We start from the raw sequence: 227,843 nt of genomic DNA on the forward strand, positions 1-227,843 counted from the left end.
CCGCACCTTCTACGACACGAGGATCGCCGGTTGTGAGGCCCAGGCGTGCGACGTCGCACGGATGGACCTCCGGGCCGGGTTCGACGACGCGATCTCGTTGATGGTGGTGCTGCTCATCGCCGTCCCCGGCCTGATCGGGGCTTTCTGGGGTGCGCCGCTGGTGGCCCAGGAGGTGGAGCAGCGCACCGACCGGCTGGTCTGGAACCAGAGCGTCACCCGGGCCCGGTGGCTGGCGGTCAAGCTCACCGTCGTCGGGCTGTTCAGCGGCGCGGTGGCGGGCTTGTTCAGCCTCCTGCTGACGTGGAGCGTGAGCAGGTACGACGAGGTGGTCGGCGAGCGGTTCGCGGCCCTCAGCTTCGACTCGCGCAACATCGTCCCGATCGGGTACGCGCTGTTCGCCTTCGTCCTCGGCACGGTCGTCGGCATGGTCGTCCGGCGCACCCTGCCGGCCATGGCGATCACCCTCGTCGTCTTCGCGGTCGTGCAGCTGCTGGTCCCGACGCTCGTGCGACAGAACCTGCTGCCCCCGGTCACCGAGACCGTCGCCATCGACCTCGCCGTCCTCGACAGTGGTGTCGGTCTCCACCTGAAGGACGACAACACGTTCGACATCCAGGGGTACGTTGCCGGAGGCAGCTGGCCGATGGAGTTCTCGTTCCCGATCTACGCGGCGGACGGATCGCCGTACGTCGGTGAGGATGCAGTGCCCTGCCTCATCCCCGACGACCCGGAGGTCGGCGACGCCTGCACCGTCGCGCAGGACCTGCACTTCGAGTACACCTACCAGCCGGGCAGCCGGTACTGGGCGTTCCAGTGGATCGAGCTGTCCTTGTTCGTGGCGCTCTCGCTGCTGCTGAGCGGGTTCGGGTTCCTCTGGCTCCGGCGCCGGTCCTAGCCGCAGCTCCTCGTGGTACCGCACGACGCCGGGACCCCTCGTGTCCCTGCACGGTGACACGTCGCCCACGAGTACAGTGGTGGCGATGCGCGGAGACACCAACACCCAAGGGTCTGGCTCCTTCGTGCCGGGCGAGCGGCCTGAGGAGAACTCGGACGACGTGGTGGAGGATCCGGACGCGACGGCCCCAGAACCCCAGCCAGAATCCCAGCCTGAGTCCCCGCCTCAGGAGCCCCGCTCGTGGCGTGTCCTGTGGGGCATGCTCCGCCCGCGGGGCACCCGGTCGGAGCTCCTGGCAGGCGTGCTGTGCCTGGCTCTCGGGTTCGCCCTCGCGGTCCAGGTGCGGCAGTCGGGCACGGACCAGCTGTCGTCGCTCCGACAGGACGAGCTGGTGCGGCTCCTCGACGAGGTGACGCAGCGCGCGGAGCAGCTCGACGCGGAGGTGGCGACCCTGGAGGAGGCGCGAGCAGACCTCCAGTCCGAGGGTGGCCAGGACCAGGCGGCGCTCGAGCTGGCCCAGCAGCGGGCCGAGCTGGAGGGCATCCTGTCCGGCCGGCTCCCCGCCGAGGGACCCGGCGTCCAGGTCGACGTGGAGGCGCAGCGCGGCCAGCTCAAGGCCTCGCAGATGTTCAACATGCTGGAGGAGCTGCGCAACGCGGGCGCCGAGGCCATGGAGATCAACGACGTGCGCATCGTCACCAGCTCGTACTTCGAGGACGCCGACGGCGAGATCGTGCTCGACGGCGACGTGCTCGACCGCCCCCACCAGTGGGCCGTGATCGGCGATCCCGAGACGATCGACCGCGCGCTCGAGATCCCCGGCGGAGCCCTGCCGACCCTGCGCACAGCGGGCGCCCGGACCACCACGACACAGCTCGACCACGTCGAGGTCGACGCCGTGAAGCAGCCGGAGGAACCCGAGTACGCGCGTCCCGCTCTGCAGGACGGATCCGGCGGCTGAGGCGGACCGGCATGCGAACGGGCTCTGACGTGGGTAGTTTTCCCCCGTGCGCTTCACGCACACCATCGCGTCGGGGTAGGTTGAGTGGACCCCCCAGCAGCGAAGAAACCAACCGAGGAGACCAGATGACGGACCCCAGCGCCCACCCTCATCCGGTCAGCGCCGATACAACGGCCAACCTGGGACGTATCGCCTTCCCGACGTCGGACGACCAGGCGCCCCGCACAGCGCTGAGCCCGGAGGAGGCAGCGGCTGTCGCCGCCCTGCCACGGCACTCCGCGCTGCTCATCGTGCAGCGTGGCCCCGGGTTCGGCGCGCGGTTCCTGCTGGACTCCGACCGCTCCGTCGCAGGCCGCAGCGAGCAGGCCGACATCTTCCTCGACGACGTGACCGTGTCGCGCAAGCACGCGGAGTTCGTCCGTGACGGCGACACGTTCGCCGTGCGTGACATCGGCTCGCTGAACGGCACCTACGTGAACCGCACGCGCATCGACGCGGCGTCGCTCACCACGGGGGACGAGGTGCAGATCGGCAAGTTCCGGCTGACGTTCCACGCGAGCCCGCAGGCGCCGGTCCAGTGGGGCGCGGGGACGCCGGCGTCGTGACCACAGGCGCCGCGCGCGACCGCGGCAGCCGGCACGAGCTCGACGCCGGGCTGGAGCCGGCGGTCGAGCCCTGGCCTCGGGGGATCTCCCGCCAGGCCACCATGCGGATCAGCGACGTCCTGCGCGTCCTGGGCGCGGAGTTCGGGTCTGTCAGCCACTCGAAGCTCCGCTTCCTCGAGGAGCAGGGCCTCATCGACCCTGTCCGCACGCCCTCCGGCTACCGCCAGTACAGCCCGGCCGACGTCGAGCGGCTGCGCTTCGTGCTCACCGAGCAGCGCGACTCCTACCTGCCGCTCAAGGTCATCAAGGAGCGCCTCGCGGCGATGGACGCGGGGGAGGAGTCCGAGCACCCCGCCCCGCGGCTGGCCCCCGGTGGCTCCGCCGCGCCCGCACGCCGTCGCTGGACCGTCGCGTCGGTGGCCGACGTCACGGGCGCCGAACCAGCCTTCGTCGAGGACCTCGTGCGCGCCGGCGTGCTGCAGACCGAGGGTGGGGACCGGCTCGCCCCCGGCTCTGTCGACGTGGTCAGGATCGCGAGCGCCCTCGCCGAGTACGGCATCGAGCCCCGGCACCTGAGAACGTTCCGCACGGCCGCGGACCGGCAGGTGGCCCTCGTCGACCAGGTCGTGGCGCCATTGCGGAGCCAGCAGTCGTCTGCGGCCCGTGGCCAGGCCGCGACGATGGCCTCCGAGATCGGTGAGCTGTTCACGCGGCTCCACGCCGCCTGGGTGCGTCAGGGCGTCGACGAGCTCGCCTGAGCCTCCGGCCGGGTCCTGCCTCCAGGGGCTGTGGGCGCGCCGTGCACCCGCCCGCGTCGTACCGTGAAGAAGTGACCCCGGACGACGTGCCGATGGTGCCCATGGAGGTGCTCGGTGTACGCCAGCAGCAGCGGGACCGCGAGATCGTGGTCCTGCTGCTGGATGCTGCTGCCGACCTGGCGGTGCCGATCGTGATCGGATCGCGGGAGGCGAGCGCCATCGCGATGGCGCAGGCAGGCCTCAACACCCCCCGCCCCATGACCCACGACCTGTTGCGCGACCTGCTCTCCGCCGTGGGCGTGGACCTGGAGCGGGTCGAGATCGTCGCCCTCGAGGGCGGGATCTACTTCGCTGAGCTCGTGCTCAGCAACGGCGTGCGGCTCGACTCGCGAGCCTCCGACGCCATCGCGCTGGCGGTGCGCACCGACAGCCCTGTCCTCTGTTCCGCGGAGATCGTCGCCCTGGCGGGCGTCGAGGTGGTCGACGTGGACCAGCAGCGGGAGGTCGAGAAGTTCCGGGACTTCCTCGACCACGTCACCCCCGAGGACTTCTCGGGGCACACCGGCCAGGAGGGCGGGGAAGGCTCAACCTCAACCTGAGGTTGAGGTTGAGGGTTGCGGGCGAAGGTTGCAGGGAGGAGTCGCAAACCGGTGCAATGCCGCGCCGCGGCGCGACACGCCGGAGGCCGTTCAGGGGCAGCGTCGTTGACCTCCCCGGGGACGGCACCTAGCGTGTAGACGACACCCCAGGAGGCACAGTGAACACCAGCGGTGAGGTCAGAGCCGAGCACGGTGCGGTCCCGCACGGCGCCCAGGGTCTCCTCTTCGGTGAGGACCTGACGGAGCAGGACTCGTCGACGGGCTACCGCGGCACCACAGCGTGCCGCGTCGCGGGCATCACGTACCGACAGCTCGACTACTGGGCGCGCACGGGTCTCGTCGAGCCGAGCATCAAGCCGGCCACCGGCTCGGGCACGCACCGGCTCTACAGCTTCCGGGACATCCTGGTCCTCAAGGTCGTCAAGCGGCTCCTCGACACCGGCGTCTCCTTGCAGCAGATCCGCAGCGCGGTGACACACCTCCGCGAGCGCGGGGTGGACGACCTGGCGCAGATCACGCTGATGTCCGACGGTGCGAGCGTGTACGAGTGCACGTCGCCCGACGAGGTCGTGGACCTGGTGCAGGGCGGGCAGGGCGTGTTCGGTATCGCCGTCGGCCGGGTGTGGCGCGAGATCGAGGGCACGCTCGCCGAGATGCCCACGGAGTCCCTCGACGGCGACGACGTGCCCGAGGTGGAGGGCGACGAGCTCGCCGAGCGGCGCCGCACCAAGGCACGCGCGGCCGTCTGAACGTCTAGCCTGAGGACGTGCAGCTCACCTTCCACGGACACGCCTGCGTAGCCCTCACCGACGAGGGGACGCGCATCGTCATCGACCCCGGGACCTACTCGGACACCGCAGCCGCGCTCGCCGGCGCGACCGGCGTCCTCGTGACGCACGACCATGCCGACCACGTGGACGCCGGCCCGGTCGTCGGCGCGCTGGGCCTGCGGCCCGGGCTCGAGGTGTGGGCCACCGGCCCGGCCCGCGAGGTTCTCCTGAGGGCCGGTGCTCCCGCGGACCGCGTGCACGAGACGACGCCCGGTGAGACGTTCCGCGTCGGCGACGCGACCGTCACGGCCGGCGGGGGCCGGCACGCGGAGATCCACCGCGACGTGCCGCGCGCGGTGAACGTCACGTACCTCGTCCGGCTGGGCGGGACGAGCGTCTACCACCCAGGCGACTCGTTCGAGCTCCCACCACCCGTGGAGGGCGGGGTCGACGTCCTGCTGACCCCGGTGTCCGCTCCCTGGCTCAAGATGGGCGAGGTCATCGACTTCACGCGCGCCACGCCGGCCCGGATCGTCGTACCGGTGCACGACGCGTTCCTGTCCGAGCTGGGTCACGCGCTCACGGCCCGGTGGCTCGACACCCCCAACCGCCTCGGCGGCGCGCACGCCTACGTACGCCTCGCGCAGGGCGAGTCCTGGCACTCCTGAGGTCAGAGGAGGGGGCGCAGCGGCGTGATCAGGGTCTCGCCCACCTTGGCCAGGTGCGAGCGCCGCTCCCACTCGTCGAGCGTGAGCTCCCGCGCGTTGGAGAGGTCCATGCGGAAGATGTCCTCCATGCGGGCCGCGAGGCCGGGGTCGATGATCTCGAGGTTGACCTCGTAGTTGCCGGTGAGGCTGAGGCGGTCGATGTTCGCGGTGCCGACGGTGGTCCAGCGCCCGTCGATGGTGGCGGTCTTGGCGTGGACCATGGCGCCCTGGTACAGGAAGATCCGGACGCCGCCGCGCAGGAGGGTGGTGTAGTGGCCGCGGGCGAGCCAGTCGGCGACGACGTGGTTGGAACGCTCGGGGACGACGACGCGGACGTCGACCCCTCGCCGGGCGGCTGCGAGGAGCGCGGCGAGGATGTCGTGGTCGGGGATGAAGTACGCCTGCGTGATGGAGACGTGGGAGACGGCCCGGTCGATGGCGTCGAGGTAGAGGCCGCGGATCGGGAAGACGAGCTCGGAGGGCGCGTTGCGGGCGGCCTTGAGGTGGGGGAGCCAGTCGTGGGAGCCGTGGTCGCGCAGGACGGGCAGCTTGGTGGTGCGGTGCCGGTTCCAGAAGTCGACGAACGCGTTGCGCAGCTCCCAGACGGCGGGCCCGCGGAGGCGGAGGTGCGTGTCGCGCCACTGGGTGGCGTAGAGACTTCCGAGGTTGTATCCACCGACGAAGCCGATCTCGTCGTCGACGACGAGGATCTTGCGGTGGTCGCGACCGGAGCGGCGCACGTCGAGCATGAGGAGCCCGGGGCGCATCGCGGGGAAGCGCAGCACGTGCAGGTTGGGCGGGAACCGGAAGAACGAGAACGGGACGACGAGGTTGGCGAAGCCGTCGTACGTCACGTAGACGTGGACGCCGCGGTCGGCGGCGTCGACGAGGGCCTGCTTGAACTCCTGCCCGACCTCGTCGTCCTTCCAGATGTACGTCTCGAGCATGACGGTGTGCCGGGCGCCGCGGATGGCTTCGAGCATCGCGGCGAAGAGGTCGGAGCCGTAGGTGTAGACCGTGGTCTCGGTGTCGCCGACCTGCTCCGTGAGGGGCTTCTCCGTGGGGAACTTCGCGGTGAGCGGGTGCAGGCGCCGGCGCACCTTGTCGGTGATGGTCAGCGCGGCGGCCGCCACGAGGGGCACTGCCGCGGCGACGATGGCTGTCCGGGCGGCCATGGTCCGGAGGGACCTCAGGGTCTCAGGTGGCACGTTGAGGGTGAGACCGGGGATCAGTCGCGTCTGCACGGGACTCACGGTACCTGCTGAGCAGGGACGGGACGGGCGGTTCGGGGTGCTTCTGGGGGTGTTTTCCGGGGTTCTCGGGGTGCGGGGGCGTCGGGGGAGCCGAGCGCGCCGCTCAGGGGGTGGGAGCGGATGGCTGCGGTGAGCTCGCCCTCGATGCGGTCGAGGTAGACGCCGGTGGTCGCGATGGACGCGTGCCCGAGCAGCTCCGCGACCACCTTGACGTCCCACCCGTCGGCGACGAGCAGGGTCGCGGTGGTGTGGCGCAGGGCGTGGGGTGTCGCCTCGCGGCGGTAGGCGGGCGGCATCTTGTCGACGGCGCGGCGCAGCAGGTCGCGGACCGCCTGGGTGTCGATCCGGCGGCCGCGCCACGACAGCAGGAGGGCGCGCTGCGCGTCGGTGTCGTGCGGGCGGCGGGCGGCGAGGACGGGCCTCAGCCGCTCCAGGTAGTCGTCGAGCGCGCGGGCGAGCGGCGGGCTGAGCGTGACGGTCCGGACATGGCCGCCCTTGCCGTGGATGCGCCAGCGGGTGTGGTCCGGCTCGCGGGCCACGTCCGCGACGTCGGCCCGGGCCAGCTCCGAGACGCGCGGCCCGAGCACCAGGAGCAGCGCCACGACGAGCCGGTCGCGCAGGGCGAGGTCCTGGTCGGTCCGGGCTCCGCGGTTGCCCGACGCCGGTCGCTCGCCCTGGGCGGTCGAGGTCGCGTCGGTCGTGGCGACCTCGAGCAGCGAGCGGGCCGCGCCGGCCGACAGGGCGGTCCGGGCGGTGCGCAGCCCGCCGCGGACCTTCGCCGGCGGGGAGGCCCACTGCATGGGGTCGGCCTGCACCCAGCACTCGCGCACGGCGTGGGAGAAGAACCGGGTCAGGGACTGCCGAAACCGGTTGACGGTCGCGGTCGACCGCCCGGGGCCGCTCTTGCGCCCCGGGTCGGTGTAGCGGGCGTCGGGGGCAGACTGGTAGCGGACGAGAAGGTGGTCCACGTCGGGTCCCGTGACGTCGTCGAGGACGCGGTCGCCGCCGGCGAGACGGACGAACTCGGTCACGTCGCGCGTGTAGCTGCGGGCCGTGGCGGGGGAGAGGACGCCCCGGACGGTCTCCACCTCGACGGTCGCGAGGTAGCGGCGTGACGCCTCGGCGACCGTGATGCGGTCCAGGCGTGGGGGAGCGACCACAGGATCCTCCTCATCGGGCTAGTGGACTGATGCTGACCTGCGCAGACACTACGACGCACCACTGACACGCCGCCCGACATGCCGGATGTGACCGTTGTGTTGCGCTATACACCATTGTATAGAACATTCGTTCGCCCCGCGTGGTGGCACGCACCGGGGAGGGGTGGCCCTGACGGACGGGTGCACAAGAGGCGCGGCGACATGCCGGGGCGAGTGCCGCCGTCGGGCACCGGGACCTGGGAGCATCGGGACGGCGGGGGTGTGGGCCACGACGGAGGGAACCGGGATGAGCGGCACGGGTTCGGGGGGCGTCCTGGCGACGCGGCTGTGGATCTGGGGGGTCGGCGCAGTCGTTGCCGCCGCGGTGCTGACGGCGCCGCTCGTCCGGTCGACGGCCTGCGCCGAGACCGGCTCGGCCTGCCTCGCGGAGGTGAGGAGCCTCGTGGGCATCCCCACGAACTGGTCGGTGTTCGGGATCGCCGTGGTGCTCACGCTGGCGGGCCTGTACCTGACGATGCGCCGCAAGCCCGAGAGGAAGGCGCCGTGATCGAGGCCGGGCTGTTGCAGGTCGGGCTCGTGCTCGCGGGGCTCGCCGCCCTGCTGCACCTGTACATCTTCGTGCTCGAGTCGCTCGCATGGACCAGCCCCCGGGCGCGCAAGACCTTCGGCACGAGCCGCGAGGAGGCGGCGGCCACGCGCGAGCTGGCGTTCAACCAGGGCTTCTACAACCTGTTCCTGGCGATCGCCACGGTGGCGGGCATCGTCTTCGTCCAGCAGGCGCACACCGTGGTCGGCGCGACGCTGATCTTCACCGGTACGGGCTCGATGGTGCTCGCCGGGCTCGTGCTGCTGCTGTCGTCCCCGGACAAGAGGCGGGCGGCGCTGACACAGCTCACGCCAGCGCTGCTCGCGGTCGTCGTTCTGGCGATCGCGCTGCTCATGCTGCGGACGTCCTACCCCGGCGGACTGACATAATGTGCATTATCGGTTACTTGGGCGACGCCCGAAGCGGGCGTCAGAAGCGTGCCGAGAACGCCCCGTCGCTCTGGAGCAGCTGCCCGGAGATCCACCGGCCCTCGGGCGAGACCAGGAACGACACGACGCTCGCGATGTCCTTCGGCGTGCCGAGCCGGCCCAGCGGATGCTGCTCGGTGAGCGCGGCGCGCATCCCGTCGTCCATCCAGCCCGTGTCGACCGGCCCCGGGTTGAGGACGTTCGCCGAGATGCCTCGAGGTCCCAGCTCGCGCGCGGCCGAGATGACGATGCGGTCCAGCGCGCCCTTCGAGGCTCCGTACGGCAGGTTCCCGGTGGTGTGGTCGCTCGTGAGGGCGACGATCGCTCCGCCGTCGGCCGCGGTCTGTCGCGCGAACGCGGCGATGAGCAGGAGGCTCGCGCGCGTGTTGACGGCGACGTGCAGGTCGAAGCTCTCGGCCGTCGTGTCGAGGATTCCTGAGGTGACGTCGTGCGCGTGGCTGAGCACGAGCGCGCCGATCGGGCCGCGCTCCCGGCTGACCGTCTCGATCAGCTCCGTGGGGCCGGTCGGCGTGGAGAGGTCGCACGGGTAGTCGCCCACCTCGAGGTCGCTGGTGACGACGTCCCAGCCGTCCGACGCGAGGCGGGGTGCGATACCGGCGGCGATGCTGTTGGCGCGTGCTGCTCCGGTGATCAGGGCGAGAGGCATGGTCAGAGGGTAGCGACCACTCGGGCCGCCTGGCGCAGGTCCGACCGGATCGCCGTCGGCGCCAGCGTGCGCAGCGCCGCGGCCAGCCAGCGCGGACGGCCCTGCACGTCGACCGTCACGCCGAGCGCCGTGCGGGACGGCGCGCCCGGCACCGGGTCGAACGTCAGCGCGAGCGTCGCCACGAGCCCGTGCCAGCGAGCGACCTCTGCCCAGGCGCCCGCTCCCCCGGCGCCGTCCGGCGGCTCAAACCGGACAATCTCCATAGAGGATTCGCCGCCGACCGCCATCCGGTCGGCCCACCGGGTGCCGATACGCGGCGGGCCGTCGTCGAGGAGCCGCACGGAGCGGAGGCTCGACTGCCACTGCGGGCGGTGGCGCGGGTCCCCGAGGTAGTCGAAGAGCCGGGCGGGGGGCGCCGCGATAGTCACCACGAAGGTCTGCATCAGGCGGCGCCCCTGACCGTCAGGCGCCGACGTACTCGGCCAGGTGCTCCCCCGTCAAGGTCGCCCGTCCGGCGACCAGGTCGGCAGGCGTCCCCTCGAAGACGATGCGGCCGCCGTCGTGGCCGGCACCCGGGCCGAGGTCGATGATCCAGTCCGCGTGGGCCATGACCGCCTGGTGGTGCTCGATCACGATGACCGACTTGCCCGAGTCGACCAGGCGGTCCAGGAGGCCCAGCAGCTGCTCGACGTCGGCGAGGTGCAGGCCCGTCGTCGGCTCGTCGAGCACGTAGACGTCGCCCTTCTCCCCCATCTGCGAGGCGAGCTTCAGGCGCTGGCGCTCACCGCCCGACAGGGTCGTGAGCGGCTGCCCCAGGGAGAGGTACCCAAGGCCGACGTCGGCCAGGCGCTGCAGGATCGCGTGGGCCGCCGGGATCCGGGACTCCCCCGCCGAGAAGAACTCCTCTGCCTCGGTCACGGGCATCTCGAGGACCTCGCTGATGTTCTTGCCGCCGAGGCGGTAGTCGAGCACCGCCGCCTGGAACCGCTTGCCGCCGCACTCCTCGCACGGCGTGGAGACCGTCTCCATGAAGCCCAGCTCGGTGTAGACCACGCCGTTCCCGTTGCACGACGGGCACGCACCCTCGGAGTTGGCCGAGAAGAGCGCCGGCTTGACCCCGTTCGCCTTCGCGAACGCCTTGCGGATGGGCTCGAGCAGCCCCGTGTACGTGGCGGGGTTGCTGCGCCGGGAGCCCCGGATCGCGCTCTGGTCGATGGTGACGACCTCGTCGCGCGGCGCCACGGACCCGTGGATCAGAGAGCTCTTGCCGGAGCCCGCCACGCCGGTCACGACGACGAGGACGCCGAGCGGGAGGTCGACGTCGACGTCCTGCAGGTTGTGCATGGTCGCGCCGCGGACCTCGAGCGCGCCTGACCCGGTGCGCACGGTCTCCTTGAGCGCGGCCCGGTCGTCGAGGTGCCGTCCGGTGACCGTGTCGCTCTTCCGGAGCTCGTCGACGGTGCCCTCGAAGCAGATGGTGCCGCCGCCCGTGCCGGCGCCGGGACCCAGGTCGACGACGTGGTCGGCGATGGCGATGGTCTCGGGCTTGTGCTCCACCACCAGCACCGTGTTGCCCTTGTCCCGCAGCCGCAGGAGCAGGTCGTTCATCCGGGCGATGTCGTGCGGGTGCAGCCCGATCGTGGGCTCGTCGAAGACGTAGGTGACGTCCGTGAGCGAGGACCCGAGGTGCCGCAGCATCTTGATGCGCTGCGACTCGCCGCCGGACAGCGTGCCCGACGGGCGGTCGAGGCTCAGGTAGCCGAGCCCCAGCTCGACGAACGAGTCGAGGTTCTCCCCCAGGCCCTTGAGCAGCGGCTTCGCGGCGGGCAGGTCCAGCCCGCGCACCCACGCCGCGAGGTCGGTGATCTGCATGGTGCAGACGTCGGCGATCGACTTCCCCTCGATCTTCGACGAGCGCGCAGCCTCCGACAGCCGCGTGCCGTCGCAGTCCGGGCAGGTGCCGAACGTCGCCGCCCGCTCGACGAACGCACGGATGTGCGGCTGCACCGCGTCGAGGTCCTTGGAGAACATGGACTTCTGGATCTTGGGGATCAGGCCCTCGTAGGTCAGGTTCATGTTCTGGACCTTGACCTTGGTGGGCGCCTTGTAGAGGAAGTCGTCGAGCTCCTTCTTCGTGTAGTCGCGGATCGGCTTGTCCGGGTCCACGAAGCCCGATTCCGCGAAGCCGCGCACCATCCAGCCGTCAGCCGTGTAGCCGGGCACCTTGATGGCGCCCTCGGCGAGCGACTTCGAGTCGTCGAACACCTCGGACAGGTCGATGTCCGAGACGGAGCCGCGGCCCTCGCAGCGCGGGCACATGCCGCCGAGGTAGATCACGTCGCGCACCACGGCCTTCTCGACGCGTCCGCCCTTCTCCGTGCTCATCACCCCGCTCGCCCTGCTCGTCGGGATGTTGAACGAGAAGGCGGTGGGCGGGCCCACGTGCGGCTCCCCCAGCCGGCTGAACAGCATGCGGAGCATCGCGTTCGCGTCCGTGACCGTGCCCACCGTCGAGCGCGGGTTCGCGCCCATCCGCTCCTGGTTGACGATGATCGCCGTGGTCAGCCCGTCGAGCAGGTCCACGTCGGGCCGCGCGAGCGTCGGCATGAAGCCCTGCACGAAGGTGCTGTACGTCTCGTTGATCATCCGCTGCGACTCCGCGGCGATCGTGTCGAACACCAGGGAGCTCTTGCCGGAACCCGAGACGCCCGTGAACACCGTCAGGCGGCGCTTCGGGATCTCGACGTCCACGTCCTTGAGGTTGTTCTCCCGCGCGCCCTGCACGCGGATCAGGTCATGGGTGTCGGCCACGTGCGGGGTGGCCGCCCGGGTGCCGGTGTCGGTGCTCGTGGCTTTGCTCATCCTGTATCCCTCTGGTGGTGGCATGAATCCTCGGACGCACATGGCGGTCGGCGCTCCCGCGCCCTAGCGCTGCTGGATGCGGACCATGTTGCCCGCCGGGTCCCGGAAGGCGCAGTCGCGCACCCCGTAGTCCTGGTCGATCGGCTCCTGGACGACGTCGGCCCCCGCGGCCTGGATCCGCTCGAAGGCCGAGTCGAGGTCGTCGGCCGAGAGGACCACGCTCGCGTAGGTGCCCTTGGCCATCATCTCGGTGATCGTACGGCGCTCGTCGTCCGTGATGCCCGGGTCCGCGGCCGGCGGGTGCAGCACGATCGACGTGCCGGCTCCCCCGGCCGGGCCGACCGTGATCCAGCGCATCCCGCCGTACCCGACGTCGTTGCGGACCTCGAAACCGATGACGTCCCGGTAGAAGGCCAGGGCCGCGTCCGGGTCGTCCTGCGGAAGGAACGTGTGGTGAAGGTTGATGTCCATGGCGGCAACGCTAGGCGGGGCTCGTCGCCGGTGCTTCTCGATTCCTGACCGGTCTCGTGACCTTCTTCGCCTCGCACGGCGGGATGCCGGCGGCCGCGAGCGCCGCGTCGCGCTTGTAGGTGCTGGGTGGGATGCCGACGAGCTCGGTGAAGCGGGTGCTGAAGGTGCCGAGGGAGGAGCAGCCGACCTCGAAGCAGACGTCGGTGACGCTGAGGTCGCCGCGGCGGAGGAGCGTCATGGCGCGTTCGATGCGGCGGGTCATGAGGTAGCTGTAGGGGGATTCTCCGTAGGCGGCCTTGAACTGGCGGCTGAGGTGGCCGGCGGAGACGTGGATGTCTCGGGCGAGGGCTTCGACGTCGAGGGGTTGGGCGTACTCGCGGTCGATGCGGTCGCGGACGCGGCGCAGGAGGGCGAGGTCGCGGAGGTGTTGGGGTGCCTCTCTGCTGGTCACGTCTAGATCGTGTCACGGGTGTCTGACGTTGTCGTGGGTGGGTGGGGTCTCCCCTGGTTCGGGGCTGGTCGGGAACGCTGACGCGGTCTTGACCGTTATGTCAGCAACGGGCGGATCGTCGGCTCGGGTGTTTGTCGCGTCGCACAGCGGATCCACAGGCCGCTCCTCAGGTTCGCGCACCTTCGCCCGCGATGCTGTTCGTCCAGGAGACCTGAGGGAAGGAACCGGATGCTCGTAGAGACCGCTGCTGAGGCGCGGCCCGTCGTCGTGGGGCCGGACGGCTCCCCCGGCACCCCGTTGTTCGTCCTGGTCGGTGGTGTGCCGGGCGCTGGGAAGAGCACGCTCCTCGCCCGGATCGCGGGCGAGGGCGGTGGGGCGACCGTCGTCGACCCTGACGTGCAGAGGCGGTGGTTCGCGGCGGTGCTGCCGTCGTGGGTGCCGTACCGGTCGTACCGGTACGTGGTGCACACGGTGCACGCGCTGCGGACGCTCTGGCAGGTGCTGCGTGGGCCGGCCCGCGAGCGCCGGGTGCTGATGGTGCATGATCCGGCGACGCGGCCGCGTCGGCGGGAGGTGCTGGCGCGGTTGGCGCGTGCGCGGGGGTGGCGGCCGGTTCTGGTGGTGATCGACGTGCCGATGGAGGCGGCGCTCGCGGGTCAGCTGGAGCGGGGTCGTGTGGTGGGTTCGCGGTCGTTCGCGGGGCACTGGGAGCGGTGGTCGGCGCAGCGGTCGGGCCTGGCGGGGGCGGCGGTGGGCCAGGGGTCGGCGGGTGCGTGGGCGGGGGTGCACGTGGTCGGGCGTGCGTCGGCGTTGTCGCAGGTGAGGGTGTTGCTGGGTGGGTGAGTCGAGGTCACGATCGCGCATCCTTCGGGGGCGGTGCGCAACGTTCCTGGCTGGTGGTGCGTGGTAGTGGGTATGGGGAACACGAGTTGGTTCGAGGACAGTGCTGCTGCGACGTCGGCCCGTCGGGTCGATGTTGAGGTGGTGCCGACGCCCCGCTGGACGCCGCTCCTGGTGGCGACGGGCAGCGTGCTGGGGCTTCTGGTTGCGTTTGCCGTGGTCGTGGCGCAGGTCCTGGAGGACCTGACCGTCGCGCTGGGCTGACCTGATCGCGTGGGGCGGGCGCCTGGCGTGCGCCCCACGCTCTGGCCGGGACGGTCCTACCGCCAGCCCAGCTCTGGTGCGACGTGCTTGACGACGTTCTCCAGCACGTGTGCGTTGTAGTCCACGCCGAGCTGGTTCGGCACGGTCAGCAGCAGGGTGTCCGCGGCGGCGACTGCCTCGTCCTCGGCGAGCTCGCGGATCACCTGGTCCGGCTCCCCCGCGTACGTCTTGCCGAACCGGGCGCGGACCCCGTCGATGATCCCCACCTGGTCGGAGTCGCCGGCCTCGCGCCCGAAGTAGGCGCGGTCCCGGTCGTCGGTGATGGGGAAGATGGACCGGCTCACCGACACCCGAGGCTCGCGCGCGTGGCCGGCAGCCTTCCACGCGTCGCGGAACCGCTGGATCTGCTCGGCCTGCAGCTGGTGGAACGGCACGCCGGTGTCTTCGGTCAGGAGGGTCGAGCTCATCAGGTTCATGCCCTGCTGGGCGGTCCACTCCGCCGTGGCACGCGTCCCGGCGCCCCACCAGACGCGGTCCCGCAGCCCGTCCGACCACGGCTCGACCCGCAGCAGGCCGGGCGGGTTCGGGAACATGGGCCGCGGGCTCGGCTCCGCGAACCCTTCCCCCTCGAGCACCTTCAGGAACACCGCTGTGTGGTCGCGCGCCATGTCGGCGTCGGACTGGCCCTCGGACGGCTCGTACCCGAAGTACCGGTACCCCTCGACGACCTGCTCGGGTGACCCACGGCTGATGCCGAGCTGCAGCCGTCCGCCCGAGACGAGGTCTGCGGCGCCGGCGTCCTCCGCCATGTACAGCGGGTTCTCGTACCGCATGTCGATCACGCCCGTGCCGATCTCGATCCGGCTCGTGCGCGCCCCGACGGCCGCGAGCAGCGGGAAGGGCGACGCGAGCTGCCGGGCGAAGTGGTGCACGCGGAAGTAGGCGCCGTCGGCGCCCAGCTCCTCCGCGGCCACGGCCAGCTCGATCGACTGCAGCAGGGCGTCCGACGCCGTCTGCACCTGCGAGGCAGGCGACGGCGTCCAGTGGCCGAAGGACAGGAACCCGATCCGTTTCACACCACGATTGAACACCCGGCGCCCGGCGGGCGCTCAGGCCGGGCGCCGGGCGCTCAGGGCCGGCGCTCACACCGCGCGCTCACGCCGGGGCGAGCCGTGCCTGCTCTCGCACGGCGTCCGCGACCGCCTCGGCGACCCGGTGGTCGAACACGCCCGGGATGATGTACGCGCTGTTCAGCTCCTCCGGCCCCACGACCTCGGCGATCGCGACCGCCGCGACGCGCAGCATCTCCGTGGTGATGTCCGTGGCTCCCGTGTCGAGGAGCCCGCGGAACAGCCCCGGGAACGCCAGCACGTTGTTGATCTGGTTCGGGTGGTCGCTGCGGCCCGTGGCCACCACGGCGGCGGTCTGCGCGGCCGCGCGGGGGTCCACCTCCGGCGTGGGGTTGGCCAGGGCGAACACGATCGCGCCGTCGGCCATCTGCGCCACGTCGTCCCCGGTGAGGATGTCGCCCGACGATACCCCGACGAACACGTCCGCGCCCTTGAGCCCGTCCTGCAGCGAGCCGGAGAAGCCGTCCTCGTTGGTGTTGTCGATGATCCAGCCGCGGTGCGGGTCGTCCGTGGGCCGGCCGCGGTGCAGCGCCCCGTCCCGGCCGAACGCGACGATGTGCCGCGCGCCCTGCGCCTTGAGCAGCCGGATGATCGCGTTCCCCGCCGCGCCCACCCCCGACACGACGATCCGCACCTCGTCGAGCGACTTGCCCACGACCTTCAGCGCGTTGATCAGCGCGGCCAGGACCACGATCGCCGTTCCGTGCTGGTCGTCGTGGAACACCGGGATGTCGAGCTCCTCACGGAGCCGCGCCTCGATCTCGAAGCAGCGCGGCGCGGAGATGTCCTCGAGGTTCACCCCGCCGTACACCGGCGCGAGCGCCTTGACGATCATGATGATCTCCTCGACGTCCTTCGTGTCCAGGCACACCGGCCACGCGTCCACGCCACCGAACTCCTTGAACAGCGCCGCCTTGCCCTCCATCACGGGCAGGGCCGCGGCCGGGCCGATGTCGCCCAGGCCCAGAACGGCGGTCCCGTCCGTCACCACGGCCACCGTGTTGCGCTTGATCGTCAGCCGGCGCGCGTCCTCCGGGTTCTCCGCGATCGCCAGGCACACCCGGGCCACTCCCGGCGTGTATGCACGCGACAGGTCCCGGCGCGTCTTGAGCGGCACCTTCGTCGTGACCTCGATCTTGCCGCCCAGGTGCATGAGGAACGTCGAGTCGCTCCACTTGTGGACCCGTGCGCCCTCGATCGCGTTGACGGCGTCGACCACCCGCTCGCCGTGCTCCGCGTCGATCGTGTCGCAGGTGACGTCCATGACGAGCCCGTGCGACGTCGAGTGCGCGATGTCGACGCCCATCACCTGGGCGCCGGTGTCGGACACCGCGGTCACGACGGTGCTCGTCGCGCTCTGGGAGGCCGGCACCTCCACTCGCAGGGTGATGGTGTAGCTCGGGCTGGGCATGGACATGCGGAACTCCTGGGCTTCTTCGGGGGGCGCGCGACGGTGCGGGCGGACCAGTAGTACCGCTCCCGGGCCGCGAGCGCCAGGCGGGGTTGTGGAGCTGTGGTTCAGCGTGTTGCGGTACCGGCGACGGCGCGGGCGATGGTGCGGCGCATCATGGAGCGCAGGATGGGCGCGTGGAGGGCGCCGACGGGGGCCCAGTAGAGGCGGCCGCGCCAGCCGTGGAGCGTGACGACGGTGGTGACCTGGAAGAGGCCGTCGTCGACGGCCACGCCGGCCCAGAAGTCGAGGTGGGTGTCGCTCTCGTGGGCCATGACCTCGCGGTCGTCGGCGGCGTCCTGCGCGAAGACGTCGGGGCCGGTGCGGTGGGTGCTCGCGCCGACGATCCCGGCGACGAGCTGTCGTACGCCCATGAGGGCCTTGACGGGCCAGGGTGCGGACCCGAAGGCGAAGAGCTCGCGGAGCCACCACGCGGGGTCGGTGGGCAGCCCGGGCGGCAGGGGCAGGGCCTGGACGTCGATGACGTCCGGGTCGGGGCACGCGTCGATCGCGAGGGACCTCATGGTCCGAGTGTGCCGGTCCGTGGGCGTCGGGGACAGGCCCCCGCGCCGGGCTGGAGAATGTCGGTGTGCGGATCACCCTCGACTCCCCCGTGCGCGACGACGTCGCGGCCCTCCTCGACGAGCACCTCGCCGACATGTACGCGACGTCCCCGCCGGAGAGCGTGCACGCTCTGGACCACTCGGCGCTCCTCGCGCCGGGCATCACGTTCTGGACGGCCCGGGACGACGACGGCACGGTCCTGGGCTGCGGTGCGCTCAAGGAGCTGCCCGGGGTCGACGGCGGGGCGCCCGAGGCGGAGATCAAGTCCATGCGGACGGCCGCGAGCGCGCGTGGCCGTGGGGTGGCGTCGGCGGTGCTCGAGGTGCTGCTGGCGGAGGCGGTGTCGCAGGGCTACGGGCGGGTGAGCCTGGAGACGGGGTCGCAGGACTTCTTCGCGACGGCGCGGCGCCTGTACGGGCGGTACGGGTTCGCGGAGTGCGGGCCGTTCGGCGACTACGTGGCGGACCCGAACAGCGTGTTCATGACGCGTCTGCTGGGCTGACTCTGCCGGTCAGGCGGTCGGCGTCTGCGCCCCGGGCGTCCAGGACGCGGTTCAGGAGGGTCCGGTGCGGGTGCAGCCGCGCCTCCTCGTCGGTGAGCCTGCCCTCCGCGACCAGCCCGGTGACCATCGTGTGGTCGGTCGTCAGGAGCGTGGCACCGTCGCGGACGAGCCAGAGGCGCGAGTCGCCCACGTGCAGGGTGTGGAGCTGGTCCCCGTCGAGGAGCACGGCCGTGAGGGTGGTGCCCTCGGGGTCCGGGCGGGGCGAGCGCGCCGCCAGGGCTCGGACGGCGTCGTCGAGCACCTCGTCGAGGCGTGCCGCGGCAGGCAGGTCCGGCCGGGCGGGCAGGTCCAGCGCCGCGAGACCCGCGAGCGCGAGGTGGGCGGGGCCGTCGTCGGGCCCGAAGCCGTCCGCGACGGCCAGGCACGTGGTGCCGGCGAAGGCGGCGTCCTGCTGGGCAGGTCGGGCTCCCTGGCCGAGGCGGACCGCCGAGCGGAACCGGAGGGTGCTGGTCGGGGTGGTCATAGAGGTCTCCCTCGATCTGAGGTCGGCGACGAGAGCGGACACCACGGCGCGCCGGGAGGCCAGGTCGGCCTCCTCCTGGCGCCAGTACGCCTCGACCTCGCGGGCGGCGGCGTGGGGCGGCAGGTCCGTGACCGCACGGATGCGGGCCAGGGGCATGCCGACCAGGCGCAGCCGGGCCACCAGGCCCGCCCGCCCGAGCTGAGCGGGCGTGTACCAGCGGTACCCCGTGAACGGGTCCACGTGATGGGGCGGGAGCAGGCCGAGCTCGTCGTACAGGCGCAGGGCCTTGGGCGTCAGCCCGCTGGCACGGGCGAAGTCGCCGATGCTCAGGTGCTCCATGGCGTCATCCTCGTCTGCCGGTGGCGGTCACCGGCAGGACGACCCTCGGCGTTGCCCCAGGGGGAAGGTCAATGGGGTTGCGTAGATGCAACAAACGACATCATCCCGGGCGAAACGCCATCGGAGATGGGACGCTTGATCCTCACCCTTGGTAAGGAGAGCCCGCCACCCATGTCCGCATCGACAACCGCTGTGGCTACGAGCCACCACACGGCAGTAGCCACGCTTTTAAGCCCCGCGCGCTTGGCGCCGTATCTCCGGGCGGCCGACCACAAGCTGCGCCCTGCCCTGCGCCTCTATCGCTGGAACATCGAGATGTCGGCCGCGCTGTGCGAGTGCTTACACCTCTTTGAGGTGGCACTTCGAAACCGGATCGACGTGCGCCTGAGGGAGTGGAACGCGGACCAGATCGACAGCGGAACCGGGCTAGCTCACGGTGCCGACTGGCTGCTGGACCCGTGCCGCCTCCTCCGTCGCGTCATCGGTCGCGACATCGCGAAGGCGGCACAGCGGGCCGGCGTGGCCGTCTCGCACAGCAGCGGTGCACCACGGAGCATCACGCACGACGACGTCCTCGCTCAGCTGACGATGGGCACCTGGCGATTTCTTCTTCGCGACTCCGACCCGGGATGCCTCCGCATCTGGACCGAGGCGCTCGCATCGGCGTTTCCGCATTGCGAGCGCCGGCACGGGCACGTGACAGGGGACGTCGAGGCTCTGCATCGGCTCCGGAACCGGATAGCACACCTGGAACCGGTGATCTCGCCCAACAGTGTTCACCCCACCTCGCCGCGATGCGCCGAGTTCTTGGGGAGATGGATCCCGCCGCGCAACGATGGTTGAACTCGATGCAGCGGGTGACGCAGCTAGCGGCGAAACGTCCCTAGAAATGCCAAACGGCGCCGCCAGTGAAAACTGGCGGGGCCGTGGCCTTGCTGAAACCAGGAGACCTGCCCTGGCCTTCGTGGACCACCCTAGGCGTGGTCGGCGGGCGAGGCAACCGGACGCTCGGATCGGCTAAGCCCGCACGCCAACGGCCCCCTCAGTCAGGACTGAGAGAGCGGCCCAACTTCGTACCAGGAGACCTGCCCTGGCCTGCAGAAGAACTCCAGCCCTCTCACCCGCACCACGTCAGGCTCAGCACCGAGCACCCCAGCTGGTCCTGTCCCGTGAGGAAACCCAGATACACGAACCCGACCAGCAGCCCGCCCGCGACGAGCAGGTTGAGCACCGGGTAGCGCTTGGACCCGATCGCCGGCTCGAGGGCGAGGGCCGCGCCCGCGAGCAGCAGCCCGAGGGTGACGAACAGCAGCGGCACCTCGGCGGACCAGTCGCCGCCCGCCCGCAGCATCGTCAGAGCCGGCTGCACCTGCTCGGTCACCACCGTGCGGTATGCGAGGTACGGCAGCGCGAAGGCCAGCGCCCCGGCCGCACGCCAGTCGACGATCGTCACCTTCACCGCCACAGGACCCCCCTTGTCCGTTAAGCACCTTGTTGTCCCAGTGTCCGAGACGACGGGACGAACCGCCATCCCCCGCGGTGATGTCACACGGGCGTGTCGCGCACGGCGCGCCGTCGCGGCACCGGCACCCGGTCCAGGTCGGCGGCCACGTGCAGTCTCCCGGAGAACACCGCCCGCGCCTCCGCCTCGAACTCCGCAGGATCCGTGTACCGCTGCGAGAAGTGGGTGAGCACCAGGGTCCGCACGCCGGCGTCGGCCGCGACCTGCGCCGCCTGCCGCGCCGTCAGGTGCCCGTGCTCCTCGGCGAGCGCCCGGTCCCGGTCGAGGAAGGTGGACTCGATGACGAGGAGGTCCACACCGCGGGCGAGGTCGTGGACGGCGTCGCAGAGACGGGTGTCCATGACGAAGGCGACGCTCTGGCCGGGCCGTGGCACGCTCACGTCCTCGACCGCGACCCGGCCCCGGGCGGTGGTGAGGGTCCCCTCGCGGAGGAGGCGGCCGACGTCGGGCCCTCCGATGCCTGCGGCCGCGAGCAGGGCGGGGTCGAGGCTGCGTCCGTCCGGCTCGTCGAGGCGGTAGCCGAAGGCCTCGAGGGTGTGGTCGAGGCGGGCGGCGCGCAGCGTCGCGGCGCCGTGGACCTCGCCGGGGACGCGGGGCACGGGACCGTCGGCCTCCAGGCCCTGCAGGACGAGGCGCTCGCGGTGGTGGAAGGCGGTGGAGTCGCAGAGGTGGCGCACCCAGGCCTCGCCCGACGCCGGGTACGACACCGGGACCGCGTGCGGCACGCCGTCGAGGCTGAGGCGCTGGACCACCCCCGCGAGGCCGAGGCTGTGGTCGCCGTGGAGGTGGGTGAGCGCGATGCGGGTGAGGTCGGTGGCGGAGACGCCCGCGTGGAGCATCTGTCGCTGGGTGCCTTCGCCGGGGTCGAACAGGACGGCCTCGGTGTCCCAGAACAGGACGTAGCCGTTGTGGTTGCGCGTGCGCGTGGGTACCTGGCTGGCGGTGCCGAGCACGACGAGCTCTCTGCGGGACACGCGGGAATCTTCGCACGTGACCCGCCGGGAGCGACGCGCGGGGACCGGCGCGGCACGCCGGACGACGCGCCGGGGTAAGCGATCTCCCAACCGGACATGGACGTCCGTCCAAGTTCACGGACTGTTCACCCGTCAGGCGCCTTTGCCATCTGGCGATGAGGTGGCATTCTTCTCCGGCATGCGGGCATTGGAGCCCGCGAGCTGATCGGAAGGGGGACGATGTCCGCTACGGATATGCCTGGCGTTTCCCGTGCCATGTCACGGACGCCCGTGTGGAGCCCTGTCACCGCGAGCGCGACGCCGGTCGGCCGGCCCGTCTTCGCGACCGTGGGGATCCGTACGACGGGTATCCAGCCGGACCGCGACCGCGTCCGGGAGATCGCCGTGGTGCGGCTCGACGAGCGTGGCGCCGTCGTGGACGAGTGGACCATGATGCCCGACCCCGACTCGGGGTTCACCGACGTCGCGTACGTGCTCCGGGAGCGCCTCGCCCGCATGGCGCTGGTGGCGCACCACCCGACGCACACGTCCGAGGTGCTGCGCGTGGAGTACGCCCGGGCCGGGTGGGACCTGCCGGCGCTCGCGACGGTCAGCACGTTCCAGGCCAGCTTCCACTACCTGCCGCACCTGACCCGTCGGCGGCTGGCCGACTGCTGCTCGGCTGCCACCGTGCCGTTCATGGACGTGCGCAGCGCCCTCGGTGAGGCGCGCGCGCTGGCCGGCCTGATGGAGCGGTACCTCAGCGGCGGCTGGGAGGTGCCGGTGCTCCAGGAGCTCGCGCACGTGCCGGTCTACGCGTGGGTGGTGCCGTGGCCGCACGAGCCCGTGCGGCACGCGATCCCGCAGTCCCTCCTTGCGAAGCCCTTCACGCCGGAGCTCGGTGAGGACGGCCGCCCCTGGACGGTGTCCGCCCGGCTCTCGCACCAGATGGCGGGGCTCGACCTGGCCGGCTCGGTGGCGCCCGGCGGTTCGGCCGCGCACGCGTACGCCGAGCTCCTGGCCGAGGCCGTCATGGACGGGCGCCTCGTCCGGCCGGGCGCGGCGGGGGCCGACGACGTCGCGCGCGCCTTCCGCCTGGAGCCCGCGCAGGCGGCGCAGATCCGCAGGAACCTGGTCGTGGCGATGGTCCAGCGGGCCATCCACGACGACGAGTACTCCCAGGAGGAGCGCCAGGACCTGTACGCGGCCTCGCGGCTCCTCGACGTCGGGGAGGACGTGGTCCTCAACCTGATCCGGCAGGCCACCCCGCTGGAGTTCCCGCCGCTCGAGGAGGAGGGCAGCCACGTCCCGATCTCCACCGAGGGTTCGCGGCCGTCGCAGATCCGGGCGTGGGCTGCCGCGAACGGCTACGACATCGAGCCGCACGAGAAGATCCCGTGGTCGGTGGTGCGCCGGTTCGACGAGGCGTTCGAGGCGCAGCAGGCCCGCGTCCAGGCGCACCTGCAGGCGCAGGCGCAGTACCAGTCCGGCGGCAGGCACTGGGGCTGACAGTCCCGGATCGCCGAGATGGTGCGTCGGTCCGCATGATGAGCGCCGCTCGGGGCTCATCATGCGGACCGACGCACCATCTCGGCTCAGGTGACCAGGTGCTCAGGCGTCCGGGAAGCCCTGCGGGTTCTGCGACTGCCAGCGCCAGGTGTCGGCGCACATCTCGTCCAGGGTCCGCGTCGCTGCCCAGCCGAGCTCCTTCCGGGCGCGGGTCGCGTCGGCCCAGAAGGCCGGCAGGTCGCCCGCCCGCCGCGGCCCGACGACGTACGGCAGCTCCCGCCCGACCGCCCGCTCGAAGGAGCGGAGCAGCTCCAGCACCGACGTGCCGGAACCCGTGCCCAGGTTGAACGGCCGCACCGGCTCCGACATCACGTCGAGGTGCTCGAGCGCCGCGACGTGGCCCTCGGCGAGGTCCATCACGTGGATGTAGTCGCGCTCGCACGTGCCGTCCGCGGTGGGGTAGTCGTCGCCGAACACCGTCAGGTGGTCGCGCCGGCCCACCGCCACCTGCGCCAGGTACGGCATGAGGTTGTTCGGGACGCCCTGCGGGTCCTCGCCCAGCTGCCCCGACTCGTGCGCGCCGACGGGGTTGAAGTAGCGCAGCAGCGCGACCTTCCAGCCGTCGGTCACCTGCGCCACGTCGGCCAGGACGCGCTCGATCATCACCTTCGACTGCCCGTACGGCGACGTCGCGGACAGGTGCTCGTACTCCTCGCGGTACGGGACGGGCGCCTTCTCCCCGTACACCGTGGCCGACGACGAGAACACGAACCGCGTCACGCCGTGGTTCTGCATGGCCGCGGCCAGGGAGAACGTGCTGTCGAGGTTGTTGCGGTAGTACTCGAGCGGCTTGACCACCGACTCCCCCACCGCCTTCAGCGCGGCGAAGTGGATCACGGCGTCGAGCTGCTCGGTGGCGAAGAGACGGTCGGTCGCCGCCGCGTCGGTCAGGTCGATCGCGTGGGCCGGGACCGCCCGGCCGGACAGATCCTCGAGCCGCCCGACCACGCTGGGCTTGCTGTTCGCGTAGCTGTCCGCGACGACCACGTCGTGGCCCGCGGACAGCAGGGAGAGGACGGTGTGGGAGCCGATGTAGCCGGCACCGCCGGTGACGAGGACGCGCATGGGCACAACCTACCGGGCACCGCTCCGGCGCACGGCCCTGCCCATGGACGAACGACGCATATACCCTGCTGCGGTGGCGTACACCGAGCAGCGGACCGACAGGCAGGGGCGCAGCGTCTGGATCGGGCGCTTCCGGGTCGACGGCCGCCTCCGCAGCACCCGCACCTTCTCCGGGCGGCGCGACGCCCTCGCCGAGGCCCGCCGGCAGGAGGACGCCGGCCGTACGTCCCAGTGGGTGGACCCCGCGGGCTCCCGCATCACCCTCGCCGAGTGGTTCGAGACCTGGCAGGCCACCCGTACCGACCGCGCTCCGCGGACGCTCGAGGCGGAGCGCGAACGCTTCCGGTCCCTCGTCAGGCCCGAGCTCGGCGACACCCCCCTGCGCCGCATCTCCCACGAGGACGTCGCCCGCTGGGCGTCGACCATGCCCGCGCCCACCACGGGCGCCGTCGCGTCCCCCGCCCGGCGGCGCGACGCCGTCCGCCTCCTCGTCGCGCTCCTCGACGCGGCCGTCGACGCCCGGCGTCTGCCCGCCAACCCCGCCCGCACCCCCTCGGGGCGTGTCCCCTCCCTGCCGCGCGCCACCAAGACCAAGGCGCACCGCTATCTCTCGCACGAACAGCTGCGCCGGGTCGCGGACGCCACCCGGTCGGCGCAGGCGCGCACGCTCGTGCTGCTGACGGCTCTGACCGGCCTGCGCTGGGGCGAGGTCAGCGCGCTGACCGTGGCCGACGTGGACCCGCTGCGCCGGCGGGTGCGCGTGACCAAGGCGTACACGCGGCTCGACGACGGCACCCTGCTGCTCGGCGACACCAAGACCCATGCCCGCCGTGAGGTTCCCCTGCCCGGCACCCTCGTCGGGATGGTGGCCGAGCAGGCGGCCGGCCGGATGCCCGCGGACCTGCTGTTCACCGGGGCGCGCGGTGGTCCGCTGCGTCGCGAGAGCTTCGACCGGTCGGCGTTCCGGCCCGCCGTCCTGGCGGCCGGCCGTGCCGTCCGCACGCTGCGCGAGGCGCTGGGCCTCCGCCCGTCCGGCCTGTACGACGACGCGGTGGGCGCCGCGGTCCGGCACCTGCAGACCGAGGGCGGGCTGGTGCCCACGGGCGTCTGCGACCCGGCGACCTGGGCCCTGGTGACCGACGCCGACCGGGCGCGCCGCGACCGGACAGGGCCCGGGTCGGCGGCCGGGCCGGGCCCCGGGCCGGCGGGGATGACCCGCGGCGACAAGGTGAGCCGTACCCGGCTGCTCACCGCGCTGTCGGGGACGACGCTCGGGCCGGGCGCCGAGGACTTCGACACTCTCACGCTGCATGACCTGCGCCACACCGCCGCGTCGCTCGCCATCTCCGGCGGCGCCACGGTCAAGGCGGTCCAGCGCATGCTGGGCCACGAGTCGCCGGTGCTCACGCTGTCGACGTACGCGGGCCTGTTCGAGGACGACCTCGACGCGCTGGGCGACACGATGAGCGCGGCGTTCCAGGCGAGCGCCGTCGCGCCGGGAGCGGGAACCAGCGCGAGCGTCACCTCGATCGGGGCGGCGCGGGCCTGGGCGACGGGCTGAATCAAGCAGGCGGCGCTACTGCGGTCGGGCGCTCAGGCCGGTGCCGCCGACAGTCCCGTCGGGTCGCTCGCAGGTACACGGCGGTCAGCGGGGCCAAGGCCAGCCCCCAGACGAGGAAGCAGCCGTAGACCAGGTAGAAGACCCACGCAGCGAGGTCGCCGTCCGCCGCAGGCCGAGCGAAGAACATCAGCACGACGCCCGCCAGGCTGATCGGCAGCAGCATGAGCGAACCGATCACGCCGAACGTCGCGCTGACGGCGTGCAGCACGCTCTGCCGGGTGGTGACCGGGATCGCGCCCGCACCCATCACCACGGTGACGAACACGGCCACCAGCCCCATCACCACGGTGTCGCCGTAACCAGGGGACGCAAGGGTCACACTGTCGAACGAGTCGCCGTTGACGCCGATCCTGGAGCCCAGCCCCCAGGCGAGCTTGAGCGCGATGTACGGCACTGCGGCCAGCACGGCGACGAACGCGAGCCGGCGCAGCGTGCGCCGGGTCCCCCCGCCGACGGCGGGCGCCTCGGCCTCCGCCCGCCCGCACCGCGGGCACCTGCCCCGGCGCAGGCGGTCCTGCACCACCGACCAGGCGAGCAGGAGCAGCCCCGCCGTGACGACGAGCAGATGCGTTCCGGCCGTTGCCCACGGGATCCCGACCTCGAAGGGCCCTTCGGCCCCGGTGAGCCGGCTCAGGACCCCGATCACGAGCATCAGGATCGAGTGCGGCACGGCCAGCAGGCTGCCGCTCAGCATCCCGGTCCCCGTGGCCGCGGCCAGGACCGCACGCCACCGCGGGGCGGGTCGTCCGGTGGGCAGCGTGAGGAGGGCAGTGGCGACCGCCATCCCTGCGGCGAACCAGCGCGGTGCGGTGGGCATCTCGACGGGATCGGTAAGCCCGGCCAGCTCGATGGCTATCAGCGCCCCGCCGGCCAGCAGGCAGGCGACGGTGACCACCCACCGCAGCACCGCGGTACGCGCCGGGGTCAGGGCCGGGAAATGCGCGGTCGGGAGCGTACTCGTGTCCATACCGGCGAGCCTGCTGCGCCAGGGGTCCCTGGGCCTCCCGTTCAGGGGTGATCCGCATCCCCCGCCCGGGTGAGGTGCCGCGGGCCGGTGGCCGGCGCAGCGGCGGCCGGCAGCGCCCGGCCACGGTCGCGCGCGCACCCGATGCTCACCATGTGCTCATAGCGACCGGTCTGAGGCCGGTGAGATCGCCCAGAATCGGCCTGATCTGGCCGATCGGTCCACTATCACGCACCCGCCTAAGGAAAGCGGGTGCGTACTGTTTGAGGGGAAAAGTCGTAGTAGTATCGCACTACTCCTCCTACTACTCCCTTCTGTCCTGTACCGAGCTCCCGAACGAACGACGAACGGACGATCCCCATGCGCGACAAGGAACGCGTCTTCGAGGCCGCCGACGCCCTGCTGGCCGAAGGCGCCTCCCCCACCGTCACCGCCGTGCGCGAGCGCGCCGGCTGCTCCAACGCGACGGCGACCCGCTACCTGCGCGAGTGGCGCGAGACCCGCGCCGCCGAGCAGGCCGAGGCGCAGGCCCTCCCCGAGCTCCCGGCACCGGTGGCGCTGCTGGTCGACCGCGGGGTGACCGGGCTGTGGGCGGCCGCCGTCGAGGCGGCGCGCGCCACGCACGCCGGCGAGCTCACCGCGGCCCGGTCCACCCACGAGGCTCTCTCCGGCGAGGCCGACGAGCTCGCCCGCCGGGCCGACGCCGCCGAGGCGGACCTGGGCGAGGCCCGCGCCACGCTGGCGGTGGTGCGGGAGCAGGCCGAGGCGATCGAGGCGGCACGCTCGGCAGCGGAGTCCGAGCGGGCGTCCGCACTGGCGGCGCAGGCCCGGCTGGAGGGCGAGCTGTCGACAGCCCACGAGGCGCTGGGGGTGCTGCGGGCAGAGCTGGAGAACGTCCGCGCCGGCCTGACCGCGGCCGAGCAGGGGCGGTCGGCCGCGGAGGCGGCCCGGTCCGAGGCTGAGGCAGCGCGCGCCCAGGCGGAGGGGACGGCGGCCGGGCTGCGGGAGTCGCTCGCCGACGCCCGGACGTCCCTGGAGGCAGCGCGCGCCCAGGCGGCCGAGGCTCAGGCAGCCCGGGGAGCGGCGGAGGCCGAGCGGGCGGCGGCCGCGGCGTCGTCGGCCCGGGTGGAGGCCGAGCTCGGGGCTGCACGCGAGATGCTCGCCGACGCCCGGGAGACCGCGCGGCGCGAGCGCGAGGCCGCGGAGCGGGCGCGGGAGGAGCTGGTGGCCGTCCGGGCGGTCGCCGCGGAGGCGGCCCGGATCGCCGAGGCGCGCGAGGCGGGCCTACGCGCGGAGACGCGCACGGAGACGCGGAAGGCAGGGAGTGAAGACTTCTCACTCCCTGCCACTACTAACGTATAACACACAGGGGGTCTTGCCGCAAGACCCCCTTCCCGGCGCAGAATCGGCGACCTCAGCCCGAACTGCGACGACGGGAACCCATGCACCCCCTGACCACCAGCGCCTTCGACCTGCCCCACCACCTGACCGCCAAGGCCCATCCGGCGCTCATCGCGCGCGACGAGCAGCACTTCGCGGACGTCGCAGGGACCCTGGAGGAGTCGATCGCCGACCTGACCGACCGGCTCGACGCCGCCCGCACGGCGCCGGCCGGCAGCGGGCAGGCGGCGTTCGACCGGGACCAGGAGGTCCACCGCCTCACCGCCCGCCTGCGCACCCTGCGCCGGTTCGGCCTGGACCTGTGCCTCGGGCGCATGGTCGGTGCGGACGGGTCGGACCCGGTGTACGTGGGGCGGCTCGGGCTCACCGACGCCGGGGGCCGGCGTCTGCTCGTCGACTGGCGCTCCCCCGCCGCCGAGCCGTTCTTCGGCGCCACCCACGCCCACCCCCTGGGCCTGGCGAGCCGCCGCCGCTACCGCTGGACCGACGGCCGCATCAGCGACTACTGGGACGAGGTCTTCACCCCCGACGGCCTGGAGGGCAACGCCGCGCTCGACGACCAGTCGGCCTTCCTCGCCACCCTCGGCGGCGAACGGTCCGACCGGATGCGCGACGTGCTCGGCACCATCCAGGCGGACCAGGACGCCATCATCCGCGCGGGTTCCCAGGGCGCCCTCGTGGTCGACGGCGGCCCCGGCACCGGCAAGACCGTCGTCGCCCTGCACCGCACCGCCTACCTGCTCTACTCCGACCCGCGGCTGGGGCACCGGCGTGGGGGCGTGCTGTTCGTCGGGCCGCACCAGCCCTACCTGGCGTACGTCGCCGACGTGCTGCCCAGCCTCGGCGAGGAGGGCGTGCAGACCTGCACGCTGCGGGACCTGGTGCCGGAGGGCGCCTCGGCCCGGGTGGAGCCCGACCCCGAGGTGGCGCGGCTCAAGGCCGACGCGCGCCTGGTCGCCGCGATCGAGCCCGCCGTGCGCCTGTACGAGAAGCCGCCCACGCAGGGCCTGGAGGTCGAGACCCCCTGGGGCGACGCCTGGCTCAGCGGCGCCGACTGGGCCGAGGCGTTCGACGCCGTCGAGCCCGGCACCCCGCACAACGACGCCCGCGACCAGGTGTGGGAGGCGCTCCTGACGATCCTCGTCGACAAGGTCCGGGAGGCGGACGACCTGGACGCGGGGGCTGACGACTCGGATCCCGACTTTGGGGGCGAGCTCGGTGGGTCCGACGGGTCCGACGATGAGTTCGACGCCTACGGGCTCGGCGGCGGCGAGGTCCCGACCGCGCCGCTCCGCAAGGCGCTCGCGGCACACCGGGAGCTGACCCAGGCGTTCGGCCGGGCGTGGCCCCTGCTCGAGGCGACCGATCTCGTGGGCGACCTCTGGGAGGTGCCCGCCTACCTGCGTCTGTGCGCGCCGTGGCTGACGCCGGAGGAGGTCGCCGGGCTGCAGCGCGCGGAGCCACGGGCGTGGACGGTGTCCGACCTGCCGCTCCTCGACGCCGCACGGCAGCGGCTCGGTGACCCGGAGGCGTCGCGACGCCGTCGGCGGCAGGAGGCCGCGGTGGCGGCGGAGCGGGCACGGATGGCCGACGTCGTGGACCACCTCATCGCCACCGACGACTCCGACATGGGCGTGATGCAGATGCTGCGCGGCCAGGACCTGCGCGGTGCGCTGGTCGACGGCGCCGCCGTGCCGGACGTGGCCGGCCCCGACACGCTCGCGGGCCCGTTCGCGCACATCGTGGTGGACGAGGCCCAGGAGCTGACCGACGCCGAGTGGCAGATGCTGCTGCTCCGCTGTCCCTCGCGGAGCCTGACGATCGTCGGCGACCGGGCGCAGGCCCGGCACGGGTTCGCGGAGTCGTGGGAGGAGCGGCTCGCGCGGGTGGGGCTCGGCCGGGTGGAGGTCGCGTCCCTGACGATCAGCTACCGCACGCCCGAGGAGGTCATGGCGGAGGCCGAGCAGGTCATCCGGGCGGCGCTGCCGGACGCCAACGTGCCGACGTCGGTGCGCCGCGGCGGCGTGCCGGTGGTGCACGGGGCTGTCGGGTCGCTCGGGCCGGTGCTCGACGCGTGGCTGGCGGAGCACGCGGAGGGGACGGCGTGCGTGATCACGGCTGGTGCCGCCGGTGCCGCCGGGGCGGTTGCGCGGGTGCTCGCCGCCCGGCCGCGGGTCCGGTCGCTGGCGCCGGAGCTGTCGAAAGGGCTTGAGTTCGACCTGGTGGTGCTGGTGGACCCGGAGACGTTCGGGACGGGGATCGAGGGCGCGGTGGACCGCTACGTGGCGATGACGCGGGCGACGCAGGAGCTGGTGATCCTCACGAGCGCGTGATCGGTGAGCGCTGGTTCGCTGGAGCGCCGCGCTGGTCGGTTGTCAGGCGGCGAGCGCGTGACCGATGGCCCGCACCAGGCCGGTCGTGTTGATCGCGCCCTTGCGGTAGCGCTCGACGGCGGCGGTGAGGGCCTCGCTGATGTCGCGCGGCGTGCGGTTCGAGCGGGCCGCGGCAGACCAGATCTCCCGGTCGAAGACGTGCACCCGTCGCGCGGGCCCGCGGTACAGGCGGCCGGCCAGCGCGGGCTGGGCACCGGTCTGCGGAGCACCGCCCGGGCCGACGACGATCACGGGGCCGGTGAAGTTCGCCTCCGCCTGGCTGCGGCGCGCGGCGACCACCGCCTCCTCCGCGGCCCGCAGCGCGGCGAGCCGGGAGGCCCGGTACCGCGCGCCCGGGTTCCACCGGTGGGCAGGGTCCGGCGGGGCGAGGTCGACCTGACGCAGGACGCCGACCGGCTCCCGGCGGGGAGTGCGCGACTGCTCGGCCTCCGGCTCCTCGGCCGGGGGCGGCGGGACGGGCGGGTGGGCCGCGTCGGGCAGGGTGGCCTTCAGCGTCGCGATGATCCGGTCGACCTCGCCGGTGCTGGTGCGCTTGGCGTCGTCGTTCTCGGCCATCGTGACCACTCCCCTCGTCGTGCGTGAGCGCGACGGTGACCAGTGACGCCGTCGTGCCCGTATCGTCCCTCATCACGCGACGGCACGGCAAGCCCGGGACAACTCCAGGTCAAGGCCGGCCACGGACACGGTCGCCGACCAGCACGGACACGGTCGCCGACCAGGCAGTTGTTCCCCGTCCCGAGCGGGGACGGGGAACGACTACCTGGTCGCCGTGGACGCCGACGAGCCGGTCAGCTGTTGCCCAGCAGGTCCAGGAAGCTCGGCGCGTTCGCGAACGGGTCCGCCGGGCCCTCGTTCTCCCGGGCCGACGCCCGCGCCGCCAGCGCCTTGCCCGCGCGCTCGATGCGCTGGGGCAGGGGGTTGACGTCGTCGTGCTTGTTCTCGGCGGGCGTGCCGCCGGAGGTGGCCCAGTCGTCGGTGGCGGCGAATACGGACGTGGGGATCACGTCGGCCCGGAGGTAGGTGAGCAGGGGCCGCACCGAGTAGTCCAGGGCGAGCGAGTGACGGGAGGTGCCGCCGGTCGCGCCGAGCAGGACGGGCATGCCCGTGAGCGAGTCCTTGTCGAGGATGTCGATGAAGGACTTGAACAGCCCGGAGTACGTGGTGGTGAACAGCGGCGTCACGAGGATGAGCCCGTCGGCCTTGGTCAGGATGTCGATCGCCCGGGCCAGCTCGCCGGTGGAGAACCCGGTGAGCATGGTGTCGACGATCGCGTGCGCGTGGTCGCGCAGCTCGATGGTCTCGACGTCGACGGTGTGGCCGAGCGCCTCCAGCTCGCGTGCGGTCGCCCCGGCGAGCCGGTCGGCCAGCAGGCGGGACGACGACGGTTGCGACAGCCCTGCCGAGACGACGACGATCGTGCGTTCGCTCATGGTGCGGGATCCTCCCTGGAAGTCTGGGTCGGCTGCTCAGAGGCCGAAGGCCGTGCCGGTGCGGGACTGCTGCGACTCGGCCGAGCCCTCCTCGGCGCGACGCCCGGTCCACCGGTCCTCGGTGCCACCGACGTGCCCCGCACCGGCCGCCCCTGCCGCCTGGGCGCGAGCGACGCGCTCGGCGTGGGTGGGCGGGTTGGCCGGCACGTCCTCGGGGCGCTTGGCCTCGACGATCTTGCGCAGCTCGGGCACGACCTCCCCGGCCAGCAGGTCGATCTGCTCGAGCACCGTCTTGAGCGGCAGGCCCGCGTGGTCCATGAGGAAGAGCTGGCGCTGGTAGTAGCCCACCTCGTCCACGAAGGTGCCGTAGCGGTCGATGACCTGCTGCGGCGAGCCGACGGTGAGCGGCGTCTCGCGCGTGAAGTCCTCCATCGACGGCCCGTGGCCGTACACCGGGGCGTTGTCGAAGTAGGGCCGGAACTCGTCCCACGCCGCCTGCGAGCTCTTGCGCATGAAGACCTGGCCGCCGAGACCGACGATCGCCTGGTCCGCGCGGCCGTGGCCGTAGTGCTCGAACCGCCCGCGGTAGAACTCCACCATCTGCTTGGTGTGGCTCATCGGCCAGAAGATGTTGTTGTGCAGGAAGCCGTCACCGTAGTACGCGGCCTGCTCGGCGATCTCGGGGCTGCGGATCGAGCCGTGCCACACGAACGGGGGAACGCCGTCGAGCGGGCGCGGGGTCGAGGTGAAGCCCTGCAGCGGCGTGCGGAACTTGCCCTCCCAGTCCACGACGTCCTCGGTCCAGAGGCGGCGCAGCAGCGCGTAGTTCTCGATGGCCAGCGGGATGCCCTGACGGATGTCCTGCCCGAACCACGGGTACACCGGGCCGGTGTTGCCGCGGCCCATCATCAGGTCCATGCGACCGTCGCTGATGACCTGGAGCATCGCGTACTCCTCGGCCAGGCGCACCGGGTCGTTCGTGGTGATGAGCGTCGTGGCCGTCGACAGCGTGATGTTCTTGGTGACACCCGCGAGGTAGCCCAGCATCGTCGTCGGCGAGGACGCGACGAACGGCGGGTTGTGGTGCTCCCCCGTCGCGAACACGTCGAGGCCGGCCTCGTCGGCATGCTTGGCGATGGCCAGGATGCTGCGGACCCGCTCGGTGTCGTCCGGGGTGTGGCCCGTGGTGGGGTCGGTCGTGACGTCGCTGACGGTGAAGATACCGAACTGCATCATGAGCTCCTGCGGCTGGTGCCTGGCGGCCGGTCGGCCGCCCCTCTTGGTTCATGCTTTTGCATGTACATGCGCCTCAACCCACCGGTGTCCCGAGTTGTTCCCGGGGCCGGCCCCCGTCTCAGATCCGAGCGTTTCGTAGGCGAATCGCGTGAGATCGGGCACAATGAGTCCGCTTTGCCTGAGTTCGCGTTGGCCGTGCGCGGGCGTGGCGCGTAGCCTGGTCAGGCGCTCGCGGACGGGAAGAAGTCCCGCCGCAGGACCGCCCGACACAGCACCAGCCTCCCACGAAAGCGGGAGCCGGAGCCGTTACGGGCCACACCCAGCACCGACCCAACGAATCGTCACAGGTTGCCGGAGCAATCAACCGGAACATTTGACGAGGGTCACGGCGTTGGCACTACGGACCTTTCCCCGAGACCCTGGAGGACGACATGGCTGACCGCTCCCTGCGAGGTATGAGCATCGGTGCCAAGAGCATGGAGTCCGACGAGGGCGTGGACTTCGCCCCGCGGTTCCAGGCGTACTACGACTGCCCCAACGGGCACACCATCATCCTGCCGTTCTCGACCGACGCCGAGGTGCCTGCTGTCTGGGAGTGCCGTTGCGGCGAGGAGGCGCTCCTGCGTGACGGAGAGCGTCCCGAGCCCAAGGCCACCAAGCCCGCTCGTACCCACTGGGACATGCTGCTGGAGCGTCGCACGGTGAAGGAGCTCGAGGAGCTGCTCGACGAGCGCCTGGAGCTGCTCCGCGCGGGCAAGCTGCGCCGCAGCGCCTGACTCTGCACCGCCCGATAACGCACCGCCTGTAACTGCCCGCCCCGCATCGCTGTGGGTACGCGTATGGCCGCCATTCCGTGGGGAATGGCGGCCATACGTGTACCCACAGCAGCCGGGACCTCCTGTGGCGAGGGTCAGACCCTCGTCCGGGTGCGGATCCCCGTCGCGATGCCCGCGACCACCAGCAGCGCTGCCAGGCCGCCCGTGATCCAGCCGGGCCAGTAGCCCGCCACCACGGCCGGCGACAGCTCGGTGCGCAGCGGCAGGTCGGCGATCATCTGGTCCGCCGTGAAGAGCGACGTCGACTCGAGGAGGGTCCCGTCGGCGGCGATGATGCCGCTGACGCCCACCGTCGAGATCTGCACGGTCGAGCGGCCCGTCGTGATGGCCTGCATCCGCGAGATCGCGAGCTGCTGCGTCGACTCGGCCGTAAACCCGAAGGACGCGTTGTTCGTCGGCACGATCAGCACCTCGGCGCCGCGCTGCACGGAGTCGCGCACGATCTCCTCGTACGACACCTCGAAGCAGATCACCGTGCCGAGGCGCACGTCGCGCCCCAGCCGTTCGACGGGCAGGTCGATGATGCCGGGCTCGAAGCCGGGCAGCATGTCGGTCTGCACGCGGTCCACCTGCGCGGAGAGCATCCGCACGAACGACCGGATGGGGATGTACTCGCCGAACGGCACGGGGTGCTGCTTGGCGTAGCGCTCGGTGACGCCCTCGCCCGGCTGCCAGAGCAGCAGCACGTTGTACCGGCCGCCGGTCTCGGGCCACTCCTGCGCGCCGACGAGGATCGGCGCCTCGACGTCCACGGCGGCGGCGTCGATGTCGCGGGCCACGTCGCGGGTGGTCTGCGGGTCCAGGTCCGACCCGTTCTCCGGCCACAGCACCACGTCGAGGTCGCCCGGGTCCACCTCGTCGAGCAGCGCGCGGGTCCCGTCGAGATGGTTGTTCAGCACCTCGGCGCGGTTCGCGAACGACCCGAGGCCCGGTTCGCCCACGTTGCCCTGCACGGCGCCCACCTGCAGCGCCTCGTCGGTGAGGTCGTCCGGGGAGGGCAGCGGCAGAGCCAGCGGGCCGACGACGAACGCGGCTCCCAGCAGCACGGCTCCTGCGGTGGCGCCCCACCCGGCGGCGGGGACCGGCGTCCGGGACGCCTGTGCTGCACCAGCATCGTCACTCTCGGTAGACAGTGCTGACGCAGAGTGACGTGACTGGAGCAGCACCTGGATACCCGCGCCCACGAGCTGCGCCGCGAGCACGCTGACGAGCACCACGAGGATCGTCACGAGCACCGAGCCACCGAGCCAGGCCGCGCGGCCCACGGGCGCGTCCACCATGGCCCACGCCACCCGGCCCCACGGGAACCCGCCGAACGGGGTCTCCGACCGCCACTGCTCCACCGCCGCGAAGAGCACCGCGAACGCCGCCGCCCGGGCGAGCCCCGCTCCGGCGAACGTCCACGGGTCCAGGGCGCGGCGCGCCCACGTCCACAGGACGCCCAGGCCGGCGAAGAACAGCGCCTGCAGGAGGCTCAGCGCGATCCACGGGGCGGCGTCCGTCGAGACGTTGGACCACCACAGGTGCGACAGGAAGAACGACAGGCCGAAGATCAGGCCCACCAGGAAGTTCCACCACGCTCCCCGGCGCCCCAGGGCGAACCAGAGAAGGGCGACCGCGACGAACGCGGCGGGCCAGAAGGCGACGTCGGGAAAGGCCGCCCAGAGGGCGAGCCCGCCGACCGGCGCAAGGAGAAGAGTCAGCAGCCGGGACGGCTCGCGGTGGATCACGCTGCAAGCCTAGCCAGTAAACCTGGGGCTCCCCGCCGCCCGCCCGTCACTCGAACGTGTCGAACAGGACCACGCCGTCGCGCAGCGTGTGGAGGCACTCGGGGGCGGCCGCGTCAGGCGCGAGATCCGGCAGCAGGGGCGACCCCGCGCGCGCCTCCGCGCTCCACGAGCTCAGCCGGCCCGGCACGCTCTGCACGCCCAGGCGCTCCGCCCGCCACACCGCCAGGTGCGCCGGCGCACCCACGCGCAGCTCGCCCGCACCCGTGTGGTCCAGCCCGGCCAGGCGCCAGCCCGCCCGCGTGTGCGCCCGGAACGCCGCCCGCGCCGACACCCGCTGGTCCGGGTCCTCGTGGCTCGTCGCCGCACGGACCCCGGCCCACGGGTCCGCCGGGGTCACCGGGGTGTCCGACCCGTACGCCACCGGCACGCCCGCACCCGCGAGGTCCGCGAACGGCAGCAACGACCCCGCCCGCACCGCACCCAGGCGCGACGCGTACATCCCCGACGAACCGCCCCACACCGCGCCGAACGTCGGCTGCAACGACAGGCTCACCCCGTGCAGCAGCAGCACCCCCAACGCGTTCGCGTCCACGAACAGCGCGTGCTCGATCCGGTGGTGCGCCGCACGCAGCGCCCCCGGCCCGTCCACCTGCGCCGCGACCTGCAGACCCAGCACCACCTCGTCCATCGCCCGGTCGCCGATGACATGGAACCCGGCCTGCTTGCCCACCGCCGTCACCGCCGACAGGTGGTTCGCCACCTCCTCGGCCGACAGGTACAGCTCGCCGTACCAGGCCTCCCCCGCCGGACCCGACATCAGGTCCGAGTACGGGGTCCGCAGCGCCGCCGTACGCGACCCCAGCGACCCGTCCACGTTCAGGTCCCCGCCGATCCCCGTCAGCCACGGCAGCTCCGCCAGGAGGGCACGCGCGTCGTCGGCCGTCTCGCACAGCTCGCCCCGGTACGCCGCCACGTGCGGCAGCCCGTTCGCCGGGTCCGCCGTCAGCGCCATCAGCTCCGTCAGGCCCGCCCGCGTGTCCACGTGCGGCGCACTCATCTCGTGCACCCCCACGATGCCCTGCCGCGCCCAGCCCTCCAGCGCCCGCCGGTACGCCCGGGTGCGCCGCGCCGACGTCACGTCCTGCGCCAGGTCCCGCGCCACGTGGTGCGCCTCACCCGTCACCGTGCCGTCCTCGGCCAGCCCCGGCAGGTGGTCCAGCCCCGCACGCTCTGCCAGCGCCGTCGAGATCACCGCCGAGTGAACGTCCACCCGCGCCGCGTACACCGCACGACCGCCGCACGCCGCGTCCAGCTCGGACCGCGAGAACGCCCGGCCCTCCGGCCACGACAGCTCGTCCCACCCGAACGCGAGGAGCACCTCCTCGCCCGACGGGTCCTCCGCCGCGAGCTTGCGCGCCCCCAGGTGCAGTGCCGCCAGCGCGTCCGCGAGGGAACGCACGCCGGCGCTCGCGGAGAGGTCCACGGCCTGCGAGGAGAGCCCGGTCTCGAGCGTGTGCACGTGGGCGTCGACGAATCCCGGGGCCACGAGCGCGCCGTCGAGGTCGATCACGCGGTCGGCGCGAGCGGCGAGCCCGGCAGCGGTGTCGTCGGAACCCAGCCACGCGACCACGCCGTCGTCCACGAGGATGGCCTCGGCGAAGGGGTCGGTGGACGAGTGGACGACGCCACCCCGGTACAGGATCGAACGCGCAGGCTGACTCACGGTGGGACTCTATGTGATTACAGGCTGGAGTACGCCACCACACCTCGAAGAACTTGGTCCTGCGCCTTGCGGGCCGTGGTCCGCAGGGCGGGCGACGGCGCCGCACCGGCCAGCTGGTCCAGCACGTCCACCACCTGCTTGCACCAGCGCACGAAGTCGCCCGCGGCGAGGTCCGAGCCCTTGAGGACCGCGTCCAGGCCCTTGCCGGAGGCCCAGCGGTGCACGGCGGTGACCATCCCGTCGTCGAGCGGGCTCGTCGACGAGATGCCGTGGGCCTGCTCCAGGTCGTCCACCGCGGACCAGACCCGCGTGGTCGCGTCCAGCGCCCGCGCGAGGCGGCCGGTGGGGCCGCCGGGCAGGTACGGCTCCACCGGGTCGTCGCGGCGGCCCTGGTAGACCACCGTCGACACGGCGGCCGCGAGGCCGGGCGCGTCGAGGCCGTCCCACACGCCGCGGCGCAGGCACTCGGCGAGCAGCAGGTCGTTCTCGGCGTAGAGGCGGCGGAGCCAGCGGCCGTCGTCGGTCACGCGGAGGCCCGCCTTGGCGCTGCGGTCCAGGTAGCCGAGCTCGAGCAGCACGTCGCACGTCTTGTCGAAGACCCGCGCGATGGAGCCGGTGCGGCCCTCGACGCGGCGCACGAGCTGGTCGTGCTCCTTCTTGAGGCGGCTCCAGCGCTCGGCCCAGCGGGCGTGGTCGTCGCGGTCCGGGCAGGCGTGGCAGGGGTGCGCGCGCAGCTGCCTGCGCAGGCGCGACAGCTCGGCGTCGCTCGCCGCGTCGCCGCCGCCGGAGGGGCGGCTCGTGCGGCTGCCCCGGTCCCGCGGGTCGGAGACGGCGCCGAGGGCGGCCCGCATCGACGACACGAGGTCGCGCCGGGCGGCGGGCTGGCGGGCGTTGAACGTCTTGGGGACGCGCACGGTGGTGACGGTGCGCAGCCCGCCCGGCGCGTCGGCCAGCGTGAGCTTCTTCACCTGCCGCTCCTGGGTCAGCACGGTGGGACGCGGGCCGTCGAAACCGCCCGGCTCGCCGGGGTCGAGGATGAGCACGTAGCCGCGCCGTCGGCCCGAGGGAATCTCCACCACGTCCCCGCGGCGCAGCCGCTCCATCGCCGAGATGACCTGGGCGCGCTGCGTGCCGGCCTCGGCACGGGAGAGCTCCTTCTCCCGGTCGCCGATCGCCTCGCGGATCTCCATGTACTCGCCGAAGTCGCCGACGTCGCACGTCATCGCCTCGGCGTAGCCGTCCAGCGCCTCCGCGTGCGCCTGCGCCTGCTTGGCGAGGCCCACGACGCCGCGGTCGGCCTGGAACTGCGCGAACGACGTCTCCAGCACCTCGCGCGCCCGGTCGCGGCCCACCTGGGCCACGAGGTTGACCGCCATGTTGTACGTGGGGCGGAAGCTGGACCGCAGCGGGTACAGGCGCTTGGACGCGAGTCCGGCCAGGGCCACCGGGTCGAGCGCCCCGTGGTCGACGACGACGGCGTGCCCCTCGACGTCGATCCCCCGGCGCCCGGCCCGGCCGGTGAGCTGGGTGTACTCCCCCGGCGTGACGGGGACGTGCGCGGAGCCGTCCCACTTGACCAGCTTGTCGAGCACCACGGACCGCGCGGGCATGTTGATGCCCAGCGCCAGCGTCTCGGTGGCGAACACGACCTTGACGAGGCCGCGCGAGAAGAGCTCCTCGACGGTCTCCTTGAACACCGGCAGCATGCCCGCGTGGTGCGAGGCGATGCCCCGCGCCAGCGCCTGCGACCAGGACCAGTACCCGAGGACGTCCAAGTCCTCCGGCGGGATCGCGGCGGTGCGCTGCTCGGCCAGGGCGCGGATCTCCGTCTCCTCCTGCGCCGAGGTGAGCTTGAGGCCCGCCTTGAGGCACTGCTCCACGGCCGCCTCGCACCCGGCACGCGAGAAGATGAAGTAGATGGCGGGCAGCAGGTCGTCGTGCGCCAGCGCGTCGATCACGACGAAGCGCGGCGGCGTGCGCCGGCTCGGGACGCCCTGGTGGCCGCCGGCCGGGCCGCCCGGGCCGCCCGGTCCGATGCGGCGCCCGCCCGGACCCCGGTAGCCGCGGTCGCCGCGTCCGCGGTACCCGCGTCCTCGCCCGCCGCGCTCGTCGCGGTCCCCGCCGCGACCGCCGCGGAAGGCGGCGAGCAGGTCGGGGTTGATGGGCGGCGTCACGCCGGGGTCGGTGACGTCGACGTGCCCGCCGTACAGGTCGAGCAGGCGCGGCACGCCGTGCGGCTCGGCCGACGACAGCAGCACGTGCTGCCACAGGGGCACCGGCCGGTGCTCGCTCACGACCACGGCCGTGTCGCCGCGCACCATCTCGAGCCAGTCGCCGAACTCCTCCGCGTTGGACACCGTGGCCGACAGCGACACGAGCTGCACGTCGTCCGACAGGTGGATGATGACCTCTTCCCACACCGGCCCGCGGAAGCGGTCTGCCAGGTAGTGGACCTCGTCCATCACCACGTACGCCAGGCCGTCCAGCGTGGACGAGCCCGCGTAGAGCATGTTGCGCAGCACCTCTGTGGTCATGACCACGATGGGCGCGTCGCCGTTGATCGTGGAGTCGCCCGTGAGGAGGCCCACGTTGTCGGCGCCGTGGCGGCGCACCAGGTCGCCGTACTTCTGGTTCGACAGGGCCTTGATCGGCGTCGTGTAGAACGCCTTGCGTCCGCTGGCCAGGGCCAGGTGCACGGCGAACTCGCCCACCACGGTCTTGCCCGCTCCGGTGGGCGCGGCGACAAGCACGCCGCGGCCCTCCTCGAGGGCGGTGCACGCGCGTACCTGGAAGTCGTCAAGGGTGAAGCCGAGGATCTCGCGGAACTTGGCGAGCTCGCCGGTGTTCGCCAGCTTCTCGGCCTCTGCGCGGGCCTGGGCGGCGGCGAACCGCTCGGCGGGGCTGAGCTGCGTCATACGCCCAGCCTACGGTGGACCGCCCACACCCCCCGCCAGAACGCGCAACGCCCCGGGCCGCACCTCGGCACGCAGGGGCAACGTCCCGAGCAGCTCGCCGTCGGCGTAGGCGGCCGGGGGGTGCCCGACGCCGTCGCTCGGCCTGGCCTCCACCGTCACCGCCCGGCAGCGCACCACGTGCACCGCGGGGTGCGACAGGTGGCGGCCGTGCGCGAGCAGGCGCGGGAACAGCAGCGCGGCCCCGGCTCGGTCGAGGTTGGCGGCGATCACGACGTCGAGGAGGCCGTCGTCGGTGCTCGCGTGCGGCGCGATGAGCATGCCGCCGCCGATGCGCGGGCCGTTGGCGGCGGTGACCACCGCGGCGTCGCCGGTCCAGGCGAGGGTGCGGCCCACGGGGCCGCGCTGCACGGCGGGATGGGCGCCGGGGAGGGTGACCAGGTCGTCGTGGGGTACGCCCTCGAACGTCAGGTGGTACCCGTAGCGGAGGTAGGTGGCGAGGGCACCGAGGGCGGCGATCGTGTACCGGGAGCTGCCGCGCGGGTGCACCATCGCGTTGGCGCGGGCGTTCACGGCGGCGTCGAGACCCGCGGAGAGGGCACCGGCGAACCATGTGCCGCCGTCGGCCCCCGGGTTGGCGACGTGGCCCGTGACGTAGACCGCGTCCACGGCGCGGACGCCCGGTTCGCCCTCGGAGAGGTACGCGTGGAGCACGTCGCAGGCGTGCCGGGTGGTGAGCGTGGGGAGGCCGAGGGCGCTCGCGAAGTCGTTGCCCGTGCCGACCGGGACGATGCCGAGCGGCACGTCGGTCCCGGCCACGACCTGGAGGCCGAGGTGGACCATGCCGTCGCCGCCCACGACCACGAGGGCGTCCAGCTTCTCCCGGAGGGCACGCTGGGCCCGCTCGGAGGCGAGGGCCGCGCTGCGGCCGGAGAGGTCCCAGACGTCGTGCCCGGCGTCGTGGAGGTAGCTGATGACGGCGTGGCCGGCGACGCGACCCCGTCCCTTGCCGGCGGACGGGTTCACGACGACGCCCAGGCGTCGTCGCCCGGGCGTCGTGGAAGAGGTGCTCACGCCACGTCAGCGTAGCGGCGTTCGACCTGCCGGTCGTGCATGATCGCGATGCCCACGGCGCCGAAGAAGAGCAGGCAGATCGGCAGCGCCACCAGGATCATCGTGAGCGCGTCCGGCGTGGGGGTGATGATCGCCGCGAAGGTGAACGCGATGAGCACCGCCCACCGCCAGCCCGCCAGCAGGCTCTTGCCCTGGACGATGCCGGCGAAGTTCAGCGCCACCAGGATGACCGGTGAGACGAACGACAGCCCGAACGCCAGGATGAGCCGCATGACGAAGCTCAGATACTCCTGGGCGTTGTTGAAGTTCGACGTGTCGTCGGGCACGAAACCCGTGAGGATCCCCACCGCGTGCGGCAGCACCAGCCACGCCATGAACGCGCCGGCCAGGAACAGCGGCACCGCTGCCCCGACGAAGCCGAACGCGTAGCGCCGCTCCTTCGACGTGAGGCCAGGTGTGACGAACGCCCAGAACTGGTACAGCCACCACGGGCACGTCAGGAAGACGGCCAGGAACAGCGAGACCTTGATCTTGGTGTCCAGGGCCGCCGTGAGGCCCGTGAAGTTCAGCGTGACCGGGATGTCGCGCGCCTCGGACGCCTCCTTCAGCGGTGCCTGCAACAGCTCCATGAGCGGGTCGTAGGCGTACCAGCCGAGGACCGCGCCCAGGACGAGGCCGACGGCCACGAGGACGAACCGCTTGCGGACCTCGAGCAGGTGCTCGAGGAGCGACATGCGGCCGTCGGCCGGCCGCTCGGTACGGAGAGGCACAGTGTCAGGCCTTGGGGCTCTCGTCGTCCTTCACGACCGGCTGCGCGGTGGCGGCGGTGGTGTTGGGGGTGGCGGTGGTGTTCGGGGCGGCGTCGACCCTGGAGTCGTTGACGTCCTTCTTGTCCTTGTCCTCACGCAGGTCGTTGATCTCGCTCTTGAAGATCTTCATCGACTGGCCGACGCTCTTGGCCAGGCCCGGCAGACGGGTGGACCCGAACAGCAGCAGGACGACGACGAGCAGGACGATCCAGTGCCACGGCTGCATGGCGCCCATGGTGTGTTCCCCTTCCGGGACGACAGTGGTAAGGCCGATCTTAGTCAGTCCCGGGAGGCCGGAAGGTAGCCCTCCGGTGGACGGAAGGTTGCGCGGGCTCCTCTGCGCCGTCGCGGGCGCTGGGCCTGCGCTGTTGTGCGCGGCGCGTCCGCGCGGGATGCTGCGGGACGTGCTGACCTTCCGCTGGTTCGCGGCCCCCGTCCCCGACTCCCTGCCCGTCTCCCAGGTCTACGGCTGGTGCTTCGCCGAGTGCGGCCGGGTCCTCCTGCGGGACGACGCCGGAAAGATCGGCATGCCCGGCGGCAAGCCCGAGCCCGGGGAGACCCGGGAGGAGACGCTGCACCGCGAGGCGATGGAGGAGTGCCAGATCATGCTGGACTCCCCCGTATATCTCGGCTACCAGGAGGTGACGCCCTCCGACGGCGCTCGCCCGTACGCGCAGATGCGGTACGCGGTGCGGATCGCCTCGTTCCTCCCCCGGGCCGTGGATCCCGACAAGGGGCGCATGTACCGGCGGCTGCTCACGCCCGTGCACCGCGCGCCCGCCCGGCTCGACTGGGGAGTGCCCAACCTGCTGCAGGCCGCGGCCGCGGCGCTCGTGGCCGAGGTGCAGCTCGGGCTCGACCCCGACGCGAGCGGGGTGGACGGGTACCGGGACTGAGCTTCAGCCGCGAACCTCGCGACGGGCCTCGTGGCGGGCTTCGCGACGGGCCTCGTGGCGGGCGCGGAGGGCGGCGTCGTGGGCGGCCCACGCGTCGGCCACGGGGCCGAGGTGCGCCAGCTTGTCCGGGTTGATGATGCCGCGGACCGTCTGGATCCGGCCGTCGAGCACGTCCAGGACGAGGATCGCGAGGATGCTCCCGTCCGCGGTGTGGAGGATCGCGCCCGGCTGCTGGTTCACGTCGAGCTCCTCGAACGTGATCCCCGTGCCGGTCATCATGGGTGAGTACCCCGCGAGCACCCGCGCGACCTTGTCGGCGCCGACCACCGGCCGGGCCAGCGCGGGCCCCTTGCCGCCGCCGTCCGCGACCGACTGTACGTCCGCGGCCAGCAGCTCCTTCAGGCCGTCGACGTCCCCGGCGCGCAGCGCGTCGAAGAACCGCGCCGCGAGCTCCTCCCGCTCCCGCCGGTCCGCCTCGAACCGCGGCCGTCCCGCGTCCATGTGCCGCCGCGCGCGCACCGCCAGCTGGCGGCACGCCGCCTCCGACCGCTCGACGGCGGCCGCCACCTCCGCATAACCGAACCCGAACACCTCGCGCAGCACGAACACCGCCCGCTCCAGCGGGCTCAGCCGCTCGAGCAGGAGCAGCGCCGCCATCGAGACGGAGTCCGCCAGCTCAGCAGAACGCTCCGGCACCTCGAACGTGTCGTTGACCAGAGGCTCCGGGAACCACGGCCCCGGATACGCCTCCCGGCGCACCCGGGCCGACCGCAGCACGTCCAGCGAGACCCGCGTGACCACCGCCGACAGGAACGACTTCACCGACACCGGCTCCGTGTCCGTCGCCTCGTAGCGCAGCCACGTCTCCTGGACGGCGTCCTCCGCCTCCGTCACGCTGCCGAGGATGCGGTAGGCGATCGCGAACAACAGCGGGCGCAGCTCGGTGAACTCCTCGGTACGGGTCACGGGACTCAGCCTGCCATCCGGTTCTCGGTGGGGTGAGGGCGGGCGCTCGCGGCGGTGGCGGTTGTGGCGCCGGTGGCGGTGCCCGCGGTCGGGGCGCCGGCGCTCGCGGCGCCACCGGCGCTGGGCCAGCGGGTCATGCCCGGGGCGCGACGCTCCCACGCCGTGGCGCGCTCCACGCTCCACAGCTGGATCCGCTTCATCGCCACAGCCCGTCGGCCCGTGAGGGAGAAGTCGGCAGCGGCGTCGTCGCGCCCGGTGAGCTGGAAGACGCCGTCGTGCCCGCCGAGGCTGACGCTCCGGCCTACGAAGCCGAGGTCCAGGGTGGCGGGGTGGCCGCCGTCGGGCGCGATGCCCAGGGCCTCCGCGCGCAGGACGTCCGCCGCGTGCGCGGCTGACGGGAACGCGAACTGGCACGACATGCTGTACCGGCCGCCGGCCGGGGTGGGCGTGTGCCCGGCGTCGCCGACGGCGAGGACCTGGGGGTGGGAGACGGACTGGAGGGACGCGTCGGTGAGGACGGCGCCCTGGTCGTCGACGGCGAGCCCGGCCTCGCGCGCGAGGGGCGGGACGGCGAAGCCGCCGCACCAGACGGTAAGGTCCGACGGGACCTCTCCCCCGTCGGCGAGGAGGAGCCGGTGGGGCTCGATGGCCTGGACCCTGACGTTGTCGGCTGTGGCGACGCCGAGCCGTGCGAGGGTGCCGGCGACGTGGGCGTGGCCTCGCTCGTTGAACCAGCCGCCGACGTCGCCCGCGGTGACCAGGCTGGTGCGCAGGTCGGGGCGGGCCTCGGCGAGCTCGGCGACGGTCTCGAGGCCGGTGAAGCCACCGCCGACGACGGCGACGTGCGCGCCCTCGGGCAGCGCGCTGAAGGCCGGGCGCAGCCGGCGCGCGGACTCCAGGTCGCCGACGGCGTACGCGTGCTCGCCTCCGGGGACTGGCACCGGTTCGGTGGAGCTGCCGGTGGCGAGGACGACGCGGTCGAAGGGGATGGTGGTCGTGTCGCCGTCGGTGGCGACGGTGGCGCGGCCCATGGCGAGGTCGAGTGAGGTGACGTAGCCCTCGACGAACGTGACGTCACGGCCCAGGATCCGCCGCAGGCTCGGCAGCGGGATCTGCTGGCCCACCGCTGCCCGGTGCAGGCGAAGGCGGTTGACGAAGGCGGGACGCGGGTTCACCACGGTGACGGCGACGCGGCCGCGGGAGCGTCCGGCGAGGCGGACGGCGGCCATGCCGCCGGCGAAGCCGGCGCCGACGACGAGGACGTGGGTTCGGGTGCTCATGCACCCGAGACGAGATGGCGGGCGCGGGTGTGACATGGGTGCGTAAACGGACGCCGCCGCCCGGAACCAGCGGAGCAAAACGTCCCAAAGTTCATCCGGTCCAGCTATATCCGATATGACGGACAGAGCACAGGCTGCGCCCTGTGCTCACGCTAGACAAGTTGCTCGATGACATCTACTTCGGTTTCCCGAACCCCGTTGCTCGAGGGGCCACCTTCGAGCGTCTCGTTCAGACCTTCCTGAGGACCGACACCCAATGGTCAGCGAGGTTCGACGAGGTCTGGCTCTGGCAAGAGTGGGCGGACCGGCCAGGGCCGGATCGTGGCATCGACCTGGTCGCCCGGGAGCGTGACACAGGCTCGCTCGTTGCTGTCCAGTGCAAGTTCTACGACCCGCAGTCAACGCTCTCGAGGTCCGACATCGACTCCTTCCTTGCGGAGTCCGGGAAGCAGCCCTTCCGCGGGCGGATCCTCGTGTCAACTACCGCTAACTGGGGTCGGAACGCTGAGGATGCGATCCACGACCAGCAGGTCCCCGTGCAACGAATCGGGTTGACCGACCTTCTGGACTCATCGATCGACTGGGAACAGTTCGACCTCGCGGAGCCGACCGTGATGTCGATCAAGGAGCGCAAGCAGCTACGGACCCATCAGTTCGCGGCGGTCAACGCTGTGCGAGCGGGCTTCACCACCCGGGATCGCGGCAAGCTGGTCATGGCCTGTGGCACTGGGAAGACGTTCACCGCCCTGCGGATCGCCGAGGACCTCGTGCCCCTCGGCGGAAATGTGCTCTTCCTCGTTCCGTCGATCGCGCTCCTCGCCCAGTCGATGAAGGAATGGGCGACCGAGGCGGAACACTCCCTGCGGACGTTCGCAGTGTGTTCGGACACGAAGGTCGGCGCCGCTTCTGAAGACGCCTCCGCCGTTGACCTTCCCATCCCACCCACCACAGACGCATCACGGCTCGCGGTGTCGGCATCGGATCCGACCGCCGGGGCTGGCCGACTGACGGTCGTGTTCGCCACCTACCAGTCGATCGACGTGGTGCACAGGGCCCAGGCCCAGGGGTTGGGCAAGTTCGACCTGGTGATCTGCGACGAGGCACATCGGACGACCGGAGCGACGCTTGCCGGGAACGACGAGTCACCGTTCGTCCGGGTCCACGACGCGAACTATCTGATGGCAGCGAGGCGCCTCTACATGACGGCGACACCGCGCATCTATGACGACACGTCGAAGGCGAAGGCAGGTCAGTCACAGGCTGTCCTCGCGTCCATGGACGACACGGCCGTATTCGGGCCTGAGATGCATCGACTCGGGTTCGGTGAGGCTGTCTCGAAGGATCTCCTCACCGACTACAAGGTGCTCGTCCTGGCCGTCGACGAGGGACACGTCAACCGGACGATGCAGTCGGCGCTGACCGACCCAAACAACAGCGAGCTGCAGCTCGATGACGTCGCCAAGATCATCGGCTGCTGGAACGGGTTGGCGAAGCTGGGCGAGGCGGAGCACGACTTCGTGGGTGACCCGGAGCCGATGCGCCGTGCGGTCGCCTTCTCGCGCAGCATCAAGGACTCGAAGAAGTTCGCCGAGAAGTTCCAGTCGATCGTGACCGAGTACGCGTCGGCCATCGGCCTGTCCGATGACGAGGTGAACGCCCCTGGGCGCATCAACCGGATCCTGCCCGCGGCAGTGGACCATGTGGACGGCACGTTCAACATGGTGGCGCGCAACACCCTGCTCTCCTGGCTGAAGGAGGACACCGGCGACCTGGAGAATGGCGGTGAGGCGCGAATCCTGTCCAACGCCAGGTGCCTGTCCGAGGGCGTGGACGTGCCCGCTCTGGACGCCGTGCTGTTCCTCAACCCGCGCAAGTCCGTGGTCGACGTGGTGCAGTCCGTGGGGCGCGTGATGCGCAAGGCGCCGGGCAAGAAGTACGGCTACATCATCCTGCCGATCGTGATTCCGGCTGGGATGCGCCCCGAGGACGCGCTGCGTGACAACGAGCGCTATGCCGTGGTGTGGGAGGTGCTCCAGGCGCTGCGCGCCCACGACGAGCGCTTCGACGCGATGGTCAACAAGATCGAGCTCAACAAGGCCCGTGACGAGCGCATCAACGTCATCGGCGTCGGCGGGCACGAGGAGGGCGCGGGCTCGTCGACGAGTCAAGGTACGCAGGGTGTGTTCGACCTATCCGCACTCGGCGACTTCCGTGACGCGATGTACGCCAAGGTCGTCCAGAAGGTCGGCACCCGCCGCTACTGGGAGGAGACTGCGGCAAAGGTCGCGGGCATCGCCGAGAAGCACCGCGCCCGCCTCGTCGGCCTGCTCGACGCCGGCCACGCTGCGGCCGAGTTCGACGCCTACCTGACCGCGATCCGCGCCAACCTGAACGAGTCGATCAGCCGCAACGACGCGATCGACATGCTCTCCCAGCACCTGGTCACCGCGCCGATCTTCTCCGCGCTCTTCGCGGACTACCAGTTCGCCACGAACAACCCCGTCAGCCAGGTCATGGACGCCACCCTCCAGGCGCTGGAGGGCACCAACCTCGACGCGGAGACCGCCGAACTCGACCAGTTCTACGAGTCGGTCCGTGTCCGCGTCGCCGGAATCGACAACGCCGTTGGCAAGCAGACGATCATCAAGGACCTCTACGAGAAGTTCTTCAAGATTGCGTTCCCCAAGGCCGCCGACGCCCTCGGCATTGTCTACACCCCGGTCGAGATCGTCGACTTCATCCTCCGCTCCGTCGACGACCTCCTGCGCCAAGAGTTCGGCAAGGGCATCACCGACGAGGGCGTCGACATCCTGGACCCTTTCACCGGCACGGGCACCTTCATCGTCCGCCTGCTCCAGTCCGGCCTCATCAAGCCCGAGGACCTCGCCCGCAAGTACGCCTCCGAGCTGCACGCCAACGAGATGATGCTGCTCGCCTACTACGTCGCGGCCATCAACATCGAGTCCACCTTCCACGACCTCCTCGCCGAGGTTTCTTCGGGGCCCGACGGCGGACTGGCCGCCTCGGACGGCTACCTCCCCTTCGAGGGGATTGTCCTTGCGGACACCTTCCAGATGCACGAGGACGACGACACCCTCGACGTGGCGCGGGTGTTCGCGAAGAACTCAGACCGCGCCGAGCGGCAGATGGGCCTCGACATCCGGGTGATCGTGGGCAACCCGCCGTACTCCGTGGGGCAGGACTCGGGCAACGACAACAACCAGAACCACAAGTACCCGACGCTCGACCGGTCGATCGAGAAGACCTTCGCGGCACGGTCCACGGCGACGAACAAGAACAGCCTCTACGACTCCTACATCCGCGCGATCCGCTGGGCCGCCGACCGGATCGGCGACTCCGGGATCATCGGCTTCGTCACCAACGGCGGCTTCCTCGACGCCAACACTTCCGACGGCCTGCGCAAGACTTTGGCCGACGAGTTCGCCACGATCTACATCTACAACCTGCGCGGCAACCAGCGCACCGCGGGCGAGCTCTCCCGCAAGGAGGGCGGCAAGATCTTCGGTGCCGGCTCCCGCAACACCGTGTGCGTCACCTTCCTGATCAAGAAGCCCGGCCACACCGGAGGCGCTGTCGTCAAGTACCGCGACATCGGCGACTACCTCACCCGGGAGCAGAAGCTCGCCATCGTCAACGACGCGACCGTCGGGTCGATCGAGTGGACCGACATCACCCCGAACGACGCCGGCGACTGGATCAACCAGCGGTCCGACGAGTTCGACACCTACCAAGCGATCGGGAGCAAGACACAGGCGGGCTGCCTCTTCACGGAGTTCTCCGCCGGGCTCCAGACCAATCGCGATGCCTGGGTGTACAACTACTCCGCGTCGGCTGTGAGCGAGAACGTCGCGCGGATGATCGACTTCTACAACACACAGGTCGACGACTTCGAGACTCACCTGGCCGCGAATGGAATCACCGATCCGAAGACAGAGGTGGAGTCGTTCATCGACAACGACCCGACGAAGATCAGCTGGGCTCGCTCACTTCGCCAGGCGGTAGTGCGTGGGACCCACCTCGTCCACGACGAACGACGAGTGACCGTCGGCTCATACCGGCCCTTCTCCCGCCAGAACGTCTACTTCCAGCGGCTCGTCAACCACGAGCCCGGCAAGATGCCGTCGATGTTTCCGACGCAGAACCACCCGAACTACGGAATTCAGATCGTTTCGCCCGGCTCAGACAAGCCATTCAGCGCCCTCGCGGTCGGGCTCCTCCCGGACCTCTCGGTTTGGGGCTCGGGACCAAGTCAGTTCTTCGCCCGCTGGACCTACAGCCCGGTCGACGACACCGCCCCGCAGGCGGCTCTCGCCTCGCTCGACCTGTTCGATGCCCTGGCGACGGACGATGCGGAGGCGACCGAGGCGCCGTCGGACAGCGACGACGTTGTGATCGCCGGGTACAGGCGCGTGGACAACATCACGGACACCACCCTGACGCAATACCGGAGGTGGTACGGCAACGCCCTGCCCATCGACGCGACGGTCGCGAAGGACCTGATCTTCGCGTTCGTATACGGGCTGCTCCACTCCCCCGACTACCGCGAGCGGTTCGCCGCCGACCTCAAGCGGACCCTCCCCCGCATCCCGCGCATCGAGTCCGGCGACTTCGCCGCGTTCGCCAACGTGGGCCAGCAACTGCTGGACCTACACATCGGCTACGAGGACGCAACCCCGTACCCGCTGGAGATGTCGGGCGAGGCGTCCGCAACATCGTCGTGCACGGACCAGCATGAGGTGTACCGGGTCGAGAAGCTCAAGTGGAAGAACAAGGCGGACAAGTCGACAATCGTCTACAATCCGCGGATCACGGTCCGTGGCATCCCGGACGAGGCACACCGGTACATGCTCGGGTCGCGCTCCGCACTGGGGTGGATCCTGGACCGGTACCAGGTCAAGACGGACAAGGCGTCGGGGATCGTGAACGACCCGAACGACTGGTCCCGCGAGATCGGCAACCCGCGCTACATCCTGGACCTCATCGCCAAGGTCACCACAGTCTCGGTCGAGACGGTACGGATCGTGGAGTCCCTGCCGCCGCTGAAGATCGTCACAACGTGAGTTCCGTTCGACCCGATCGGTCCGCTGCGCGTCCTACATCGACGGGCGTTTTCGCGTGCCGGTACTTGGCACAGGTGACCATTCGCGATTTGCGGGATGCTGCGGTCCGACGTGCGTCGGCAGGAGGGCAATCTGGGATCCGCCTCCGGCATTCTGGACTCTTACTCCGCCACCCCTGAGATGGCTCGCTACGCTCAAGCGCAGACCCGACGGGCTCCATGCATCCGGTGGAACCATATCGCGGCCAGCGCAAGGGGGAAGCCTTGGCCAACGAGCATCTGCGTCGACGGCGGGAGTCCTCTCTGTCGCCCTCCGGCAGCGGCCAGCCCATGACGAGGGCGGAACTGGCCGAGGCCGTGAATCGCTACGTCTGGACGACGACGGGCCAGCACTGCCATCTCGACGTCAACACGCTGGCCCGGTATGAGCGCGGGCAGATCCGCTGGCCAAGTGCGGTCTACAGGGACGGCCTTCGCGCCGTCCTGGGAGTGGCGAGGGACGCTGATCTTGGGTTCCGTCCGACGCCTCGCGGCAAGACAGCGGCCCCGCTCTCGAACCCCGATTCCTGGGTGGCGCAGGGTGCATCAGGTCCGCACGACGCGCAGGTAGGCGACTCGGCGTCCGTCATGTCGACGCTGCGACGGGAGCTGATGTCGTATGCACCGGAGCTCGACCGCCTCACGCAGGACGCTCCGTCCGGGGAGACAATGCGGCTGCGCGTCGCAGCGGCCTTCACCGCGTACCAGGCGGGCCACTTCGAGGGTGCAGCAGCACAGGCGACTGAGGCTCTTCAGGCCCTGCATCCGGGCGTGGACGTGCGAGTGCGAGCGCTCGCCTACCAGATCGCTGCGATCGTCCTCAGCAAGGCAGGGCATGCGGACGTGGCCTGGATCGCCGCTGACAGAGGCGTCCTCGCGGCCGAGTCCGGTGGGGACATCCGAGTGCGGCTGTCTCTGCTTCGAACGGCGGCGTTCGCGATGGCAGCCGGCGGCCACCGCGAGGACGCCCTCATAAGCATCGACGCGGCAGCTCGTGACTTCGAGAGGCACATGGCCAGATCGCGGGCCTCGGCGTCGGTCTACGGGACGCTGCTGCTCTCGGGAGCCGTGCTCTCCGCCAACCACGGCGACCCTGGGCTCGCGACCACCTACCTCGACGAGGCGCAGCGTGCGGCGGACGTAGCCGGCTCCGACCGGAACGACCTGTGGACCGCGTTCGGTCCGACGAATGTCGCGATCCACCACGCGAACGTCGCCGCAGCATTCGGGGACATGGATGTCGTCCTCTCAATCGGCGCTCCGCTCCCGGTAGAGCACCTCCCGATCGAGCGTCAAGTCCGACTTCACCTCGACATCGCCCGCGCTGGGATCGCCACCGGTGACCGAGAGGACGCGCTGACCACACTGGTTCGGGCCGAGGCCATCGCGCCCTCCCAGGTCCGTCATCACCCCATCACGAGGAAGGTCGTGGCTTCTCTGATCGAGGCGCCGCCCCGTGGCCGCAGTCTGGCACTGTCCCGACTCGCGGCACTCGTCGGCATCGGGGCAGCCTGAACCGCCATCAACACACCTAGGTCGCGAGCAGCCGACTCGTATAACCGGCAGCGACCAGGCGGTCATACGCAGCGCGAACGGAGTCAGGTACCTCCACAGGGACCGCAAACCCGGCCTCCGCATAGACCCACAGGCGCTGGGTGTCCCCCACCAGCATGTTCAGCACGCGCTGCTCATCGCCGATGCCAGCGATGTAGTCGTCGAGCGTGAGCCAGCGCGCAGAACAGACAGCGTCCAGCTCCGGCCACACCTTTCGAACCGTCGCCCAAGCGCGCCGCTGCTGGTACGGCCGGCTCACGATCGTTGCCGACTCAGGCTTCATCCCGTGATCGAGCAACGCCTCACGGGTGAACAAGAAGTTCTCGCTGGTGTTCGTCGCCCGCTGCTCGAGGACGATCGCGTCCCTGGGGACGCCAAGTTCTTCTGCGCGCTCGGCAAAGTGGACGGCCTCGCCCCGAGGGAATCTCATCACGGTCGTCGGGGCGTTTGCGCCCGTGAACACCACGACCGGGAATCGCTCCTGCCGGTACAGGTCCGCAACGTGCTCGGCCACACCGAGGTCGTGGCCACCGAGGCCGATCCCGACCTCCGTCGGACGCTGCTCGTCGGGAAGCTGGTGGAACTCCCAGAGCACCTGGGCATCCTGCATCACGGTCCGTGAAGGCATGGCCGCCAGTCTGGCACGCCGGACGCCCCATCCGGGGGGGCCCTCTCGGGACCCCTGGTCCGGTCGCCCCAGATTGCTGGATCGCGCGCATCAGTGTGCCCTCTACCCAGACCGAAGGTGCGTCCGATGGTGAAGGTCCTGATCAAGACCGGCCCCCGCGCAAGGCAAAGGACTCTGGCGGACCGCGGTGCCGCGACTACTGAAACCATGGAGGATAGCATGACCATCTCGATCGAACTGACCCTGCGTGAAGGCAGGGAGCTCGTCGACCGGACCCTGTTCCTGAAGCTCTCCGCACGAGTGGCCGCAGAGCACGGACACGCCGCCGAGCTGTCGGAGCGGATCGTGGACCAGGCGCTCGCGTTCCTGGCCACCAGCGCCCGCGCCCCCGGCCTGCCGCTCTCCCCGAGCCCGCTCGTGGACCAGGGCTGGCACGAGTTCATCCTGCACACCGTCGACTACACCGCGTTCTGTGACAAGGTCGCGGGGCGGTTCCTGCACCACGTGCCCACCGACGAGGACGACCCTTCCGCGTCCGGCGAGCCGGCACACGAGGCTCTGATGCGGACGGTCGACGCGATCAGCGCGGCCGGGTTCTACGTCGACACCGACCTGTGGCCGGCGTCGGAGCACAGCAAGTGCTCCCAGTGCCACCAGGGCTGCACCAGCTCGCCCGCCTGACCTGACCTGACAAGGAGACACCGTGGACCGCCGCTCGTGGGAAGACCTGCCCGGCCCGCTCCGTGACGCTGTCGAGGTCCGGACCGGCACCGTGATCCGGACCGAGACGCCGATCGCGGGCCGGAACAGTGCCTTTGCCGCGTTCCTGCACACGGCCGATCGGGTCGTGTTCTGCAAAGGCGTACCCGAAGGTGAGCGGCTGTCCGCGGCTCACCGGCACGAAGTCCGGGTGAACCGGGCGCTGCCCGATGAGGTCGACGCACCGTGGCTGCTGTGGGACATCGAGGAGGAGGGCTGGCTGCTCGCTGGGTACGAGTGCGTACCCGGCGAGCACGCCGACCTCTCCCCCGGATCGCCGCACGTCGAACCGGTCATCGATGCCGTCTCTCGCCTGGGTGCGGCGCTGACGCCGAGCCCGCTGCCCGACGTTGCCTCACTCGGGACGAAGTACGACCGGCTCGCCGGGTGGCAGTGGATCGCAGATCGCCACGGGGCCGAGCTGACGTCATGGGAGAAGGACCATCTCGAGCAGCTGGTCGACGCCGACCTGCGCGTCGGTGCCGCGCTCGCCGGTGACACGCTCGTGCACGGCGACATCCACGGCCTCAACATCCTGGTGGACGCCGAAGCCGGACGGGCACGGATCATCGACTGGGCCTGGTCCCGCATCGCAGCCCCGTGGGTCGACGTCGCCCTCCTGGTCGTACGGCTCGTCGCGGACGGTCACACACCCGCCGAGGCCGAACGGCTCACGGCGCGGGCCTGGGGCATGCAGCGAGCCGAGCCGGACGACCTGACCGTGTTTGCGGCCGCGGTCTACGGGCAGTGGCGGAGGTTCGGGATCGAGTTCCCCAGCCCGCATCGTCGAGGGGCGACCGACGGCGCAGCGGCGTGGGCGCGACACCGCATCGAAATGGCGAAGCCCCGATGAGCTCCACCGGCGAACCGAGCAACGTGCTCCTCGCCGAGCTCGCCGAGCTCGCCGACTCCACCCGCCTCATCGCCTACCTCTGCGACGTGCCAGTCCTGGACGTGCGCGCCCGAGGCGACCAGGTCGACGTCGGCCAGCACAGGGTGGAGGCCCTGACCGTCGAGGTCGCCACCGCAGACCTGGCCGCTGCGGCCCGCATGGCCGAGATGCTGCGCCTTTCCCCCACCCCAGCCGACGGCGACGGCAGTGCCTGGGCCGGCTGGATCCCCGACGCCTGCGACGAGCCGTTCTCCGTCCGCGTCACCGCAGTCGAGGCTGGTGCGTGATGGGAGGTACGCATCAAGGTCAACCCCTGTGCCCTCCCCCACATTAAGGGCCCGTCAGATCGTGAAGGCCCTGAGCAAGGCCTGACCGGTCCCTCGACGGTGGCCGACGCGCACGGAGGAGGCACCATGAGCACGACCACATACCGGGACAGCGACCAACTACAGCTCCACACCGAGCTCGTCGACTGCACCCGCCTCGTCGCCTACCTCTGCGGCGTGCCCCTCCTGGACGTGCGCGCCCAAGAGGACCAGGTCGACGTCGGGCACCAGCGGGTGGAGGTCTTGACCGTCGCGGCCGTCACCGCGGACCTCGCCGCTGCCGGCCGCATGGCCCGGCTGCTGCACCTCTCCCCCACCCCGCCGGACGGCGACAGCCGTGCCTGGGCCGGCTGGATCCCCGACGTGCGCGACGAGCCGTTCTCCGTCCGCATCACCGTGGTCGAGGCTGGTGCGTGATGCAACGGCCAGTCGGGCACGTGCCCGCGTGCGGGGTGCGCGTTGCGCCGACCCTCGGCGTCTGCGTCGTGATTGACCCAGGCCGGGACGAACGCGTCCGACGACGGAGGGTCGCACGCGACACCTGGTGCGTCGGCCTCGCGTTCCTGCTGCTCCTGGTCGCCGTGGTCGGGGCGCCCGGGTTCGTCGTCAGTGGTCACGCCTGGGTGCCGGTGGCGCTCGCGGCGGGGGCCGTCGTCGTCCACCGGCTGCGGCCACCGCGCCGGACCATTCCGGGCTGGATCGTCGACGACCTGACTTGGCTGGGCCGCGTCGACGCCGCCGAGCGCGGGCTGGCGCACCGGCAGGTGTGGGCGGCTGTCACGGAGGAGCGGGCCGTGCGCTGACGGCGGGCCTGACCCTGGCACCTGGCGCGGCGCAGCGCGCGCGACGGAACCCGGCGGGTGCCTACCGTGGGAAGACCCACCACGGGACGGAGGTCCGCCATGACGAACGACCCCGGCGGCAACGCCGCGCACAACCCTGACCCGGAGCCTGACGGCCGGACCCAGCCGCTCAGCGGCGACGTCCAGCCGGGCGAGACGCCGCCGGCGTCGGACCAGGTGAGTGCGCCGCAAGGGCACGAGGAGTACGGGCCGCGGCCGTGGACGCCCTGGGTATGGATCATCGGGATCGCGCTCGTGGTGGGGCTCGTGGCGGCGATGTTCGTCGGGATGGGGGTCGGGATCCTGAACTGAGGCGCCGGCCGGCTGGGCGGCAGGTCCCCCGGAGATAGTGTGACCGATTGTTCACCCGGCACCTGGTTGGCGGCGGCGTCCTGGGCAAGCAGGATTGCTCCGTGCTCACAGCCATGGCCGACGACGGCAGTTCCAGCATCGACGCAACGCCCTTGCTCGAGGCCGCATCGGCCGAACGTGTCCGTATCGGCCGATTCAATCTCGCGATCCTCGGCGGTACGGGCGTAGGCAAGTCGTCCTTGGTGAACGCCATCTTCGGAAAGAAGCTGGCCCGAACTGGTGTCGGCATGCCGGTGACCAAGGGCATCGACTACTACACGAACAGCGACAAGACTCTGGGGATTTGGGACTTCGAGGGATTCGAAGTCGGAATGGGCCGGTCGCCGGCGGAGATCGTCCGCGAGAATCTTCAAATCATCTCGGCCGGTCCGCAGGCTCAGCAGATTGCCGCTGTCTGGTACTGCATCGCTTCCACGTCCGCACGACTCCAGCCGGCTGAGATCGAAGTCATCCGCCAGTTTCGTGCGCAAGGGCTACCCGTGGTGCTCGTCCTGACGAAGGTCACCCGCGTGAAGAATCCCGTGACAGGCAAGTGGACGGTGTCTGACGAGACCCAACAGCTTCGTGACTGGCTGACCGTGCAGTGGGAGTGGCCGGACGACTCCACCGTGGACCTGCCGATCAATGCGCTCGCCCTGACGGCGGCCATCGACCAGGGCAAGTTCGGCGGCCCTGCCCACGGGCTCGACGAACTCCTGACGAAGACTTTCGACCTCACGCCCGAGGACTCCCGCGACGCACTGAGAGTCGCTCAACAGCTCTCCCTGCCACTTAAGCGCGAGATGTGCCGCCGGGTCATCGCGGCTGCTGCTGCCGCCTCTACCGCGGCAGCCATTCAGCCGATCCCCGTCGCCGACGCGCTCCTGATCGCCCCGATCCAGTTCCGGATGATGGGCAAGATCGCCGCGTACTACGGGCTGGACCTCAAGGTCGTCTTCAGTGTGCAGGCGCTGACGCAGATGGCGGTCCAGTTCGCAGGAAAGGCCCTGGCACGAAACGTGCTGAGGCTCATTCCGGGTGGTGGAAACCTCATCAACGGCACAATCGCCATGGCCCTCACGACCGCGACCGGCGAGGCATGGCTCCGCCTCTGTGAAGCAGTGTTCCTGGGCAAGATCGACCTCAAGGACGTCGAGAGAAAGTGGCAGGACTACGCTCCGACGGTCCTCCAAGTCATCAACGCCATGCGAACGCGGGGCGTGAACAAGTGAACGACGCCGCAGCCGTCGCACGCCATGCCCTCGCCACGCTCGGAGCTCCGACCGGCTGGAAGGAACCGGCCGGCTACCCAGGTTCGCTCGCCCTGTGCGCGATCGACTCGGTCTTCTCTCTCCGGGCCAACTACGCGGGCACCGTCAAGGTGCTCGACCGGTACCGGGCGCACCGGCGCGCTGAGGGCGGAGACCCGGCGTCCGACGGTGGCCGAGAGCTCCTGGGCTCGATCGCGGCCGCGGGTGGACCCGCCCAGGCGGCCGAGTCGCTGTTCGGGAACCGGTCGAAGGCTCCCGGCACCAAGACCCGGCTCAAGTCGGAGGCGCTCGCTGAGGCGGTCGCTCGCTTGGCGGACCTCGGGGTCACGACGACGGACGGCCTTCGCCTGGGGGACCTCGATGCGGGGTCGCGCGCCTGGCGGGTGCGTGGCCTGGGTTTCGTCTCGTGGACCTACCTGCTCATGAACGCCGGGGTCGACGGGGTCAAGGCGGACACGATGGTGCGCCGCTTCGTCGCGCAGGCGCTGGGTGAATCGGGGCCGGTGTCCGTCGAGCGTGCGCAGGCGGCGGTCACCGGGGCTGCCGCCGAGCTGCAGGCGACGCAGAAGGCGTTGGACCACGCCATCTGGCTCTTCCAGAGGCCTGGCAGGAAGGCCACGTAGCACGGCCGGCTCAAGGAGCCCGAGCTGTCCGACCACTCAGAACCCAGAGCAAGGAGCCGAACGGTGCCAGGTCAGGAAGTTGACCCTTCGGGGATCGAGCTGTTGATCCCCTCGTGGTACGACGCGCTGTGGACAGCGGTGGTCATCGGCGTCGTGCTGGCGGTCGTGCTGCTTTACCGCTGGGCGAGGCGCCGCGACGGCGCCCGGACCGCGCCGACCGCGCCGACCGTGGCTGACCGGCTCGTGGCGCTCGACCGGCTCCACACCGCAGGCACGATCACGGACACCGAGTACGAGGCCGGACGGGCAAGGATCCTCGGCGACCTGTGACCGGCCATGAACGGCCTCCCCTGCCCTGGAGGCCACAGAAAGGACGCCTCCCGTCCTCCGATGATGAAGTCACATCATCCGAGACGGAAGGCGTCCTTCCTGCTCAGGCCCTGCTCCTCACGGACGGGATCAGTAGGTCGCGCCTGATCGCTCCTGCTCAGCCCACCATGCGTCGAAGTCGACGCCCTTCTCCTTGGCCAGCTTCTCCAGACCGGCCTTGGTCGGCGCCTGGAAGAGCTTCGGCTTGATCTTGCGGTCGGCGTCGGCGTACTTCTGCTGGAGCTTCGCCTGCTCCGCAGCGCTGCCCTCCGCCTCGGCGAGCACCGCGCTGGTCGCGGTAACGCTCGCGCCGGTCAGCACGCCGCTGACCAACGGCGTGTAGCCGCTGGAGTGGCCGAGACGGTTGGGGTGGTAGGACTCCCTAGTGGGGTTCGAGTGGCCGTTGATCCACTCGACCGAGTCGCACACGGCGTGGCCGGTGAACCGGCTGACCGGGTTGACGAAGGTGAACCCCTTGGCCGAGGCGGCCGTCGAGAGGACCGAGTTGATGTGCACGACGGCGTTGTTGAGCGCGGTCTCGTCCGCCGGGCTGAAGAAGGTCAGCCAGTCGCAGTCCTCGCCCATGAAGATCTTCGGGTAGCCGACGACGACCACCTTGGCGCCGGGCGCCCGGGTCTTGATGGAGGCGTAGAGCGTGTTGAGCCGGCCCGGGAGGGTGCTGGAGATGAACGTGCGCGCCGTGGCGACGGCACCGGCGCAGTCGCTGGCCCACGCCGGGAGGGCGCACTCGGTGAGCACGTCGGCGAATCCGGCGTCGTTGCCGCCGACCGAGATGGTGACGTACTTCGTGCTCGAGCTGAGCGCGCTGAGCTGGCCGCTGGTCACGTCGGCCACGACCGCCCCTGAGCAGGCCCGGAAGTTGAGGCTGTAGCCCTTGGCCGCCGCGGTCAGGCTTGCGAAGGCGTAGGTCGAGCGCAGGCACTCGGTCCCGTCGTTGATGTAGGTCCCCGTGCCCGTGCCCGACGAGTAGGAGTCGCCGAGGGCGACGTAGGACTCGCCGACGGCGGACGAGGACATGGCTGGCGTCGCCACGAGCGCGACGGTGGCAAGGCCCGTCGCCGCCAGGGTGGCGACGACGCGCAACAGACGTTGCTTCATTGGAACGCTCCCGAAGGTCCGTCAAGTCACATATGACTCGATCGCCCCCTTTATACGGGGTGTCCCATGAAAACCCAATGCCCGGCAGGTGAACATCTCAACGCGGAGTCACGAAATCCGTGCGCCGGCATGGGCTCACCCGGACCGAGCCGTGACGAGGCCGCTGCTAACTTCGCGCCATGGAAGACCCCACCGCGAGCGAGACCCTCCTCGAGACCGATCGCCTCCTGCTCCGGCCCATGCACGCGTCCGACGCCGTCGTCCAGCGCGAGCTGTGGACCGAGCGCGATCCTCGGGTCCCTCCGCGTCGCCGGATCGACGCCGACGGTCACCCCACCGTCGAGGACATCGAGGCCGCGATCCGCCGTCGGCCCCCGTCCCCTCCGCCCGGGCTGCTCACAGCCGAGCGGAAGGACACGGGCGACGTCATCGGCTACTGCGGGCTGATCCACAGCTCCGAGGTGCCAGAGGGTGAGCCGGAGCTGGCCTTTGAGCTGCTGCGCACAGCGTGGGGTCACGGGTACGCGACCGAGGCCTCCTGGGCGGTCCTCGGCTGGGCGCGGGCGGCGGGTCACCGGCGCGTGTGGGCCACGGTCCGCGACTGGAACGCCGCCTCCCGTCGGGTCCTCACGAAGCTCGGCTTCGTCGAGTCCGGCCGCGTGGAACGCGACGCGGTCCACGGGGACTCGTTGTTCATGACGAAAGAGCTGTGACCTGGCGCGTACCGGGAGGGCCGCCACACCGTCGACCAGGTAACTGTTCCCCGTCTCGCGCTGGGACGGGGAACAGCTACCTGGTCGACGACGAGCGAGGGCCGCGCTCAGGTGAGCATCGTGATCACCAGCGTCGGCACGATCACCGTCGCCATGATCAGCGTCGGGCTCCACGTGCACGACGTCGACCCGGCCCGCCAGCGCGAGGTCCATGAGGAGCGCGCACGCCAACCGGGTGTCGAGGTCGGGCGGTCCCGCGCCCCAGCCAAACTCAGTCGTTGAACTGCTTCCACTTCTGCCACGTCGCCTCGTTGCGTGCGCGGCGCGCCGTGCGGCGCTCTCCCCTGGCGGCCCGCTGTGCGGCCACCCGCTCGTAGTGGACCGTCACGTCGTCGAACAACGTGGGCAGCGGGGCGGGGGTCTCTGCCGCCCGCGCGGCGGCCTCACCGATCCGCTCGCTCGCCTGCCCCACGACCTCCGACGCCCGGGCCAGCTCGCCCATCAGTCCCTTCGCCTTGTGCCACAGGTCGCGGGCGAGAAAGAACGCCCCTACGAGCGTGCCCACCCCCAGCAGCGTCCACACCCAGAACCACATGGGGCAAAGCCTAGGGCGGATCTCATCCGTACGCTCCTGCTTGCCCACAGATCGTGACCAAACTCAGACCGCCCCCGAACGGGGGAAGCGCTCACCGCCCGTAGGCGGCCAGCGCCTCCCGTCCCGCGGCCGCGATCTCGTCCGCCAGGTCGGCCGGAGCGACAAACCGCACGTGCGGAGCGATCTCCAGCAGCAGGCGACGCAGCCACGCGCGGTTCGTCACCCGCAGCCTCACCTCGAAGGAACCGTCGGGCAGGTTGCGCACCGACTCCACGGGCACCTCCTCAGCGACCCACCGAGCGCTCGACCCGAGCACCAGCGTCGCCACGGGCGCGTCCCCCTGGGCGAACAGCGCCGCGAAGTCCACCTCCGGCACCTCGTGCTCCCCCACCGGCTCCGGCAGCTCCTCAGCGGCCACGATCCGGTCCACCCGGAACGTCCGCGGCCCACCCGCCCGGTGGCACCACGCCGCGAGGTACGCGTACTCGTCCTGCGTCTGCAGCCGCACAGGGTCCACGTCCCGCTCCCCCGCCACGTCCGCCGACGTCACATACCGGATCCGCAACCGGTGCCCCGCCGCCAGCGCCGACGAGATCGCCGCGACCACCTGCGGGTCCCCACCCGGGGCCAGCCGCACGTCCAGGGCGCTCGCGGCCTCTCCGGTGGCCTCGGTCAGCTTCGACAGCGCGGACCGCACGACGGCGGCCCGCGCGGGGTCGGCCTGCACCGGCCCCGACGCCTCCATCGCGCGCAGCGCCGCCACCAGCGCCACGGCCTCGCGCGTCCCGAGCCGCAGAGGCCGCGTCATGCCGCGAGCCTCGGTCAGGTGCACCACGCCCCGGTCGATGGACTCCGCGTCGAAGTCGAGCAGGTCGTCGGGCCAGTACCCCGGCGTGCCCGACACCCACAGCGCGTCCACGTCCGCCAGGATCTGCCGTGGCGTCACCCCGAACCGGGCCGCCAGGTCCTCGACCGGCACGGGGCCGGCCCCGTCCAGGTACGCCACCAGGCCCAGCATGCGCAGCAGCCGGTCGTCCGCCCGCTCAGCCACGGGACACCCCCTCGTCGTCGCTGCCCGTCCTCGGGGTCCCCTCGAAGTTCCGCCGCGAAGCCAGGACTTCGTGGGGTGAGGGCGACGCCACGGTCGCCCCGGGCGCAGAAGTCACCTCTGTCGAGGCATCCGCAGGCGCCAGCGAAGCCGCCGCCGTCAGCCGCCGCACCACCTCGTCACGCAGCTCCGCCGGCTCGAGCACCACCACCGCCGCGCCGTACCCGGTGATCTCGGCCGCCAGCCCGTACAGGCTGCGGAACGGCACCTCGACGAGGTCGCGGGCGACGCCGTCGGCCCCCGGACGGCTCGCGACGTCCACGGCGTCGTCCGGCAGCACCTTGCCCCGCGCGCGGAGCGTGCCCGCCCGCTCGGGCCGGATCGCGAGGATCGCTACCCGCGTCTCCCCCGCCGCCTTGCCGAGCATGGCGTCGGTGTCCAGGTCCTCGGGGATCTCGTACGCCCGCGCCGGGCCGAACACCTTCACCCGCCCCTCGACCCGCGAGAGCCGGAACACGCGCGGCGCGTCCCGCTCCCGGTCGTGCGCCAGGAGGTACCAGCCGCCACCCCGAGCCGCGATACGCCAGGGCTCCACGTGCCGGGTGGTCACCTGCCCCGTGGAAGCCGCCCGGTACGTGAACGTCACCGCCCGCCGCGCCTCGATCGCCTCCAGCAGCGGCCCGTACGCACTGCCCACCGCCCCCACCCGCGGCGCGAGCCCCGCGAGGGCGTCCTGCGCCGCGTCACCCGCACCGGCGGCCCGCAGCTTCGTCATCGCACGCGCGATGTCCGTCCGCAGCGTCTTGTCCGCCCAGAACTGCGCAGCGAGCGACAGCACGCCCAGCTCCGCAGGCGTCAGATCGATCGACGGCAACGCGTACGCGTCCTGGTCGATCTTGTACCCGAGCTCGTCGGTATGACCGCCCCCGCCCACCGTCACGATCGGTATGCCGAGCTCACGCAACATGTCCTTGTCACGCTCGAACATGCGCTCGAAAGCGTCGTCGCTGGGGGCGTCCTGGTATCCGGCCACGGCCTGGCGCACCTGCTGCTTGGTCATCGCCGCATTCGTGTTCACGAGAGCGATGACCAGGTTGAGCAGACGCTCGGCGGGGTTGAGGTCTTCTGGCATCGGGACAAAGGTATCTCCAGGTAACCTCCCCGGTGTGATCACGTGGCGAATCGGCACCGTCCAAGCCGTCGGCAAAGGATGGGCCGGCGCGAGAGAGCTCACCGTCGAGCTCGACCGCCCCCTGCCCGGACACGCGGCCGGACACGCGGAAGCAACCACCGCCCGCGCCCTCGCCTACACCGACCTCGTCGGCGAACCCACCCCCGGCGACCGCCTCCTCCTCAACGTCTCCGCCCTCGCCCGCGGCCTCGGCACCGGCGGGTACGCCCTCGTGGTCGGCCCCGCCGACGACCACCTCCCCGCCGACCCCGAACCCGGCCCCGGCCACCTCGTCAAAGCCCGCTACACCCCCCTGCAAGCCCTCGTCCTCGGCGTCGACGAACAAGAGTCACCCCACCACCACACGCTCCGCGACGCCGACACCCTCGACGGGATGCCCGTCGTGGTCGCCGACCTCCACTCCGCCCTCCCCGCCATCGTCGCCGGAGCCCGCCACGCCGCGGCGCTCGCAGGCCGCCCGGCACCGCGCGTCGCCTACGTCATGACCGACGGCGGAGCCCTCCCCGCCGCCTTCTCCCGCACCGTCGCGACCCTGCGCGAGACCGGCTGGATCGACACCTGCGTCACCGTCGGGCAGGCCTATGGCGGCGACCTCGAAGCCGTCACCGTCCACACCGGCCTCCTCGCCGCACGGCACGTGACCGGCGCGGACCTCGCCGTCGTCGCCCAAGGACCCGGCAACCTCGGCACCGGCACCACCTGGGGCTACTCCGGCGTGGCCGCGGGCGAGGCCGTCAACGCCGTCGCCGCGCTCGCCGGCCGGCCCGTCGCATCGCTCCGCGTCTCCGGCGCCGACCCTCGCGACCGCCACCTCGGCGTCTCCCACCACTCCCTCACGGCCTACGGCCGCGTCGCCCTCGCCCCCGCGGACGTCCCCGTCCCCCGCCCCACCCCCGACGTCGAAGCCCTCCCCGCCTGGGGCGCCGCCCTCACCGAACGCGTGCGCACCCAGGCACAGACCCTCGCCCCCCGCCACCACCTCGTCGACCTCGCGGCCGACGCCGGACTGGTCGCCACCCTGCGCACCTCACCCGTAGCACTACGCACCATGGGCCGCGACCTCGACGCCGACCCCGCCGCCTTCGTCACCGCCGCCGTCGCCGGTACCCACGCCGTCGCACTGCTCGGCACCCCCGCATGAACCCACGCGCACGCCTCGCCACCGTCCTCGTGCTCGTCGCCCTCGTCGTCCTGGGCGCCGCGACCGCCTCGCCCTGGCGTTTCGACCTCCCCGTCGAGACCCTGCCCACCGCGCCACCCCCGGTCGACCTGCTCCCCACCGCTGCCCCGACACGCTCCCCCCTGCCCGACGACCTCCGGCCCGAGACCACCGAGGACGACGGCGAATGGCTCGCCCTCCTCGGAGCGCTCATCGTCACCGGCATCATCGCCCTCATCGTGTGGGTCGCCGTCCGCCGCCTCCGCACCCTCGCCCGCCCCGACGAGAACCCCGACATCGACGACCTCGAACCCGGCGCCACCACCGACGGCACCAGCGAAGGCGTCGACCTCCCGGCGCTCGCCGACGCCGCCACCCACGCCCTCGACCGCCTCGACGACCACGCCGAGCCGCGCGACGCCGTCGTCGCCGCCTGGGTCGCCCTCGAGCACGCCGCCGCCGACCAGGGCGCCGTCCGCGACCCCGCCCAGACCCCCACCGAGTTCACCAGCACCGTCCTGGAGCGCACCCCCGCGACCCCCGGGGCCGTCACCACCCTCCGCAACCTCTACCAGGTCGCCCGCTTCACCGACCGGCCCGTCACCACCGACCAGAGGGAACAGGCCCGCACCGCGCTCCGCGAGATCGCCCGGTCCCTCGGAGTGCGCTCATGAACCGCGACACCATGTCCGCCTACCGGCAGGCCGAGCACCGCAGGCGCCTCCGCTCCGTCGCCGGCGCCGCCGCCGTGTCGGGCGCGCTCGCCGTCCTCGCCGCCGTCACCCGCTGGCTCGACCCCTGGCACGCGCTCACCCTCGCCTGCGTGATCGTGTCCGTCGTCGGCCTCGCCAAAGCCACCGAGCAGCGCGAGGACGACCCCCAGTGGCCCCGCCACACCGAAGCCGTCCGCGCCGGCGGCCGGCACGACGTCTCCGACCTCGGCTGGTCCACCTTCGGCCGCGACGGCCTCGTCACCGACCGCGTCGTGGACCGCGTGCGCGAGATCGCGCGCGCCCGCCTGCGCGTCCTCGGCGTCGACCCCTCCGACCCCGCCCAGCAGGCCGAGATCGAACGACTCCTCGGCCCCGCCGTCGTGGCCGGGCTCAGCTCCCGCACACCCCCCACGGCCCGGACGCTCCAGACCTGGCTCGACGCGATCGACCGGCTCGCCGCCCCGCACCCCACGGACGCGACGCCGCACGGCAACCAGAGAGGCACCCACGCATGAACGCTCCCGCAGACGGCCACACCCCGATGCCCGTCCCCGAGGTGGCCACCCTCGGCCGCAGCATCCTCGACGAGGTCGGCACCGCCGTCGTCGGCATGCGCGACGCCCTCGAGGTGGCGCTCGCGACCATCCTCGCGGGCGGCCACGTCCTGTTCGAGGACGTGCCCGGCCTGGGCAAGACCCTCGCGGCCCGCTCGCTCGCCTCCGCGCTCGGCCTCGACTTCGCACGCCTGCAGTGCACGCCCGACCTGCTGCCCGCCGACATCACGGGCTCGTCCGTGTTCGACCCGGCGACCCGCACGTTCGAGTTCCGCCCCGGCCCCGTCTTCACCGGCCTGTTCCTCGCGGACGAGATCAACCGCACCGCCCCCAAGACCCAGTCCGCGCTGCTCGAGGCCATGGCCGAGCGGCAGGTCTCCATCGAGGGCACCAGCCGCCCCCTGCCGCGCCCCTTCCACGTGCTCGCCACGTCCAACCCCGTCGAGTACGAGGGCACCTACCCCCTGCCCGAGGCCCAGCTCGACCGGTTCATGGTGCGGCTCGCCGTCGGCTACCCAGACCCCGGCCAGGAGGCCGAGGTGCTCCTGCGCCGCCTCGCCCGGCGCCAGGAGGCCGCCCCCGTGAACCAGGTCGTCGACGCCGAGACCGTCCTCGCCATGCAGGCCGGCGTCGAGGCCGTCTCCGTGGACGCCGATGTCGTGCGCTACTGCGTCGACCTCGCCGCCGCCACCCGCGGCCACAACGCCCTCGAGGTGGGCGCGTCCCCGCGCGGGTCACAGACCCTCGTCCTCCTCGGGCGCGCCGTCGCCGTGCTCGACGGGCGCGACTACGTGCTGCCCGAGGACATCAAGCGCGTCGCCGTCCCCGTCCTCGCCCACCGGCTCACCCTCACACCCACCGCGTGGGCCTCCGCCCTCAAGCCCGAGACCGTGGTGCGCGAGCTCCTCGACTCCGTCCCGACCCCCGCGACGGTGCGCGCTCAGTGACCGACGACTCCTCCCCGCTCCTCACCGACGGGACCCGCGCCCCCGGGCGGGCCCGGCCCCCCGAGAAGGTGCGCTGGCGCGCCACCTCCGGGTACGACGCCGCCATGGTCGCCGGCGTCGTGCTGCTCGGCCTCGGCCTCATCATCGGGCGGGCCGACGTCGCCCTGCTCGGCGCTCCCGGGCTCGTCGCCGCCGTGCTGGCCCGGAGTGCGCGACCGGCCCGGCTCACCGAGGCCTGGCTGGAGGAGCCCAGCGGGCCCACCAGCCCGGGCGACGTCTCGGCGACCGTCGTCATCGACGCACCCGACGAGGCCGGCCTCGCTCACCTCCGGATCAACGCGCCCGGGCACCGGGAGACCCAGGTGATCGTGGTGGCACGCAGTGCGGGCGAGCCGGACGCGGAGGGCGAGGCCTCTGAGGCCCGCCGCGTCGCCCTACCCCACGCCGTTCCTGGCTTCGCGGCGGAACGACGTGGGGACCCCGGATTCGGCCCCCGACGTATTCCTCTGACTCTCGCCTCCGTGCGGACCGGGCCGCAGGAGACCTTCACCGTGGGGCTGCGCGCCTACGGGCCCGCCGGCGTGTGGGAGCAGCTGCCCGGCGAGACCCACGGCAAGCGGCGCCTCGTGCTGCCCGCGGCGTCGCCGCTCGGGCGCCTGCCCCTCCCCGGACGGCTCCGCGGCCTCACCGGCCCCCACACGTCCCGCCGCCTCGGCGACGGCGCCGAGCTCCGCGACGTCCACCCGTTCGCCCCCGGCGACCGGCTCCGCCGCATCGACTGGCGCACCACCGCCCGGCGCTCCCCCGACCTCGACACCCTCTACGTGCGCCGCACGTACGCCACCGCCGAAGCCACGGCGATGCTCGTGGTGGACTCGCGGGACGACGTCGGCCCGGACGTCCGCACCTGGCGCGGCTACGGCACGCAACGCGTCGACGAACCCACCTCGCTCGACCTCGCCCGCAACGCGGCCGCCTCCGTCGCCACGGCCCTGGTCGGCGCCGGCGACCGGGTGGGCTTCCAGGACCTGGCCCTCCAGCGCCGGCCCCTGCCACCCGCCGCCGGACAGCGCCACCTCCGCCGTCTGCTCCACGCGCTCGCCCTGGCCCACCCCCTCGACCGTGCGACCCACCACCGCGTCCGCCCGCCCCAGGTCCCCGCCGACGCGATCGTCTACCTCTTCACCACCATGCTCGACGACGAACCCCTCGGCCTCGTCCGCACCTGGCGCGAGCTCGGGCACGCCGTCGTGCTCGTCGACACCCTGCCCGACGTCCACGCCGTCGCCGAACCCCACCTCCGGATCGGCTGGCGCATCGCTCGCATGGAGCGCGCCGACCGGCTCGCCGCCCTCCGCCGCGAAGGCGTCCCCGTCATCGCCTGGGCCGGCTCCCAGCGCACCCAGGCGGCGACCCGGCTCGAAGCCGTCGCCCGTGAGAACGAACGGCTCCGACGATGACCCTCCTCACCTCCGAGCGCCGCCGGCTGGGCGCCGCCTGGCGCACCCTCGTCCGGGTCTTCCTGACCATCGCGCGGAAGCCCGCCGTCGAACGTGTCTCCGCCGACCGGCCCCTCCCGCGGCTCACCGTCAGCACGGCCCCCACGCTGCCCGGATGGGTGTTCCGGCCGCTCCTCGGGGTCGCCGCGGCAGCGCTCATCGCCGGGGCCGCCGCGCGCACCGAGCCGCTCACCGTCGGGCTCGTGTCGTCCGTCGGGACGATCCTCGTCGCGGTGCTGGTGGTGCGGCCGGGGCCCACCGTGGTGGGCGTGCTCCTGGTCGGCTCAGGGCTCCTGCTCGCCGGGTCGGACCTCGCGCCGTTCGACCCCTGGGTGCTGCTCCTCGCACCCCTCGGGTACGTCGTGGCGCGCCTCGCCTGGTTCGCCGACCGCGTGCCCCTCACCGCCCGCGTGGAGCGGGCGGCGCTCGTGCAGGGCTGGCGGCGCGACGCCACGATCCTCGCCGGGACCACCCTGCTCGGGGCGCTCGCGCTCGTCGCCACGGGGATCTCCGCGGGGGTGGGCGTGCTCCTCGGCGGGCTCTCGCTCGTGGTGCTGGTCTGGCTGGTCGCGCTGGCGACCTCCGGCCCGGCGCGTGACGATGGTGAGGACTGACCGACCGTCTACCGCGAGGAGGCCTCCCGCATGCCCTCCCAGAAGAAGTCACCGTCGAAGTCCGGGTCGTCGAAGTCTTCGGCCTCGTCCTCGGGGCCGGCGATGCCGCGCTACACCGTCCCGTCGATGACCGTCGACGAGGGCGGGCAGGTCGCCGCGATCCTGCAGCAGCGGCTGCACTCGCTCAACGACCTGCACCTGACGCTCAAGCACATCCACTGGAACGTGGTGGGGCCGCACTTCATCGGCGTGCACGAGATGCTCGACCCGCAGGTCGACGCCGTCCGCCTCATGGTCGACGCGATCGCCGAGCGCATCGCCACCCTCGGCGTGGCCCCGATGGGCACGCCCGGTGCGCTCGTGGCGGCCCGCACCTGGGACGACTACCACCTGGGCCGCGCCACGGCGATCGAGCACCTGGGTGCGCTCGACGAGGTGTACCAGGGCGTGATCACGGACCACCGTCGCGCCGCGGAGGACACCGAGAAGCTCGACACCGTGACCAACGACCTCCTGGTGGGGCACCTCCACGAGCTCGAGCAGTTCCACTGGTTCGTGCGGGCGCACCTGGAGTCGGCGTCGGGCGCGCTGTCCACCGCGGACGCCGAGACGGAGGTGGACGCGGCGTCTGCGGCCCGCAAGGGCGCCAAGGCGGTGGACTGACCCGCCCGTCTTCTCCGCTGTGGGTACGCGGATGGTCGCCGTCTCGTACGAGACGGCGACCATCCGCGTACACAGCGGAAGGGGTTGGCGGTAGCGTTCCCTGGTGACCGATATCACCCCTGCCGTCATCCGCCCGTACCGCCTCGGCGACCGTGACGCCCTCGCCGAGATCTGCGTCCGCACTGCCGCGCGCGGCGGCGACTGCCGCGGGATCTACTCGTCCGACGACCTCATGCCCGAGGTCTTCGCGCTCCCGTACGTCGACGCTGCCCCCGACCTCGCCTGGACCGTCGTGGTCCCTGGCGGCACCGTCGAGCCGGGCGACGAGAGGATGGCCGTCGACGACGGCCGGGCCGTCGGCTACGTCGTCGCCGTGGCCGACACCCGCGCCTTCGTGGCCTGGTGGGAGCGCGAGTGGGCGCCCGGCTTCGTGGAGCGGCACCCCGCGCCCGGCCCGCCCACCGGCCACGACCCCTCGTTCACCGAGGCCGCGCTGGTGAAGTCGGGGGCCGACCCCAGCCGCATGGTCACCGGCATCACCCCCGAGGAGCTCGACGCGTACCCGGCGCACCTGCACATCGACCTTATGCCCGAGGCTCAGCGTCAGGGCCTCGGCAGCCGGCTCCTCGACACGCTCCGCGCGGCCCTCGCCGAGCGCGGGGTCCCCGGCGTGCACCTCAGCATGGACCCGGCGAACGTGAACGCCCGCGCGTTCTACGACCGGTACGGCTTCGTGGAGATGCCGTCGCACCGCCCGGACGTGCCGCTGCTGGGCATCAAGACGACCTGAGGCCTCGCTCTCCTGACAACCCCGACCCACCCCCGGGTTTCTGGGCTGGGTGGTGAGGTGGCCGCCCGGGTCTCGTGGTTCGTTCCATACGCTTGGCACACTATTTTTGTCGGGGAAGAACGAGATCAGTCCGCCGACGTCGCCCCGTCGTCCTCTCCCAGCAGCTCCGCCCAGGCCCGCCGCACCTGCTCGAAACGGGTGGGCAGGGGCGGCCGCAGCGCCCCGTACCGCGCGTTCGTCCGGTGCACGAAGCGCCGCCACGACAACACCAGCCCTTGCCGTGTGATGGGCAGGCCGCTCGAGACGGTGGTCCCGTTGTCGTGCGTGTGGTGCACCGTCAGCAGCAGCGCCCGGGGTACCGACCCCTCGAGCTCGGCGGCGAGCTCCTCCCGCACCGTCATCCAGTGCTTGAGCACGAGCACCACCTCGGCGGGCAGCAGGTGCCGGCGCTCGGCCCGGTGCTTCCCGTGCTTGACCAGGACGCTCCCCTCCCCCGCCCGCGCCCCCACCGGCCCCAGGTCGAGGTCCTCCACGCGCACGCGCAGGAGGTCCCCGTACCGCGACCCCGTGGACCGCACGAGCCCCGTGATCACGGCGAGCCGCACCATCTCCGGCTTCGACCCCGGCCGGAGTGCCTCGACCGACAGCTCCCGCCAGATCCACTCGGCCTCCTCCAGCGAGACGGGCGGGCGCGGATAGCGGGGGGCGGCGTCGGAGGGCGTGCCGTCGGCGGCCCCGTCGGAGGCCGTCCCGTCCGGGGCCGGCTCCCCCGCCTCCGGGCCCGGGGTGCGCGTCAGTTCGGTCGTCATGTCCCAAGTGTTCCGCTTGGCACACTATTCACGAGGGAGGTCGGCGGGCGTGTCGCCGCCGTAGGCTCGGGCGGTGAGCTCCCTCCCCGGCACCCTGGCCGCACCGGTCGACCACGAGCTCGTCGTGAAGAAGTCCCGCTTCCTCGCCCACCTCGCCCCGGTGGGCAGCGTCGAGGCGGCCGACGCCGTCGTCGCCCGCCTCCGCAAGCAGACCTGGGACGCCCGCCACCACTGCGTGGCCCTCGTGGTGGGCCCGCACGCCGACCAGCAGCGCTCCACCGACGACGGCGAGCCCTCCGGCACCGCCGGCGTCCCCATGCTGGAGGTGCTGCGCCACCGCCACGTGACCGACGTGGTCGCCGTCGTCACCCGCTACTTCGGCGGCGTGCTGCTTGGGGCGGGCGGCCTCGTCCGCGCGTACTCGGGCGCGGTCGCCGAGGCTCTCGACCTCGCCGACGAGCAGGGCCTCCTCCTGCGCCGCGAGATCCTCACCGAGGTGGAGGTCGAGGTCCCCCACGCCGACGCCGGCCGCCTCGACAACCTCCTCCGGGACTGGGCGGGCAGCCACGGCGCGGTCATGGACGCGCCCGTCTACGACGCCGTCGCGCACCTCCGCCTGCTGGTCCCGCCCGCACGGCTGGCCACCCTGCACGACGACGTCGCGGCCGCCTCCGCGGGCAGCCTCACCCCGGTGGTCGGCGCGGAGCGCATCGTGGACGTGCCGGCACGCTGACGCCGCGAGCGCCGCCCCTGACGCCAGGTCGGCGCGTCACCGCCGCGGCAGCTGCACTGGGTCCACCGCGACGCCCAGGAGGTCGCGCGCCCACCAGTTCCCGGTGCGACGTCGTTCCTCGGGGGTGGTGAAGCGGTAGCGGTAGATCAGCGCCCGCACGGACCGGGGCGCCTGCCCCTCGAACGGGTCACGCCCCAGCAGCCTGAGCGTGGCGGGGTCGGCGTCGAGCAGCCGCCGCAGGAACACCTCGAACCAGCCCGCCGGGTGCCCGAGCGGCAGGAACCACATCAGCCAGTCGAGCCGCAGGTGGTACGGCGCCACCTGCGGGGGGCGGCGGTCGAGGGCGCCGGGCTTTCCGCGGAACTCGTACTCGACCCAGTCGTCGGGCCCGGGGTGCTCGGCGAGGGTGCCCTCCACGACGATCTCGTCGCGCCGCCGCGTCACGGAGCCGAACGCCCCGTACGCGTTGACGAGCCGGAACGGCTCGAAGCTCGCGTTCATCTTCTGCCGCCGCGACGCGAGGTTCCGTGCGGGCCGCACGGAGAGCACCACGAGGAGCAGCACCACGGCCGTCACCACGATCACGAAGGCGAGGGGCGGCTCGGGTGCGGTGGCCGCCGCGGCGTCGTCGGGCAGCCCGGCCAGGCCGCCCAGCCAGGCCCACGTGCCGTCGTCGACCATGGCCACGCCGAGCACGATCGTGGCCCAGTTGAGCCACGCGAAGTTGCCGGTGACCACCAGCCAGGCCTGCGTGAGCGCCACCGCGATCCCTGCCACCGACGGGAACGGCTGCGGCAGGAACAGGAACCACGGCAGCACCAGCTGCGTCACGTGGTTCCCCACCACCTCGGTGCGGTGCCACCACCGTGGCATGTGGTGCGCGTGCCAGGAGAGGGGGCCGGGCAGCGGCTGGGTCTCGTGGTGGTAGTCGAGGGCGGTGAGGTCGCGCCAGGCGGTGTCGCCGCGCCACTTGATGAGGCCCGCGCCGAACTCGAGGCGGAACAGGAGCCAGCGGGCGGCGAGGATGACGAGGAGCGGGACCGGGACGTCGTGCGAACCGAGGAACGCGACCAGGAACCCCGCCTCGCAGAGCAGCGTCTCCCAGCCGAAGCCGTAGAACGTCTGCCCCACGTTGACCAGCGACAGGTACAGCCACCACAGTGCGAGGAACACCAGCATCGGCACCCACCATGGCCCGGCCTGCGGCAGCCCGACGACGACGCTCGCGCCCAGCAGCACCCCGCACCACGCGCACCCCCCGAGCAGGCGGTCCGAGTACCGCCACCGGAACAGCGACGGCCCGTCCAGCCAGTGGGTGCGGGCGACGAACCGCGGGACCGGCGTCAGGCCCCGCTCGCCGAGCAGCGGCCGGAACTGGCGCAGCGCGCCCCAGAACGCGAGCGCGTACAGCGCGCCGAAGCCGCGGTGGAGCACCTCGCGCGCCACGTCGTAGTCGGCGGTGGACCACCAGCCGAGCCAGTCGGGCATATTGCCACGCTAGCGGGGGTGCGGTTCACCCGCTGTGCTGCTGCTCCCCCACCTCGCGGCCCACCGCGACGAGCCGGTCGAGGAGCTCGCGCGCCGGCGGGGACGGCTCACCGAGCGTGAGGGCGAGGATCTGCCGGACGGCGCCGTCCAGCGGCCGGGTCGTGATGCCGGGGTTCCGGTGGGCCCGGAGCGTGAGACCGGGGAGCAGGCTGACGCCCGTCCCGGCGGCCACGAGGGCCTGGACGGCCACGTAGTCGTCGGTCTCGAAGGCGATGCGGGGGGCGAACCCCGCCGCGGAGCAGCGGGCCACCAGGTCCGCGCGGCACCGCTCGCACCCCGCGATCCACTCGGCGTCCGCGAGGGCGGCCAGCCCGTCGACCTGTGCCGGGTAGGTGACGGCGTCGCGGGCGCGCGGCAGGTCGGCGGGGGTGCTGGCCAGGCCGTGGGTGGGGTGGTCGTCCTCGGGGTCGGACGTCGCCGCGCTCACCAGGTGCACCGCCTCGTCCATGACGGGGGTCACCTGGAAGCGGGAGAGGTCCTCGACGGAGCGGGTGTGGCGCACGTCGGTGTGCTCGAACACGAGGGCGATGTCGACGTCGCCGGCCGACAGCGCGGCCACAGCCTCCAGCGGCTCGGCCTCCAGCAGGCCGACGGAGAGGCCGGGGTGGTCGCGGGTGAGCTGCCGGACGGCCTCCGGCACGAGGGTGGCCAGCGCTGACGGGAAGGCGGCGAGGCGGGCGCGGCCGGCGCGGAGGCCGGCCAGGGCGTCGAGCTCCCGGCGGGCGCCCTCGACGCGGCCGAGGATCTCCTCGGCGCGGCTGGCGAGCAGCTTGCCGGCCTCGGTGAGGCGGACGCCGCGCCCGGCGCGCTGGAGGAGCGGGATCCCGGCCTCCGCCTCGAGGCGGGACAGGTGGTGGCTCACGGACGGCTGGGCGTAGTGGAGCTCGCGCGCGGCGGCCGTCACGGAGCCCGTTCGGGCGACGGCCGCCAGCACGCGCAGGCGGGTCAGGTCGAGCTCTGCGGACATGTCTCCAGATTACGCCCGACACATCGATGCAGTTGATCACCGTGAGCGAGAACCCGCATTGGACCGATGTGTCGTCCGCGGGTGACCCTGGAGGGCATGACCGCCACCGCCGCCCGCACAGCCGTCACCGCCTCGCCGGGCGCCTCGCCGGGGTCCACTCAGACCCGACCCTGGCCCGAGCCCGGGATCGTCGACGTCCTGGCTGCCGCCTCCCGCCTCGCGGGCCTGGTGGAGCGGACGCCGGTGGAGTCGTACGCGGAGCTGGACCGGGTCACGGGGGCGAGCGTGCTGGTGAAGCACGAGAACCTGCAGCGCACGGGGGCGTTCAAGGCGCGTGGGGCGTTGAACCTGCTGCTGACGCTGGACGAGGCGGTGCGGCGTACCGGGGTGGTGGCGTACTCGACGGGGAACCATGCGCAAGGGGTGGCGTATGCGGCACGGCACACGGGCACCCGGTGCACGATCGTGATGCCCCAGGGCCCGAACCCGGTCAAGGAGCGGGCGGTGCGCGACCTGGGTGCGGAGGTGGTGCTGCACGGGGCCACGTTCGACGACGCTCGGGTGTACGCGGAGCAGCTGGCGGGTCGTTCGGGGGCGCGGCTGGTGGGGGCGGCGAACGAGCCGGCGATCGTGGCGGGCGTGGGCACGCTGTACCTGGAGACGTTCCTGCAGGCGCCGGGGCTGGACGTGCTGGTGGTGCCGGTGGGGGGCGGCTCGGGGGCTGCGGCAGCGGCGCTGGTGGCTGCGGCGGTGGCGCCGGGGGTGGAGGTCGTGGCGGTGCAGTCGGCCGCGTCGCCTGCGGCGCACGACTCGTTCCACGCCGGGGAGCTGGTGGCCCGGCCGAACGCGTCGCTGGCGGAGGGGCTCGCGACAGGGACGGGGTTCGCGCTCACGCAGCAGATGATGCGGGGGCGCCTGACCGACTTCGTCCTCGTCACCGACGAGGAGATCGCCGACGCGCAGCGGCTGTACCTCACGGCTGCGCACACGGTCGCGGAGGGGGCGGGGGCTGCCGCCCTGGCGGCCGTCGTCGGGCAGCGGGAGCGGTACGCGGGGCGACGGGTGGGCGTGATCTGTACCGGGGGGAACGCGAGCGCGGCGGAGCTGCGCCGCTGCCTGGACGTGTGACCCGCCCCACCCGGGCCTCACAGGGCCCCGACCCGGGCCGCGCCGGGGGCAAAACGGGCATAGGCTCGCGAGCATGGCCCGCTACTTCGATGTCCACCCGGTGGACCCGCAGCCCCGCGTGGTGGGGCAGGTCGTCGCGATGCTCCGTGAGGACGCGCTGATCGCGTACCCGACGGACTCGTCGTACGCGCTGGGGTGCCGCATGGAGTACCACGCCGGGGTGGAGCGGATCCGTGCGATCCGGCGCCTCGACGACAAGCACCACTTCACGCTGGTGTGCGCGGACTTCGCGCAGCTGGGCCAGCTCGTGAAGCTGGACAATGCGGCGTTCCGCGCCATCAAGGCGTCCACGCCCGGGCCGTACACGTTCATCCTCCCCGCCACGTCGGAGGTGCCGCGGCGGCTCGCGCACCCGAAGAAGAAGACGGTGGGCGTGCGGATCCCCGACTCGCGGGTGGTGCAGGCGCTGCTCCGGGAGCTGGACGCGCCGCTGCTGTCGTCGTCGCTGATCCTGCCGGGGGCGTCGGAGCCCCTCACGGACGGCTGGACCATCAAGGAGGAGCTCGACCACGTGCTCGACGCGGTGGTGGACGCGGGCGACGTGGGGAGCGAGCCGTCCACGGTGGTGGACTGGTCGGAGGGCTATCCGGAGGTGGTCCGGGTGGGGTCCGGGGACCCGTCCCGGTTCGAGTGAACGCGGACGTCGTGGCCGCGCCCGGACCAGTAGCCTGGGCGGTATGACGACCTCGGCGACGGGCCTCGAGCAGGCCCGCCAGAAGATGACGGACGCGGGTGTTGCGCCTGCCGCGATCGAGACGTTCACGCGGTTCTACGGGCTGCTGGAGTCCGGCGAGTCGGGCCTCCTCCGCGAGACGGAGATCGAGCCCCTGACGGACATCCCGCGGCACGCGGACCTCGACCTCGACGAGGCGGAGGCGGCCGCCGCCCTCGCGCGGACGGCGATCATCAAGCTCAACGGCGGCCTCGGCACGTCCATGGGCATGGACCAGGCGAAGTCGCTCCTGCCGGTGCGCCAGGTGGCCGACGGCGGGACGCTCACCTTCCTCGACGTGATCGTCGGTCAGGTGCAGGCCGCCCGCGAGGCCACCGGCGCGCGGCTGCCGCTGATCCTCATGAACTCGTTCCGCACGCAGGAGGACACGCTCTCGGCGCTGGCCCCGTACGCGGACCTCGCGGTGGACGGCCTGCCGCTGGACTTCCTGCAGAACCGCGAGCCCAAGCTGCTCGCCGACACGCTGGAGCCCGTCTCGTGGCCGGCGGACCCGTCGCTCGAGTGGTGCCCGCCGGGTCACGGCGACCTGTACCCGGCGCTGCACGCGTCGGGCGTGGTCCGGGCCCTGCTCGACGCGGGCTTCCGGTACGCGTCCGTGTCCAACTCGGACAACCTGGGCGCCGCGCCCGACGCCGCCATCGCGGGCTGGTTCGCCGCCTCCGGCGCGCCCTATGCCGCCGAGCTGTGCCGCAAGACGCCCGCGGACGTCAAGGGCGGGCAGCTCGTGGTGCGGCGGTCGGACGGGCGGATCGTGCAGCGTGAGACCGCGCAGACGCACCCGGACGACATGTCGTCCGCACTGGACGCTTCGAAGCACCCGTTCTTCCACGCGAACAACCTGTGGTTCGACCTGGAGGCCCTGGCCGCCGAGCTCGAGCGCACCGGCGGCGTGCTGGAGCTGCCGCTCATCCGCAACGAGAAGACGGTGGATCCCGCCGACCCGTCGTCGCCGAAGGTGGTCCAGATCGAGTCCGCCATGGGCGCGGCCGTCGCGGTGTTCGACGGCGCCGTCGCGATCGAGGTGGGCCGCGAGCGGTTCCTGCCCGTGAAGACCACGAACGACCTGCTCGTGCTGCGCTCGGACGTCTACGACCTCACCGACGACTTCCGCCTCGTCGCCACCGCGCCCGCGCCTCTCGTGGACCTGGACACGGCGTACTTCAAGCTCGTGGGCGGCTTCTCCGAGCGGTTCGCCGCCGGGGCGCCGTCGCTGCGCGACGCCGAGTCGCTCACCGTGCGCGGCGACTGGACGTTCGGCGCGGGCGTGCGCGTGGCCGGCAAGGGCGCGCTCGAGGACCCGGGCACCCCGGCACAGGTGCCCGACGGCGCCACGGTGGGCCCGGACGGCCTCACCGGCTGAGGCTCACCGGCTGAGGCTCACCGCCGAGGCTCGACCACACCCCTGATCGAGGAGAAGAACGTGAACGAGTTCCTGAACGGCCCGTCCGACAGTTCCGCGGACGGCGTCGCGCCGGCCGAGATCGACCTGGACGGGGACGGCGTGGTCGACATCCGGCTCGTCGACACGGACGGCGACGGCCGGGCGGACGCCCAGCTCGAGGACTACGACGGCGACGGCGTGCCCGACCTCGAGCTGTACGACACGGACGGCGACGGCCGGCCCGACGTCGTGGTCGAGACCACCGCCGGGGTGCAGCGCATCTCCGTGGACCTGGACGGTGACGGCGAGCTCGAGGTGACCGACACGTTCGAGGTCGGCCTCGAGCGATAGCCAAAAGTGCCCTGGGACACTCCATTCAGGTTTCCGTCATGGAACCTTCTCGTGAAGATCTCCTAACATGGGATGAATGCCCCGTTCGCTCCTTTCATCCCTAAGCAATTCATGGCACCATTCGCCGGGTGCACCTCATCCGTGAGTTCGCCCCGGACGCCTACGAGTTCGCCCTGTCTTCCTGGTCCTGGCTGGGCGTGGACGACAAGCTGCCGCGCTTCACCTCGTGCTTCGGCGACATGTTCCTGGAGTCCGCGGACGGGTGGTGGTTCCTCGACACCGTGGAAGGCACGCTCGAACGCTGCTGGGACTCGATGGACCAGATGTTCGCCGAGCTCGAGACGGAGGACGGCCGCGCCGAGTACCTGCTCGAGGAGACCCTGAACCAGGCGGTGGCGCACGGCCTCGTCCTCGCGGAGGACGAGGTCTTCGCGTTCCTGCCCCCGCCCGCCGTCACGGGCACCATGAACGTGGACAGCCTCGCTCCCCTGCGCTTCGCCATAGCGGCGAACCTCTCGGGCCGCATCCACGGCGAGCTCCGCGGCATCGTGCCCGACGGCGGCCTGCCCGCCCTGGCAGCCGGCCTCGCCCCCGCGCAGCCCGGGTACGCGACGCAGGCCGGGTACGCGACGCCTGCCGGGTACGCCCCGCAGCCCGCGTACGCGCCGCCTGCCGAGGCCTACCCGGGGGGCTTCGGCGACAACGGGTTCGGGTCGAACGGCTTCGGCGACAACGGGTTCGGCACCGGCGCCGACCAGTACGGGTACGGGCAGCAGCAGTACGACCAGTACGCCGCGGCACCCGCACCGTACGACCCGTACGCCCCGACGACGTACCCCGACCACCCGCAGCAGAACGCGGAACAGCCGTACGCGCAGGGCTACGCGGACCCGTACCGACGCGCCCACTGACCCTTGCCGGGACGGCCGGTCGTCGGCGGGACCACCCGGTCAGCGGCGGCGGGTCATCGTCACGTGCGCCACGCCGCTCGGGCTGCCCGTGGTCTCGACGTCGAACCGCTCCTCGAGGCCCTCCAGACCGTCCCAGAGCCGCACCCCGCGGCCGAGCACGATCGGCACGACGACCACGTGCATGTGGTCCACGAGGTCGGCGGCCAGGAACTCCCGGACCGTCGTCGGACCGCCGCCGAGCCGCACGTCCAGGCCGCCGGCCGCCTCCGTGGCGAGCTGCACCGCCTCCGCGGGCTCGGCATCCACGAAGTGGAACGTGGTGCCGCCCTTCATCTCGATGGGCGGCCGCGGGTGGTGCGTCAGCACGAAGACGGGCGTGTGGAACGGGGGCTCGTCGCCCCACCAGCCGACCCAGTCGTCGTCGGGCCAGGGCCCGGTGCCCGCGTCGAACTTGTTGCGCCCCATGATCTCCGCGCCGATGCCCGGGTCGTGGGCCGCGGCGAAGACGGCGTCCACCCCCGCCCGGGCGGGGAAGAACCACTCGTGCAGCCGCTCGCCGGCGTGCCCGAACGGCGCCTCACGCGTCTGCCCCTCCCCCGTGCCGTAGCCGTCGAGGGACACCGAGAAGTTGTGCACACGAACTGTCATGCCGATACAGACGGCGCGCCGGGAGAAAACTCATCGCCCCCTCTCCGGAGGGTCAGGCGAGGGCCGCCACGCGGCGGGTGACGTGCTCCGGGGTCTCGCCGTCGGCGTCGTCGGCCCGGACGGGCTCGCCGGCCACCCGGCGGACCGGGATCACCCCGGACCACGTGCCGGGCACCACGTCGGCGGGGTCGTCGACCGGGCCCGTCGCCCGCTGCTTCATCGACGCCTCCGCGAGCGGCAGCGCGAGGACCACCGTGGCGGCCAGCTCCTTGCGCGTCGCCGGGCGCAGGGTCGCGGACCGGCCGGGGACCATGTGGTCGACGACGGCGTCGAGCGCCCGCACCTTCTCCGCGTCGTCCACCACGAGCCGCGGCCGCCCGATCACCACCGCGGACCGGTAGTTCATCGAGTGGTGGAAGCCCGACCGCGCCGCGACCAGCCCGTCGAGCTCGGTCACGGTGACGCACACGTCGCTCTCGAGCGCCCGGCCCAGCCAGCCCGCCGCGACGGAGCCGTGGAGGTAGAGGGTGCCGCCGTCGTCCGGGCCGGCAGCGTCCACCGCATAGGCCGTCGGCAGCACCACCGGGTGCGAGCCGGCCGTGACCCCGAGGTGGGCCACGAGCCCGGCGGCGAGGAGGTCGAGCAAGGGCTCGCGCTCGGCGACCGCGCGGTTGCGGCCGCGGGTCGGGGTGGTGCGGGGCGTCGGGGAGAGCGTGGCGGTCATACGGGTAGCATCGGCGGCCAGGTGGCCTGCCGTCACGGGCCACTTCCGCGGTAACCCGACAGGACACTTCGATGACCACGCTCCCCGTCCGGCTCGACCGCTCCCGCGCCGAGCCGCTGCCCGCCCAGCTCTCCGGCGCGATCCGCGACCTCGTCGTCGACGGCACGCTGACCAAGGGCGACCGGCTCCCGTCCACGCGCGCCCTCGCCACGGACCTCGGGGTGTCGCGCGCCGTCACGGAGCAGGCCTACGACCAGCTCCTCGCCGAGGGCTGGCTGGAGGCCCGGCGCGGGTCGGGCACGTTCGTCGCCTCGGGCGGGCGGCTCCCGGCGGTGGTCGCCGCGCCCCGGCGAGCCACGCCGTCGTCGGACCTGGTGCGGCTCGACGCCGGGACGCCCTGGCTCGACCCGCGGCACCTGGCGGGCTGGCGGCGTGCCTGGCGCGAGGTCTCCGCCGCGCCGCCGCCGCGCGGCTACCCCGACCCGCGCGGGCTGCCCGAGCTGCGCACCGCCCTGGCCGAACGGCTCGCGCGGACCCGGGGTCTCGTCGTCGACCCGGACGCGCTGCTCGTCACGTCCGGCGCCACGGATGGCCTGCGGCAGTTCCTCGCCGCGCTCCCGCCCGGCGACGTGGCGGTGGAGGACCCGGGGTACCGCGCCGCGGTGGAGACCGTCCGCACGGCCGGGCGCGGCGTCGTCGACCTGCCCGCCCTCGCACCCGTGACCTCGCTCGACGGCTGCGCCGCCGCCTACGTCACCCCCGCGCACCAGCACCCGCTCGGCCGGGTCATGCCCGCCGCCGACCGGCTCACGCTCCTCGACACGGCCCGCCGCGCCGGGGCGGTCGTGGTCGAGGACGACTACGACTCCGAGCTCCGGTACGACGTCGCCCCCGTGCCCGCCCTCGCCGCCCTCGACCGGTCGCGCGTCGCCTACCTCGGCACCGCCGCGAAATCGGTGGTGCCGAGCCTGCGGATCGGGTGGACGGTGCCGACGCCGGGGCTGCTGGACGACGTCGTCCGGCGTCGGACCGTGACCCACGACGTGCCGTCCTGGCCCGCGCAGCGCGCGCTGCTCACGCTGCTGCGCGACGGCTGGCTCGACAAGGTGGTGCGCACGGCCCGGCGCGTCTACGCCGAGCGGGCGCCACGGGTGGCGGAGGCGCTCGCGCCGTACGCCGTGCCAGCGGGGCCGATGGCCGGGATGTACTCGACGTGGCTGCTCCCCCAGGCGTCCGCGCTGGCAGCCCGGGACGCGGCGGCGGCCGCCGGGTTCGAGGTCAACCTGCTCGCCGGGTACTGCCGGGCGGCGGACCTCACCGGGCTCGTGATCGGCTTCGGCGGCGTGACCGACGACCAGCTGGACCGGGCGCTGGAGGCGATCACGTGCGGCCTCTCCGGAGCTGTCAGAAGCTCCCCGGTCAAGACACCGGAGAGCTTCTGACAACTCGGCGAACCGTCAGACCAGGGAGTCCTGCCACGCCGCGTGGAGCGTCGCGAAGCGGCCCGTGCCCGCGATGAGGTCCTCGGGCGTACCGTCCTCCACCACGCGGCCGTGCTCCATGACGAGCACCCGGTCCGCGATCGCCACGGTGGAGAGGCGGTGGGCGATGATGATGGCCGTCCGGTCGGCGAGCAGGGTCTGCAGGCCGTGCTGGACGAGCCGCTCGCCGGGCAGGTCGAGCGACGAGGTGGCCTCGTCGAGGACCAGCACCGCCGGGTCGGCGAGGAACGCGCGCGCGAACGACAGGAGCTGCCGCTGGCCCGCGGACACCCGCCCGCCGCGCTTGTTCACGTCGGTGTCGTAGCCGTCGGGCATGGCCATGACGAAGTCGTGGACCCCCACGGCCCGGGCGGCGGCCTCGATGTCCTCCTGGCTCGCGTCCGGTCGCCCGAGCGCGATGTTCTCGCGCACGGACCCGCTGAACAGGTACGCCTCCTGCGTCACCATGACGACGGCCCGGCGCAGGTCCCTGGAGGCCAGGTCGCGCAGGTCCACGCCGTCGAGACGCACCTGGCCCTCGGGGGCGTCGTAGAACCGGGTGACCAGCTTGGCCACCGTCGACTTGCCGGCGCCGGTGGTGCCCACGAGGGCCACGGTCTGACCCGCGGGGATGGTCAGGTCGAGGTCGGGCAGCACGACGGGCCCGTCGCCGTACTGGAACCGCACGTGCTCCAGGCGCAGCTCACCCTTCGCCGCGGGCAGGGGCACGGGCTTCTCCGGCTCGACGACGGTGGGCTCCTCCGCGAGCAGGCCGGACACCTTCTCGAGGGCCGCCGCCGCGGACTGGAACGCGTTGTAGAACATGCCGAGCTGCTGGATGGGCTGGAAGAACCGCTTCACGTACAGCAGCACGGCCACGAACATGCCGACCTCCATCGTGCCGCCCAGCACGCGCCAGCCGCCCGCGGCCAGCGCCACCACGACGGTGACGTTGCCGATGAGGACGAGGCCCGGCTGGTAGCGGCCGTTCACGCCGAAGATGCGGAGGTTCGCCTGGCGGTACTCCTGCCCGAGCCGGTCGTACTCGGCCTCGGTGGTGGACTCGCGGCGGAACGCCTGCACGGCGCGCATGCCCGTCATCGTCTCGACGAACTTCACGATGAGGCGCGCGGAAGCCGTGCGCTGCTCGCGGTAGAAGAGCTGCGACTTGCGCTGGAACCAGCGGGTCAGGAACCACGCCGGGACGAACGCGGCGGCCAGGACGAGGCCCGAGCGCCAGTCCACCAGCGCGAGCCCGACGAACGTGAACACCATGACGAGCAGCGACGACACGACGCCGGTCAGGCCGCCGTCGAGCAGCTCGCGCAGGGCCTCCAGGTCGGACGTCTGCCGGGAGATGATCCGGCCCGACGTGTACGACTCATGGAACTCCAGAGACAGGCGCTGCGTCTGGCGGAACACCCGGCGCCGCAGCTCCAGCAGCACGGTCTGCGCGATGCGGGCGGCCGCCACGCGGTACGCGCCGATCGCCAGGCCGGCCACCACCGCCGCCACGAAGTACGCGACGCCGACGCTGATCAGCAGGCCCGACTCGCCGTCGCGCAGGGCGGGGAGGGCGTCGTCGATCGCCTTGGCCACGAGCCACGGCCCGGCGACCTGCCCGGCAGTGGAGGCCACGACCAGGACGCCGGCCCAGGTGAGGCCCTTGCCGTGCGGGCGCAGCAGGTTGCCGAGCAGGGACAGCGAGCGGGAGCGGACGGCGCGGCTGGTCGCCTTGTCGAGGCTCGTCTCGTCGTCCGAGGCTGCGTCGGTGGGACGGTTGTGGGGACGGTCGGCGGGGCGGGGGCTCACGGGGGCCTCGGCGGTCACAGGCTCTGCTCCTCGGGCTCGGTCTCGGTGTCCAGGGCGGCGGCGTGCACGTGGCTCGCGTAGTCCTCCTCGAGGCTGGAGATGATGTGCCGGTAGTGCGGGTCACGCGCCAGCAGCTCGGAGTGCGTGCCCACGGCGGTGATGCGGCCGTCGCGGAGCACCGCCACCCGGTCTGCGAGCGCGACGGTGGACGGCCGGTGCGCGATGATCAGGCTCGTCGTGGTGCGCAGCACGTCGCGGAGGCGCGCGGTGACCGCCTCCTCGGTGGTGACGTCGAGGGCCGACAGGGGGTCGTCGAGCACCAGGACGGGCGGCCGCGCGGCGACGGCGCGGGCCAGGGCGAGGCGCTGGCGCTGGCCGCCGGAGAGCGAGAGGCCCTCCTCGCCGATGCGGGTCTCGACGCCGAGGGGCAGGTCGGCGACGAACTGCGCCTGGGCCACGTCGATCGCCTCGTGCAGGCGCGCCTCCCGCTCGGCGGCGGGCAGGTCGTCGCTGACGCCCAGGAGGACGTTGTCCCGCACGGACGCCGAGAACAGGGTCGGGTCCTCGAACGCGACGGCGACCGTGGTGCGCACCTGGTCGCGCGTGAGGTCGCGGACGTCGGCGCCGTCGAGCAGCACCTGGCCGCCCGTGACGTCGAAGAGCCGGGGCACGAGCATCGCCAGGGTCGACTTGCCGGAACCGGTGAGGCCGACCAGGGCCGTCGTCGTCCCTGCGGGCAGGTCGAGGTCCACGTGCTCCAGGACAGGGCGCTCGGCGTCCTCGTAGCGGAAGGTGACGTCGCGCAGGCTGACCTCGCCGGCGGGGATCGGCACGCGGACCGGCTCGGCCGGGTCGGCCACGGTGTTGGGCGTGTCGATGACCTCGAAGTAGCGGTCGACGGCGGTGCGCGCGTTGAGCGTCATCGACAGCGTCATGCCGAGGTCGACCACGGGGCCGTTGATGACGGCGGTGGTGGCGAAGAACATCACCAGGTCGCCCAGGTCGATCTGGCCGTCCGCGGCGAGGATGGTGCCGAGCACCACGCAGGCCGCGATCGTCAGCTCGGGGATCAGCGTCAGGCTCGTCATGAGGCCCGCGTCGACGGAGGCCTTCTTCATCTCGGTGCGGCGCAGCTCGTCGGCCTGGTCGGTGAAGCTCGCGAGCGCGTCGCGGCCCCGGCCGAACGCCTTGAGCACGCGGATGCCGTGCACGGACTCCTCGACGGTGGTGGCGAGGTCGCCCGACTGGTCCTGCGACTGGCGCGAGATGAGCCGGTACTTGCGGGAGAACCGGAACACGATCACGACCACCGGGATCGCGCCGGCCAGGTACACGAGGCCCAGCCACCCGGCCGTGGCGACGAGGATGGCGATGCCGACCACGATCGTCGTCGCGCTGACCACCAGCTGGAGCACGCCGAAGATCAGCCACCGGCGCAGGAGGCCCAGGTCGCCCATGATGCGCGACAGCAGCTGCCCGCCCGGCCACCGGTCGTGGAACGCGATCGGCAGGTTCTGCAGGTGGCGGAACAGCGCCATCCGCATGTCCGCCTCGACCTGCGTGCCAGGGAACATGACGAGCGTGCGGCGGAGCAGGATCAGGCCCGCCTCGGCCAGGCCGAGGACCAGCACGATCGCCACGGCGACGGCCAGGCCGCGCCAGTCACGCTCCTGCGCTCCCGCGGCGAGCGGTCCGTTGACCACCCACTTCAGGGCCTGCGGGATGGCGAGCGCGGCGAGGCTCGCGCCGAGCGCCGACAGGAGGCCGCCGATCAGCCGCGGCATCGCGGGACGGACGAAGGGGTACAGGCGCCGGATCGAGCCGAAGGTCGAGAGGGCGGCGATCGATTCGTTTCGAGGATCCGCGGACGCGGCTGACGCTGGGGAGGGTGGTGTGGTTGGCATCACCCCCATTATCCCCCAGATCGTTAGTTAGCGTAAGCATCTTTTCTGAGGCTCTCGGTGGGTGAGACGTCCGCCAGGGCCTTTGCCAGGGCCGCTCGGCCCGCCGCCGCGAGCGCCAGCCCCTTGTCCCGGGCCAGGTACACGATGCGCGCGTCCTTGGGCCCGTAGGCGGACTCGAAGGTGACGCGCTCCCCCAGGTCGAAGCCCAGGTCGAGCACGCGGGCGACGGCCTTCTCGTTCCGGGCGTCGGGCTCGCCGACGAGCCGGATCACCGCGTCCGGGGCGAACAGGAACTCGATCAGGGCGGGGCCGAGCACGGCCCAGGCGGGGAGGGTCCCGGGCCCGCGGCCGCCGAGGAAGAAGTGGAAGCCGAGGTCGCCGGGTGCGACGTCGTACGCCGTGGCGACCGGGTCGTCCTCCGGGTGGTACGCCTGGAGGAGCACCACGGGCTCCCCGTCCCAGCGGACGAGGTAGGCGTGGTGGGTGGGCAGAGACTCGACGAACTCGTAGGTCTGGCAGACCTCGTCGGGCGTGAGGTTGCCCAGCCCCCAGAAGGCGGCGCGCGGCTCGGTGAACCAGCCGTGGAGCAGGTCGGCGTCGGCCTCCGGGTCGAGCACGTGGGCGGTCACGGTGCCCGCCGCGCCCATGGTGGTGCGCCAGACCTCCTGGCCGCGCGCGCCGCCGGGGAGGCGGTCGGTGGTGACGGCGGCGGGCTGGGCGGTCGGGACCGGGTCTGGCTTCGGGGCTGGTGTCGGGTCGGTCAGGGGCTCGGTCAGGGGCTCGGTCATGGGGCCACCTCCACTCTCGTGACGCGCCTCAGGCGCGCCCAGTCGGTCACGACGGGCGCGGTCCCCGCGTCCGCCCAGGTCTCCAGCTGGTCGGCGAAGTGCGGCGACCGCGGGTCACCGCTCGCCCCGAACGGCACGCCCCAGCGGCTGCGGTCGCGGTCGGACAGGTCCCACACCCACCGGGCCACCGACCCTCGCCAGGACAGGTCGGTGGTCCCCGGCGCGGAGGCCGTGCAGCGCACCGTGTCCGAGTCTCCCGCGAGCGCCACGGCGGGGACGCCGGGGGTCTCGGCGCCCGGCACGTCGGCGAGGACGTGCAGGGGGTGCAGCCGGTGGGCCTCCCCCCAGGTCACCCCCCGTCGCCCGACGCCGGTCGCTCGCCCACGCGCGTCCGTCGCCCCGGCGGTGACGACCTCGGCGAGGGCGGCCCACGCCTCCGCGCGCGGATCGAGCCGGCCGACGGCGGGACCCGCGAGCAGGTAGCTGTTCCCCTTCCCGGCTCCGGACGGGGAAGAACTACCTGCTCGCGGCGGGCGGGCCGCGGCTGGGGTGTCGGCGGCCGGTGTGTGGAGGAGTGAACCGTAGAGGGCGGCCAGGAGCGCTGCGAGGCCGTCACCGACCCGGGCGGTCAGCGAGAACCACGGCGCGAAGATGGCGCCGTAGCGGGCTGCGGGGTCGTCGGCGTCGCGCAGGGGCGTGAGGACCGGGTGGTCGGCCACCCGGCGCACGAGGGCGTGCCGCCAGGCGGCGAACAGCGCGGCGCCGGTCGAGTCGGCGTCCATCCGGGCACCGGCGTCACACCACGCGCGCAGCCGACGAGCGGCGTCGAGCACCCCGGGGGCGAGCTCCCCCGACGCAAGGTGCCCTGGCTCCCCACGCACCTCAGGCGTGATCGGTAGCTCGTCGCGTGATCGGTAGTTCGAACTGCCGATCATGCGCCGAACTACCGATCGAGCGAGGGGGGCGCCGGGGACGGAGTCGGCGGGCGAGAGGGCGGCGGGCAGGTCCAGCCAAGCGAGCAGCGCGGGTGCACCTCGGTGGACCGAGTCGCCGTGCACCCGGCGCTGCGTCTCGGGCCGCTCGCCGCCTTCCGGGGCGCCCGTGAGCAGCTCCCGGATCCGGTCCGCGCGGTGCGGGGCGTACGCCCAGCCGAACGCATGCGACTCGCGGCCGGGCCGACGGTCCGCGGGCACGTCCCCGGACGGCCAACCTCCCGAAGGCACGCCCCTGACGGGCGCGTCGGCAGACGACCCGCCGCCGGAAGTCACGTCCGCGGCGCCGCGCGTCGCCGGGCGTTCGTTCGCGTCCACCGCGATGTCGGTCACGGGGACCGGCTCGGGCAGCCGGACCCAGGGCCGCGCGCGACCGGCGTCGGTCCACGCGGGCGCGGGCAGCACCCGCTCGGACGGCGCGCGCTCGACGAGCCGGCCGGCGGTGAGGCTGAGGATCTCGGAGCGGTCGGCGGCGAGGACCCGGTTCACGGGGTCCACCCAGCCGGCGAACGCGTCGGTCACGTCGCGGGCGGAGCGCGCCCGGAGCAACGCCCGCCACGAGGGGATCCCGAGGTCCGCGTCGACGCGTACGGGCCAGCGGACGGAGTACGCCACGTCCCCACCCGGGTCGTCAGGCAGGGCGCCGGCGAGTCCTGCCACCACCGGGCCCCGGGCCGTCTCCACCCACCGGACCGTCACGGGCTCGTCGCCACGGACGAGGACCACGTCGCTGCCGGAGGAGGCGGGCTCCCAGCCGTCGGGGCCGTACGCCTCGACGGCACCGGCGGCAGGAGCGGGGTCGGCGGCGCTCCAGGCCACCGACCAGTCGGGCAGCGCGTCGACGTCCGAGACGCCCTGCCGCAGCCGCTCCGCGAAGACCTCGGTGTGGTGCGCCATGGCGTTGGTGATCCCCCAGGCGGCGTCGCCCGTGTGCCCGAAGTGCTGCACCCCCGGGACCCCCGGGAACGCGAGCCCGACCACGTCGTACTCGTCGCACGCGAGCCGCACCTGCTGGTACACGCCCGGCAGCTCCAGCAGCCGGTGCGGGTCCCCCGCGAGGAGCGGGGCGCCCGACGTCGTCCGCGACCCGTGCACGGCCCAGGCGTTGGAGCCGGACGAGGGTCCGGCGTCGGCGGCGAAGAGGGCTGCCAGCGCCTCCGCCGGCACCTCAGGGAACGCCGGGCCGAGCGTGCGGGCGACGTGGTCGCGCCACAGGACGTTCGCGAACCCGCCGAACAGCACGTGCGCCACCAGGAAGACGCCGACGGGCGCCCAGGTGGGCCACGGCTCGTGGTCGGGCAGAGGCCCCTCGAGCTCGGAGAGGGCGGCGAGCTCGGGCACGTCGCGCGCCTCCGCGAGCCCCGCGTTCACCCCCGCCGTGTACGCGGCGAGCCACGCCTGCTCGGCCGGCGGCAGCGCGGCGTGGACGCGGCGGGCGGTGTCGGCGAGCCGCACCTGCACCGCGAACCGGTCCCACTCCAGACCCGCGGAGCCGAGCCGCTCGGCCAGCCGCCCCTCGGCCCGCCACCGGTCCGCCTCGATCTGCCAGCCCCGGTCCAGGGCCGTGACGTAGCCCTGCCCGTAGGCGAGCGCCTCCTCGTCGGCGGCGCGCACGTGGGGCACGCCGAGGTCGTCCCGGTAGAGCTCGAACGCGTAGGTCACCGGGCCACCGGATTCGGCATCTCGCCCGCGTAGATCAGCGAGCCGGACTGGTCGGCCAGGTTGACCATCTGCAGCGTGTTGCGCAGCTGGAGCCGGTTCAGGCACGAGTGCGCGAACCGCTGGGCCCGCAGGTCCACCCCGGTGCGCAGGTCCGGGTGCTCCGACCGGTGCCGGTCGATCACCTCGGCCACCAGGGCCCAGAACCGGTCCTCCCCCAGCACCCCGTCCGTGGCCAGGATGCCGGACAGGTGCCGCAGCACGCCGTCGAACACGTCGGTGAAGATCGCGAGCGCCTTCTCGTCGTCGGGCACCACGGAGCGGACCCGCTCGATGCCGGCCGGCAGCGCCCGCTCGCCCACGACGACGATCTCCTCGCCGATGTCCTTCATCAGCGTCCGCCGCACCACGCCGTCGCGCAGCACGAGGATGAGGTTCTCGCCGTGCGGCATGAACGCGAGGTCGTGCGCGAGGAGGCAGTGCACCAGCGGGTAGAGGTACGCGTCGAGGTACGCGCGCACCCAGGCGTCGGGCGCGACGCCGGAAGCCCGCACCAGGCCGCTCACCAGCGCCTCCCCGGACGCGTCCCGGTGCAGCAGCGACGCCATGGTGGCGAGCCGCTCCCCCGGCGCGAGGCGCGGCAGCGGCGACTCCCGCCACAGCGCCGCGAGCATCTTGCGGTGGGCGTTGGGCTGGGGCGTGCGGTGGTAGACGTCGCCGGTATATCCCACCGAGGCGAGCTCGCGCAGCACGCCGAACCCGGCGCCCTGGAGGGTCGCGTCGCCGGTCACGAGGTCGGACACCCAGTCGTTGATCGCGGGCGTCGCGCGCATGTAGGCGGGCGACAGGCCGCGCAGGAAGCCCATGTTCTGGATCGCGAGCGCCACCTTGACGTAGTGCCGCTCGGGGCGTGTCCGGTTGAGCATGGTCCGGATCGACTGCTGGGGCTGGTACTCGTCGCCCCCCGGCCCGAGGGGCACGAGGTCGCCGCGCGCCACGTCGGCCGCGAAGGTGAGCGGCACGCGGTGCTGCCACTGCCAGGGGTGCACGGGGAGGTACAGGTAGTCGGCGGGGTCGAGGCCGCGGGCGGCGAGCCGGTCGGCGAACGCCTGCCGCTCCGCGCCCGACAGCTCCGCCCCGTAGTGCTCGGCCTCCGTCAGCGGGGCGCCGTCGGGCCCGGCGCCGAGCGCCAGGTGGGAGTGCTCGCGGCGGGCCGCGAGCCACATGAGGCGCAGCCGCTCGCCGCGCTCGGGCGCGTAGGCGCGGTAGTCGTCGAGCGAGAAGCCGATCCGGCCGTTGTTCGCCACGAACCCCGGGTGGCCCTCGGTCATCGCGGCCTCGACGGCCTGGAAGGCGTCGGCGGCGAGGCGGCGGTCGTCGCTGGGGCTCGCCGCACCCGGCACGAGCCCCGCGACGAGCCCCGCCGACGACGGCGCCGCTCCGCTCCGCTCGCGCTCCAGCTTCGCGGCCCCGCTGGCGAGCGTGGACGACAGCTCCTCCAGGTACACCGCGAGCAGGTCGTCGGGGAGGTGCAGCAGGGGCTGCAGCTCGGCGACGAGCTCGAGCGCGTCCACGGGGGCGGGCGTGCCGTCGACCGCGCGCGCCAGGCTCGCCTCGTCGATCACCCAGTGCTCGAGCGCGTACCGGCGGGCGGCAAAGCGGTACTCCACGGCGCGGCCCGCGATGTCGAGCGCGAGCACGTAGGCGAGCGGCTCGTCGTGCACGTCGGAGGTGGCGCCGGGGGCGCCGTCAGCCCGCTCGGGGAGGAAGAGGCGCTCGTGCGTGAACTCCGCGAGCGCCTTGGCGACGAGGTGGCGGTGGGCGCGCTCGCCGAGGTCGGGGCGCAGGTGCGGGGCGAGCCGGGGCCCGTCGCCGAGGGGCGACGCCGTGAAGTCCTCCCGCGTGCACACGGACAGGGCGGCGCGCTTGCCCGGAACGTCGACCTCCCGCAGCACGCGGAAGCCGGCCGCGGCGTTCTTCGCGGCGATCTTCGTGTTGCGCACGTCGGGCTCGACGACGACGCGCAGGGCCCCGAGGCCGCCGTCGGACGGCTCGCCCAGGCAGAACCGCATCACGGTGCCGAACACGGCGTCGGTGAGGCCGGCCCGGGGCGCTCCCGGCGGCGCGACCAGCAGGTGCATGCCGAGGTCGCCGGGCAGGGCGTCGTGGACACCCGCGAGCGCCACGTGCCGCGGGTCGTAGGTCTCGGCGAGGAACAGCGGCTCGCCGTCGAGGCGGCCGAGCCACGCGTCCTGGTGCGGGTCGGCGGCCACGGAGGCGAGGTAGTCGCGCACCTCGTCGGGGGTCAGGGCGCCCATCTGCCAGAACGCGGAGGCCGGGTGGGCGAGCCAGCCCTGGACGAGGGCGGCGTCGCGTCCGGGATCCAGCGGCTCGACGGTGAGGGTCCCGAGGCGGGACGTGGTCGAGAAGCGCGGCCCGGTCGCCTCGGTCGCGACCTGCGGGACGACGACGGCGGCGCTCACCGGGCCACCTCCTCGAGGTGGGCCTGCTGCGCGAGGTGCGTGCCGTCGTCGTCCACCGGGCCGGTGCCCGAGGTGGCGGGAAGGCCGAACTGCTGGAAGGCGATGCGCCGCTCCACCGGGTAGACCTCGCGGGCGGTGACCCCGGCGAGGATGACGGAGTTGCGCCATGCTCCGAAGCCCAGGTCGGGGGCGGTGACGCCGTGGGTGTGCTCCTCGGCGTTGACGACGTGGAGGCGGCGGGCGTCGTCCACGGTGTAGTCGCGGGCCACGGCGAACCGGCCGCGCTCGTCGAGGTTGAGCAGGTGGCGCACCGGATCCAGGAAGCCGGGTACGGACGACCCGTAGCCCGTGGCGACGACGACCGCCCGTGTGCGGCGCTCCGCCGTCGTGCCGAGCTGGTTGTGCCGGAGGGTGAGGACGTGCTCGTCGCCGTCGGTGCGCGCCGCGGTCACCTCGGTGTCGGTGAGCAGGGTGGTGGGCACGGGGCGGCCGAGGGCCGACTTGCGGTAGAGGGTCTCGTAGATGTCGTCCACGAGGTCACCGCTGATGCCCTTGTAGAGGTTGCGCTGCTCGCGGCCCAGGGTGTCGCGCAGCGCGCCGGGCAGGCCGTGGAAGTGGTCCGTGTACTCGGGCGAGGTCAGCTCGAGCGTCAGCTTCGTGTACTCCATCGGGAAGAACCGCGGCGAGCGGGTCACCCAGTCGAGCGTGAGGTGCGGGCCGGCGTCGTCCAGCAGGTCGCGGTAGACCTCGGCGGCGCTCTGGCCGCTGCCCACCACCGTGACGGCGCCGCTCGCGACGAGCGCGTCGCGGTGCGGGAGGTAGTCGGCGGTGTGGACGACGGGGCCGGCGGGCCCGGCCGGTACGCCGGGCTGGTCCGCGCCTGCGGCGACCAGGCCGCGGAACGCCTCGGGGACGCGGGGCGTCGTGCCGACGCCCAGCACCACGTGCCGCGCGCGGTACGTCTCCGTGCCGGCGGCGGTCTGCGCGGTCACCTCGAACCCGTCGTCCGTCGGCACGACGGCGGTCACGCGCCGCCCCCAGCGCAGCGACGTCAGGCGCTCGCTCACCCAGCGGCAGTACTGGTCGTACTCGGACCGCAGCGGGAAGAACGACTCCCGGATGTAGAACGGGTACAGCCGCCCCGTGTGCTTGAGGAAGTTGAGGAACGAGTAGGGCGACGTGGGGTCGGCCATCGTCACGAGGTCGGCGAGGAACGGGACCTGGATCGTGGCCCCCTCCAGCATCATCCCCGGGTGCCAGCGGAACTCGTCCGCCTGGTCGAGGAAGACGGCGTCGACGTCGGGCAGGGGGTCCGCCAGCGCGGCGAGGCCCAGGTTGAACGGGCCCACGCCGATGCCGACGAGGTCGTACGTGCGGTTCACAGGGACTCCAGGGCCGGCTCGTCCGAGCGGGCGAGACGAGGGTGGACGGTACGGCAGGGCGGGGCGTCGTCCTCGGCGAGCTGCTCGCCCGCGAGGAGGCCCTGCGCGGCGGAGCGCACGAGCTCGAGGACGGCGCGGACGTCGTCGAGCGTGACGTCCGGGTTGAGGAGGGTGAGCTTGAGGCAGGGGCGGCCGTCGATGACGGTCTTCGCGACGAGGGCGCGGCCGGAGTCGAACAGGACGCGGCGGATCTGCGGCACGAGCTCGTCGGCGTGGGCGGGCTCGAGGCCGGCGGGCTCGTAGCGGAACAGGACGGTGCTCAGGTCCGTGGGCGCGAGGAGCCGGAGGTCCGGGTCGGCGTCGACGACCTCGTGGACGGCCTGCGTGAGGTCGCAGACGGCGTCGACCATGGCGCCGATGCCGTCCGCGCCCAGGGCGCGCAGGGTGGTCCAGAGCTTGAGGGCGTCGAACCGGCGGGTGGTCTGCAGCGACTTGTCGACCTGGTTCGGTTCGGCGTTCTCCAGCGGGTTCAGGTAGTCCGCATGCCAGGCGACGGGGCCCAGGTCGGCGCGCTCCCGGACGATCAGGGCGCTCGAGCTGACGGGCTGGAAGAACGCCTTGTGGAAGTCGACGGTGACCGACCGCGCGCGCTCGATGCCGTCCAGCAGGTGGCGGCGGGCCGGGCTGACGAGGAGGCCGCAGCCGTAGGCGGCGTCGACGTGCAGCCACGTGCCGGTCGCGTCGCAGAGGTCGGCGATCGGGGCCAGCGGGTCGATGCGGCCGCGGTCCGTGGTGCCTGCCGTCGCGACCACGGCCATCACGGTGTCGCCCGCGCGGGCCGTGCTCGTCAGGGCCGCGGCCAGCGCGTCGGGGTCCATGCGGCCGGTGAGGTCGGTCGGCACGGCGACGACGGCGTCGTCGGCCAGGCCGAGGAGCAGCGCCGACTTGGCGACGCTGAAGTGGCTCGCCTCCGTGGCGAGGATGCGCAGCCGCTCGAGCGCGGCGCCCGCGCGGCGGGCCCGCTGGCGAGCGAGGAACAGCGCCTGGAAGTTGGACTGCGTGCCGCCGGAGGTGAAGACGCCGTCGGCCCCGGCCGGGTTCGCGGCCGACGCCGGCTCGAACCCGATGCGCGACGCCGTCCACGCGACCGTCCGCTGCTCCATGAGGGTGGCCACCGTGGACTGGTCGTACGTGTCGACCGACGTGTTGATCGCCGCGAGCATCGCCTCGGCCGCGACCGCCGGGATCGCGACTGGGCAGTTCAGGTGGGCCGCGTAGGCGGGGTCGTGGAACCAGATCGCGTGCGTGGCGTAGAGGTCGGCCACCTCGCGCAGCGCCTCCCGCGTGCCGGAGCCGGGTGCGTCCAGGTCGACGGCGTCCACCAGCGCCTGCAGCTCCGAGCGGCTCGCGCCCGAGAACGGCTGCGTCACCGTGGCGAGCCGCGCGGCGACGTCGTCCACCACCCCGTGGACCGTGGCGGCGTAGTGCTCGGCGGTCGCGGTGCGCAGCAGGGAGGCGGGGTCGTACGACGCCGTCGCGGACAGTCCGCCGGCCTCGGGCAGGGCTGAGGGCATGCGAAGGGCTCCTCGGGGCATGGAAAAAGGGACCGGCTTGTTCGCCAGGGCTACCAAGTTAGGTTTGCCTCGCCTAACTTAGTGGACGGCGGACGGCCGTCAACCCGGCGCCCGTGATCCGGTCCGGCGATTCCGTGCCACGCGCCGCCAGACCCTTCGCACGAGCGCCCAGGATCGGTACCTTTCCGTCATGACCTCGGACAGTGGCGCGACGCAGACCGGGCACGACGTGACAGAGAACACACCCGATGACGGGGCCGTTGCGGCGGGGCCTGTAGTGGTGGACCCCGCCGCTGGCGGGGCCGGGAGTGACGAGGGCGTGGGCGGCGACGCGGACGCGGCGGCCGCCGCGTCGATCGGCAACTACAACGTGGACCGGCTCGAGAGGCTGCGTGCGCTGCTGTCGGCGCCGATCAAGATCCCGGAGTCGGCCACCACGGCGGCAGCGACGGCCGCCGCGGCCGACGCGGCGGCGACGGCGGCTGCCGGCGCGCCGGGCGCCGCCGTCGCCGGTGGTGCCGGTGCCGCGGGCACTGGTGCCGGGGGTCCCGGCGCAGGGCAGTCCGGCGATGCAGCGGGGTCCACCTCCTCGACGGACACCGCGGACGACGACTACGCCGCGCCCGTCGTGGACGTCGAGCCGGCAGCCGCCGGGGCGCAGGTGGTGGCGTCGGTCAAGGCCGCCGCCCTTGCCGCGGCCTCGGCGGCCGGGGAGGCGACGGTGTCGACCGGGTCGCTCCCCCGCGTCGGACCGACGGATACCGGGTCCGTCCCGCGGACGCCCGGGGCCGGGGGCGCACGCTCCCGCCGCACCTGGGCGGACGCGTTCCTGGAGCGCCCCGTGAAGGTGCTCACCGCGGAGGAGCTGCGCGAGGAGCTGGTCGCCCGGCTCGACACCGAGGCGGCCGCCGCGACCGAGGCCCGCGAGGCAGCGGCGGCGCTGGTGGCCGAGGTCGCCGACGAGATCGCCGGGCTCCAGCGGGCGCTCACCGCCGCAGCCGACGACGCCACCGCCGCCCGCGAGGAGGCCGCTCGCGCACGGTCCGATGCCGCCGCTGCGACCGCCGCAGCACAGGCCGCGACGGCGAGCGCCGGCACGGCCACGGAGTCGGCGACCGCCGCAGCGAGGAAGGCCGGAGCGGCCCGGGCCCTGGCGGTGGTGGCCACGCTCGTGGCGGTCGCCGCAGCGGCGGTGGGCGCGATCCTGCCGATGTAGGGGCGCCTCCGTCCGCGGCGGGCCTGTCGGCCTGGCGTGGGCGGGGCCGGGCTGGCTGGTCCTTGGGCACGGGGCCGGCCGGCGCGGGGGGCAGCGCCGACCGGCCCCCGGTCAGAGGTCGGCCCCGCCGGCGACCGGCCTGGCCGCCGTGGGGTCGTCGAGGTCCATGCCCGCGCGCAGCACGATCCGCGTCGAGGGGCGCCGGACGGGGCGACCACCGGACGAGTGACGGGTCTGCGGGTACGACGTCGCGGCGTCCCCGGCGCGCAGGTCGGCGCGCGTCAGGTAGGTGACCCGCGGTCGCTCGCGCGCGGAGGCCACGAGCGCGGCGAACGCTTCTTCGACCGGTGACACGCCGGCCCGGATCGGCTCGTCCATCTCAGCACCCCTCTCGCGCAGCGACTCGTACATACGTTCGATCATAGCGTCCGAGGCAAGATCCGCCACCCCATCCGCGGCATGAGTCCGACCCTAGGCCGAGCCACCCACACCCTCAGCGGCCCACCCGGTCGAGCGCGTCGCCGACGAACGTGCCGAGCACCGCCGCGACGTCGGCGGCGTGCGTCTCCAGCAGGAAGTGCCCCGCGTCGTACAGGTGAGCCTCCAGGGTGGTCATGTCCTCGTGGTAGGCCAGCACCTCGGCGATGTCGAAGTACGGGTCGTGCCGACCCCAGAGGACCAGGCACGGAGGCTGGTGGTCCTGGTGGTACGCCGCGATCTCGGGGAAGCGCGCCACATGGTTGCGGTAGTCGTAGAAGAGCTGGAACTGGACGTCGAGGTTGCCGGGGCGCGACAGCCGCTCCCAGTCGAGGTGCCACGACTCGATCGGGTGCAGGTCCTGGAGCTCCGGCCGCAGCCCGCCGAGGTACTGGTCGCGGGTCCCGGAGAAGTTCAGCCACTCCGGCAGCGCCGCCCTGTTCTCCGCCGTCGGTTCGGCCCAGTACCGCCGGGCCGCGTCCCAGCCCTCGTTCAGGCCGGACTCGTGCGTGTTGCCGTTCTGCACGACGAGGCCCAGCACCCGCTCCGGACGCCGCATCGCCATCCCATAGCCGACGGGCGTGCCGAAGTCCGTCACGTAGAGCACATAGCGCTCCACCCCCAGGTCGCCGACCAGCGCCTCGATCACGTGGGACAGATGCTCGAAGGTGTAGTCGTACGCGTCGAGCGGCGGAGCGTCCGAGAACCCGAAGCCCGGGATGTCCGGGGCCACCGCATAGACGTGCTCGCCCAGCCTCGGCAGCACGTCGCGGAACGAGTACGACGAGCTGGGGAAGCCGTGAAGGAGCACGACCGCCGTCGACGACGGCACCCCCGACTCCCGATAGTGCAGCCTCCGGCCCTCGACGTCCCGGAACAGGTGCCTCGTCCGCGCCGCGTGCCTCACACCGGCCTCCTCTCTCCCCTCCATGAGATTCCGCCGCTCCGGCGCCCGCAATCGCGGCCCGGGCGTGGCAAAGGCCGCGAAGGGCGCCCCGGTCCCGTGCGACGATGCCGCCGTGATCCTCCGACCCGTCGCCCCGGCCGACGTCGAACGCACGCCTTCCTGGCTGTCCGGCTTCGTCCTGCACCGCGACGGATGGCGGGACCAGGCCAGCAGGGCGGTCCTCGCCGAGGAGGACGGACAGCTCCTCGGCGTCGCGCAGGCGTACGCGGGCCGCGTGCACGACTCGCGGCTCTACCTCGACGTCCGCGTGGACCCGGGCCGACGTCGCCAGGGTCTGGGCACACGGCTCGTCAGCGGGCTCACGGGCCTCGGGCCGGACTCACGGCCCTTCCGGGCACGAGCCTCCAGCGGCTCCCCCGCCCACCGCTTCCTCGAGGCCCTCGGCGGCGTCATCGTCCAGACCTGTCCGCCCATGGAGGTCGGCGTCCCGGCCGCCCTCGCCGCCCTCGGCCTCGCACCTCTCCCGGACGGCGTCCGCACCGTCCCCGCGAGCGCCGTCGCGGTCGCCGACCTGGACCAGGCCGTCGTCGGGCAGTACCGCTGGCAGCACGACGGCTGGGCACCCGTCGCCGAGGGCTTCGAACGGTGGCTGCTGCAGTCCGCCCACGAGGCCGACCTGGACGCGTCCACGTGCGCCGTCGGCCCGGCGGGCGACGTCCTCGCCCTCGCCCTCGCGTACCCCGGCGACGCGCCGCTCCCCGTCCTCACGGTCGAGACGACCGCCCGCCGCACCGCCGACGGCGAGGCCCTGGTCGCCGCCTGCGCCCTGCGGTCGCTCGACGCGCTCCGGGCGAGCGGCATCGAGCGCCTCACGTTCGACGGCCACGTGTCCGACCCGCACTTCGCCCCGGTGCTGTCCCGCCTCCCGGCCACGGGCGACGCGATCGTGATCGTGGACCTCCCCTGACCCGGCCCGCTAGCCGCGACCAGGTACCTGTTCCCCCTCCGAGCGTGGGAACGGGGAACAGCTACCTGGTCGCAGCCAGGGAGCGACGAACCTGTGGACGACCGACAGCAGCCCGCACCACAACTTGGTGGAATCCGGGGATGAGAACCCCGCGCCCCGTCCCGCCGTCGTTGCTCGAGCTCGCACGACGACAGGGCGGGCTCGTGTCCGTAGCGCAGTGCGACGCCAGCGGGGTGACGCGACACCAGCGGACCACCCTCATCCGGTCAGCCGTCTGGGGTCGCCCGACGCGCGGCGTCTATGACACGCGCGTGACCGCTCCGGGGATGCACACGAACGACGTCTCCCGGCTGCGGTGCGCCCACCTCGGGCTGCTCGCTTACCCGGGGTCGGCGGCCGTGGGCGTCGCCGCGCTGGTCCTGGCCGGGGTGAAGGGCCTACCCGCGCGCTTCCGTCCGGAGGTGGCGATGCCGCGAGCGGCAAAGGCCCGCTCCCGGGACGGCATCACCGTCCGCCAGTACGACTTCCAGATGGAGACCGTCCCGGCCGGGGGCCGGCGGGCGGCGGCTCTCGCCTGGGCGTTCGCCCAGGCGATCCCCAGGCTCAGCAGGAACACAGCCGTTGCGGCCCTCGACTCCGCGCTCCACCAGGGGCTGCTCGACGCCGCCGGCCTCACGCGGGTCCGCGCGCTCCTCACCGGTCGGCGGCGCAGCGCCAGGTGTCACTGCTGGATCGACCTGACCGACGGTCGGGCCGAGTCGCCGAACGAGTCGCACGCGCGGCTCCTCTGCGAAGACGCCGGGATCGCCCCCGACGACGTCCAGCGCGTCCTCTCCGACAGCCGCGGCCGCTTCCTCGGTCGTGCCGACCTGGCGTGGCACCTCGGGGGCGGCCGGTGGCTCGTCGTGGAGATCGACAGCCAGCAGTTCCACACCAGCGAACGCGACGTCCGCAGTGACGCCTACCGGCAGAACGGACTCCTGTCGGGCGGCGGGCACCAGGTTCTCCGCTACTTCCCGGAGCACCTCCGCGAGCCCGACTACGTCGTCGGCGAGATCCGCGAGGTCCTCCAGCAGGCGGGCTGGCGGCCAGGGCAGGTCCTACCACCCCCGACCAGGTAGTTCTTCCCCCTCTCGGCCGGAGACGGGGAACAGCTACCTGTTCGCGGCCGTGATGGGAACAGCTACCTGGTCGCGGCGGCTCGGCACGCGGCCCGGTGTCCGACCTGTACGGTCTTCACCCATGGCGACCGACGACACGGCCCCGACCGACACCTTCGAGCCCCTCACCGCTGGCCCCGGGACCCCGCGGCACGCCACCCCTCGGCGCCGCGCCTGGGGCTTCCTCAACGACCTCACCTCAGAGGTGCGGCAGCAGCTCGCCCGCCTGGACCTCGCCGTCCCCGTCGCGGGAGCGGAAGGCGACCTCGACGCTCCCTCGCCCGACGACGCCCCGGCCGCCCTCGGCGCCGCAGCGGCACCGACCGCCGCGACGGCCCCGGACGCCGCGAACCACCCGGACGACGACGAGCCGTGGAACCTCCACGACCTCGCCGGCCTCGCGTCCAGCGCGCTCAAGATCGCCGACGGCGCGGCCGCCCAGGCCGACACCGCACGGTCCGAGGCGCACGCTGCGCTGGGGCACGCACACGCCGCGCAGGCCGACGCCGCCGCAGCGATCATCGAGGCCCGGAACGCCCAGTCGGAGACCTCGGCGGCTCGCGGCGAGGCGGCGGCCGTCCTCGCCGAGCTGGAGGCGACCCGCGCCGAGCTCGCCCGGCTCGGCGCCACGGTGGCACGCAACGCCACCATCGCCTGGTCCGTGGGCGGCGCCGGTCTGACGCTGGCGGCGGTGTCGCTGGTGGTCGCCCTCCAGTAGCGACCGCGCCGGGCCCCGGTCCGTACACGAGCCCCCTGCGAGCGGGCAGCGCCGTGCCTACGGTGGCCGCAACGTCCCACGAAGGAGGTTCGTCATGAGCGACCAGCCCGACGACACGACCCAGTCCCAAAACGAGCAGGTGCAGCGTGCCGCGCCGGCGTGGCCGGAGCAGCCGGGCGACCAGGCCGGGGGCGGCCCGAGCGGTGGTGACCTGCGTTCGGGCGACTCCGCGGCGGGGAACGTCGAACAGGGGCGGGAGCCGCCCGCCAACCTGTTCGACGGCCGCTCCGAGCAGCGGGACCCGGACATGCCGGTCCCGGAGGAACGCTCGTCGCGGGACTTCACGGGCGACGCCCAGCGCGGCCCGGACTGGCCGGTCCAGCCGGCAGAGGAGGTCGCCACGGACGACCCGCTGGACGAGGCGGTGCCCGCGAGCAGCACCCAAGGCGGCGGCGAGGGCGGCCAGGCCCAGGGCGGCAGCGAGGGCGGCGGCCAGGGCGAGAAGCAGGAAGGCGGGCCGGTCCCCGGCCAGTACCCGAAGGACGACCCGGACGAAGAGGGCGAGGACCGCTTCGACGCGGGCTGAACCGGCGGCCGACCGACCCGCGACCAGGTCGTTGTTCCCCGTCCCGCGCTCAGACGGGGAACAACCACCTGGTCGCGAACCAGCACCGGGTGAGGGGCCGATGAGAACCGGGCCGCTCCGTCGTCGGACAGGGTATGGAGCACCTGCTATCTGTCCCTGGCGCTGTCCTGTGCGCCTCCACCTGCGGCGATCCCCGCGACCCGGCCCTGCTCCTCATCGGCGGCGCAGCGTCGTCCCTCGACGGCTGGGACGACGCGCTCTGCGCGGCGCTCGCGGCGGGCGGCCGGTACGTGATCCGCTACGACCACCGTGACACGGGCCGCTCCTCGACCGGCGCCCCCGGCAAGCCCACCTACACGGGCGACGACCTGGCGCTCGACGCGCTGCGCGTCCTCGACGGGCTCGAGATCGAACGGGCGCACCTCATGGGCGTGTCGATGGGCGGCGCGATCGCGCAGACGCTCGCCCTGGAGCACCCCGAGCGCGTCCTGACCCTGACGCTGGTCGCGACGTCGCCCGTCGTGGCCACGGGTCACGACCTGCCCGGCCCGGACCCCGTGGTCCAGGCCGTGTTCGCCGACCCGCCTCCCGATCCCGACTGGGCCGACGACGAAGCCGTCGCCTGGTACCTCGCCGAGGCCGAGCGGCCGTTCCAGGGGGCCGGCTACGACCCGGTCCGGGCGCTGAAGATCGCCCGGCAGACCGTCGCCCGGTCGCACGACCCGGCCGCCGCCGCGAACCACTGGCAGGTCAGCGGCACGGAGACCACCGGCAGCCTCGCCAACCTCGCCGCGCCCACGCTGGTGCTGCACGGCACCGCAGACCCCCTGTTCCCGCCGGACCACGGCCGCGCGCTCGCGGAGGCCATCCCAGACGCGCGGCTCGTCCTGCTCGACCGGATGGGCCATCAGGTGCCGCCGCCCGAGACCTGGCCGCAGGTGGTGCGTGAGGTGCTCGCCCACACGGCGCGCTAGGCGGTTCAGGTCACGCCCGCCGCGACCGCCGGGAGAACCGCATCACAAGGTAGAGGACTGCGCCGACCAGGAGCAGCGCACCCGCCCGGAGCCACGTCGCACCCGACTGCTGGCTGAGCAGCAGCACGCAGCTCGCGACGCCGAGCCAGGGCACCACCGTCGCGACCCGGAAGTGCGGGTGCTCCACGTGGTCGCTGCGCAGCACCAGCACCGCCACGTTCGTGCTGATGAAGACGAGGAGCAGGAGGAGCACCACCGTCTCCGCGAGCTCCGCGAGGTCGCCGGTGAACACGAGCAGCATCGCGACGAGCGTGGTGACGACGATCGCGACCCAGGGCGTGCGCCGGCCCGCCAGGACCCGCCCCAGGGCACCGGGCAGCAGGCCCTGCTCGGCCATGCCGTAGGCGAGGCGGCTCGACATGATCATGGTGAGGAGGGCGCCGTTGGCCACGGCGACGAGCGCGACCAGGGAGAACAGCCGCTCGGGCACGATCCCGGCGGCGGCCACCACCTCGAGCAGCGGGCCGCTGGAACCGGCGAGCGTCTCCGGCGGCACGACGGTGACGGCCGCGAGGCCCACGGCGACGTACACGGCTCCCGCTGTGAGGAGCGCGCCGAACAGGGCACGGGGGTAGACGCGGCGGACGTCGCGCACCTCCTCCACCACGTTGGCCGACGTCTCGAAGCCGACGAACGAGTAGTAGGCGAGGATCGCCGCGGACAGGACGGCGAGCGCCGGCGTGGTCCCCTCGGCGAAGCGGGTGGCGCGGCCGAGGTCGCCGTCGCCCCGGCCGAGGACCACGACGGCGAGCACGACGATGACCACGAGGCCGCTCACCTCGATGATAGTCATGGCGACGTTGGCGCCGAGCGACTCGCGGATACCCCGCGCGTTGAGCGCGGCCACCGCGGCGAGGAAGAGGACGGCGACGAGGCGCTCCGGCGCGTCGACGAACGCGCCGAAGTAGTCGCCGGCGAACGCGAGGGAGAGGCCTGCGGCGCTGGTGACGCCCGCGGCGAGCATGGAGAACCCGACGAGGAACGACACGACGGGCTTGCGGAACGCCCGTTCGGCGAACACGGCGGCGCCCCCCGCTCGCGGGTACTTGGTGACCAGCTCGGCGTACGACCCTGCGGTCAGGAGGGCGAGGCCGAGGGCCACGAGCAGCGGCAGCCAGACCGGACCGCCCACCTCCCCGGCCATCACGCCGACCAGCGCGTACACGCCTGCCCCGAGGACGTCGCCGAGGATGAACAGGTAGAGGAGCCTGCCGCTCACGGAGCGGGAGAGCCTGGTCTCCGGGTCGGTGGTGCTCGTCGTCATGCGTCCGAGGCTGGCACCGCTTCTCCACGCTCGCCTCCGCCGAGGTAGCGCGTTCGCCCGACGGACGCACTACCTCGGCGGACGCAGGTGCCCGAATTGCGCCCTCCCTGCGGGACAATGGAAGCGCCTGCCCGACCGACGGGCCGGCGGGAGGATGCGATGACGACCGAGACCGGCGGCCTCGCAGGCCGCGGCCACCTGCTCCGCCTGGGCGCGCCCCGGGACACGAGCGCGGTGCGCCACCTGGTGACGTTCCTGGTCGCGAGCGTGGTGACGGTGCTTGCCACCCGTGCCTACCTGGCCGCGACCGGCTACCCGCAGATCGGCGGAGGAGACCTGCACGTCGCGCACGTGCTGTGGGGCGGCCTGCTCATGGCGCTCGCGATGATGGTCCTGCTGTCGTACGTGGGCCCCGCGCCACGGTCGCTCGGGGCGGTCGTGGGCGGCGTCGGCTTCGGGCTGTTCATCGACGAGGTGGGCAAGTTCGTCACCGCCGACAACGACTACTTCTACGCGCCCACCGCGGCCATCATCTACTTCGTCACGGTCCTGCTCGTCCTGGTGGTCGAGGCGATGCACGGACGGCGCGAGCACCACCCCGGCGAGTACCTCGCGGTGGCGGCGGACCGGCTCACGGCAGGCCTGGCGGGGGGCTTCACGCCGTCGGCCCGGGAGGAGGCCCGGGTGCTCGCCGCCAAGGGCGCGGGAGAGCCCGGCGCGGAGCTCGTCGCGGACCTGGTCGAGGCGGTGCCCGACGACGACGCCGACGTCCCCGACGTGGTCCGCTCCGGGGCGGACCGGGTGGTCGGGTGGCTCGACGCGCTCGTGGGCCGTACCTGGGGGGCGTGGCTCGCGATCGCGCTGATCCTGCTCGTGTCGGCGTCGGAGGTCGTCGTCGGCGTGGAGGTGCTGTTCGGGCGGGTGCCCGGGATGCCGGAGTGGATGGGGACGGCGATCCTCGCGGCCGTCTCCGCGTCCGTGGTCCTGCTGGTGGTCGGGATCGTGGTGGGCCGTCGCGACGGGCTGCGCGGCGCCGTCTGGGTGCGGCGCGCGGTGCTCGTCAGCCTCCTCTTCACGCAGCTGCTGGTGTTCCGTGCCGTGCGCTGGACCGCGTCCTTCGGGCTGGTGCTGGACGTGCTGGTCTTCATGGCGCTGGAGGTCGCGCTCCGCCCGGACCGCATGGAGGCGGCGGAGGCCGCCGAGGAGGAGGCCGGGGCCACGAGCCCGCCGCCGACCAGGTAGCTGTTCCCCGTCCGACGCCCCTGACGGGGAACAACTACCTGGTCGCGGGGCCCGGGCTGAGGTCAGGCCCGCTCCACCACCTCGACGGTCAGCACGTCGCCGCTCTCCGCGCCGTCGGCAGCCTCGAGGCGGAACACGACCTCGCCGGGCGCACCCGCCGCGCGCACCGGATCCACGAGGTCGTACTCGACCTCGGCCAGGCCCTCGCCGTCGGGCGGCGTCGTGAGGGTCCGCGACGGGTCGAGCGCCAGGCCGTTGAGCAGGACCTGGTGCCCACGTCCCGGGTGGTCGAGGAACCGCAGGCGCACGGCCGCCGGCCGCTCCGGGGTGCGGAGGCGGTACTCGAACCACCCGGTGGTGCTGCGCCAGTGGATGCCCCCGCCGCCGCCGGCTCGGGTGGCCTCCCCCGCGAAGCCGTGGTCCACCTCGGGCTGCTGCTCGCCGGCGGTGACGCGGTCGACCACCGAGGCGGCCGCCGCGTCGGCGGCATCCAGCGCGGCGAGCCGCTCGTGGGCGCGCGCCGGGTCCGGGTCGGCCGGGAAGCAGATCGTGTAGCGCTCGTCGTGGAGGCCCGCGAAGGGTTCGAGCAGCACGGTGGCGGGCACCAGCCCGCCGTCGCGCTCCCGCACCACGGCGAGCTCGAAGGTCAGGGTCCGGGGGTCGACGACGGACACCGCCGCCTCGGGCGGGTCAGCCACCACGATCGCGCTCTGCCGCAGGGGGACCGCACGACCGTGCGCGATGTGCGCCATGCGGTCCTCCCCCGCCACCAGACCGGTCAGGTCCTCGCCGCCGTCGCGCGCCGCGAGGACGACGGGCCCGTACCGGAAGGCGACCCAGCCCGACCCGTCGGGCAGCCGCTCGGCGGTGAGCCGGGGCGAGAACCGGACCACGACCGCCGTCGTGCCGCTCCAGGTCCGGCGCAGCTCGGCGTAGCCGTCCACGACCGCCGGCTCCACCTCGGCGCCGTCCACGGTGAGACCGGCCAGCGAGGCCCAGGACGGGACGCGCAGGCGGAGCGTGCGCTCCCGCGGCTCCGCCGAGGTGACGACCAGGCGGGCCTCCTCGTCGAAGGGGAGCTCGGTGGTCTGCTCCACCCGCAGGCCCTCCGCCGCCCAGTCCAGGACGGACGGCGTCCAGAGCTCGACGCGGAGGTCGGGCCCGTCGTGCGTGTAGGCCAGCTCGTTGTAGCGGGTGTGCCCCTCCAGGCCCGACCCGACGCAGCACCACATCGACACGTGCGGCCGCGAGTACACGCGGTAGTGCGCGGGCCGCATCGGCGTGAAGTACACGAAGCCGCCGCGGCGGGGATGCACCGAGGAGAGCAGGTGGTTGACGAGGGCACGCTCTGCCAGCTCCACGGCGGGGGCGTCGGGCGCGCGGTCCAGCCGGAGGCGAGCGAGCTCGACGAGGTTGTGGGTGTTGCAGGTCTCCGGGCCCTCGCGGTCGGTCATCACCTCGGTGAAGTCCGTCGCCGGGTGGAAGTGCTCCCGCACGCTGTTCCCGCCGATCGGCAGGGTGCGGCGCTCCACCACGGACGCCCAGAACGCGTCCGCCGCGGCCGCGAACCGCTCCTCGTCGGCGAGGCGCTGGTAGCCGAGCGCCTTCGGGATCTGCGTGTTCGCGTGCAGGCCGTCGAGCGGGTCGTCGCCGGCCACGAGCGGGTCGATCAGCCGGCGGTGGGCGAGCCGCCGCCCCTCCGTGACGTAGTCCTCGCGGCCCAGGAGGTGCCCCAGCTCGACGAACGTCTCGTTCAGCCCGCCGAACTCCGCCGTGAGGATCTGGTCCACCTGCTCGTCGGTGAGCGCCTTGGTGACGGACAACCACCAGTCGGCCCAGCGCACCGCCATCCGCAGGGCCCGGTCGGAGCCGCCGTGCGTTGCCGCGTCGACGAGCCCGGCGAACGTCTTGTGCAGGTTGTAGACGGGGACCCACCGGCCGTTGAGGTTGAACAGGTCGGCCTCGATCCGGCCGCTCGCGAGCTCCTCGCCGAGCGCGGGACCGTCCGGGACTCCCCCGAGGTAGCCGGTCCCGACGGCGTCCTGGCAGCGTTCGAGCACGTCGAGCAGGTGCTCCATCCGCTCGTGGAGCGCCGGCAGCCCTGTGACGGCCCACAGCTTGGCGTGCGCCGAGAGGGCGTGCCCTCCGATGTGGCCGTCGAGGCCCCCGGCCTCCCAGTCGCCGTACGACGCGGCGTCGCCCGGCAGCCCCGCGCCCGCGAGGAACGGCGCGAGGAGCCGGTCCAGGTCGAGCTCGAGCACCGCCTCGAGCGCTCGCTGCTGCACCTCGGCGAAGCGGCCTGGGCCGAGGCGGACGGCGCCGAGGGGGAAGGTCCGGCCGGACGTGGCGGGCTGGGTGGGGGTCGTGGACAACGCTGCTCCTCGGGGTGGACCGTCCCGCGGGGCGGCTGCGCCCGGCGGACGGGGACACGGTAACCCGAGCCCTCGCCGAGACAGTGGGATCGTCCGACGAACGCACTACCTCGGCAGGAGGCCGACGCCGGCCCCCGCAGCCGGCATCCGCAGCGGGCCGACCGCGAGCCGGGCAAGCTCGCCGATCGCCGCGTCGACGCGCGGCAGGTGCCGCTCGGCGCGGGCGGCGCGAGTCAGCACGACGACGGCGACCGGGTGCTCGTGCGGGAACCGCACGACGGCGGCCTCGTGGCGCAGCCTCCCGAGCGTGCCGGTCTTGCCGTGCAGCGTGACGTCGTCGTGCGGGAAGCCGGAGCCCACGCGATGCCGCCAGGCCTGGTGCGCCATCGCGTCCCGCACCACCTCGTGGGCGGCGCCGCCGCGCGACCACAGCACCCGCAGCACCACGCCGAGCTGTGCCGCTGTCGCGGCGCTCGCGTAGGCGGGGTCGTACTGGGTGGTCTCCACGACCCGGTCCGGGTCGGCGAGCAGCCGGAGGGCCTCGGCGGGAGTGGCAGCCGCCGTGTCGCGCACGACGGCGGCAGTCTCCGCCGCCGACCCCTGCCGCACCAGCGTCCCGGGCAGTCCGAGCTCCCGCAGGAGCCTGTGCGCACGGTCCAGCCCCACGAGCGCCAGGACCGCGTCCCCGCAGGCGTTGTCCGAGACCGCGAGCATCAGCCGCACGGCGTCCCGCCCGCTGAGGTCCACCTCGTCGAGAAGCATCGCGACGCCCGTCGGCCCGGGTGTCCTCCCCCGGGCGGGGAGGGTGACACGTGCGCCTGGGTCGAGCTCGCCCCGCTCCACGAGGTCAGCCCAGGCCACCGCGAGCGGCAGCTTGTAGAGCGAGGCGACGGCGACCGGCGCGTCGTCGGCCAGGCCCACCGCTCCCGGCGGGCCGTCCAGGCGGGTGGCGTGGACCCAGGCGGTGACGCCGGCGTCGCGGGCCGTGTCCCGGAGGCGGCCGACGACGGCGCGCGTGGCCGGGTCGGTGGCTGCGGTCAGGCCCCTCATGTGGCGGGCCTCGGGCCGGGCGGGCCGACGGTCGGCGGCGACGCGGCCGCGGGGGGTGTCTGCGACTGCGACGTGCCCAGCGTCTCCGCGAGCGGCGCCGCCGCCGCGAGGGCCGCACCCAGCGCCTCGGCGACGGCGTCGTGGTCGATCTCCGGCCGACGATGGCTCGGGTGCGGCTGCACGACCCGGAGCCGCAGCGGCGGGGAGCCCGGCGTCGGCTCGTCGTCGGGGCCGGCCGGCACCAGGCCGACCGCCGCCCCGGCCGCGACCAGCGCCTGCCTCCCCCCGACGTCCCGGGCCTCCACCACGTCACCGCTGTGCCCCGCACGACGGAGCGCGTCGACGAGCTGGTCGTGCGCGGGCGGCTGGTGGTGCCGTGGCGGGACGGCGACGGGCAGGTTCGTGCGCGCGAGGTCGCCGCCCTGGGTCGCCGCGCCCGCGCCGTCCGGCCGCTCGAGCCGCATCGGGACGACGACGACGGGCCCCGCGGTCAGCCCGTCGACCACGCCGGGGTGCCGCACGACCGCGACGTCGATCAGCCCGTCCCGGAGGAGGTCCACCAGCTCGACGCTGCCGGCCACCGTCGGCACGACGGGCAGGCCTCGGGCCGCCGGGGCACGGAACAGTGCGGGCACGAGCCCGTCGAGGTCCGCTGCCACGCCGACCCGCGGCTGCTCGGGCACAGCGAGGTCGCGAGCCCGCGCCACAAGGTCGTCCGCCCCCTGGAGCAGCTCGCGTGCCGCAGGCAGGAGGTGCCTGCCCGCCGCCGTGATGCGCACGCCCCGAGCGTCACGGTCGAAGAGCCGCACCCCGAGGTGCTGCTCGAGCCTCCGGATGCCCTGCGACAGAGGCGGCTGAGTCATGCCGAGGTCGCGTGCGGCATTGCCGAAGTGCCGGGCGTCGGCGACCGCACCGAAGAAGCGGAGGTGCCGGATGAGGTCCACCGGCGGATCATACGCAGATCGACTCGCGCCGGGTCTGCAAGACTCTTTGACTCTCGATCAGGGCCTCCCACAGGGTGGGCGACATGACACGAACAGTGAGCCGTAGGACCCTCCTGACCGGAGCCGCCGCGCTGGGGGCGATCAGCGTCGCCGCGCCCGCGCGTGCCGCCTCGCCCGCGCCCGCCGCGCCCCTCGCCCGGACCGTTCCGAGCGGTTTCGCGACCTTCAGCTGGCTGGGCACCTCCGGCTGGAAGATCCGGACGCCCACCACCACCGTGCTCCTGGACCCCTACCTGAGCCGGTTCGACACCGGCTTCGGCGCCGGGGCGTTCACCGCCACCACACGCCTCGCCGTCGACCAGGCGGCGATCGACGCGGCGATCGGCACCGCGGGGGCTCCCGAGGGCACCGTCGACGCGGTGCTGGTCACGCACACGCACTGGGACCACTTCGCCGACGTGCCGGCCATCGCCGCTGCCCGGGGACCCATGGTGTTCACGACCCTGACCGGCTACCACCTGGCGCTCGCGATGGGCGTGCCGCGGGCACAGCTCGCCGTCGTCCGCGGCGGCGAGGAGCTGCACCTGGGCGACCTCGTGATGCGCGTGGTGCCGTCGCTGCACAGCCGCACCGGCACCGGCGCGCTCCTCTTCCCCGGCGCGCACACACAGACGCCGCGCCGCCCGCGCACCATCGCCGACCTGCCCGAGGGCGACACGCTGTCGTTCCTGCTCCGGTCGCCGGAGGGCCGCTCGGTGCTGCTCCTGGGCGGGAGCGACCTCGACGACCTGGCGCTGCGCGGCCTCGACGTCGACACCGTCGCCCTGCCGGTCGCCAGCACCGACGCCACCGCCGGCTACGTGGAGCGCGTGATGACCGTCCTGCAGCCGTCCACGGTGGTGCTCGTGCACTGGGACAGCTTCGAGGTGCCGCTCGCCAACCCGCCGCAGGCCGACGACCGGACCCGCGCCCGGATGGCTGCCACGGAGGCGGAGGTCCTCCGGCACTCGCCGGGGACGCGCGTGGTCGTGCCGGAGTACCTGACGCCGCTCACCCTGCTCTGACGTCGGCCGCCTCAGCGGGCGATCGTGAACCCGCCCGTCCACGGGATCGCCTCGGTGATCGCGAGCCCCATCTGGAGGTAGCCCACCGCCTCGAGCTGGCGGGCGGAGGCGAGCGGGCCCGCGTCCACGCCCTGCGCACCGGCGGCGTCGACGAGGTCGATCACCTCCCGCTTGGCGTCGGGGTCGTCTCCCGCGACGAGCACCGTGACGGGTGCGTCCCCGACGCTGCCCGCGGACAGCGTCGCGGCGAAGTTCGTGTTGAACGCCTTGACGACGCGCGCGTCCGGCAGCGCCGCGGCCAGCTCGGCGGCGGCGCTGCCCGCCTCGATGTCCACGGGCGTGAACGTCTCGAAGTCGACCGGGTTCGTCAGGTCGACGACGACCTTGCCGGCGAGCTGGTCGCCGTACCGGGACGCGACGTCGGCCAGGGCGGGGTACGGCACCGCGAGCAGGACGATGTCGCCGGTCAGCGCACCCGGCTCGTCGTCGTGCCCCACCGGCTGCACCTGCGCGTTCGCCCGCCCGGCGAGGTCCGAGAGGGCGGTGCCCATGTTCCCGGTCCCGATGATGGTGATGCTGGTCATGGACCTGCTCCTTCGCCCTGTGGACCGCTCCGGCGCGCCCCTGCGCGTCGCTGTCGGTTCCAGCCTCGCCGGAACCGGGGTCCCCCGCGAGCCGGACCGATGAGTTCTCCGCGCCCGGGTCGTCAGCCCTCGTGAAGCACCACACCCGGATCGACCGATCACGAGGAGCAGCAGCATGACCACCACGTCTCAGCAGCAGCATCAGCACGAGGGCCACGCCGAGCACCACGGCCCGCGCGCCCGCGCCCTCCCGGACGTCGTCGACCGCGCGGCCTGGCTCGAGGAGCGGAACGCGCTCCTGGTCCGCGAGAAGGCCCACACGCACGAGGGCGACGCGATCGCGGCAGCCCGGCGCCGGCTGCCGATGACGGAGGTCGCGGTGCGCGACCTCGTCGGCGACAACGGCCCCACGTCGCTGCTCGACATCTTCGACGGGCGCGACGAGCTCCTGGTCTACAAGCACATGTTCCACACCGGAATGCCGATCGAGGACCAGTGCGAGGGGTGCACGTTCAGCGTGTGGAACCTGCACGACACCTCATACCTCGCGGCGGCGGGCATCTCGTTCGCCGTGTTCTGTGAGGGGCCGTGGGACGAGGCCGCGCAGCTGCGCGACTTCATGGGCTACACCCTGCCCTGGTACTCGGTCGCGGGGGTGGACGACCCCGCGCTCGCCGGGGAGTTCGGCACCCTCGCGTGCTTCGTGCGGGAGGGCGACCGCGTCTTCCTCACGTACGACACCACCGGCCGCGGCATCGAGGCGATCCTGCCGCAGATCCAGCTCCTCGACATGACGCCCTTCGGGCGCCGGGAGGCCTGGCAGGACTCGCCCGAGGGCCGGGTCGGCGAGCACGACCCGTGCTGGTACTGGCGCAAGGACGGCCGTCCGACGGCGCAGTGGACCCGCCCGGGCGCGACGCCCGTCGACCCGAACATCCCGCACCGCCACCACCACTGAGCGCCACGGCGCCCCCGCCGAGATAGTGACTTCGTCCGACGGAGTCACTATCTCGGCGGGGGCGAGGGCGGGACCCGGCCGACACCGCCGGCCGACACCGCCACCTCCCCCGCGTCGGGTACCGCCGCCTGCGCGCCGTGCCGGGTGACGGTGATCGCCGCCGCGACCCCCGCGAGGTGCGCGGCCTCGGCGAGTCCCAGACCCCGCGCGAGCGAGGCCGCGAGCACGCCGCAGTAGGTATCACCGGCGCCGGTGGTGTCGACGACGTCGACCGGGATCCCCGGCAGCCGGACCAGCGGCGACCCTCGGCGGGCGACGAGGCTTCCATCACCGCCGAGAGTGACGACGACGGCGGGGACCCGGGCCAGCAGCGCGGCGGCGACGTCCGGCGTCGGACGGGGACCGGCGAGGCCCGCGGCCTCGTGCTCGTTGACCACGAGCACGTCGACCTGCTCCCACAGCGCGTCCGGCAGGTCGCGCCACGGTGCGGCGTTGAGGACGAACAGCGCGCCGCGCCGGCGAGCGCGGGCGGCGTCGAGGACGACGTCGACCGGAACCTCGAGCTGGGCGAGGACGACGTCGGCCACGGCGAGACGTCCCGCCTGCACCGTGCCGACCTGGACGTGCGCGTTAGCGCCGGGCGCCACGACGATGGCGTTCTCGCCGTCGGGCGACACGGTGATGAGCGCGGTACCGGTCGGGGCCGCGACGCGCGCGACGACGTCGGTCCGCACGCCCGCGGCGGCGAGCGACGCGAGCAGCAGGTCTGCCGCGTCGTCGCGGCCGAGCGCGCCCACGAACGTGGTGTCCGCTCCCCCGGCGCGCGCCGCCGCGACGGCCTGGTTCGCGCCCTTCCCGCCCGGCGTGCGGCGCAGCTCGCCGCCCAGGATCGTCTCGCCGCCCGACGGGTGGCGCGGCACGTCGACCACCAGGTCGACGTTCGCCGAGCCGACGACGGCGACCCGCCCGGCACCGCGTGCTGACGCCACTCCCGCTCCGCTCCATGAGGTCCGGCTGACGGAGGAAACGGTACGTGGCAGACCAGGCCGAGACAGTTCGTCCGTCCGACGAAGTCACTGTCTCGGCAAACGACCGCCGCCGAGGTAGTGCGCCCGTCGGACGGACGCACTACCTCGGCGAGGGGGTGGCTCCCCTACCGCGTCAGCGGCAGGTCACCGTGGTGTTCGACGGCGGCGCGCCGCTGCCGATGTACCCGAACGTGGTGCTGCCACGGGCCGGGAGGCTGCCGTTCCATGCCGCGTTCGTCGCGGTGGCGACGCTCCCGGACACGGTGACGTTCGCGCTCCAGTACTGCTGGAGCCCGCCCGGCGCGAGGTTCCACGACGCGCTCCAGCTCGTGATCGCCGCGGCTCCGGCGGTCACGGTGACCTCGCCCTGGTAGCCGGAGCCCCAGGAGCTGACCGTGCGGTACGTCGCGGTGCACTTGCCCGCCGGCACGGACGGGCTGGTGGTGGCGGTCACGGGGGCCGACGCCGCGGACACGTTACCGGCCTGGTCACGAGCGCTCACCGTGTACTGGTACGCGGTGGCCGCCGTCAGGCCGGTGTTCGTGTACGACGTGCCGGGCACCGTCGCGACGAGCGTGCCGCCGCGCCGCACCTCGTAGCCGGTCACGCCCACGTTGTCGGTCGACGCCGTCCAGGCGAGCGACGCCGACGTCTCCGTCACGCCGGTCACCCGCAGCCCGGCGGGCACGGTGGGTGCCTGGGTGTCGCCGCCTCCGGTCCCGGTGGTCGTGGCGGTCACCGCGGCCGACGCCGCGGACACGTTCCCGGCCGCGTCTCTGGCCGTCACCGTGTACCGGTACGCGGTGCTCGGGGTCAGCCCGGAGTCGGTGTAGGTGGTGCTGTTGACCGTCGCGACGAGCGTGGTGCCCCGCCGCACCTCGTACCCGGTGACGCGCACGTTGTCCGTCGAGGCCGTCCAGGACAGCGACGCCGTCGTGGTGGTGGTGCCCGTGACGGTCAGGCCTGTCGGGACGCTCGGCGCCACCGTGTCGACCGGGGGCTCGCCGCTGTCGCCGAAGAGCCGGTCGTAGTCCGCGAGCGCCGTCGCGACCGCCGTCTGCGCCCAGAACCGGTGGTACCGGAACTGGGGCGCGGGACCGCCGTCGAGGTGCGCCTGGACCTTGTTCCAGTCCGGGTCGTCGAGGTAGAAGGTCCGGATGTCCAGGAAGGAGGCGCCGGGGGCGACGATGTCGCCGTTGGGCATGTCGCCGGACCAGCCCGGGGGCACGTAGACGCCGTTGCCGCCGGCCACGTACTCGTCGTCGAACCGGCCGAAGTCGCTCCGGGTCTCGAGGGCGGAGACGCCCTTGGCGTCGCTGTTCTGCTCCCAGATCGCGTCGAGGAGCGCCTTGGCGGTGTCGCGCGCCTCGATGTTGCCCGACGCGGCGGCGTAGTACATGAGGGTGCGGGCGAGCGCGCCGGCGACGCCGACGTCCTGCCCGTAGCTCCTGACGTCGACGGAGAGGCCCGAGTTGCTGCCCGGGTTGGCCGCGTTCCAGGTGTCGGGCTTGCCGGTCCAGGTGAGCTCGGACGGGATCTGCCACGTGGTGTCGGTGACCGTGATGTGGTCGATGACCCACGGGACCCACTTATCGAGGACGGCCTTGGCCTTGAGGTTGCCGGTCTCCTGGTAGAGCTGCGCGACGCGCTCGACGCCCCAGCCCTGCATGCCCATCCACTGGTTCGACGGCGGGTCGTTGTAGACGGGCGCCTCGGTGTAGGCCATGCCGTAGAAGGTGGGCGTGCCGGCGGGGTGCGCGGCGTAGGCGCCGTCCCAGCTGTTGGTGGCGCCGCCGGCGATTCCGCCGTCGGGAGCCTGGAGCCAGGTGTAGAACTCGACCTGGCGGTCGAGGCTCTTCTGCCAGTCGGCGGTCGCCGTGGGCGACGACGGCTTGAGGTCGGGGTCGTTGGCGAGGGCCCAGGCGGCCATCGGGTTCTGGTAGCCGAAGTGTGCGTGGCTGGAGCCGATGCGCCAGGCCCACGGGCTCTGCGTGTTCAGCGAGCCACCCCAGGCGTAGTACCAGGACAGGAGGTAGTGGGCGCTGGTGCGTCCGCTGCCCGCGGCGCAGGACTGCGACTGGCAGCCGATGGTCTTGAAGTACTTGTCGAACAGCGCGTACCGCAGGTAGTCGCCCATCTTGGACGCCTTGCCGACGGTCGAGGCGACGGCCTCGGGCTGGCCCTGCTCGGTCGCGAACTTGTTGGCCCAGTACGCGGCCTCGACGGCGCGGGCGTCGGCGTCGGGCGCGTTGGTGTACTTCCACTGCTTCGCGTAGGACCCGTCACCGGTGAAGATGTCGAGGAAGCCGTTGGGGCCGCCGTAGCTGAAGTCGTCGATCGACGGCTGCGGGATGGTCTCCCAGACGGACTCCTGCGGGCCGCGCTGGAACGTGTTGATGTACGAGGTGCCCTGGTGCGTGGGGCCGAGCAGCGTCGAGGAGCCCGGCGCGGCGCCGAAGCCGTAGATGTTGTCGACGTCTGCCAGCCAGTGCATGCCGTAGATCTCGGAGGTGCCGTAGGTCGAGCGGAGCTCGGCGGCGATCGGGTCGGTCCCCACGGAGACGCCGCTGTTGAGCGCGGACGGGTACTGGCTCGGGTGGTTGAACTCGGAGGCGTACGTGGCGGGGCTGCCGGCGTTGTACGCGCCGTTGGTCGGCTGGTTCGCCGTCTGCGGGATCATGTACTCCTCGAGGGTGTCCCAGGCGTGGTTGAACGGGGCCCAGTCCCCGGTCACCTGCCCGTACGACGTCTCGAGCCAGAGCCAGAAGGAGTACGCCTCGGACGTGGTCTCGTGCCCGTAGTCGGGGGCCTCGACCATGAGGGTCTCGACGGCGTGGTACGGGATGCCCTGCGGCGAGAAGTACCCGTTGGCCGGGTCGTGGATCTTGTCGTACAGCTGGAGGAAGCGCTGCGTGTACTCCCCGTCCACGAGGGCCGTCACCTCGGCCTTCGTGGGAGAGCCTGCCACCGGCGCGGCGGCGGTCGCGGGCTGGACCGCTGCGAAGCCGGCCAGCACGAGGGCTGTCGACGCGAGCACCGCGACGGCGCCCGCGCGCCGACGTCCGGGTGGGGCTGGCGGGCGCGCCGCCCGCACGGTGGATCCTTGTCGTCGCATGGTGTTGACTCCTTCGTCGGGAAGCTCGTCACTGAGCACCTCACAGGGCCCGGCCAGGGTCGGGCCGCGCCCACTGTCGCCCCGGCCCCGAGGCGCGACAACGGACTTAACCGATTCACACGAAACGGCGGAATCCCGCCTGGTAAGCGCAATCCCGGGCCGTATCGGTTCGATCCAGGACGACACCCCACCGATGAGTTCCGGGCGGCTCCGTCGTCGGACAGGGCATGACTACTCACGCAACGACCGGCCGCGGCGACAGCGTCGCCTACGACCTGCGCGGCTCCGGCCCCGCCCTCGTCTTCATCGCGGGGGCGGGGCCCGACCGCGCCACCGACCCCATCACCACCGCGACCGCCGAGCTCGCCGCGGCGCAGGGCCTCACCACCGTCGTGTTCGACCGCCTCGGCCGGGGCGAGAGCCCGGCCGAGGGACGGCTCGACCTGGACCGGGAGCTCGACGCGATCGCCACGATGATCGAGGTCGCGGGCGGCCCCGCGGTCCTGTGCGGGCACTCGTCCGGCTGCTCGCTCTCGCTCGCGGCAGCCGACCGCGGGCTCCCGGTGACGGGCCTGGCGCTCTGGGAGGCTCCCCTGAGCGACCCCGCGGAGGTGACCCAGGCCTGGGCCGACGAGGTCGAGCGCCTCCTGGACGCCGGCGACCACCAGAACGCCATGCGGCACTACATGAAGGACATGCCGCCGGAGTGGCTGGGGGGCATGGAGTCGTCGCCGGAGTGGCCGGTGCTGGCGCGGACCGTGGCGTCGTACCGGGCCGACGCCCAGTCGCTCGCCTGGGCACAGCGGGCGATCGAGGACCGGAAGCTCGGCGGGATCGACGCGCCCGTCCTCGCCATGTACGGGACGGAGACGTTCCCCGGGATGCCGGAGGCGGCGGCGGACATCGCCGCCGGCGTGCGCGACGGGTCGACGACGGCCGTGGCCGGCGCGTGGCACAGCTGGGAGCCCGAGGCGATGTCGGCCGAGCTGGTGGCGTTCACGAAGCGGTGCGCGGGCGTCGGCGGCTGAGTGCGAGACTTCCCGTATGGCTGACGACTGGGCGACGCAACGGGGAGAGGCTGTGCGGGTGCAGGCGGAGCGCCTCCACGCACGCCAGGACGCCGAGCACGCGCGGGCGTCCGCCCTGCTGCAGCAGTTCGTCGCCGCCGCGGTGGCTGCGGGCCTGGCTCCCGAAGAGCTCCAGGTCCGCGGCTACGGCGGCCGGGGCGTCGCACGGACCCCGCTGCGCGGCTGGTACCTGCGGGTCGACCGGACCGCGGGCGTGAGCACCGACGGCGACTTCTACGTGCTCACCGCGCCGCTCTCGCTGCTCGACCGCGTCCGCGGCGTGCGGCCGCTGCCGAAGAAGCCGCCGATGATCCTCGGCGCGGGCGGCAAGGACGGCGACTCGGTCGAGCTCGTCGACGCCCTGGAGCGCCTCCTGCCGGGCTGGCGGTCGCGGCGGCCATGACCGGGCGCGTACCGCTCGGGCAGGTCGTGCGCGGGCTCGCGGCCGTGCTCGTGCTGCTCCTCGCGGCGTGCGGCACGCCGGGCGAAGGCGTGTCGCTGCCGCCCACCCACGGGGTGCTCGACTACCAGCTCGGCGGCGCGTACACGCCGCCCGGCGGACTCGACGTCGTGGTGCGGGACGCCACTGCCGAGCCCGCCGACGGCGCGTACAGCGTCTGCTACGTCAACGGGTTCCAGACGCAGCCGGGCGACGACCGCTGGCTCGACCACGAGGACCTCCTCCTGCACGACGGCGACGGGAAGCTCGTCGTCGACCCGGCGTGGCCCGACGAGCACGTCCTGGACCCGTCGACCGCCGAGCGGCGGGAGCGGATCCTGGCTCTCGTCGGCCCGGTCGTGACGGGGTGCGCGGACGCGGGCTTCGACGCCGTCGAGCTGGACAACCTCGACACCTGGACGCGGTTCGACGACCCGTCGACCGGCGTCGTCGACGCGGCGGGCGCCCGTGCGCTGGCCGCCGCCTACGTCGCGCTCGCACACGACGCGGGCCTCGCCGTCGGCCAGAAGAACGCCGCCGAGGTCGCCGCGACCGCCCGGGACGAGCTCGGCTTCGACTTCGCGATCGCCGAGGAGTGCGTCGCGTACGACGAGTGCGACGCCTACACCGCCGCGTACGGCGAGCACGTCCTCGTGGTCGAGTACCCGGACACCCTCGGCGTGCCGTTCGAGGAGGCGTGCGCGGACCCCGGCACGCCACCCCTGACCATCCTGCGCGACCGCGCCCTCGTCACGCCCGACGACCCGGGGTACGTCTACGAGCACTGCTGAGTCGCTTGCACCCGGCCGCCCGGCGCGCCACCCGGCGAGCCGGGTGAAACCACGACCACCATCTGGGAACCGGTTGACGTGCATCCGGCCTGATCAGCAGGCTCCCGGTGCGGGCCCTCGCCTGTGTCAGACGCCGACGAAGCACGTCCGACCGGAAGGACAGCCATGCCCCCAACCGCTGCCAGCAGAGTCACCGCTCCCCTGCCGACCCGCCGCAGGAGGGCCGTCGCCCTCACGGTCACCGCGCTCGCTGCGGCTGGGCTGGTCTCCGGCATCGCCGGAGGCGTCGCCGCCGCGCAGGCCGACCCCACCGCCGCGACGGCGGTCCGGGACGCCATCGGCCCCAACGTCATCACGCCTCCGCCCAGCTCCCCGCCCGCCGGCACACCCCCGTCGCTGACGAGTCCCTGCCGGGTGCCGCCGCTCGACCCGGACACGTCGGTGTGGGCGCTGTGCTGGGTCACGTCCGCCGCCACGATCAACGGTCCGTGGGACCTGTACCAGCTCACCTGGGACGGCGAGTTCGAGCGTGTCCTCGGCGTCTCGGACTCGTGGTCCACGACCGTCGACGCTCCTCACGCGGGCCTCGTCACCACGTTCTTCCTCCAGGACGTCGGCCGGGTCGACCCTGCCTCCGACCTCGAGAACGCCACGTCGGTCGGCGGCCCCGTGCCTCCGCCCGCGATCCTCCAGCCCTCGGCGCCCGTCGCGGTGTCGTGCGGCACGACGACGGCACCCGCCGTCTGCTGGGACCCGGTGACGTCCGGCAGCCCGGTCGTGCGCTACGACGTCTTCCGGCGCGCCGCCGTCGGCTACGAGCGGGTCGCCACGGTGGACGGGACCACCACCCGCGCCGCCCTCCCGTCCCGCGTCTCGGGCGACGCGGTGCTCTACGTGGCCGCGTTCGACCACGCCGGTGGCATCAGCCCCGTGTCGGAGCCCGTGCAGGTCACGATCCCCGCCCACGTGTCCTGCGACGTCCGCCACCGCCACTACCCCTGGGACGCGGGCTTCACGTCGAACCTCACCGTCACGAACACCGGCTCCGCGCCGGTGGACGGCTGGACCCTCCGGTACGACCTCGCCGCCGGGCTGCAGCTCACCGGCGGCTGGAACGCGCTCTGGTCGCAGGCGTCCACCAAGGTCACCGCCGACAACGCGTCGTGGAACGCCGTGATCCCGCCCGGCCAGTCGGTCACGCTCGGGATGATCGGCTCCCGGCAGCCGGGACCGGTGTTCGTCCCGCCCACGACCTTCACGCTCGACGGCGTCGCCTGCACCACCTCCTGACCAAGCCTCCCGACCGGAAGGACCGCCATGTCCCGAACCGCTGCCGGCAGGGTCGCCGCAGCCGCCGCTCCCCCACCCACCCACCGCAGGACGGTCGCAGCCCTCGCCGTGGCCGCCCTCACCGCGATCGGCCTCGCCACCGGCGTGGTCGGCGGTGTCGCCGCGCAGGCTGCCGCCGCCGGCCATCTCCCGGGCGGGGCGGGGGCCGTGCAGGCGGTCGCCACCCCGGACCCGACCTCCACCTCGGACGTCCCCACCTGGGGCCGCCAGTGCCTGATCCCGCCGGTCGCTCCCGGCACCGCGATGTGGGTGCTGTGCTGGTGGCCTCCCTCGGCCACGCCGGACGGCCCCTGGGAGGTGCACCAGCTCATCTGGGACGGCGAGTTCGTGCGCGTCTCAGGCGCCTCGGACCCGCGGTCGGTGATCCTCGGGGCCCCGCGTCCAGGGCTCGCGGGCACCTTCTTCGTGCGCGACACGAGCCGGCTCACTCCTGCCTCCGACCTGCGCAACGAATGGTCGATGGGCGGCCCTGTCCCGACGCCGACGAACTGGCCCACCCCGACGCCCACGGCGGTCCCCCAGCCGTCGGCGCCCGCGGCACGACCATGCGGCACGACGACGGCACCCGCCGTCTGCTGGAACCCGGTGACCACGTACGGCAGCGCCGTCGTCCGCTACGACGTGTTCCGCAAGGTGCGCGACGGCTACGAGCGGGTCGCCCGGGTGGACGGGACCACCACGCGGGCCGACCTGCCGGGCCTCGCTCCGGGCGACCACGTGCTCCATGTCGCGGCGTTCGACGACGCCCGCGGCGTCAGCCCCGTGTCGGCGCCCGTGCGGGTGGCGGTCGAGGTGCCGCAGGTGTCGTGCGACGTCCGCTACCGCCACCACGTCTGGGGCACGGGCTTCACGTCGGACGTCACGATCACGAACACCGGCGCCACGCCCGTCGAGGGCTGGACGCTCCGGTACGACCTCGTCCCCGGACCGCAGGTCACGGGCGGCTGGAACGCGACCTGGGCGCAGTCCGGCGCCACCGTCACCGCGGCCAACGCGCAGTGGAACGCGGTGATCCTGCCCGGCGGCTCGGTCACGCTGGGGGCGCTCGGCACGCGACCGGCCGGTTCGGGGATCTCCCCGCCCAACGCGTTCACGCTCGACGGCGCGGCCTGCACCACCTCCTGAGCCGGCAGCGTCTCCCGAGCCGGCAGCGTCTCCCGAGAACAACCTTCGGCTCGCAACCAGCGCTGGTTGCGAGCCGAAGGTTGTTCTCGGCGGGCCGCTGCCGGCCGACGTCACGCCCCCGGCGGCCCGGCCAGGCCTACGCCCCCGGCCGGTCGATCACCCGGGACATCACCAGCGCCGTCCGGGTCTTCACGACGTGCGCGGCGGTGCGGATGCGCTCCACGGTGCTCTCGATCTCGGCCATGCTCGACGCCATGATGTGCACCATCGCGTCGGCGTCCCCCGTCACGGTCGACACGCGCACCACCTCGGGGATCGGCCCGAGCTCCCGTTCCAGCATGGCGGGCGACACGATGCCCGAGCAGAAGATCTCGACGTAGCCCTCGAGGATCCAGCCCATCGCCTGCGGGTCGACCCGGACGGTGAACCCGGCGATCTCGCCGCGCGCGAGCATGAGGTCCACCCGCCGCTTCACGGCGGGGGCCGAGAGGCCCACGGCGTTGCCGATCTCCTGGTACGTGGCGCGCCCGTCGAGGAGGAGCCGCTCGACGATCGCCCGGTTCAGTGCATCCATGAACGAATCGTTCAGCATGGGGGTCGATGACGCAAGAAACCTCTACGAAGTGCGCAACGGATGTGAGTACGTTGCGTGGTGGCGGAATCGTAGCCTCGGCCCTATGACGCAGCGCACCGCCTCACCCAGGCACTTCCTCATGTGTCCGCCCACCTACTTCGACGTGGTCTACGCCATCAACCCCTGGATGGACCTGTCGGGCTCGGTCGACACCGACCTCGCCGTCGCGCAGTGGGAGACCCTCAAGGCGACGTACGAGTCCCGCGGCCACCGGGTCGACGTGGTCCAGCCCGAGCCCGGGCTGCCCGACATGGTCTACGCGGCGAACGGCGGCATCGTCGTGGGCGGGCGCGCGCTCGCCGCGCGCTTCACGTTCCCCGAGCGCGCGGCCGAGGGCCCCGCGTACGAGCGCTGGTTCGCCACCGAGGGGGCGCCGGCCTACACGTCGCTCGGCCAGTCCGTCGAGGTCATGGAGGGCGAGGGCGACCTCCTCGTCGCCGGCGACCTGCTGCTCGCCGGCACCGGGTTCCGCACCACGCCCGCCGCGCACGCCGAGGTCGCGGAGCGCCTGGGCCTGGCCGAGCAGGGCATCACCCTCGTCCCGCTCGAGCTGGTCGACCCGCGCTACTACCACCTCGACACCGCCCTCGCGATGCTCGACGACGGATCGATCAGCGGCTCCCGCACCGTCGCGTACTACCCGGAGGCGTTCAGCCCCGCCGCCCAGGAGACCCTGCGCGAGCTCTTCCCGGACGCGGTGGTCGCGAGCGCCGAGGACGCCGCCGTCCTGGGCCTCAACATCGTGTCGGACGGTCTGCACGTGTTCCTCAGCGACCGCGCCACCCGTCTCGCCGACGACCTCAAGGACCGCGGGTTCGTGCCCGTCGGGATCGACCTGTCCGAGCTCCTCAAGGGTGGCGGCTCGGTGAAGTGCTGCACGCTCGAGCTGCGCCCCGCCGTCGGCCCCCTCACGCCGGAGATGACGCGATGACCACCGTCCCGTTCCTCGACGTCGCCGCGACCGCCCGCTGGGTGGCGCGCCGCGGCCCGGAGGCCGTGATCGCGGCCCTGACGGACGCGCTCGAGCGTGACTTCGCGCGCTGGCCGGAGCTCGACCGGCGGCCGCGGATCGCGACGCACTCTCCCGAGGGCGTCATCGAGCTCATGCCCGCGTCCGACGACGAGACGTACGGCTTCAAGCTCGTCAACGGCCACCCGAACAACCCGGCACGCGGGTTCCAGACGGTCACGGCGATCGGCATGCTCGCCGACGTGCACAACGGCTACCCGTCGTTCCTCGCCGAGATGACGCTGCTCACGGCGCTGCGGACGGCCGCGACGTCGGCCCTCGCGGCCCGGTACCTCGCCCCGGCGGGGGCGCGGACGCTCGCGCTGATCGGCTGCGGCTCGCAGGCGGAGTTCCAGGCGCTCGGCATGCGCGCCGAGCTCGGGATCGAGACGCTGCGCGTCTTCGACGTGGACCCGGCGGCCATGGACAAGCTGGCGCGGCACGCGAAGGCCCTGGGCTTCGACGTCGTCCTGGCCGACGACGCCGCTGACGCGGCCCGCGGCGCCCAGGTCATCACGACGTGCACCGCCGACAAGCAGAACGCGACGGTGCTGCACTACGCCGACGTACCCGCGGGCGTCCTGATCAACGGGATCGGCGGCGACTGCCCGGGCAAGACGGAGCTGGACCCGGCGATCGTCGCGCGGGCGAGCGTCTTCGTGGAGCTCACGGAGCAGACGCGCATCGAGGGCGAGATCCAGCGTCAGGCGCCCGACTTCCCGGTGACGGAGCTGTGGGAGGTCGTGACCGGCCGCTCGCCGGGTCGCCGCAGCGAGGACGAGCTGGTCGTGTGGGACTCGGTCGGGTTCGCCGTCGAGGACTGGAGCGCGCTGAAGTACGTGCGCGACGACGTGACGGCGTCGGCCCCGGAGCTGCTGCAGCACCTGGACCTCATCGCGGAGCCCGCCGACCCGAAGGACCTGTACTCGCTGGTGGCCGAGGCCTGAGGGGCAGGTCTCGCGGTGGCCACGGCCTGAGGGGGCGACGGAGCCCGAGGACACGACCAGGTAGCTGTTCCCCGACACGGGCGGAGACGGGGAACAGCTACCTGGTCGCGGCCGGGGGTCGCGGCCGGGGGCCGCGGCTCAGTGCGTGAGCTGGCCGCGGACCTCCCCGCCCGGGAACGTCGGCGTGTGCACGTTGACGTAGTACGAGCGCGGGTCGTCGTCGATGGCGGCGAGCAGGGCCGGGTCGGCCGTCACGCAGTCGTCGACCGTGAAGCTCGTGCCGGTCCCGACGCTGAGCGGCACCACGACGGGTCCCGCGACCTTGCGGGGCCCGACGTGGATGTGCGCGGCGACGGCATCCACCGACAGGTCCCGCACCTCCAGCGTGTAGCAGAGCGTGTCGCCCGCGATGGTGTACGTGAACGACCCGCTGGCGCCCGTGTCGGAGCCCGTCGTCTCCTGGCCGACGTTCAGCGGGACCCGGTTCGGCGACGCGTCGGCGGGCAGGCCGAGACCCACCACCATCAGGCCGACGCCGGCGGCCGCTCCCGTCAGCCGGCGGACGGCAGGGAACCTGTGCGTGGACATGGTCGATCCTCCTCGATCGTGGTTCTGTCGAGGGTGGAACGAGACGGGGCGGCGAACGGTTCACCCGCGCCCGCCGGGGGTCAGCCCAGACTCTCGTCCAGGCGGTCCAGGAGGTCCGCGAGCGCATTCCGGTCCGCGGCCTCCAGGCCCGCGACGAGCGTCTCCTCGTGCGTGAGCAGCTCGCCGACGACGCGCTCGACGAGCCGGTGCCCGGCATCCGTCAGCGTCACGGCCACCGCCCGGCGCGAGGCGTCCGACGTCGTCCGGGCCACCAGCCCGTCCCGTTCCGCGCGGGCGACGCGCTGGGAGATCGCCCCCGCGGTCACCAGGGTCTGGGCGGCCAGCTCGCGGGTGGTGAGCCGCCACGGCTCGCCGGCGCGGCGCAGGGTGGAGAGCAGGTCGAGGGTGGCGGGGTCGACGCCGAGCCGGTCGAGGGTGCGGCGCCGGTCGTCGGTCAGCCGCTTGGCCACGCGCCGCAGCGGGGTGAGGACCCGGATGGACGACGTCGGCACGCCGGGCAGCTCGCGTTCCCAGGCGTCGGCGATCTGGCGGGGCGACACCATGCGCCGGTCGTCAGAAGTCATCAGTCCGTCCTCTGCTCGGCTATGTTTAGACCTAAACCTACCGGATCGGAGATCAGCATGCCTCGTCTCGTCCTTGTCACCGGCGGCTCCGGCGGGATCGGCCGCGCCGTCGCCCGCGCGTTCGTCGCGGAGGGCGACGACGTCGTCCTCACCGGCCGGCACGCCGACACCCTCGAACCCGCCGCCACCGAGACCGGCGCCCGGGCGGCGCTGTACGACGTGGCGGACCCCGCGCAGGTGGAGGCCCTGGTCGCCGGTCTGCCCCGGCCCGTCGACGTCCTCGTCGCCCTCGCCCTCGCCGGGGGCAACACGGACTTCGACGCGGGCGCGCCGCCGGAGGGCCTCGCCGCGGTCGCCGGCGCCTGGCGGGCGAACCTCGACGCCAACCTGCTCAGCACGGTCCTCGTCGCCACCGCGGTGCTGGAGACGATGCCGTTCGGCGGGACCGTGGTGACGGTCGGCTCGATCGGGGCCGAGTACGCGTCGTCGTCCTACGGCGTCGCCAAGGCGGCGGTGCAGGCGTGGACGGCGGGGCTGTCGTCTTCCATCGGGCCGCGGGGCATCACCGCGAACTGCGTCGCGCCCGGCTACATCGAGGACACGGGCTACTTCAAGGGGCGGCTGACGGCCCAGCGCCGGGACACGCTGATCGCCGCGACGCACGACAAGCGCCCGGGCACGCCCGACGACGTCGCCGCGCTCGTCCGGTTCCTCGCCTCGCCCGGTGCCCGGCACATCACCGGCCAGACCCTGCACGTCAACGGCGGAGCCCGCACGACACGGTGAGGCCCGACGGGGCGTCAGTGGGTCAGCTTGAGCCCGATGATGCAGCCCACCAGGCCCGCGAGCAGCAGCAGGCGCACCACGGAGAACGGCTCGGTACCGGTCACCATCGCATAGGCGACGGTGAGTGCGGCACCGATGCCGACCCAGACGGCGTAGGCGGTGCCGACGGGCAGGTCGCGCATCGCGTAGGCGAGGCCCGCCATGCTCGCGACCAGGCTGACACCGAACACGAGGGTGGGTGCCAGGCGGGTGAAGCCTTCTGTGCGGCCGAGGGCGGTGGCCCACACGGCCTCGAGGATGCCGGAGACGACGAGAACGATCCAGGACACGGTGTACTCCCATGAGCCGTCTTGTCGCGCACCGGGTACGGCATCCCTCGTCCGGGGACCCTGGAAGGTCCTGACAAGGACCATGTCACACGGCCCCACCGCGGACAAGCGCCCCGCGTGGTGCCGTCGCTCACCACCCGGGGCGGCGTCGGTGTGGGACTCTGGGTCGAGGCCGACGTGGCGCTCGACGTCGACGGGCGGGCCGTTCCCGGCGTCCGGATGCCGGCCCTTCCGACCTCTCTCGGCCCGGTCGGCGGCATGGCGGCCCGCCTGGGCCCGGACACGCTGGTGGTGATCCACGACGCCCCGAGCGACGCGACGGTCGCCGTGCGAGTTGTCAGAACCTGCCCGGCGAATACACCGGGGAGCTTCTGACAGCTCGGGGCGGGCGGTGGTTGGAGCGGTCACGCGACCGGGACGAAGACGCGCATCGTCGACGGCCCCCGCTCCGCCCAGCGGTGGTACGGCACGAGCCGCACCTCGGTCCGGAGCCCGGTGCCCGACGCCGAAGGGCCGGGCCCGTACGGAGGTCGCCCGGACATGGGGTCCGGGAGGGCGAGGACGACCACCTGGGCGACCGCGCCGTCGTCGGCCGCGGTGAGCGGGGCGGTGACGTCAAGGCGGACGTCGTCGAGGGGGACGCCGTCGGGCAGGTCGACCGACTCGAGGCAGAGCACGAGCGGGCCGCGCTCGACCGCGACGCAGCCGCGGACCGCGTCGACGCGTGGGTCCGGCCAGGTGAGCCGGGGCGCGGTCGGCAGGTCCAGGGTGAGGGTGTCGCCCTCGGCGACGGCGACCTCCGCCCAGCCCGGCGCCACAGGCTCGGGCGAGGTGCCCGGGCGGGCGAGCGTGGCGCCGTCGGCCCACCGCGGGACGCGGAGACGGAGGGTGACGGGGCGCGCCGGGGCGGCCACGACCTCGACCGCGACCCGGCCGTCGGCGGGGTAGGCGGTGCTGACGCGGAGGACAAGCTCGCCGCCGTCGTCCAGGGCGACCCGGACGTCCCCGGCGGCGTACTGCAGGAGGGTCATGGTGTCGCCGTCGACCGATACGGCGTAGGCGTGCCACGACGCGAGGGTGCGCGCCACGTTGGTGGGGCAGCACGACACGTCGAACCAGGGGGCGCGCACGCCGCCCTCGGCGCGGGGGTTCTCGGCGTCGGGGCGCACGTCGGCGCCCTCGACCCGCTGCTGGAGGGGGTTGGCGTAGAAGAAGGCCTGGCCGTCGGACCGGGGCGACGTGGCGACCACGTTGTAGAAGGTGCGCTCCATGAGGTCGGCGTACCGCACGTCGCCCGTGGCGAGGTGGAGCCGCCACGACACCATGACGGAGGCGACGCCCGCGCAGGTCTCGCAGTAGGCCCGGTCCGGCGGGAGCTCCCAGTCGTCGCCGAAGCCCTCGTCCTGGTGGCGTGACCCCATGCCGCCCGTGAGGTAGGTGCGCCGCTCGACCGAGCGGTCCCACTGCCGGCGGACGGCGTCGAGGAGGTCGTCGTCGCCGGTGTCGACGGCCACGTCCACCGCCCCGGCCGCGAGGTAGAGAGCGCGCACGGCGTGCCCGCGCCAGGCGTCCGCCTCGCGGACCGGCTGGTCGTCCTGGAAGTAGGCGGCGCTCTGGAGGGGCGGCGGAACGAGCAGGCCCCGGCCCCGGCGCTCCACGAAGAGGCGTGCCTGCTCGGTGTAGCGCGGCTCGCCGAGGGCGCGGCCGAGCTCGGCCAGGCCCAGCTCGATCTCCGGGTGCCCGCAGAGACCCTCCCGCCCGCCCGGGCCGAACTCGCGGCACACCTGGTCGGCCGCGCGGCGGGCGACCTCGACGAGGAGGTCCTCCCCCACGGTCCGCACCCGGGCCACCGCCGCCTGCAGCAGGTGGCCGGTGCAGTACAGTTCGTGCCCGCTCGCCAGGTCCGTGTACCGGCCCGGCCGACCCACGTGCCCGAAGCACGTGTTGAGGTAGCCGTCCGGGTCCTGCGCGGCCGCGACCCGGCGGACCAGGTCCTGGAGCATGGCGTCCGTGCCCGGGTCGCCCGTGCGGGCGTACTCCCAGGCCAGCGCCTCGATCAGCTTGTACACCTCGGAGTCGGAGAACTGCCAGCCGGGCCGGTGCCCGGCCGTGGTGCCCGCGGCGACCCGGTCGAAGCTCGCGACCCAGCCGAGCTTCTCCATCCAGTCGAGGCAGTGCCGCAGGCTCGACCGGGCGTTGGTCTCCTGCAGCCCGCCCCAGAACCCGCCGACGAGACGGACCTCGCCGGTCCCGGCGCCCCGGTGGGTCCCGGGCGGGACGACGGGGCGTGCGGTGGTGTGGTTGTTCACTGATCAGTCCTTCACGGCGCCGGCGGTCATGCCCGCCGCGACGTAGCGCTGGGCGACGACCAGGAGGATCGCCGCGGGGACGGAGGCCACGACGGCCGTGGCCATGATCGAGTTCCACTGCGTCGTGTTGTTGCCGATGTACTGGTAGATGCCGAGGGTGATCGGGACGAGGTCGCCGTTCCGGTCGAGGGTCGACGCGAAGATGAAGTCGGACCACGCCCAGAGGAACGCGAACAGCGACACGGTGATGGTGGAGTTCCGGCTGACCGGCACCACGATCGAGCGGAACGTGCGCCAGTGGCCCGCGCCGTCGACCCGGGCGGCCTGGATCAGCTCCCGCGGGATGCCCGACATGAACGCCGTGTACAGGAGCACGCCGAAGGGCATGGCGATCGTCGAGTCCGCGACGATGAGCCCGCCGATCGTGTTGAGCAGGCCGAGCCGCACATAGACGGCGTAGAAGCCCATCGCCATCACGACGGCCGGGATCATCTGGGCCACCAGGAGGACGAAGCTGAGCGCGCCCGCGCCGGGCAGCCGGAGCAGCGCGATGGCGTAGCCCGCCGGGGCGGAGATCGCCACGGTGAGGACCACGCAGCCGAGGCCGACGAGGATGCTCGTGCCGAGAGCCGGGAGCTGGTCGTCCAGGACGGCGCGGTAGCCGTCGAGCGTGGGGTCCCACGGGAACCAGTGCGGCGGGTCGGCCCGCAGGTCTCGCGTCTGCGTGAACGAGACGTTGACCATCCAGTAGACGGGGAAGAGCATGAAGGCGGTGAGGACCACGCCGAGCACGGTCTTCCACCAGGGGCGGCGGCCGGTCATGAGACCTCCTGTCGGCGCTGGAGCTGCAGGTGCAGCACCCCGAAGACGAGGGCGATGAGGATGAGGACGTTGCCCACGGCGGCCGCGGGCGAGAAGTCGGGCTGGCCCGTGCCGAACGCCTCCCGGTATGACCAGACGGCGAGGGTCGTGGTCGAGTTGCCCGGCCCGCCGGTGGTCATGATCCAGATGACGTCGACGACCTTGAGCGTGTAGACGAGCCCGAGCAGCAGGGTGATCGCCGAGACCGGGCGCAGGAGCGGCACGGTGATGCTCCAGAACTGCTTCCACGGACCCGCGCCGTCGAGCGAGGCCGCCTCGTAGACCTCGCCGGGGATGTTCTGCAGGCCCGAGTAGAGGATGACGAGGTTGAACGGGATGCCGAGCCAGATGTTGGCCACGGTCACCGCGACCAGTGCCGTGTCGGGCGACGTGAGCCAGTTGATCTGCGGCGCGCCGAACGCCCCGAGCACGGTGTTCACGATGCCGTTCTCGCTGCTCAGCATCCACGCCCACGTCGACGACGACACGATGAGCGGCAGCAGCCACGGCACCAGGAACATGGCGCGCAGCAGGCCGGACAGCCGGAACCCGGACCGGAAGAAGACCGCCAGGGCCAGGCCGATCACGTACTGGAAGGCGATCGACACGACGGTGAAGAACGCGGTGTTCCACAGCGCCACGGGGAAGGTGGCCGAGGAGAACACCTCGGCGTACTTCTCGAACCCGACGAACTCGGCGTTCCCCTGGACGAACGCCCGGATCGTGTAGTCGTGGACGCTGAGGTCGACGTTGCGCCACAGCGGGAACGCGTAGAAGAGGATCAGGTACACCAGGAGCGGCGCGGCGAAGCCGACGGCGGCCCACTGGGTCGCCGAGGGCCCGCGTCGGCGTGCCTCGAGGGTGGTCATCAGGAGTTCCTTCGTCAGTCTCTGCGGTCGGGCCAGGCCGGCCCGGACCCCTCGGGCGTGGGCCGACGGCGGATGGTCGCCCGCCGTCGGCCCCTGCGGGCTCAGCTCGTCGCGGCCGCGGCGTCGGCCTGCGCGGTCTCCAGCGCCTCCTGCGGGGTGGCCGCGCCGGACAGGGCGTTCTGGACGGCCGTCCAGAGGGCCTCGGAGATCACCGGGTAGTCGGTGCCGAGGTCGTCCGAGGTGCGGCCCTTGGCGTCCTGCACCGCGGCGACCCACGGCTCCAGGTCCGGGTTCTCGGCGAGCAGCGCCTCCTGGCCCTCGGCCGTGGGCGGCACGTAGTACGCGAACGTGCTCGCCGTCTCGACGAAGCCCTCGGGCGTCGTCATGCACTCCACGATCTGGCGCGTGACCTCGTAGCGGGCCGCGTCCTCCTGGACCGGGGCCACGATGAACTCGCCGCCGGTCGGCGCCGGGGCGCCGCCACCGTCCTGGGCGGGGATCTGGATGATGCCCGTCTCGAAACCGGCCTCGGCCGCGGAGTTCACCTGCCAGGTGCCGTTCTCGGCGAAGGCGTACTCGCCGGTGAGGAACTCCTCCCACGTCGTGTTCTGGGAGTTGCTGATCACCGAGTTGGGCGCGTAGCCCTTGTCGAGCCAGCCCTTCCAGAGCTCGACGGCGGCGAGCGCCTCCGGCGAGTCGAGCTCGCGCAGGTCGGCCCCGGCGCCCCAGAACCACGGGAGGAACTGGAACGAGCCCTCCTCGGTGCCGATCGCGGCGAAGGTGATGCCCTTCTTGCCTGCTCCGGTGACCTTCTCGAGGGCGGCGGTGAGCGCGTCCCAGTCGGTGACGGTCGCCGGGTCCACGCCGGCCGCGTCGAGGACAGCCTTGTTGTAGTAGAGCGCGAGGGTGTTGGCGCCGATCGGGATGCCGTAGGCGTCTCCCCCGACCACGCCCGCGGCGAGCAGGTTCTCGTCGACTGCGGAGGTGTCGAGCCCGAGCTCGTCCACCGTGGTGAGCATCCCCGTGTCGGCCAGGGTGGAGACGGCCGGGTTGTCGAGGAGGATCACGTCGGGCGAGGTGCCTTCCTGGGCCGCGAGGAGGGCCTGGTTGGTGAGCGCGGTGGTGTCGTACGCGGTGCGCTCGATCGTCACGCCCGCCTCCTCGCCGCAGGCCTGGACGCGGCCGGCCCAGTCGGAGGAGTCCTCGTGCTGGGGGTACGGGTCCCACCAGGTGTAGGTGGCGTCGGTCCCGCTGGTCTCCGTGCCGTCGGCGGTGCCGGACGAGCACGCGCCGAGCAGGCCGAGCATGACGGTCGCTACCCCGGCGGTGAGCGGCAGGCGGATGGTCCTGCGCGTCGTGTGGTGCATCGCTGTTCCTCCTTGAACAAGGTCCGGGCCGACCGGCCCGGATGGTGATCTGTGGTGCGTGTCGATGACGCGTGTTAGCGCTCACATCAGTGGCGGCACTGCGCCCGTCAGGTCTCGCGGGGCGGGGGCCCCGCGGGGTCAGGACGGGCTGCCGGTGCTGCCGCGGTCGACGAGCTCGGGCGAGACGAACCGCACCACGTGCGGCTCCTCCTGGCCGACCTCGCCCTCGATCCGGCGCACCAGCTGGCGGACGGCCATGCGGCCCAGCCGGTCCGGTGCGCTCTCGACCGAGGAGTAGGGAAGGGAGAAGGTGCGGGCGAACTCGTCCGAGTACCGGCCGATGACCGAGAGGTCGTGCGGCACGGACATCCCGCGCCCGTGCAGGACGCTCGGGAGGGCGGCGGCTGCCGCCTCGTTGTTGATCAGCAGCCCGGTGGCCCCGGGGTGGGCGTCGAGCACGGCGTTCAGGTCGCGTCCCACCTCGGGCTGGTGCGCCGACCCGAAGGTGGCGTGCAGCGTCATGCCGCGCGCCCGCGCCGCCTCGAGGGCAGCGTTCTGCAGGCGCCACACGTACGCGCCGCCGCGCTCGACCACGTGCTCGGGCTGCGACACCAGGGCCACCTCGCGGTGCCCCAGCCGGTGCAGGTGCTCGACCATGAGGCGGCCGGCCTCCTCGAAGTCGAGGTCGAACACGTCGACCCCCGTGCAGTCGGCCGGCAGGCCCACCAGCGCTCCCGGCTGGGCCGCGGCGCGCAGGATCGGCAGACGCTCGTCGTGCTCGGCGACGTTGAGCAGCACGATGCCGTCGACCATCCGTGAGTCCGTGATGCGGCGGAGAGCGCGCGTCCCGTCCGCCTCCGTGACGAGCAGGATGTCGTACCCGTGCTCGCGCGCCGTGTTGGAGACGCCCAGCATGTACTGGAGCATCGCCGGCGCGAACTCGTCCTCGAGGAACTGTGCGAGCAGGCCGATCACCATCGTCTGCGACGTGGCGAGCGCACGAGCCCCCGCGTTCGGCGTGTAGCCGAGCTCCCGCACCGCCTCCTCGACGCGACGGCGCACGTCCGTCGAGATCGCCCGCTTGCCGGACAGCGCGTACGACGCCGTGCTGCGCGACACCCCTGCGACCCGGGCGACATCCCCGATGGTGGCCACTTTGCCTCCTCCTGTTGCGAACCGGTTCGAGGGTAGCCACATCCAGCGACCGATGGCAAGCGTGGATTCGGCGGGATCCTGTCGACCCTTGCGGCGGACATCGTTCGAAGCTAGCGTCCGAGACTGTCCGGATCGTCGAACCGGTTCGCACTCTCAACGAGGAGATGCCATGAGAAGAGTTCTGTCACGCACCAGCGTGCTCGCCCTCGTCGTGGGCCTGACGCTGACCGCGCCTGCCCTGCCGGCGCAGGCCGCGGGCAACACCCTGACGGTCGACGTCGGCACCGTCGTCCGCCCCGTCACGCACGTCGCGGCGGGCGGGCTGTACGGCGTCGGCTCCGACTCCAAGCCCACCACCGCGCAGCTGCTGCCGCTCAGCCCGCACAGCTTCACCCAGCCGCCGCCCGGCACCACGCACCTCGGCAACGGCGCCACCGAGCCCTGCTGCGCGGCGCTCGACGTCGCCGGGAACATCACCCGCGCGGGCGCCCAGCAGTTCATCCGGATGCCCGACATCTACCCGACGTTCCCCTACCAGTGGCAGGGCTGGGCCGACTGGGAGAACAAGGTCCGCACGATGGTCCAGGCGCGGCTCGCGGCGACCACGACGACGAACATCCACGGCTGGGAGCTCTGGAACGAGCCGGACTGGACGTGGAACAGCGCCGCGGGCGACTTCAACGCCGGCTGGACGCGCACCTTCCGCCTGGTGCGCTCGCTCGACGCCGTGACGCCGATCGTCGGCCCGAGCGACTCGTACTACAACCACAACCGGATGGTGTCGTTCCTGACGAACGCCCGGAACACCAACACCCTGCCAGACGTGATCGTCTGGCACGAGCTCACCGACATGGACTGGAACTCCTTCGACGACCACGTGGCCGACTACCGCGCCATCGAGCGGTCGCTCGGGATCAGCCCCCGTCCGATCGCGATCAACGAGTACAACTCCTTCAACCAGATGGACGTCCCGAGCGTGGCGGTGCACTGGATCTCCGTGCTCGAGCGGCACGGAGCCCGCGAGGCGCACCGCGCCTACTGGTTCGAGGCGGGCACCTTCGACGGCCTGTTCACCCTCAGCGGCCAGCCGACGGCGTCCTACTGGGCCTACCGCTGGTACGGCGAGATGGCGGGCAACGTGGTCCGCACCACCCCGCAGAGCTGGCTCGACGGCGTGGCCGCGTACGACGCGAGCCGGAAGATCGTCAACGTCGTGCTCGGCGGCGACAGCGGGAACAACGCGGTGCGCGTCAACGGCCTGTCGTCGTTCGGGTCGTCGGTGCGGGTCACGGTGCGGGCGGTGCCCGGCAGCGGGCGGCACACGCACGTGGCGGCCCCGACGGTCCTGTCGACCAGCACCCTCGCCGTGAGCAACGGGAGCGTGACCGTCCCGGTCAACGGGATGACCGCGGAGGGCGCCTACCAGGTGGTCGTCACCCCGGCCGCCGGGCCGACGACGTCGTGGCAGCAGGTCTACGAGGCCGAGAACGCCACGGTGGTGAACGCCCAGACCCGTGCCGCGAGCGGCGCCTCCCACGGGCACTACGTGGGCAACATCGACGGCTCGGCCGACATGCGGTCGCACAGCTTCGTGGACTTCACGGTGAACGTGCCGACCGCCCGGACCTACACGATGGCGGTCCGCTACGCGAACGGCACGGGGTCGGCGTCGACCCACGGCCTGGCCTACAACGGCGGCGCCTGGTCCACGGTGTCCTACCCGCCGACGGCGGGCTGGGCACAGTTCTCCACGGTGAACGTCACCGTGACGCTCCGGGCCGGGTACAACCAGATCCGGCTCGCCAAGGGGTCACCGGGCTTCGGCGGCGGGACCGGCTACGCGGAGCTGGACAGCATCACGTTGTCCTGACGGCCGGGCCGTGTGACGCCGCGGCCCGCGGCCCGACGAACAGGTGGTTGTTCCCCGTCCCGGCCTGGGAGGGGGAACAGCTACCTGGTCATCGGGCCCACCCAGTTAGGGTTTCCGCATGGTGCGCGCAGTGGTGTTCGACGTCGGTGAGACCCTGATCGACGAGACCCGGATCTGGACCCGGTGGGCCCAGCGGCTCGGTCTCCCTGCCATGACGTTCCTCGGGGTGCTCGGCGGGTGCGCGGCCCTGGACCGGCCCCACCGGGACGCCTTCGAGATCGTGCGGCCGGGTTTCGACCTGGAGGCGGAGATGGACCGCTGGGCGCTGGACGACCCGCACGGCCTGCGCACCGGCTTCGACGCCGAGGACCTCTACCCCGACGTACGCCCGGCGCTGGCCGCCCTCCGGGAGTCGGGGCTCGGCGTCGTCGTCGCGGGCAACCAGCCGCCCGAGGCGCGGGCCGCGCTGGAGGCGATGGACCTGCCCGTGGACGCGATCCGCACCTCCGACGAGTGGGGCGTGCAGAAGCCGGACCCGGCGTTCTTCGCGAAGGTCGCCGAGCTGGCCGGGCTCGACCCGACCGAGATCGCCTACGTGGGCGACCGCCTGGACAACGACGTGCTGCCCGCCGCCGACGCCGGGATGCGCCCGATCCTGATCCGCCGGGGGCCGTGGGGCTACCTCCATGCCGAGCGCCCCGACGCCGCCCGGGCCACGCTGATCGACTCCCTGACGGAGCTTCCGGCCCTGCTCGCGCGCTGAGGCGCGTGGGTAGTGTGAGGCCATGTCCGAGGCGACGCACCGCATCGAGCCGTTCCTCCAGCAGACCGACCCGGCAGCGCTCGACGACCTGCGCGCACGTCTCCGGGCGACCCGCTGGGTGGACGCCCCGGAGGACGCCGGCTGGTCGCTCGGCACCGACGCCGACTCCCTCCGTGAGCTCGTCACCTACTGGGCCGACGAGTTCGACTGGGCGGCACAGGAGTCGGCCCTCGCCCGGCTCCCCCGCTACCGCGTCGCGGTCGGCGGGCTCGGCGTCCACGTGGTGCACGCGCGGGCGGCGACGCCGTCGGGCACATCCTCGGGCGCATCCTCGGGCGCGGCCGGGCGCACCTTCCCGCTGATCCTCAGCCACGGTTGGCCCGACTCGTTCTGGCGCTACACCAAGGTGATCCCGCTCCTCACCGATCCCGGGGCGCACGGCGCCGACCCCGCGGACGCGTTCGACGTCGTCGTGCCAGACATGCCGGGCTTCGGGTACTCCGACCGTCCGGCCCGGCCGCTCGACTCGATCGCCGTCGCGGGCCTGTGGGCCGAGCTCATGAGCACGCTCGGCTACGAGCGGTTCGGCGCCGCGGGAGGCGACCTGGGGAGCCACGTCAGCCGCTATCTGGCCCTGGACCACCCCGACCGGGTCGTGGCGGTCCACCGCACGGACGCGGGACTGCCCGTCCCCCTGGGCGACCCCGCGAACCTCTCCCCCGAGGAGCGGGCGTGGTTCGACGCCGTCGCGGCGTGGGGGGCGACGGAGGGCGCGTACGGCGCGATGCACCGGACCAAGCCGCAGACCGCCGCGGCCGGGCTCAACGACTCGCCGGCCGGTCTCGCGGCGTGGGTCGTCGAGAAGCTGCAGGCGTGGAGCGACCGCGGCCTCGAGTCGTTCACGAAGGACGAGATCCTCACCAACCTCACGATCTACTGGCTGACGGGCACGATCGGGTCGTCGATGCGCATGTACAGCGCGAACGGGGCGATCCCGCCCGAGCAGCTCGCCCGCCGGGTGGAGACCCCCTCCGGCTTCGCCATCTTCCCGGGCGACGTGGTGCGGCCGCCCCGGGCCTGGCTCGAGCGCACGGCGAACGTGGTCCGGGCGACCGAGCCGCCGCGCGGCGGGCACTTCGCGCCGTTCGAGGAGCCCGAGCTCTACGCGCAGGAGCTGCGGGAGTTCTTCCGCCCGTTCCGGGAGAAGGCGGACTGACCCACAGCAGCGGCCCAAGCCGTCACGCGTTCGCGGCGATCAGCGCCTCCAGCGCGGTCCGCGCAGCCGTCGTCGTGGCATCGTCCGCGGTGATCTCCGGGTCGACGAGCAGGATCGAGCTGTAGACACCGTCGAGGCACGCCTGGGAGGTGATCCCCTGCGGCTCCTCCTTGTTCGGGAGGTAGTTGACGACGGTCGTCACCCCAGGCTCGTAGCCGGAGAACTCCGCCGTCAAGGAGAACAGCTCACACGCAGACGCCCCGTCGACCTCGCCCGACGCGAGGAGTGCCGAAGCGTCGTCCAGGCGCTGCTGGTCCTCGGGCCCGAGTGCACCGGAGGTCCGCACCTGCTCGATCAGTGCGGGGAGCGCCTTGGCCCACTCGCTCGCGGGCGCCTGTGACACCTGGACGCCGGGCGCACCCGTCCCCCACTGGCAGGCGGGCAGCCCTCCCACCGTTGTCTCCTGGTGGGTGTCGAGCGGGACGCCCGCGAGCGCCGCGACCGCCTCGGCGCCGAGCAGGTCGCACGGGCCGGCACCCACCGGCGAGGCGGAGGGGGAAGCAACCTCCGTCGCCGGCGCACTGCTCGGCGCGGCCGAGTCGTCCGTCGACGCATTCGGTGAGGCACCGGTGGAGCACGATCCGAGGACCAGGAGAGCGAGCACAGCGACGAGGGAGGAGGTCGTCCGGGAAGCAGTCACGCCGCATCCAACCACACCCCGACGACCGCCCGGGGCGTAGCCTCTCAGGACCGACCATCACGGACGACGACCGGAGCGACCATGACGAACATCGAACTCCTGACCGACGCCCACCAGACCACGGCGCTCGCCTCGCCCAACGGGCGCAGCACGGAGGTGGTCCTGCACGACGGACCGCTGCGCCAGTCGATCCTCGCCCTCAAGGCGGGGGTGGAGCTCGGCGAGCACAACGCGCCGCCGGCTGCGTCCATCCTCGTCCTGCGGGGACGCGTCCGGGTCACGGCGCTGGACGGCGACGAGGAGATCGGTCCTGGCGAGCTGCGCGCCCTGACCCACGAGCGCCACGGTGTTCTCGCTCTGGAGGACTGCGCCTTCTTCCTCACGACGGTCACGAGCATCCCGCGGCACGTCGAGGCCACGAGGCACTGAGGATCAGGCCTCCTGCAGCTGTGCGGCCAAGGCCGGGTTGTCGACCTGGCCGACCAGCGCAGCGGCGATCTCCCGGGCCCCAGGAGTGCCGAGCCGGACCCGCTGCAGTGCCGCGCGAGCCTGGAACTCTCGCATCCGATGCCGGGAGCTGATCGCCTCCAGCTCGCCGACCCAGGCGGCGGCTGCCGGCGCGCCCGCATCGATGGCCACCGTGTTGCGCGCCTCCTCGGCGTACGCGGAGAACCACACGTAGGCGTCCGGCAGCCGCAGGCACGCCCGCGGCGCGTCACCGAGGAGCTCGAGGCCACGCCCCAGGTCACCACGCCGCACGGCCACCATCCCGGCACCCCGTTGGGCGTGGCCCTCCCAGCACGGGTCACCCAGCTGGTGACCCAGGGCGTACGCCGACTCGAACGCCTCCTCCGCCGCGTCCACGTCTCCGGTGGCCAGCTTCACCTCACCGAGCAGAGTCTGGGGGTACGGCCGGAAGGCGATCCAGCCCTCGTCGCGGATCAGGTCCAACGACCGCTCCAGGTGCGGGGCGGCGTCGTCCCACTCCTCCCGCTGGATCAGCAGCCGCCCGATGGTGGCGTGCGCGAACGCGGCGCAGCGACGGTCAGCCGCCTCGGTCGCCGCGGACAGGGCACGGTCGAGGTGCGCGCGAGCCGTCGCGTGCCGGCCGAGGTCTGTGCTCGCCTTGCCGACGAACAGCTCGACCCACGCGAGCTGGCGCAGGTCGGTGGCCAGCGCTCGCGCCTCGTGGAGCCTCGTGAGGGACCGGTCGTACTGGCCCCGGAGCAGCGCGATGTAGCCGAGCTCCCGCTTGGCCGTGCAGGCCAGAGCCCGCTCCCCTGCGTCGAGGGCCAGCTCCGCGCCCTCCACGAGCACGGCGGCACCCTCCTCGTCGGTACCCCGCGCGGCGTGGACCAGAGCGCTCCCGAGGGTCACGAGGGTCCTGGCGAGGAGCGACGGGTCGCCCAGCGACCGGGCTTCCCAGGCAGCCCTGCGGAGGATGTCCAGGCCCGCCTCGGGGGCCCCCGCGTTGACGGCGGCCTCGCCCGACTCCAGGCGCGCGACGACCGTCGCCCGGCTCAGGGTCGACGCCGCGCCGAGCGACGGAGTGTCGAGCGCGGACCGCAGGATCCTTCCCACGTCCACGTTCAGCTCCCGGAGCATCAGCTCCCGGCACGATCTCGCATGCTTCGCCGCCCGCGTCTCGTCACCGGCCGCCCGGAGCGCCAGGATGAACAGCACGTTCGCGTTCTCGTCCATCGGGTTCAGCTCCACCAGCCGGGTAGCGGCCCGCACGGCGGACTCCGGGTCGCCGCGCGCGAGGCGCGCCCGGGCGGCGTCCTGCAGAGCCCCGGCCGACGCCGCCTCCAGGAACCGGCGCTCCCCGTCCAGCCAGAGCTGGAAGCCGGGACTGCCGTCGAAGCTCATCCCCGCGAGCAGGGGAAGCCCCAGGCCTGCGACGTCCGCGGCTTCCACCCACGAGCCCCGTGTCACGAGGCGGACGTCGACGGTGGTGCTCGGGGAGAGGGTCACCGTGACCGGTTCACCGCCGATCGTCGCCCCCTCACCGAGCACCGCACGCAGGTGCGAGAGGTTCCACCGGAGCGCGCCCATCGGGTCGTCGGCATCGCCGAACAGCAGGTCGACGAGCCGCTGCCGTGGCACGGGCGCGTCAGCGCTGAGGAGGTAGGCGAGCAGGCCCCACGCCTTGCGCCCGCGGACGTGCACGCCGTCGCCGCCGGCCTCGACGGCGGGCTGCCCCAGGAGCCGGATCGTCAGTGGCATGTGGTCTCCAGATCGCGCGCTCCTGCGAGCATGGCACTCCCGGATCAGCCCGACAAGCCGCTCGGACGGCGACGGCGCACAGGTCCGCGGGCCTGCATCCTCAGACGCTCACTCCCGCGGCAAGGGCGTGAACGTCGGCCGTGGTGAGCGCGTTGCCGGCGATCCCCCAGTCGCCGCTCGCCACCTCGTGGATGACGCACCAGGTGACAGGGCGCATGTTCTCGCCCTCGATCTCGACCATCGCGTCGGTGAGCCTGCTGATGATGTCCCGCTTCTGCGCGGGGGTGAAGACGTCCTTGATCACGTTGACCTGGATGAGCGGCATCGGAGTTCCCTTTCGCGGATCGCCGTGCTCCGGGTGGGGCTGGCGGGTTCCACGACCGTGTCAGCCGGACGTGTGACGAGGCGTGTGACCGGGGTCCGGGGCTCAGGCCCGGGTCTCAGATCCGGGCCTCAGGCCCAGGGCAGGGGTGCCAGGTCCTGGGGGCCGGCGTCGATCAGGTCGGCGAGGGTCTGGGCGGGCACGGGCCGGCCGCCCCAGGCGTCGACGCCGACGTTGAGCTGGCGACCGCGCTGGCGCCACGTGGTGTGCACGTGGCCGTGGACGACCCAGCCGCCGTCGTCGAAGGGGCGGTACTCCGTGTAGCGGTCGGCGCCGTGCGAGTCGCCCTCAAAGGGGAAGTGCGACACGGCCGCCGTGCCGCCCGCGAGCTCGAAGCGGACCGGCTCGTCGAGGACCTCGGCGAAGCCTGCCGCGAGGTACCGGTCCTTGGCCTCGGCGATCCGCGCGTCGCGGGTCTCGCCGGACGCCTTGCGGATCCGGGGATCGCCGACCCAGCAGCGGTCGTGGTTGCCGGGGACCAGGAGCTTGCGGCCCGCGAGCCGCCCGATCCAGGCGAGCGACTCGTCCAGCGCGCCGAGGGCGACGTCACCGAGGACCCAGACGGTGTCGTCGTCGGTGACCGTCTCGTTCCAGAGCTCCGCGAGGCGGGCGTTCATCTGCGGCACTCCGGAGAAGGGCCGGTCGCAGAACCGGATGATGTTGAGGTGTCCGAGGTGCAGGTCGGACGTGAAATAGGTCGTCATGTCAGGGGTATTCAACAGGTGGTCGGGTGGGGGCGGAAGCCGGTTTGCGCAGGCAGGGGCTCACCAGCTCGCAACAGCCCTTCCCCGCCATATCGAAAAACGATATGGTGTGCGCCATGACACAGCTCAGGTGGGTGAACTGGATCCGGCGCGTCGTCGTGATCGTCGGACTCGTGGCTGCCGTCGGAGGTGTCGGCTTCGCGATCAACGGCGCCACGCTTCCGCCGGTCGCCCCCGTACAGGTTCCCGTGACCCTCGACTCCGCGGGCTACCGCTACCTCGACATCGAGGTGACCGGAGCGGAACCGGCGGACGAGGTGTGGTTCGCGCCCGCTCGGGCGAGCTCGTTCACGCTCGCCGCTACGGGCGCCACCCGGTCCGAGCACTTCCTCGCCCGGGCCGAGCCGGCCGTGTACGGCCTCGGTTGCCTCGTCGGAGCGATCGCGCTCGCGCCCGTCCTCGCCTCGATCGCCCGTCGAGAGCCGTTCGCACACGGCAACGTGACCCGACTCGTCGTGGTGGCCGTGACGATCGCCGTCTGCGGGATCACCGCACCGCTGCTTCCGCAGATCCAGGGGATACGCGCCCTGGAGCGCACCGGGCTGGCCGATCTCGCGGAGACCGCCGGGCCCTACTTCGTCCTCGAGCCCTCGGTGTCGTACGCACCCCTGCTCGTAGCGGCCGTCGTGCTCGCGGTGGCTGCCGCCTTCCACGCCGGTGAGCGCATGGCCGCCGACGTGGACGGGCTCGTCTGACGTGCCGGCCGACGAGCACAGGGTGGTCTGCCACCTCGACCGGTTGCTCGACGAGCGCGGACTCACGCTCGTCGAGCTCGCCGAGCGGGTCGGCGTCACACCGGTCAACCTGTCGGTCTTGAAGAACGGCCACGCCCGCGCGATCCGGTTCAGCACCCTCACCGCCATCTGCGACGCCCTGGGATGCACTCCCGGTCAGCTGCTGAGCATCGAGCCCAGGTAGCCCTGCTCCGCCATCCAGCCTGCGACCTGGGTTCGCGAGGTGAAGCCGAGCTTGGCCAGGATGTTGCGGACATGGCTCTCGACGGTGCGCTCGGAGATGTACAGCCGGGCGCCGATCTCCTTGTTGCTCAGACCTTGGGGCACGAGCCGCGCGACGTCGACCTCACGACGGCTGAGGATCCCCGGGCTCGAGTCGGTCACGGATGCTGAGGCGGCGGGCACGCGCAGCGCGAGCCGTACCGCCGCGTCCCGGCTCAGCTGCCGGCCGGTGCGGTAGGCCGAGCCGAACGCCGCAACACCGAGCTCTGCCGTGGCTGACCGGGTGGCCTGGGTCAGCGCCGGCGCCATGCTCGGGAGCACGGTCGCCCCGATCTCGGCACGGAGGTTCTCCATCGCGCCGAGGAGCTTCGCGGCCGCCCGCGGCCGCCGGTCGGCCGCCGCGCAGCACCCGAGCGCGCCGAGGAGGTAACACTGCGCCACCCGGTCGTCGAGCTGGTGGGCGATCCGCAGGCCTTCGGTGAGCCACGCGTCGGCGTCCGGCAGGGCACCCGACCGGAGCGCGGCATAGCCCTGGTTCATCAACATCATGCCGAGGCTGTAGAGGTCGCCTGCCTCGCGGCTGAGCCGGGCGCCTTCGGCCCCCGCTGTCGCGGCCGCAGCGAGATCGCCGTCGGCAAGACCCTTGAGCGCCTGAGCCTGATGCGTCATGAGGGTGGCGCCCAGGTCGTCCAGCGAGCCGGCGACGGCCCGGGCCTCGTCGAGAAGTCGTCGGGCCGACGCGCCGTCGCCACGCCCGGTCGCCGCGATCGACGCCATGGCGAGGGTCTGCGACAGCGCGCCCGGCAGCCCGGCCGCGCGGGCCGCGGTCACGCCACGATCGAGGGCGCGCGTCGCCGCGTCCGGGTCGTTCTGGACCACCCCCAGGAAGCCCCGGGCGAAGTACGTCCACGGGTCGGTGACCGGCCCGGCCAGCAGCTCGTCGAGCCAGCGCACGCCCTCGGTGGTCGCGCGGGTGATCCAGTACCAGAGGAGCGCCGTCGCGATGCCACCCGCACGGCGGCGGTCGCCGCGGTCGAGGCACGTTCGCAGGACGGCCCGGACGTTGTCGATCTCCAGGTCCATCCAGGCCAGGGACGGCAGCAGGCGGTACCGACCGGTCGCGGCAAGCTGCTCGCACCGGGACAGGTAGTGGTCGGCACAGCGCAGCTCGACGGCGTCCGCGTCGCCGGACTCGCGCAGCTTGCGCCGTGCGTACTCCCGCATCGTCTCGGGCAACCGGTAGCAGGCGGGGCCGGCGGCGTCATCCCTTCCGAGCAACGACTTGTCGAGCAACGCGGACAGCAGGTCCAGGGCCTGCGCCTCCGGCAGGTCGCCAGAGCAGCAGACGGCTTCCACGTCGTCGACCGTGAATCGGCCGGCGAACACGCACAGGCGCATCAGCAACGTCTGCTCGGCCGGCACGAGCAGGTTGTAGCTCCACTCGATCGCGGTGTGCAGCGTCTGGTGGCGCGGGAGCGCCGCACGGTTGCCGCTGGTGAGCAGCTCGAACCGGTCGCCCAGCCTGTCCCGGATCTGGTCCGGGCTCAGCGCCCGGGTCCGCACCGCCGCCAGCTCGATGGCGAGCGGCAGCCCGTCCAGCCGCCGGCACACGTCGACGACGGCGGCCCGGTTCGCCTCGGTCAGCTCGAACCGGCCCGTCGCCTCGGCGGCCCGCTCGACGAACAACCGGACGGCATCGTTCTGCCCCGTCCGGGCGAGCGTGCCGGCGTGCGGGGACGGGAGGTCCAGCGGCAGCACCGGCAGCACGTGCTCTCCGGCCACGGACAGCGGCTCCCGGCTGGTCGCGACCACACGCACCCCCGGCGCGGCCCGGAGCACGTCGTCAATCAGCCGAGCCGTCGCGTCGAGCAGGTGCTCGCAGTTGTCGAGCACCAGGAGCAGCTCCTTGTCCCGCAGGTAGGACCGCAGCAGGTCCACCGGTTCGGTCGCCGCCTGGTCACGCAGGTCGAGGGCGGCCGTCACCGCGTTGGGCACCAGCGCCGGGTCCCGCACGTTGGCGAGCTCTACCAGCCAGGCACCCCCGGGGAATCCCCGCCCGAGGTCGGTGGCGATCCGGAGCGCCAGCCGGGTCTTGCCCACTCCACCCGGGCCGACCAGGCTGACCAGTCGCGCGGCGGTGAGCTTCCTTCTTGCCTCGGCCAGCTCGGCACGGCGGCCGACGAAACTTGGCGCCTCAGCAGGCAGGTTGCCGGATCGCTGGGCGCGCTGGGCCATGTCCCGAAGGTACTACGGCCGCCGCCGGCGACCGCGCCCTGTCAGGTTCAGTACTGACTCAGTACAGCCACTGATGGCCGCGCCCAGCGCCGTCCCTACCGTTGCAGACACACCCCGACCAGACGGAGACCTCCGATGAAGCCTGCAACGACCAGTCCGTCACCGGACCTCACCACCCCACTGCCCGACGAGCTGCCGCTGTGGCGCCTGCACCTGCTGCGGCTGGGATACCTGATCATGGGCGGCGGCCTGGTGGTGTACCAGTGGCCCCTCCTGTTCACACACGCCGAGCCGTGGCCGGTGATGGCCGGCGTGGTCACCTGCATGCTGGTGGCGATGTCCCTCGTCGCCTTCCTCGGGCTGAGGTATCCGCTGAAGGCCCTGCCGATCATGTTGTTCGAGGTGGCCTGGAAGCTGATCTGGCTCGGAGCCGTCGCGCTGCCGCTGGGGCTGAACCAGCAGATGGACGCGGACACCTGGGCGTTGACCACCGAGATCTTCTGGGTCGTCATCATCCTGGCCGTCATCCCGTGGCGGTACGTCTACTCGAGCTACGTGGTCAGGCGGGGCGACCGGTGGCGCTAGGCGACCGGCGGCGCTGAGCGACCGCCCGGTCCGCCAGCTCCATGAGGTGCTCGGCGCGGGCGCCGGGCCAGCCGTGCACGTCCTGCCTCCATCGCTCGGGGATCGACGACGCACCGTGGACCGCGCCCAGCAGCGCCCCCGCGATCGACGCCACGGTATCCGTGTCGTCCCCGATGTGGATCGCCGCCTCGATCCCGGCGACCAGCCCCTCGGCACGGGTGTGCGCGATCGCGGACCACGCCGCCTGCAGCGCGGTCACGACAAACCCGTTGGGCCGGAACGACGCCGGCTCCTGCGCCTCCGCCTCGTCGAGCCGCTCGCGCCAGAAGTCGCGCCGGTCCTCGGGGAGCCGGTCGAGCCCGTCCCGCGGGTCGGGGAGCTCGCCGGTCAGGACCGCCTGCCGGATCGCGAGGCACCACAGCACGCAGGCCTCGTGGGCCAACGGGTCGCCGTGGGTCAGGGCGCTCACCGCCTGCGCCGCCTCGGCCAGGGCGTCGGGATCGTCCAGGTGCCGCAGCGCCACCGGTGACGTCCGCATGAGCGAGCCGTTCCCGGCCGTGTGCCCCGTCCGCTCGTGGAGGGCTCGCGCGACGCCGGCCAGCTCGCTCGCGCGGGCGTCCGGACCCACCTGGCGGAGCACGGTGCGGGTCTGGATCCCGACGTCGGGCGGGTTCCCGTGGAACCACCGGCCGAAGCCGTGGGCCACCTGGTCGAGCGCCGCGTCCTCCCGGAGGTCGCCATGGGCGGCCGCGGCCTGCGCGACGGCGTACGTCTGCGCGGTGTCGTCCGTCCACTCCCCCGGCGCGAAGCCGCCCAGCCCGCCGCCGATCATCGCCGGGCGCTGGCCCGGGGCGAGCCGCGCCGTGCCGAACTCGTACGGCGCGCCGAGGGCATCGCCGCAGGCAGCGCCTAGGAGCACACCCCGGGCACGGTCGAGCAGGGCCGCATCGCGATTCATGGACGGCATCCTGGCACAAGCGGCCGTGGCGTCGGTTCATCGAGACCGGGGCCTTGCGGCAAGCACCACACAGTGCTATACCTTGAATGTGGCGAGGAGTCTTCGGACTCCTCGCCTCTTGCGTGCGCCTCTTACGTGCGCAAGTGGCAACGCACGCACGACGCCGCGCACCGTCACCGCCAGGGGTCCAGGGCGTGCTTGCCGCAGCTGCGGCCCGCTTCCAGCTGCTGGAGCACGGCAGGCCCGTCACGGAGCGGATGCACCTGCGGCGCACCCGGCGGGTACACCCCTCGAGCGACGAGCACCTCGAGCTCGTCCAGCACTCCGCGATAGAGAGACGGGGCCGACGTCGCGAGCGCACCGACGTGCAGCCCCTTCACCTGTACCGGGTAGGAGAACACGAGGTCGTGCGTGCTCAGGGTCGCGTCTCCTGAGGCCGCCCCGAGCACGACCACGCGCCCGACGAAGGGCTTGGTCACGGACAGGCTGCACTCGAACGTGTCACGCCCCACGGACTCGAGCACCAGGTCCACGCCGCCGGTCAGGCGAAGAATCTCCGCGGCCAGGTCGGGTCGCGTGCTGTCCACGATGTCGTCGGCACCGAGCGCTCGCACCGCTCCGTGCTTGGCGGGCGACGCCACGGCGACGACCCGGGCGCCGTAGTGCCGAGCAAGGCGGACGGCCGCTTGACCCACGCCCCCGGCTGCGGCGTGCACGAGCACCGTCTCGCCCGCCCGGACCTCGCCCAGCGGGCGAAGGGCCGCGAGCGCTGTGGCCCAGTTCAGCACCATGCCGAGAGTCTCCGCATCGCTCCACCCCGGCGGGACGAGCAGCGATCCTGCCGCCGGCACCGCCAGGTACTCCGCGAAGGCTCCCGGGGCCGCCCCGATGACGTGGGTGCCCACCGGGAAGGGCTCGTCGACCCCGGGGCCGACGGCGACGATCTCCCCCGCAGCCTCGAAGCCGGCGACGTAGGGAGCGGTCGGCCCGCCCCCGTAGGTTCCCTTCGCCTGCATGACGTCGGCGAAGTTGACCCCCGCGGCGCCGACCCGGACCAGGTACTCACCGCGTCCCGGCGTCGGACGCGGCTGGTCGGGCGTGAGGACCAGGTCCCTGGGACCGCGGCGGGACCGCTGGACCAGGGCACGCATCGACGGCCCGGTGCTCCGTGGGTTGTGCTCTGTCATGCCAGAGAACGTAGGAGCGTGACTCTTGCGTCAAGGTCAAGGTCCCGTTCGGTCTGCGGGCTCGGCCTCCTGCAAGAAGGCATCGACAGCGTCGTGCTGGGCGTTGAGCACGGCGATCCGGCCGGCGAGCCGGTCGCGGAATGCCCGGACCTCGGCCAGGAGGCCCGGGCAGAGGTCGGCCGCTCCGCCGCCGGCTCTGACGAGGTGGGGCAGGATCTCCTTGATCAGGCGCAGAGGGAGTCCCGACTCCAGCAGGGAGCGGATCACGAGGACGCGGTCGACGGTCGACCGGCAGTAGTCGCGGTACCCGTTGCTGCACCGGCCCGGCACGATCAGGCCCTCGGCCTCGTAGAGGCGCAACGACCTGGTGCTCGCGCCACTGACCCTCGCCGCGTCTCCGATCCTCACAGCATGAGGAAACCACGGAGCAGCCCGTCGGCTTCCGGTCCGCTGCTAGATTCCACCCGTGCGCGACGACCCCTCATCTCGGCAGGTCCCGTCCCGCACCGTCGTCCTCGCCGGTCCTGCAGCGACCGGGAAGTCGACGCTCGGCGTCCTCCTGGCCCGCCGCCTCGGGCTTCCCTTCATCGACGTCGACGAGATCGCCTGGCCGTACTACGCCGAGGCCGGGTGGGACCTCGACCGGCTTGTCGCCCGCGTGCACGCCGTGGGCCGGGTCGCGGCCGAGCGGGAGTGGGAGCCAGCCCGGGCTCACACCGTGGAGCGGGTGCTGGCCGAGCACCCCGGCACCGTGATCGCCCTCGGCGCCGGGCACACCAGCTACTCCGACCTCGACTGCGCCTCGCGGGTGCGAACAGCGCTCGACGCGGCCTCCGATGTCGTCCTCCTGCTCCCCCACCCGGGCCCTGAACGCTCCGTGGCCGTCCTCCGGGAGCGCTCCGTCGCGAGCAAGAACACCGACTGGGTGGCCGACGGGCACGACTTCCTCGCGGAGTGGGTGGCGGATCCGCTCAACCACGAGGTCGCCACCATCACCGTGTACACCGAAGGTCTCGACCCTGAGGAGACCGTCGGCGAGGTGGTCAGGCTCTGACGGCTCCATGACCGCTCGCCCGGTCTAGCCGAGGACGAAGGTGACGAAGCCCATGGTGCGGCGGTGGCCGCGTAACCAGGCGGTCCAGGCGCTGTCGAGCTCGGCCCGGACGGGATGGTCAGGGTGGTCGATGAGCCATTGCTCGCGCTCGCGGAGGTGACCGAGCTCGAAGTCGTCGAACTCGGTCCGGGTGGACTCGTGGAGATCGAGGATCCGCCATCCCGCTTCGTGCAGCTGGTCGACCAGGTCCGGCAAGCTGAGGCAGTCGGACTCCGAGGCTCCGGGCCACATGTGGGCCAGCTCGGCGGGCGCCGGCGCCGAGGTCCAGTACTCCATCCCGAACAACGCCCTCCCACCGGGGAGGAGGTCGGCGCGGAGCTCACGGACCGCGGTGGGGAGATCCCCGAAGGCCTGGAAGGCGCCGAGCGAGATCAACAGGTCCGCCGGTTCTCGATGGTCGGTCGAGCTGCCGGACTCGAAACGGACCCGTCCGGTGAGGCCACGCTCCGTCGCGGTCGCACGCGCCCGTTGCACGTCGGGGTCGTGCACCTCGATCCCGAGTCCGGTCGCTCCAGGACACGCCGCCAGCGCCTGCAGCAGCACCTCGCCCCAGCCGCAGCCGTGGTCGACGATCCGCGTCGGCTGATGTTCAGCGGCACGTGCGATCAGACGGTCCAGCGACGCCTGACGAAGCGGGGAGTTGAGAAGGAGCAGCGATCCGGCGCCTGCGTTCGGCGGCTGGTCATCAGTCATCTGCGGAGTCCATCCCACAGCTACCGGACGGGCAACGTGATTTCCTTCGCGTCCCACCAGTCCAGCACCCGGGCGCCGTAGAGGGTGAGCCACTTGGACGGCTCCCCTGCCCGCACGTCCACCTCGAACCACGCCCGGCCTGGGTGACGCCGCTCCTGGACCCACGTGCCGTCGGACTGCCGGGCGGCACGGATCAGCTCGATCGCCTCGGCCATGCGGGGGTCGGGTCGCCCGCCGTCGTGCAGGTTCGCCTGGCGGAAGTAGTCGGCCGCGTTGAGCACGCTGTAGAACCAGCGGAACGGGTAGGCGTACGTGTTGACCCAGTACTCCACCGGCTCCCCGGTCGACAGTCGCTTGGAGAGCCCGCGCTCGAGCAGGTACTCCTCGCCGCCGCGCCGGGCCTCGCGCGTCGCGTCCGTGCCGCCGGTCGCTTCGTCGTACGCGAGGAGGCCCTTCAGCGAGTTCAGGGTCGAGTGGAACGACGACCGGGTCGAGCCCTCCACCCACGCGCAGTTCCAGCCTCCGTCGGTCATCCGGTGCTCGACGAACCAGTCGACGAGCCCGCTGATGTCCGCGCCGAGCCACGTGCCGTTCGCGACGGTGTACCCGTTGATGCAGCAGTCCACCTCACCGCCCCAGTACGGCAGGTTGTCGTACTCCCAGCGGCTGTTCTCCGCGAGGAGCTCGGCCGTGCGACGCTCCCGCAGCACCGCGCCGTCGAGGCCCCACTCGCGCAGGGCGTTGAGGGACCAGGTCGTCGCCGTCCACGGCTGCCCTTCGACCGCCTCCTGGCTCTCGAAGTCGAAGTCCCCGGGGAAGTAGGCGCCACCGGCCCACTGCCCGTCGGGATCCTGGAGCGCGAGCAGATGCGCGCCGAAACCCTCCGTGGCGACCCGCGCCCGGGTGGCCTCCCACACCGCCGGAGGCTCGTTCAGCAGGTCCCGCTCGACCTGCCACCGCAGCGCGGGGTCCGAGTCGAGGAGCCAGTGGGTCAGGGCGTCGTCGGCCATGGATCGACTGTAGCGACGGGCACCGACATCGTCCCGGTCAGGCCGGGCTGCTCGCCGGCCCGCCTCGGCCCGGAACCCTCTGGCTCTCGACCACCACGGCCATCGCCCGGTCGAACGCCGCGTGCTCCGCGTCCGTCAGCGGCTCGAGCAGCCGCTCGAGCGCTCCGTCCGCCGCGGCGCGGAAGGCGGCGGCGGACCGGGCGCCGTCCTCGGTCAGCACGACGTGGAGCGCGCGACGGTCACCCGGAACCGCCGCCCGTCGCACCAGCCCGCGCCGCTCGGCCCGGTCGACGAGACCCGTGAGGGCCGCCTTCTCGGCGCCGAGCGCGTGCGCGAGCTCGGCCATGCGCCACGGCCCTCGCTCCAGGATGCACAGCATCCGAGCCTGCACCGGGGTCAGGTCGCAGTCGCTCGCGACCCGCGCGACCACCCCGTCCACCAGGCTCGCCAGTCGGGCCAGCACGGGCATCGCGCCGACGCCGGCGTTCGCGCAGGTCGGGACGTCCGGTTCGGTCTGGAGCTGGTCCTCGAAGATCATGTACCAAAGGTACATTCCCTGGATAGTTTATGTCGTGTACTGTCAGTCACACGAAGTGACCGGGCCCGGAAAGGCCCCCTACCAGGAGGTACGCATGACCTCGACCACGTCCGAGATGTCGTCCATCGCGGCGAAGCGCAAGATCACGCCCGCCCACGTCGCCGTCGTCACCGTCGTCGCGCTCGCCATCAACCTCGTCATCCTGTGGTTCGGCCCGCTCGCCGGCGCGTCGATGCAGGTCGGCCAGCCCGCACCGGTCACCGCGATCCCGGTGGCCTTCTTCACGATCGTCCCGCTGCTCCTGGCGAGCGTCGTCGTCGCCCTCGCCGGGCGCCGCAACCCCGGCTTCCGCCGCATCGCCGCGTGGGCCGGTCTCGCCTTCGCGCTCGTCAGCTGCGCGGCCCCGTTCGCGGTCGCCGCGGACACCGCGACCGCCTACACGCTCTCGGCCATGCACGTGGTGTGCGGCGTCGCCTGGTTCCGCATCGCCTACCCCCACCGCTGAGGGCACGGGCGGCCCCCGCCGCGGCGTCACCCACTGCGGCGTCGGTCGCCTGTCGCCGGGTCGGTCGATCAAGTGACCGACCCGGCGACAACGGACCGACCCGGGCGAGGGCCCCAGCACTCACCCGACGGCGGGCGCCTCGCGCCGGTAGCCCTCGAACAGCAGCCCTCCGCCGGCCTCCAGCGCGGCGCCCGCCAGCGCGACCAGCACCGCTTCCTCGTGCGCGGCCACCACCCACCGGGCGGCCCACGACGGGTCCCACGTGCGCAGCTCGCGCAGCAGCCACTTGCCGCCGCCGTCCCACCGTCCGGCGGCCAGGAGCGCCAGGTGCCCCACCCGCTCCCAGAGCACCGACCTCACCACCGTCGCCTCGCCGTCGTCGCGAGCATGGGCCAGGTCGTCCAGCAGGTCGGTCACCGCGTAGCGCGCGTCCTCCAGCTCGCGGGTCGACGCCGGACCGGGGCCGGCCTCCAGAACCCGGCGGCACTCCGCCTGGAAACCGTCCGCAGCGCCGGGAACGCCGGCGACCACCGTCCCGGTCGCCACCATCCGGGCGAGAGTCGGCTTACGGCGCCCGACCTCTCGGTCGAGGAACCACCGGTGCCCCGCCACGGTGTTGACGAACAGCTCCGCCGGCCAGCCCCGCCACCGCAGCGAGTCCCGGTGCCCGACAGCGCCGTCGGGGAGCACCACCACGATGTCCAGGTCCGACCCCGCCGTCCGGAGCAGAGGGTCCACAACGCTGCCCGTCAGCACCGCCCACCGGGCGTGCGGGTATCGGTCGGCGACCAGCGCGGCGGCGTCAGCAAGGGGATCCACACGCCGATCCTGCCTGGCGGGCAGACGCTCGTGCCATCCGATATCTGAAAAGCGGGCGCGAGCGCGCACCCACCCGTGGGGTCAGGCGCACCCGTGCATCGCGAGAAGACCGGCCCTGCGGTCGGCAGCCGGCACGGTCAGCCCTCCGCCGCCAGCACCGTGAACTCCGCCCGGCCGTACCGGACGCCGTTGATCTGGAGCTCGAGCGCATGCTCGCCCGGGTGGTAGCGGCGCGTGGTGATCACGCGGAACGAGTGCTCGCGCGCGATCTCGACGCTCTCGCCCGGGCCGACCACGCGGGTCGCCAGCTTGAACGTCTTGCCCGTCAGGGTTCCGTTCGCCTTGCGGTGGTGCACCACGTAGTCGATCGCCAACCGGGTGACCCCGGCCTCCCTGCTCCGGACCGACGCCGTGAACGCGAGCGCCTCGCCGATGGTCACGGTCGAGGACGCGAGCACCGGTCCTGTCACCTCCAGCTGCGCCGGCGTGAACCCGAGCAGCTCCAGCGCTCCGGGATGGCCCTTCTTCACCAGGGTTCGCAGCCCGTGCCGCACCAGCCGCGTCGTGTTCTCGGCGTTCTCCCCCGGCTCCGCCAGCCACGCCCCGGCGGTCTCGACCACCAGGTCCGGCGACCGCCGGCTCAGGTCGTTGAGGTGGTTCGCGACCGACCGGCGGACGTCCTCGCTCTCGTCGAGGTACAGCGCGTCCAGGACCGGCAGGGTCGATCGCGGCTCGGCGAGGATCCCCGGCACCTGCACCGCCCAGGGCAGGAACGGTCGGGTGCCCTCCGACGCGAGCCGCCGCACGTCCGGGCTCGCCGACGCGGTCCAGCCGTGGATCGTCCGCAGCGCACGTGCGAGGTCGTGGTCGAGCAGCGGACGCAGCGCGAACTCGGACGTCAGGCGGCCGGTCAGCTCGGCGAGCAACGCGAGGGCGTCGTCGAACGCCTCGCTGGTCCCGTCGTCGATCGCCCTGGCCGCGACGGCGCTCGTCACCGGCCAGATCAGCCAGCCGGTGAACGACGGCGCCGCGACGCTCGCCGCCCGCACCGTCGCGGCGAACGACGCGTAGTCCCCCGGCAGGTCGGCCAGGAGCGCGTCCCGCAAGAGGTCGCTGCGCTCGCGGAGCGACAGCGGCGCGAGGACGCCCTCGGCCGCACGCACACCGCCGAAGGGCACGCCGGGCGCGGCGACCTCCAGCGCGGAGACCAGCGCACGCACGGTCGGGGCGCCGATCAGCTCGTCGGCAAAGGGCATGGCGACTCCCGGTCTGGTCCGCGGACGTCCGTCACCGAACTGTAGGCGCCGCACCGCCCCGCCGTCGGGCAGCCCGTCAGGAGGGGAACGCCGCGACGCCCAGGTGCACGGTGGTGAGCTCCGGACCGTCGACGAGGAGCGCCACCGTGCCGTAGCCGCCCGCCTCCGGCGAGAAGGAGCCGTCCCAGAAGCGGGAGCCCTCGGGGACGGTCGTGACAGCGGTGTCGCTGAGCAACGCGCCGGGCTCACCGGCGGGTGGGATGCTCAGGTCGTCGATCGCCATGCCGGTCAGCCCCTGGGCGAACTGCGCCACCGCGTCCGACGGCGCGTCGAACGTCACCGTGTACGCGTAGTGGTATCCGGGCCGGTCGGTCGTCTCGACGGTCGCGCCCTCGGCGTCGTCGGGCAGCGTCAGGTCCGCGAGCGCGAGAACCTCTGCGGGGTCGGTGAGCATCTGCTCCTCCTGGGCGTTGGTCGTGTCGGTGGGGCGGCCCTGGCCGTCGGTGCTGGTGCAGGCGCTGAGCAGCGGCGCCAGGGCGAGCACGCACGCCACCGCCGCACGGCTTCCGAGGCGCCAGGTCGCCCGGGGTGCCGCTGCGAGCTGAGTCATCCGGTTCCCTCCGAGGTGCGCGTCGACGACCTGCCGACCAGGTTGTACTCCTGGGCGAGCCCCTTGCGGTGCAGCTCCTGGAGCTCCGCGTCGGACACCGAGAGCGGCCCGATGTTGACGCCCTTGCCGCCGTCCCAGTTGTACCGGTCACGAGAGTTGACGGCCGTCTCGGTCTCGTACCGCCACTCACCACCGGGCGTGTCCGGCGGGTAGACGGTCACCTGGCCGTTGAGGTTGTAGCTGAAGCCACCTGTGGCGTAGTACCAGTTGGCACTCTGGCTCTGGCCCGCGTAGTACCCGTCCCAGGCCGTGTTGACCGGGAACGTCACCGGCCCGGTGGCCCCCGAGGCCTGCGCCCGCCGGATCGCGTCCGCGCCGAGCTGCTCCTCGCGCGCCGTGACCTTGTCCTCGAACCCGGGAAGGTCCTTGAGCATCGTGTCGACCGGCTGCGTCAGGTCCTGGCCGGAGTTGTCGAGGAAGTGCAGGAGGTTGCGCGAGGCGTCGGACCAGCCGACCCCCGCCGCGTTCGCCGCCAGCTCGATCGCGTCCTCCTTGCGACGGTCCCAGAACCCGTCGTCCTCGGAGCCGTGCTCTCCCGAGCCTCCGTCCGGCGGCGACCAGGCGGGCGGCTCCGTGTCGGGGGCGCCCTCCCCGGGGACGGGGTCGCCCAGCCCACCCGGGTACGGCTGCGGGCCGGGGATGGAGTGCTCGGGATCGGCCGGCGTGGGACCCGCGTCCAGGTAGCCCTCGCGGCGGTCGTCCTCCTGCTGGTCCCGGTTCTCCTCGCGGTCCCGGTCGCCCTCGCGGTCGTCGCCGCTGCGGCCGGTCGCGTCGTCCCGGTCGGTACCCCTCGAGTCCCCGCGATCGCCGCCCGCGTCACGTCCCTGGTCACGGCGTCCGCCGTCGTCGGCGGCGGACGTCTCGTCCTGCAGGTCCGCGTTGCGCGCGAGCTTCGTTCCCATCGCACCGACGGCGGTCGCCGCCGCCTGGGCCGCGGGGCGGTGCACGGAGGACCACCGGGAGGCGAACTCCTCGGCGTTGGGGCCTTTCCACACCGAGGAGCGGATGAGCTGGTCGACCGTGCGGGCCGCGTCGTCGATACGTTGGGCGTTCTTCTCGCACGCCTGCGCGAACGCGCGCAGCGCTGCGACGTCGGCCCCCCACATCTCGCTCATCCCGCGTCCCCCCCCGTCTACGGCCATGGCCGTTGCTGAGGCCCGAGCATAGGGTCCGCCGGAGCGCCCGGCTATGGGGAGGAGTCCCCGTCCCGGCGTGTCGCCGCGTGGCCGGCACCACGGGTCCCGCGCGGTCCGCCGCGCCGCCGAGCAGCGAGGTTGGTCACGATCGGGCCCTGCGGGTAGAGCGCACCCGGAACCGGTTGATTGAATAGCGGGCCTGCCGCGGCGAGCGAACGCCCCGCGGCGCCCATCCTCTCGAAAGTCCTTGTGCTGCTCCCTGCCCTCGCGCGCCTCCGCGCGCTGCGAAAGACCGCTGCCCCCACCACCCCCTCAGCAGACCGCTCCCCCTGGCGCGCCCTTCGCCACCCCGCCATGCGGTGGTGGACGGGCGCCAACCTCGTCTCGAGCGCGGGCACCTGGATGCAGATGACCGTCCAGAACCTGCTCGTCCTCCAGGTCACCGGCTCCCCCGCGTTCGCGGGCGTCTCACTCGCCGTCCAGGCCGCGCCGGGCCTGCTCCTGGGCGTCCTCGGCGGCGCCGTCGTGGACCGGTGGCCCCGCAAGACCGTGGTCACGGTGAGCCAGGTGGCGCTCGGGTCCGTCGCCGTCGCGACCGCGGTCCTCATCGCCGTCGACGCGCTCAGCCTGCCGGTCCTGCTCGGCCTGGCGGCGGTCACCGGGATCATCTCCACGATCGACGGTCCCGCCACGTCGCTCCTCGGCAACGACCTGGTCCCCGTCGACGACGTCCCGTCAGCCATCGGCCTCGGCTCGGTGACGCACAGCGCGGGACGCCTTGTCGGCGTCGGTCTCGCGGGCGGTGCCGTCGCCCTGGCTGGTCCCGCTGCCGCGTACCTGGTCAACGGCGGCTCGTTCCTCCTCGTCGCGGCCGTGGTCCCGTTCCTGCGCCTCTACCAGCAGGCGGGGGCCGACGACGCCCCGCCCGCCCGGTCGGTCGCCGCGCCTGCGGCCCTGCCGGCGAAGAACGCCAAGCCCCGGTCCGAGGCCGCCGAGGGCGTCCGCTTCTTCCTCGGCCGACCGCGCCTCGTCGCGCTCCTGATCGTGTCGGCGGTCAGCTCGACCTTCGGCCGCAACTACACCCTGACGCTGACCGTCCTCGTGACCGGGGCGCTCGCGGGCAGCGCGCAGGACTTCGCCGCGGTCTCGACGGTGCTCGCCGTCGGCGGGATCCTGGGCGCGTTCCTCGCGGGACGCCTCCGCCGCCCGTCGGTACGCCTGGTCGTCCTCCTCGTGGCGGTGGGCGCCACGCTCCAGGTGGTCGCCGGGCTGAGCCCCACGCTCGCCGTCCTGCTGGTCGTCGTCGCGCCCATGGCGATCGTCGAGTCGCTCTCCGACACGGCGGGCGCCACCGTGCTCCAGACCGACCCGCCCGCCGCCATGCGCGGGCGTGTCCTGGGCGTGTGGCGCAGCGCGAGCACGGCCTGGGCCCTCGCGGGACCTCCGCTGCTCGGCCTCCTCATGGAGCTGATCGGCGTGCGCGGCGCGCTCGTCGCGGGCGGGTTCGTCGTCGTCCTGACGATCGGCGCCGGCATGCTGCGCCACCGTCTGGCCCGGGCCCGGCCGGTCCCGGCGGACGAGGGCCTGGCGCTCGCGGCGTGAGCCGAGGATAAAATTCACCCCGCGCGGACCCGTATCAGTCGCGCCCTTTCCCACCTCTCTCCCTACGCTCGGTATCGGCGGGCGAACCAGGGTGGTCGCAGGAAATGGCGGACAGGTCCGGACAGATCCATCTCGGGGTGATCGACGGTTTCGAGCTCCGGGAAGACGGCGTCGTCCTCGACGTCGCCCCCGCGTGCCAGCGACTTGTCGCCTTCCTCGCCCTCTGGGACCGTCCGGTGACGCGGAGCTTCGTCAGCGGCTCCCTCTGGTCCGACTCCGACACCGAGCACGCCGGCGCGTGCCTGCGCTCCGTCCTCTGGCGGCTCCCGTCGCGCGACCTGGTGCGGTCGAGCCCCACGCGGCTCGCGCTGTCCGACGGCGTCGCGGTGGACTACCGCGAGACCGTCACCCGGGCGCAGCACCTCCTCTCCGACCCTGCGTCGGACGACGCCCCCGCCTGGGTGCTGCCGCACATCGCGATCCTGGCCGGGGAGATCCTCCCCGACTGGTACGACGAGTGGGTCCTGCTCGCGCGTGAGCGCTTCCGCCAGCTGCGGCTGCACGCCCTGGAGGCCCTCTGCATGCGGCTGGCGGTCGCCGGGCGGTTCGGGGAGGCCCTGCTCGCGGGCCTGGCCGCCGTCGACATCGAGCCGCTGCGCGAGAGCGCCCACCGCCGCGTCATCGAGGTGCACGTGCTCGAGGGCAACGTGGGCGAGGCGCTCCGGCAGTACCGCACCTACGAGCGGCTGCTGCGCGACGAGCTCTCGCTCGACCCCTCGGCGGACCTGCGGGCCATGGTGGCCCGGCTGCTGCGGAGGGCCTCGGGGGCGTGACGGCTACGGCGCCTCCCACGTGATCCCGGTCGCCGTCCCCTTCGTGATCGTGCCCTTCAGCAGGCTGGGCGTGAACCGGTGCGCGTGGTCGAAGTAGAGCCGCGCGTCCCTGAGGCCCAGGACCTGGATCGAGCCGGTCTCCACCTTCCCCACGCCCTTGAGGTCCAGCTGGACGGAGTCGATGGCCAGCGCGTCGAGCGCGAGGTCCAGGGCGCCGGGGTTCGCGGGCGCCGCCGGGCGCACCCGTGGGGTGTGGAGGGCCGGCAACCCGCCCGAGACCGTCAGGCCCATCACCGCGTCCTTCGACAGCATGATCAGGCCGTTCGCCGAGGCCGACGTGATCGTCAGCGGGATCGCCGCGCTCGACCGGACGTTCAGGTTCCCCACGAGGCTCCGGATCTCCAGGCTGTCCATCATCGCCCGCGACTCGAGGCGGCGCTGGGTCCGGCGGGTCGCGACGATGTGGTTGATCTGCTCGTCGGTGAGATCGAACTCTGCGAACTCGCGCCGCACCTCGACGGCCTCCTTCGCCGGGCTCACGTAGGGATCCTCGTGCATCCGGAAGATCGCGGACCAGAGGGCGAACTCGCCGCCCAGGGCGCGCTTCACGTCGACCGGGTGCAGGTCCCACTGGAGCAGGGGCTTCCAGTCCGCGTCGTCGGGCCGCTTGTCCGGGGTCTTCCCGCGGACGTCCTCGGGCGTGTTGAACCAGTACACGCCGAGCTGGAGCCGGTCGCCCGCGAGCCGCAGCAGCGGGTCCTGCGCCGCGCCCTCGACGACCCATTCCCGCACCTGCCAGGCCGAGCCGCCGACTCGCCCCGCCCACTCGGGGTTGTAGGTGGACTCGATGCCCGCGGCTTGGATGTTCCGCTCGAACGTCGCGACGTCCACGGCCCCGTCCTTGATCGGCACCACCAGGGGCGTCGTCGACCCGATCTGGATGTCCTTCCAGCCGACCGCGTCGGCCGACACGAACATGACCACCGCGAGCTCCCCGTCGAGGGCCGCGAGCGTGGGCCGCAGGAACTCGGCCTCGCTCGACGAGCTCGGCGCGGGCGCGGGCGGCTCCGTCCCGACGGGAAGCACCGGGGCCGGCGGGCTGAGCCGCAGCAGGTCGAGGTAGAACTCGGCCTCCTCGATCTCCAGGTCCGGCACGGAGAATGTGCTCTTGCCCGACGGCGACTTCGGGCCCGGCGTGTACGAGAGGTCCCCCGCCTTCGCGCGGCCGATCTTCACCTGGTACAGGAGGTGTCCCGCCGGTCCGAGGCTCTGGTAGTCGAGCCCTTCCAGCCACGAGCCCGTCGCCGTCACCTTGCCGTCCTCGACCACGACCTGGTCGGCGGCGAGCTTCCCGACCCGGAACCGGCCGCCCGGGAACTCCACGAGGCGCTTCATCGCGAGCGCCGGGTCCGCCACGACGATCCGCGTGCCGCCGGTGCTCAGCCAGTCGATCGAGGCGTAGCCGGTGGTCAGGGCGAGGTCGGCGTTCGTCAGCTTCCCGCGCAGCCCGGCGGTGGCTCCGAGGCTGAGCTGGCGCGCGGAGAGCGTGCCCTGGACGGCACCGGTCCCCAGGTCGTAGACGAAGTCCTGCTGGCCCTCACCGGCCGGCCCGCGGGTACGGGTCAGTGACAGGCCGCGGATCGTCACGGGGTCCGACGCCGAGACGTACGCCGTGCTGACCGTCAGGTTCTCGCCGGGCAGCTCGAGCTGCACCGCTGAGAGCACCACGTCGTCGATGTCGAACCGCTCGACGACGACGCGCCGGAACGCGGACGCCCCCTTCGGGGCGGCCCCCGGTGGCCACCGGTCGGCGCGCGCCTTCGCGTGCACCCCGCGCAGCGTGACACCGCCCACCCAGCCGCTCGTGACCAGGATCCGCTTGCCGCTCACCTCGGTGTCGACGCGGAGCTGTGAGAGCCGCACCGAGTCGAGCTCGACCCCCAGCCGGACCGCGTCCTTGCTGATGTCGAGCGAGGCCTCCCGCAGCCCCTCCAGGTCGATCCGGGCCGCGTGGTCGCCCGAGACGGTGACGCCGCCGGAGCCTCCGCGGAGCACCGCCACGACGCGGTCGTTCTCGTGGAGCTCCACCTTTGCGGACGCGAGCCGCAGGTCGCCCTGGAGGCCGAGCGTCGAGCTGAGCTTCCCGCTGAAGCTCGCCCGGACGTCCTCGACCCGGACGGTGCCCGCCGCCGGGTGCAGGCGGACGCGGCCCACGCGCAGCGGGGCGACGCCCGGCGCGACCGGCCCGCCGATCTCGAACCGCATCGGCGGGTCGTCGTACGTGAGGTTCGACGCGGCGACGTCGTGCAGGTCGATCTCCGTGACGCTCCACGGCGCCTTGCGGGCCGGGTCGCGGGTGGCGGCGACGTCCGCCCGCCGGACGGTGACGGGCCCCTTCCCCGACAGCCGGCCGGTGCCGACCTTCCACGACACCGCTCCGACCCGCAGGTCGGCGAAGGTGGCGGTGGCGGACAGCCCCGCGTCGCCGCCCTCGACGTGTGCCTTCGCGAGCGTGGCCGTGTCGATGGTGACCTTGCCGTCGGGCGAGCGGTACTTCGTGCCCGTGGCGACCAGGCTGCGCACGTCCAGCGAGTAGTGGCGGCCCTTCTCGTCGACGGCGTAGGCCGCCGAGATCGCCGGCTCCGGCCCGGCGGCCCCGGCCGTCGGCGCGCTCTCCACCTTCCCCTCGACGGTCGTGGTCGCCGCGGGCCGCTTGCCGGACGCGAGCGTGGAGAGCGCGACCGCGTACCGGACGTCGACGACGGCCCCCACGCTCGCCGACGCCTTGACCAGCTCCCAGCCGGCCTCGCCGCGGGCCAGCTCGACGTCCGTGGCCCGGAGGTCGCGCAGCTCGCCCTGCTCGACCCGCACCTTCATGGTGCCCTCGGCGTCGGCCGAGTCGAGCGCGAGGTTCTTCCCGGCCAGGGAGGCGACGTGCAGGCTGCGCACCACGACGCTGCTCAGCGCGCGGGCGTCGCCCTCGCCTGAGTAGCCGAGCTCGACGTCCGCCTTCATCGCGCTGACCGTGACCTGCTCGGCGGTGACGCCGTTCGCCGGGGTGCCGAGCGCCACCGTCCCGAGCACGAGGCCTTGGAGCGCGAGGTCGGGGATCCGCCAGCCCTTCGGGGTCCGCTGCACCGACCCGGTCAGGCTCGCGAGCGACACCGCACCGATCGAGCCCTGGGCGAGCTGGACGCCGGTCGCCTGGACGTTCCGGAGCCCGAGCTCGGGCGCGACGGGCTTCGCCCCGATCGTCACCCCGACCTCGACGTCGCCCGTGAGCCGGTCGATCATCGCACCGGGCAGGGCGACGTCCGTCAGCACGGCGGGCACCACGAGCGACGCCTTGCCGGTCCGCGGGTCCAGCACACCGGTGATGCGGCCGAAGGTGATCCCCCCGACCTCGACGCCCAGCAGGCGCCGCGCCTCGTCGGTGATCCACCGGACGTCCTGCTCGGCCTTGGCCCGCTCGACCGGGTCGCTGCTGGTCCGCGCGGCCTTCTGCCGGAGCTCGAGCAGCACGAGCGCGTCCTTCGCGGCCTGCAGCCGCGCGCGGAGCCCCGCGTTGCCCGGGATCTCCGGCATGGCAGCGAGCGCCGCGCCGATCTCGGCCGACGGCGGCAGGGTGCTCGCCTTGACGACGAGCGCGGGTTGGGCGGGGTCGGTGGCGACGAACCGGGTCGAGTCCACCGTGACGGACAGGCTGGCGGTGCGGGCGAGATCGGCGGGGGTGGGCACCGTGGGGCCGCCGGCGAGGAACTGCTCCACGAGGGACGTGTCGTCGAGGTACCCGCGGGCCAGGTCGACCGCGGAGCTCGGCACGCTCGCCTGGAGGTGGACGCCCTCCAGGACGAGGCCGCCCGTCTCGATGTCGCCGGTGACAGGGCCGACGGTCACGGAGCCGATGTCGATCGTGACGCCGAGGGCGGCGCGACGTCGGCGGGTGAGCTCCACGAGCTCCTTCCGCTCCTTCTCGGTCAGCGTCCCCGGGTGGACGCGGTCCTTGGCCTCGAGGGCTGTGAGCCGGGCCTCGTCGGCCGCGAGGTCGGTCGCGGAGGCGAGCTCGGCCCGCTCGGGCGGGGTCAGCGTCTCACCCTTGTCGAGCCGGGCCTGCAGCTCGCGGCGGCGGTCGGCGAGCTGGGCGTCGAGGGTCGCAATCTTCTGGACCAGCAGCGCGATGCGGCGGTCGAGCTCGGGGCGCTTCGGGTCGCCCGCGGGGAGCTCGTCGCGGGCGCTGGTCAGCGTCCCGACGACGCCGCGCAGCGAGCCGGCGGTGGTCCGGAGCGACGCGCTGAGCCCACCGCCGCGGTTGATCCCGACGTGCAGCTCGGAGATCTCGAACGACGTGACCTGGGTGCCCGCACCGAGCGAGAGGCCTTCGACGGTGAAGGACGCGAGGCTGACCCCGTAGGCGCGCAGCATCCCCAGGGCGTCGGTGGCGCGCTCGGTGGCGGATCGGGGCGGCGCCCACCGGCCTTCGGCGGCGAGGCCCCAGAGGTGGGTCGCGAGCGGGGGCGTCGGGTCGATCCTGCCCAGGATGTTGTTCCGGGCCTTCCCGAACAGCCAGCCGCCGAGGCCTGGTGGCGTGGGCAGGAACATGGTGGCGATGCCGAGCGGGCTCAGGTCTCCAGGCACCGAACCGGTCAGGGCCACGATGTTGCTCAGGAGCTGGAACAGGGGGCCGAAGACCGGGACGGGGAACGCGGCCATGCCCGAGGGCAGGACCAGGTCCTGCTTCGTGTGGGCGTCCCACGTGCCGTCCTGCGTGGCGGCGAACGCCAGCGAGCGTGCGCCGACGATCGCGGCCGAGAGGGGCGAGACCGGCAGGCCTGCGTCGACCACCACCAGGTCGCGCACGTCGACACCGCCGAGCAGCGCGGAGACGAAGAGGGGCTGGGTGTAGTGCCGGTCGCCGAACCCGGCGGTGATCCGGAGGTCGGTCAGGGTCGCGCGGCCGGTCCGGTAGGTGGCGCCCGGCCGCACGATGTTGGTCGACGCGATCTCGATCCGCGGCACTCGGAGCCGCGTGACGAAACCCGCCTCGAACGTGACGTCGACGTCGATCCGGTTGCCGCCCGCCCCCGTCGCCAGGGTCAGGCCGGGGACCAGGTCGCCGCCCAGGGCGCCTTGGACGGCGTCCAGGCTGAAGGCGTGCGCCTTCATCGTCCGGCCGATCAGGGTGTGCTCACCGAAGAGCGCGTACGGGACGAGCACGCCGAAGACGCCCCGGACCCCGACGACGATGGTCCGGGCCCACAGCGGGGCGCCGCTCGCGGCCGGGTTCCGGGGCTGGTAAGCCGTCCGGCCGGCGGCCTCGTCGTACAGCTCCAGGTCCGCGACCAGGGCCGCGAGCCTTCTCCCGGGGGCGGCGGCCTTCGCCAGGAGGTCGGCGCGCAGCCTGCGGGACAGGTCGAAGACCCAGCGGCGGTCGTCGGCGGCGACCGCCAGGTTGATCAGCGCGCGCAGCTCGAGGGCGTGCTCCTCCGTCCACAGCCGTTCGTCGGCGAGCCGGACGCGGATCGCGTCCCGCGTGCGCAGGTCCTGCTCGGCGCCGCTCGCCAGGGCCGACGGCATAGCCCTGCGCTGCTCGGCGGTGAGGCTGGACCAGAACTTCTGCCAGACGTCGGGGTGCTCCACCGCGAAGCGGGCCTGCTCGTCCGGGGGCAGAGCACGCAGGGCGAGCGTCCCCAGCCAGGCGTCCCTGCTGTCGAACCACAACCAGCTGAGCCAGCCCGGCAGGTGCGACAGCGCCTGGCTCCACAGGCGCACGGGATCCCGCAGGCGATAGAGCTCCAGGACCTCCCCGCGGGTGCCCTCCGCGAGCAGGAAGTCGTCGGGGAGCTTGTCGACGATGTCCTGCAGCGTCCCTCTCCGGTCGAGCCGCCGGACGATCGCCGTGCGCAGCGGCACGTCGGCGGGTCCGGCCTGTCCTGCGGCGTCGGTCACCCACGGCCGGGCGCCGCCCGACCGGTCGCGGCCGAGAAGCTCGCGCACGAGGAAGACGGCGTGCGGGGCGTGCTTGCGTCCCTCCCACTCCGCGGCGATCGACGCGGCGTAGGCGTCGAGCATCGCGGGCGGCACGGAGAGCGCCGCTCCGCCGACGACGTACTCCGAGCCGACGCCGGTGTACTCGCCGTTCACGAGCGACTCGTCGGGCATCTGCGCGGTGAGCCGCGCGAACCACTTGCCGTTCTCCAGCCGGCGCCACGCGTCCTGCGCGTCGATCGGGCACACCCGGACCAGCAGGTACGCGAACCGCGCCTCAGCGTCCCAGACCTTCCAGTCGAACAGCCCGTAGGAGAGCAGTTTCGTGGCGCGCACGAGGTTGGCCAGCGGGGTGCGGGCGGCGAGCACGCAGCGCAGCGCCCAGCCGTGGTCCGCGCTGAACCGGTCGTCGGAGTCGAGCTGGTCGAGCAGCCGCTCGATCGAGCCCTGCCTCTCCAGCTCGGTCACCACCGAGACGAGCCCGGCGCCCACCTCGGGCGGCGCGTTGCTGCCGACGGCGTTCGCGGGCGCGCTGGTGGCCGCGGCGGCCAGGGTGCCCCGGCTGACCGGGGTGACCAGCTCGGGCTGCGCGGCCGGGGCCTTGGGGCACAGCGTCGCCAGGACCTTCAGCGCGTCCCGGGCGGCCGCGTCGTCGGGCTCGCGCAGGATCCCCGCCACCTGCTCGGCGACGATCCCCAGGCCGGGCTGGCTGCCCGGGACCCCCGCGACACGGTCGGCGGCGGTCACCCCTCCGCCGACGCCCATGCTCGTGGCTGACCGCGGCTGCTCCCGGGCGATCGCCTGCTCCAGCTCCACGGCGTCGTCCCCCGGGGGCGTCGACGACAGGAGGTCGCGGAAGGTGGGCCGCCGGGACTTCAGCAGCGCGGTGAGCACCTCCGCACCCGCCCGCCGGAGCGTCGCGAGCAGGGCCCGCCGTGCCGCGGGGCCGAGGCGGCTGGGGTCGACGGGCGCGAGCGCCTCGGTCACCCCCCGGTGGTAGTCCGCGTAGGGGCGGTACTTCTCGGCGACGCCCTTCAGCTCCTCGGCGCTCATCGCCGACAGCACCGCCACCGCCGCCTCGGGGAAGGTCGTGTGCTGCTTCGCGTTCATGCGGCCGAGCGCGACCCGGGTCTTCGCGGGCAGCGCACGCACCAGGGCCCGCGCCACGAGGAACGGCAGGGTCGCGAGCACCCGCAGGCAGTCCTCGACCCCTTCGGACCTCAGATCGAAGAACGAGCCCTCGACCCGGGCCTGGATCACCCGCACGTCCGCGACGTGGTTGAGCGCCACGAGCGTCTCCAGCCGGGACTCGAGCTTCGCGACGTCGGGGCGGTCCTCCGACCAGTCCACCAGCGTGTCCCACGCCTTCGTCACCCCCGAGGCGCCCTCGTCCCGTGCCAGGTGCCCGTCCGGGAGCACCCCCCGTGGCCGCCACAGCGGCCGGCCCTGGGCGGCGGCCGCCGCGAGCCCCGCAGCCTCGCCCTCCGCGCGGGTGACGTCCGGCGCCGGCGCCCCGGCCAGACCGCGGTTCTCGTGCTGGCGCACGTGCGCGAGCTCGTGCACCAGCAGGGCGAACGTCCGGTCGAGGTCGTCGGCGGGCGGGCCGAACAGCGTCACCAGGCCGGGAGCCGCCGCCCCGTGGGCCGACGAGCCGACGTCGGGCCGCAGCACGATCCGCACCGTCCCGTCGAGCCCGAGCGCGGGGAGGGCGCGCCCCGCCGCGGAGTCGACCCGCGCGCGATAGGCGACGCTGGGCCGCCCGGACTCCCTCCTCGTGTGATCGGTAAGCGCCGAGGTAGTGCGTTCGTCCGGCTCGGTCATGGGCCGGCCCGTGACCGAGCCGGACGAACGCACTACCTCGGCGTTGCCGGGCACCCGGCTGGGAGCGCGGTCCGCGCCCGGCGCGCTCTCCTCCGCCGGCCGCGCCCGGGCGAGCGCGAGGGACCGGCCCGGCGGCGGCGAACCGTCCCCCGCGCCGGACGACGTCGCCGTCCCCGCGCCCGCTGTCGACGGCACCGGCTCACCCGATCGTGTTGAACGGGTACCAGGTGTCGAGCGGCGCCGGGAACGGCCGGTTCCCCGGAAGGATCGCTCGCCCCGCGACGACGTTGCCCGTGATCGCCGCCGCGCCGACGGCCCCGACCGCCAGGGAGGCCCGCCTGTCGTCCCGCGCACCCGCGATGACGTTGCCCGTGATCGCGGCGCTGCCGAGCCCGATCACCACCACGGCGAAGGTGGCGTCGTGGGAGACGAACCGGTTGCCGGTGACGGCGCTCGCGCTGCCGTCGACGTCGAACCCGTGGATCGACACGGGACGGTAGTTGTAGACGAAGAGGGCGGGCCCGCCCGCCTGGCGGTTCGGCGTCGTGCACTCGACGGTGTTCGACGCCAGGTTCAGCGTGGTCCGCAGTCCTCGTCCCGGGCCGTCGTCGTCGCGCAGCCGCTCCAGCGCCACGAGGCCGCCCAGGACGGCGACCAGGGGCTCGGGCTGCATCGTGAGCATCTGCGGGGTCTCCACGACCTCCGGGTCGGCGTCGATCACGACGGACACGGCGAGCCGGGCCCGCGCCCCCGCACGGGCCGGGGCCTCCGCCCTGGCCGTGGCCCCCGCCGTGGCCGAGTCCCCGGCCGCCCGCCGCTTCCGCGTCGCCTTCGTCCCGGCGGCCCCCTCGTCCCGCAGCGCCTCCTTCCCCTCCTCCGGCTGCTCGGCGACGAACCGCTCGACCAGCGCGGCGGTGCTCGCGCCGGCGGCCTCCTGGGCGTCCGCGAAGTACTTCCTGGTGTGGGCGGGCTCCTCGGCGACGTAGCCCTTGGGTCGCTCGTCCGGGTCGGGCAGCGGGTAGAGCGTGGCGAGCTGGAGGAGGTAGACCAGCACGCTGTCGAGCATCCCCGCCCCCAGCGCGCCGGCGGCGAGCTGCGTCGCGGCGAGGTTGTGGGTCGTGCGGTCGGAGCGCCCGGCGACGTCCGTCCCGGCGAACGCGGCCGACTCGACGAACCAGAACCCGCCGTAGCAGTCCTCGACGTGGTTGTCCTGCACGGTCACCTGGCCGAGGTCGGCCACGACGAGCGCCGGGGTCGAGAGGCCCGCGAACCGGTTGCGGGCGATCACCGCGTCGTCGAGCAGCGCGGGGAGCCGGGCGGCGCCGAGGGAACGGACCTTCCGGTGGCGGGCCTCGCGCGACAGGGAGACCTGGCTGTGCAGCAGCCCGGCGAGGAGCCGGATCGCCCCGCCCTCCGGGGGGACGGTGTCGAACGCGTCGTGCAGGAACCGGTTGTCGGTGAGCCGCAGCCCCCACAGCGCCCCCGCCGCGAGGACGCCGACGCCGAGCACGCTGCGCGGGGCCGGAGAGCTCGGCCGGTCGTCGCCGAGCGTGTAGCGGAACACGCAGCCGGTCACGGCGAGCACCGCGCAGTTGACGGGCCGCACGCCGATCGACACCCGCACCTCGGGGGCCTCGTCGTTCACGGCCCGCACCGTCGCCGCCTCGTACGCCCCGCCCGCGACGCCGCTCACCCGGCCGAACTCGAAGGGCACCTGCGGCAGCTCGAGCTCGAACCCCGCGATCGTCACGTCGTCCGCCTCGACGAGGACGATGAGCCCCTGCCCGAAGGCCGCGAGCCGCTCGTCGCCGAGGCCCGGGTCGACGGTGAGCACCGCCGCGCCGCACCCGCTCAGCACGAGGTTGGAGTGCTGCTCCCGCAGCACGATCGGCTCGCGCAGCTCGTACCGCCCCTGCTCGAAGCACACCGTCACGCGGTCCGCGCGCTCCTTGATCGACCGGTTCGCCACCGCGCGGTCGATGATCGCCTGCAGCCGCGGGGCGTCCTCGGGCCGCACCTCGACGGTGCAGCAGCAGCCTCCCCCGGGCTCGATCTCGGTGAGCGGGTCGAACGGCCTGCGGCAGTCCTCGACGACGTCGAGCACGCCCTGGTCGACCCGGTCCACGACCGCGAGCGGGCACACCCACTGCCGTGGGCCGTCGGGCGGCTGCGGCGTCCGCAGGTAGCGCGCCGGGTACACGGCGGTCGGGGTCTCGGGCCGCACGCCGATGCACCAGAAGTCGTCGACGTGGAGCCGCGGCGCCCGCGTCGACGACAGCGTGACCTGCATGCCCGTGCCCGTCAGGTCCACGGGGGTGCCGAGGGTCAGGCCCGTCAGGTGCTCCTCCCACACCCGCAGGTAGAGCCGGGGGTCGGCGGCGTAGTCCGCCGGCAGGGGCGCCGGGAGCCGCACGGTCCGGCCGTCCGGGTCGTACGGCGCGGGCAGCACGGCGACGACGCCGCCCGTCGCGGCGACGAAACCCTCGGCGACCTGGTCGGCAGACACCAGCACCGCGGTCGAGCGCAGCACCTGGACCGCCTGGCCGGTGCGGGGCCGGTGGTGGTCGTCGACCGGGCTGCGGTCCAGCGTGAGCACGGGGTTGACGCTCTTGTCGGGCGTCACCCGGTAGAGGTGCGAGGCGTCGTCGTACCCCCACACCGCGTCGAAGGTGCCGTCGCGGCGCACGGCCGTGACCTGGAACCGGATGCACTGGTTCTCCGCACCGAGGTAGCCGCCCGTGCTGCTCGGTTCGCACGCCGAGCCCGCGTCGGGGTCCTGCCGCCAGGACACGCGCAGGCGGGCCGTCGAGGCGAGCCGCATCGTCTCCGGCTCGAACGTCAGGCCGTCGCGCGCGAAGTCCCGCACGGACTCCTCCAGGGCGTCGGCGCACGTGGTGGCATCCACTGTGTGCCGCAGCACCCGCTGGACGACGCGGGTCCGCGCCGCACCGTCGGGCCCCCCGAGCGCCACCTCCAGGAGCGCCGGGTCCTCGACCGCCGTGACGTCGTGCTCCGTGAGGAGCAGGAGCACGTGCTCCCGGCCGAGCGGCCGCTCGTCCGCCACGGGCTGGTCGAGCCAGTCCGGCTGCTCCGACGTGAGGATCTCGTCGTCGAGGGTGACCCGCAGCCCGCCCACGTACATGGTCCCGGGGCCGACGACGAGGTCCGTGCCCGGCCCGGCGCTGACGGCGTACCCGTCGTCGGGGGTGCCCGCCCGGCCGACGACGTCGAGCAGCACCTCGCGGCGCTCCTCGGCGCCGATGACCCGCTCCTCGTTCTGCTCCGCCTCGAGCGCGACCCGGCCCTGCTGGGTGACGACCCCCGTGTACCGGCGCGCGGGGTCGTAGGAAAGACGTGCTACATCGGTGGCCATGGTCTGCCTCTCGTGAGCTCAGCATCCGTGTCGGCCTCGGGCAGGTGCACCAGCACCGGCACGAGGCCCACGGGGAGGTATTCCTGCAGCTTGATGAGCAGGGACCGGTCCTTGACGGAGGCCGCCTCGCGGCAGAACGCCCCCATTTCCGACCCGTCCTCGCTCCCGGTCAGCAGGCTCGGGACGCCCGCCGTGGACCCGTGCGCCACACCGGCGTCGGCGCCGTCGTGCAGCTGGGCGTAGCCCCACTCGCCGAAGCGGCGGCTGACCATGATCGGCGCCCCCGGGTCGATCCGGACCGACTCGTACCGGCGCGGCAGCGCGCTGCCCGTGGACCACGCGCTGAACCGGACGCAGCCGTGCTGCGCGTCCCGCACGCGCACCACGTCGTCGAGGACGGAGTCGCTGCACTCCAGCCGGTGCACGAACGCCTGCCCGAGCACGGTGGTACGGCACAGCTCGACCGCCCCGTTGTCGGTCGCGAGCGCGGCGTCCGCCAGGGCGAGCGGGAACGCCTCGGCGAGCAGGCGCCGGTTGAGCGCCGCCAGCTCGGCGGCGGGGGGCGGCGTCACGGACGCGGCGAGCGCCGCGACCCAGGTGGACCGCTGCAGCGGGCGGGTCGCGAACCGCGGCTCCGTCCAGACGAGCGCCCCGTCGACGACGGCCTGCAGGTCGGCGACGAGCAGGGCGACGTCGGCCGGGGCAGGGGCGGCCCCGTCGACGTGCGCGGCGACGGCGGCGGCCGAGCCCGCGAGCTCGCCCGCGAGCCAGGTGGTCAGCTCGTCGTGCTGGTCGCGGAGCGCGGAGAAGAGCAGGTCGGCGTCGTGCACGCGGGTGACCGCGCCGGGCTCGTCGGTCGGCAGGCCCTGGAGCACGCTGTCCGCTACCTCGAGGGACTCGACCAGGCCGCCGCCCCGGACGCGCACCGGCCCGGTGAGGCACCGGTCGAGCACGAGCCGTTCGACCTGGCCCTCCACCCACAGGGTCACGGGCGCCAGGTCGCGGCCGTCCACGGACCGCTGGAACAGCGTCGGCGGCGACTGCGCGGCGCCGCTCGTCCCGGGGTCGAGCGTGCTGCACGTCAGGCGCACCTCGTCGAACCGCCCACGGAGGACGACGTCGGCGCCGGACACCAGCAGCCCGGCCAGGTGCAGGCGGCCGCCGGTCCCGGACGCGCCCGCCCCGCCGCCGGGGCCGCCGCCCGTGAAGACCCACGGCCCCGCGCCGACGTCGGCCCGGACCACGGCCCGCTCCCCCTGCGCGGCGCGGATCGTCACGTCCCGCAGCGGGGTCGCCGCCGAGCCGACGTCGGCCACCGCCGTGGACGTGCGCCCGTCGTCGATCACGACCGTGCCCACGCCGCCGAGCGCCGCGAGCGCGTTCGGCAGCGCGATCGCCGACCCTCCCGGGACGTGGCGCACCGGCGCCGGCTCCGCGGGCTCGTCGACGCCGGGCAGCCGCCGGTCGTAGGGCCCCGCGCCGACTCGGGAGAACAGCCCGTAGTGGTACCCCACCTCGAGCTGCGCGGCGCCCGCCGTCCGGAACCGGCCCACCTCGGGCCACACGGTGACGTCGGCGAGGTCGAGCGGGTCGGCCGTCCCCTCGGGCGTGACGGACAGGCTGCGCGGCCACAGGCTCGCGACGGGGTCGGGGAACGCGGTGGGGTCGCCCGTCCCGAGCGCGGACGCCCGCACCGACTCCCACAGCGGGGTGGTCAGGGGCGCCGGGACCTGCCACACGTCGGTGGGCAGCCACGTCTCGCCGTAGTCGTTGCCGCCGCGGGCCGCGGCCGTGAAGAGGGCGACCTGCCGCCCCGTCGGGTCGAACACGTAGTGGCCGGGGCAGCCGGCCACGGGCACGGGAGTCGCCCGGTCGACGCCGAACGAGATCGTGCGCCACAGGAAGAACGCGACCTTCGGGATCCCGTACCAGCCCAGGTCGCCGCGGCCGACCCGCACGTCCAGGCGGTGGGAGTACTCGTCGAACGCCGTGTGCGCGAGGCTCGCCCCGAGGGGGTGGCGCAGGTCCGCCCAGCCCCCGGCGGGAGTGCCGGTGAGCGGGCCGGTGAGCTGCCCGGCCCGCTGGAGGGCGCGGGCACCCGCGGGGTCCGCGCTGTCGGCGGGACGCCCGAGCGCCGGGTCGAGGCCGTGCCGCGTGCGCCCCAGGCGGCGGAACATCTCGATCGCGCGCGACTCGTAGCCGGTGACGTCGTGGGCGAGCTGCTCGAGGAGCGCGACGGTGCCCTTGCGGCGGCGGTACGAGATGGTGTTGGCCACGTCGAGCCGCTGGGCGCGCGCGTCCATCGCGGGCACGAGGTTCGTCGCGAGCAGCTCGGCCAGGTACGGCACCACCCAGGTGTCGCACGTCTCGATCGACTGGTCGTCCCAGAGCCGGTCGATGCTGCGCCGCACCACGGCCATGGAGGCGCCGATCCGCTCCAGGAGCTCGCGGAGGGGGCCGTCGCCGTCGACCGTCTCGCTGTCGGCGGCGCGGTACACCTCCGGCAGCAGCGACCACAGCTTGGCGGCGTACCGCTCCTCGTACCCGTCCTGCACCGGGGTGCTCATGCGGACACCTCCACGGTCAGGTCGTCGGCCGCGAGGGCGAAGAACCCGCCGCGGCCGGGCCGGTACGCCGCGCTGTTGCCCGGCCCGCCGGGAGCGTCGCTGAACGCCCCGCTCCCGGTGACGAGCCGGATCCGCGCACTGGACAGCACGCCGGGCACGTCGGTGACGGCCTTCTCGATCTCGCTGCGGTACAGCGTCTCGCCGAGGCGGCGGACGCCCGGCGCGAACAGCCCGCGGACGTCGTCGAGAAGCACCTCCACGACCGCCTGCCGCACCGTGTCGGCCACGTAGGTCGGGTCGACCGCCACGGTCAGCCGCAGGCGGGCGCGCAGCCGGACCGCGGGGCGCACCACGAGCACGCGGTTCGGGTCGGCCTGGGCCGCGAGCGCCGTCCGGGCGGCGCCGACCGCGGCGTCGTCGTCCCCCACCCACACGGTGACCGCCGGGCGCTGGAGGCCGGTGTCCCACACGACCTCGCTGCTCGCCCGGCGCACGCCGGGCGCCGCGGCCGCAACGACGGCGTAGTCGTCGGCGCTCACTGCGCGCCCGAAGGTGAGCACGGAGCGGGGCGCGAGCCGCCGCACGTCGGACGCGGGCTCGGGGTCCCCGCCGCCCGACGGCGCGACGGGGTTGCGGACCGCGCGCAGGTTCGGGACCGCGGAGAGCACCTGGGTGAGCGCCCCCGGCGGCGGGACGGCGGCCCCCGAGCCCACGCGGTAGGTCGCCACGACCCGCGCGCCGGTGGGCAGCCGGCGGCCGTGCCCCCCGTCGGGGGTGATCACGTGGGTCACGCCCTCGTCGTCGACCCGGGTCTCGAAGATCGTCTCGTCGGGGCCGTGCCCGTACAGGGCGGGGACCTCGGTCCAGTACCGGCCGCCGACGCGCAGCTCGACGGTCGACGACCACCCGTCGCCGGACCGGCCGGGCTGGTCGGCGAGGAACGTGACCGGGGACTTCGCGAGGGGGAAGTCCTGGCCCGGCAGGCTCGCGCGCCCCGTGCCGAGCAGCTCGTCGCGGACGGTCTCGCCGCGCGTCACCTCGACGAGGTCCCAGAGCACGGTCAGGGGCGCGGCGAGCGCGGTCGCGGCGCCGTCCGCCCCGGCCCCCGTGCCCGAGACGACGACGTCGCTCGTGCCCGCCACCGGCGTGAGCGCCACGGTGGCGCCCCGCCCGTGCGCGTCCTGGACGAGCGCCGGTGTCGGCTCGCCGGCGCGGGCCGCCGGCGGGCGGGCGAGCGTGAGCCGTCCGGGCAGGGAGCTGAGGGTCGCGACGGGCGTGTCGAGCAGGGGGCCGACGTCGGACCAGCCGGACCGGACGGTGACCTCGCCCGCCGGGGACGCCACGGCCGTCAGGCTCACGCCGGACCGCACGGCGACGGTGAGGCGCGCGACGACGAGCGGGATGCTCGTGTCGCTCGGCCGGACCGTGGGCGTGGCCGCGGCGGCGTCGGCGTACCAGACCTGCTCCGCGTAGGCACCGAGCCGGACGACGGTGAACGCGGCCCCGGTCGTCCCGACCCCGGCGCCGGGCCGCTCCACGAGCAGCGGGTCGCCGGCGACGAGGTCGCGCGCGGCGCCGTCGAGCACGAGGCTGGTCGCGGTCACGACCGCCGCACCGGGCGGCATCGAGGCGAGGTGGTGCGCGCGGCGTGGCCGCGCCAGGGAGTAGTCGGACGCCACCGCCGACGGCGGCAGCCCGCCGGTCCCGTCGAGCAGCACGCGGGTGTTCTTGCGCCCGGACGGGTCCTTCTCGGTGACGAGGCCCGTGACGCGCACGACGGCCGTGGCGGCATCGGCCGAGGCCCAGGCCTTGGCGCGCAGGAGCAGCCGGTCGCCCGCCCGCAGGCCCGTCGGGGTGCCCTTGACGAGCACCCCGCCGCGCGCCACGAGGCGCAGGTGCGGCGGCGCCTGTGCCGCCCCGGGTGCGGCGAACGACGACGGCCCGCCCGTCGGCGCGGTCGTCGTCAGGTCGTCCGGGGTCGGGCCGACGACGCTGGTGGGCCGGTCGAACACGGTGGTGCGGGTGGCCTCGAACGTCTGCGACTCGATCCCGGGCACGGCCTTCGACGCGACGGCCAGCCCCTGGGTGACGACCAGCGGGGCGGGCGCCGCGGCGACGACCGCCAGCGTGGCGCGGGCGCCGAGGCCCGGGCGCGGCCGGTAGCCGAGCAGGGCGACGAGGTGCCGCACGCTCGGGTCGAGCACGGCGGTGCCGAGGTAGTGCTCGTTGGCGATGCGCTCGTTGTAGAAGGTCAGCACGTCGGCGAGGTAGGCCCACCAGTCGACGACCTGCAGCCCCAGGTCGGTGCTCGCCGTCGGCCGCCACGGGTCCAGCTCGGTCTCGCCCGGCAGGTGGGCGAGCAGGGCACGCCGGAACGTCTGGAACGTGCCCACCCGGTAGGCGAGCTGCGGCAGCCCGGAGGGGTTGCTGATCACGAGGGCGGCCGGGGGCGCGCCGCACCCGCCGTGGCACTCGCCGTGGCAGCCGCAGGACCCGTGGGTGCTCATTTGCCCCCCTGGACGACGACGCGCAGCGAGCCACGGTCGGGATGGTCGGGGTCGTTCGAGACGCGCAGGATCTCGTCGCGGCCCGCGGGCACGACCTCGGGCATGGGGACCGGCACCGGCACGTGGCCGCGTCGCCGGTAGCTCACGCCCAGGACGCCGTCGACCCCCACGGCGCCCTGCACGGCCGCCGCGAGCTCGCTGCGCAGGAGCGGCTGCCCGGCGGTCAGGTTCCCGGGGGCGAAGAACGCGGGCGACCCGTCGCGGCGGCGACCGCGGCCGAGCTCGGCGAGCACGGCGGCCTCCACCTCGCCGCGCAGGGCCCACGGCTGGGCGCAGACGGTGACGACCAGGTCCAGGCCGACGTACCGCGGGGCCGGGGTGTGCACCTCGTACCCGGCGGTCCGCCGGCGGGCGAGCAGCCGGGTGAGCTCGAGGTGCTGGTCGAGGCTCGGCGTCTCGGTGCCGCGCGGATGGACGGTGGTCAGCACGGAGAGCCAGGACCCGGTCCAGCGCATCTCGGTGCCCGCGTCGAGGACCCAGTCGAGCTCGCGGGCCGTGCGGTCGTAGTCCTCGGCCCGCACCGCGCGGAGCTGCCGGGCCCGGAAGGCGTAGGGCGCGTTCGCCCGGACGTGGTCGATCGTCTCGGCGTCGGCGCCTCCCCCGGCCGGGAACGGGTTGGTGACGGCGAGCACGGTGCCGGCGAGCTCAGGCGGCACCGTGGTGATCGAGTCGGCGGCCACGTTCCCGGCCGCACCGTCGCCCACCCGGTAGACGACGTCGAACGCCGACCGGGGTGCGGGGCGCTCGCCGAACAGCCCGGTGCCGTGGCGCACCGTGTCGCCGTCGGACCCGTCGTACTCGAACCAGGGCGCGCCCCGGTCGGGGCGCACGTCGGTCCAGCGCACGGGGTCCACGGTGTAGGCCGCCTCGTAGAGGCCCGCGTCGAGCAGGGAGCGCCGCCACCGCCAGGTGCGCGGCGGGTCGCCGGGGTCGGCCGGGCGCTGGACGAGGTACAGCTCGGGCACCGTGGCGCCGTCGTCGCGGGCGAGCCAGGCCAGCCGTCCGGCGGCGAGCGTGTGCTGGTGCACGGGGACGCCGTCGCCGCAGCCGGTGTCGGGGCCGGTCCGCGTGACGGCGGCGAGCCGTGCGGCGGGGCCGCCGGGGTCGGGGTCCACCACGTAGGACTCGGTGTGGCGGCGGCCCTGCGTGGCGGGCACCAGGTTCCCCGCGAGGACCGTCCGCGCCAGGGCGTGCTCGGCGGTGAGCGCCTCGGCGGCGTCCCACTCCAGGCGGGTCACGTCCCGGCCGTAGAGCTCGTCGCGCTCCTCGACGGCGCCGGTCAGGTGCACCACCTCGCGGGTGGGCGGGTCGGCGGCGGTCGGCGCGGCGGTGTCGATCAGCACGGCCGTCCCGACGGTGCCCTCCTGCCGGTTCCCGACCACGAAGCCGAAGCCGTGCCCCGCCACCCACAGGTGGGTGGCCCCGGCGGGCAGGCACGCCTCGTCGTCGTCCCACAGGTACGGCACGATCCGCGGCACGGGCGCGCCGGACGACCAGTCGCTGCGGTTCCAGCGCGGGTCGACGCCGAGGGGCCCGGTGCGCAGCCCGCCCGTCGCGTGGTCGACGAGGCCGTCGCCGAGCTCGAAGTCGAGCACGCCGCCGTCGGGCTGCGGGGCCTGGACCACCACCCCGGTGGGCACGCCGGGCGCGGCGACGTCGACCTGCGCCCAGGCGGTGGCCGACGTCGCCGGGCGCGGCTCGTAGTCGACGAGGCGCGCCGCCCGGACGACGGCCACCGCCTCGGTCGCGGTGTCGAGCGTGGCCTGCAGCGCGACGCGGTCCTGCAGCAGGGACAGGTCGTCGCCCACCGCGGCGAGGAGCTCGGCGAGCAGGACGCCGACGTCGGGCTCGGCGCGCTCCACCCACCGCGGGTAGGCGACGGCGGAGTGGTCGAGCAGCGCGGCACGCATGCTCGCGTAGTCCTTGGCCAGGTAGTCGATCGGGGGCCCGGGCGCGTCGGGCAGCGGCGGGCCGTCGTCGCACGCGAGGCAGTCCAGGGTGGACGGGCAGCCCGCCTTGAACGTGAACCGGACCTGCGCGTAGTACGCGTCCAGGGCGGTCGCGGAGATCGTCAGCGTGTACAGGGAGAAGTCGCCGCGGACCGGGGTGGTCAGGTCGAGCAGGGGGCGGCCCTCGTCGTCCACGCCCCAGTCCCCGGCCGCGACGGGCAGCACCTCGACGGAGGGGATCGCGTCCCCGCCGGTGATCGTCACGGGCCGGGTGGCGGCGAGGGTCGGCGCCACGTCGACGGCGTTGAGGAAGTGCACGCGCAGGCGCGTCTGGTCGGCCGAGGCGATCTCGACGAAGTCGATGCCGTTCAGCGTGGTCGAGGCGACCAGGTCGGCGAGGCGGTTCGGCACGTCACCTCACCTCCACGGCGAGCGTCACGGGAGTGCGCGTCTCGACCAGCGTGTAGAACACGGTGACCAGGAGGGCGCCCTCGTCGAGGCCGCTGCCCGGGTCGGCGCCGGAGAGCACGGTGACCTCGTCGAGCTGGACCTGGTCGGCGAGCCACGTGCTGATCGCCTGCTGCACCTGCAGCCGGACGGTCGCCACCAGGGCCGCCGACTGCGGGGCGAACACCAGCCGGCGCAGCCCGCACCCGAACAGCGGCAGGTTGACCCGCTCGCCGGGGCTCGTGAGGAGGAGCTGGCGCAGGAGCTGGTCCACGTGCGCCGGGTAGGCCGCGCGCGCCACCTGCCCCGCGCCGGCATCGACGCGCAGGGGGAAGGCGTAGTCGTGGCGGATCACAGCCCACCCACCTTCGCCTGGGTCGACTGGATCATGACGGTGCCCTGCACCGCGCCGGTGGCGGCCTTGCACATGCCCACGCTGTCCTTCGCAAGGGGCTTGGTCCCGCCGACGTCGGTGCGCTGCACGGTGCTCTGCCACGACACCTGCAGGCACGGGCTCGGCGTGGGGCCGATCATGAACGGGCAGGCCGCGACCATGAAGGTGTCCGACGACAGCACCACCGGCTGTCCGTCGACCCGGACCTTGGTGCTGGACGGTACGGCCGTGACCGTGCCCCCGTGCGGGCACATGAGGGTCGAGCCGACGTTCAGGTAGTCACCCATCACGACACCTCCAGGGCACCGTCGTTGACCGAGACGCTCGAGTCGGCGACCACCACCGACTTGCCGCCGCGGCTCGCCGTCACGCCGTCGGACGTGAGGGCGACCGAGCCGCCGCCCGAGTCGGTCAGGGTGACCTCCTCGGCGTCGTCGTCGAACAGGAGGCTGTGCGGGGCGGCGGTGACCAGGCCCCGCACCTTCGGGGCCGCGTCGGCGGGCAGCTCGCCGTCGCGCCAGTAGCACCCGACCCAGATCGGCTTCGAGACGTCGCCGCCCTCGAACTCGATCCACACCGCCGCGCCGACGTCGGGCACCAGGAACAGCCCCACGTCCTTGCCCGCATAGGGCACGCACGGCAGGCACCAGCCGCTCGGGGTGGTCCCCAGCACGGACGGGACCTTCGCGCGGAGGCGCAGCGTGGTCGCGTCGACCTCGGTGACGGTGCCCTGGTACTTGCCGAAGTACCGGTCGCGCAGACGGTCCGCCAGGTCCGCCAGGTCGGCCAGGGCCTCCTCGGCGCTCATCCGGCGTCACCCACCGCGTTGCGCACCAGGACGAGAGCCGCCTGGTGGGACTGCCGGGTGATCGTGTGCCGCACGCTCCACACCAGGTACTTCCCGGAGTACATCGCCCCGCACCCGACGACCTCGGCGATCATGCCGACCCGCGGCACGGTCGCGAGCATCGCGACGTCGGCGGTGCCCTCGCAGCGCGCGAACCAGGCCGCCTCGCGCAGGAGGCCCGCGGCCCGCGCCGGCAGCTCGGCGGCCTCGGCCGCCGCGGTGAGCAGCGTCGTCCGTTCCTTGCCCGTGAACTGCGCCAGCGTGCGGGACGCCAGCGCCGGCAGCCCCGAGTCCGACGTGTCGGCGGACACGCCGTCCTCGTCGTCGTCGGAGAGGCTCGCCTGGCGCGCGGCGACAGCGGTGGGGCGCGACGCGTCCCAGCTGAAGTCGAGGACCGGCACGCTGTGCTCGTCGATCGTGTTGACGTCCACCGTGAACGACGGCGGCCCGGTGAGCGACGGCGCCGCGAACCAGCCCACGCGGTCGCCCGGCTTCTGCTCGCACGCCACCCGGAACCAGCGGCCCGTGCGGCGGGCGAGGGACCGCAGGAGGTCCAGGTCGGAGGCCCGCTGCATGAGCGTGCGCCCCTCCTCGGTGTGCGCCGGCGCGCTCTCGCGCGAGTTCTCCGACGCCGGGCGCATGCCGTAGGAGCGGAAGATCTGCGCGGCCACGTCGGTGTCCGACATCCCGGACCACTCCTTGACCGTCTCGGTCATGCCCATCAGCACCGACGCGTCCTGCCCCCACACGTCGACCGTCGCCCCCGACGGCCCGGTCGGCACGTGCACCTTGTGGGACAGCACGTAGCCGTCGAAGAGGCACTGCTGGTCGCCCTCGTCCGGGGTCACGACGACCGCCACGTTCGCGTACGGGCCGATCCGCTCGTCGCCCACCCACGTGAGCTGCCCGTCCTTCGCGGCGACCGGCAGCTGGAACGAGACAGCGTCCGGCAGGTCCGCGTTCTCCTCCACCTCGAGCCGCGTGACGAGGTCGTAGAACTCCTGGTCCACGGGGGTGCCGTCCAGCAGCACCTGGTACTCGCTCATCGCTCCGCCCGCGGGATCGCGACGAGCTCACGGGCGGCGAGCGCGTCCGGGGCGATGACGCCGTTCGCGTCGCACAGCCGCCAGGCCGCCGTCGCGTCGCCGAGGAAGCGGTGCGCCACGAGGTCGAGGCGCTCGCCGTCGTCGCGACGGTGCCAGCCCGCCACGGCGTCGCGCGACGGCGCGGGCACCCGCACCACGGTCACGGTGGTCCCGTCCGGGAGGGTCACCTCGTAGGTGCCCGCCTCGGCGTAACGACTGTTCGGAAGAAACATCAGGGCCTCCTCAGACCGGCAGCATGCCGAGCACGGACTCGGTCGAGTTGACGAGGTTCGCGACGGCCAGCGCCTGGCGCAGGCCGTTCATGTACTCGACGGCGACGAGCCCGAGGCTGCGGACCGCGTCGTCGGTCGAGTGCTGGAGATCGGTCTTCGTCAGCACCTTCAGGCCCACCTGGACGGTCGCCTTCGTCGGGTTCAGCAGGGTGTCGTAGATGGTCTCCGTGATGGTCAGCGACGTGACCCGCACCGGGACGATGCGCCCGGGCCCCCACACGAGGAGCACGGTGCTCAGCGTGTTCTGGGGCACCTTCGCCTTCGCTCCGCCACCCCCGGCGCCCAAGAGGCTGCCGATCCCGGCGGTCACCGTGCCGAGCAGGCCGCCCTCCGTGGCGCTCGCCGGGTGCAGCAGCATCTCGAGGGCCGCGAGCCGCGACGACACCCCGGTGACCTTGGCGATCGCGGCGGACGCGGCGCCGTCGGCGATCGTGTCCGCCGCGTCCAGCGAGAGGCTGAACGAGAACGTCTCGCCCGGCAGGCTCGTGACCGCCATGGGGCTCGACGTCGTCCCGTTCGCCCCCGCCGCCGGCGACTCCGGCTGCGACCAGCCGTGCGACATCGACTCGGGGTTGTACTGGAACACGATGATGTTCGGGATGGGGATCAGCGGCGTCGCCATGAACTCGACGAGCGCGCCGCGGAGGTAGAAGCTCATCGCGGACCCTCCTCTCTGAGGGCGGCCTCGAGCCGCGCGACGACGGCCCGGGCGAGCTGCTCCACGCCCTGACCGGGTTCCTGGTCCACGTCGACGGAGGCCGACGCCGAGGAACGCAGCCCCGCCGCCGGGAGCCGGCCGAGGGCCTGCGCGACGAGCACGCCGAGCCGGCGGGCGTCGGCCTCGCTCAGGTCCACGCCCCGCACGGTCAGGCGGTCGATGCTCACCTGCCCGCCCGCCCCCGGGGCCCGGCGGTTCACGAGGCCACCGCCAGCGGCGACGTGGGCGCCGGGACCTCGGCCCGGAGGACCGCGCCCTTCTTGCCCAGCTCCCGGCGGGCGGCCTCCAGGACGTGGTGCATGGTGACCAGGTCTCCGGCCGCGCGGGCGTCGAACGCCGCGGCGAGCACCACGGCCTTGATCTCCGCCCCGGTCAGGTCGAGGTGCTGGGCGAGCCAGTCGTGGTCCAGGCCGTGGGCGACCGGCACGCCGGTCGACGTCCGCTCCGGCAGGGCGAGGCGCCACAGGCGCGCCCGCTCGGGGACACCGGGCGCGAGGAAGTCGACGACGACCCGCAGCCGGCGCAGGAACGCGTCGTCGAGGTCGCTCTTGCGGTTGGTGGCCAGCACGGCGACGCCGGTGAAGGTGTCGAGCCGCTGCAGCAGGTAGTCGATCTCGATGTTGGCGTACCGGTCGTGCGCGTCGTGGGTCCGGGTCCGCTGCCCGAAGAGGGCGTCCGCCTCGTCGAACAGCACCATCACATGGCTGCGCTCGCACTGGTCGAACACGCGGGCCAGGCGCTTCTCCGTCTCGCCCACGTACTTGTTCACCACCTCGGCCAGGTCGACGCGGAACAGGTCGAGGCCGAGCGCGCGGGCCAGGACCTGCGCGGCCATGGTCTTGCCGGTACCGCTCGGTCCGGCGAAGAGGGCGGTGGTGCCTTCCGTGCCGGGCACCAGGCGGCGGAGCTCCCAGGTGTCGAGCACCTCGCGCGAGCGCTGCACCTGCGTGCGGAGGCGGTCGAGCTGGGCGGCGACGGGGGCGGACACCACGAGGTCGTCCCACTCGTAGGGGCACGGCAGGTGCGTGAGCGACGTCAGCTCTGCCCCGCGCAGGCGCCGGCGCACGACGTCGTCGGCCCGTCCCGCCGAGGCGGCCGCCACGCCCGCGAGGAGGTCCGCGGGGGTGAGGTCCCACTCCCCCACGACCCGGGGCACCGGGGCGGGCTCGTCCCGCGGGTCGGCGTGCTGGTCCCACAGCGCGGTGCGCTGCGCGGCCGTCAGGGCGGGGAGGGCCCACGTGAGCCGGACGCCGGGCGACGGCGTCCCGGCCGGCGCGGTGCGGGCCACGAGCGCCACGGCCCCGGGCGAGGGGTCGACGGCGGCCCGGGCGCCGGCTCCCTGGTCGTCCGCCCCCTGGTCGTCTCCGGGGTCGGCGTCCCCAGGTTCATCCGCCCAGACCGGCAGCGCGCCGAGCAGCCGCGCGGTCCGGACCGCGCGAACGGGGTCGCGGTCGTCCAGGAGGACCGCGGGCCGGCCGAGGGCGGCGGCGAGCTGCGCGAGGAGCGTGCGCCGGCCGGATCCGGGCGGGCCCACGAGCTCGACCTCGACACCCGACCGCACGGCCCGCACGGCCGAGGTCATGGCGGCGAGCAGGTCGGGGTGCAGCACCTCGCAGCCGGTGACGTCGAGCGGCCGGGCGAGCCCGTGGAAGCCGGCCCAGTCGTCGGCCCCGGCGACGTAGGCGGCGACGTCCGCGTCCACGGCCCAGGGCGAGGTGCTGCGCCACTCGCCCACGCGCGGCGTCGCGAGGCGCCACGTGGACACGGGTCCGGCCGGTCCCGGCTGAGCGCCCGCCGGCCAGGCCCAGACGCGTGCCGCGAGCACCGGCGTGGGGTCGGTGGCCGGGCCGTCGTCGAGGTAGCCGAGCACGCGCGTGAGCGGCGGGTCGAGCTCGCACGCGGCGAGGAGCGCGAGCCACTCGAGGTCGCGCTCGCCCAGGCCGAGCGCCTCCGCGAGGCTCCCCCAGCGGGGGCCGGCCGCGAGGGCGGCGCGGGCGGCGGCGAGCGCGGGGGCCACCTGCTCGCGGAGGGTGGCGTCGATGGTCTCGTGCACGACGCCGGCCGCGAGGATGCCGTCGATCGCGTCGTGCGCCGGGTCGCGGGCGAGCCAGCGGGTCCGCTCGGCGGTGACGTGCGCGGCGAGGAGCTCGCGCAGGGCGGCCTGCCAGTCCATCTAGACCACCGCCCAGAGGGCGGGGTCCGAGTCGACGCCGTCGGCCCGGAGCGTGATCCGGTGGCTGCCGGGCGTCAGGCCGCCAGGCACCGCGAACGTGACGGTGTTGCTGCTGTGCTGCCACTCGCCGGGGCCGGGCGCCGCGCCGCCCGCGATCCGTGCGAGGACGGCGGGGCCGACCTGGAGCTCGACGCCGCTCGCGCGGACGCCGCGCACGCTCATCGTGTAGACGCCACCGGCGGGCGTGATCTCGGGTCCGGTCGACGGGTCCACCCAGGCGCCGATCGCGAGGGGTGCGCTGGGCGCGCGGAAGCCGGGCAGCGCGGGGCGCGCGACGGTGAGCTCGTAGTGGCCGGGCGCCACGGGGGTGTTCAGGGGCACCCGCAGCTGGAAGGGCACACCGCGGGCGGGGGTGGCCGGGTAGGGCGGGTCGTGCGGCACCTTCCAGGCGGTGACGTCGGTCTCGGTCACCACGCCGCCGGCGCGGGAGACGAGCAGGAGCTGGTCCGCGTCGTCGAGCCGGAGCCCCTCCACCCGGGCGCGCACGCCCGCGGCGACCGGCGCGGGGGCGAGAGTGGCGGGCGACTGCTCGTACCGGCGCTGGACGCCGCCCGGGATCGTGTAGGTGACGGTCCGGCGGGTGGCGAGCACGCGCGGGAGCGTCGGGTCGGCGACGGGCTCGGCCGGGCTGGCCGTGAGCGTGTACTCCTCGACCTCGGGCGCGGCGGCCGCCGGTGCGCGGTTGTCCAGGAGCACCACCGAGACCCGGTACTGGGCGGTGGTGCGCAGGGGCATCCCGAAGGCCTGCCAGAGCCGGCTGAGCTCGTCGAACGACGGGGACTCCAGCACGAGCGTCGCATGGCTCGGCGTGATCGAGCCGGGGGGTGGCGTGGCCACGGGCAGGGAGAAGGTGCCGTGCTCGTGCAGCGCCTGCATCGCGACACCGAGAACCTGCTGCTCCCGCACGTAGCTGGTCCGCGACTCGGTCGACAGCATGTACCAGAGGTCGATCGACAGCGGCTCGAACGCCACCGGCTGGGTACCCGTCCCGCCGCCCGACTGGGACGCCTGCGTCCAGTACCGGTTGCGCGCGAACTTGTCGCTGCTGACGTGGAAGAGGTACAGCGACAGCTCGCAGTCGACGTCGCCGCTCGGGGTGTCGGGGTGCCGGCCTGAGACCACGACCGAGAACGGGGGCGGCCCGTTCCAGATCGCACTCGTGGCGAGCGCCGCCGTGATGATGTCGCGGAGCGTGTCGGTGACGATCGACAGGTCCTGCACGGTTCACCCCTGCCCGTGGCCGAAGGTGCGCAGGCGGTGCGACAGGCGGCCGGGCTGCCCGTCGGCCGCCGACGGCGCGGGCCGCGCGGGGGCGGCGTGCGCCACCGGGGCGGCTCCCTGCTGCTCCGGCTGCTGCACGGTGATCTCGATGGTCCCGATGTGCACCTGCGGGGCCCGGGCCGGCCGCGAGGCGTCGCGCGACAGGTCCGCCGGCGGCACGACCCGCAACGGCGCCACGACGGCGGACGCGGGCGAGGCCAGGTCCTCCGGCACGGGCCGAGCCGTGGCTCGGGCGGCCGGAGCGAACGGTGCGCCCGGCTCGCGGCTCCCCCGCGCGGGCGCCGAGCGCGTGACCAGCCGGTCGATCGCGCGCTCCACCTGCTCGGCCACCTGCGGCTGGAGGCCGGGGCGACGCCGGCTCGGCCGCCCGGACCGGTCGGCCGACGTCGCCGGGGAGTGCGGTGGCGTGGCGTCCTGTGCGGCAGCCGGTTCGGGCACGACGGACGGCTGCCCGTCCGCCGCCTGCCGCCCGTCGTCGAGGTCCCGGCGGGCCGGGGCGGCGGCGTCGGGCACGAGGCGGAGGCCCGGCGCGGACCTCCGGGGCCCTGGGACGGGACCGGACTGCGGGACGTCGCCTCGCGACGCCTCGGGCCCGGCCTGCTCGGTGGGACCTGCCATGCGCGACCCGGCCGGGAGCGAGGCGCGGGACCGCCCCGGACGGGTGCCGGGCTCCGGCGGCTCCGGAGGCACCAGCCGCACGGGCGGCCTGCCCTCGGGCCCGGCCGGACCCGGCCGCCCCGGCGTGGCCACCGGGCGCCACGCGATCTGCCGGGGCGCCCTCGCGGCGCGCCTCTGCCCGGCCACCCCGACGAGCCGGGCGAGGTAGCCCGCGGACGCACGGCGCTCAGCCAACTGCCACCTCCGCGAGCTCCGTGACGTCGCCGGTGATGATCTCGGCGAACCGGCGACGCCGGGCCGTGGGCAGGCGCAGGATCTCGTCCGCGGCCCACCCGTACGCGGACGCGATGACGTGGGTGTCGCCGTAGACCGTGGCCGCCAGGAAGCGCAGCTCGCTCAGGCACAGCTCGCGCGCGTCGACGTCGAGCAGCACCTCGCGGTCGCACTCGAGGCACGACCCCGCGACGTCGGCCCGGAGGGTGGGGCCCAGCGTGGCCATGGCGTGCTCAGCGCTGCGGGCCCGGGTGACCGGTCCCCGCCAGCAGCGGGCGAGCAGCTCGGCGCGCGGCGCGGACGCGGCGGCGGCGGCGAGGACGTCGTCCACCGTCGGCACGCGGACGTCGCCGCCCGGGAGGCGCCACCAGCCCGGCTCGCCGTCGACCGCCCGGGCGCCGCGCGGCACCCGCGGGCGGTGGTGGTCGGCGTATGCGGCCAGGCTGAACGACACGTCCAGCGCCGCTCCGCAGTGCGCGCACGTCCCCTCGGCGACGAGGGTGTCGCCCCGGGTCTCCCGGCGGTGGGCCACGACGACGAGGTCGAGGTCGCCGACCGGGAGAGTGCCCGGGTCGACCGGCTCGCCGTCGGCCTCCACGACGACGCGCGCCACGTAGGCGCGCGCCCCCGCGAGACCCGGCGGGCACTCGGCGAGGACGAGGTCGTCCTCGCCCGTCGTCGCGCGCCACCGGACCCGCCGGCCGCCGACCGGGAGCCGGAGCATCAGAACTCCTTGGGCTCGGACAGCGAGAGGTCGTGCTCCCAGCCCTCGTTCTCCAGCTTGATGTGCTCGATGGCGACCGCGTTGGTGCCGGCGTCCAGGTCGGGCAGGGCCTGGTACTCCGACACCCAGGCGCGGTGCACCAGGTAGCGGTGGACAGGCTGGCCCTGCTCGTTGAGGAGCTCGATCCGGATCTCCTTGCGCAGCTTGTCGAGCGACGAGCCCGGCGAGCCCTTGTCGAGCACCTGGGCCGCGTTGGCCCACTGCTCGAACGTGTCGTCGTGCGTGACCCCGCGCTCGAGGGTGATCGGCTCGTACTTCGTGCGGCCCAGCCCCTTGCGGATGATGGCGTTCCCGCCCTCCTTGTACTCCACGACGTCCGACGAGCGCTTGATCGAGCTCACCTTGCTGACGCCCGCGACGGGCGACGTGCTCGTGTCGAAGAAGACGAGGAAGCGGTAGCTCTTGTACGGGTCGAACCGCGAGACGTTGACGCTGAACGGCTTCGGCATCGGTCGGCTCCTAGCTCTGGCTCTGGCCGGCGAGCTGCGCGATCTTGATGATCACGAACTCGGCGGGCTTGAGCGGGGCGAACGCGACGACGATGTTGACGATGCCGTTCGCCACGTCGTCGGGCGTGGTGGTGGTGGCGTCGCAGCTCACCTGGAAGGCCTGGCTCGGCGTGGTGCCCTGGAAGGCGCCCTGGTTGAACAGGCCGAGCATGAAGTTGTCGATCGTCGTCCGGATCGACACCCACAGCGGCGTGTCGTTGGGCTCGAACACGACCCAGCCGAGGCTGGCGACGAGCGACTGCTCCAGGAAGAGCGTCGTGCGCCGGACGGGCACGTACCGGTGCTGCTGCAGCGCGGTGTTCGCGGAGACCAGCGTGCGGGCGCCGAAGACGATCGTGCCGATCCCCGGCATGGTGCGCAGGCAGTTGACGCCGAGGGGGTTGAGGGTGCCCTGGCGCTGGTCGGTCATGCGGCCGGTCGGCACCACCCCCACGGTGTTCTGCACGACGGCCTCGAAGCCCGCCGGAGCCTTCCACACCCCGCGGTTGGTGTCCTCGCGGGCGATCACGCCGGCCACGAAGCCCGACGGCGCGACCGTCACCGGAGCGCCTGTCGCCGGGTCGGGCGCCCGGAGGTACGGGAAGTAGACGGCGCCGTTCTCGCTCTTCGGGATGATCCGGTTCGAGACGGTGCCCGCCATGATCTCCCCGATCAGGGGCAGCGGGTCGCCGGTGTGGTCCGCGACGGCGTCGGCCGGCGGGTCCACGATCGAGAAGGCGCGCTTGCGCTCGGCGACGGCCAGCGCACCGCTGACGACCGCCGGGTCCCAGATGCCCGGGGTGAGGAGCAGGTTGAAGACCGCGATCTTGTCGAGGGCCTTGTCCTCCTCGAAGGCGTCCGTGAAGTCACCCGGGTAGTAGGTGGTGAACGGCGCCGCGGGCATCGGCTGGGCGAGCGGGGTGGGCCCGAGCGCGGCCGGCCAGGCGGTCGGCGTGCCGGCGACCGCCACGGTGACCAGCGACGAGACCGGGCCCGAGGCCGTGCCGACGCGCTTCTCCGGGCCGTTGGCGGGATCGGTCCACGACACGGCGCGGAAGGTCTCCGACCGGCCGGAGTACGCGACGGTGACGTCGGCGACGGCGCCGGAGTCCTTGAGGTTGGTCACCGAGACGGTCAGCGGGTGGGCGGCGTCCACTGGCTCGCGGCCTGTGAACGTGATGCCTGTGGCGGCGCTGCCGATCAGGAGGGTCGGCGGCGTGACCGCCGTCGTGGGGCCGGCGCCGAGCGGGTGGAACTGCGGCTCGAGCGCCACGATCCAGGCCACCGCGCCACCGTTGGCGAAGAACTGGAACACGGCCTGGCCGACGTCGTCGGCCAGCCAGTCGACCCGGAACAGGCCGCCGAACTCGCGCTCGTAGTCGGCGAAGCTGAAGATCTGCACGGCCGCGCCGTAGTGCTGCGGCTTGGTGCGGAACGGGTGGGTGTACCCGACCAGCACGGTGACCGAGGTCGGCGCCGCGGTGATCGTGCGGGAGTTGCTGAGGATCTCCTCGACGTAGATCCCGGGGTAGGTGGGTGTGATCGGCATGACCGCTCCTTCGCAGATCAGGCGGTGTAGAGCAGCCCGTCGGCGGTGAGCCCGGGGGCCCCGCCGGTGAGCGTGACGGATCCGGGCTTCGGCAGCCCGGCGCCCGAGGGCGGGGCGCTGACCCCGACGACGTAGGCGGCGCGCGGGGGCAGGGTGAGGTCGGCGAGCGAGAAGGGCGCGTCGGCGGAGGCCTCCTTCGACGAGTCGTAGGTGATCTCGACGGTGAAGGTGTCGTCCTCGACGGTGACCTGCGCCGTCAGGCCGTCCGCGCCCGTGTAGTCGGCGGCCGGCACGAGCGTGAAGAGCGCCTTGTCGTCCTTGTCGACGACCTTGAGCCCCGTGTCGTCGAGCTTGGCCTTCTTCTGCGTGCCCGCCTTGGGCAGGGCGGCGGACGCGTCGACCGAGCTGCTCTTCACCACCACGAGGCCGGTGCCCCGGGGCGGGTCGCCGGGGGCGACCGGGTCCTTCTCCACGCCGATCGCCTGGGCCGCGGCCTTGGCCGTGGCCAGGCCCGCGTAGGTGTTCGTCTGTACGACGGCGAGGTGGAGGTCGGCCTCCAGCGGCGGGTCGTCGCTGACGGTGACCGTCGCGGTGATGCCGTTGCCCTCCGGTCCGGCGTGCTTCGCGGACACCAGCAGCGCCGGCTGCGGCGCCGGGACCGGCGGGGACGAGATCTCGCCGCCGGCCAGCCGCGCCGTGGCGACCTCCAGCAGCGTGGCGATCTCCGACGGCTCGAGCTGAGCCGCCCAGCCGGACTTGACGGCGAGGGCCGAGCCGTCGATCTGGAGGGCCGACAGCGGCACGAACCGCTGGCTGCCCTGCGCGTCGGTGAAGCTGATCGGGGAAGACCCGATCACGTCTGTCGCGGTCATCGCTCGCGCTCCGATCCTGTCGTGGGAACCGACTGCAGGAGCGTCGCCGGTGCGGTGTCACGCGAGCGTCACCGCCGCGTCACCGGGGTCTGCGAGGTAAGTCACAGCCCGCCCCTGTCACGAACGGGGTGCCTCGACCGGTCTTGTAGGTATGAAGACCACCGAACGGCGCATCTCCACGTCAGTGCTCGTCATCGGCACCGGGGGCTCCGGCCTGCGGGCCGCGATCGAGCTCGCCGAGCAGGGCGTCGACGTCCTGGCCCTGGGCAAGCGTCCCCGGATGGACGCCCACACCTCTCTCGCCGCGGGCGGCATCAACGCCGCGCTGGGCACCATGGACGAGGCGGACACCTGGCAGCAGCATGCCGCCGACACCATCAAGGAGAGCTACTTCCTCGCGAACCCCCACACCGTCGAGATCGTCGCCCGCGGCGCCGCGCAGGGGATCGCCGACCTGGAGCGGTACGGGACGGCCTTCGCCCGGGAGGACGACGGGCGCATCTCCCAGCGGTTCTTCGGCGCCCACACCTACCGCCGCACCGCGTTCGCCGGTGACTACACCGGGCTCGAGATCCAGCGGGCGCTGGTCGACCGGGCCGCCCGCCTGGACGTCCCGATCCTCGACTCCGTGTACGTCACGAGGATCCTCGTCCGCGACGGCGCGGTGTTCGGCGCGTACGGCTTCGACCTCACCGACGGCACGCGGTACCTGATCCACGCCGACGCCGTGATCCTCGCCGCCGGAGGACACAACCGCATCTGGCGGCGCACGTCCTCGCGCCGCGACGAGAACACCGGCGACTCCTTCCGCCTCGCCGTCGAGGCCGGCGCCCGGCTGCGCGACCCGGAGCTCGTCCAGTTCCACCCCTCCGGGATCCTCGAGCCGGAGAACGCCGCGGGAACCCTGATCTCCGAGGCGGCCCGTGGCGAAGGGGGCCTCCTCCGCAACGCGCTCGGCGAGCGCTTCATGGAGCGGTACGACCCGGAGCGCATGGAGCTCTCCACGCGGGACCGGGTGGCGCTGGCCGCGTACACGGAGATCAAGGAGGGACGCGGAACGGCGAAGGGCGGCGTCTGGCTCGACGTCTCACACCTGCCGCGCGAGACGATCATGAGCCGCCTGCCGCGGGTCTACCAGACCATGCTCGAGCTGCAGATGCGCGACATCACCGCCGAGCCGATCGAGATCGCCCCCACGGCGCACTACTCGATGGGCGGGGTCTGGGTCCGGCCCGAGGACCACAGCACCGAGGTGGACGGCCTGTACGCGATCGGCGAGGCGTCCAGCGGCCTGCACGGCGCGAACCGGCTGGGCGGCAACTCCCTCGTGGAGCTGCTGGTGTTCGGCCGCATCGTCGGGCGGGCGGCTGCGGCGTACTCGGCCGGCCTGGAGTCCCAGCGCCGGTCGCACGACGCCGAGGACCGGGCCCGCGCCGAGGTCACCGACCTCCTCGCCGCCGACGGGCCCGAGAACGTCCGGACCCTGCAGCGGGCGGTCCGCGACACCATGACCGAGCACGCCGGCGTGGTCCGGGACGAGGCGGGACTGACGACGGGCCTGGCGGAGCTGGACGAGATCGCCGGGCGGGCGGAGCACGTCGGGGTGCACCCCGACCTCGCCGGGTTCCAGGACCTCGCGCACGCGTTCGACCTGAAGTCGTCGCTGATCGCGGCCCGGGCCACGCTCGAGGCCGCAGTCGAGCGGCGCGAGACCCGCGGGTGCCACAACCGGTCCGACTTCCCCCACCTCGACCCCGAGCTGCAGGTGAACCTCGTCTGGTCCCCGGCCGGCGGGGTGGTCCGCGAGCCGATCCCGCCGGTGTCCCGGGAGATCGCCGCGCTGATCCAGGAGGTCTCGACCGTCGGCAAGCTCGCGGAGTGACCCACCGGCGTGACCACAGTCACGTCACGTTTGGGCGTTCTAGGACGTCTTTATAGGTAAGACCACATAGGTCCGACCACAGGAGGTAGCAATGCGACGCATTCTCATCATCGGCGGCGGCTACGCAGGCTTCTACACGGCGTGGCGGCTGGAGAAGCGGCTCCGCCGAGGCGAGGCCGAGGTCACGCTCGTGGACCCCCGCGGGTACATGACCTACCAGCCCTTCCTGCCCGAGCTCACGGCCGGTTCCGTCGAGGCCCGTCACGTGGCGGTGTCCCTGCGGTCCCACCTGCGGCGCACGCGGATCGTCACGGCGCACGCGACCGCGATCGACCACGCGCACAGGACCGTCACCGTCCGCACCCCTGACGGCCGCTCGCGCCCGATCACGTACGACACGATCGTCGTCACCGCCGGCGCCGTCACCCGGACGTTCCCCATCCCGGGCCTGTCCGACGAGGCGATCGGCCTCAAGAACGTCGAGGAGGCCGTCGCGATCCGCGACCGCCTGCTCCTCTCCTTCGACCACGCGTCAGCGCTCCCGCCGGGCCCGGAGCGGGCCAAACTGCTCACTGTCACGGTGGTCGGCGGCGGCTTCACCGGGGTCGAGACCTTCGGCGAGCTCCTCAGCCTGGCCACGAGCCTGCTGCGCTCGTACCCGGAGATCTCCTTCCCGGAGCTGTCCTTCCACCTCGTCGAGGCGACCGACCGCGTGCTCCCCGAGGTCACGGACGGCCCGGGGCGCTGGGTCGTGCGCCACCTCGAGGAGCGCGGAGCGCACGTCCACCTCGGCACCCAGGTCGTGTCGGCGGAGCAGGGCCACGTCGTCCTGTCCACCGGCGAGTCCTTCGCGACCGGGCTGCTCGTCTGGGCGGCGGGCCTCGGCACCAACCCCGTCGTCGCCTCCCACACCGACCTGCCGGTCGACGAGCGAGGCCTGGTCCAGGTCCGGGCGGACCTCCGGGTCGGCACGGACGACGAGCCCGTCCCCGACGCCTGGGCCGCGGGCGACAACGCCGCGGTCCCCGACCTGGCGTCGCCCGTCCCCGGCACCTACACCGTGCCGAACGCGCAGCACGCCGTCCGGCAGGGCAAGCTCCTCGCCGCCAACCTGGTCGCCGACCTGCGCGGCAAGAAGGTACGGCCCTACAAGCACCACAGCCTCGGCACCATCGCCACCCTCGGGATGTGGCACGGCGTGTTCCAGTCCGGCCCCCTCGTCATCAAGGGCCCGCTGGCCTGGCTGATCCACCGCGGCTACCACGTGCTGGCCGTCCCCACGTGGGAGCGCAAGGTCCGGGTCCTGCTGGTCTGGGCGGCGGCCGTGCTCTTCGGCCGCGACATCGTCGCCCTGCCCACGGTCCAGCGCCCACGGGAGGCGTTCCTCGCGGGAGGCGACCCCGACGTGCTCAACCCGGCCGCGGGGGCCGACGTCGGGCAGGAGCTGGTCGGAGCGAACGATGACCGGTGAGCGGCGGGTCCACCTGCACTGGACGCACCTGTTCGGCGTGGTCTCGTTCGCCTGCCTGCTCGTCCTGGCGGTGACCGGGATCCTGCTGGCGCTCACCTACACGCCCTCCAACGAGACCGTCACCTACGACGGGAGCTACGCCCCGCTCGTCGGGACGGAGGTGAGCCGGGCGTTCGCGTCGACGATGGAGATCTCCCTCGAGCAACGCGGCGGCCTGCTGATCCGGCAGACGCACCACTGGGCGGCGATCGTGCTGCCGGCGTCGGTCATCCTGCAGATCCTGACGATGTTCTTCAGCGGCGGCTTCCGCGGGCCGCGGCGGCTGAGCTGGGTGCTGCTGATCGGCGTCTTCCTGCTGACCCTCCTGGCCGGCTGGAGCGGCTACGCGCTGCCCGACGACATGCTCTCCGGCACGGGCGTGCGCATCGTCGAGGGCGTGCTCCTGGGCATCCCGGTGGTGGGCACCACCCTGGTCACCTGGATGTTCGGGGGCAGGTTCCCCGGCGAGATCGTCGAGAACCTGTACCCGGTCCACTCGGTCGTGGCCCCGGCGCTGATCGCGGTGCTGCTGGTGGCGCGCGCCGCCCTCGGCCGGAAGCACCCGGCTCCGGCGCCCGCGCCGACCGTGCGCCCCACCCTGGGCCTGCGCCTCTGGCCCGACGCCGCGCTGCGCGCCGCCGGCCTGACCTTCATCACGGCGGCGGTGCTCGTGCTCCTCGGGGCGACGACGACGATCAGCCCGATCTGGTCCTACGGCCCCACGTCCGGGGGCGACGTGGGGGCCGGGAGCCAGCCCGACTGGTACATGGGCTTCCTCGACGGCGCCCTGCGCCTGGTGCCACTCGGCTGGGAGGCGGAGTGGTTCGGCTGGACCTGGACGTTCGCGATCCTCGCGCCGCTGGCGGTGGTGGCCGGCTACTTCCTCGCGGTCGTCGCGTACCCGTACGTCGAGTCGTGGGTGACGCAGGACGTCTCGGCACCGCGCGTCCTGGACCGGCCCCGGAACGTCCCGACGCGCACCGGCATCGGCGTCGCGGGCATCGTGTTCTACGGCGTGCTCTGGGGCACGGCGAGCGCCGACGTGGTCTCGACGGAGTTCCGCGTGAGCTTCGAGTCGCTGATCACCGCGCTGCAGGTGGCCCTCGTCGTGGGCCCGCCCCTGGCGTTCGAGGTGACCCGCCGCGTGTGCGTGGGCCTGCAGCGCAAGGACCGGGAGATCGCCGCGCACGGGCACGAGACCGGGCGGGTCGTGCGGCTCACGAACGGCGGGTACGTCGAGGTGCACGAACCTGCGTCGCCGGCGGAGAGGGCGGTCCTGGAGGTCAGGGCGGTCGGTCCGCGCCCGGCCCGCCGGGCCGACGACGGCCGCGTGCCCCCGCGAGAGCGTTTGCGCGGCGCACTGTCGAAGGGCTTCTCAACTGGGCATGTAGCGGGAACTGGCCAAGAGAGCGTTCCCACGAAAGTAGTGACAAATGGGAGGGTTCCTACCTAACATCGCACTGTCCACTGACAGTGCGGTCAGCACAGGAGGAACCCATGACCCGTCTCCGACGTCTCCTCGGGGCGCTCGCCTCGCTGACGGTCGTGGCTGCGACGCTCGTCGCCGCCACGCCGTCCGCGACGGCCGTGCCCAGCACCATCCCGCTCACCATCACCAACGACTCCGGCCGCGCCGGGCCCGTGTACGTGTACGTGCTCGGCGAGACCGGGGGCCGCCTCGGCTGGGCGGACGCCTCGGGCACCTTCCACCCGTGGCCCACCGTCGGGGCCACGCCGGTGAACGCGCCGGACGCGGCCATCGTCGGGCCCACGAACGGCCAGTCGACGACCATCCAGCTCCCGAAGCTCTCGGGCCGCGTGTACTTCTCGTACGGCAGCAAGCTCGTCTTCAAGGTCGTCAACGACGGGCGGCTCGTCCAGCCCGCCGTCCAGAACCCGAGCGACCCCAACCGCAACATCCTCTTCAACTGGACGGAGTACACGCTCAACGACTCCGGCCTCTGGATCAACAGCACCCAGGTCGACTTCTTCTCCGCCCCCTACCAGACGGGCCTGCGCAAGGCCGACGGCACGGTCCTCAGCACCGGCATGCTCAAGCCGGACGGCTACCCCGCGGTCGTCAACGCGCTGGCCGGCACCCCCGGCTGGTCGAACCTCGCGCAGCGCGCCCCCGACGGCTCCCTCCTGCGCGTCATGTCCCCGGGCCACGGCGTCGGGACCGGGCAGATCGCCTCGAACGTCATGTCCGGGTACGTGGACCGCGTGTGGTCGAAGTACTCGACGGAGACCCTGACGGTGGCGCCCTACTCGTACGAGCCGGGCAAGCAGTTCTTCGGCCGCGTCCAGAACGGGGTCATGAGCTTCACCAACACGTCGGGCACGTTCGTCACGAGCTTCCCGAAGCCGTCGAGCGACTCGATCTTCGGCTGCTACCGCGACCTCCACGCGCCCAACAACGACGTCGGCGCGATCGCCCGCACGCTCTGCGCCGGCTTCAACCGCACGACGCTCCTGCTGGGCACCGTGCACCCCGGCACCAACACGTCGAACTTCTACCAGGACGCCACCACGAACTACTACGCGAAGTACGTCCACCAGCAGATGGCGAACGGCAAGGCCTACGCGTTCGCGTTCGACGACGTGATGGCGCAGGAGTCCCTGGTCCACGACGGCAACCCCACCGCCGCGTACATCAAGCTCGACCCGTTCTCGGGCACCGCGACCCCGATCTCGGGGTCCGGTGGGGGCGGCGGGGCGTCGCTGCCCCAGGGCACCGGGCCGGTCCGCGCGTCCAACGGGATGTGCGTGGACGTCCCCTGGGCCGACCCCTTCGACGGCAACCCGCTGCAGATCGTGAGCTGCAGCGGCAACGCCGCCCAGACGTGGACCCGCACCGGGACCACCCTCTGGGCGCTCGGCAAGTGCATGGACGTCTCCGGGGGCTCCACCGCGGACGGCGCCGCCGTCCAGCTCTGGACCTGCAACTCCACGGGGGCGCAGAGCTGGACCTACCAGGCGAGCACGCAGGCCCTCGTGAACCCGCAGTCGGGCAAGTGCCTGGCCGCGGTGGGCGGCACCCCGCTGCGCGACGGCCAGCGGCTCGAGATCCGCACGTGCAACGGCGCGGCCCAGCAGCGCTGGACGTTCTGAGCGGCTGACGCGCGCGACCCCGCCGGGTCGGTCGGTTGTCGCCGGGTCGGTCGATAGATCGACCGACCCGGCGACAACCGACCGACGCGGCGTCGAGATCCCGGCCGGGCGAGCCGGCGACGAGCGGCGCAGGATGGCATGCGAGGGGGCCACCCGTAGACGACCCAGGAGGACCGGATGACGCACCATGGCACCAAGAAGCGCGGCGGGCTCAAGAAGCTCATCAGCCTCGTGACGATCGCCCTGACGGTGGCGGCGCTCGTCAAGGAGCTGCGCACCCCGTCCGGCGAGCGCACCTGGAACGGGAAGGTCGCGAACGTGGTCCCCTACGACTTCCGCATGCCGACCCTGGCCCGCGCCCGCGAGCGCCTGTGGAACCCCGACGCCGAGCACGTCGTCGGACCGAGGGTCTTCGGGGTGGGGTGGGCCGTCAACGCCGGCAAGGTGGCGGCCGTGGCCAAGGAGAAGGCCGGCCTCGGGTCCGCTCGCTAGGCCTGCGGTCCGCCGGCTGGCTGCGGGCCGCTCGCTAGCTGCGAGCCCGGTCCGTCTCCGCGTACGCCGCCCGGGCGGCCTCGACCTCGGCGACCGTCCCCTCCAGGAGGTCCGCCAGGGTCCGCAGGCGCTCGGCGACCCGCTCGCCGAGCGGGGTGAGGGTGTACTCCACGCGCGGCGGGATGGTGGTGACCACCTCGCGCACCACCATGCCGTCACGCTCGAGGGACTGGAGCGTCTGCGACAGCATCTTCTCGCTCACGCCGTCCACGCGGCGGCGCAGGGCGTTGAAGCGGTAGCGGCCCTCACCAAGGGCCAGCAGCGCGAGCGACGACCACTTCGAGGTGACATCCTCGAACGCAGCGCGAGACGTGCACCCGCGCGCGAAGACGTCGGTCACCAGGGCCTGGTCGGGCTCCTGGTCGCTGGTCGTCATCGTCCCAGGATAGCGCGACCCCTTGGGAATGGATTGTGCTGTGGATTCGTTAGTGCTCACCGCCAGTAACTGCCCGATCCAAGGAGAAGCGCCATGCCCACCTACGCCGTCACCGGAGCGACCGGCCACCTCGGCCATCGCGTGGTCGAGGAGCTCCTGACCCGCGGGGTCCCCGCGTCCGACGTCGTCGCCGTCGTCCGGACGCCCAGCAAGGCCGCCGACCTCGCGGCCCGCGGCGTCGTCGTCCGCGAGGGCGACTACTCCCGCCCCGAGACCCTGCCCGCGGCGCTCGCCGGGGTGGACCGCCTGCTCCTGGTCTCGGGCAACGAGCCGGGCCAGCGCGTCGCCCAGCACAGCGCCGTGATCGACGCCGCGCAGGCCGCCGGCGTGGGTCGCATCGCCTACACCAGCATCCTCAACGCCGACCACACGTCGAACCCGCTCGCCGGGGAGCACCAGGGCACCGAGCAGGCGGTGCGCGCGTCGGGCCTCCCGTTCACCCTCCTGCGCAACGGCTGGTACACCGAGAACTACACCGGGCAGCTCGACCAGTACCTGCAGCGCGGCGAGGTCGTGGGCGCCACGGACGGCGGCAAGGTCTCGGCCGCCCCGCGTGCCGACTACGCGGTGGCCGCGGCCGCGGCCCTCCTCTCCGACGACGGGGACGAGGTGGTGTACGAGCTCGGCGGCCCGGCGTTCGGCTTCGACGAGCTCGCCGCCACCGTCAGCGAGGTCACGGGCACCACGGTGACCCACCGCGACCTCTCCGTCGACGACTACGCGGCCGAGCTCCAGCAGGCCGGTCTCGACGCCGGCACCGCGGGCTTCGTCGCCGCGCTGGACGGCTCGATCGCCGCCGGGGACCTCGAGACCGGCAGCGAGGACCTGGCCCGCCTCCTGGGCCGGCCGGCCACCCCGCTCGCGGACGCGGTCCGCGCGGCCCGCGCCTGACGTCCGGGCCCCACGCTGTGAGCACTGCGACCAGGTAGTTGTTCCCCGTCTGAGCGTCAGACGGGGAGCAGCTACCTGGTCGGCACCGGTAGGGGAACAGCTACCTGGTCACTGCGGCCGAGACAGCCCAGCCGTCCGCACGGCGAGCGCGACCAGCCCGACCGCCGCGAGCGCCACCACCGCCGCGGCCGGTCCGGGCACGGCGGAGACGCCCACGGTCCCCACGAGCGCCGACCCCAGCGCCGCGCCCACCGCGATCCCGCCGTTGAACAGCACGGGGATCAGCGCCCCGGCAAAGCTCCGGCGCTCCGGCCCGGCGATCCGCATGATGAGCGTCTGCGCCAGCGGCGGCAGCCCGCCCGACGCCACGCCCCACGCCACGACCACCGCCAGACCCGTCACCGCTCCCCCGTCGGCCGCCAGCCCCAGCACGGCCAGCGCGGTCGCGGCGACGCTCACCACGAGCGCGACGGTGGTGCGCTCCCCGAACCGCCCGGCCAGAGCGACTCCCACGGCGGACGCCAGCCCGAACAGCAGCAGCACCGAGCCGGTCCCGCCCGGCAGGACCCCGGCGGCGTCCTCGGTCAGGCGGGTGATGTAGGTGTACGCGCCGTAGTGGCCCACCAGGACGAGGGCCACGAGCCCGGTCACGCCCAGCAGCAGCCCGGGGACCCGCTGCCCGACGGCGGTGGGGCCGGGTTCCGTCGTCGGCCCGCCCGGGGTGCGGGGCGCCGGGGCGACCACCACCGGGACCGCGAGCGCCGCGACCAGGCTGAGCGCGGCGAGCAGGCCGAAGGCGGCGCGCCACCCGGCCGCGTCGGCCACGAGTCGGGCGGCGGGCGTGCCGACGACCATGCCGAGGGTGGCACCGCCGAGCACGACCGACACGGCGCGGCCGAGCAGGCGGTCGGGGACGAGGTCGGCGAGGTGGGAGTTGACCGTGGCCCACAGCAGGCCGACGGCGGCCGCGCCGAGCAGTCGCGCGCCGATCACGACGGGGTAGGTGGGCGCCACGGCTGTGAGGGCCGCGGACAGCGCGCCCACCGCCATGGCGACGGCGATCACCGTGCGGCGGTCCCACCGGCGTGCGAGCCGGACCAGCGGGAAGCTGGCGACGACGACGATCCCGGCCCAGAGCGAGACGAGCAGGCCGGTGCTCGACTCGGCCACGCCGAGCCCGGCGCTCATGGGACCGAGCACGGCCGTGGGGAGCATCTCCGCGGTCACCATGAGGAGGGTGGTGGCGCCCAGCACCAGCAGGGACGGCCACGGGAGCGTCTGCGGCGGGGTGGAGAGGTCGGCGGTGGGGACGCCGTCGGGCTGCGTCGTGAGGTCGTGTGTCTCCATGCCGGCGACGCTAGACGTTGACACTGATGTCAATGTCAAGCCGGCACCAGCCGGGGTCTCGTTTCCCTGGCGGGGCCGGATCACGGCGAAGACTTTCCCAGCCTGCCAGACATGACTACCCTTTCGACCGGAATGTCACGGAGGATCGTCTCGGACGAAAGCAGGGGGCTCGTGAAGGTTGCCATCGTCGGCGCTGGGTTCGCAGGACTCGCCACGCTCAAGACCTTGCGGGAGCTCGGTCACGACGTGACCGTGTTCGAGAAGGCGCCCGACGTCGGCGGCGTCTGGAGCAGCACCCGGCGCTATACGGGCCTCACGACGCAGAACAACAAGGACTCGTACACCTTCAGCGACCTGCGCATGCCGCGCGACTACCCGGAGTGGCCCACCGGCGAGCAGGTGCAGGCCTACATGGAGACGTACGTCGAGATGTTCGGCCTGGCGCCGAGCATCCGGCTGTCGACCGAGGTGGTGCGGGCCGAGCTCACCGACGCGGAGGACGCCTGGCTCATCACGGCCCGGCCCGCCGGCGGCGCCGTCGGACCGGCCGAGTCGTTCGACCACCTCGTCGTCGCGAACGGCATCTTCTCCGACCCCATGTACCCGCGCTACGAGGGCTACCCGGACCTGGTCCGGGCGGGCGGCAAGCTCATCGCGCCGTCGCAGCTCAACGACCTCGAGTCGGCACGCGGCAAGAACGTCCTCGTCGTCGGCTACGGCAAGTCCGCGTGCGACATCGCCACGGCGCTGGGCCCGATCGCGGCGACCACCCGGGTCGTGGCCCGCAACCTGCTCTGGAAGATGCCGCAGCGGATCGGCGGTTTCCTGAACTTCAAGTACCTGCTGCTGACCCGGCTCGGCGAGGGCCTGTTCAAGTACGACCAGCCCGTCGGGATCGAGAAGTTCCTGCACGGCAAGGGCAGCTTCGTCACCCGTGGGATGGTCGCGACGGTCGCCGGGGTGACGACGCGGCAGCTCCGCCTGCGCGCGCTCGGCCTCCTCCCCCACGGCGAGTTCACCGACATCGCGCGCCACACCGTCTCGCTCGCGACCACGGGCTTCTTCGAGCAGGTCGCGACGGGCGCCATCACCGTGCACCGCGACGCGGTGATCGAGCGCTTCGTCACCGAGGACGGCAAGCCCTTCGCCGAGCTGTCCGACGGCAGCCGCGTCGCGGCCGACCTCGTCGTCTGCGGCACCGGCTGGCACCAGCGGGTGGGCTTCTTCGACGACAAGCTCCAGCGGCGCCTGCACGACGACGAGGGCAACTTCGAGCTGTGGCGGCAGATCCTGCCGCACGACGTGCCCCACCTGACCTTCGCCGGGTACAACTCGTCGTACTTCAGCCCTCTCAGTGCCGAGGCCGGCGCCCTGTGGATCGGCGCCTACCTCGCGGGCAAGGTCACACTGCCTCCCGTCGAGGACCGGCGGCGGCAGGTCGCCGGGCGCCTCGTCTGGAGCGAGAAGCGCACCGAGGGGCGGCACGCCCGCGGCACGTGCGTCATCCCGTTCTCGATGCACAACATCGACGAGACGCTCGACGACGTCGGCGTGAACGTGGGGCCGGCGACCAAGGTCAAGCAGTGGCTGCTGCCGGTGGACCCCACGGCCTACCAGGGCATGGTCGGCCGGTTCAGGGCGAAGGCGTCCAGCTGACCGGCAGCCGGGCCGGGTAGCTCGCCCAGGGCGAGCTACGGAGCTCGACGTCCTTCGCGTCGACCGCCAGGGTCAGGCCGGGAAGGCGGTGCAGCACCCGCTCCACCACCACCCTGCCGATCAGGCTGCCCGTGCGCTGGGCAGGGCACCCGTGCAGCCCGGCTCCCCACATCAGCGGGAAGCGGCCGCTCGTCACGAGCGGCTCGTCCGGGGTGCCGCCGACCTCGTGGTCCGTCCCCGCTCCCAGCACGGACGGCACGACGGCGTCGCCCGCCGCGATGTGCCGGCCCCCCAGCTCCGTGCTCTCGCGGGCGTAGCGCGGCTGAAGGTTGGCCAGCGGTGGCCGCACCCGCGCCGCCTCCTCGAGGGCGTCCGCGACGTCGAGCCGCCCGCCGTGCACCCGGCCGGCGAAGTGCGGGTCGGTCAGGAGACGGTGCAAGGTCGAGGTGATCCACGCGATCTCGGCGTCGTGCGCGATGTCGAACGCGAGGACCACGGCGGCCTGGACCTCGAAGTCGTTGGTGTGGTGAGGATGCTGCACGAGGGCGGTCGTGAGGTCGTCGCCGGGCTCCGCCGCGCGGGCCGCCACGTGCTCGATGAGGAGCAGGAGCTGGTCGGCTGCAGCGGCCCGGCCCTCGTCGAAGGGCCGGTGCTTCGCGTCGACCAGCTCGTGCATGCGCTGGGCGTCCACGAGGCTCAGCCCGAAGAGCTCCCCCAGGATCATCACCGTGACGGGGACGGCGAAGTCGTCCACCAGGTCCGCCGTCCCGTGCCGCGCGACCTGGTCGAGCACCGCGTCGACCGTGACGGCGACCGTCCGCGCGAGCACCGCCTCGTCCAGGGCTCCGAGGGCGTCGTCGAGCGCCTCGCGCAGGCGGCGCTGCTCCGCGCCGTCCAGGTGGTGCGCGTTCTCCTGCGGGGCCAGCCTGGACAGCAGCGGCGACCCGGGCGTGAGGCGACGTTCGGTGAGGTACCGCCAGGACCGGGAGCTCCGGGAGAAGACCTGCTCGTTGCGCAGGACCGTCAGGATCTCGCGGTGGTCCAGCACCAGCCACGCGGGGACCCCGGGCTCCAGGTCGACGGGGGCCACCGGGCCCCAGATCGCCCGCAGCTTGTCGAGCATCTCCTGCGGGTCGTCCGCACCCGTGAGGCCGGTCAGCGACACCCGGTCGGGGATGTCCTCCAACCTCTCGCGGTACGTGCTCGCCACCTGGGAGTCGCTCCTTGTCGAGATGTTCGGCAGGCCCGGCGCCAAGGCTGCCACACCGGCGCGACCATCACGAGAGACTACGCCGACAGGTGCCCCGGGCTCCACCACGTAGCCGTGAAGGCTACCGACATTTCCGCAGGTGAGCGCGCCGGGGAGAGGCGTCCTACTCTGGACGGTGACAGCTCGGCCGACGAAGGATCCGCCATGACCGCCTGGACCCACGAGGAGCTCACCCGGATCGGGCGCGCCGACGAGCTGCGGGTCGCTTCCCACCGTCCCGACGGCACGCTCCGGCCGGCCGTCACGATCTGGACCGTCCGCGTCGGCGACGACGTCTACGTCCGCTCCGCCTACGGCCGCGACAACGGCTGGTTCCGGCGCGCCCTGGCCAGCGGCACGGGCCACGTCCAGGCGGGCGGCGTCTCGAAGGACGTCGTCTTCGAGGAGCCGGAGGAGGACGTCCACGCCGCGGTCGACGCCGCCTACCACGCCAAGTACGACCGCTACGGGCCGGCCATCGTCGGAACGGTGACCGGCCCGCACGCGGTCGGCGAGACCCTCCGCGTCACTCCCCGGGACTGACCGGCACCGCTCAGTGCCAGTCGCTGATCTGGACGTCGTGCGGCGCCGGCTCGCCCGCGCCCGTCTCCAGGAGCGACTTGAGGCTCATCAGGAACGTCGCCCACTTGGTGCTGCAGTGGTGCATGAACTCCACGGGCTCCCGCCAGCCCCGGTGGGCGAACAGGATGATCGTGAACTCGCCCTCGGTCCGCAGGTCCCACTCCACCTGGGTCCCGATCCACTCCTCCGGGCCGCCCACCACCTCCCAGAGCACCCGCTCGGACGGCTGAGCCTCGAGCACCTTCATGTCGAAGCCGCCGCCCTCGGGGACGCCGGCGAAGCGGAACTCGAGCACGCCGCCCGGCGACCCGTCGCCGTGGGTGTCCACGGTCCACCAGCCCGTCAACCCCTCGACCGTGGTCAGCGCTCCGTAGACGGAGTCCTTCGGTGCCGTGATGCCCACGCGGTGCAGGATGTCGACCATCGTTCTCCCCTTGCGTCTGTGCGCAGCGCCGCGTCCGGACGCTATCGCAACCATTTGGTTGCACACGAACGTAGCACCGCGACTCGAGCGACGCAACCGTTGGTTGCGCGTGTGGCTCCACGCCGCCGAGGTAGCCTCCGAAACGTGACGACGCCCCGTGCCATGCTCGCGACCCTGTGCGCCACGGTCCTGATCAGCTACGGGGTCGTCTACTACGCCTTCACGGTCCTGGCGCCCCGGATCGCCGCCGACACGGGCTGGGGCCTGACGGCGGTCACCGCCGCCTTCTCCGTGGGCAGCGTCACCGGCGCCCTCGCGGGGGTCCCGGTCGGTCGCATGATCCAGCGGCACGGTCCCCGGTGGGTCATGACCCTGGGCAGCGTCCTCGCGTCGGCCGCGATCGCAGCGGTCGCGACCGCTCCGTCGTACCCCGTCTTCCTCGCCGCCTGGATCCTCGCCGGGCTCTCCACCACCGGGGTCTACTACGCGCCCGCCTTCGCGGCCCTGACCCAGTGGTACGGCGACCGCAGCATCCAGGCGATCACCGCGCTCACCCTCGTCGCCGGGTTCTCCTCCACGGTGTTCGCGCCGCTCACCGACGCACTGGCCGCCCGCCTCGAATGGCGCGGCACCTACCTCGTCCTCGCCGCCCTGCTCCTGGTCTCCACGGCGCCCGCGCACGCGGCCGTCCTCCGGCTCCCCTGGCCGACGGCGGACCGGGCACCCTCCGCGCGCCGGGCCGCCCGGGCTCTCGACCGGGAGATCGCGACCAGTCGCACCTTCGTCCTCCTCACGACGGCGGCCACGCTGACCTCCCTGGTGGTGTACGCAGCCCTGATCAACCTCGTCCCGCTCCTCATCGAGCGAGGTCTGAGCAGCGCCATCGCCGCCTGGGCGCTCGGGATCGGCGGCGTGGGCCAGGTCGCCGGACGGCTCTTCTACCCGGCGCTGGCCCGCCGGCTCGGGCCGCAGACCCGGATGGCCGCCGTCGTCGTCACGCTCGCGGTCACCCTCGTCGCCTTCGCGCACGTGCCCGGGACCGCCGCCCTCGTGGTCCTCGTGGCGCTCGGGCACGGCGCAGCCAAGGGGCTCTTCACGCTCGTCGGCGCAACCCTCGTCAGCGACCTCTGGGGTCCCAGCCGGTACGCGGCGCTCAACGGCGTCTATCACGCACCCGTCTCCGCGGCGGCCGCGCTCGCCCCCGCCCTCGGAGCCGCCGCCGCGAGCCTGATCGGCTTCCCCGCGCTCTTCACGGCGCTCGCGGTCCTGGCGCTCGTGGCCGCCGGGCTCACGCTGGCCGCACCGACGCCCACGGAGTAGAAGGCAAGGCGGGTCAGTACGTCATTCGCATCAGGTCGCGGACGTCGTCGAGCGTGCACGTCGCGATCTCGTCGGCGCGGGCGTTGCCGCGCGCGAGGATGGCACGCAGGTACTCGGGCCCCTGGGCGGCGGCCTCGGCCCGGCGGGCGCGCAGGGGACGCAGGCCTTCGACGAGGGCCTCGGTGACGACCCGCTTCAGCCGCCCTGCCCCGGCGGCGCCGACGGACTCGGCCAGCGCCTCCGGCGTCGTCCCCACGAAGTGGGCACCGATCGTGAGGAGGTTCGCGATCTCGGGACGGCGGTCGGGCTCGTAGGTGATGTGGCGCTCGGAGTCGGTCTTCGCCCGCTTCACGAACGCGACGGTCTCGTCCTCGCCCGCCCGGATCTCCAGGGCGTTGCCCGCGGACTTGGACATCTTGGCGCCGTCGTTCCCCAGGATCGTCGGGGTGGGCACGACGAGCGCGTCCGGCTCGGGGAAGTACGGGCGGCCCGCCGCGTACCGGTTGTTGAACCGGCGCGCGACCGTCCGCGTGATCTCCAGGTGCGGCAGCTGGTCCTGGCCCACCGGGACAAGGTTGGCCTGACAGAACAGGATGTCGGCAGCCTGGTGCACGGGGTAGGTGAACATCAGCCCCGACATGCCCGTGCGCCCGCGCCGCTCCGCAGCGGCAGTCTCGGCCTTGACCGTCGGGTTGCGCTCCAGCTCGGCCACGGTCACCAGGGACAGGAAAGGCAGCAGCAGCTGGTTCAGCGCCGGGACCGCCGAGTGCGTGAAGATCGTGGTCACCTCGGGGTCGATCCCGGCGGCGAGGTAGTCGAGCAGGACCTCGCGGACCACCGCGGGCAGGTCGCCGGCCACGTCCCGGTCGGTGATGACCTGGTAGTCGGCCACGACGAGGAAGATCTCGACCCCGAGCGCCTGGAGACGCACGCGGTTGTCGAGCGTCGCGATGAGGTGGCCCAGGTGCAGGGCACCGGTGGGCCGCTCCCCGGTCAGGACCCGGAACCGCGACGGGTCGACGGCGATCTGCCGCTCCAGCACAGCGGAGCGTTCTCGTGCCGCGCGGACGGACTCGGTCGAGCGTCCGCCGTCGAGGGAGGTGGCGGTGGTGGTGCTGGCGGTGGCCTGGGTCATGGGGGTTCTCCTCGGTGGTCGGACCTGCCGGTCACCGAGGACGACCCTGAAACGCAGAAGTCCCGGGCTGCGGCAGGCAGCTCGGGACAGCGCGACGGGCGCGACGAGTCATGGCTGCGAGGGCAGCCACCACCAGTTACGCCGGAGAGTCATGGCTGTGAGCATACCCGCGAGAGCGCCTGGTCGGCGCTCACGTGAGGGCCGGCACCCGGCCCAGGGTCGCGACGATCCGGTGCACGGCCTCTCGCCCCGCACGGTTCGCACCGATCGTGGACGACGACGGCCCGTACCCGATCAGGTGCAGCCGCGGCTCCCCCGCCACCTGGGTGCCGTCCATCGTGATCCCGCCGCCGTGGCCCCGCAGGCCCATGGGGCGCAGGTGGTCCAGGGCGGCACGGAAGCCCGTGGCCCAGAGGATGACGTCGGCGGGCTGGGACGAACCGTCCACCAGCCGCACGCCGTCGGGCTCGATCCGCGTGAACATCGGGTGGCGGTCCAGGACGCCGCGGGCCGCGGCAGCGCGCAGGGACGGCGTCCAGATCAGTCCCGTCACCGACACGACGCTCTGCGGCGGCAGCCCCTGCCGCACCCGCTCCTCGACGAGGGCGACGGCGCGGCGGCCCGCGTCGGGGTCGAACTCGTCGTCCCGCCACACGGGCTCGCGACGGGTGAACCACGTGGTGGTCGTGACGTGCGAGATCTCCTCCAGCAACTGCACGGCCGAGATGCCGCCGCCCACCACGACCACGTGCTTGCCCGCGAAGTCCTCCGCGCGCCCGTAGCCCGCGGTGTGCAGCTGGATCCCCCGGAACGTCTCCTGACCGGGGTAGCGCGGCCAGAACGGCTTGGTCCACGTGCCGGTCGCGTTGATCACGGCGCGCGCCGAGAACGTGCCACGGTCCGTCTCGACCAGGAGCGGCCCCGCGGGATCGTCGTCGGCCCGGCTCACGGAGGTCACGCGGACCGGGCGACGCACGCCCAGGCCGACCGTGCGCTCGTAGTCGGCGAAGTAGCGCGGGAGCGCCTCGGCGCTGGGCTCCGCGGGGTCGACGGCGGGCTGCGCCATGCCGGGCAGGTCGTGGATGCCGTTCACCGTCGCCATGCGGAGCGAGCGCCAGCGGTGCCGCCAGGCGCCGCCGGGACCGTCCTCGGCGTCGAGGACCACGTAGGTGGGGGCGCTCGGCCCGTCGCCCGGGGCGCCCGGCCCGTCGCCCGCGGGCACGAAGCCGCGCCGCTGCAGGTGGTACCCCGCCGAGAGCCCGGCCTGACCGGCGCCGACGACGACGACGTCGGCCGAGGTGACAGGCTCGGGCCTCGCGCCAGGTGTGGTCATGGAAGGTGCAACGCCGCCACGCGGCCCACGCCTTCCGGCCCCCCGGGGTGGCGTGGGTCACCCCCTCCCCCGAGTTGTCAGGAGCTCTCTGGTCTATACACCGGAGAGCTCCTGACAACTCGGGGGGAGGCTTACGCGAGTGCCTCCACGTCACCGCACACGTGCACCTCGACGCCCAGCTCCTGGAAGAGCGCGGCCTTGGCGACGAGCGCGGCGTCCGCGGTCGCGGCGTCGGGCGCGTACGCGACGTTGAGGTGGTTGGCCTTGTGCCGGGCCATGAACTGGTCGCGGCTCACGCCGTGCAGCACGGCGTGCATGATCGGCCACTCGGGGTTGGTGGCCTGCCAGCGGCGCTCCGTCTCCTCCGAGGGGAGTGCGACGGCCGACGCGCGGCCCAGGTCGACGTGCAGCCGGTTCTCGGCGATGTAGACGCGCGACCAGACGATCTCGCCGGCCTTCGACACGCCCTTGATCGTGGACCCTCCGAGCGGGAAGTACACGGGGTTCTGGCGCCAGCCCTGGGCGCCGGCGTAGCCGCCCTCCAGGTGCGACGGCGGCACCGAGCCTGAGATCTCGAAGACCCACACGAACTGGCCGTCGTAGTCCTCGCCCCAGCGCACGTCGTGGAGGGTGGTGGCCGGGTCCAGGCCCATCGCGGTCCAGATCCGGTTGGTGACCAGCGCGTCCACCGCGACGCCCTCGTCGGCCTCGTTGAAGTGGGGCATCGCCTGCCCGTCCCAGAGCACGCGCGACCCGTCGCGCGAGCGCACCGGGGGCCGCACCACGTTGTTGAGCAGGCCCTCGGCCAGGTCCGACGCCGGGCAGATGTCCTTCAGGCCCTGCTGGTACTGGATGCCGACGGCGTCCAGGCCGTAGTCGTCGGCGATGCGCAGCGCGGCGATGTACATCTTGTGCTGCCATGCGAGCTGCGCCGGCGTGAGGTCCCGCGTCTCGTCGCCGCCCACCACGAAGGTCATGCCGGCGTCCTCGAGCCACGCCTGGACGGCGGCGGCCTCGGCGTCGGGCACCTGCTGCATCTCGGCCCACAGGGCGGACTGGCTCAGCCGCTCCTTGTAGATGCCGATCGGGTTGAGCAGCTCGTCGTCGATGATCGCGTTGTACATGCCCATGCAGCCCTCGTCGAAGACGCCGATGATCGCCTTCTCCGTGAGGAGCTGCGCGGCCAGCGCCCGCCCGAGGTCGGACTCCGCGCCGGCGGGGAGCACCACGCCGTCGTGCACGTGGGACGCGTCGTGCTCGATCCTGCCGGTCTCCAGCCACTGCCGGATGCCGTCGCGGAACCAGGCGTCGGTGAAGTCGACGCTCCAGATCGTCGAGTAGTCCTTGCCCATCTTGGTCATGCCCGAGTTGAGACCCAGGAGACCCACGAGGCCCGGCCAGTCGCCCACGAAGTTGGCGACGGTGAGGACGGGGCCCTCGTGGGTGCGCAGACCGGCGAGGACGTGGTGGCTGTACTGCCAGACGGCCTCCGCCACGATCAGGGGCGCGCCCGTCGGGATCGACCGGAACACCTCCAGCCCCATGCGCTGCGAGCTGATGAACCCGTGCCCGGTGGCGGGATCCACCTCGTTGGCGCGGACCACTGTCCAGCCGAGCTCGGCGAACTCGGCCGTGAGGTCGGCCTCCATCTTGGCCTGGGTGGGCCAGCCGGCCTGGTTGGCCGATTCGCGCAGGTCGCCGCTGGAGATCAGGTAGGCCGTCTTCGGCGCTGCCTCCGGCCGCGGCACGACAGTGGGAAAGCTGTACGACATTGCTTGCTCCTTAACCGAGGGGTGAAGTGGTGAAGCTGAGGGTGTCGCCGGGCCGGGCGGGCCCGGCAGGTACGGCGTCGCCGGGGCCCGACGGCGCCGCGACGAGCTCGACGCCGCCGACCACCGCCCGGTCGACGTGCAGCGAGCCGCCGTCCACGTGGAGGCGGAGGCCGTCGTCGTCCAGCTCGAGGCGGCCCCAGGCGGTGCCTGTGCTGAAGAGGGTCCGAAGGTCCTTCCCGCCGACGGCGGGATCGACGGTGACAACCCGGTCCGCGACGCTCGTCCGCACGCCCGACCAGGCCAGGAGCAGCGCCCAGGACGCCAGCGAGCGGGCGTAGTGGTTGCCGCACTCGACCTCGTTCCACGGGCTGCGCCGGTGCCCGTCGTGCCGGGCGCGCACGGCCGTGACGATCTCGAGGGACTCGTCGAGGAGGCCTTCGAACGCGAGGTGCGCGGCGACCTGGTACTCGACGCCGGTCCAGACCTCGTCCGCGTAGACGAACGGGATCCGCGGGCGCCCGCCGCGGGGCCACGAGCACAGGACCAGGCCCGCCTCGTCGCCGAGCGCGTACGTGCGCTGCACGCTCTCGTGCCGCAGCAGGGAGGGCCGGAAGTTGTGGGCGTGGACCGCCCGCACCGCCGAGCGGACGTGCTCCGGCGGGAACAGGTGGCCCAGGCCGACGACGTGCGCGAGGAGCTGGCCCAGCAGCTGGTCGCTGAGCACGCCGGTGCCGAACTGGTACCGCTCCGCGTCCACGTCCTCCACGTCCTGCTGGTAGTACTCGCCGTTGAAGAGCAGCGCGTCCATCCGGGCGGCGCCCACGGTGGCGGACTCCCGCCAGCGCGTCGCGAGCCCGGCGTCGCCGAGCCGGTCGGCGAGCTCGGCGCCCGCGCGGAGCGCCGCGTAGAAGATGGAGCCCGCACGCGCGTCCGCGCCGACGAACTCGATGTCGTAGGTGTTGTGCTGCTTGCCGTCGAGCACGAGGTCGCCGTCGCTGTCCCACTGCCGGAACGCGAACTCGACGGCGCTGACGAGCGACGGCCACACCTCGCGGACGAAGTCGTCGTCACCGCTGAGCAACCACTCGCGGTACACGCGGAGCACCGTGCCGAGCTGCCCGTCCGCGGCGGGATGGAAGTCCCACGCGGGCGAGCCGAAGATCTGGTTCGTCCGGAAGTTCATGTGCCCGTCGTGGCGGGTCTCGATCAGCAGCTCGGTGCGCCGCGCGCTGCGCTCCAGCGCGGGGAACAGCCAGGCCATCGACTGCGCGTACGTCCAGACGTGCGTGCAGGTGCCCTCACAGCTCCCGGCCTGGTCGAAGCTGCCCTCCCAGGCGGCGAACGTCCCGTCCTCCAGCCGGAAGCAGGTGCTGCTGCGGATCACGGCCAGGTTCGAGCCGACGGCGTCCAGCACCGGCTCCGGCAGCGTGCTCTCGTAGAGCGCGGTGGTGAAGGCCCGCGTCGTGGCCTCGAGGCCGTCGAGTCTCCGGTCGAGGTCGACGGCGACCGCCCACGCGTCGTCGTACCGGCGGGCGTACGCGTTGCGCACCACCTGGTCGAGGTACGGGTCGTCGAGCACGATGTTGCCCGCCCAGCCGCGCGGCCGGTTCGGGAAGTGCCAGGTCAGGCGGAACTCGAAGTCGGCGGACTCGCCGGGGGCGATCTCGGCCGCGAGGGACAGCGAGCCCACCCGCAGGCGAGTCATCCACGCCGGGTGCGGCTCGGGGTCGAGGCTCGGGACGTCCTCGGGCGTGAGCGTGCCCGTGTCGCGGAACTCGTCCCAGAAGCGCTGGACGCCGTCCTGCCACGCCCCGTAGAGCCAGGTGGGCTTGGCGCTCACCTGGTGGTGCGGTGCGGCCGTCGTCAGCGCGACCGTCCCCGCGAGCAGGTGGTCGCCGGGCAGGTCGGAGGTCAGGAACAGCCCGCGGACCCCGTCCTCCTCGCGCCACGCGTTCCGCGGCCGGCCGGAGAACGTCGGGAAGTGGAAGACGTCCCGGCCCGCCTCGGCCCCCACGGGATTGGCGAGCGACCCTGCCAGGGCGACGCGGACGACGTCGGCCCCCGGGTTGTGCACGGTGTAGCGCAGCACCGCGCACGGGATGCCGGAGTCGTCCTCGTCGAGGGGCACGAACGGCGTGAAGGCCGTCAGCGACACCTCGACGGGCAGGTCCGCGTCGACGAAGTCGAGCTCGAGCATCGGGTACCGGCCGCGCACGCGGGTGCCGGCGAGGCGGGGAAGGCCCGCGACGTCGCCCGCGTAGTAGCCCTGGTCCGCCTCGTGCGGCGGCCGGTGGCGCGCCTCGAGCACGCGCGTGACGGGCGCCGCGCCGTCGGACTCCGCACGGACGGTGAAGAACGAGAACGGGTTCTTGGCGCCCTTCGCGGGCCGGTTCGCGAGCTCCCAGTCGCGCAGCTCGCCCCGGGCGCCGACGGACACGTTCCCCGTGCCGATCCCGCCGAGCGGGAAGGCCGCGGCCGACGCCGACGCGTCGAGGACGGCGGCCATCAGGCGGCCTCGCCGGTGGCGGGGGCCGGGGCGGCCGCCGCGTGGGCCGCCGCCTCGTCCCGCGCCAGGTCGACGACGGCGTGCACCACGTCGGCCGTCGCCTCGTACAGCGCGCGGTACTGCGTGTAGATCCGGCTGTAGCGGGCGTGCGCCGCGGCGTCCGGCTCGCGCCGCTCGGCAACGGGGTTCCAGGCCGCCATGGAGGGCTGCGCCCCGGGCTCCGCCACCGCCGACGCAGCGAGGAAGGCCACGCCGTACGACGCGCCGATCGTGGTGGCGGGGATCTCCTGCGCGAGCCCGGTGACGTCCGAGACGATCTGGGTCCAGAGGTCCCCCGCCGTCCCGCCGCCCACGGCGACGACGCGGTCGATCTGCGCGCCCGCGGCGCGCAGCGTCTCGAGGTTGTGCCGCACCCCGAAGGCGGTCGCCTCGAGCGCGGACCGGTACAGGTCGCCGCGGCCGTGCTCCAGCGTCAGGCCGACGACGACGCCCCGCGCGTCCGGGTCCTGCACGGGCGTGCGCTCCCCCGCGAAGTAGGGCAGCATCAGCAGCCCGCGCGACCCCAGCCCGGAGGCGGCGGCCTCCGCCAGCAGCTCCGGGTAGCCGGGCGCCGCGGCGCCGCCGCTGACCAGGTCGCGGATCCAGGTGGTGATCGCGCCCGACGTCGCCATGCCGCCCGCCAGGCACGTCCGGCCGGCGAGCGCGCCGACGGTGGTCCACATCGACGGCGTCCGGACGAGCCGGTCGGTGGTGGCGACGAGGAACATCGTGGTGCCGTACATGACCATGAGGTCGCCCACGTCGTGGGCACCGACGCTCACGGCCTCCGCCCAGGCGTCGATGGTGCCGGTGATGACCGGGACGCCCTCGGGGATCCCAGTGGCCAGGCCGGCCTCCGCCGTGACGGTGCCTGCCACGTCGCCCGCCCAGAGGAGGCGGGGCAGCTCGAGGCCGGGGGCGTACTGCTCGCACCAGGGCGCGTACCACTCGCGGGCCTCGAGGTCGTAGAGCGGGTTGCACTGGCTGGCCGAGTGGTGGTCGAGCACGTACTCGCCGGTGAGGTGCGCGACCAGCCATGACGCCGGCATGTAGAGGCGGCGGGCGCGGGCGGCGGCCTCGGGCTCGTGCTCCGCGACCCAGACGATCTTCGGCCCGGCGGCCTGCGTGGTCAGGGCGGAGCCGCCGCGGGCGACGATCGCGGCGGGGCCGAGCTCCACGGTCAGGCGCGTGATCTGCTCGGTCGCCCGGGTGTCGACGCCGTAGAGGATGGCGGGACGCACGGGGTCCAGGTGGGCATCGGCGAGGGCGACGCACGGCCCCATCCCGCTCACGCCCACAGCCCGGACGACGACGTCGTGACCGGCCCGGCGTGCGCCGTCGAGCAGCTCGCGGGACAGCTCGACGAACTCCTGCCACCAGATGCGCGGGTCCATCTCGACGTGCCCCGTCCGCGGCCGTTCCACCCGGTGCTGCCGGGTGGCGGTGCCGAGCACCGTGCCGTCGGCCGCGACGAGGACGCCCTTGCTGGAGGACGTCCCGATGTCGACGCCCAGGGTGCACTGCTGGCTCATGGGATCCTCCTTGATCCGTCGCTGGGAAGCGGTATTTTTCATCCGTTGTACAGAAATCGATTTCACCTCACTGCGGCAAAAGCGCCGCGCGGGCCGGCGCCCCAGCGCCGCCCCACGGGCAGGTCAGGGGGCCCGGTGCTCCCCCGGGACGAGCTGGTGCCGGAGCACGATGGTGCGGGCGGGCTGGGTGTCGCCCTTGATCCGGTCGATCAGGACGCGCGCCGCGGTGATGCCCATGTGCCGGGCAGGCAGCCGCACCACGGTGACCGCGCTCGGCGGGAGCGTCGTGAAGGGCAGTCCACCGATCACGGCGACCCCCATCCGGAGCGGGGGCAGCTCTCGCTCGGTGAGCACCTGCAGGGCGCCCACGCCGAGCAGGTTGTTGGCCGCCACCAGCGCGTCCGGCGGCTCCGGCAGGGAGAGCAGGTCCGCCATGACCTTCACGCCGCCGTCGACCCCGAACGTGGAGTACCGGAGGTACTCCTCGGGGTCGGGGAACATGGCGTGGCGGGTCACGACGTCCTTCCAGCCCTGGGCGCGGTCGAACGCCGTCTCGATGTCCTCGGGGCCCGTGATGCAGGCGATCCTGCGGTATCCGGCCTGGTAGAGCGCGTCCGTGGCGGCCCGGCCCGCCGGGCGGTTGGACATGACGACCGAGTCCACCTCGAAGTCCGTGGTCCGGTCGACAGTCACGACGGGGCGGCCCTTGGCGATCACGCCGGCGAGGTCGGTCCGGCTGGAGGCGGGGGCCACGATCACCCCGGCCATGCTCTCCAGGAGCGCGATCTCGAGGTAGGTCGCCTCCTTGTCGTGCTGCGAGTCGGTGTTGCACAGCACCACGGAGAACCCGGCCTCCTGCGCCACGTCCTCGACGCCCCGCGCCATCTCCGTGAAGTACGGGTTCTCGATGTCCGGGATGACGAGCGTGATGACCTCGGAGTGCTGCCGGCGGAGCGTGCGCGCGGCGCGGTTCGGCGTGAAGCTCAGCTTCTTCGCCGCCTCGCGGACGCGCTCGGCGTTCTCCGGCGACACCCGCGTGCCGTTGAAGACCCGGGAGACCGTCGCAGGGGACACACCAGCAAGGTCTGCGACCTCGTAGATCGTGGCCATCGGCGTCCTTCCGGCGTGAGTCCTGGTGAAACTCGGTGCTGTCCCGAGCGCTTCCGCGCCGATTGACACCGACCTGTGCCGACAATACTCTGATGAAATCGGTTTCACAAGCAGCGGCCCACTGGGCCCGTGCACAAGGAAGTGTGGTGTCAGCATGGCCGACCACGGCCTCACCGACGTCTCGCGTCTGCGAGACGTCCGGACGCGTTCCATCAGCCCCGAGAACTTCGACGGCTCCGTCGGTGGCGGCGGACGCGCTACCGAGGGAACGGGTGCCGCGTGCGCGCGTGACCTGGGGCCCGGGTGGAAGATCTCCCCCAGCGTCGACATCAAGGCGGGCGAGACCTTCGACCTCGCCACCATCGAGGGCGCCGGCAAGATCACGCACATCTGGATCACGACGCACACCGACAACTGGCGCACGCTCATCCTGCGCGCCTACTGGGACGGCGCCGAGGAGCCGGCGGTCGAGGTGCCCTACGGCGACTTCTTCTGCAACGGCTGGGGCGTCTTCACGCAGGTCAGCTCGCAGATGATCGCCGCCAACCCGCAGGGCGGCTTCAACTCCTACTGGCCCATGCCGTTCCGGTCCGGCGCCCGCCTCACGGTCGAGAACACCTCCGAGGTGGACGTGCGCGTCTACTACCAGGTGACCTTCGAGCAGGGCGGCGACTACTCCACCGACGGCTACTTCCACGCCCAGTGGCGGCGCAGCAACCCGCTCGAGGAGCTCGTGCCGCACACCATCGTGGAGGGCGTCGAGGGCTCGGGCCACTACGTCGGCACCTACATCGCCTGGGGCGTGAACTCCAACGGGTGGTGGGGCGAGGGCGAGATCAAGTTCTACCTGGACTCCGACGAGGAGTACCCGACGATCTGCGGCACCGGCACCGAGGACTACTTCGGCGGCGCGTGGAACTTCGACGTCCCCGGTCAGGGCTACACGGAGTTCTCCACGCCCTACCTCGGCATGCCCCAGGTGATCAAGCCCGACGGGCTCTACGTCAGCCAGCAGCGTTTCGGCATGTACCGCTGGCACCTGACCGACCCGATCCACTTCGCCGAGCGCCTGCGCGTCGACATCCAGGCGCTGGGCTGGCGGAGCGGCTGGCGGTACCTCCCGCTGCGCGACGACATCGCGTCGACCGCCATCTTCTACCTGGACCGTCCGACCGCGGCCCGGCCGCGGACGCCGTCGGCCGACGACATGGAGGTCCACCTGGGCACCGCCCCGGTGCCTGACCTCGGCTCGATGCCGCCCCGCGCGCCCCGGGACTGACCTGTCCAGCCGACGATGCCGAGATAGTGAGTTCGTCCGCCTGGATCGCCCCATATGGGGCGATCCAGGCGGACGAACTCACTATCTCGGCGCGAACCGTCACGCGTACACGTCGTGGCCCGTCGTCACCGCACCCTGCGGCGCGATGACCGGGAACTCCGCGATCCGGCACCGCGACGACCCGTAGGGGACGAGCTCGAGGTCCTCGATCGGCGCCCGGGTGTGCGCCGGAGACTCCGGCAGCGGCCCGGCCGAGCCGTCGACGAGCCGCCACGCCGACAGGCGGGCCCCGTGGCCGACGACGGTGACGGGTGCCGCCGAGCGTGCGAACGGCACCTCCCCGCTGGGCCGGCGCAGCACGCGCCACGAGTCGGCCGCGTCAGGCCACAGCCCGAAGTTCCACGACCGCCTCGGGGTGATCTCCCACTCCCCCAGGCCCGCGCCGCCCTGCACCGGCCGCCAGATCTCGGGGATCCCGTGCACGAGCACGAGCGGGCCGAGCCGCACGCCCAGCGCGCCGCCGTCGCGCTCCACGAGCCGCACCCGCATCGGCAGGGTCAGCTCGACGACGTCGCCGGCGGACCAGGTACCGCGCAGCGTGACGTACCCGTCGACCGGCTCGACGTCCGTCGGGACGTCGTCGATCATGACCGACGGCGCCTCGCACCACGCCGGGACGCGCAGCCGCAGCTCGACCGGGCCCGGGCCGGCCTCACGGACCCGGAGCCGCACGGTCTCCTCGAAGGGGTAGTCGGTGTCGACGTCGAACGCGAAGGCCGCGCCGTCCACCTCCGTCGCCACCGAGCAGGGCGCGTACGCGACCGCGGTCAGCCCGCCGTCGTGCCCCATCCAGAGCGAGGCCGCGAGCTTGGGCCAGCCTTGGTGGAGGTTCGCCGTGCAGCAGCCGTAGTGCGGCTCGAAGCCGAACACGTTCGCGTCGTCGCCGCTGAACGTCCAGCCGCGCTGGGCGAACGACACCAGCACCTGGTTGGGCTGCTGGTGGTACTGGTGGGCCCGCATCTCCGGGTCGTTCGCCGCCGCGAGGGCGTTGAACGCCACCAGCTCGAGCTCGTCCCCGAAGGCCGCGTCGCCCCAGGTGCGGGCGAGCTGCGCGAGGGTGAAGGCGTGCTCCACGACCTGGCACGTCTCCGTGCCGTGCCACGGCTCGCGCCCGCCCAGCCACTCGTCCCCCGAGAACACGCCGCTGACGAGGCCGTGGTACCGGTCGAGCTGCTCGCGCATGGCGCGGGCGCTCTCCCGGTGGCCGGGGTCGCCGTCGACCAGCGCACGGACGGCCGGCAGCTTGAGCCCCATCGCGACGTTGGGCCCGTGGACCTCGTGCGCGAACTCCGTGACCGCCGCCCGGGGCAGCGCCTCCGTGAGGTGGTGCTCCCACGGGGTGGTCTGGTCGAGGAGCAGGCGGGCGAGGTCGAGGAGCCACGGCTCGGGCGCCCGGTCGTGCAGCCAGAGCACGCCCAGCACGTTGTCCGCGCCGCGCGCCCGGGCCCAGCCCGCGAGCGGGCGGCCCGGGAGCTCCTTGGCCTGGAAGGCGAAGTACCCCCGCAGGAACGCCGGTACGCGCTCGTCCCCGGCCGCCTCGGCGTACTGGGTCAGGACCTTGACGGCGACCATGCGCGGCCACCAGTCGTCGTTCGTCGCGGGGCCGAAGGACCCGTCCTCGCGCCGGCTCGCGAGCATCGCCTCGATCCACGGCACGGCGCGCGCCTTCAGCGCGGCGTCGTCGAGCAGCCAGGCGAGCGGCACCAGCCCGTCGAGGTAGTAGGGCGCGCGCTCCCAGTCGTCGCCGGTGCCGCCGAGCCAGCCGTTGTCCGGGCCGACGTCGGGCCACAGCTCCTCCAGGCGGCCGGTCTGCCCGGCCGCCTGGAGCCGGAGCTGGCGCTCGAGCCAGCCCTGCGGGCGGACCGCGCCGAGCGGGAGAGGCGTCAGCGCGGCGCGGCTCACTTGATGCCCGAGATCCGCACGCCCGCCACGACGAACCGCTGGAAGAGCAGCAGCAGGAGGATGGTCGGCAGCGCCGCGAGGGTGGAGCCGGCCATGAGCAGCCCCCACTCGTTGCCCCGCTCGGACCGGAAGGTCCCCAGGAACTGCATGATCTGCATGAGGTTGGGGTCCGTGATCGTGAGGATGGGCCAGACGTACGCGTTCCAGTAGGCGAGGAACGAGCCGATGCCCACGACGACGAACACGGCGGACGACTGCGGCACGAAGATCTTCGTGAAGATCTGGAACCGGTTGCACCCGTCGATGCGGGCGGCCTCTTCGAGGGCCATCGGCATGCCGAGGTAGAACTGCCGGATGAAGAACATCTGGATCGACGAGGCGACGCCCGGGATGATGAGGACCGCCAGGGTGTCGAGCATCCCCAGCTCGGTGACGACGACGAACGACGTCAGCAGGATGGCCATCATCGGGACGAACATCGGCAGGATGCAGTAGATCCACCAGAACCGCTTGAACGAGAAGTCGAGGCGGGCCAGCGCGTAGGCGGCCATCGAGTTCACGGCGAGGCTGAGCACCGTGAAGATCGCGGCGCCGAGGAAGGTCACCGCCATGGACTGGGAGAACTGCGGGTCCTGGACGATGTCGATGTAGTTCTGGACGTTCCAGACCTCGGGGAAGAACTGGAAGGGGCTCGAGAGCACCTCCGTCTTTCCCTTGAATCCGGCGATCGCCATCCAGGCGAGGGGGAAGAGGACGCTCGTCGAGATGAGGACGAGCAGGACCCACTTGACGACTGTGGTGCGGAGAGTCCGTGTCATGGTTTCGCTTTCTCGCGACGGGGTGAGCCGAGGCTCAGCCGTCGATCGCCTTCTCGGAGCTGATGAGCCGGAACACGAGGACCGAGATGCCGCCGAGGACGAGGAACAGCAGCAGGGCGGCGGTGAGCGAGAAGCTCGTCGAGTACTCGCTCCCGTCCCGGAACGTGTTGAAGATGAACAGGTTGGGGGTCGTGGTCGCGTTGACCGGCCCGCCGTTCGTCATGATGAGCGGCAGGTCGAGCATCTGGAGCGCCGCGACCGTCCCGGTGACGAACAGGTACAGGAGCACGTTCTTCAGCAGCGGGATGGTGATGTACCAGGTCCGCTGCACGAACGAGGCGCCGTCGAGCTGCGCCGACTCGTAGTAGCTCTCCGGGATGTCGAGCAGGCCGGCCAGCATGATGAGCGTGGTGATCCCGAGGCCCAGCCAGATGCCGGGGACCGCGATGGCGGGCAGCGCGGTCGCCGGATCGTTGAGCCAGGCGACCGGGCCGGCGTTGAGCGCCCCGAGCATCCAGTTCGCGAGACCCTGGTCCTGGTAGATGAAGACGAAGAGCACGGAGGCCACCACCGTGGAGACCACGGCGGGCACGTAGATCGTCGTCTTCAGGAAGGCCGCCATGCGGGCGCTGAGGGTCTTGATGACGCTCGCGATCATCAGCGAGATGAACATGCCCGTCGGGACGACCATCGCGGCGTAGGCCAGACCCACGCCCAGCGACGACCAGAACTTCGGGTCCTCGAGCACGTACTTGTAGAACTGCAGGCCGACGAACTCCGGTTCCGAGTAGAAGCTGATCTCGAACCCGCTGAGATAGAACGCGTAGACGAGCGGCCACATGACGAAGATCCCGAGCAGGACCACCATGGGCGCGATCATCAGGTAGGCGGTGACGTTGTCGCGGTTGGCCGGCGACGTCTTGCCGGGTATGCCGGCGAAGCGGCCGGCGCCTCGCTTGCCGGGAGCCTTGATCGGGCTCGGGATGATGCCGCGCTGCTGGTCCGCGGTGATGGACACGATGCCGTCCTTCCTCCACGGTGGCCCGGGTCGCCAGGGCCCGGGCCACCACAGACGTGTGCTAGTTCGTCGCGGTCCCGGAGAGCTTCTGCTTCTCGATGATGTCGTTGATCGCGTCGTCGGCCGTCTTCAGCGACGTCTCGATGTCAGCAGACCCCTTCATCGAGGACTCGATCGCGGTGCCCATGGCGAGCGCGACGTCCCACGGGTAGGCCGGCTCGGCCTGGCCGTAGGGCACGATCTTCTCGGAGATCACGGCCATGAACGGGTCGGCGGACGCCTCGGGGTCGTTCGCGAGCGCCTCGTCGACCGACGTGCGGACGGTGTACTTCGAGTAGCCGGTCTCGGTGAAGAAGTCGGCCATGATCTCGGGGTCGCCGGCCAGCAGGTACTCGATGAACTTCGCCGCGGCCTCCGGGTTCTTCGACTTGGAGTCGAGCCCCAGCGTCCAGCCGCCGAGCGACGCGGTCGTCTTGGTCGGGTCACCGTCGATGGACGGGAACGGAGCCACCATCGTCGTGTCGACGACGTCGGGGAAGTCGTTCTTGAGCTGACCCACGACCCAGGAACCGCCCTGCATCATCGCGACCTCGCCCTCGCCGTAGGGCATGCCGTCCGCGTAGCCCACCTTGGGCGTCTGGGGCATGAGGCCCTCCTGATAGAGGGTCTTGTAGAACTCGGCGAGCTCCGCGAAGCACGGCTCGGTCGCCCGCGCCTCGGACCAGTCGTCGCTGATCGGCAGGTGGCCGCACGCGTTGTACTGCAGGCCCCAGCTGGCCCAGCCGAGGTCGGCGGCGGTCGACGCCACCGTCATCCCCTTGACGTCACCCTGCGTGAGGGCACGGGACCACTCGATGAGCTCGTCCCACGACTCCGGCGGGCTGTTCGGGTCGAGCCCGGCGGCCTCCGCCAGGTCGGAGCGGTAGTACAGCACCGTGGACGGCTCCACGAGCATCGGGTACGCGTAGTGCTTGCCGTCCACCGTGACGAACGGGGAGACGTTCTCCTTGATGTCGCTGAACGCCTCGGTCGGGAGGTACTCGTCGAGCGGCGCGAACTTGCCCTCGGCGACGCCGGGCTTGATCCTGCCGTAGCTCAGCGTGCTGATGTCCGGCTGCTTGCCGGCGGCCTGCGCGGCCTGGAGCTTCTGCTCCCAGGTGTCGGCGGGCACCACCTGGAGCTTGACGGTCACCTCGTCCTGGGACGCGTTGAACGCGTCGACGTTCTTCTTGAACCACTCCTGCTGGTAGTCCTCGAACTTCTGCTGCCAGAAGGTGACCTCGACGCGGCCGTCAGCCGTGGTCTCGCCGCCGCCGGAAGCGCCGCACGCGGCGAGACCGAAGGTGGCGGCTACCGCGGCAGCGGCGCCGATCACTCGACGTGATCGCTTGCTGAACATGTGTCCTCCTCGTTGAATGAACGGCTCGTCCTCGAGCCGGGTCGGTGCGGGGCCGTCAGCCTGTGACGAGCTCGGCCCGGTACCAGAACACGTTGTACGGATCCCAGATCGACAGCGTGAAGTAGATGGTGCGCCCGCCGTCCTGCGTGTATCGCGGGAGCATGTAGGGGGCGTAGGGCCCCGGCACCTCGGTGGCGCCGACGAGCTCGAACGGCTCGCCCCAGGGACCCCAGGGGGTCACTCCCTCGCGGAGGACGACGCCGCGTCCCTCGGCGAGGTAGGTCATGATCCACCGGCCGAGGTGGTCGTTCCAGACGACGGAGAGCTCGCCCACCGTGTCGTCGAGCACCAGGCCGGCCTCGCCGGGGTCGGAGCCCCACAGGGGCTCGCTGTCGTCGTCGAGCCCGGTGAAGTACTCCCAGTGCTCGGGTTCCTCCACCTCGGCCGCGGGCACCCGCGCGAGCGAGACGCCGCCGAACCTGCCGTGCGTCACGCCCCAGACGTAGAGCCAGTCGACGCCGTCCACGGTCACGTGGGCGGGGCTGATCTGCACAAAGCCGGAGTCACCGCTCCAGACGGGACCATCCAGCGTAGCCCACGTCTGGCCCTCGTCCGTCGACCGCGCGAGACCCGCGTGGTTGACCTCCCACTCGCCGGGCGTGCCCCACTTCCGCACGGACATGTAGTGGAGGTACATGCCGGCGTCGGTGGCGAAGCCGTGCGTCGGGATGACGGTCATCTCGTCGCCGTCGATCTTCTTCGAGGGCAGCAGCTCCTTCGCCGACCCTGTGTCGTCCAGGATCATGCCCTCGAGCGTGATCCCGTCGGACGGGTCGTCGTCGGTGGTCCAGCCCAGGGTGTTGGAGCGCCAGAACGAGCCGCCCCCGCCGGTGAAGTCGTCCGCGCGCTCGCCGAAGGTGTCGCCGAAGACGAACCACACCTTGCCGTCCGCCTCGAACATGGACCCGAGGTCGGTGAAGTTGACCGCGTGCTGCGTGGTGTCGCCGGGAGCCTCGGCTCCCGTGACCTGTCCGACGCGCTCGACTCCCGTGACACCCTTGAGCAGGAACTCCTGGTCGACGACGGTGCCTGCGACCGGGACCTGGGGGGATCCGCCGCACGCAGCCAGCGTCAGGGCGCCCAGAGCCGGTGCGACGACCAGCGCGGTGCGCCTGAACCTGTAACGTGCCATGAATCCTCCTCGACCGTGGCGTGCGGCCCCAGCCTGACATGAAACCGATTTCAGCGTCAAGCGACGAGTTGATAACAGGCCGCGCGACCGGATTGTGCCGGGAATCGGCGGGGATCTGCGAGCAGGATGCCCGTGATCGCGCCGCTGGTCCCCCGAGAAACGCCGAGGCCCTTGAAACCGGTTTCGGTTCGGACTACCGTGCAGCCCGAACCGCGAGGTCCCCCGCTCAGGTCTGGAAGGTCACATGACGCACACCGCTGCCGGCACCCCCCACCACCAGCCGGCGGGTCACCCGCCCGAGGCCGACGGCGGCTGGCTCCGCCCCGCGGCCGACGCACCGGCCGAGCCGCGCTGGGGCTTCGTCGACGGGCTCCAGGTGGGCCTGCACCCGCTGCGCGGCCCGCGCGGCCTGCTCCGCGTCTACGCCCCCTATCTCGGGCACCCGCGGGAGCGGCTCCTGAACTTCGTCGCCGTCGAGCCCATCCCGCTCGGGTCCACGGAGCGTGGCTTCTCGGAGCTGGAGCACAGCGCGCTCGACGACGCGCCGGGCAAGCGCTTCTGGAGCGCCGACGGCCCCGACGACGCCACCCCGCGCGACCCCCTGGAGCCGGCGCGCGGTGTGGTCGAGGAGATCGACGGCGTCGAGCACCTGACCGTCTACGTGCACAGCGAGCGCTTCGAGAACGGGGCGGACGTCGTCGTGCGCCTGCGCTTCCGGGCCGACCGGCCGCGTGAGATGTCCCTGGCGGCCTCGGTCCGCGAGAGCTCGGTACCGCTCGCGTCCTGCGTCCTCACGGCGACGATGGGGAACTTCGCGCGGCTGCGCCGCCTCCACCTGCGAGACCGCACCGTCACGCCGTCGGACCTGTGGCCCGGCTTCACCGGGACGCACTTCGCCGACCACGGCGTGTTCGGCCGGACCGAGCTGGCGGAGCACGACGGCGCCGTGGCCGTCTGGGCGACGCCCGACGAGGACGCGCCCCAGGACGCCGTCGCCGCCGAGGGCACCGCGGACCACTGGCGGTACGTCGGCGAGAAGGCGGTCCAGGGCTGGCGCGTGCCCGAGCCGAGCGACGAGCTCACGGTGCTCGTGAACGGCCGCTGGGCCTACTGGGCGAGCGACCGCCCGATCCCCGGCGGCGTCTCCTACGAGAACGTGGAGGTGGTCGAGCCCTTCCGCGACGGCCATGAGCTCGTCTTCTGGGTGGAGCCGTTCCAGGCCGACGACGAGGTCGCGGCGGTCGCGGCGCGCCACCGGGCGCGCTGAGGTCTCGGGGGTGGCGGCTCGCGGCGGCCGAGGCACTACCCGCCCGGGGTCACCAGCCCCGTCTCGTACGCGACGACCACCAGCTGCGCCCGGTCCCGCGCGCCGAGCTTCACCATCGCGTGGCTCACGTGGGTGCGCGCGGTGGCCGGGCTGAGGAACAGCGCGGCCCCGATCTCAACGTTGTTCAGACCTTGCCCCACGAGGGCCACCACCTCCCGCTCGCGCTCGGTCAGCACCACGAGCCGGTCCTCCGCGACCCGGCTCGCGGCCCGCTGGGCGGCGAACTGGCCGACCAGGCGGCGCGTGATCCGCGGCGCCAGGAGCGCCTCCCCCGCGGCGACCACCCGGATCGCGTGCAGCAGCTCGGCGGGTCCCGAGTCCTTGAGGAGGAACCCGCTGGCTCCGGCCTGCAGCGCGTCGAACACGTACTCGTCCGTGTCGTAGGTGGTGAGGATGAGGACGCGCACCTGTTCGAGCCCGCGCGTGGCGGCGATCCGGGCGGTGGCCTGGATCCCGTCCAGCCGTGGCATCCGGATGTCCATGAGCACGACGTCGGGGCGGGTCGCCCTCGCCTGCTCCACCGCGTCCGCGCCGTGGACGGCCTCCCCGACGACCACGAGGTCGTCCTCCAGGTCGAGCAGCAGCCGGAAGCCCGAGCGGACCAGCCCTTCGTCGTCGGCAAGCAGCACCCGGATCGGGGCGTCGGCCGACGGCGGCACCACCTCGGCGCTCACCGCAGCGCCCCGGTCGGCGCAAGAGGCAGGCGCGCAAGAACCTCGAACCCGCCGCCCGCCACCGGGCCCGCACGGAGCTCGCCGCCCAGCAGCTCGCAGCGCTCGCGCATCCCGAGGATGCCTCGCCCGGGCGCGGCGCCGTCGTCGTCCCCCGCACCGGGCCGACGCCGGACGGCGGGGTCGCGCTCCGGGCCTGGCCCGCGGCCGTCGTCGGACACCCGGACCTCCAGGCTGTCGGCGCCCGGGGTGAGCGCGACCGTGACGCGGGTGGGGCCCACGTGGCGGATCACGTTGGTGACCGACTCCTGCACGATGCGGTAGGCGGCGTGCTCCACGGCGCTCGGCAGCGGGGACCCGGGTGGCGCCGTCCGCACCGTCAGGTCGAGGCCTGCGTCGCGTGCCTTGTCCGCCAGGTCGCCGATCTCGGCCAGGCCGGGGTGCGGCGCGCGGCCGTCGTCGTCCCGGAGCACCCCCAGGATGGCGCGCATCTCGCGCAGCGCCCGCGAGCTGGTCTGCTCGATGGCCTCCAGGGCGTCACGCGCACGGTCGGGACGCCGGTCCAGGACGTGCGCCGTGACCCCCGACTGGATGTTGATGATGGCGATGGCGTGCGCCACGGTGTCGTGGACCTCGCGGGCGATGCGGACTCGTTCGGCGTCGACCCGTGCGCGGGCCACGTCGTCGCGGGTACGTTCGGCCTCTTCCGCGCGCTGCAGTGCCTGGGCCGCGATGACCTGCCGCGACCGGACACACTCCCCCAGGGCGGTGCTCATGACCGACGTGCCGATCCGGAAGAAGACCCAGCCGATCGCGGCGCGCGGCTCGATGTCGGCCGCGGCGACCAGCCAGACCACCGTGAGGACGGTGATCGTGCCCCCGGTCATCAGCAGGGACCGGCGACCGTCGCCGTACGCGGCCACCGTGTACAGGGCGACGAAGAGGGCGAGCCACGTAGGCCCGTCGGGGAGGCCGACGGCGTAGTAGGCCGCGCTCGACGCCGCGGTGACGACGAGGACGGGGACCGGCCACCGGCGTCGTCCGGCGAGGGCCATCCCGCTCAGGACCAGCAGGGCGTAGCCGAGGCTCCCGAGGTCCGTGAGCGGGCGCTCCCCCGGCTCGGCCCCGCGGACGATCGTGCCCTGGACCTGCATCACCGTGACGAACAGCGTGATCAGGACGTCCTGCGCCCACGGCGGCAGGCGGAGCGACGCCCACGGCGGCAGGCGGAGCGACGCCGCGGTGAGTCCCATGGGGCGATGGTAGGGGCGCGTTGCCCGACAGCGCGTCCGCCCGTGGGCGGGGGTGCCTACGTCGCTCGACGTACCTCGTTCTGTCCGGGGTGCGCTGAGGTGCGGAGGCGCGGTCGCCGCGAGGCCGACGCGGCCCGGTGGCCGGCAGGGCGACGATCGGTGCCTGACGCGGATCGCGTCGTCGTCCGACCGAAGGAGTACTCCATGTCCATGCTGGCTGCTGTTCTTGTCGAGGGTGCCGGCTCGTCCCTCGCGGCGGAGGGCGCCGCTTATGCGCTGACGTCCGGACGGATCTGGTCCGTCGTCGCCGCCGTCGCCGGGCTCTCAGGGATCGCCTCTGGCTGGCGGGCGCTCGCCCGCCCCGACTGCCGCATCGCCGGAACCACCGCCGGCCGCTGGCTCGGCGCGGCGCTGGCCCTCGGCAGCGGGGTGGTCGCGCTCGCCGTGGCCGCCTACGTCGTGGTCACCGCCGACGCCGGCATCGGCACCGGGAGCGGGCTGGCCGGCGCGTACCTCGCAGCGGCCCTCGGGGTCGCGGCCCTCGTGCTGGGCGGCGTGGTGCTGGGGCGCTCGCGGCGGGCGGCCGGCTCCGCGTGATCGGCTTTCAGGGGCGCGGGATCCTCAGTGAGCGTCGGGCGCCGTGGCTCCCGGCTCCTGGTTCCCGCGTCCCTGCGCCTCGCGCTCGCGCTTCTTCTTGGCCTGCTCCATGAGCCACAGGAACTCGGGGTCGTCCTCAGGCGCGTACGTCGACGCCTCCTTCTCCCAGGTGCGCTCGCGCTTCGGATACTGCGCAGGCGGCACCTCTCCAGCCGGGAACCCGGTGCTGCGACGGGAGACGCCGCGACGCCGTCGGGAGCCGCTGCTCACCACGATCCAGGCGATCGAGCCGACGAGGGGCAGGAACACGATGGCGAAGATCCAGAGGCCCTTGCCGATCCCGCCCGTGTCCTCCTCGTCCGACTGGACCACGTCCACCAGGGCGTAGACGACGAGCGCGACGTACAGGAGCGGGATGAGGACGCGAACCATGGGCGGGAGCATAGCGGGTGAAACCGCCCAATTTAGCGACGACGGGCCCGGGCGTGATCGGCAGGAGCTCACGCCCAGGGATCGTCGCCGCGGGCCCATATCTCCCGAACGGCCTCGGTGTCGATGTACCTCCATGGCGCATCGCCCTCCGGCCGTCGGGGACCGAACGGGAAGTCCCCGAATCTCCCTTCGATGAGTCCTGCGACAAGCTCGGTAAACGACAGCCGGAACCCCCGCCACAGGCCGTCCTCGCGATCGCTCACCAGAGTCACCCAAGAATCCGCTGGTCCGGACGCATCCCAGCAATAGAGGTTCGCGTTCTCGTCGTCTCCCCAGGTGATCAGGTTCGGGTCGCCACACCACCCGATTCCGTCCGGAGGGTTGCCGGTCAACAACCAGACCGCTCGCGCCTCGAAGGAGGCGGCCGCCATCCCTTCGGAAGGCTTGGCGTCAGGCGCCTCGGGGACGTGGAACGTCAGCTTCCCCTCCAGCACGCCGGGACCGTACGTGGAAAGGAACCACTTGTAGTCGGCCGGGAACTGGTGACCCCACAATTCCTCGAGGAGCGGCCAGTCAATCTGAGTCGCGGTCGACCGGTGCGGCAGTATCCGGGCTCGGATGATGGCCTTGGCATCCTCGATCAAGTCATCTCCACGGAGCTCGCCGACAGGAAGGTGTGCTCCGCCAGCTGCTCATCCCAGCCGAACGGCGCGAGTTCGAAGGTCGTCAGGATCGTCCAGACAAATTGGGGCACCGACATCTCGAACCTGAACCAGCCCTCGGAAGCGAAATCGTCCGTGGCCGCCAATATGGGCCACTCGTCCGGGGCGACCTCCTCTGAGGCAAGCCAATAGAAGTGCTCATCCCATTCGCTCCAGCCCCATGGAATCAATCCCTCGCCCCTGCCGCGAAAGATCGAGTACGGAGCGTACGGACCGTCGGGTCCGCCTGGGTGGACGGCATCCTCCGCTTGTTGGTGCGCAACAAGCCCACCATATAGATCCATCGGTTTGCCGGGGTCGACCGCGAGAAGGTTGACCGACCGGGAAAAGGCACCGGGGCCAAAGACCTCCGCCAGGCTTCTATAGCTCGACGGCAGCACCATGCCGTTTCGCGAACCATATCTCGCCCAGTCGATGTCTCGCCTTTGCGGTGTACCCACCAGGCCCACGAGCCTCTCGATCCACTCGTCCGTCATCAGCTAGTCCGGGAACACGCAGAACTCGTTGCCCTCCGGGTCGGCGAGCACCACCCAGTTCTCGTGGCGGCCGACCTCGCTGGCACCGGCTGCGATCAGGCGCGCCACCTCCGCCTCGAGGTCCGTGGTGCGGAGGTCGAGATGCACGCGGTTCTTCACCGTCTTGGGCTCAGGCACCCGGTTGAAGAACAGTCGCGGGCTACCGCCGTCGGCCGCTTCAACCAGTACGGAGGGATCGTCCTCCGGGTCGTCGACCCCCATGGCGCGCAGGCGCTCCAGCTCTTCGTCGTCGTAGTCCGCGACGTCGTAGTCGTCCAGGACACCGGCCCAGAACCGCGCCAGGGAGGCGGGGTAACGGCAGTCGAACACCACGTCCTTCAGGGTCGCCATGCCGGGAACGATAGTCCGCGGACCGCGAGCCCGTGCCGAACGGCCGGCTGCCACCTCAGCCGGAGACCGTCAGGAGCCCCCCGCCGTCCCGAGGTGCCGGGCGAAGAAGCGGACGGAGCTGTCGATCTCGAAGAGCGGGACCCGGAAGTGGCTGCCTGGATTGGCGTGCAGCGTCTTCTCGGCGGAACCAAGGGCGTCGAACAGCCTCATGACGGAGTCGCGCGGCGCTCCCTCGTCGTCCCACTGCAGCACGAACTCGACCGGGACGGTGATCCTCGCGGCCGCCTCGGTGAGCCACTCGCTCCCGACGAGGCCCAGGACAGCAGCCGTGATGCGGGGTTCCGCCGCGACGAGGCGGATGCCCATCTCGCCACCCTGGGACAGGCCGTAGTACCCGACGGGCTGGTCCGCACCGACGTAGTCCAGCGTCTGGAGCGTGTCCAGGGTGGTCTGCCAGTCGGGGATGAGCTGCGACGCCACGGTCTCGCAGAGCTCAGGCCACGCCGAACCGACGGGCTCGCCGGCGGCCGTCCGTCCGTCGACGAGCTCGACCAGCCGCTGGATCTCGGGGTGCTCCGGCCGGTCGCCGGTTCCCGGCGCGTCGATCGCGGCTACCGCATAGCCACAGGACCGGACGTAGGGGAACGCCCGGGAGACGACTTCCCACCCCTTCTTGTGCTGACCACCGCCGTGCCCGATCAGGACCAGCGGCCGGGGACCGGAACCCGCAGCGGGCGTCCAGAGCGCCCCAGGGACGTCCCCGATCATGAAGAGCTGTTCGCGGACGCCGTCGGCGACGGTCTCTGAGGTGAGGTGCACGGTGCATGGCACCAGGTGAGCTGCGGGCGCCGCAAGCCGATTTACGGCGGCGCGTGATCGGTAGTTCGTAGCATGATCGGCAGTTCGAACTGCCGATCACGCGACGAACTACCGATCACACCGACGCGGGGCCGGGCACCGTCAGCGGGGCACCGTCTGCGCCGCCGCGCCCCGCGCCTCCAGCCGCTGCTGCCGTCGCGGCCCACCGGAGACGCGGTGCAGGCGGTACGACCCCGGCTTGCGCGCCTCCCCGACCAGGTGCTCGACGGTGCCGTTGACCACGTACGCCTTCAGGGACGCCCCCGGACGCCCGCCGACGTGGAACCAGATCGCCTCGTCGTACCGGTGGGCGAACTGGAAGATCCCCGCCTGGCGGCCCAGGCTGATGCACTGCCCGGCGAACACCTCGTTGAGCGTCCCCGGCTGCTCCCCCGAGATCCGGCTGAGCACCGTGTCTGCGGCTCGCGCGCCGAGGGGCATCGCCGCCTGGCAGCTCATCCGCAGCGGGAGGTCCGACGGCGCCGCGGAGTCGCCAGCCGCGACGATCCGCTCATCGTCCACGCTGGTCAGCGTCTCGTCCGTCAGCAGGCGGCCGTCCACGTCGGTGCTCAGCCCGCTGCGGCGGGCCAGGTCCGGCACGCCGAACCCGGCGGTCCAGACGGTGACGGCGCTGGGCAGCGTCCGGCCGTCGCTGAGCCCGACGGCGTCGGCCGTCACCGCGGTCACGGTCGCGCCCGGCCCTTGCACCACGGTCACCCCGAGGGCCGCCATCCGTCCCGCGACCGAACGCCGTCCGCGCGGGTGCAGGTACGGACCGAGGACGTCGCCGCAGACCAGGGTCACGGACCGGCCGGTCTCGGCCAGCTCCGTGGCGACCTCGATGCCGGACGGTCCGGCGCCCACGACCGTCACCGGGGCCAAGGCCGGCGTCGCGTCCAGGACCGCTCCCAGTCGCTCCCCCTCCTCCAGGCTCGTGACCGGGTACGCATGCTCGGCCGCCCCCGAGACGCTCGTGCCCCGGATCCCGCTGTGGCTGCCGACGGCGTAGACGAGGTAGTCGTAGCCGACGGCAGCGCCGCCCGCCAGCGTCAGCCTCCGCGCCACGGCGTCGATCCGTGTCACGGAGTCCACGACGAGCCGCACGCGCTCATTGAGCACCTCGCGGTAGTCGGTGACGGCGTCGTCGGTCCTCGCGATCAGCTGGTGCAGGAGGATCCGCTCGACGAACGCAGGCCGTGGGTTGATCAGCGACACCGCCACGTCGTCTCGCTTCGCCAGGCGGTTCGCCGCCATGACCCCGGCGTAGCCGCCGCCGATCACGACGACCTCGCGCTTGGGAGAACGGGTGGTCCGGGATTCCATGTCGTCTCCTGGTTGTTCGACGTCGGTCCCTCACGGGATGTCACCACTATGACGAGCGCGGCGGCCCGGACGTGACATCGCTACGCGGGGAGTGCCGGAAGGTCCATCGCCGCGCGTGCAGCACGGAGACCAGCCGCCCGTCGAGCCGCAGGGTCTCGAGCGCGACCAGCAGCGCCAGGCCCACCGAGTCGGCCCAGCACTATGGCTCGGCCCTCAGTCAGCGGCGGTGACGTCGTCCCGGCCGCCCAGGGCCAGGGCGCGGAGGATCCTCTCGGCGACCTCCCGCTCCGCGACGTTGCGGTGCTCGGAGGCCGAGGCAAGGATGCGGCGCGCGTCCTCCTCGGCGCACCCGTTGGCCTCCATGATGGCGCCCACCGCCTGCTCGATCGCCATCCGGTCGGACATGCTCTGGTAGAGCCCGGCCGCGGCGTCGTCCAGGTCGGCGAACTTCAGGTGCAGGCGCACGGCCGACGCGACCAGCTCCGCATACGCCTCGGCGGCGCGCTGCAGCGGCCAGTCCCACCGGTCGTGGGTCCGCGAGTACAGGTTGAGGGCGATCGAGAGGCCGGGCACCACCTCGGCCGGGACCGCCAGCACCGAGGCGTACCCCTCGCGGAGCGTCTGCTCGCGCCAGGCCTGCCACCGCTCCTCGTCGGCCACGTCGGGCACCTCCTGCTTCTTGCGGAGGTCCATCGCGTCGTTGCAGGGCCCCTCGTCGGCCAGCGCCTCGGCCTGGTCGCAGCGCGCCGCGGGGTCGTTGCTGCTGCCTGCCCGCAGCGTCATGCCGTTCTGACGCATCGTGATGCTTGCATCGACGTCGGCGCCGAGCACCGAAGCGGCTCGTACGGCGCACTCGGTGAGGTAGCTGGAGATGATCATGACCCGTCCCCTCGGGCGTCGCCGCGCAGCGGGGCGCCAGGTTGATTCCTGCCGCTTCCTCGACCTCCTCACCGTACGCCCGCGGGACGCCTTAAACGATGAGAGGGGTTGGGGTTCGTGCGGGTGGTGCCCAGGGTGGGGGCGCGCGCCGTGGCGGTCTCCGCCAGGCGTGTTCACCCATCCACCTGGAGGACCCCATGTCTACGCGCGCCCGACTACGCAGGCTGAGCTTCGCCGTCGTCCTGGCCCTGACAGCGCCGCTCGCCGCGGTCGCGACCGTCGTTCTCGTCCAGCCCGCCCCGCCCGCCCAAGCCGCGGAGTGCGGCACCGCGGTGCTGTGCGACGGGTTCGAGAGCCAGACCGGGACGACGCCGAGCGGCGCGTGGGCGCTCCGGTATCCCGACTGCCAGGGGTCGGGTACGGCAACGATCGACTCCACCGTGGCACGCAGCGGCAGCAAGTCCCTCCGCGTCAACGGCGCCGAGGGGTACTGCAACCACGTGTTCGTGGGCTCGACGCAGGACCTGTCGACGATCGGCCAGCGCTGGCACGCGCGCTTCTACGTGCGGCACACCACCGCGCTGCCCACCGCGCACGTGACGTTCCTGGCCATGAAGGACGCCGACGACGGCAACCGCGACCTGCGCATGGGCGGCCAGAACGGCGCGCTGCAGTGGAACCGCCAGTCCGACGACGCCACCCTGCCCGAGCAGAGCCCCGCCGGTGTGGCGCTCAGCCGTCCGCTGCCGACCAACGAGTGGGTCTGCGTCCAGTTCTCCGTGGACGGCGCCGCCGGCACCACGACCACCCGGGTGAACGGCCAGGAGGTCGCCGGCCTCACCGTCGACGGCGTCCCCACGCACAACGTGGACGGCCAGTGGCTCAACGGCGGGTCCTGGAACCCCCGCCTGACGGACTTCCGGATCGGCTGGGAGAGCTACGGTTCCGGCGCGGACACCCTCTGGTACGACGACGTCGCCGTCGGCTCGCAGCCCGTCGCCTGCGACGGCGGGTCGACGACGCCGACGCCGACCCCCACTCCCACTCCTACGCCGACGCCTAGCCCGACGGTGACGCCGACGCCCACCCCGACCCCGACGCCGACGCGGACGCCGTCCTTCCCGCCGCCGACGGCCAGCTGCGCCGCCACGGCCACGGTCAACAGCTGGGGCACGGGCGCCACGGTGCAGGTCGCTGTCCGGAACACGGGCACGCTCCCGGTGAACCGCTGGAACCTCACGTGGACCTGGCCCAGCTCGGGCGTCTCGATCAGCCAGATCTGGAACGCCCAGCAGGTGACGAGCGGCGGCGTGACCGTCACGCCCGTCGCGTGGAACCAGTCGATCCCGCTCGGCGGATCGGTGCAGTTCGGCTTCAACGTCAACGGTTCGCTGACGACCATGCCGACCATGACCTGTACGCCGGCCTGACGGCCCCCGGCCGGCACGCCTACGGGCGTGCCGGCCGGGCAACATGGCTCAAGCCGCGGCGAGGCGCTCCGCGACAAGTCGGTTGAGTGAGACATGCTGTTCGGCCGTGAAAGTCTAAGGGCCCGGCCCAGCCGCTGAGCATGCGGTGGTGGCCGGTGTTCCCCCGAACACCGGCCACCACCGCATGCTCAGGCGAGGTCGCCGAAGAAGGTGCGGAGGTCGTCCGCGAGGAGCTTCGGTTCCTCCATGGCGGGGAAGTGGCCGCCCTCCGTGAACTCGCTCCAGTGGCTGGCCGCGTTCCACGGGTCCATCACCCGGCGCAGGAGCGGATGGGTGTCGAACACGGCCCAGCCGGACGGCACGTCCGCGGCCACGGCCCAGCCGAGCCCCGCGTGCTCGCCCTCGTAGTAGAACTGCGCGCTCGACGCGCCGGCCCGGGTGAACCAGTACAGGCTCACGTTGGTGAGGAGCTGGTCGCGGTCGACCGACTCGTCCGGCGTCCGGTATACGCCCCCGCCGGTCTTCGTCCGGAACTTCTCCGCGATCCACGCGAGCTGACCGGCCGGCGAGTCGGTGAGCGCCGGGCCGATCGTGTCGGGACGGTGGTTCTGCATCTCCAGGTACCCGCGGTCGGCCGCCACCTCGGCGCGCACCGCCTCGAGCTGGGCTGTCTCGTCGTCGGACAGGCCGTCGGGGTAGGGGAGCTTGTCGCCGGCGAACCCGAGCAGTCGGCCGTCGCAGCCGACGTGCGTGCCGATGACGCGCTCCGGGTAGAGGGCCGCGAGCCGGCCGGTGACGC

The 227,843-nt window shown here is 73.0% G+C and carries 209 protein-coding genes and 1 riboswitch (2 of these 210 only partly in view); of the genes, 89 read left to right on the forward strand and 120 right to left on the reverse strand.

Features of this window, described 5'->3' with window-relative positions; all coding sequences use genetic code 11:
• The 7 genes from D1350_RS10245 to D1350_RS10275 form a co-directional block, all read left to right on the forward strand.
• A protein-coding gene (locus tag D1350_RS10245; protein WP_125775906.1) for an ABC-2 transporter permease crosses the window boundary here: on the forward strand, positions 1-895 show its 3' portion. The gene continues 101 nt to the left of window position 1, outside the view; 895 of the gene's 996 nt are visible here — the last part of the coding sequence; its start codon lies off the left edge, out of view; the stop codon is at positions 893-895.
• Positions 896-980: 85 nt separating this feature from the next.
• Positions 981-1,856 carry a DUF881 domain-containing protein gene (locus tag D1350_RS10250; RefSeq protein WP_125775907.1) on the forward strand — a complete coding sequence of 292 codons (876 nt, stop codon included), beginning with the start codon at positions 981-983 and terminating at the stop codon, positions 1,854-1,856.
• A 125-nt stretch (positions 1,857-1,981) separates the two neighbouring features.
• Positions 1,982-2,461 carry an FHA domain-containing protein gene (locus D1350_RS10255; RefSeq protein WP_125775908.1) on the forward strand — a complete coding sequence of 160 codons (480 nt, stop codon included), beginning with the start codon at positions 1,982-1,984 and terminating at the stop codon, positions 2,459-2,461.
• Positions 2,458-3,219 carry a transcriptional regulator FtsR gene (gene ftsR / locus D1350_RS10260; RefSeq protein WP_240644026.1) on the forward strand — a complete coding sequence of 254 codons (762 nt, stop codon included), beginning with the start codon at positions 2,458-2,460 and terminating at the stop codon, positions 3,217-3,219. Before D1350_RS10255 ends, ftsR begins: the two co-directional genes overlap by 4 nt.
• Positions 3,220-3,311: 92 nt before the next feature.
• On the forward strand, positions 3,312-3,818 hold the full coding sequence (locus D1350_RS10265; protein ID WP_125776108.1) for a bifunctional nuclease family protein: 507 nt from the start codon (positions 3,312-3,314) through the stop codon (positions 3,816-3,818).
• A gap of 158 nt (positions 3,819-3,976) precedes the next feature.
• Positions 3,977-4,567, forward strand: coding sequence for a MerR family transcriptional regulator (locus D1350_RS10270; RefSeq protein WP_125775910.1), 591 nt, complete (start codon positions 3,977-3,979; stop codon positions 4,565-4,567).
• Between the two features lie 17 nt (positions 4,568-4,584).
• Entirely contained in the window at positions 4,585-5,256 is a 672-nt protein-coding gene (locus tag D1350_RS10275) for an MBL fold metallo-hydrolase (RefSeq protein WP_125775911.1), read from the forward strand.
• A gap of 2 nt (positions 5,257-5,258) precedes the next feature.
• On the opposite strand, the gene D1350_RS10280 is transcribed toward D1350_RS10275, so the two are convergent.
• Complete coding sequence (locus D1350_RS10280) at positions 5,259-6,470, reverse strand: phospholipase D-like domain-containing protein (protein WP_125776109.1); 1,212 nt, start codon at positions 6,468-6,470, stop codon at positions 5,259-5,261.
• A 74-nt stretch (positions 6,471-6,544) separates the two neighbouring features.
• Positions 6,545-7,708, reverse strand: a complete 1,164-nt coding sequence (locus D1350_RS10285; protein WP_125775912.1) for a tyrosine-type recombinase/integrase — start codon at positions 7,706-7,708, stop codon at positions 6,545-6,547.
• A 286-nt stretch (positions 7,709-7,994) separates the two neighbouring features.
• On the opposite strand from D1350_RS10285, the gene D1350_RS10290 reads away from it, so the two are divergent.
• Together D1350_RS10290 and D1350_RS10295 are read left to right on the forward strand one after the other, a co-directional pair.
• On the forward strand, positions 7,995-8,255 hold the full coding sequence (locus D1350_RS10290) for a hypothetical protein (protein WP_125775913.1): 261 nt from the start codon (positions 7,995-7,997) through the stop codon (positions 8,253-8,255).
• Between the two features lie 11 nt (positions 8,256-8,266).
• Entirely contained in the window at positions 8,267-8,683 is a 417-nt protein-coding gene (locus D1350_RS10295) for a DUF1304 domain-containing protein (RefSeq protein ID WP_125776110.1), read from the forward strand.
• 40 nt (positions 8,684-8,723) lie between these two features.
• Here the strand turns inward: D1350_RS10295 and D1350_RS10300 are convergent, their stop codons facing one another.
• From D1350_RS10300 to D1350_RS10320, 5 genes are all read right to left on the reverse strand, one after another.
• Positions 8,724-9,389: an SDR family oxidoreductase gene (locus tag D1350_RS10300; protein WP_125775914.1), complete on the reverse strand. Its 666-nt coding sequence runs from the start codon at positions 9,387-9,389 to the stop codon at positions 8,724-8,726.
• 2 nt (positions 9,390-9,391) lie between these two features.
• The gene (locus D1350_RS10305) at positions 9,392-9,832 is read right to left on the reverse strand and encodes an SRPBCC family protein (protein WP_125775915.1); all 441 of its coding nucleotides are present in this window, start codon (positions 9,830-9,832) and stop codon (positions 9,392-9,394) included.
• Positions 9,833-9,851: 19 nt separating this feature from the next.
• A complete protein-coding gene (locus D1350_RS10310) occupies positions 9,852-12,251 on the reverse strand; it encodes an ATP-binding cassette domain-containing protein (protein ID WP_125775916.1) in 2,400 nt (799 codons plus the stop codon).
• Between the two features lie 63 nt (positions 12,252-12,314).
• Complete coding sequence (locus tag D1350_RS10315) at positions 12,315-12,722, reverse strand: VOC family protein (protein WP_125775917.1); 408 nt, start codon at positions 12,720-12,722, stop codon at positions 12,315-12,317.
• 10 nt (positions 12,723-12,732) lie between these two features.
• Positions 12,733-13,173, reverse strand: coding sequence for a helix-turn-helix transcriptional regulator (locus tag D1350_RS10320; RefSeq protein ID WP_125775918.1), 441 nt, complete (start codon positions 13,171-13,173; stop codon positions 12,733-12,735).
• A gap of 228 nt (positions 13,174-13,401) precedes the next feature.
• Here D1350_RS10320 and D1350_RS10325 point away from each other — a divergent pair, with 228 nt between their 5' ends.
• Both D1350_RS10325 and D1350_RS10330 read left to right on the forward strand, forming a co-directional pair.
• Complete coding sequence (locus tag D1350_RS10325; protein ID WP_125775919.1) at positions 13,402-14,016, forward strand: AAA family ATPase; 615 nt, start codon at positions 13,402-13,404, stop codon at positions 14,014-14,016.
• A 72-nt stretch (positions 14,017-14,088) separates the two neighbouring features.
• The gene (locus D1350_RS10330; RefSeq protein ID WP_125775920.1) at positions 14,089-14,277 is read left to right on the forward strand and encodes a hypothetical protein; all 189 of its coding nucleotides are present in this window, start codon (positions 14,089-14,091) and stop codon (positions 14,275-14,277) included.
• Positions 14,278-14,333: 56 nt separating this feature from the next.
• Here D1350_RS10330 and D1350_RS10335 read toward each other — a convergent pair whose 3' ends face one another.
• The 3 genes from D1350_RS10335 to D1350_RS10345 form a co-directional block, all read right to left on the reverse strand.
• Positions 14,334-15,353: an LLM class flavin-dependent oxidoreductase gene (locus D1350_RS10335; RefSeq protein WP_125775921.1), complete on the reverse strand. Its 1,020-nt coding sequence runs from the start codon at positions 15,351-15,353 to the stop codon at positions 14,334-14,336.
• Between the two features lie 79 nt (positions 15,354-15,432).
• Positions 15,433-16,824 (reverse strand): NAD-dependent malic enzyme, encoded by a 1,392-nt coding sequence (locus D1350_RS10340; RefSeq protein ID WP_125775922.1) that lies wholly within the window; start codon positions 16,822-16,824, stop codon positions 15,433-15,435.
• A gap of 101 nt (positions 16,825-16,925) precedes the next feature.
• The gene (locus D1350_RS10345) at positions 16,926-17,381 is read right to left on the reverse strand and encodes a DUF2867 domain-containing protein (protein WP_125775923.1); all 456 of its coding nucleotides are present in this window, start codon (positions 17,379-17,381) and stop codon (positions 16,926-16,928) included.
• A 65-nt stretch (positions 17,382-17,446) separates the two neighbouring features.
• Between D1350_RS10345 and D1350_RS10350 the strand changes: the two genes are divergently transcribed.
• Positions 17,447-17,923 (forward strand): GNAT family N-acetyltransferase, encoded by a 477-nt coding sequence (locus D1350_RS10350; protein WP_240644028.1) that lies wholly within the window; start codon positions 17,447-17,449, stop codon positions 17,921-17,923.
• Here D1350_RS10350 and D1350_RS10355 read toward each other — a convergent pair.
• Positions 17,901-18,785, reverse strand: coding sequence for a MerR family transcriptional regulator (locus D1350_RS10355; protein ID WP_125775924.1), 885 nt, complete (start codon positions 18,783-18,785; stop codon positions 17,901-17,903). The two genes, D1350_RS10350 and D1350_RS10355, sit on opposite strands and share 23 nt — an antisense overlap.
• A 171-nt stretch (positions 18,786-18,956) precedes the next feature.
• Between D1350_RS10355 and D1350_RS10360 the strand changes: the two genes are divergently transcribed.
• Positions 18,957-19,628 carry a hypothetical protein gene (locus D1350_RS10360; RefSeq protein WP_125775925.1) on the forward strand — a complete coding sequence of 224 codons (672 nt, stop codon included), beginning with the start codon at positions 18,957-18,959 and terminating at the stop codon, positions 19,626-19,628.
• Between the two features lie 274 nt (positions 19,629-19,902).
• Here D1350_RS10360 and D1350_RS10365 read toward each other — a convergent pair whose 3' ends face one another.
• Both D1350_RS10365 and D1350_RS10370 read right to left on the reverse strand, forming a co-directional pair.
• On the reverse strand, positions 19,903-20,250 hold the full coding sequence (locus D1350_RS10365) for a hypothetical protein (RefSeq protein ID WP_125775926.1): 348 nt from the start codon (positions 20,248-20,250) through the stop codon (positions 19,903-19,905).
• Positions 20,251-20,330: 80 nt separating this feature from the next.
• A complete protein-coding gene (locus tag D1350_RS10370; RefSeq protein ID WP_125775927.1) occupies positions 20,331-21,281 on the reverse strand; it encodes a ribonuclease Z in 951 nt (316 codons plus the stop codon).
• 255 nt (positions 21,282-21,536) lie between these two features.
• Between D1350_RS10370 and D1350_RS10375 the strand changes: the two genes are divergently transcribed.
• A complete protein-coding gene (locus D1350_RS10375) occupies positions 21,537-22,769 on the forward strand; it encodes a hypothetical protein (RefSeq protein WP_125775928.1) in 1,233 nt (410 codons plus the stop codon).
• Between the two features lie 102 nt (positions 22,770-22,871).
• Here D1350_RS10375 and galE read toward each other — a convergent pair whose 3' ends face one another.
• Entirely contained in the window at positions 22,872-23,894 is a 1,023-nt protein-coding gene (galE, locus tag D1350_RS10380) for a UDP-glucose 4-epimerase GalE (RefSeq protein WP_125775929.1), read from the reverse strand.
• Between galE and D1350_RS10385 the strand changes: the two genes are divergently transcribed.
• Positions 23,893-25,455 carry a tyrosine-type recombinase/integrase gene (locus D1350_RS10385; RefSeq protein WP_125775930.1) on the forward strand — a complete coding sequence of 521 codons (1,563 nt, stop codon included), beginning with the start codon at positions 23,893-23,895 and terminating at the stop codon, positions 25,453-25,455. The two genes, galE and D1350_RS10385, sit on opposite strands and share 2 nt — an antisense overlap.
• Before the next feature lies 1 nt (position 25,456).
• On the opposite strand, the gene D1350_RS10390 is transcribed toward D1350_RS10385, so the two are convergent.
• Positions 25,457-26,482, reverse strand: a complete 1,026-nt coding sequence (locus D1350_RS10390; RefSeq protein ID WP_125775931.1) for a hypothetical protein — start codon at positions 26,480-26,482, stop codon at positions 25,457-25,459.
• 357 nt (positions 26,483-26,839) lie between these two features.
• Between D1350_RS10390 and D1350_RS10395 the strand changes: the two genes are divergently transcribed.
• Both D1350_RS10395 and helR read left to right on the forward strand, forming a co-directional pair.
• Positions 26,840-27,841 carry a DNA-binding protein gene (locus tag D1350_RS10395; protein WP_125775932.1) on the forward strand — a complete coding sequence of 334 codons (1,002 nt, stop codon included), beginning with the start codon at positions 26,840-26,842 and terminating at the stop codon, positions 27,839-27,841.
• 80 nt (positions 27,842-27,921) lie between these two features.
• Positions 27,922-30,213 (forward strand): RNA polymerase recycling motor ATPase HelR, encoded by a 2,292-nt coding sequence (gene helR, locus D1350_RS10400; protein WP_125775933.1) that lies wholly within the window; start codon positions 27,922-27,924, stop codon positions 30,211-30,213.
• 42 nt (positions 30,214-30,255) lie between these two features.
• On the opposite strand, the gene D1350_RS10405 is transcribed toward helR, so the two are convergent.
• From D1350_RS10405 to D1350_RS10415, 3 genes are all read right to left on the reverse strand, one after another.
• Positions 30,256-30,828, reverse strand: a complete 573-nt coding sequence (locus D1350_RS10405; RefSeq protein ID WP_125775934.1) for a hypothetical protein — start codon at positions 30,826-30,828, stop codon at positions 30,256-30,258.
• A gap of 233 nt (positions 30,829-31,061) precedes the next feature.
• A complete protein-coding gene (locus tag D1350_RS10410) occupies positions 31,062-31,703 on the reverse strand; it encodes an FMN reductase (RefSeq protein WP_125775935.1) in 642 nt (213 codons plus the stop codon).
• Positions 31,704-31,739: 36 nt separating this feature from the next.
• Positions 31,740-32,936 carry an LLM class flavin-dependent oxidoreductase gene (locus D1350_RS10415; protein ID WP_125775936.1) on the reverse strand — a complete coding sequence of 399 codons (1,197 nt, stop codon included), beginning with the start codon at positions 32,934-32,936 and terminating at the stop codon, positions 31,740-31,742.
• 434 nt (positions 32,937-33,370) lie between these two features.
• On the opposite strand from D1350_RS10415, the gene D1350_RS10420 reads away from it, so the two are divergent.
• The gene (locus D1350_RS10420) at positions 33,371-33,715 is read left to right on the forward strand and encodes an RNA polymerase-binding protein RbpA (protein WP_125775937.1); all 345 of its coding nucleotides are present in this window, start codon (positions 33,371-33,373) and stop codon (positions 33,713-33,715) included.
• Positions 33,716-33,849: 134 nt separating this feature from the next.
• Here D1350_RS10420 and lnt read toward each other — a convergent pair whose 3' ends face one another.
• Genes lnt through tatA form a run of 6 tightly spaced genes read right to left on the reverse strand, consistent with a single transcriptional unit; the run spans position 33,850 to position 42,258 of the window.
• Entirely contained in the window at positions 33,850-35,505 is a 1,656-nt protein-coding gene (gene lnt, locus D1350_RS10425; protein WP_125775938.1) for an apolipoprotein N-acyltransferase, read from the reverse strand.
• A gap of 46 nt (positions 35,506-35,551) precedes the next feature.
• Positions 35,552-37,228 (reverse strand): amidohydrolase, encoded by a 1,677-nt coding sequence (locus D1350_RS10430; protein WP_125775939.1) that lies wholly within the window; start codon positions 37,226-37,228, stop codon positions 35,552-35,554.
• A 17-nt stretch (positions 37,229-37,245) separates the two neighbouring features.
• Complete coding sequence (locus D1350_RS10435; RefSeq protein WP_125775940.1) at positions 37,246-40,143, reverse strand: DEAD/DEAH box helicase; 2,898 nt, start codon at positions 40,141-40,143, stop codon at positions 37,246-37,248.
• A gap of 9 nt (positions 40,144-40,152) precedes the next feature.
• Positions 40,153-41,214, reverse strand: coding sequence for a diacylglycerol/lipid kinase family protein (locus D1350_RS10440; RefSeq protein WP_125775941.1), 1,062 nt, complete (start codon positions 41,212-41,214; stop codon positions 40,153-40,155).
• Complete coding sequence (gene tatC, locus D1350_RS10445; protein WP_125776112.1) at positions 41,211-41,948, reverse strand: twin-arginine translocase subunit TatC; 738 nt, start codon at positions 41,946-41,948, stop codon at positions 41,211-41,213. The genes D1350_RS10440 and tatC overlap by 4 nt, the downstream gene beginning before the upstream one ends.
• 40 nt (positions 41,949-41,988) lie before the next feature.
• Entirely contained in the window at positions 41,989-42,258 is a 270-nt protein-coding gene (gene tatA, locus D1350_RS10450) for a Sec-independent protein translocase subunit TatA (protein ID WP_125775942.1), read from the reverse strand.
• A 76-nt stretch (positions 42,259-42,334) separates the two neighbouring features.
• Here tatA and D1350_RS10455 point away from each other — a divergent pair, with 76 nt between their 5' ends.
• Positions 42,335-42,919: an NUDIX hydrolase gene (locus tag D1350_RS10455; RefSeq protein ID WP_164545117.1), complete on the forward strand. Its 585-nt coding sequence runs from the start codon at positions 42,335-42,337 to the stop codon at positions 42,917-42,919.
• Positions 42,920-42,922: 3 nt separating this feature from the next.
• Here the strand turns inward: D1350_RS10455 and D1350_RS10460 are convergent, their stop codons facing one another.
• Both D1350_RS10460 and D1350_RS10465 read right to left on the reverse strand, forming a co-directional pair.
• Positions 42,923-43,885: an RNA polymerase sigma-70 factor gene (locus tag D1350_RS10460; RefSeq protein ID WP_125775944.1), complete on the reverse strand. Its 963-nt coding sequence runs from the start codon at positions 43,883-43,885 to the stop codon at positions 42,923-42,925.
• Positions 43,886-43,890: 5 nt separating this feature from the next.
• The gene (locus D1350_RS10465) at positions 43,891-45,165 is read right to left on the reverse strand and encodes an NAD(P)/FAD-dependent oxidoreductase (RefSeq protein WP_164545118.1); all 1,275 of its coding nucleotides are present in this window, start codon (positions 45,163-45,165) and stop codon (positions 43,891-43,893) included.
• 143 nt (positions 45,166-45,308) lie between these two features.
• Between D1350_RS10465 and D1350_RS10470 the strand changes: the two genes are divergently transcribed.
• Positions 45,309-50,246: a DEAD/DEAH box helicase gene (locus tag D1350_RS10470; protein ID WP_125775946.1), complete on the forward strand. Its 4,938-nt coding sequence runs from the start codon at positions 45,309-45,311 to the stop codon at positions 50,244-50,246.
• A 263-nt stretch (positions 50,247-50,509) separates the two neighbouring features.
• The gene (locus D1350_RS10475; protein ID WP_125775947.1) at positions 50,510-51,799 is read left to right on the forward strand and encodes a hypothetical protein; all 1,290 of its coding nucleotides are present in this window, start codon (positions 50,510-50,512) and stop codon (positions 51,797-51,799) included.
• A gap of 16 nt (positions 51,800-51,815) precedes the next feature.
• On the opposite strand, the gene D1350_RS10480 is transcribed toward D1350_RS10475, so the two are convergent.
• Positions 51,816-52,433 (reverse strand): YdcF family protein, encoded by a 618-nt coding sequence (locus tag D1350_RS10480; protein WP_240644029.1) that lies wholly within the window; start codon positions 52,431-52,433, stop codon positions 51,816-51,818.
• Positions 52,434-52,685: 252 nt separating this feature from the next.
• Here D1350_RS10480 and D1350_RS10485 point away from each other — a divergent pair, with 252 nt between their 5' ends.
• From D1350_RS10485 to D1350_RS10525, 9 genes are all read left to right on the forward strand, one after another.
• Positions 52,686-53,147 (forward strand): glycine-rich domain-containing protein, encoded by a 462-nt coding sequence (locus D1350_RS10485; RefSeq protein WP_125775949.1) that lies wholly within the window; start codon positions 52,686-52,688, stop codon positions 53,145-53,147.
• Positions 53,148-53,169: 22 nt separating this feature from the next.
• Entirely contained in the window at positions 53,170-54,078 is a 909-nt protein-coding gene (locus tag D1350_RS10490; RefSeq protein ID WP_125775950.1) for a phosphotransferase family protein, read from the forward strand.
• Positions 54,075-54,404 (forward strand): hypothetical protein, encoded by a 330-nt coding sequence (locus D1350_RS10495; RefSeq protein ID WP_125775951.1) that lies wholly within the window; start codon positions 54,075-54,077, stop codon positions 54,402-54,404. Before D1350_RS10490 ends, D1350_RS10495 begins: the two co-directional genes overlap by 4 nt.
• 126 nt (positions 54,405-54,530) lie before the next feature.
• Positions 54,531-54,860, forward strand: a complete 330-nt coding sequence (locus D1350_RS10500; RefSeq protein ID WP_125775952.1) for a hypothetical protein — start codon at positions 54,531-54,533, stop codon at positions 54,858-54,860.
• A complete protein-coding gene (locus D1350_RS10505) occupies positions 54,857-55,246 on the forward strand; it encodes a hypothetical protein (RefSeq protein WP_125775953.1) in 390 nt (129 codons plus the stop codon). Before D1350_RS10500 ends, D1350_RS10505 begins: the two co-directional genes overlap by 4 nt.
• 99 nt (positions 55,247-55,345) lie before the next feature.
• A complete protein-coding gene (locus tag D1350_RS10510; RefSeq protein WP_125775954.1) occupies positions 55,346-55,597 on the forward strand; it encodes a DUF6480 family protein in 252 nt (83 codons plus the stop codon).
• Positions 55,598-55,698: 101 nt separating this feature from the next.
• Positions 55,699-56,868 carry a GTPase gene (locus tag D1350_RS10515; RefSeq protein ID WP_240644030.1) on the forward strand — a complete coding sequence of 390 codons (1,170 nt, stop codon included), beginning with the start codon at positions 55,699-55,701 and terminating at the stop codon, positions 56,866-56,868.
• Entirely contained in the window at positions 56,865-57,530 is a 666-nt protein-coding gene (locus tag D1350_RS10520; RefSeq protein ID WP_125775955.1) for a hypothetical protein, read from the forward strand. Before D1350_RS10515 ends, D1350_RS10520 begins: the two co-directional genes overlap by 4 nt.
• A 63-nt stretch (positions 57,531-57,593) precedes the next feature.
• Positions 57,594-57,860: an SHOCT domain-containing protein gene (locus D1350_RS10525; RefSeq protein WP_125775956.1), complete on the forward strand. Its 267-nt coding sequence runs from the start codon at positions 57,594-57,596 to the stop codon at positions 57,858-57,860.
• 129 nt (positions 57,861-57,989) lie between these two features.
• Here D1350_RS10525 and D1350_RS10530 read toward each other — a convergent pair whose 3' ends face one another.
• Positions 57,990-59,018 (reverse strand): SGNH/GDSL hydrolase family protein, encoded by a 1,029-nt coding sequence (locus tag D1350_RS10530; RefSeq protein ID WP_125775957.1) that lies wholly within the window; start codon positions 59,016-59,018, stop codon positions 57,990-57,992.
• A 179-nt stretch (positions 59,019-59,197) separates the two neighbouring features.
• Here D1350_RS10530 and D1350_RS10535 point away from each other — a divergent pair, with 179 nt between their 5' ends.
• Positions 59,198-59,731: a GNAT family N-acetyltransferase gene (locus D1350_RS10535; protein ID WP_125775958.1), complete on the forward strand. Its 534-nt coding sequence runs from the start codon at positions 59,198-59,200 to the stop codon at positions 59,729-59,731.
• Positions 59,732-59,851: 120 nt separating this feature from the next.
• Positions 59,852-60,013: a hypothetical protein gene (locus D1350_RS23675; protein ID WP_164545119.1), complete on the forward strand. Its 162-nt coding sequence runs from the start codon at positions 59,852-59,854 to the stop codon at positions 60,011-60,013.
• On the opposite strand, the gene D1350_RS10540 is transcribed toward D1350_RS23675, so the two are convergent.
• From D1350_RS10540 to D1350_RS10550, 3 genes are all read right to left on the reverse strand, one after another.
• Entirely contained in the window at positions 60,003-60,326 is a 324-nt protein-coding gene (locus D1350_RS10540; protein ID WP_125775959.1) for a hypothetical protein, read from the reverse strand. The two genes, D1350_RS23675 and D1350_RS10540, sit on opposite strands and share 11 nt — an antisense overlap.
• Positions 60,327-60,417: 91 nt before the next feature.
• Positions 60,418-61,377 carry a helix-turn-helix transcriptional regulator gene (locus tag D1350_RS10545; RefSeq protein ID WP_125775960.1) on the reverse strand — a complete coding sequence of 320 codons (960 nt, stop codon included), beginning with the start codon at positions 61,375-61,377 and terminating at the stop codon, positions 60,418-60,420.
• Positions 61,370-62,506, reverse strand: coding sequence for a helix-turn-helix transcriptional regulator (locus D1350_RS10550; protein WP_125775961.1), 1,137 nt, complete (start codon positions 62,504-62,506; stop codon positions 61,370-61,372). The genes D1350_RS10545 and D1350_RS10550 overlap by 8 nt, the downstream gene beginning before the upstream one ends.
• Before the next feature lie 34 nt (positions 62,507-62,540).
• On the opposite strand from D1350_RS10550, the gene D1350_RS10555 reads away from it, so the two are divergent.
• The 8 genes from D1350_RS10555 (at position 62,541) to D1350_RS10590 (ending at position 69,505) form a co-directional block, all read left to right on the forward strand.
• Positions 62,541-63,707: a DUF3866 family protein gene (locus tag D1350_RS10555; protein WP_206074493.1), complete on the forward strand. Its 1,167-nt coding sequence runs from the start codon at positions 62,541-62,543 to the stop codon at positions 63,705-63,707.
• Entirely contained in the window at positions 63,704-64,399 is a 696-nt protein-coding gene (locus D1350_RS10560) for a DUF4129 domain-containing protein (protein WP_125775963.1), read from the forward strand. Before D1350_RS10555 ends, D1350_RS10560 begins: the two co-directional genes overlap by 4 nt.
• The gene (locus D1350_RS10565) at positions 64,396-64,953 is read left to right on the forward strand and encodes a hypothetical protein (RefSeq protein ID WP_125775964.1); all 558 of its coding nucleotides are present in this window, start codon (positions 64,396-64,398) and stop codon (positions 64,951-64,953) included. The genes D1350_RS10560 and D1350_RS10565 overlap by 4 nt, the downstream gene beginning before the upstream one ends.
• The gene (locus tag D1350_RS10570; RefSeq protein ID WP_125775965.1) at positions 64,950-65,939 is read left to right on the forward strand and encodes an AAA family ATPase; all 990 of its coding nucleotides are present in this window, start codon (positions 64,950-64,952) and stop codon (positions 65,937-65,939) included. Before D1350_RS10565 ends, D1350_RS10570 begins: the two co-directional genes overlap by 4 nt.
• Positions 65,936-67,399 carry a DUF58 domain-containing protein gene (locus tag D1350_RS10575; RefSeq protein WP_240644031.1) on the forward strand — a complete coding sequence of 488 codons (1,464 nt, stop codon included), beginning with the start codon at positions 65,936-65,938 and terminating at the stop codon, positions 67,397-67,399. The genes D1350_RS10570 and D1350_RS10575 overlap by 4 nt, the downstream gene beginning before the upstream one ends.
• Entirely contained in the window at positions 67,396-68,052 is a 657-nt protein-coding gene (locus D1350_RS10580; RefSeq protein ID WP_125775966.1) for a hypothetical protein, read from the forward strand. Before D1350_RS10575 ends, D1350_RS10580 begins: the two co-directional genes overlap by 4 nt.
• A gap of 102 nt (positions 68,053-68,154) precedes the next feature.
• Positions 68,155-68,715: a Dps family protein gene (locus D1350_RS10585; RefSeq protein ID WP_125776115.1), complete on the forward strand. Its 561-nt coding sequence runs from the start codon at positions 68,155-68,157 to the stop codon at positions 68,713-68,715.
• A 103-nt stretch (positions 68,716-68,818) separates the two neighbouring features.
• Positions 68,819-69,505 (forward strand): GNAT family N-acetyltransferase, encoded by a 687-nt coding sequence (locus D1350_RS10590; protein ID WP_125775967.1) that lies wholly within the window; start codon positions 68,819-68,821, stop codon positions 69,503-69,505.
• A gap of 125 nt (positions 69,506-69,630) precedes the next feature.
• Here D1350_RS10590 and D1350_RS10595 read toward each other — a convergent pair whose 3' ends face one another.
• Positions 69,631-70,314 (reverse strand): tyrosine-type recombinase/integrase, encoded by a 684-nt coding sequence (locus tag D1350_RS10595; protein ID WP_125775968.1) that lies wholly within the window; start codon positions 70,312-70,314, stop codon positions 69,631-69,633.
• A gap of 73 nt (positions 70,315-70,387) precedes the next feature.
• Here D1350_RS10595 and D1350_RS10600 point away from each other — a divergent pair, with 73 nt between their 5' ends.
• Positions 70,388-71,047, forward strand: coding sequence for an IMPACT family protein (locus D1350_RS10600; RefSeq protein ID WP_125775969.1), 660 nt, complete (start codon positions 70,388-70,390; stop codon positions 71,045-71,047).
• A gap of 36 nt (positions 71,048-71,083) precedes the next feature.
• Here the strand turns inward: D1350_RS10600 and D1350_RS10605 are convergent, their stop codons facing one another.
• Both D1350_RS10605 and D1350_RS10610 read right to left on the reverse strand, forming a co-directional pair.
• Positions 71,084-72,535 carry a lipase maturation factor family protein gene (locus tag D1350_RS10605; protein ID WP_125775970.1) on the reverse strand — a complete coding sequence of 484 codons (1,452 nt, stop codon included), beginning with the start codon at positions 72,533-72,535 and terminating at the stop codon, positions 71,084-71,086.
• A gap of 25 nt (positions 72,536-72,560) precedes the next feature.
• On the reverse strand, positions 72,561-73,562 hold the full coding sequence (locus D1350_RS10610) for a LysR family transcriptional regulator (protein ID WP_125775971.1): 1,002 nt from the start codon (positions 73,560-73,562) through the stop codon (positions 72,561-72,563).
• 96 nt (positions 73,563-73,658) lie between these two features.
• On the opposite strand from D1350_RS10610, the gene D1350_RS10615 reads away from it, so the two are divergent.
• The 5 genes from D1350_RS10615 to D1350_RS10635 all read left to right on the forward strand — a co-directional run bounded on the left by D1350_RS10615 (position 73,659) and on the right by D1350_RS10635 (position 78,126).
• Positions 73,659-74,690 (forward strand): threonine ammonia-lyase, encoded by a 1,032-nt coding sequence (locus D1350_RS10615; protein ID WP_125775972.1) that lies wholly within the window; start codon positions 73,659-73,661, stop codon positions 74,688-74,690.
• Between the two features lie 73 nt (positions 74,691-74,763).
• A complete protein-coding gene (locus D1350_RS10620) occupies positions 74,764-75,384 on the forward strand; it encodes an L-threonylcarbamoyladenylate synthase (protein WP_125775973.1) in 621 nt (206 codons plus the stop codon).
• A gap of 43 nt (positions 75,385-75,427) precedes the next feature.
• On the forward strand, positions 75,428-76,843 hold the full coding sequence (locus tag D1350_RS10625; RefSeq protein ID WP_125775974.1) for a UTP--glucose-1-phosphate uridylyltransferase: 1,416 nt from the start codon (positions 75,428-75,430) through the stop codon (positions 76,841-76,843).
• A gap of 60 nt (positions 76,844-76,903) precedes the next feature.
• Positions 76,904-77,215, forward strand: coding sequence for a hypothetical protein (locus tag D1350_RS10630; protein ID WP_206074494.1), 312 nt, complete (start codon positions 76,904-76,906; stop codon positions 77,213-77,215).
• Between the two features lie 128 nt (positions 77,216-77,343).
• Entirely contained in the window at positions 77,344-78,126 is a 783-nt protein-coding gene (locus tag D1350_RS10635) for a T6SS immunity protein Tdi1 domain-containing protein (RefSeq protein ID WP_125775975.1), read from the forward strand.
• Between the two features lie 39 nt (positions 78,127-78,165).
• On the opposite strand, the gene D1350_RS10640 is transcribed toward D1350_RS10635, so the two are convergent.
• A complete protein-coding gene (locus D1350_RS10640; protein ID WP_125775976.1) occupies positions 78,166-78,774 on the reverse strand; it encodes a dihydrofolate reductase family protein in 609 nt (202 codons plus the stop codon).
• 52 nt (positions 78,775-78,826) lie between these two features.
• Positions 78,827-79,498, reverse strand: coding sequence for a pyridoxamine 5'-phosphate oxidase family protein (locus tag D1350_RS10645; protein WP_125775977.1), 672 nt, complete (start codon positions 79,496-79,498; stop codon positions 78,827-78,829).
• Positions 79,499-79,569: 71 nt separating this feature from the next.
• Here D1350_RS10645 and D1350_RS10650 point away from each other — a divergent pair, with 71 nt between their 5' ends.
• Positions 79,570-80,940, forward strand: a complete 1,371-nt coding sequence (locus D1350_RS10650; protein WP_125775978.1) for an aminotransferase-like domain-containing protein — start codon at positions 79,570-79,572, stop codon at positions 80,938-80,940.
• 15 nt (positions 80,941-80,955) lie between these two features.
• Here D1350_RS10650 and D1350_RS10655 read toward each other — a convergent pair whose 3' ends face one another.
• The 7 genes from D1350_RS10655 to D1350_RS10685 form a co-directional block, all read right to left on the reverse strand.
• The gene (locus D1350_RS10655) at positions 80,956-82,791 is read right to left on the reverse strand and encodes an ABC transporter ATP-binding protein (RefSeq protein WP_125776117.1); all 1,836 of its coding nucleotides are present in this window, start codon (positions 82,789-82,791) and stop codon (positions 80,956-80,958) included.
• Positions 82,792-82,805: 14 nt separating this feature from the next.
• Positions 82,806-84,575, reverse strand: a complete 1,770-nt coding sequence (locus D1350_RS10660; RefSeq protein ID WP_240644032.1) for an ABC transporter ATP-binding protein — start codon at positions 84,573-84,575, stop codon at positions 82,806-82,808.
• Between the two features lie 143 nt (positions 84,576-84,718).
• Positions 84,719-85,483, reverse strand: a complete 765-nt coding sequence (locus D1350_RS10665) for a GNAT family N-acetyltransferase (protein WP_240644033.1) — start codon at positions 85,481-85,483, stop codon at positions 84,719-84,721.
• Positions 85,480-88,137 (reverse strand): penicillin acylase family protein, encoded by a 2,658-nt coding sequence (locus D1350_RS10670; RefSeq protein ID WP_164545120.1) that lies wholly within the window; start codon positions 88,135-88,137, stop codon positions 85,480-85,482. The genes D1350_RS10665 and D1350_RS10670 overlap by 4 nt, the downstream gene beginning before the upstream one ends.
• The gene (locus D1350_RS10675; protein ID WP_170180917.1) at positions 88,134-90,617 is read right to left on the reverse strand and encodes a GNAT family N-acetyltransferase; all 2,484 of its coding nucleotides are present in this window, start codon (positions 90,615-90,617) and stop codon (positions 88,134-88,136) included. Before D1350_RS10675 ends, D1350_RS10670 begins: the two co-directional genes overlap by 4 nt.
• Positions 90,614-91,999, reverse strand: a complete 1,386-nt coding sequence (locus D1350_RS10680) for a lysine N(6)-hydroxylase/L-ornithine N(5)-oxygenase family protein (protein ID WP_125775982.1) — start codon at positions 91,997-91,999, stop codon at positions 90,614-90,616. The genes D1350_RS10675 and D1350_RS10680 overlap by 4 nt, the downstream gene beginning before the upstream one ends.
• Entirely contained in the window at positions 91,996-93,573 is a 1,578-nt protein-coding gene (locus D1350_RS10685) for a pyridoxal phosphate-dependent decarboxylase family protein (protein WP_125775983.1), read from the reverse strand. Before D1350_RS10685 ends, D1350_RS10680 begins: the two co-directional genes overlap by 4 nt.
• Positions 93,574-93,763: 190 nt before the next feature.
• Here D1350_RS10685 and D1350_RS23680 point away from each other — a divergent pair, with 190 nt between their 5' ends.
• Positions 93,764-94,789 (forward strand): hypothetical protein, encoded by a 1,026-nt coding sequence (locus D1350_RS23680; RefSeq protein WP_164545121.1) that lies wholly within the window; start codon positions 93,764-93,766, stop codon positions 94,787-94,789.
• Between the two features lie 111 nt (positions 94,790-94,900).
• Here the strand turns inward: D1350_RS23680 and D1350_RS10700 are convergent, their stop codons facing one another.
• Together D1350_RS10700 and D1350_RS10705 are read right to left on the reverse strand one after the other, a co-directional pair.
• Entirely contained in the window at positions 94,901-95,212 is a 312-nt protein-coding gene (locus D1350_RS10700; protein WP_125775986.1) for a hypothetical protein, read from the reverse strand.
• A gap of 70 nt (positions 95,213-95,282) precedes the next feature.
• On the reverse strand, positions 95,283-96,173 hold the full coding sequence (locus tag D1350_RS10705; RefSeq protein WP_125775987.1) for an alpha/beta fold hydrolase: 891 nt from the start codon (positions 96,171-96,173) through the stop codon (positions 95,283-95,285).
• A gap of 112 nt (positions 96,174-96,285) precedes the next feature.
• On the opposite strand from D1350_RS10705, the gene D1350_RS10710 reads away from it, so the two are divergent.
• The 5 genes from D1350_RS10710 to D1350_RS10730 all read left to right on the forward strand — a co-directional run bounded on the left by D1350_RS10710 (position 96,286) and on the right by D1350_RS10730 (position 100,578).
• Positions 96,286-97,140: a GNAT family N-acetyltransferase gene (locus D1350_RS10710; RefSeq protein WP_164545123.1), complete on the forward strand. Its 855-nt coding sequence runs from the start codon at positions 96,286-96,288 to the stop codon at positions 97,138-97,140.
• 140 nt (positions 97,141-97,280) lie between these two features.
• Complete coding sequence (locus tag D1350_RS10715; protein ID WP_125775989.1) at positions 97,281-98,261, forward strand: type IV toxin-antitoxin system AbiEi family antitoxin domain-containing protein; 981 nt, start codon at positions 97,281-97,283, stop codon at positions 98,259-98,261.
• Between the two features lie 121 nt (positions 98,262-98,382).
• Positions 98,383-99,018: a hypothetical protein gene (locus D1350_RS10720; RefSeq protein WP_125775990.1), complete on the forward strand. Its 636-nt coding sequence runs from the start codon at positions 98,383-98,385 to the stop codon at positions 99,016-99,018.
• 94 nt (positions 99,019-99,112) lie between these two features.
• On the forward strand, positions 99,113-99,604 hold the full coding sequence (locus tag D1350_RS10725) for a hypothetical protein (protein WP_125775991.1): 492 nt from the start codon (positions 99,113-99,115) through the stop codon (positions 99,602-99,604).
• Between the two features lie 134 nt (positions 99,605-99,738).
• A complete protein-coding gene (locus D1350_RS10730; protein WP_125775992.1) occupies positions 99,739-100,578 on the forward strand; it encodes an alpha/beta fold hydrolase in 840 nt (279 codons plus the stop codon).
• A 10-nt stretch (positions 100,579-100,588) separates the two neighbouring features.
• Here the strand turns inward: D1350_RS10730 and D1350_RS10735 are convergent, their stop codons facing one another.
• Complete coding sequence (locus tag D1350_RS10735) at positions 100,589-101,902, reverse strand: APC family permease (protein ID WP_125775993.1); 1,314 nt, start codon at positions 101,900-101,902, stop codon at positions 100,589-100,591.
• Positions 101,903-102,061: 159 nt separating this feature from the next.
• Here D1350_RS10735 and D1350_RS10740 point away from each other — a divergent pair, with 159 nt between their 5' ends.
• On the forward strand, positions 102,062-103,144 hold the full coding sequence (locus tag D1350_RS10740; RefSeq protein WP_240644034.1) for a hypothetical protein: 1,083 nt from the start codon (positions 102,062-102,064) through the stop codon (positions 103,142-103,144).
• A gap of 62 nt (positions 103,145-103,206) precedes the next feature.
• Here the strand turns inward: D1350_RS10740 and D1350_RS10745 are convergent, their stop codons facing one another.
• From D1350_RS10745 to D1350_RS10755, 3 genes are all read right to left on the reverse strand, one after another.
• Positions 103,207-105,516: a beta-L-arabinofuranosidase domain-containing protein gene (locus D1350_RS10745; protein ID WP_125775994.1), complete on the reverse strand. Its 2,310-nt coding sequence runs from the start codon at positions 105,514-105,516 to the stop codon at positions 103,207-103,209.
• Between the two features lie 105 nt (positions 105,517-105,621).
• Entirely contained in the window at positions 105,622-106,566 is a 945-nt protein-coding gene (locus D1350_RS10750; protein WP_125775995.1) for a serine hydrolase, read from the reverse strand.
• The gene (locus tag D1350_RS10755; RefSeq protein WP_125775996.1) at positions 106,563-107,510 is read right to left on the reverse strand and encodes a LysR family transcriptional regulator; all 948 of its coding nucleotides are present in this window, start codon (positions 107,508-107,510) and stop codon (positions 106,563-106,565) included. Before D1350_RS10755 ends, D1350_RS10750 begins: the two co-directional genes overlap by 4 nt.
• Before the next feature lie 83 nt (positions 107,511-107,593).
• Here D1350_RS10755 and D1350_RS10760 point away from each other — a divergent pair, with 83 nt between their 5' ends.
• Positions 107,594-108,574 (forward strand): MBL fold metallo-hydrolase, encoded by a 981-nt coding sequence (locus D1350_RS10760; protein WP_125775997.1) that lies wholly within the window; start codon positions 107,594-107,596, stop codon positions 108,572-108,574.
• A gap of 11 nt (positions 108,575-108,585) precedes the next feature.
• Here the strand turns inward: D1350_RS10760 and D1350_RS10765 are convergent, their stop codons facing one another.
• The gene (locus D1350_RS10765; RefSeq protein ID WP_125775998.1) at positions 108,586-109,158 is read right to left on the reverse strand and encodes an NADPH-dependent F420 reductase; all 573 of its coding nucleotides are present in this window, start codon (positions 109,156-109,158) and stop codon (positions 108,586-108,588) included.
• Between the two features lie 175 nt (positions 109,159-109,333).
• Here D1350_RS10765 and D1350_RS10770 point away from each other — a divergent pair, with 175 nt between their 5' ends.
• The gene (locus tag D1350_RS10770; protein ID WP_125775999.1) at positions 109,334-110,116 is read left to right on the forward strand and encodes a DUF899 family protein; all 783 of its coding nucleotides are present in this window, start codon (positions 109,334-109,336) and stop codon (positions 110,114-110,116) included.
• 47 nt (positions 110,117-110,163) lie between these two features.
• Here the strand turns inward: D1350_RS10770 and D1350_RS10775 are convergent, their stop codons facing one another.
• Positions 110,164-111,105 (reverse strand): ribokinase, encoded by a 942-nt coding sequence (locus D1350_RS10775; protein WP_125776000.1) that lies wholly within the window; start codon positions 111,103-111,105, stop codon positions 110,164-110,166.
• A 172-nt stretch (positions 111,106-111,277) separates the two neighbouring features.
• Positions 111,278-114,259, reverse strand: coding sequence for a glycoside hydrolase family 48 protein (locus tag D1350_RS10780; RefSeq protein ID WP_125776001.1), 2,982 nt, complete (start codon positions 114,257-114,259; stop codon positions 111,278-111,280).
• A gap of 227 nt (positions 114,260-114,486) precedes the next feature.
• Here D1350_RS10780 and D1350_RS10785 point away from each other — a divergent pair, with 227 nt between their 5' ends.
• The 5 genes from D1350_RS10785 (at position 114,487) to D1350_RS24745 (ending at position 119,031) form a co-directional block, all read left to right on the forward strand.
• Positions 114,487-115,287: an alpha/beta fold hydrolase gene (locus D1350_RS10785; protein ID WP_125776002.1), complete on the forward strand. Its 801-nt coding sequence runs from the start codon at positions 114,487-114,489 to the stop codon at positions 115,285-115,287.
• Between the two features lie 16 nt (positions 115,288-115,303).
• Entirely contained in the window at positions 115,304-115,729 is a 426-nt protein-coding gene (locus tag D1350_RS10790; RefSeq protein ID WP_125776003.1) for a hypothetical protein, read from the forward strand.
• Entirely contained in the window at positions 115,726-116,556 is an 831-nt protein-coding gene (locus D1350_RS10795; protein WP_125776004.1) for an endo alpha-1,4 polygalactosaminidase, read from the forward strand. Before D1350_RS10790 ends, D1350_RS10795 begins: the two co-directional genes overlap by 4 nt.
• Before the next feature lie 165 nt (positions 116,557-116,721).
• Positions 116,722-117,846, forward strand: a complete 1,125-nt coding sequence (locus D1350_RS10800; protein ID WP_125776005.1) for a cellulose binding domain-containing protein — start codon at positions 116,722-116,724, stop codon at positions 117,844-117,846.
• A gap of 27 nt (positions 117,847-117,873) precedes the next feature.
• The gene (locus D1350_RS24745; RefSeq protein WP_125776006.1) at positions 117,874-119,031 is read left to right on the forward strand and encodes a cellulose binding domain-containing protein; all 1,158 of its coding nucleotides are present in this window, start codon (positions 117,874-117,876) and stop codon (positions 119,029-119,031) included.
• Between the two features lie 136 nt (positions 119,032-119,167).
• On the opposite strand, the gene D1350_RS10810 is transcribed toward D1350_RS24745, so the two are convergent.
• Positions 119,168-119,605: an Lrp/AsnC family transcriptional regulator gene (locus D1350_RS10810; RefSeq protein ID WP_125776007.1), complete on the reverse strand. Its 438-nt coding sequence runs from the start codon at positions 119,603-119,605 to the stop codon at positions 119,168-119,170.
• Between the two features lie 103 nt (positions 119,606-119,708).
• On the opposite strand from D1350_RS10810, the gene ddaH reads away from it, so the two are divergent.
• Positions 119,709-120,596, forward strand: a complete 888-nt coding sequence (ddaH, locus tag D1350_RS10815) for a dimethylargininase (protein ID WP_125776008.1) — start codon at positions 119,709-119,711, stop codon at positions 120,594-120,596.
• On the forward strand, positions 120,593-121,621 hold the full coding sequence (locus tag D1350_RS10820; RefSeq protein ID WP_125776009.1) for an ornithine cyclodeaminase: 1,029 nt from the start codon (positions 120,593-120,595) through the stop codon (positions 121,619-121,621). Before ddaH ends, D1350_RS10820 begins: the two co-directional genes overlap by 4 nt.
• A 138-nt stretch (positions 121,622-121,759) precedes the next feature.
• Here the strand turns inward: D1350_RS10820 and D1350_RS10825 are convergent, their stop codons facing one another.
• Positions 121,760-122,209, reverse strand: coding sequence for a CHRD domain-containing protein (locus tag D1350_RS10825; protein ID WP_125776010.1), 450 nt, complete (start codon positions 122,207-122,209; stop codon positions 121,760-121,762).
• 80 nt (positions 122,210-122,289) lie between these two features.
• Positions 122,290-122,793: a MarR family winged helix-turn-helix transcriptional regulator gene (locus tag D1350_RS10830; protein ID WP_125776011.1), complete on the reverse strand. Its 504-nt coding sequence runs from the start codon at positions 122,791-122,793 to the stop codon at positions 122,290-122,292.
• A 57-nt stretch (positions 122,794-122,850) separates the two neighbouring features.
• On the opposite strand from D1350_RS10830, the gene D1350_RS10835 reads away from it, so the two are divergent.
• Entirely contained in the window at positions 122,851-123,579 is a 729-nt protein-coding gene (locus tag D1350_RS10835; protein ID WP_125776012.1) for an SDR family NAD(P)-dependent oxidoreductase, read from the forward strand.
• A gap of 14 nt (positions 123,580-123,593) precedes the next feature.
• On the opposite strand, the gene D1350_RS10840 is transcribed toward D1350_RS10835, so the two are convergent.
• A complete protein-coding gene (locus D1350_RS10840; protein ID WP_125776013.1) occupies positions 123,594-123,908 on the reverse strand; it encodes a DMT family transporter in 315 nt (104 codons plus the stop codon).
• A gap of 10 nt (positions 123,909-123,918) precedes the next feature.
• A riboswitch (guanidine-III (ykkC-III) riboswitch) is annotated at positions 123,919-123,982 on the reverse strand.
• Between the two features lie 43 nt (positions 123,983-124,025).
• On the opposite strand from D1350_RS10840, the gene D1350_RS10845 reads away from it, so the two are divergent.
• Positions 124,026-124,283 (forward strand): hypothetical protein, encoded by a 258-nt coding sequence (locus D1350_RS10845; protein WP_125776014.1) that lies wholly within the window; start codon positions 124,026-124,028, stop codon positions 124,281-124,283.
• A 29-nt stretch (positions 124,284-124,312) separates the two neighbouring features.
• Here the strand turns inward: D1350_RS10845 and D1350_RS10850 are convergent, their stop codons facing one another.
• From D1350_RS10850 to D1350_RS10870, 5 genes are all read right to left on the reverse strand, one after another.
• Positions 124,313-126,217 carry a glycoside hydrolase family 127 protein gene (locus tag D1350_RS10850; protein ID WP_125776015.1) on the reverse strand — a complete coding sequence of 635 codons (1,905 nt, stop codon included), beginning with the start codon at positions 126,215-126,217 and terminating at the stop codon, positions 124,313-124,315.
• Between the two features lie 3 nt (positions 126,218-126,220).
• Positions 126,221-127,039, reverse strand: a complete 819-nt coding sequence (locus D1350_RS10855; protein ID WP_125776016.1) for a carbohydrate ABC transporter permease — start codon at positions 127,037-127,039, stop codon at positions 126,221-126,223.
• A complete protein-coding gene (locus D1350_RS10860; RefSeq protein ID WP_125776017.1) occupies positions 127,036-127,947 on the reverse strand; it encodes a carbohydrate ABC transporter permease in 912 nt (303 codons plus the stop codon). The genes D1350_RS10855 and D1350_RS10860 overlap by 4 nt, the downstream gene beginning before the upstream one ends.
• 101 nt (positions 127,948-128,048) lie before the next feature.
• On the reverse strand, positions 128,049-129,314 hold the full coding sequence (locus D1350_RS10865; protein WP_125776018.1) for a sugar ABC transporter substrate-binding protein: 1,266 nt from the start codon (positions 129,312-129,314) through the stop codon (positions 128,049-128,051).
• 138 nt (positions 129,315-129,452) lie between these two features.
• Positions 129,453-130,469, reverse strand: a complete 1,017-nt coding sequence (locus D1350_RS10870) for a LacI family DNA-binding transcriptional regulator (RefSeq protein WP_125776019.1) — start codon at positions 130,467-130,469, stop codon at positions 129,453-129,455.
• Between the two features lie 169 nt (positions 130,470-130,638).
• Here D1350_RS10870 and D1350_RS10875 point away from each other — a divergent pair, with 169 nt between their 5' ends.
• The 3 genes from D1350_RS10875 to D1350_RS10885 all read left to right on the forward strand — a co-directional run bounded on the left by D1350_RS10875 (position 130,639) and on the right by D1350_RS10885 (position 134,318).
• Positions 130,639-132,339, forward strand: a complete 1,701-nt coding sequence (locus D1350_RS10875) for a CBM35 domain-containing protein (RefSeq protein ID WP_125776020.1) — start codon at positions 130,639-130,641, stop codon at positions 132,337-132,339.
• Between the two features lie 118 nt (positions 132,340-132,457).
• The gene (locus D1350_RS10880; protein ID WP_206074495.1) at positions 132,458-133,102 is read left to right on the forward strand and encodes an HAD family hydrolase; all 645 of its coding nucleotides are present in this window, start codon (positions 132,458-132,460) and stop codon (positions 133,100-133,102) included.
• 22 nt (positions 133,103-133,124) lie between these two features.
• A complete protein-coding gene (locus D1350_RS10885; protein ID WP_125776021.1) occupies positions 133,125-134,318 on the forward strand; it encodes an epoxide hydrolase family protein in 1,194 nt (397 codons plus the stop codon).
• A 22-nt stretch (positions 134,319-134,340) separates the two neighbouring features.
• On the opposite strand, the gene D1350_RS10890 is transcribed toward D1350_RS10885, so the two are convergent.
• Positions 134,341-135,018, reverse strand: a complete 678-nt coding sequence (locus D1350_RS10890; RefSeq protein WP_164545125.1) for a DUF3558 family protein — start codon at positions 135,016-135,018, stop codon at positions 134,341-134,343.
• An 81-nt stretch (positions 135,019-135,099) separates the two neighbouring features.
• On the opposite strand from D1350_RS10890, the gene D1350_RS10895 reads away from it, so the two are divergent.
• Complete coding sequence (locus D1350_RS10895; RefSeq protein ID WP_125776023.1) at positions 135,100-135,447, forward strand: cupin domain-containing protein; 348 nt, start codon at positions 135,100-135,102, stop codon at positions 135,445-135,447.
• 3 nt (positions 135,448-135,450) lie between these two features.
• Here the strand turns inward: D1350_RS10895 and D1350_RS10900 are convergent, their stop codons facing one another.
• The 3 genes from D1350_RS10900 to D1350_RS10910 all read right to left on the reverse strand — a co-directional run bounded on the left by D1350_RS10900 (position 135,451) and on the right by D1350_RS10910 (position 138,330).
• Positions 135,451-137,244 carry a tetratricopeptide repeat protein gene (locus tag D1350_RS10900; protein WP_125776024.1) on the reverse strand — a complete coding sequence of 598 codons (1,794 nt, stop codon included), beginning with the start codon at positions 137,242-137,244 and terminating at the stop codon, positions 135,451-135,453.
• Between the two features lie 100 nt (positions 137,245-137,344).
• A complete protein-coding gene (locus D1350_RS10905; RefSeq protein WP_125776025.1) occupies positions 137,345-137,569 on the reverse strand; it encodes a tautomerase family protein in 225 nt (74 codons plus the stop codon).
• Between the two features lie 128 nt (positions 137,570-137,697).
• Positions 137,698-138,330 (reverse strand): metallophosphoesterase, encoded by a 633-nt coding sequence (locus tag D1350_RS10910; protein WP_125776026.1) that lies wholly within the window; start codon positions 138,328-138,330, stop codon positions 137,698-137,700.
• Positions 138,331-138,446: 116 nt separating this feature from the next.
• On the opposite strand from D1350_RS10910, the gene D1350_RS10915 reads away from it, so the two are divergent.
• Together D1350_RS10915 and D1350_RS10920 are read left to right on the forward strand one after the other, a co-directional pair.
• Positions 138,447-139,085 carry a hypothetical protein gene (locus D1350_RS10915; RefSeq protein ID WP_125776027.1) on the forward strand — a complete coding sequence of 213 codons (639 nt, stop codon included), beginning with the start codon at positions 138,447-138,449 and terminating at the stop codon, positions 139,083-139,085.
• A gap of 1 nt (position 139,086) precedes the next feature.
• Positions 139,087-139,308, forward strand: a complete 222-nt coding sequence (locus tag D1350_RS10920) for a helix-turn-helix domain-containing protein (RefSeq protein WP_125776028.1) — start codon at positions 139,087-139,089, stop codon at positions 139,306-139,308.
• On the opposite strand, the gene D1350_RS24750 is transcribed toward D1350_RS10920, so the two are convergent.
• Positions 139,281-141,581 (reverse strand): LuxR C-terminal-related transcriptional regulator, encoded by a 2,301-nt coding sequence (locus tag D1350_RS24750; RefSeq protein ID WP_125776029.1) that lies wholly within the window; start codon positions 141,579-141,581, stop codon positions 139,281-139,283. The genes D1350_RS10920 and D1350_RS24750 overlap by 28 nt on opposite strands.
• Positions 141,582-141,716: 135 nt before the next feature.
• On the opposite strand from D1350_RS24750, the gene D1350_RS10930 reads away from it, so the two are divergent.
• Positions 141,717-142,166: a hypothetical protein gene (locus D1350_RS10930; protein WP_125776030.1), complete on the forward strand. Its 450-nt coding sequence runs from the start codon at positions 141,717-141,719 to the stop codon at positions 142,164-142,166.
• Here the strand turns inward: D1350_RS10930 and D1350_RS10935 are convergent.
• The 3 genes from D1350_RS10935 to D1350_RS10945 form a co-directional block, all read right to left on the reverse strand.
• Complete coding sequence (locus D1350_RS10935) at positions 142,141-143,124, reverse strand: ADP-ribosylglycohydrolase family protein (RefSeq protein ID WP_240644035.1); 984 nt, start codon at positions 143,122-143,124, stop codon at positions 142,141-142,143. The genes D1350_RS10930 and D1350_RS10935 overlap by 26 nt on opposite strands.
• A 173-nt stretch (positions 143,125-143,297) precedes the next feature.
• Positions 143,298-144,311 carry a zinc-binding dehydrogenase gene (locus D1350_RS10940; RefSeq protein WP_125776031.1) on the reverse strand — a complete coding sequence of 338 codons (1,014 nt, stop codon included), beginning with the start codon at positions 144,309-144,311 and terminating at the stop codon, positions 143,298-143,300.
• A gap of 36 nt (positions 144,312-144,347) precedes the next feature.
• The gene (locus D1350_RS10945; RefSeq protein ID WP_125776032.1) at positions 144,348-144,719 is read right to left on the reverse strand and encodes a MerR family transcriptional regulator; all 372 of its coding nucleotides are present in this window, start codon (positions 144,717-144,719) and stop codon (positions 144,348-144,350) included.
• A gap of 58 nt (positions 144,720-144,777) precedes the next feature.
• On the opposite strand from D1350_RS10945, the gene D1350_RS10950 reads away from it, so the two are divergent.
• Complete coding sequence (locus D1350_RS10950; RefSeq protein ID WP_164545126.1) at positions 144,778-145,365, forward strand: shikimate kinase; 588 nt, start codon at positions 144,778-144,780, stop codon at positions 145,363-145,365.
• Between the two features lie 24 nt (positions 145,366-145,389).
• Here the strand turns inward: D1350_RS10950 and D1350_RS10955 are convergent, their stop codons facing one another.
• From D1350_RS10955 to D1350_RS10965, 3 genes are read right to left on the reverse strand one after another with little or no spacing between them, the layout of a single operon-like run.
• The gene (locus D1350_RS10955) at positions 145,390-146,118 is read right to left on the reverse strand and encodes an SAM-dependent methyltransferase (protein ID WP_125776034.1); all 729 of its coding nucleotides are present in this window, start codon (positions 146,116-146,118) and stop codon (positions 145,390-145,392) included.
• A 20-nt stretch (positions 146,119-146,138) separates the two neighbouring features.
• On the reverse strand, positions 146,139-147,128 hold the full coding sequence (locus tag D1350_RS10960) for a prenyltransferase/squalene oxidase repeat-containing protein (RefSeq protein ID WP_125776035.1): 990 nt from the start codon (positions 147,126-147,128) through the stop codon (positions 146,139-146,141).
• 37 nt (positions 147,129-147,165) lie between these two features.
• Positions 147,166-147,666 carry a MarR family winged helix-turn-helix transcriptional regulator gene (locus tag D1350_RS10965; RefSeq protein WP_206074497.1) on the reverse strand — a complete coding sequence of 167 codons (501 nt, stop codon included), beginning with the start codon at positions 147,664-147,666 and terminating at the stop codon, positions 147,166-147,168.
• A gap of 94 nt (positions 147,667-147,760) precedes the next feature.
• Between D1350_RS10965 and D1350_RS10970 the strand changes: the two genes are divergently transcribed.
• Positions 147,761-148,171, forward strand: coding sequence for a DUF6069 family protein (locus tag D1350_RS10970; RefSeq protein ID WP_125776036.1), 411 nt, complete (start codon positions 147,761-147,763; stop codon positions 148,169-148,171).
• 120 nt (positions 148,172-148,291) lie between these two features.
• Here D1350_RS10970 and D1350_RS10975 read toward each other — a convergent pair whose 3' ends face one another.
• The 4 genes from D1350_RS10975 to D1350_RS10990 form a co-directional block, all read right to left on the reverse strand.
• Positions 148,292-148,990, reverse strand: a complete 699-nt coding sequence (locus D1350_RS10975; RefSeq protein ID WP_125776037.1) for a nucleotidyltransferase domain-containing protein — start codon at positions 148,988-148,990, stop codon at positions 148,292-148,294.
• 137 nt (positions 148,991-149,127) lie between these two features.
• The gene (locus D1350_RS10980) at positions 149,128-150,246 is read right to left on the reverse strand and encodes a DNA alkylation repair protein (RefSeq protein WP_125776038.1); all 1,119 of its coding nucleotides are present in this window, start codon (positions 150,244-150,246) and stop codon (positions 149,128-149,130) included.
• Positions 150,247-150,322: 76 nt separating this feature from the next.
• Entirely contained in the window at positions 150,323-150,856 is a 534-nt protein-coding gene (locus D1350_RS10985) for a hypothetical protein (protein WP_125776039.1), read from the reverse strand.
• The gene (locus tag D1350_RS10990; RefSeq protein ID WP_125776040.1) at positions 150,853-152,031 is read right to left on the reverse strand and encodes a hypothetical protein; all 1,179 of its coding nucleotides are present in this window, start codon (positions 152,029-152,031) and stop codon (positions 150,853-150,855) included. Before D1350_RS10990 ends, D1350_RS10985 begins: the two co-directional genes overlap by 4 nt.
• A gap of 270 nt (positions 152,032-152,301) precedes the next feature.
• Here D1350_RS10990 and D1350_RS10995 point away from each other — a divergent pair, with 270 nt between their 5' ends.
• Both D1350_RS10995 and D1350_RS11000 read left to right on the forward strand, forming a co-directional pair.
• Positions 152,302-153,654, forward strand: a complete 1,353-nt coding sequence (locus D1350_RS10995) for an MFS transporter (protein ID WP_125776041.1) — start codon at positions 152,302-152,304, stop codon at positions 153,652-153,654.
• A gap of 137 nt (positions 153,655-153,791) precedes the next feature.
• Positions 153,792-154,487: an AfsR/SARP family transcriptional regulator gene (locus D1350_RS11000; protein WP_164545127.1), complete on the forward strand. Its 696-nt coding sequence runs from the start codon at positions 153,792-153,794 to the stop codon at positions 154,485-154,487.
• A gap of 3 nt (positions 154,488-154,490) precedes the next feature.
• On the opposite strand, the gene D1350_RS11005 is transcribed toward D1350_RS11000, so the two are convergent.
• Genes D1350_RS11005 through D1350_RS11090 form a run of 19 tightly spaced genes read right to left on the reverse strand, consistent with a single transcriptional unit; the run spans position 154,491 to position 184,631 of the window.
• Positions 154,491-162,488 (reverse strand): hypothetical protein, encoded by a 7,998-nt coding sequence (locus D1350_RS11005; RefSeq protein WP_125776043.1) that lies wholly within the window; start codon positions 162,486-162,488, stop codon positions 154,491-154,493.
• 4 nt (positions 162,489-162,492) lie between these two features.
• Entirely contained in the window at positions 162,493-165,666 is a 3,174-nt protein-coding gene (locus D1350_RS11010) for a DUF6519 domain-containing protein (protein WP_125776044.1), read from the reverse strand.
• Positions 165,651-168,233: a hypothetical protein gene (locus D1350_RS23685; protein ID WP_164545128.1), complete on the reverse strand. Its 2,583-nt coding sequence runs from the start codon at positions 168,231-168,233 to the stop codon at positions 165,651-165,653. Before D1350_RS23685 ends, D1350_RS11010 begins: the two co-directional genes overlap by 16 nt.
• Complete coding sequence (locus D1350_RS11020) at positions 168,230-170,740, reverse strand: baseplate J/gp47 family protein (protein WP_125776045.1); 2,511 nt, start codon at positions 170,738-170,740, stop codon at positions 168,230-168,232. The genes D1350_RS23685 and D1350_RS11020 overlap by 4 nt, the downstream gene beginning before the upstream one ends.
• Positions 170,737-173,160, reverse strand: coding sequence for a baseplate J/gp47 family protein (locus D1350_RS11025; protein WP_125776046.1), 2,424 nt, complete (start codon positions 173,158-173,160; stop codon positions 170,737-170,739). The genes D1350_RS11020 and D1350_RS11025 overlap by 4 nt, the downstream gene beginning before the upstream one ends.
• 1 nt (position 173,161) lies before the next feature.
• On the reverse strand, positions 173,162-173,551 hold the full coding sequence (locus D1350_RS23690; RefSeq protein ID WP_164545129.1) for a GPW/gp25 family protein: 390 nt from the start codon (positions 173,549-173,551) through the stop codon (positions 173,162-173,164).
• Positions 173,548-173,877: a hypothetical protein gene (locus D1350_RS23695; RefSeq protein ID WP_164545130.1), complete on the reverse strand. Its 330-nt coding sequence runs from the start codon at positions 173,875-173,877 to the stop codon at positions 173,548-173,550. The genes D1350_RS23690 and D1350_RS23695 overlap by 4 nt, the downstream gene beginning before the upstream one ends.
• Positions 173,877-174,398 (reverse strand): phage baseplate assembly protein V, encoded by a 522-nt coding sequence (locus tag D1350_RS11035; RefSeq protein ID WP_125776048.1) that lies wholly within the window; start codon positions 174,396-174,398, stop codon positions 173,877-173,879. The genes D1350_RS23695 and D1350_RS11035 overlap by 1 nt, the downstream gene beginning before the upstream one ends.
• Positions 174,395-175,483, reverse strand: coding sequence for a hypothetical protein (locus D1350_RS11040; RefSeq protein WP_125776049.1), 1,089 nt, complete (start codon positions 175,481-175,483; stop codon positions 174,395-174,397). Before D1350_RS11040 ends, D1350_RS11035 begins: the two co-directional genes overlap by 4 nt.
• Complete coding sequence (locus D1350_RS11045) at positions 175,480-175,755, reverse strand: hypothetical protein (RefSeq protein WP_125776050.1); 276 nt, start codon at positions 175,753-175,755, stop codon at positions 175,480-175,482. Before D1350_RS11045 ends, D1350_RS11040 begins: the two co-directional genes overlap by 4 nt.
• A 10-nt stretch (positions 175,756-175,765) precedes the next feature.
• Entirely contained in the window at positions 175,766-176,473 is a 708-nt protein-coding gene (locus tag D1350_RS11050; RefSeq protein WP_125776051.1) for a hypothetical protein, read from the reverse strand.
• Complete coding sequence (locus D1350_RS11055; RefSeq protein ID WP_125776052.1) at positions 176,470-176,733, reverse strand: hypothetical protein; 264 nt, start codon at positions 176,731-176,733, stop codon at positions 176,470-176,472. Before D1350_RS11055 ends, D1350_RS11050 begins: the two co-directional genes overlap by 4 nt.
• Complete coding sequence (locus D1350_RS11060; RefSeq protein WP_125776053.1) at positions 176,730-178,706, reverse strand: ATP-binding protein; 1,977 nt, start codon at positions 178,704-178,706, stop codon at positions 176,730-176,732. The genes D1350_RS11055 and D1350_RS11060 overlap by 4 nt, the downstream gene beginning before the upstream one ends.
• Positions 178,707-179,987 (reverse strand): Pvc16 family protein, encoded by a 1,281-nt coding sequence (locus tag D1350_RS11065; protein WP_125776054.1) that lies wholly within the window; start codon positions 179,985-179,987, stop codon positions 178,707-178,709. It abuts the gene before it with no gap.
• A gap of 3 nt (positions 179,988-179,990) precedes the next feature.
• A complete protein-coding gene (locus D1350_RS11070; RefSeq protein WP_125776055.1) occupies positions 179,991-180,899 on the reverse strand; it encodes a hypothetical protein in 909 nt (302 codons plus the stop codon).
• Positions 180,892-181,662, reverse strand: coding sequence for a hypothetical protein (locus D1350_RS11075; protein ID WP_125776056.1), 771 nt, complete (start codon positions 181,660-181,662; stop codon positions 180,892-180,894). Before D1350_RS11075 ends, D1350_RS11070 begins: the two co-directional genes overlap by 8 nt.
• Positions 181,662-182,171, reverse strand: coding sequence for a phage tail protein (locus D1350_RS11080; protein ID WP_125776057.1), 510 nt, complete (start codon positions 182,169-182,171; stop codon positions 181,662-181,664). Before D1350_RS11080 ends, D1350_RS11075 begins: the two co-directional genes overlap by 1 nt.
• A 10-nt stretch (positions 182,172-182,181) precedes the next feature.
• A complete protein-coding gene (locus tag D1350_RS11085) occupies positions 182,182-183,759 on the reverse strand; it encodes a phage tail sheath subtilisin-like domain-containing protein (protein ID WP_125776058.1) in 1,578 nt (525 codons plus the stop codon).
• A gap of 17 nt (positions 183,760-183,776) precedes the next feature.
• Positions 183,777-184,631, reverse strand: a complete 855-nt coding sequence (locus D1350_RS11090; protein WP_125776059.1) for a hypothetical protein — start codon at positions 184,629-184,631, stop codon at positions 183,777-183,779.
• A gap of 151 nt (positions 184,632-184,782) precedes the next feature.
• Here D1350_RS11090 and D1350_RS11095 point away from each other — a divergent pair, with 151 nt between their 5' ends.
• The 5 genes from D1350_RS11095 (at position 184,783) to D1350_RS11115 (ending at position 191,626) form a co-directional block, all read left to right on the forward strand.
• Positions 184,783-186,513, forward strand: coding sequence for an FAD-dependent oxidoreductase (locus D1350_RS11095; RefSeq protein WP_125776060.1), 1,731 nt, complete (start codon positions 184,783-184,785; stop codon positions 186,511-186,513).
• 91 nt (positions 186,514-186,604) lie between these two features.
• Positions 186,605-187,984 carry an NAD(P)/FAD-dependent oxidoreductase gene (locus tag D1350_RS11100; protein WP_125776061.1) on the forward strand — a complete coding sequence of 460 codons (1,380 nt, stop codon included), beginning with the start codon at positions 186,605-186,607 and terminating at the stop codon, positions 187,982-187,984.
• Entirely contained in the window at positions 187,974-189,476 is a 1,503-nt protein-coding gene (locus D1350_RS11105; protein ID WP_125776062.1) for a cytochrome b, read from the forward strand. The genes D1350_RS11100 and D1350_RS11105 overlap by 11 nt, the downstream gene beginning before the upstream one ends.
• A gap of 44 nt (positions 189,477-189,520) precedes the next feature.
• Positions 189,521-191,134, forward strand: coding sequence for a glycoside hydrolase family 64 protein (locus tag D1350_RS11110; RefSeq protein WP_125776063.1), 1,614 nt, complete (start codon positions 189,521-189,523; stop codon positions 191,132-191,134).
• A 177-nt stretch (positions 191,135-191,311) separates the two neighbouring features.
• Positions 191,312-191,626 carry a hypothetical protein gene (locus tag D1350_RS11115; protein WP_125776064.1) on the forward strand — a complete coding sequence of 105 codons (315 nt, stop codon included), beginning with the start codon at positions 191,312-191,314 and terminating at the stop codon, positions 191,624-191,626.
• A gap of 34 nt (positions 191,627-191,660) precedes the next feature.
• On the opposite strand, the gene D1350_RS11120 is transcribed toward D1350_RS11115, so the two are convergent.
• Positions 191,661-192,062, reverse strand: coding sequence for a winged helix-turn-helix transcriptional regulator (locus D1350_RS11120; RefSeq protein WP_125776065.1), 402 nt, complete (start codon positions 192,060-192,062; stop codon positions 191,661-191,663).
• Positions 192,063-192,155: 93 nt separating this feature from the next.
• On the opposite strand from D1350_RS11120, the gene D1350_RS11125 reads away from it, so the two are divergent.
• Positions 192,156-193,013, forward strand: coding sequence for an SDR family oxidoreductase (locus D1350_RS11125; RefSeq protein ID WP_125776066.1), 858 nt, complete (start codon positions 192,156-192,158; stop codon positions 193,011-193,013).
• Between the two features lie 108 nt (positions 193,014-193,121).
• Here the strand turns inward: D1350_RS11125 and D1350_RS11130 are convergent, their stop codons facing one another.
• Positions 193,122-194,360 (reverse strand): MFS transporter, encoded by a 1,239-nt coding sequence (locus D1350_RS11130; RefSeq protein WP_125776067.1) that lies wholly within the window; start codon positions 194,358-194,360, stop codon positions 193,122-193,124.
• A gap of 171 nt (positions 194,361-194,531) precedes the next feature.
• On the opposite strand from D1350_RS11130, the gene D1350_RS11135 reads away from it, so the two are divergent.
• Positions 194,532-196,016 (forward strand): flavin-containing monooxygenase, encoded by a 1,485-nt coding sequence (locus tag D1350_RS11135; RefSeq protein ID WP_125776068.1) that lies wholly within the window; start codon positions 194,532-194,534, stop codon positions 196,014-196,016.
• Here D1350_RS11135 and D1350_RS23700 read toward each other — a convergent pair.
• The gene (locus tag D1350_RS23700; protein ID WP_164545132.1) at positions 195,994-197,226 is read right to left on the reverse strand and encodes a cytochrome P450; all 1,233 of its coding nucleotides are present in this window, start codon (positions 197,224-197,226) and stop codon (positions 195,994-195,996) included. The two genes, D1350_RS11135 and D1350_RS23700, sit on opposite strands and share 23 nt — an antisense overlap.
• Before the next feature lie 204 nt (positions 197,227-197,430).
• Here D1350_RS23700 and D1350_RS11145 point away from each other — a divergent pair, with 204 nt between their 5' ends.
• A complete protein-coding gene (locus tag D1350_RS11145) occupies positions 197,431-197,808 on the forward strand; it encodes a DUF2255 family protein (protein WP_125776069.1) in 378 nt (125 codons plus the stop codon).
• A 10-nt stretch (positions 197,809-197,818) separates the two neighbouring features.
• Here the strand turns inward: D1350_RS11145 and D1350_RS11150 are convergent, their stop codons facing one another.
• Positions 197,819-198,271 carry an SRPBCC family protein gene (locus tag D1350_RS11150; RefSeq protein WP_125776070.1) on the reverse strand — a complete coding sequence of 151 codons (453 nt, stop codon included), beginning with the start codon at positions 198,269-198,271 and terminating at the stop codon, positions 197,819-197,821.
• A 144-nt stretch (positions 198,272-198,415) separates the two neighbouring features.
• Here D1350_RS11150 and D1350_RS11155 point away from each other — a divergent pair, with 144 nt between their 5' ends.
• On the forward strand, positions 198,416-199,591 hold the full coding sequence (locus D1350_RS11155; RefSeq protein ID WP_206074498.1) for an MFS transporter: 1,176 nt from the start codon (positions 198,416-198,418) through the stop codon (positions 199,589-199,591).
• Positions 199,592-199,604: 13 nt separating this feature from the next.
• On the opposite strand, the gene trpS is transcribed toward D1350_RS11155, so the two are convergent.
• The 6 genes from trpS to D1350_RS11185 all read right to left on the reverse strand — a co-directional run bounded on the left by trpS (position 199,605) and on the right by D1350_RS11185 (position 209,018).
• The gene (gene trpS, locus D1350_RS11160; protein ID WP_125776071.1) at positions 199,605-200,726 is read right to left on the reverse strand and encodes a tryptophan--tRNA ligase; all 1,122 of its coding nucleotides are present in this window, start codon (positions 200,724-200,726) and stop codon (positions 199,605-199,607) included.
• 190 nt (positions 200,727-200,916) lie between these two features.
• Positions 200,917-202,059, reverse strand: a complete 1,143-nt coding sequence (locus tag D1350_RS11165) for an NAD(P)-binding domain-containing protein (RefSeq protein WP_125776072.1) — start codon at positions 202,057-202,059, stop codon at positions 200,917-200,919.
• A gap of 131 nt (positions 202,060-202,190) precedes the next feature.
• Entirely contained in the window at positions 202,191-203,831 is a 1,641-nt protein-coding gene (locus D1350_RS11170) for a fucose isomerase (RefSeq protein WP_125776073.1), read from the reverse strand.
• 10 nt (positions 203,832-203,841) lie between these two features.
• Positions 203,842-206,337, reverse strand: a complete 2,496-nt coding sequence (locus D1350_RS11175) for a GH116 family glycosyl-hydrolase (protein ID WP_125776074.1) — start codon at positions 206,335-206,337, stop codon at positions 203,842-203,844.
• Positions 206,337-207,908, reverse strand: coding sequence for an FGGY-family carbohydrate kinase (locus D1350_RS11180; protein ID WP_125776075.1), 1,572 nt, complete (start codon positions 207,906-207,908; stop codon positions 206,337-206,339). The genes D1350_RS11175 and D1350_RS11180 overlap by 1 nt, the downstream gene beginning before the upstream one ends.
• A gap of 123 nt (positions 207,909-208,031) precedes the next feature.
• Complete coding sequence (locus D1350_RS11185; protein ID WP_125776076.1) at positions 208,032-209,018, reverse strand: LacI family DNA-binding transcriptional regulator; 987 nt, start codon at positions 209,016-209,018, stop codon at positions 208,032-208,034.
• A gap of 154 nt (positions 209,019-209,172) precedes the next feature.
• Between D1350_RS11185 and D1350_RS11190 the strand changes: the two genes are divergently transcribed.
• Positions 209,173-210,297: a glycoside hydrolase family 172 protein gene (locus D1350_RS11190; RefSeq protein WP_125776077.1), complete on the forward strand. Its 1,125-nt coding sequence runs from the start codon at positions 209,173-209,175 to the stop codon at positions 210,295-210,297.
• A gap of 99 nt (positions 210,298-210,396) precedes the next feature.
• Here the strand turns inward: D1350_RS11190 and D1350_RS11195 are convergent, their stop codons facing one another.
• From D1350_RS11195 to D1350_RS11215, 5 genes are all read right to left on the reverse strand, one after another.
• A complete protein-coding gene (locus D1350_RS11195; RefSeq protein WP_125776078.1) occupies positions 210,397-212,259 on the reverse strand; it encodes a beta-L-arabinofuranosidase domain-containing protein in 1,863 nt (620 codons plus the stop codon).
• Positions 212,256-213,077 (reverse strand): carbohydrate ABC transporter permease, encoded by an 822-nt coding sequence (locus D1350_RS11200; RefSeq protein ID WP_125776079.1) that lies wholly within the window; start codon positions 213,075-213,077, stop codon positions 212,256-212,258. Before D1350_RS11200 ends, D1350_RS11195 begins: the two co-directional genes overlap by 4 nt.
• Positions 213,078-213,111: 34 nt before the next feature.
• Complete coding sequence (locus tag D1350_RS11205) at positions 213,112-214,095, reverse strand: carbohydrate ABC transporter permease (protein ID WP_206074499.1); 984 nt, start codon at positions 214,093-214,095, stop codon at positions 213,112-213,114.
• A gap of 61 nt (positions 214,096-214,156) precedes the next feature.
• Positions 214,157-215,494 carry an ABC transporter substrate-binding protein gene (locus tag D1350_RS11210; protein ID WP_125776080.1) on the reverse strand — a complete coding sequence of 446 codons (1,338 nt, stop codon included), beginning with the start codon at positions 215,492-215,494 and terminating at the stop codon, positions 214,157-214,159.
• 55 nt (positions 215,495-215,549) lie between these two features.
• Complete coding sequence (locus D1350_RS11215; RefSeq protein WP_125776081.1) at positions 215,550-216,686, reverse strand: DUF4185 domain-containing protein; 1,137 nt, start codon at positions 216,684-216,686, stop codon at positions 215,550-215,552.
• Positions 216,687-216,930: 244 nt separating this feature from the next.
• Between D1350_RS11215 and D1350_RS11220 the strand changes: the two genes are divergently transcribed.
• The gene (locus D1350_RS11220; protein WP_125776082.1) at positions 216,931-217,953 is read left to right on the forward strand and encodes a hypothetical protein; all 1,023 of its coding nucleotides are present in this window, start codon (positions 216,931-216,933) and stop codon (positions 217,951-217,953) included.
• 35 nt (positions 217,954-217,988) lie between these two features.
• On the opposite strand, the gene D1350_RS11225 is transcribed toward D1350_RS11220, so the two are convergent.
• Both D1350_RS11225 and D1350_RS11230 read right to left on the reverse strand, forming a co-directional pair.
• Positions 217,989-218,687: a response regulator transcription factor gene (locus tag D1350_RS11225; RefSeq protein ID WP_240644036.1), complete on the reverse strand. Its 699-nt coding sequence runs from the start codon at positions 218,685-218,687 to the stop codon at positions 217,989-217,991.
• A complete protein-coding gene (locus tag D1350_RS11230; protein WP_125776083.1) occupies positions 218,684-219,937 on the reverse strand; it encodes a sensor histidine kinase in 1,254 nt (417 codons plus the stop codon). Before D1350_RS11230 ends, D1350_RS11225 begins: the two co-directional genes overlap by 4 nt.
• Positions 219,938-220,141: 204 nt before the next feature.
• Between D1350_RS11230 and D1350_RS11235 the strand changes: the two genes are divergently transcribed.
• A complete protein-coding gene (locus D1350_RS11235) occupies positions 220,142-220,534 on the forward strand; it encodes a DUF6223 family protein (protein WP_206074500.1) in 393 nt (130 codons plus the stop codon).
• Positions 220,535-220,558: 24 nt separating this feature from the next.
• Here D1350_RS11235 and D1350_RS11240 read toward each other — a convergent pair whose 3' ends face one another.
• The 7 genes from D1350_RS11240 to D1350_RS11270 all read right to left on the reverse strand — a co-directional run bounded on the left by D1350_RS11240 (position 220,559) and on the right by D1350_RS11270 (position 225,614).
• Positions 220,559-220,966 carry a PLD nuclease N-terminal domain-containing protein gene (locus tag D1350_RS11240; protein ID WP_164545133.1) on the reverse strand — a complete coding sequence of 136 codons (408 nt, stop codon included), beginning with the start codon at positions 220,964-220,966 and terminating at the stop codon, positions 220,559-220,561.
• A gap of 68 nt (positions 220,967-221,034) precedes the next feature.
• Positions 221,035-221,610, reverse strand: coding sequence for an SMI1/KNR4 family protein (locus tag D1350_RS11245; protein ID WP_125776085.1), 576 nt, complete (start codon positions 221,608-221,610; stop codon positions 221,035-221,037).
• Complete coding sequence (locus tag D1350_RS11250) at positions 221,607-222,164, reverse strand: hypothetical protein (protein ID WP_125776086.1); 558 nt, start codon at positions 222,162-222,164, stop codon at positions 221,607-221,609. The genes D1350_RS11245 and D1350_RS11250 overlap by 4 nt, the downstream gene beginning before the upstream one ends.
• A gap of 3 nt (positions 222,165-222,167) precedes the next feature.
• Positions 222,168-222,554, reverse strand: coding sequence for a VOC family protein (locus tag D1350_RS11255; protein ID WP_125776087.1), 387 nt, complete (start codon positions 222,552-222,554; stop codon positions 222,168-222,170).
• Between the two features lie 69 nt (positions 222,555-222,623).
• Entirely contained in the window at positions 222,624-223,373 is a 750-nt protein-coding gene (locus tag D1350_RS11260; RefSeq protein ID WP_125776088.1) for a dienelactone hydrolase family protein, read from the reverse strand.
• A 141-nt stretch (positions 223,374-223,514) separates the two neighbouring features.
• Positions 223,515-224,735: an NAD(P)/FAD-dependent oxidoreductase gene (locus tag D1350_RS11265; protein WP_125776089.1), complete on the reverse strand. Its 1,221-nt coding sequence runs from the start codon at positions 224,733-224,735 to the stop codon at positions 223,515-223,517.
• 213 nt (positions 224,736-224,948) lie between these two features.
• On the reverse strand, positions 224,949-225,614 hold the full coding sequence (locus D1350_RS11270) for a GAF and ANTAR domain-containing protein (RefSeq protein WP_125776090.1): 666 nt from the start codon (positions 225,612-225,614) through the stop codon (positions 224,949-224,951).
• 197 nt (positions 225,615-225,811) lie between these two features.
• On the opposite strand from D1350_RS11270, the gene D1350_RS24450 reads away from it, so the two are divergent.
• A complete protein-coding gene (locus D1350_RS24450; RefSeq protein ID WP_240644037.1) occupies positions 225,812-227,044 on the forward strand; it encodes a cellulose binding domain-containing protein in 1,233 nt (410 codons plus the stop codon).
• Positions 227,045-227,232: 188 nt separating this feature from the next.
• On the opposite strand, the gene D1350_RS11280 is transcribed toward D1350_RS24450, so the two are convergent.
• On the reverse strand, positions 227,233-227,843 hold the 3' portion of the coding sequence (locus D1350_RS11280) for an epoxide hydrolase family protein (RefSeq protein WP_125776092.1). Its footprint extends 535 nt past the window's final position; 611 of the gene's 1,146 nt are visible here — the last part of the coding sequence; its start codon lies beyond the right edge, outside the window — the gene reads right to left on this strand; its stop codon occupies positions 227,233-227,235.

This window comes from Antribacter gilvus, from assembly GCF_003946865.1.
Lineage (GTDB): Bacteria > Actinomycetota > Actinomycetes > Actinomycetales > Cellulomonadaceae > Antribacter > Antribacter gilvus.

Coding starts and splice junctions, on each gene's coding strand:
- D1350_RS10650 (WP_125775978.1), top strand. CDS start 79,570: ATGACCACGCTCCCCGTCCGGCTCGACCGCTCCCGCGCCGAGCCGCTG.
- D1350_RS10790 (WP_125776003.1), top strand. CDS start 115,304: ATGGCTGACGACTGGGCGACGCAACGGGGAGAGGCTGTGCGGGTGCAG.
- D1350_RS10660 (WP_240644032.1), bottom strand. CDS start 84,575: ATGCCGCGGCTGATCGGCGGCCTCCTGTCGGCGCTCGGCGCGAGCCTC.
- D1350_RS10830 (WP_125776011.1), bottom strand. CDS start 122,793: ATGACTTCTGACGACCGGCGCATGGTGTCGCCCCGCCAGATCGCCGAC.
- D1350_RS10560 (WP_125775963.1), top strand. CDS start 63,704: ATGAACCCACGCGCACGCCTCGCCACCGTCCTCGTGCTCGTCGCCCTC.
- D1350_RS11020 (WP_125776045.1), bottom strand. CDS start 170,740: ATGAGCACCCACGGGTCCTGCGGCTGCCACGGCGAGTGCCACGGCGGG.
- D1350_RS10415 (WP_125775936.1), bottom strand. CDS start 32,936: ATGCAGTTCGGTATCTTCACCGTCAGCGACGTCACGACCGACCCCACC.
- D1350_RS10410 (WP_125775935.1), bottom strand. CDS start 31,703: ATGAGCGAACGCACGATCGTCGTCGTCTCGGCAGGGCTGTCGCAACCG.
- D1350_RS10485 (WP_125775949.1), top strand. CDS start 52,686: ATGACCATCTCGATCGAACTGACCCTGCGTGAAGGCAGGGAGCTCGTC.
- D1350_RS10730 (WP_125775992.1), top strand. CDS start 99,739: ATGGAGCACCTGCTATCTGTCCCTGGCGCTGTCCTGTGCGCCTCCACC.
- D1350_RS10960 (WP_125776035.1), bottom strand. CDS start 147,128: ATGGCCGACGACGCCCTGACCCACTGGCTCCTCGACTCGGACCCCGCG.
- D1350_RS11045 (WP_125776050.1), bottom strand. CDS start 175,755: ATGTTTCTTCCGAACAGTCGTTACGCCGAGGCGGGCACCTACGAGGTG.
- D1350_RS10715 (WP_125775989.1), top strand. CDS start 97,281: ATGAGAACCCCGCGCCCCGTCCCGCCGTCGTTGCTCGAGCTCGCACGA.
- D1350_RS11265 (WP_125776089.1), bottom strand. CDS start 224,735: ATGGAATCCCGGACCACCCGTTCTCCCAAGCGCGAGGTCGTCGTGATC.
- D1350_RS10740 (WP_240644034.1), top strand. CDS start 102,062: ATGACGACCGAGACCGGCGGCCTCGCAGGCCGCGGCCACCTGCTCCGC.
- D1350_RS11105 (WP_125776062.1), top strand. CDS start 187,974: ATGACCGGTGAGCGGCGGGTCCACCTGCACTGGACGCACCTGTTCGGC.
- D1350_RS11175 (WP_125776074.1), bottom strand. CDS start 206,337: ATGGCCGCCGTCCTCGACGCGTCGGCGTCGGCCGCGGCCTTCCCGCTC.
- D1350_RS11215 (WP_125776081.1), bottom strand. CDS start 216,686: ATGGCACGTTACAGGTTCAGGCGCACCGCGCTGGTCGTCGCACCGGCT.
- D1350_RS11240 (WP_164545133.1), bottom strand. CDS start 220,966: ATGGTTCGCGTCCTCATCCCGCTCCTGTACGTCGCGCTCGTCGTCTAC.
- D1350_RS11200 (WP_125776079.1), bottom strand. CDS start 213,077: ATGACACGGACTCTCCGCACCACAGTCGTCAAGTGGGTCCTGCTCGTC.
- D1350_RS10530 (WP_125775957.1), bottom strand. CDS start 59,018: ATGAAGCAACGTCTGTTGCGCGTCGTCGCCACCCTGGCGGCGACGGGC.
- D1350_RS23695 (WP_164545130.1), bottom strand. CDS start 173,877: ATGGGTGACTACCTGAACGTCGGCTCGACCCTCATGTGCCCGCACGGG.
- D1350_RS10860 (WP_125776017.1), bottom strand. CDS start 127,947: ATGACCACCCTCGAGGCACGCCGACGCGGGCCCTCGGCGACCCAGTGG.
- D1350_RS11270 (WP_125776090.1), bottom strand. CDS start 225,614: ATGATCATCTCCAGCTACCTCACCGAGTGCGCCGTACGAGCCGCTTCG.
- D1350_RS24745 (WP_125776006.1), top strand. CDS start 117,874: ATGTCCCGAACCGCTGCCGGCAGGGTCGCCGCAGCCGCCGCTCCCCCA.
- D1350_RS10540 (WP_125775959.1), bottom strand. CDS start 60,326: ATGTGGTTCTGGGTGTGGACGCTGCTGGGGGTGGGCACGCTCGTAGGG.
- D1350_RS10330 (WP_125775920.1), top strand. CDS start 14,089: ATGGGGAACACGAGTTGGTTCGAGGACAGTGCTGCTGCGACGTCGGCC.
- D1350_RS11150 (WP_125776070.1), bottom strand. CDS start 198,271: ATGGTCGACATCCTGCACCGCGTGGGCATCACGGCACCGAAGGACTCC.
- D1350_RS10420 (WP_125775937.1), top strand. CDS start 33,371: ATGGCTGACCGCTCCCTGCGAGGTATGAGCATCGGTGCCAAGAGCATG.
- D1350_RS10535 (WP_125775958.1), top strand. CDS start 59,198: ATGGAAGACCCCACCGCGAGCGAGACCCTCCTCGAGACCGATCGCCTC.
- D1350_RS11100 (WP_125776061.1), top strand. CDS start 186,605: ATGCGACGCATTCTCATCATCGGCGGCGGCTACGCAGGCTTCTACACG.
- D1350_RS10835 (WP_125776012.1), top strand. CDS start 122,851: ATGCCTCGTCTCGTCCTTGTCACCGGCGGCTCCGGCGGGATCGGCCGC.
- D1350_RS10825 (WP_125776010.1), bottom strand. CDS start 122,209: ATGTCCACGCACAGGTTCCCTGCCGTCCGCCGGCTGACGGGAGCGGCC.
- D1350_RS10250 (WP_125775907.1), top strand. CDS start 981: ATGCGCGGAGACACCAACACCCAAGGGTCTGGCTCCTTCGTGCCGGGC.
- D1350_RS10340 (WP_125775922.1), bottom strand. CDS start 16,824: ATGTCCATGCCCAGCCCGAGCTACACCATCACCCTGCGAGTGGAGGTG.
- D1350_RS11125 (WP_125776066.1), top strand. CDS start 192,156: ATGCCCACCTACGCCGTCACCGGAGCGACCGGCCACCTCGGCCATCGC.
- D1350_RS10625 (WP_125775974.1), top strand. CDS start 75,428: ATGACGACCTCGGCGACGGGCCTCGAGCAGGCCCGCCAGAAGATGACG.
- D1350_RS11190 (WP_125776077.1), top strand. CDS start 209,173: ATGGCCGACCACGGCCTCACCGACGTCTCGCGTCTGCGAGACGTCCGG.
- D1350_RS10885 (WP_125776021.1), top strand. CDS start 133,125: ATGTCCGAGGCGACGCACCGCATCGAGCCGTTCCTCCAGCAGACCGAC.
- D1350_RS10900 (WP_125776024.1), bottom strand. CDS start 137,244: ATGCCACTGACGATCCGGCTCCTGGGGCAGCCCGCCGTCGAGGCCGGC.
- D1350_RS10565 (WP_125775964.1), top strand. CDS start 64,396: ATGAACCGCGACACCATGTCCGCCTACCGGCAGGCCGAGCACCGCAGG.
- D1350_RS10355 (WP_125775924.1), bottom strand. CDS start 18,785: ATGGAGCACCTGAGCATCGGCGACTTCGCCCGTGCCAGCGGGCTGACG.
- D1350_RS10985 (WP_125776039.1), bottom strand. CDS start 150,856: ATGACTCAGCTCGCAGCGGCACCCCGGGCGACCTGGCGCCTCGGAAGC.
- D1350_RS10930 (WP_125776030.1), top strand. CDS start 141,717: ATGAAGCCTGCAACGACCAGTCCGTCACCGGACCTCACCACCCCACTG.
- D1350_RS10495 (WP_125775951.1), top strand. CDS start 54,075: ATGAGCTCCACCGGCGAACCGAGCAACGTGCTCCTCGCCGAGCTCGCC.
- D1350_RS10580 (WP_125775966.1), top strand. CDS start 67,396: ATGACCCTCCTCACCTCCGAGCGCCGCCGGCTGGGCGCCGCCTGGCGC.
- D1350_RS10880 (WP_206074495.1), top strand. CDS start 132,458: ATGGTGCGCGCAGTGGTGTTCGACGTCGGTGAGACCCTGATCGACGAG.
- D1350_RS10795 (WP_125776004.1), top strand. CDS start 115,726: ATGACCGGGCGCGTACCGCTCGGGCAGGTCGTGCGCGGGCTCGCGGCC.
- D1350_RS10955 (WP_125776034.1), bottom strand. CDS start 146,118: ATGACTGATGACCAGCCGCCGAACGCAGGCGCCGGATCGCTGCTCCTT.
- D1350_RS10435 (WP_125775940.1), bottom strand. CDS start 40,143: ATGACGCAGCTCAGCCCCGCCGAGCGGTTCGCCGCCGCCCAGGCCCGC.
- D1350_RS11040 (WP_125776049.1), bottom strand. CDS start 175,483: ATGAGCGAGTACCAGGTGCTGCTGGACGGCACCCCCGTGGACCAGGAG.
- D1350_RS10510 (WP_125775954.1), top strand. CDS start 55,346: ATGACGAACGACCCCGGCGGCAACGCCGCGCACAACCCTGACCCGGAG.
- D1350_RS10595 (WP_125775968.1), bottom strand. CDS start 70,314: ATGACGACCGAACTGACGCGCACCCCGGGCCCGGAGGCGGGGGAGCCG.
- D1350_RS11220 (WP_125776082.1), top strand. CDS start 216,931: ATGACGCACACCGCTGCCGGCACCCCCCACCACCAGCCGGCGGGTCAC.
- D1350_RS10905 (WP_125776025.1), bottom strand. CDS start 137,569: ATGCCGCTCATCCAGGTCAACGTGATCAAGGACGTCTTCACCCCCGCG.
- D1350_RS11130 (WP_125776067.1), bottom strand. CDS start 194,360: ATGGAGACACACGACCTCACGACGCAGCCCGACGGCGTCCCCACCGCC.
- D1350_RS10820 (WP_125776009.1), top strand. CDS start 120,593: ATGACCACCGTCCCGTTCCTCGACGTCGCCGCGACCGCCCGCTGGGTG.
- D1350_RS10325 (WP_125775919.1), top strand. CDS start 13,402: ATGCTCGTAGAGACCGCTGCTGAGGCGCGGCCCGTCGTCGTGGGGCCG.
- D1350_RS10735 (WP_125775993.1), bottom strand. CDS start 101,902: ATGACGACGAGCACCACCGACCCGGAGACCAGGCTCTCCCGCTCCGTG.
- D1350_RS11210 (WP_125776080.1), bottom strand. CDS start 215,494: ATGTTCAGCAAGCGATCACGTCGAGTGATCGGCGCCGCTGCCGCGGTA.
- D1350_RS10405 (WP_125775934.1), bottom strand. CDS start 30,828: ATGGCCGAGAACGACGACGCCAAGCGCACCAGCACCGGCGAGGTCGAC.
- tatA (WP_125775942.1), bottom strand. CDS start 42,258: ATGGGCGCCATGCAGCCGTGGCACTGGATCGTCCTGCTCGTCGTCGTC.
- D1350_RS10305 (WP_125775915.1), bottom strand. CDS start 9,832: ATGCAGACCTTCGTGGTGACTATCGCGGCGCCCCCCGCCCGGCTCTTC.
- D1350_RS11230 (WP_125776083.1), bottom strand. CDS start 219,937: ATGGGACTCACCGCGGCGTCGCTCCGCCTGCCGCCGTGGGCGTCGCTC.
- D1350_RS10965 (WP_206074497.1), bottom strand. CDS start 147,666: ATGATCTTCGAGGACCAGCTCCAGACCGAACCGGACGTCCCGACCTGC.
- D1350_RS10605 (WP_125775970.1), bottom strand. CDS start 72,535: ATGCCCGACTGGCTCGGCTGGTGGTCCACCGCCGACTACGACGTGGCG.
- D1350_RS10765 (WP_125775998.1), bottom strand. CDS start 109,158: ATGACCAGCATCACCATCATCGGGACCGGGAACATGGGCACCGCCCTC.
- D1350_RS10725 (WP_125775991.1), top strand. CDS start 99,113: ATGAGCGACCAGCCCGACGACACGACCCAGTCCCAAAACGAGCAGGTG.
- D1350_RS10665 (WP_240644033.1), bottom strand. CDS start 85,483: ATGACCGAGCCCCTGACCGAGCCCCTGACCGACCCGACACCAGCCCCG.
- D1350_RS10280 (WP_125776109.1), bottom strand. CDS start 6,470: ATGGCCGCCCGGACAGCCATCGTCGCCGCGGCAGTGCCCCTCGTGGCG.
- D1350_RS11010 (WP_125776044.1), bottom strand. CDS start 165,666: ATGGCCACCGATGTAGCACGTCTTTCCTACGACCCCGCGCGCCGGTAC.
- D1350_RS10395 (WP_125775932.1), top strand. CDS start 26,840: ATGCGCGACAAGGAACGCGTCTTCGAGGCCGCCGACGCCCTGCTGGCC.
- D1350_RS10760 (WP_125775997.1), top strand. CDS start 107,594: ATGACACGAACAGTGAGCCGTAGGACCCTCCTGACCGGAGCCGCCGCG.
- D1350_RS11165 (WP_125776072.1), bottom strand. CDS start 202,059: ATGACCACACCTGGCGCGAGGCCCGAGCCTGTCACCTCGGCCGACGTC.
- D1350_RS10465 (WP_164545118.1), bottom strand. CDS start 45,165: ATGAGCACCCGAACCCACGTCCTCGTCGTCGGCGCCGGCTTCGCCGGC.
- ddaH (WP_125776008.1), top strand. CDS start 119,709: ATGACGCAGCGCACCGCCTCACCCAGGCACTTCCTCATGTGTCCGCCC.
- D1350_RS11235 (WP_206074500.1), top strand. CDS start 220,142: ATGTCCATGCTGGCTGCTGTTCTTGTCGAGGGTGCCGGCTCGTCCCTC.
- D1350_RS10940 (WP_125776031.1), bottom strand. CDS start 144,311: ATGACAGAGCACAACCCACGGAGCACCGGGCCGTCGATGCGTGCCCTG.
- D1350_RS10865 (WP_125776018.1), bottom strand. CDS start 129,314: ATGCACCACACGACGCGCAGGACCATCCGCCTGCCGCTCACCGCCGGG.
- D1350_RS10980 (WP_125776038.1), bottom strand. CDS start 150,246: ATGCCCTTTGCCGACGAGCTGATCGGCGCCCCGACCGTGCGTGCGCTG.
- D1350_RS10895 (WP_125776023.1), top strand. CDS start 135,100: ATGACGAACATCGAACTCCTGACCGACGCCCACCAGACCACGGCGCTC.
- D1350_RS10640 (WP_125775976.1), bottom strand. CDS start 78,774: ATGACAGTTCGTGTGCACAACTTCTCGGTGTCCCTCGACGGCTACGGC.
- D1350_RS10910 (WP_125776026.1), bottom strand. CDS start 138,330: ATGACGACCTATTTCACGTCCGACCTGCACCTCGGACACCTCAACATC.
- D1350_RS10915 (WP_125776027.1), top strand. CDS start 138,447: ATGACACAGCTCAGGTGGGTGAACTGGATCCGGCGCGTCGTCGTGATC.
- D1350_RS10255 (WP_125775908.1), top strand. CDS start 1,982: ATGACGGACCCCAGCGCCCACCCTCATCCGGTCAGCGCCGATACAACG.
- D1350_RS10970 (WP_125776036.1), top strand. CDS start 147,761: ATGACCTCGACCACGTCCGAGATGTCGTCCATCGCGGCGAAGCGCAAG.
- D1350_RS11120 (WP_125776065.1), bottom strand. CDS start 192,062: ATGACGACCAGCGACCAGGAGCCCGACCAGGCCCTGGTGACCGACGTC.
- trpS (WP_125776071.1), bottom strand. CDS start 200,726: ATGACCCAGGCCACCGCCAGCACCACCACCGCCACCTCCCTCGACGGC.
- D1350_RS11250 (WP_125776086.1), bottom strand. CDS start 222,164: ATGACGGACGAGTGGATCGAGAGGCTCGTGGGCCTGGTGGGTACACCG.
- galE (WP_125775929.1), bottom strand. CDS start 23,894: ATGCGCGTCCTCGTCACCGGCGGTGCCGGCTACATCGGCTCCCACACC.
- D1350_RS10935 (WP_240644035.1), bottom strand. CDS start 143,124: ATGAATCGCGATGCGGCCCTGCTCGACCGTGCCCGGGGTGTGCTCCTA.
- D1350_RS10500 (WP_125775952.1), top strand. CDS start 54,531: ATGAGCACGACCACATACCGGGACAGCGACCAACTACAGCTCCACACC.
- D1350_RS11145 (WP_125776069.1), top strand. CDS start 197,431: ATGACCGCCTGGACCCACGAGGAGCTCACCCGGATCGGGCGCGCCGAC.
- D1350_RS10585 (WP_125776115.1), top strand. CDS start 68,155: ATGCCGCGCTACACCGTCCCGTCGATGACCGTCGACGAGGGCGGGCAG.
- D1350_RS10315 (WP_125775917.1), bottom strand. CDS start 12,722: ATGGACATCAACCTTCACCACACGTTCCTTCCGCAGGACGACCCGGAC.
- D1350_RS24450 (WP_240644037.1), top strand. CDS start 225,812: ATGTCTACGCGCGCCCGACTACGCAGGCTGAGCTTCGCCGTCGTCCTG.
- D1350_RS10385 (WP_125775930.1), top strand. CDS start 23,893: ATGGGCACAACCTACCGGGCACCGCTCCGGCGCACGGCCCTGCCCATG.
- D1350_RS11110 (WP_125776063.1), top strand. CDS start 189,521: ATGACCCGTCTCCGACGTCTCCTCGGGGCGCTCGCCTCGCTGACGGTC.
- D1350_RS10570 (WP_125775965.1), top strand. CDS start 64,950: ATGAACGCTCCCGCAGACGGCCACACCCCGATGCCCGTCCCCGAGGTG.
- D1350_RS10645 (WP_125775977.1), bottom strand. CDS start 79,498: ATGACCGCCACGCTCTCCCCGACGCCCCGCACCACCCCGACCCGCGGC.
- D1350_RS10685 (WP_125775983.1), bottom strand. CDS start 93,573: ATGCCCTCAGCCCTGCCCGAGGCCGGCGGACTGTCCGCGACGGCGTCG.
- helR (WP_125775933.1), top strand. CDS start 27,922: ATGCACCCCCTGACCACCAGCGCCTTCGACCTGCCCCACCACCTGACC.
- D1350_RS11180 (WP_125776075.1), bottom strand. CDS start 207,908: ATGAGCCAGCAGTGCACCCTGGGCGTCGACATCGGGACGTCCTCCAGC.
- D1350_RS10550 (WP_125775961.1), bottom strand. CDS start 62,506: ATGCCAGAAGACCTCAACCCCGCCGAGCGTCTGCTCAACCTGGTCATC.
- D1350_RS10720 (WP_125775990.1), top strand. CDS start 98,383: ATGGCGACCGACGACACGGCCCCGACCGACACCTTCGAGCCCCTCACC.
- D1350_RS10615 (WP_125775972.1), top strand. CDS start 73,659: ATGACCGCCACCGCCGCCCGCACAGCCGTCACCGCCTCGCCGGGCGCC.
- D1350_RS11090 (WP_125776059.1), bottom strand. CDS start 184,631: ATGACCGCGACAGACGTGATCGGGTCTTCCCCGATCAGCTTCACCGAC.
- D1350_RS23680 (WP_164545121.1), top strand. CDS start 93,764: ATGACCTCGGACAGTGGCGCGACGCAGACCGGGCACGACGTGACAGAG.
- D1350_RS11095 (WP_125776060.1), top strand. CDS start 184,783: ATGAAGACCACCGAACGGCGCATCTCCACGTCAGTGCTCGTCATCGGC.
- D1350_RS10610 (WP_125775971.1), bottom strand. CDS start 73,562: ATGTCCGCAGAGCTCGACCTGACCCGCCTGCGCGTGCTGGCGGCCGTC.
- D1350_RS11170 (WP_125776073.1), bottom strand. CDS start 203,831: ATGTCGTACAGCTTTCCCACTGTCGTGCCGCGGCCGGAGGCAGCGCCG.
- D1350_RS10300 (WP_125775914.1), bottom strand. CDS start 9,389: ATGCCTCTCGCCCTGATCACCGGAGCAGCACGCGCCAACAGCATCGCC.
- D1350_RS24750 (WP_125776029.1), bottom strand. CDS start 141,581: ATGGCCCAGCGCGCCCAGCGATCCGGCAACCTGCCTGCTGAGGCGCCA.
- D1350_RS10360 (WP_125775925.1), top strand. CDS start 18,957: ATGTCCGCATCGACAACCGCTGTGGCTACGAGCCACCACACGGCAGTA.
- D1350_RS10750 (WP_125775995.1), bottom strand. CDS start 106,566: ATGAGGGGCCTGACCGCAGCCACCGACCCGGCCACGCGCGCCGTCGTC.
- D1350_RS10990 (WP_125776040.1), bottom strand. CDS start 152,031: ATGAGCGAGATGTGGGGGGCCGACGTCGCAGCGCTGCGCGCGTTCGCG.
- D1350_RS10780 (WP_125776001.1), bottom strand. CDS start 114,259: ATGCGACGACAAGGATCCACCGTGCGGGCGGCGCGCCCGCCAGCCCCA.
- D1350_RS10855 (WP_125776016.1), bottom strand. CDS start 127,039: ATGACCGGCCGCCGCCCCTGGTGGAAGACCGTGCTCGGCGTGGTCCTC.
- D1350_RS11255 (WP_125776087.1), bottom strand. CDS start 222,554: ATGGCGACCCTGAAGGACGTGGTGTTCGACTGCCGTTACCCCGCCTCC.
- D1350_RS10265 (WP_125776108.1), top strand. CDS start 3,312: ATGGTGCCCATGGAGGTGCTCGGTGTACGCCAGCAGCAGCGGGACCGC.
- D1350_RS10620 (WP_125775973.1), top strand. CDS start 74,764: ATGGCCCGCTACTTCGATGTCCACCCGGTGGACCCGCAGCCCCGCGTG.
- D1350_RS11080 (WP_125776057.1), bottom strand. CDS start 182,171: ATGCCGAAGCCGTTCAGCGTCAACGTCTCGCGGTTCGACCCGTACAAG.
- D1350_RS10345 (WP_125775923.1), bottom strand. CDS start 17,381: ATGAGGTCCCTCGCGATCGACGCGTGCCCCGACCCGGACGTCATCGAC.
- D1350_RS23685 (WP_164545128.1), bottom strand. CDS start 168,233: ATGAGCACCCCGGTGCAGGACGGGTACGAGGAGCGGTACGCCGCCAAG.
- D1350_RS11060 (WP_125776053.1), bottom strand. CDS start 178,706: ATGGACTGGCAGGCCGCCCTGCGCGAGCTCCTCGCCGCGCACGTCACC.
- D1350_RS10375 (WP_125775928.1), top strand. CDS start 21,537: ATGTCACGGACGCCCGTGTGGAGCCCTGTCACCGCGAGCGCGACGCCG.
- D1350_RS10810 (WP_125776007.1), bottom strand. CDS start 119,605: ATGGATGCACTGAACCGGGCGATCGTCGAGCGGCTCCTCCTCGACGGG.
- D1350_RS10875 (WP_125776020.1), top strand. CDS start 130,639: ATGAGAAGAGTTCTGTCACGCACCAGCGTGCTCGCCCTCGTCGTGGGC.
- D1350_RS10700 (WP_125775986.1), bottom strand. CDS start 95,212: ATGATCGAACGTATGTACGAGTCGCTGCGCGAGAGGGGTGCTGAGATG.
- D1350_RS11050 (WP_125776051.1), bottom strand. CDS start 176,473: ATGAGCTTCTACCTCCGCGGCGCGCTCGTCGAGTTCATGGCGACGCCG.
- D1350_RS10770 (WP_125775999.1), top strand. CDS start 109,334: ATGACCACCACGTCTCAGCAGCAGCATCAGCACGAGGGCCACGCCGAG.
- D1350_RS11085 (WP_125776058.1), bottom strand. CDS start 183,759: ATGCCGATCACACCCACCTACCCCGGGATCTACGTCGAGGAGATCCTC.
- D1350_RS11115 (WP_125776064.1), top strand. CDS start 191,312: ATGACGCACCATGGCACCAAGAAGCGCGGCGGGCTCAAGAAGCTCATC.
- D1350_RS10800 (WP_125776005.1), top strand. CDS start 116,722: ATGCCCCCAACCGCTGCCAGCAGAGTCACCGCTCCCCTGCCGACCCGC.
- D1350_RS10310 (WP_125775916.1), bottom strand. CDS start 12,251: ATGAGCAAAGCCACGAGCACCGACACCGGCACCCGGGCGGCCACCCCG.
- D1350_RS11035 (WP_125776048.1), bottom strand. CDS start 174,398: ATGAGCGCCGAGGAGGCCCTGGCCGACCTGGCGGACCTGGCGGACCGT.
- D1350_RS10390 (WP_125775931.1), bottom strand. CDS start 26,482: ATGGACACGAGTACGCTCCCGACCGCGCATTTCCCGGCCCTGACCCCG.
- tatC (WP_125776112.1), bottom strand. CDS start 41,948: ATGTCGCTCCTCGAGCACCTGCTCGAGGTCCGCAAGCGGTTCGTCCTC.
- D1350_RS11185 (WP_125776076.1), bottom strand. CDS start 209,018: ATGGCCACGATCTACGAGGTCGCAGACCTTGCTGGTGTGTCCCCTGCG.
- D1350_RS11075 (WP_125776056.1), bottom strand. CDS start 181,662: ATGCTCCGGCTCCCGGTCGGCGGCCGGCGGGTCCGGTGGCGCGCGACG.
- D1350_RS10785 (WP_125776002.1), top strand. CDS start 114,487: ATGACTACTCACGCAACGACCGGCCGCGGCGACAGCGTCGCCTACGAC.
- D1350_RS10290 (WP_125775913.1), top strand. CDS start 7,995: ATGAGCGGCACGGGTTCGGGGGGCGTCCTGGCGACGCGGCTGTGGATC.